This window comes from Brevibacterium sp. 239c (genome assembly GCF_900169365.1).
Taxonomy (GTDB): domain Bacteria; phylum Actinomycetota; class Actinomycetes; order Actinomycetales; family Brevibacteriaceae; genus Brevibacterium.
Genome location: NZ_FXZH01000004.1, coordinates 1 through 227,454, shown reverse-complemented (window position 1 = coordinate 227,454; position 227,454 = coordinate 1). Strand labels below are relative to the sequence as shown.

Annotated in this window: 217 protein-coding genes, 3 tRNA genes, 1 other RNA gene, 1 pseudogene and 1 riboswitch (1 of these 223 only partly in view); of the genes and pseudogenes, 149 read left to right on the top strand and 73 right to left on the bottom strand. The window is 62.6% G+C overall.

What is annotated here, in order from left to right; translation table 11 throughout:
* Together BSP239C_RS05850 and BSP239C_RS05845 are read left to right on the top strand one after the other, a co-directional pair.
* A protein-coding gene (locus tag BSP239C_RS05850) for an aldehyde dehydrogenase family protein (RefSeq protein WP_101570841.1) crosses the window boundary here: on the top strand, positions 1–793 show its 3' portion. It extends 731 nt beyond the left edge of the window; 793 of the gene's 1,524 nt are visible here — the last part of the coding sequence; its start codon lies beyond the left edge, outside the window; its stop codon occupies positions 791–793.
* Positions 793–1,212 carry a DUF779 domain-containing protein gene (locus BSP239C_RS05845; RefSeq protein ID WP_101570839.1) on the top strand — a complete coding sequence of 140 codons (420 nt, stop codon included), beginning with the start codon at positions 793–795 and terminating at the stop codon, positions 1,210–1,212. The genes BSP239C_RS05850 and BSP239C_RS05845 overlap by 1 nt, the downstream gene beginning before the upstream one ends.
* Before the next feature lie 108 nt (positions 1,213–1,320).
* On the opposite strand, the gene BSP239C_RS05840 is transcribed toward BSP239C_RS05845, so the two are convergent.
* On the bottom strand, positions 1,321–1,950 hold the full coding sequence (locus tag BSP239C_RS05840) for a helix-turn-helix domain-containing protein (RefSeq protein WP_374701019.1): 630 nt from the start codon (positions 1,948–1,950) through the stop codon (positions 1,321–1,323).
* 82 nt (positions 1,951–2,032) lie between these two features.
* On the opposite strand from BSP239C_RS05840, the gene BSP239C_RS05835 reads away from it, so the two are divergent.
* Both BSP239C_RS05835 and BSP239C_RS05830 read left to right on the top strand, forming a co-directional pair.
* Positions 2,033–2,998 (top strand): NAD(P)/FAD-dependent oxidoreductase, encoded by a 966-nt coding sequence (locus tag BSP239C_RS05835; protein ID WP_101570833.1) that lies wholly within the window; start codon positions 2,033–2,035, stop codon positions 2,996–2,998.
* Positions 2,998–3,666 (top strand): cyclopropane-fatty-acyl-phospholipid synthase family protein, encoded by a 669-nt coding sequence (locus BSP239C_RS05830; protein ID WP_101570831.1) that lies wholly within the window; start codon positions 2,998–3,000, stop codon positions 3,664–3,666. Before BSP239C_RS05835 ends, BSP239C_RS05830 begins: the two co-directional genes overlap by 1 nt.
* A gap of 6 nt (positions 3,667–3,672) precedes the next feature.
* Here the strand turns inward: BSP239C_RS05830 and BSP239C_RS05825 are convergent, their stop codons facing one another.
* From BSP239C_RS05825 to BSP239C_RS05800, 6 genes are read right to left on the bottom strand one after another with little or no spacing between them, the layout of a single operon-like run.
* Positions 3,673–5,016, bottom strand: a complete 1,344-nt coding sequence (locus BSP239C_RS05825) for an alkylhydroperoxidase domain protein (RefSeq protein WP_101570829.1) — start codon at positions 5,014–5,016, stop codon at positions 3,673–3,675.
* A gap of 1 nt (position 5,017) precedes the next feature.
* Entirely contained in the window at positions 5,018–6,061 is a 1,044-nt protein-coding gene (locus BSP239C_RS05820) for a putative FMN-dependent luciferase-like monooxygenase (protein WP_101570827.1), read from the bottom strand.
* A gap of 10 nt (positions 6,062–6,071) precedes the next feature.
* A complete protein-coding gene (locus tag BSP239C_RS05815) occupies positions 6,072–7,763 on the bottom strand; it encodes an ABC transporter ATP-binding protein (protein WP_101570825.1) in 1,692 nt (563 codons plus the stop codon).
* On the bottom strand, positions 7,760–8,635 hold the full coding sequence (locus BSP239C_RS05810) for an ABC transporter permease (protein ID WP_101570823.1): 876 nt from the start codon (positions 8,633–8,635) through the stop codon (positions 7,760–7,762). Before BSP239C_RS05810 ends, BSP239C_RS05815 begins: the two co-directional genes overlap by 4 nt.
* The gene (locus tag BSP239C_RS05805; protein ID WP_101570821.1) at positions 8,632–9,708 is read right to left on the bottom strand and encodes an ABC transporter permease; all 1,077 of its coding nucleotides are present in this window, start codon (positions 9,706–9,708) and stop codon (positions 8,632–8,634) included. The genes BSP239C_RS05810 and BSP239C_RS05805 overlap by 4 nt, the downstream gene beginning before the upstream one ends.
* A complete protein-coding gene (locus BSP239C_RS05800; protein WP_101570819.1) occupies positions 9,705–11,414 on the bottom strand; it encodes a TIGR04028 family ABC transporter substrate-binding protein in 1,710 nt (569 codons plus the stop codon). Before BSP239C_RS05800 ends, BSP239C_RS05805 begins: the two co-directional genes overlap by 4 nt.
* 220 nt (positions 11,415–11,634) lie before the next feature.
* Here BSP239C_RS05800 and BSP239C_RS05795 point away from each other — a divergent pair, with 220 nt between their 5' ends.
* The 4 genes from BSP239C_RS05795 (at position 11,635) to BSP239C_RS05780 (ending at position 16,480) form a co-directional block, all read left to right on the top strand.
* A complete protein-coding gene (locus tag BSP239C_RS05795) occupies positions 11,635–12,300 on the top strand; it encodes a VOC family protein (protein WP_101570817.1) in 666 nt (221 codons plus the stop codon).
* Entirely contained in the window at positions 12,288–12,956 is a 669-nt protein-coding gene (locus tag BSP239C_RS05790) for a VOC family protein (protein ID WP_101570815.1), read from the top strand. The genes BSP239C_RS05795 and BSP239C_RS05790 overlap by 13 nt, the downstream gene beginning before the upstream one ends.
* 59 nt (positions 12,957–13,015) lie before the next feature.
* Entirely contained in the window at positions 13,016–13,837 is an 822-nt protein-coding gene (locus BSP239C_RS05785; RefSeq protein WP_257930097.1) for a DUF3152 domain-containing protein, read from the top strand.
* A gap of 90 nt (positions 13,838–13,927) precedes the next feature.
* Positions 13,928–16,480: an ATP-dependent Clp protease ATP-binding subunit gene (locus tag BSP239C_RS05780; RefSeq protein WP_101570811.1), complete on the top strand. Its 2,553-nt coding sequence runs from the start codon at positions 13,928–13,930 to the stop codon at positions 16,478–16,480.
* Between the two features lie 118 nt (positions 16,481–16,598).
* Here BSP239C_RS05780 and BSP239C_RS05775 read toward each other — a convergent pair whose 3' ends face one another.
* The 3 genes from BSP239C_RS05775 to BSP239C_RS05765 form a co-directional block, all read right to left on the bottom strand.
* Positions 16,599–17,246, bottom strand: coding sequence for an endonuclease (locus BSP239C_RS05775; RefSeq protein WP_101570809.1), 648 nt, complete (start codon positions 17,244–17,246; stop codon positions 16,599–16,601).
* Between the two features lie 52 nt (positions 17,247–17,298).
* On the bottom strand, positions 17,299–18,111 hold the full coding sequence (locus BSP239C_RS05770; RefSeq protein ID WP_101570807.1) for a YidC/Oxa1 family membrane protein insertase: 813 nt from the start codon (positions 18,109–18,111) through the stop codon (positions 17,299–17,301).
* Between the two features lie 188 nt (positions 18,112–18,299).
* Positions 18,300–18,605, bottom strand: coding sequence for a hypothetical protein (locus BSP239C_RS05765; RefSeq protein ID WP_101570805.1), 306 nt, complete (start codon positions 18,603–18,605; stop codon positions 18,300–18,302).
* Between the two features lie 163 nt (positions 18,606–18,768).
* Here BSP239C_RS05765 and BSP239C_RS05760 point away from each other — a divergent pair, with 163 nt between their 5' ends.
* The 5 genes from BSP239C_RS05760 (at position 18,769) to BSP239C_RS05740 (ending at position 22,639) form a co-directional block, all read left to right on the top strand.
* Entirely contained in the window at positions 18,769–19,428 is a 660-nt protein-coding gene (locus tag BSP239C_RS05760; RefSeq protein WP_101570803.1) for a ClpP family protease, read from the top strand.
* Positions 19,425–20,006 (top strand): ClpP family protease, encoded by a 582-nt coding sequence (locus tag BSP239C_RS05755; protein ID WP_101570801.1) that lies wholly within the window; start codon positions 19,425–19,427, stop codon positions 20,004–20,006. The genes BSP239C_RS05760 and BSP239C_RS05755 overlap by 4 nt, the downstream gene beginning before the upstream one ends.
* 108 nt (positions 20,007–20,114) lie before the next feature.
* Positions 20,115–21,518, top strand: coding sequence for a sensor histidine kinase (locus tag BSP239C_RS05750; RefSeq protein ID WP_101570800.1), 1,404 nt, complete (start codon positions 20,115–20,117; stop codon positions 21,516–21,518).
* A complete protein-coding gene (locus tag BSP239C_RS05745; RefSeq protein WP_101570798.1) occupies positions 21,515–22,189 on the top strand; it encodes a response regulator transcription factor in 675 nt (224 codons plus the stop codon). The genes BSP239C_RS05750 and BSP239C_RS05745 overlap by 4 nt, the downstream gene beginning before the upstream one ends.
* Positions 22,190–22,351: 162 nt before the next feature.
* On the top strand, positions 22,352–22,639 hold the full coding sequence (locus tag BSP239C_RS05740; RefSeq protein ID WP_101570795.1) for an SHOCT domain-containing protein: 288 nt from the start codon (positions 22,352–22,354) through the stop codon (positions 22,637–22,639).
* Between the two features lie 18 nt (positions 22,640–22,657).
* Here BSP239C_RS05740 and BSP239C_RS05735 read toward each other — a convergent pair whose 3' ends face one another.
* Complete coding sequence (locus BSP239C_RS05735) at positions 22,658–23,005, bottom strand: helix-turn-helix domain-containing protein (protein ID WP_101570793.1); 348 nt, start codon at positions 23,003–23,005, stop codon at positions 22,658–22,660.
* 186 nt (positions 23,006–23,191) lie between these two features.
* On the opposite strand from BSP239C_RS05735, the gene BSP239C_RS05730 reads away from it, so the two are divergent.
* Positions 23,192–24,220 (top strand): iron-siderophore ABC transporter substrate-binding protein, encoded by a 1,029-nt coding sequence (locus BSP239C_RS05730; protein ID WP_101570791.1) that lies wholly within the window; start codon positions 23,192–23,194, stop codon positions 24,218–24,220.
* 39 nt (positions 24,221–24,259) lie between these two features.
* On the opposite strand, the gene BSP239C_RS05725 is transcribed toward BSP239C_RS05730, so the two are convergent.
* Together BSP239C_RS05725 and ffs are read right to left on the bottom strand one after the other, a co-directional pair.
* Positions 24,260–25,729: an Ig-like domain-containing protein gene (locus tag BSP239C_RS05725; protein ID WP_101570789.1), complete on the bottom strand. Its 1,470-nt coding sequence runs from the start codon at positions 25,727–25,729 to the stop codon at positions 24,260–24,262.
* Positions 25,730–25,910: 181 nt separating this feature from the next.
* Positions 25,911–26,006: signal recognition particle sRNA small type (ffs, locus tag BSP239C_RS05720), an RNA gene on the bottom strand.
* 183 nt (positions 26,007–26,189) lie between these two features.
* On the opposite strand from ffs, the gene BSP239C_RS05715 reads away from it, so the two are divergent.
* The 4 genes from BSP239C_RS05715 to BSP239C_RS05700 all read left to right on the top strand — a co-directional run bounded on the left by BSP239C_RS05715 (position 26,190) and on the right by BSP239C_RS05700 (position 29,490).
* Positions 26,190–27,341: a hypothetical protein gene (locus BSP239C_RS05715; RefSeq protein WP_101570787.1), complete on the top strand. Its 1,152-nt coding sequence runs from the start codon at positions 26,190–26,192 to the stop codon at positions 27,339–27,341.
* A complete protein-coding gene (locus BSP239C_RS05710; protein ID WP_257930096.1) occupies positions 27,338–28,084 on the top strand; it encodes an ABC transporter ATP-binding protein in 747 nt (248 codons plus the stop codon). The genes BSP239C_RS05715 and BSP239C_RS05710 overlap by 4 nt, the downstream gene beginning before the upstream one ends.
* Positions 28,081–29,289, top strand: a complete 1,209-nt coding sequence (locus BSP239C_RS05705; RefSeq protein ID WP_101570785.1) for an ABC transporter permease — start codon at positions 28,081–28,083, stop codon at positions 29,287–29,289. Before BSP239C_RS05710 ends, BSP239C_RS05705 begins: the two co-directional genes overlap by 4 nt.
* 116 nt (positions 29,290–29,405) lie before the next feature.
* Positions 29,406–29,490 (top strand) — tRNA-Ser (locus BSP239C_RS05700).
* 139 nt (positions 29,491–29,629) lie between these two features.
* Here BSP239C_RS05700 and BSP239C_RS05695 read toward each other — a convergent pair.
* From BSP239C_RS05695 to BSP239C_RS05685, 3 genes are all read right to left on the bottom strand, one after another.
* Complete coding sequence (locus tag BSP239C_RS05695; protein ID WP_257930095.1) at positions 29,630–30,796, bottom strand: IS1249 family transposase; 1,167 nt, start codon at positions 30,794–30,796, stop codon at positions 29,630–29,632.
* 97 nt (positions 30,797–30,893) lie between these two features.
* Positions 30,894–31,427 (bottom strand): type 1 glutamine amidotransferase domain-containing protein, encoded by a 534-nt coding sequence (locus BSP239C_RS05690; protein WP_101570781.1) that lies wholly within the window; start codon positions 31,425–31,427, stop codon positions 30,894–30,896.
* A 200-nt stretch (positions 31,428–31,627) separates the two neighbouring features.
* Positions 31,628–32,260, bottom strand: a complete 633-nt coding sequence (locus BSP239C_RS05685) for a hypothetical protein (protein ID WP_101570779.1) — start codon at positions 32,258–32,260, stop codon at positions 31,628–31,630.
* A gap of 244 nt (positions 32,261–32,504) precedes the next feature.
* On the opposite strand from BSP239C_RS05685, the gene BSP239C_RS05680 reads away from it, so the two are divergent.
* From BSP239C_RS05680 to BSP239C_RS05670, 3 genes are read left to right on the top strand one after another with little or no spacing between them, the layout of a single operon-like run.
* Entirely contained in the window at positions 32,505–32,912 is a 408-nt protein-coding gene (locus BSP239C_RS05680) for a YciI family protein (RefSeq protein WP_101570777.1), read from the top strand.
* Positions 32,909–34,039 (top strand): RNA polymerase sigma factor, encoded by a 1,131-nt coding sequence (locus tag BSP239C_RS05675; RefSeq protein WP_101570775.1) that lies wholly within the window; start codon positions 32,909–32,911, stop codon positions 34,037–34,039. Before BSP239C_RS05680 ends, BSP239C_RS05675 begins: the two co-directional genes overlap by 4 nt.
* A gap of 9 nt (positions 34,040–34,048) precedes the next feature.
* Positions 34,049–34,720: a DNA alkylation repair protein gene (locus BSP239C_RS05670; protein ID WP_101570774.1), complete on the top strand. Its 672-nt coding sequence runs from the start codon at positions 34,049–34,051 to the stop codon at positions 34,718–34,720.
* 6 nt (positions 34,721–34,726) lie between these two features.
* On the opposite strand, the gene BSP239C_RS05665 is transcribed toward BSP239C_RS05670, so the two are convergent.
* The 4 genes from BSP239C_RS05665 to BSP239C_RS05650 form a co-directional block, all read right to left on the bottom strand.
* The gene (locus BSP239C_RS05665) at positions 34,727–36,154 is read right to left on the bottom strand and encodes an amidase (RefSeq protein WP_101570772.1); all 1,428 of its coding nucleotides are present in this window, start codon (positions 36,152–36,154) and stop codon (positions 34,727–34,729) included.
* Positions 36,155–36,206: 52 nt separating this feature from the next.
* The gene (locus tag BSP239C_RS05660; RefSeq protein WP_101570770.1) at positions 36,207–36,599 is read right to left on the bottom strand and encodes a transcriptional regulator; all 393 of its coding nucleotides are present in this window, start codon (positions 36,597–36,599) and stop codon (positions 36,207–36,209) included.
* 47 nt (positions 36,600–36,646) lie between these two features.
* The gene (locus BSP239C_RS05655; protein ID WP_101570766.1) at positions 36,647–37,066 is read right to left on the bottom strand and encodes a hypothetical protein; all 420 of its coding nucleotides are present in this window, start codon (positions 37,064–37,066) and stop codon (positions 36,647–36,649) included.
* Between the two features lie 109 nt (positions 37,067–37,175).
* Entirely contained in the window at positions 37,176–37,628 is a 453-nt protein-coding gene (locus BSP239C_RS05650) for a flavodoxin family protein (protein WP_101570764.1), read from the bottom strand.
* A gap of 42 nt (positions 37,629–37,670) precedes the next feature.
* On the opposite strand from BSP239C_RS05650, the gene BSP239C_RS05645 reads away from it, so the two are divergent.
* The 3 genes from BSP239C_RS05645 to BSP239C_RS05635 all read left to right on the top strand — a co-directional run bounded on the left by BSP239C_RS05645 (position 37,671) and on the right by BSP239C_RS05635 (position 39,831).
* Positions 37,671–38,618: a Sir2 family NAD-dependent protein deacetylase gene (locus BSP239C_RS05645; RefSeq protein ID WP_101570937.1), complete on the top strand. Its 948-nt coding sequence runs from the start codon at positions 37,671–37,673 to the stop codon at positions 38,616–38,618.
* On the top strand, positions 38,615–39,217 hold the full coding sequence (locus BSP239C_RS05640) for a TIGR03085 family metal-binding protein (protein WP_101570763.1): 603 nt from the start codon (positions 38,615–38,617) through the stop codon (positions 39,215–39,217). Before BSP239C_RS05645 ends, BSP239C_RS05640 begins: the two co-directional genes overlap by 4 nt.
* Before the next feature lie 149 nt (positions 39,218–39,366).
* Entirely contained in the window at positions 39,367–39,831 is a 465-nt protein-coding gene (locus tag BSP239C_RS05635; protein WP_101570762.1) for a DUF4190 domain-containing protein, read from the top strand.
* A 59-nt stretch (positions 39,832–39,890) separates the two neighbouring features.
* On the opposite strand, the gene BSP239C_RS05630 is transcribed toward BSP239C_RS05635, so the two are convergent.
* Genes BSP239C_RS05630 through BSP239C_RS05615 form a run of 4 tightly spaced genes read right to left on the bottom strand, consistent with a single transcriptional unit; the run spans position 39,891 to position 42,028 of the window.
* Positions 39,891–40,076, bottom strand: a complete 186-nt coding sequence (locus tag BSP239C_RS05630) for a hypothetical protein (protein WP_219618846.1) — start codon at positions 40,074–40,076, stop codon at positions 39,891–39,893.
* A 44-nt stretch (positions 40,077–40,120) separates the two neighbouring features.
* Positions 40,121–41,140 (bottom strand): GNAT family N-acetyltransferase, encoded by a 1,020-nt coding sequence (locus BSP239C_RS05625; RefSeq protein WP_101570759.1) that lies wholly within the window; start codon positions 41,138–41,140, stop codon positions 40,121–40,123.
* A 31-nt stretch (positions 41,141–41,171) separates the two neighbouring features.
* Positions 41,172–41,360 carry a hypothetical protein gene (locus BSP239C_RS05620; RefSeq protein ID WP_101570757.1) on the bottom strand — a complete coding sequence of 63 codons (189 nt, stop codon included), beginning with the start codon at positions 41,358–41,360 and terminating at the stop codon, positions 41,172–41,174.
* Complete coding sequence (locus tag BSP239C_RS05615; RefSeq protein WP_101570755.1) at positions 41,360–42,028, bottom strand: DUF1707 domain-containing protein; 669 nt, start codon at positions 42,026–42,028, stop codon at positions 41,360–41,362. Before BSP239C_RS05615 ends, BSP239C_RS05620 begins: the two co-directional genes overlap by 1 nt.
* Positions 42,029–42,186: 158 nt before the next feature.
* On the opposite strand from BSP239C_RS05615, the gene BSP239C_RS05610 reads away from it, so the two are divergent.
* From BSP239C_RS05610 to BSP239C_RS05545, 15 genes are all read left to right on the top strand, one after another.
* A complete protein-coding gene (locus BSP239C_RS05610) occupies positions 42,187–45,558 on the top strand; it encodes a DNA polymerase III subunit gamma and tau (RefSeq protein ID WP_101570753.1) in 3,372 nt (1,123 codons plus the stop codon).
* Positions 45,555–46,160 (top strand): recombination mediator RecR, encoded by a 606-nt coding sequence (gene recR / locus BSP239C_RS05605; protein ID WP_101570751.1) that lies wholly within the window; start codon positions 45,555–45,557, stop codon positions 46,158–46,160. Before BSP239C_RS05610 ends, recR begins: the two co-directional genes overlap by 4 nt.
* 223 nt (positions 46,161–46,383) lie before the next feature.
* Positions 46,384–47,070, top strand: coding sequence for a DUF2975 domain-containing protein (locus BSP239C_RS05600; RefSeq protein WP_180958933.1), 687 nt, complete (start codon positions 46,384–46,386; stop codon positions 47,068–47,070).
* The gene (locus BSP239C_RS05595; protein WP_101570748.1) at positions 47,070–47,303 is read left to right on the top strand and encodes a helix-turn-helix transcriptional regulator; all 234 of its coding nucleotides are present in this window, start codon (positions 47,070–47,072) and stop codon (positions 47,301–47,303) included. The genes BSP239C_RS05600 and BSP239C_RS05595 overlap by 1 nt, the downstream gene beginning before the upstream one ends.
* 269 nt (positions 47,304–47,572) lie before the next feature.
* Entirely contained in the window at positions 47,573–48,901 is a 1,329-nt protein-coding gene (locus tag BSP239C_RS05590) for an aspartate kinase (RefSeq protein WP_101570747.1), read from the top strand.
* On the top strand, positions 48,898–49,950 hold the full coding sequence (locus BSP239C_RS05585; RefSeq protein ID WP_101570745.1) for an aspartate-semialdehyde dehydrogenase: 1,053 nt from the start codon (positions 48,898–48,900) through the stop codon (positions 49,948–49,950). The genes BSP239C_RS05590 and BSP239C_RS05585 overlap by 4 nt, the downstream gene beginning before the upstream one ends.
* Before the next feature lie 269 nt (positions 49,951–50,219).
* Positions 50,220–51,248 carry a metal ABC transporter solute-binding protein, Zn/Mn family gene (locus BSP239C_RS05580; RefSeq protein WP_101570743.1) on the top strand — a complete coding sequence of 343 codons (1,029 nt, stop codon included), beginning with the start codon at positions 50,220–50,222 and terminating at the stop codon, positions 51,246–51,248.
* 2 nt (positions 51,249–51,250) lie between these two features.
* Positions 51,251–52,120, top strand: a complete 870-nt coding sequence (locus BSP239C_RS05575; protein ID WP_101570741.1) for a metal ABC transporter ATP-binding protein — start codon at positions 51,251–51,253, stop codon at positions 52,118–52,120.
* Positions 52,120–53,031, top strand: coding sequence for a metal ABC transporter permease (locus BSP239C_RS05570; protein ID WP_101570739.1), 912 nt, complete (start codon positions 52,120–52,122; stop codon positions 53,029–53,031). Before BSP239C_RS05575 ends, BSP239C_RS05570 begins: the two co-directional genes overlap by 1 nt.
* A gap of 53 nt (positions 53,032–53,084) precedes the next feature.
* Entirely contained in the window at positions 53,085–54,041 is a 957-nt protein-coding gene (locus tag BSP239C_RS05565; protein ID WP_101570737.1) for a metallophosphoesterase, read from the top strand.
* A 55-nt stretch (positions 54,042–54,096) separates the two neighbouring features.
* Positions 54,097–56,436, top strand: coding sequence for a transglycosylase domain-containing protein (locus BSP239C_RS05560; RefSeq protein WP_101570736.1), 2,340 nt, complete (start codon positions 54,097–54,099; stop codon positions 56,434–56,436).
* A 243-nt stretch (positions 56,437–56,679) separates the two neighbouring features.
* Positions 56,680–56,835 carry a hypothetical protein gene (locus BSP239C_RS20690; protein WP_180958932.1) on the top strand — a complete coding sequence of 52 codons (156 nt, stop codon included), beginning with the start codon at positions 56,680–56,682 and terminating at the stop codon, positions 56,833–56,835.
* A 41-nt stretch (positions 56,836–56,876) separates the two neighbouring features.
* Positions 56,877–57,350: a RidA family protein gene (locus BSP239C_RS05555; protein ID WP_101570734.1), complete on the top strand. Its 474-nt coding sequence runs from the start codon at positions 56,877–56,879 to the stop codon at positions 57,348–57,350.
* Positions 57,340–58,317: a hypothetical protein gene (locus BSP239C_RS05550; protein WP_101570732.1), complete on the top strand. Its 978-nt coding sequence runs from the start codon at positions 57,340–57,342 to the stop codon at positions 58,315–58,317. Before BSP239C_RS05555 ends, BSP239C_RS05550 begins: the two co-directional genes overlap by 11 nt.
* Entirely contained in the window at positions 58,314–59,078 is a 765-nt protein-coding gene (locus tag BSP239C_RS05545) for an MBL fold metallo-hydrolase (RefSeq protein WP_101570730.1), read from the top strand. The genes BSP239C_RS05550 and BSP239C_RS05545 overlap by 4 nt, the downstream gene beginning before the upstream one ends.
* A gap of 199 nt (positions 59,079–59,277) precedes the next feature.
* Here the strand turns inward: BSP239C_RS05545 and BSP239C_RS21055 are convergent, their stop codons facing one another.
* Both BSP239C_RS21055 and BSP239C_RS05535 read right to left on the bottom strand, forming a co-directional pair.
* Positions 59,278–59,412, bottom strand: a complete 135-nt coding sequence (locus BSP239C_RS21055; protein ID WP_257930094.1) for a hypothetical protein — start codon at positions 59,410–59,412, stop codon at positions 59,278–59,280.
* Positions 59,413–59,576: 164 nt separating this feature from the next.
* Entirely contained in the window at positions 59,577–60,254 is a 678-nt protein-coding gene (locus BSP239C_RS05535; protein WP_101570727.1) for a Crp/Fnr family transcriptional regulator, read from the bottom strand.
* 246 nt (positions 60,255–60,500) lie between these two features.
* Here BSP239C_RS05535 and nth point away from each other — a divergent pair, with 246 nt between their 5' ends.
* The 3 genes from nth (at position 60,501) to BSP239C_RS05520 (ending at position 63,588) form a co-directional block, all read left to right on the top strand.
* Positions 60,501–61,241: an endonuclease III gene (gene nth / locus BSP239C_RS05530; RefSeq protein ID WP_101570725.1), complete on the top strand. Its 741-nt coding sequence runs from the start codon at positions 60,501–60,503 to the stop codon at positions 61,239–61,241.
* Positions 61,238–62,020: a CoA pyrophosphatase gene (locus BSP239C_RS05525; protein ID WP_101570723.1), complete on the top strand. Its 783-nt coding sequence runs from the start codon at positions 61,238–61,240 to the stop codon at positions 62,018–62,020. The genes nth and BSP239C_RS05525 overlap by 4 nt, the downstream gene beginning before the upstream one ends.
* Positions 62,021–62,097: 77 nt before the next feature.
* Complete coding sequence (locus tag BSP239C_RS05520) at positions 62,098–63,588, top strand: DUF222 domain-containing protein (protein WP_101570720.1); 1,491 nt, start codon at positions 62,098–62,100, stop codon at positions 63,586–63,588.
* Positions 63,589–63,665: 77 nt separating this feature from the next.
* On the opposite strand, the gene BSP239C_RS05515 is transcribed toward BSP239C_RS05520, so the two are convergent.
* Complete coding sequence (locus BSP239C_RS05515; RefSeq protein WP_101570719.1) at positions 63,666–64,073, bottom strand: phage holin family protein; 408 nt, start codon at positions 64,071–64,073, stop codon at positions 63,666–63,668.
* Between the two features lie 181 nt (positions 64,074–64,254).
* Complete coding sequence (acs, locus tag BSP239C_RS05510; protein WP_101570717.1) at positions 64,255–66,189, bottom strand: acetate--CoA ligase; 1,935 nt, start codon at positions 66,187–66,189, stop codon at positions 64,255–64,257.
* A 326-nt stretch (positions 66,190–66,515) separates the two neighbouring features.
* On the opposite strand from acs, the gene BSP239C_RS20685 reads away from it, so the two are divergent.
* The 9 genes from BSP239C_RS20685 (at position 66,516) to BSP239C_RS05460 (ending at position 74,960) form a co-directional block, all read left to right on the top strand.
* A complete protein-coding gene (locus BSP239C_RS20685) occupies positions 66,516–69,224 on the top strand; it encodes a hypothetical protein (RefSeq protein ID WP_180958931.1) in 2,709 nt (902 codons plus the stop codon).
* Positions 69,225–69,469: 245 nt separating this feature from the next.
* Positions 69,470–70,477 carry a septum site-determining protein Ssd gene (gene ssd, locus BSP239C_RS05495; RefSeq protein ID WP_101570715.1) on the top strand — a complete coding sequence of 336 codons (1,008 nt, stop codon included), beginning with the start codon at positions 69,470–69,472 and terminating at the stop codon, positions 70,475–70,477.
* Entirely contained in the window at positions 70,474–71,643 is a 1,170-nt protein-coding gene (locus tag BSP239C_RS05490) for a TadA family conjugal transfer-associated ATPase (protein WP_101570713.1), read from the top strand. Before ssd ends, BSP239C_RS05490 begins: the two co-directional genes overlap by 4 nt.
* On the top strand, positions 71,643–72,320 hold the full coding sequence (locus BSP239C_RS05485) for a type II secretion system F family protein (protein WP_101570710.1): 678 nt from the start codon (positions 71,643–71,645) through the stop codon (positions 72,318–72,320). Before BSP239C_RS05490 ends, BSP239C_RS05485 begins: the two co-directional genes overlap by 1 nt.
* Positions 72,284–72,946, top strand: coding sequence for a type II secretion system F family protein (locus BSP239C_RS05480; protein WP_257930093.1), 663 nt, complete (start codon positions 72,284–72,286; stop codon positions 72,944–72,946). The genes BSP239C_RS05485 and BSP239C_RS05480 overlap by 37 nt, the downstream gene beginning before the upstream one ends.
* Positions 72,947–73,065: 119 nt before the next feature.
* Positions 73,066–73,668 (top strand): GNAT family N-acetyltransferase, encoded by a 603-nt coding sequence (locus BSP239C_RS05475; protein ID WP_101570704.1) that lies wholly within the window; start codon positions 73,066–73,068, stop codon positions 73,666–73,668.
* 233 nt (positions 73,669–73,901) lie between these two features.
* Positions 73,902–74,222: a DUF4244 domain-containing protein gene (locus BSP239C_RS05470; protein ID WP_101570702.1), complete on the top strand. Its 321-nt coding sequence runs from the start codon at positions 73,902–73,904 to the stop codon at positions 74,220–74,222.
* 1 nt (position 74,223) lies between these two features.
* Entirely contained in the window at positions 74,224–74,646 is a 423-nt protein-coding gene (locus BSP239C_RS05465; RefSeq protein WP_101570700.1) for a TadE family protein, read from the top strand.
* On the top strand, positions 74,643–74,960 hold the full coding sequence (locus BSP239C_RS05460; RefSeq protein WP_101570698.1) for an Rv3654c family TadE-like protein: 318 nt from the start codon (positions 74,643–74,645) through the stop codon (positions 74,958–74,960). Before BSP239C_RS05465 ends, BSP239C_RS05460 begins: the two co-directional genes overlap by 4 nt.
* 28 nt (positions 74,961–74,988) lie before the next feature.
* On the opposite strand, the gene BSP239C_RS05455 is transcribed toward BSP239C_RS05460, so the two are convergent.
* A complete protein-coding gene (locus BSP239C_RS05455; protein ID WP_101570695.1) occupies positions 74,989–77,265 on the bottom strand; it encodes a DEAD/DEAH box helicase in 2,277 nt (758 codons plus the stop codon).
* A 55-nt stretch (positions 77,266–77,320) separates the two neighbouring features.
* On the opposite strand from BSP239C_RS05455, the gene BSP239C_RS05450 reads away from it, so the two are divergent.
* The 3 genes from BSP239C_RS05450 to BSP239C_RS05440 all read left to right on the top strand — a co-directional run bounded on the left by BSP239C_RS05450 (position 77,321) and on the right by BSP239C_RS05440 (position 83,161).
* The gene (locus BSP239C_RS05450) at positions 77,321–78,922 is read left to right on the top strand and encodes a class I SAM-dependent methyltransferase (RefSeq protein WP_257930091.1); all 1,602 of its coding nucleotides are present in this window, start codon (positions 77,321–77,323) and stop codon (positions 78,920–78,922) included.
* Between the two features lie 135 nt (positions 78,923–79,057).
* On the top strand, positions 79,058–81,904 hold the full coding sequence (gene topA / locus BSP239C_RS05445) for a type I DNA topoisomerase (protein ID WP_101570691.1): 2,847 nt from the start codon (positions 79,058–79,060) through the stop codon (positions 81,902–81,904).
* Between the two features lie 186 nt (positions 81,905–82,090).
* The gene (locus BSP239C_RS05440) at positions 82,091–83,161 is read left to right on the top strand and encodes a GNAT family N-acetyltransferase (protein WP_101570689.1); all 1,071 of its coding nucleotides are present in this window, start codon (positions 82,091–82,093) and stop codon (positions 83,159–83,161) included.
* 24 nt (positions 83,162–83,185) lie between these two features.
* Here the strand turns inward: BSP239C_RS05440 and BSP239C_RS05435 are convergent, their stop codons facing one another.
* Positions 83,186–83,677, bottom strand: coding sequence for a GNAT family N-acetyltransferase (locus BSP239C_RS05435; protein WP_101570687.1), 492 nt, complete (start codon positions 83,675–83,677; stop codon positions 83,186–83,188).
* Positions 83,678–83,747: 70 nt separating this feature from the next.
* Positions 83,748–84,482, bottom strand: a complete 735-nt coding sequence (locus BSP239C_RS05430; RefSeq protein WP_226831496.1) for a lipoyl protein ligase domain-containing protein — start codon at positions 84,480–84,482, stop codon at positions 83,748–83,750.
* A 115-nt stretch (positions 84,483–84,597) separates the two neighbouring features.
* On the opposite strand from BSP239C_RS05430, the gene tmk reads away from it, so the two are divergent.
* Together tmk and BSP239C_RS05420 are read left to right on the top strand one after the other, a co-directional pair.
* Positions 84,598–87,372 carry a dTMP kinase gene (tmk, locus tag BSP239C_RS05425; protein WP_257930101.1) on the top strand — a complete coding sequence of 925 codons (2,775 nt, stop codon included), beginning with the start codon at positions 84,598–84,600 and terminating at the stop codon, positions 87,370–87,372.
* Complete coding sequence (locus BSP239C_RS05420) at positions 87,373–88,530, top strand: DNA polymerase III subunit delta' (protein ID WP_101570685.1); 1,158 nt, start codon at positions 87,373–87,375, stop codon at positions 88,528–88,530. It abuts the gene before it with no gap.
* Positions 88,531–88,533: 3 nt separating this feature from the next.
* On the opposite strand, the gene BSP239C_RS05415 is transcribed toward BSP239C_RS05420, so the two are convergent.
* A complete protein-coding gene (locus tag BSP239C_RS05415; RefSeq protein WP_257930090.1) occupies positions 88,534–89,625 on the bottom strand; it encodes a M20/M25/M40 family metallo-hydrolase in 1,092 nt (363 codons plus the stop codon).
* Positions 89,626–89,736: 111 nt separating this feature from the next.
* Complete coding sequence (locus tag BSP239C_RS05410; protein ID WP_101570683.1) at positions 89,737–90,648, bottom strand: GNAT family N-acetyltransferase; 912 nt, start codon at positions 90,646–90,648, stop codon at positions 89,737–89,739.
* A gap of 126 nt (positions 90,649–90,774) precedes the next feature.
* Here BSP239C_RS05410 and BSP239C_RS05405 point away from each other — a divergent pair.
* Positions 90,775–90,847, top strand: a tRNA-Thr gene (locus BSP239C_RS05405).
* 739 nt (positions 90,848–91,586) lie between these two features.
* Positions 91,587–91,865: a hypothetical protein gene (locus BSP239C_RS05400; protein ID WP_101570681.1), complete on the top strand. Its 279-nt coding sequence runs from the start codon at positions 91,587–91,589 to the stop codon at positions 91,863–91,865.
* 194 nt (positions 91,866–92,059) lie between these two features.
* Here the strand turns inward: BSP239C_RS05400 and BSP239C_RS05395 are convergent, their stop codons facing one another.
* From BSP239C_RS05395 to BSP239C_RS05385, 3 genes are all read right to left on the bottom strand, one after another.
* Positions 92,060–92,809 (bottom strand): ATP-binding protein, encoded by a 750-nt coding sequence (locus tag BSP239C_RS05395; protein ID WP_101570679.1) that lies wholly within the window; start codon positions 92,807–92,809, stop codon positions 92,060–92,062.
* Positions 92,806–94,389 carry an IS21 family transposase gene (istA, locus tag BSP239C_RS05390; RefSeq protein WP_101570677.1) on the bottom strand — a complete coding sequence of 528 codons (1,584 nt, stop codon included), beginning with the start codon at positions 94,387–94,389 and terminating at the stop codon, positions 92,806–92,808. The genes BSP239C_RS05395 and istA overlap by 4 nt, the downstream gene beginning before the upstream one ends.
* A gap of 384 nt (positions 94,390–94,773) precedes the next feature.
* On the bottom strand, positions 94,774–95,373 hold the full coding sequence (locus tag BSP239C_RS05385) for an HIRAN domain-containing protein (protein WP_101570675.1): 600 nt from the start codon (positions 95,371–95,373) through the stop codon (positions 94,774–94,776).
* Positions 95,374–95,435: 62 nt separating this feature from the next.
* On the opposite strand from BSP239C_RS05385, the gene BSP239C_RS05380 reads away from it, so the two are divergent.
* The gene (locus tag BSP239C_RS05380; protein WP_101570673.1) at positions 95,436–95,738 is read left to right on the top strand and encodes a hypothetical protein; all 303 of its coding nucleotides are present in this window, start codon (positions 95,436–95,438) and stop codon (positions 95,736–95,738) included.
* A 330-nt stretch (positions 95,739–96,068) separates the two neighbouring features.
* Here BSP239C_RS05380 and BSP239C_RS21050 read toward each other — a convergent pair.
* Positions 96,069–96,296 (bottom strand): annotated as a pseudogene (locus tag BSP239C_RS21050) (IS1380 family transposase); the annotation flags it as partial.
* 735 nt (positions 96,297–97,031) lie between these two features.
* Between BSP239C_RS21050 and BSP239C_RS20430 the strand changes: the two are divergent.
* Complete coding sequence (locus tag BSP239C_RS20430) at positions 97,032–97,553, top strand: phospholipase A2 (protein WP_145998245.1); 522 nt, start codon at positions 97,032–97,034, stop codon at positions 97,551–97,553.
* Between the two features lie 421 nt (positions 97,554–97,974).
* Here the strand turns inward: BSP239C_RS20430 and BSP239C_RS05370 are convergent.
* The 4 genes from BSP239C_RS05370 to BSP239C_RS05355 all read right to left on the bottom strand — a co-directional run bounded on the left by BSP239C_RS05370 (position 97,975) and on the right by BSP239C_RS05355 (position 101,935).
* A protein-coding gene (locus BSP239C_RS05370) for an IS3 family transposase (RefSeq protein WP_101570668.1) occupies positions 97,975–99,167 on the bottom strand; the annotation gives its coding sequence in 2 pieces (ribosomal slippage) (positions 97,975–98,876 and positions 98,876–99,167; 1,194 coding nt in all).
* 353 nt (positions 99,168–99,520) lie between these two features.
* A complete protein-coding gene (locus tag BSP239C_RS05365) occupies positions 99,521–99,814 on the bottom strand; it encodes a hypothetical protein (protein ID WP_101570666.1) in 294 nt (97 codons plus the stop codon).
* A 94-nt stretch (positions 99,815–99,908) separates the two neighbouring features.
* Positions 99,909–101,441: a hypothetical protein gene (locus BSP239C_RS05360; protein WP_101570664.1), complete on the bottom strand. Its 1,533-nt coding sequence runs from the start codon at positions 101,439–101,441 to the stop codon at positions 99,909–99,911.
* 47 nt (positions 101,442–101,488) lie between these two features.
* Positions 101,489–101,935, bottom strand: coding sequence for a hypothetical protein (locus tag BSP239C_RS05355; RefSeq protein ID WP_226842275.1), 447 nt, complete (start codon positions 101,933–101,935; stop codon positions 101,489–101,491).
* 274 nt (positions 101,936–102,209) lie between these two features.
* On the opposite strand from BSP239C_RS05355, the gene BSP239C_RS05350 reads away from it, so the two are divergent.
* From BSP239C_RS05350 to BSP239C_RS05340, 3 genes are all read left to right on the top strand, one after another.
* Complete coding sequence (locus BSP239C_RS05350) at positions 102,210–103,418, top strand: acetyl-CoA C-acetyltransferase (protein WP_101570662.1); 1,209 nt, start codon at positions 102,210–102,212, stop codon at positions 103,416–103,418.
* A 1-nt stretch (position 103,419) separates the two neighbouring features.
* Complete coding sequence (locus tag BSP239C_RS05345) at positions 103,420–105,597, top strand: 3-hydroxyacyl-CoA dehydrogenase NAD-binding domain-containing protein (protein WP_101570659.1); 2,178 nt, start codon at positions 103,420–103,422, stop codon at positions 105,595–105,597.
* A 180-nt stretch (positions 105,598–105,777) separates the two neighbouring features.
* Positions 105,778–106,698 (top strand): NADP-dependent oxidoreductase, encoded by a 921-nt coding sequence (locus BSP239C_RS05340; RefSeq protein ID WP_096167110.1) that lies wholly within the window; start codon positions 105,778–105,780, stop codon positions 106,696–106,698.
* A gap of 19 nt (positions 106,699–106,717) precedes the next feature.
* Here the strand turns inward: BSP239C_RS05340 and BSP239C_RS05335 are convergent, their stop codons facing one another.
* The gene (locus BSP239C_RS05335; RefSeq protein ID WP_069601284.1) at positions 106,718–107,332 is read right to left on the bottom strand and encodes a TetR/AcrR family transcriptional regulator; all 615 of its coding nucleotides are present in this window, start codon (positions 107,330–107,332) and stop codon (positions 106,718–106,720) included.
* Positions 107,333–107,488: 156 nt separating this feature from the next.
* On the opposite strand from BSP239C_RS05335, the gene BSP239C_RS05330 reads away from it, so the two are divergent.
* The 4 genes from BSP239C_RS05330 to cls all read left to right on the top strand — a co-directional run bounded on the left by BSP239C_RS05330 (position 107,489) and on the right by cls (position 114,031).
* Entirely contained in the window at positions 107,489–109,102 is a 1,614-nt protein-coding gene (locus BSP239C_RS05330; protein ID WP_101570657.1) for a carboxyl transferase domain-containing protein, read from the top strand.
* Positions 109,103–109,110: 8 nt separating this feature from the next.
* Positions 109,111–111,171: an acetyl-CoA carboxylase biotin carboxylase subunit gene (locus BSP239C_RS05325; RefSeq protein WP_101570655.1), complete on the top strand. Its 2,061-nt coding sequence runs from the start codon at positions 109,111–109,113 to the stop codon at positions 111,169–111,171.
* Between the two features lie 61 nt (positions 111,172–111,232).
* Entirely contained in the window at positions 111,233–112,405 is a 1,173-nt protein-coding gene (locus BSP239C_RS05320; protein WP_101570653.1) for an acyl-CoA dehydrogenase family protein, read from the top strand.
* A 153-nt stretch (positions 112,406–112,558) separates the two neighbouring features.
* A complete protein-coding gene (cls, locus tag BSP239C_RS05315; protein ID WP_101570651.1) occupies positions 112,559–114,031 on the top strand; it encodes a cardiolipin synthase in 1,473 nt (490 codons plus the stop codon).
* Positions 114,032–114,288: 257 nt separating this feature from the next.
* Here cls and BSP239C_RS05310 read toward each other — a convergent pair whose 3' ends face one another.
* Genes BSP239C_RS05310 through BSP239C_RS20680 form a run of 3 tightly spaced genes read right to left on the bottom strand, consistent with a single transcriptional unit; the run spans position 114,289 to position 116,781 of the window.
* Positions 114,289–115,110 carry an HAD-IIA family hydrolase gene (locus BSP239C_RS05310; protein WP_101570649.1) on the bottom strand — a complete coding sequence of 274 codons (822 nt, stop codon included), beginning with the start codon at positions 115,108–115,110 and terminating at the stop codon, positions 114,289–114,291.
* Between the two features lie 46 nt (positions 115,111–115,156).
* Positions 115,157–116,617: a cytosine permease gene (locus BSP239C_RS05305; protein WP_101570647.1), complete on the bottom strand. Its 1,461-nt coding sequence runs from the start codon at positions 116,615–116,617 to the stop codon at positions 115,157–115,159.
* Positions 116,614–116,781 carry a hypothetical protein gene (locus tag BSP239C_RS20680; RefSeq protein WP_180958930.1) on the bottom strand — a complete coding sequence of 56 codons (168 nt, stop codon included), beginning with the start codon at positions 116,779–116,781 and terminating at the stop codon, positions 116,614–116,616. The genes BSP239C_RS05305 and BSP239C_RS20680 overlap by 4 nt, the downstream gene beginning before the upstream one ends.
* 182 nt (positions 116,782–116,963) lie before the next feature.
* Here BSP239C_RS20680 and BSP239C_RS05300 point away from each other — a divergent pair, with 182 nt between their 5' ends.
* The 13 genes from BSP239C_RS05300 to BSP239C_RS05240 all read left to right on the top strand — a co-directional run bounded on the left by BSP239C_RS05300 (position 116,964) and on the right by BSP239C_RS05240 (position 131,881).
* Entirely contained in the window at positions 116,964–117,293 is a 330-nt protein-coding gene (locus tag BSP239C_RS05300) for a helix-turn-helix transcriptional regulator (protein WP_257930089.1), read from the top strand.
* A 23-nt stretch (positions 117,294–117,316) separates the two neighbouring features.
* The gene (locus BSP239C_RS05295) at positions 117,317–117,781 is read left to right on the top strand and encodes an SRPBCC domain-containing protein (protein ID WP_101570643.1); all 465 of its coding nucleotides are present in this window, start codon (positions 117,317–117,319) and stop codon (positions 117,779–117,781) included.
* Between the two features lie 136 nt (positions 117,782–117,917).
* Positions 117,918–118,457: a MaoC family dehydratase gene (locus tag BSP239C_RS05290; RefSeq protein ID WP_219618845.1), complete on the top strand. Its 540-nt coding sequence runs from the start codon at positions 117,918–117,920 to the stop codon at positions 118,455–118,457.
* Positions 118,458–118,465: 8 nt separating this feature from the next.
* Entirely contained in the window at positions 118,466–119,269 is an 804-nt protein-coding gene (locus BSP239C_RS05285; RefSeq protein WP_101570927.1) for a CoA ester lyase, read from the top strand.
* A 46-nt stretch (positions 119,270–119,315) separates the two neighbouring features.
* Positions 119,316–119,981, top strand: a complete 666-nt coding sequence (locus tag BSP239C_RS05280; RefSeq protein ID WP_101570642.1) for a peptide deformylase — start codon at positions 119,316–119,318, stop codon at positions 119,979–119,981.
* Positions 119,982–120,087: 106 nt separating this feature from the next.
* Positions 120,088–121,173 carry a hypothetical protein gene (locus BSP239C_RS05275; RefSeq protein WP_145997410.1) on the top strand — a complete coding sequence of 362 codons (1,086 nt, stop codon included), beginning with the start codon at positions 120,088–120,090 and terminating at the stop codon, positions 121,171–121,173.
* A 56-nt stretch (positions 121,174–121,229) separates the two neighbouring features.
* Positions 121,230–121,760, top strand: coding sequence for a peptide-methionine (S)-S-oxide reductase MsrA (gene msrA / locus BSP239C_RS05270; protein WP_101570638.1), 531 nt, complete (start codon positions 121,230–121,232; stop codon positions 121,758–121,760).
* On the top strand, positions 121,761–122,636 hold the full coding sequence (locus BSP239C_RS21045; RefSeq protein WP_257930088.1) for a nitroreductase: 876 nt from the start codon (positions 121,761–121,763) through the stop codon (positions 122,634–122,636).
* Between the two features lie 137 nt (positions 122,637–122,773).
* A complete protein-coding gene (locus BSP239C_RS05260) occupies positions 122,774–123,994 on the top strand; it encodes an MFS transporter (RefSeq protein ID WP_101570923.1) in 1,221 nt (406 codons plus the stop codon).
* Between the two features lie 138 nt (positions 123,995–124,132).
* Entirely contained in the window at positions 124,133–127,840 is a 3,708-nt protein-coding gene (locus tag BSP239C_RS05255; RefSeq protein WP_257930086.1) for an efflux RND transporter permease subunit, read from the top strand.
* A gap of 24 nt (positions 127,841–127,864) precedes the next feature.
* Entirely contained in the window at positions 127,865–128,626 is a 762-nt protein-coding gene (locus BSP239C_RS05250) for a CPBP family intramembrane glutamic endopeptidase (protein ID WP_101570635.1), read from the top strand.
* 130 nt (positions 128,627–128,756) lie between these two features.
* Positions 128,757–131,231: a PhoX family phosphatase gene (locus BSP239C_RS05245; protein ID WP_101570633.1), complete on the top strand. Its 2,475-nt coding sequence runs from the start codon at positions 128,757–128,759 to the stop codon at positions 131,229–131,231.
* Positions 131,232–131,395: 164 nt separating this feature from the next.
* Entirely contained in the window at positions 131,396–131,881 is a 486-nt protein-coding gene (locus BSP239C_RS05240) for a GNAT family N-acetyltransferase (protein WP_101570631.1), read from the top strand.
* A 74-nt stretch (positions 131,882–131,955) separates the two neighbouring features.
* Here the strand turns inward: BSP239C_RS05240 and BSP239C_RS05235 are convergent, their stop codons facing one another.
* The gene (locus BSP239C_RS05235) at positions 131,956–132,600 is read right to left on the bottom strand and encodes a VOC family protein (RefSeq protein ID WP_101570629.1); all 645 of its coding nucleotides are present in this window, start codon (positions 132,598–132,600) and stop codon (positions 131,956–131,958) included.
* A 101-nt stretch (positions 132,601–132,701) separates the two neighbouring features.
* Here BSP239C_RS05235 and BSP239C_RS05230 point away from each other — a divergent pair, with 101 nt between their 5' ends.
* From BSP239C_RS05230 to BSP239C_RS05220, 3 genes are read left to right on the top strand one after another with little or no spacing between them, the layout of a single operon-like run.
* Positions 132,702–133,817 (top strand): phosphatidylglycerol lysyltransferase domain-containing protein, encoded by a 1,116-nt coding sequence (locus BSP239C_RS05230; RefSeq protein WP_101570627.1) that lies wholly within the window; start codon positions 132,702–132,704, stop codon positions 133,815–133,817.
* Positions 133,814–134,194: a hypothetical protein gene (locus tag BSP239C_RS21040; RefSeq protein WP_101570625.1), complete on the top strand. Its 381-nt coding sequence runs from the start codon at positions 133,814–133,816 to the stop codon at positions 134,192–134,194. The genes BSP239C_RS05230 and BSP239C_RS21040 overlap by 4 nt, the downstream gene beginning before the upstream one ends.
* Positions 134,195–134,226: 32 nt before the next feature.
* Positions 134,227–134,610, top strand: a complete 384-nt coding sequence (locus tag BSP239C_RS05220) for a hypothetical protein (RefSeq protein WP_145997408.1) — start codon at positions 134,227–134,229, stop codon at positions 134,608–134,610.
* A 6-nt stretch (positions 134,611–134,616) separates the two neighbouring features.
* Here BSP239C_RS05220 and BSP239C_RS05215 read toward each other — a convergent pair whose 3' ends face one another.
* The gene (locus tag BSP239C_RS05215; protein WP_101570621.1) at positions 134,617–135,102 is read right to left on the bottom strand and encodes an inorganic diphosphatase; all 486 of its coding nucleotides are present in this window, start codon (positions 135,100–135,102) and stop codon (positions 134,617–134,619) included.
* Positions 135,103–135,215: 113 nt separating this feature from the next.
* Here BSP239C_RS05215 and dacB point away from each other — a divergent pair, with 113 nt between their 5' ends.
* From dacB to tilS, 3 genes are read left to right on the top strand one after another with little or no spacing between them, the layout of a single operon-like run.
* Positions 135,216–136,682, top strand: coding sequence for a D-alanyl-D-alanine carboxypeptidase/D-alanyl-D-alanine-endopeptidase (gene dacB, locus BSP239C_RS05210; RefSeq protein WP_101570619.1), 1,467 nt, complete (start codon positions 135,216–135,218; stop codon positions 136,680–136,682).
* Positions 136,679–137,695 (top strand): zinc-dependent metalloprotease, encoded by a 1,017-nt coding sequence (locus BSP239C_RS05205; protein WP_101570617.1) that lies wholly within the window; start codon positions 136,679–136,681, stop codon positions 137,693–137,695. Before dacB ends, BSP239C_RS05205 begins: the two co-directional genes overlap by 4 nt.
* A complete protein-coding gene (tilS, locus tag BSP239C_RS05200; protein WP_257930084.1) occupies positions 137,682–138,710 on the top strand; it encodes a tRNA lysidine(34) synthetase TilS in 1,029 nt (342 codons plus the stop codon). Before BSP239C_RS05205 ends, tilS begins: the two co-directional genes overlap by 14 nt.
* Before the next feature lie 41 nt (positions 138,711–138,751).
* On the opposite strand, the gene BSP239C_RS05195 is transcribed toward tilS, so the two are convergent.
* Entirely contained in the window at positions 138,752–140,002 is a 1,251-nt protein-coding gene (locus BSP239C_RS05195) for an amidohydrolase family protein (protein ID WP_101570919.1), read from the bottom strand.
* Positions 140,003–140,113: 111 nt separating this feature from the next.
* Here BSP239C_RS05195 and BSP239C_RS05190 point away from each other — a divergent pair, with 111 nt between their 5' ends.
* From BSP239C_RS05190 to BSP239C_RS05120, 15 genes are all read left to right on the top strand, one after another.
* Positions 140,114–141,418 carry a CynX/NimT family MFS transporter gene (locus tag BSP239C_RS05190; RefSeq protein ID WP_101570613.1) on the top strand — a complete coding sequence of 435 codons (1,305 nt, stop codon included), beginning with the start codon at positions 140,114–140,116 and terminating at the stop codon, positions 141,416–141,418.
* 47 nt (positions 141,419–141,465) lie between these two features.
* Complete coding sequence (gene hpt / locus BSP239C_RS05185) at positions 141,466–142,017, top strand: hypoxanthine phosphoribosyltransferase (RefSeq protein ID WP_101570611.1); 552 nt, start codon at positions 141,466–141,468, stop codon at positions 142,015–142,017.
* A gap of 167 nt (positions 142,018–142,184) precedes the next feature.
* Complete coding sequence (ftsH, locus tag BSP239C_RS05180) at positions 142,185–144,323, top strand: ATP-dependent zinc metalloprotease FtsH (protein WP_101570609.1); 2,139 nt, start codon at positions 142,185–142,187, stop codon at positions 144,321–144,323.
* Between the two features lie 2 nt (positions 144,324–144,325).
* Positions 144,326–144,949: a GTP cyclohydrolase I FolE gene (gene folE / locus BSP239C_RS05175; protein WP_101570607.1), complete on the top strand. Its 624-nt coding sequence runs from the start codon at positions 144,326–144,328 to the stop codon at positions 144,947–144,949.
* Positions 144,950–144,958: 9 nt separating this feature from the next.
* The gene (folP, locus tag BSP239C_RS05170) at positions 144,959–145,840 is read left to right on the top strand and encodes a dihydropteroate synthase (protein WP_101570605.1); all 882 of its coding nucleotides are present in this window, start codon (positions 144,959–144,961) and stop codon (positions 145,838–145,840) included.
* Positions 145,837–146,730: a 2-amino-4-hydroxy-6-hydroxymethyldihydropteridine diphosphokinase gene (gene folK / locus BSP239C_RS05165; RefSeq protein ID WP_101570603.1), complete on the top strand. Its 894-nt coding sequence runs from the start codon at positions 145,837–145,839 to the stop codon at positions 146,728–146,730. Before folP ends, folK begins: the two co-directional genes overlap by 4 nt.
* A gap of 28 nt (positions 146,731–146,758) precedes the next feature.
* Positions 146,759–147,220: a DUF3180 domain-containing protein gene (locus BSP239C_RS05160; protein WP_101570601.1), complete on the top strand. Its 462-nt coding sequence runs from the start codon at positions 146,759–146,761 to the stop codon at positions 147,218–147,220.
* The gene (locus tag BSP239C_RS05155) at positions 147,217–147,717 is read left to right on the top strand and encodes a PH domain-containing protein (RefSeq protein WP_101570599.1); all 501 of its coding nucleotides are present in this window, start codon (positions 147,217–147,219) and stop codon (positions 147,715–147,717) included. Before BSP239C_RS05160 ends, BSP239C_RS05155 begins: the two co-directional genes overlap by 4 nt.
* A 2-nt stretch (positions 147,718–147,719) precedes the next feature.
* Positions 147,720–149,528, top strand: a complete 1,809-nt coding sequence (locus BSP239C_RS05150; protein WP_101570597.1) for a PH domain-containing protein — start codon at positions 147,720–147,722, stop codon at positions 149,526–149,528.
* Positions 149,525–150,430 (top strand): Rossmann-like and DUF2520 domain-containing protein, encoded by a 906-nt coding sequence (locus BSP239C_RS05145; RefSeq protein WP_101570595.1) that lies wholly within the window; start codon positions 149,525–149,527, stop codon positions 150,428–150,430. The genes BSP239C_RS05150 and BSP239C_RS05145 overlap by 4 nt, the downstream gene beginning before the upstream one ends.
* Before the next feature lie 66 nt (positions 150,431–150,496).
* Positions 150,497–152,056 carry a lysine--tRNA ligase gene (gene lysS / locus BSP239C_RS05140; protein WP_101570593.1) on the top strand — a complete coding sequence of 520 codons (1,560 nt, stop codon included), beginning with the start codon at positions 150,497–150,499 and terminating at the stop codon, positions 152,054–152,056.
* 4 nt (positions 152,057–152,060) lie between these two features.
* Positions 152,061–152,306, top strand: coding sequence for a hypothetical protein (locus tag BSP239C_RS05135; RefSeq protein ID WP_101570591.1), 246 nt, complete (start codon positions 152,061–152,063; stop codon positions 152,304–152,306).
* The gene (locus BSP239C_RS05130; RefSeq protein ID WP_101570589.1) at positions 152,272–152,610 is read left to right on the top strand and encodes an Lsr2 family protein; all 339 of its coding nucleotides are present in this window, start codon (positions 152,272–152,274) and stop codon (positions 152,608–152,610) included. Before BSP239C_RS05135 ends, BSP239C_RS05130 begins: the two co-directional genes overlap by 35 nt.
* Before the next feature lie 627 nt (positions 152,611–153,237).
* Complete coding sequence (locus BSP239C_RS05125) at positions 153,238–155,790, top strand: ATP-dependent Clp protease ATP-binding subunit (protein ID WP_101570587.1); 2,553 nt, start codon at positions 153,238–153,240, stop codon at positions 155,788–155,790.
* A 94-nt stretch (positions 155,791–155,884) separates the two neighbouring features.
* A complete protein-coding gene (locus BSP239C_RS05120; protein WP_101570585.1) occupies positions 155,885–156,469 on the top strand; it encodes an amino-acid N-acetyltransferase in 585 nt (194 codons plus the stop codon).
* Positions 156,470–156,490: 21 nt separating this feature from the next.
* Here the strand turns inward: BSP239C_RS05120 and BSP239C_RS05115 are convergent, their stop codons facing one another.
* Positions 156,491–157,537: an A/G-specific adenine glycosylase gene (locus tag BSP239C_RS05115; RefSeq protein WP_257930083.1), complete on the bottom strand. Its 1,047-nt coding sequence runs from the start codon at positions 157,535–157,537 to the stop codon at positions 156,491–156,493.
* A gap of 24 nt (positions 157,538–157,561) precedes the next feature.
* On the opposite strand from BSP239C_RS05115, the gene BSP239C_RS05110 reads away from it, so the two are divergent.
* On the top strand, positions 157,562–158,344 hold the full coding sequence (locus BSP239C_RS05110; RefSeq protein WP_257930082.1) for a hypothetical protein: 783 nt from the start codon (positions 157,562–157,564) through the stop codon (positions 158,342–158,344).
* A gap of 21 nt (positions 158,345–158,365) precedes the next feature.
* Here BSP239C_RS05110 and BSP239C_RS05105 read toward each other — a convergent pair whose 3' ends face one another.
* Both BSP239C_RS05105 and radA read right to left on the bottom strand, forming a co-directional pair.
* Complete coding sequence (locus BSP239C_RS05105; RefSeq protein WP_226830867.1) at positions 158,366–158,758, bottom strand: glyoxalase/bleomycin resistance/extradiol dioxygenase family protein; 393 nt, start codon at positions 158,756–158,758, stop codon at positions 158,366–158,368.
* A gap of 42 nt (positions 158,759–158,800) precedes the next feature.
* Positions 158,801–160,153 carry a DNA repair protein RadA gene (gene radA, locus BSP239C_RS05100; protein ID WP_101570581.1) on the bottom strand — a complete coding sequence of 451 codons (1,353 nt, stop codon included), beginning with the start codon at positions 160,151–160,153 and terminating at the stop codon, positions 158,801–158,803.
* Between the two features lie 185 nt (positions 160,154–160,338).
* On the opposite strand from radA, the gene BSP239C_RS05095 reads away from it, so the two are divergent.
* Complete coding sequence (locus BSP239C_RS05095) at positions 160,339–161,112, top strand: DUF981 family protein (RefSeq protein ID WP_101570579.1); 774 nt, start codon at positions 160,339–160,341, stop codon at positions 161,110–161,112.
* 92 nt (positions 161,113–161,204) lie between these two features.
* On the opposite strand, the gene map is transcribed toward BSP239C_RS05095, so the two are convergent.
* Positions 161,205–161,972 carry a type I methionyl aminopeptidase gene (gene map / locus BSP239C_RS05090; protein ID WP_101570577.1) on the bottom strand — a complete coding sequence of 256 codons (768 nt, stop codon included), beginning with the start codon at positions 161,970–161,972 and terminating at the stop codon, positions 161,205–161,207.
* 150 nt (positions 161,973–162,122) lie between these two features.
* Between map and BSP239C_RS05085 the strand changes: the two genes are divergently transcribed.
* Positions 162,123–162,362, top strand: a complete 240-nt coding sequence (locus BSP239C_RS05085; RefSeq protein WP_101570575.1) for a hypothetical protein — start codon at positions 162,123–162,125, stop codon at positions 162,360–162,362.
* Here BSP239C_RS05085 and BSP239C_RS05080 read toward each other — a convergent pair whose 3' ends face one another.
* The 3 genes from BSP239C_RS05080 to BSP239C_RS05070 form a co-directional block, all read right to left on the bottom strand.
* Entirely contained in the window at positions 162,363–162,605 is a 243-nt protein-coding gene (locus tag BSP239C_RS05080) for a PLD nuclease N-terminal domain-containing protein (RefSeq protein ID WP_101570573.1), read from the bottom strand.
* 32 nt (positions 162,606–162,637) lie between these two features.
* Entirely contained in the window at positions 162,638–164,176 is a 1,539-nt protein-coding gene (locus tag BSP239C_RS05075; protein WP_101570571.1) for an aldehyde dehydrogenase family protein, read from the bottom strand.
* 84 nt (positions 164,177–164,260) lie between these two features.
* Positions 164,261–165,457, bottom strand: coding sequence for an FAD-binding oxidoreductase (locus tag BSP239C_RS05070; protein ID WP_101570569.1), 1,197 nt, complete (start codon positions 165,455–165,457; stop codon positions 164,261–164,263).
* A 182-nt stretch (positions 165,458–165,639) separates the two neighbouring features.
* Between BSP239C_RS05070 and BSP239C_RS05065 the strand changes: the two genes are divergently transcribed.
* The 5 genes from BSP239C_RS05065 (at position 165,640) to BSP239C_RS05045 (ending at position 168,967) form a co-directional block, all read left to right on the top strand.
* Positions 165,640–166,530, top strand: coding sequence for a LysR family transcriptional regulator (locus BSP239C_RS05065; RefSeq protein ID WP_101570567.1), 891 nt, complete (start codon positions 165,640–165,642; stop codon positions 166,528–166,530).
* Entirely contained in the window at positions 166,527–167,129 is a 603-nt protein-coding gene (locus tag BSP239C_RS05060) for a bifunctional 2-polyprenyl-6-hydroxyphenol methylase/3-demethylubiquinol 3-O-methyltransferase UbiG (protein WP_101570565.1), read from the top strand. Before BSP239C_RS05065 ends, BSP239C_RS05060 begins: the two co-directional genes overlap by 4 nt.
* Positions 167,130–167,143: 14 nt before the next feature.
* Positions 167,144–167,896, top strand: a complete 753-nt coding sequence (locus BSP239C_RS05055; protein WP_101570564.1) for a trans-aconitate 2-methyltransferase — start codon at positions 167,144–167,146, stop codon at positions 167,894–167,896.
* 126 nt (positions 167,897–168,022) lie between these two features.
* Complete coding sequence (locus BSP239C_RS05050; RefSeq protein WP_101570562.1) at positions 168,023–168,343, top strand: putative quinol monooxygenase; 321 nt, start codon at positions 168,023–168,025, stop codon at positions 168,341–168,343.
* A 78-nt stretch (positions 168,344–168,421) separates the two neighbouring features.
* Positions 168,422–168,967 carry a hypothetical protein gene (locus tag BSP239C_RS05045; protein ID WP_101570559.1) on the top strand — a complete coding sequence of 182 codons (546 nt, stop codon included), beginning with the start codon at positions 168,422–168,424 and terminating at the stop codon, positions 168,965–168,967.
* Here the strand turns inward: BSP239C_RS05045 and BSP239C_RS05040 are convergent.
* From BSP239C_RS05040 to BSP239C_RS05020, 5 genes are all read right to left on the bottom strand, one after another.
* A complete protein-coding gene (locus BSP239C_RS05040) occupies positions 168,964–169,797 on the bottom strand; it encodes an energy-coupling factor transporter transmembrane protein EcfT (protein WP_096162142.1) in 834 nt (277 codons plus the stop codon). The genes BSP239C_RS05045 and BSP239C_RS05040 overlap by 4 nt on opposite strands.
* A complete protein-coding gene (locus BSP239C_RS05035; RefSeq protein WP_101570557.1) occupies positions 169,794–171,290 on the bottom strand; it encodes an ABC transporter ATP-binding protein in 1,497 nt (498 codons plus the stop codon). The genes BSP239C_RS05040 and BSP239C_RS05035 overlap by 4 nt, the downstream gene beginning before the upstream one ends.
* Positions 171,290–171,919 (bottom strand): ECF transporter S component, encoded by a 630-nt coding sequence (locus tag BSP239C_RS05030; RefSeq protein WP_101570555.1) that lies wholly within the window; start codon positions 171,917–171,919, stop codon positions 171,290–171,292. The genes BSP239C_RS05035 and BSP239C_RS05030 overlap by 1 nt, the downstream gene beginning before the upstream one ends.
* Positions 171,920–171,942: 23 nt before the next feature.
* Positions 171,943–172,051: riboswitch (TPP riboswitch) on the bottom strand.
* 26 nt (positions 172,052–172,077) lie between these two features.
* The gene (locus BSP239C_RS05025; protein ID WP_101570553.1) at positions 172,078–172,986 is read right to left on the bottom strand and encodes a universal stress protein; all 909 of its coding nucleotides are present in this window, start codon (positions 172,984–172,986) and stop codon (positions 172,078–172,080) included.
* A gap of 118 nt (positions 172,987–173,104) precedes the next feature.
* The gene (locus BSP239C_RS05020; RefSeq protein ID WP_096162138.1) at positions 173,105–173,644 is read right to left on the bottom strand and encodes a DUF4916 domain-containing protein; all 540 of its coding nucleotides are present in this window, start codon (positions 173,642–173,644) and stop codon (positions 173,105–173,107) included.
* 202 nt (positions 173,645–173,846) lie between these two features.
* Between BSP239C_RS05020 and BSP239C_RS05015 the strand changes: the two genes are divergently transcribed.
* From BSP239C_RS05015 to glpK, 8 genes are all read left to right on the top strand, one after another.
* The gene (locus tag BSP239C_RS05015; protein ID WP_101570550.1) at positions 173,847–175,343 is read left to right on the top strand and encodes an MmgE/PrpD family protein; all 1,497 of its coding nucleotides are present in this window, start codon (positions 173,847–173,849) and stop codon (positions 175,341–175,343) included.
* A complete protein-coding gene (gene prpB / locus BSP239C_RS05010) occupies positions 175,343–176,248 on the top strand; it encodes a methylisocitrate lyase (RefSeq protein ID WP_101570549.1) in 906 nt (301 codons plus the stop codon). The genes BSP239C_RS05015 and prpB overlap by 1 nt, the downstream gene beginning before the upstream one ends.
* Positions 176,245–177,366: a bifunctional 2-methylcitrate synthase/citrate synthase gene (locus BSP239C_RS05005; protein WP_101570547.1), complete on the top strand. Its 1,122-nt coding sequence runs from the start codon at positions 176,245–176,247 to the stop codon at positions 177,364–177,366. The genes prpB and BSP239C_RS05005 overlap by 4 nt, the downstream gene beginning before the upstream one ends.
* A gap of 26 nt (positions 177,367–177,392) precedes the next feature.
* Complete coding sequence (locus tag BSP239C_RS05000; protein ID WP_101570545.1) at positions 177,393–178,184, top strand: enoyl-CoA hydratase/isomerase family protein; 792 nt, start codon at positions 177,393–177,395, stop codon at positions 178,182–178,184.
* Between the two features lie 22 nt (positions 178,185–178,206).
* On the top strand, positions 178,207–179,172 hold the full coding sequence (locus tag BSP239C_RS04995; RefSeq protein WP_101570543.1) for a Ppx/GppA phosphatase family protein: 966 nt from the start codon (positions 178,207–178,209) through the stop codon (positions 179,170–179,172).
* Between the two features lie 143 nt (positions 179,173–179,315).
* Positions 179,316–181,037 carry a glycerol-3-phosphate dehydrogenase/oxidase gene (locus tag BSP239C_RS04990; protein ID WP_101570541.1) on the top strand — a complete coding sequence of 574 codons (1,722 nt, stop codon included), beginning with the start codon at positions 179,316–179,318 and terminating at the stop codon, positions 181,035–181,037.
* Between the two features lie 38 nt (positions 181,038–181,075).
* The gene (locus BSP239C_RS04985) at positions 181,076–181,798 is read left to right on the top strand and encodes an MIP/aquaporin family protein (protein ID WP_101570539.1); all 723 of its coding nucleotides are present in this window, start codon (positions 181,076–181,078) and stop codon (positions 181,796–181,798) included.
* A gap of 83 nt (positions 181,799–181,881) precedes the next feature.
* A complete protein-coding gene (gene glpK / locus BSP239C_RS04980) occupies positions 181,882–183,414 on the top strand; it encodes a glycerol kinase GlpK (RefSeq protein ID WP_101570537.1) in 1,533 nt (510 codons plus the stop codon).
* Between the two features lie 35 nt (positions 183,415–183,449).
* Here glpK and BSP239C_RS04975 read toward each other — a convergent pair whose 3' ends face one another.
* On the bottom strand, positions 183,450–184,013 hold the full coding sequence (locus BSP239C_RS04975; RefSeq protein WP_101570535.1) for a GNAT family N-acetyltransferase: 564 nt from the start codon (positions 184,011–184,013) through the stop codon (positions 183,450–183,452).
* 74 nt (positions 184,014–184,087) lie between these two features.
* On the opposite strand from BSP239C_RS04975, the gene BSP239C_RS04970 reads away from it, so the two are divergent.
* Both BSP239C_RS04970 and proC read left to right on the top strand, forming a co-directional pair.
* Positions 184,088–185,101 (top strand): sugar phosphate isomerase/epimerase, encoded by a 1,014-nt coding sequence (locus BSP239C_RS04970; protein WP_101570533.1) that lies wholly within the window; start codon positions 184,088–184,090, stop codon positions 185,099–185,101.
* A 55-nt stretch (positions 185,102–185,156) separates the two neighbouring features.
* Positions 185,157–185,993 carry a pyrroline-5-carboxylate reductase gene (gene proC / locus BSP239C_RS04965; RefSeq protein ID WP_101570531.1) on the top strand — a complete coding sequence of 279 codons (837 nt, stop codon included), beginning with the start codon at positions 185,157–185,159 and terminating at the stop codon, positions 185,991–185,993.
* Between the two features lie 6 nt (positions 185,994–185,999).
* On the opposite strand, the gene BSP239C_RS04960 is transcribed toward proC, so the two are convergent.
* Positions 186,000–186,881, bottom strand: a complete 882-nt coding sequence (locus BSP239C_RS04960; protein ID WP_101570529.1) for a LuxR C-terminal-related transcriptional regulator — start codon at positions 186,879–186,881, stop codon at positions 186,000–186,002.
* A gap of 111 nt (positions 186,882–186,992) precedes the next feature.
* On the opposite strand from BSP239C_RS04960, the gene BSP239C_RS04955 reads away from it, so the two are divergent.
* The 5 genes from BSP239C_RS04955 (at position 186,993) to BSP239C_RS04935 (ending at position 190,116) form a co-directional block, all read left to right on the top strand.
* Entirely contained in the window at positions 186,993–187,334 is a 342-nt protein-coding gene (locus tag BSP239C_RS04955; protein WP_101570527.1) for a DUF485 domain-containing protein, read from the top strand.
* Complete coding sequence (locus tag BSP239C_RS04950) at positions 187,331–188,977, top strand: cation acetate symporter (RefSeq protein WP_180958929.1); 1,647 nt, start codon at positions 187,331–187,333, stop codon at positions 188,975–188,977. The genes BSP239C_RS04955 and BSP239C_RS04950 overlap by 4 nt, the downstream gene beginning before the upstream one ends.
* Before the next feature lie 215 nt (positions 188,978–189,192).
* Positions 189,193–189,263, top strand: a tRNA-Gly gene (locus tag BSP239C_RS04945).
* Between the two features lie 127 nt (positions 189,264–189,390).
* On the top strand, positions 189,391–189,660 hold the full coding sequence (locus tag BSP239C_RS04940) for a hypothetical protein (protein WP_101570525.1): 270 nt from the start codon (positions 189,391–189,393) through the stop codon (positions 189,658–189,660).
* Between the two features lie 84 nt (positions 189,661–189,744).
* Positions 189,745–190,116 (top strand): hypothetical protein, encoded by a 372-nt coding sequence (locus tag BSP239C_RS04935; RefSeq protein ID WP_101570523.1) that lies wholly within the window; start codon positions 189,745–189,747, stop codon positions 190,114–190,116.
* A 50-nt stretch (positions 190,117–190,166) separates the two neighbouring features.
* Here the strand turns inward: BSP239C_RS04935 and BSP239C_RS04930 are convergent, their stop codons facing one another.
* Both BSP239C_RS04930 and BSP239C_RS04925 read right to left on the bottom strand, forming a co-directional pair.
* The gene (locus BSP239C_RS04930) at positions 190,167–190,829 is read right to left on the bottom strand and encodes a TrkA family potassium uptake protein (RefSeq protein ID WP_101570521.1); all 663 of its coding nucleotides are present in this window, start codon (positions 190,827–190,829) and stop codon (positions 190,167–190,169) included.
* Positions 190,822–192,240 carry a TrkH family potassium uptake protein gene (locus BSP239C_RS04925; RefSeq protein ID WP_226830866.1) on the bottom strand — a complete coding sequence of 473 codons (1,419 nt, stop codon included), beginning with the start codon at positions 192,238–192,240 and terminating at the stop codon, positions 190,822–190,824. Before BSP239C_RS04925 ends, BSP239C_RS04930 begins: the two co-directional genes overlap by 8 nt.
* A 50-nt stretch (positions 192,241–192,290) precedes the next feature.
* On the opposite strand from BSP239C_RS04925, the gene BSP239C_RS04920 reads away from it, so the two are divergent.
* The 14 genes from BSP239C_RS04920 to ccsB all read left to right on the top strand — a co-directional run bounded on the left by BSP239C_RS04920 (position 192,291) and on the right by ccsB (position 206,548).
* The gene (locus BSP239C_RS04920; RefSeq protein ID WP_101570517.1) at positions 192,291–193,496 is read left to right on the top strand and encodes an acetoin utilization protein AcuC; all 1,206 of its coding nucleotides are present in this window, start codon (positions 192,291–192,293) and stop codon (positions 193,494–193,496) included.
* Positions 193,497–193,645: 149 nt separating this feature from the next.
* The gene (locus BSP239C_RS04915) at positions 193,646–193,744 is read left to right on the top strand and encodes a 30S ribosomal protein bS22 (protein ID WP_009882927.1); all 99 of its coding nucleotides are present in this window, start codon (positions 193,646–193,648) and stop codon (positions 193,742–193,744) included.
* Between the two features lie 75 nt (positions 193,745–193,819).
* Positions 193,820–194,065 carry a glutaredoxin family protein gene (locus BSP239C_RS04910; RefSeq protein ID WP_101570515.1) on the top strand — a complete coding sequence of 82 codons (246 nt, stop codon included), beginning with the start codon at positions 193,820–193,822 and terminating at the stop codon, positions 194,063–194,065.
* Between the two features lie 27 nt (positions 194,066–194,092).
* Positions 194,093–194,788 (top strand): redox-sensing transcriptional repressor Rex, encoded by a 696-nt coding sequence (locus tag BSP239C_RS04905; protein WP_101570513.1) that lies wholly within the window; start codon positions 194,093–194,095, stop codon positions 194,786–194,788.
* Complete coding sequence (hemA, locus tag BSP239C_RS04900; protein ID WP_101570511.1) at positions 194,785–197,262, top strand: glutamyl-tRNA reductase; 2,478 nt, start codon at positions 194,785–194,787, stop codon at positions 197,260–197,262. The genes BSP239C_RS04905 and hemA overlap by 4 nt, the downstream gene beginning before the upstream one ends.
* Positions 197,259–198,851 (top strand): uroporphyrinogen-III synthase, encoded by a 1,593-nt coding sequence (locus BSP239C_RS04895; RefSeq protein ID WP_101570509.1) that lies wholly within the window; start codon positions 197,259–197,261, stop codon positions 198,849–198,851. Before hemA ends, BSP239C_RS04895 begins: the two co-directional genes overlap by 4 nt.
* 1 nt (position 198,852) lies before the next feature.
* Positions 198,853–199,857, top strand: coding sequence for a porphobilinogen synthase (hemB, locus tag BSP239C_RS04890; protein ID WP_101570507.1), 1,005 nt, complete (start codon positions 198,853–198,855; stop codon positions 199,855–199,857).
* Positions 199,857–200,372 (top strand): MarR family winged helix-turn-helix transcriptional regulator, encoded by a 516-nt coding sequence (locus BSP239C_RS04885; protein ID WP_101570505.1) that lies wholly within the window; start codon positions 199,857–199,859, stop codon positions 200,370–200,372. The genes hemB and BSP239C_RS04885 overlap by 1 nt, the downstream gene beginning before the upstream one ends.
* 100 nt (positions 200,373–200,472) lie before the next feature.
* Positions 200,473–201,810 (top strand): glutamate-1-semialdehyde 2,1-aminomutase, encoded by a 1,338-nt coding sequence (hemL, locus tag BSP239C_RS04880; RefSeq protein WP_101570504.1) that lies wholly within the window; start codon positions 200,473–200,475, stop codon positions 201,808–201,810.
* The gene (locus BSP239C_RS04875) at positions 201,810–202,451 is read left to right on the top strand and encodes a histidine phosphatase family protein (RefSeq protein ID WP_101570503.1); all 642 of its coding nucleotides are present in this window, start codon (positions 201,810–201,812) and stop codon (positions 202,449–202,451) included. The genes hemL and BSP239C_RS04875 overlap by 1 nt, the downstream gene beginning before the upstream one ends.
* Complete coding sequence (locus tag BSP239C_RS04870) at positions 202,448–203,041, top strand: TlpA disulfide reductase family protein (RefSeq protein WP_101570502.1); 594 nt, start codon at positions 202,448–202,450, stop codon at positions 203,039–203,041. Before BSP239C_RS04875 ends, BSP239C_RS04870 begins: the two co-directional genes overlap by 4 nt.
* A gap of 5 nt (positions 203,042–203,046) precedes the next feature.
* Positions 203,047–203,802, top strand: a complete 756-nt coding sequence (locus BSP239C_RS04865; RefSeq protein ID WP_101570911.1) for a cytochrome c biogenesis CcdA family protein — start codon at positions 203,047–203,049, stop codon at positions 203,800–203,802.
* Positions 203,802–205,418, top strand: coding sequence for a cytochrome c biogenesis protein ResB (locus BSP239C_RS04860; RefSeq protein ID WP_101570501.1), 1,617 nt, complete (start codon positions 203,802–203,804; stop codon positions 205,416–205,418). The genes BSP239C_RS04865 and BSP239C_RS04860 overlap by 1 nt, the downstream gene beginning before the upstream one ends.
* Positions 205,419–205,540: 122 nt before the next feature.
* Complete coding sequence (gene ccsB, locus BSP239C_RS04855) at positions 205,541–206,548, top strand: c-type cytochrome biogenesis protein CcsB (protein ID WP_101570500.1); 1,008 nt, start codon at positions 205,541–205,543, stop codon at positions 206,546–206,548.
* Between the two features lie 525 nt (positions 206,549–207,073).
* Here ccsB and BSP239C_RS04850 read toward each other — a convergent pair.
* Positions 207,074–207,505: a PLD nuclease N-terminal domain-containing protein gene (locus tag BSP239C_RS04850; protein ID WP_101570499.1), complete on the bottom strand. Its 432-nt coding sequence runs from the start codon at positions 207,503–207,505 to the stop codon at positions 207,074–207,076.
* Between the two features lie 84 nt (positions 207,506–207,589).
* Here BSP239C_RS04850 and BSP239C_RS04845 point away from each other — a divergent pair, with 84 nt between their 5' ends.
* Positions 207,590–207,871 carry a DUF4229 domain-containing protein gene (locus BSP239C_RS04845; protein WP_101570498.1) on the top strand — a complete coding sequence of 94 codons (282 nt, stop codon included), beginning with the start codon at positions 207,590–207,592 and terminating at the stop codon, positions 207,869–207,871.
* A gap of 6 nt (positions 207,872–207,877) precedes the next feature.
* Here BSP239C_RS04845 and BSP239C_RS04840 read toward each other — a convergent pair whose 3' ends face one another.
* The 3 genes from BSP239C_RS04840 to BSP239C_RS04830 form a co-directional block, all read right to left on the bottom strand.
* On the bottom strand, positions 207,878–208,810 hold the full coding sequence (locus BSP239C_RS04840) for a 1,4-dihydroxy-2-naphthoate polyprenyltransferase (protein ID WP_101570497.1): 933 nt from the start codon (positions 208,808–208,810) through the stop codon (positions 207,878–207,880).
* Positions 208,811–208,893: 83 nt separating this feature from the next.
* A complete protein-coding gene (locus tag BSP239C_RS04835; RefSeq protein WP_101570496.1) occupies positions 208,894–210,135 on the bottom strand; it encodes an AMP-binding protein in 1,242 nt (413 codons plus the stop codon).
* A 12-nt stretch (positions 210,136–210,147) separates the two neighbouring features.
* Entirely contained in the window at positions 210,148–211,065 is a 918-nt protein-coding gene (locus tag BSP239C_RS04830; RefSeq protein WP_101570495.1) for a 1,4-dihydroxy-2-naphthoyl-CoA synthase, read from the bottom strand.
* A 44-nt stretch (positions 211,066–211,109) separates the two neighbouring features.
* Here BSP239C_RS04830 and BSP239C_RS04825 point away from each other — a divergent pair, with 44 nt between their 5' ends.
* Entirely contained in the window at positions 211,110–212,219 is a 1,110-nt protein-coding gene (locus BSP239C_RS04825; RefSeq protein WP_101570494.1) for an o-succinylbenzoate synthase, read from the top strand.
* A gap of 52 nt (positions 212,220–212,271) precedes the next feature.
* Here the strand turns inward: BSP239C_RS04825 and BSP239C_RS04820 are convergent, their stop codons facing one another.
* Positions 212,272–212,994 carry a hypothetical protein gene (locus tag BSP239C_RS04820; RefSeq protein WP_101570493.1) on the bottom strand — a complete coding sequence of 241 codons (723 nt, stop codon included), beginning with the start codon at positions 212,992–212,994 and terminating at the stop codon, positions 212,272–212,274.
* A gap of 23 nt (positions 212,995–213,017) precedes the next feature.
* Positions 213,018–214,628, bottom strand: coding sequence for an alpha/beta hydrolase family protein (locus BSP239C_RS04815; RefSeq protein WP_101570492.1), 1,611 nt, complete (start codon positions 214,626–214,628; stop codon positions 213,018–213,020).
* A gap of 59 nt (positions 214,629–214,687) precedes the next feature.
* On the opposite strand from BSP239C_RS04815, the gene menD reads away from it, so the two are divergent.
* Positions 214,688–216,478, top strand: a complete 1,791-nt coding sequence (menD, locus tag BSP239C_RS04810) for a 2-succinyl-5-enolpyruvyl-6-hydroxy-3-cyclohexene-1-carboxylic-acid synthase (protein ID WP_257930081.1) — start codon at positions 214,688–214,690, stop codon at positions 216,476–216,478.
* Between the two features lie 113 nt (positions 216,479–216,591).
* Here menD and BSP239C_RS04805 read toward each other — a convergent pair whose 3' ends face one another.
* Together BSP239C_RS04805 and BSP239C_RS04800 are read right to left on the bottom strand one after the other, a co-directional pair.
* Positions 216,592–218,040, bottom strand: coding sequence for a DUF222 domain-containing protein (locus BSP239C_RS04805; RefSeq protein WP_101570490.1), 1,449 nt, complete (start codon positions 218,038–218,040; stop codon positions 216,592–216,594).
* Positions 218,041–218,131: 91 nt separating this feature from the next.
* A complete protein-coding gene (locus BSP239C_RS04800; protein WP_101570489.1) occupies positions 218,132–219,502 on the bottom strand; it encodes an isochorismate synthase MenF in 1,371 nt (456 codons plus the stop codon).
* A gap of 171 nt (positions 219,503–219,673) precedes the next feature.
* Here BSP239C_RS04800 and BSP239C_RS04795 point away from each other — a divergent pair, with 171 nt between their 5' ends.
* The 7 genes from BSP239C_RS04795 (at position 219,674) to BSP239C_RS04765 (ending at position 226,232) form a co-directional block, all read left to right on the top strand.
* Entirely contained in the window at positions 219,674–220,366 is a 693-nt protein-coding gene (locus BSP239C_RS04795) for a demethylmenaquinone methyltransferase (RefSeq protein WP_101570488.1), read from the top strand.
* Entirely contained in the window at positions 220,363–221,664 is a 1,302-nt protein-coding gene (locus BSP239C_RS04790) for a geranylgeranyl reductase family protein (protein ID WP_101570487.1), read from the top strand. Before BSP239C_RS04795 ends, BSP239C_RS04790 begins: the two co-directional genes overlap by 4 nt.
* 29 nt (positions 221,665–221,693) lie before the next feature.
* Positions 221,694–222,719 carry a polyprenyl synthetase family protein gene (locus tag BSP239C_RS04785; protein WP_257930080.1) on the top strand — a complete coding sequence of 342 codons (1,026 nt, stop codon included), beginning with the start codon at positions 221,694–221,696 and terminating at the stop codon, positions 222,717–222,719.
* Between the two features lie 33 nt (positions 222,720–222,752).
* Positions 222,753–223,859, top strand: coding sequence for a permease (locus BSP239C_RS04780; protein WP_101570486.1), 1,107 nt, complete (start codon positions 222,753–222,755; stop codon positions 223,857–223,859).
* Positions 223,860–223,974: 115 nt separating this feature from the next.
* Positions 223,975–224,772 (top strand): transporter substrate-binding domain-containing protein, encoded by a 798-nt coding sequence (locus BSP239C_RS04775; RefSeq protein WP_219618844.1) that lies wholly within the window; start codon positions 223,975–223,977, stop codon positions 224,770–224,772.
* Between the two features lie 69 nt (positions 224,773–224,841).
* Positions 224,842–225,507, top strand: coding sequence for an amino acid ABC transporter permease (locus BSP239C_RS04770; RefSeq protein ID WP_101570484.1), 666 nt, complete (start codon positions 224,842–224,844; stop codon positions 225,505–225,507).
* Entirely contained in the window at positions 225,507–226,232 is a 726-nt protein-coding gene (locus BSP239C_RS04765) for an amino acid ABC transporter ATP-binding protein (protein ID WP_308298057.1), read from the top strand. The genes BSP239C_RS04770 and BSP239C_RS04765 overlap by 1 nt, the downstream gene beginning before the upstream one ends.
* Before the next feature lie 32 nt (positions 226,233–226,264).
* Here the strand turns inward: BSP239C_RS04765 and rarD are convergent, their stop codons facing one another.
* Positions 226,265–227,179 carry an EamA family transporter RarD gene (gene rarD / locus BSP239C_RS04760; RefSeq protein WP_257930079.1) on the bottom strand — a complete coding sequence of 305 codons (915 nt, stop codon included), beginning with the start codon at positions 227,177–227,179 and terminating at the stop codon, positions 226,265–226,267.
* Between the two features lie 140 nt (positions 227,180–227,319).
* Between rarD and BSP239C_RS04755 the strand changes: the two genes are divergently transcribed.
* The coding region (locus BSP239C_RS04755; protein WP_145997407.1) for an NAD(P)-binding protein at positions 227,320–227,454 on the top strand (135 nt) is incomplete at its 3' end.

Here is a 227,454-nt window from a genome sequence, read left to right as displayed (position 1 = left end):
GACCGGTCGTCTCATCATGCAGTATGCCTCGCAGAACATCATTCCGGTGACCCTGGAGCTCGGCGGAAAGTCCCCGAACATCTTCTTCGAAGACGTCCTCGCCGCTGACGACAGCTATCGCGACAAGGCGCTCGAAGGCTTCGCGATGTTCGCGCTCAACCAGGGCGAAGTCTGCACCTGCCCATCACGAGCTCTCGTCCAGGAGTCGATCTTCGACGACTTCGTGGCCGCAGGCGTCGAACGGGTCCGAGCCGTCAAACAGGGCAACCCCCTCGACACAGACACCCAGGTCGGTGCACAGGCCTCGAACGATCAGTACGAGAAGATCATGTCCTACCTGCAGATCGGTAAGGATGAAGGCGCCGAGGTGCTCATCGGCGGTGACAAGGCCGAACTCGAAGGCGACCTCGCCGGAGGGTTCTACGTCCAGCCGACGATCTTCAAGGGCACGAACAATATGCGAATCTTCCAGGAGGAGATCTTCGGTCCCGTTGTCGCCCTGACCTCGTTCAAGGACTATGACGACGCCATCACCACGGCAAACGACACGCTCTACGGACTGGGTGCCGGCGTCTGGGCTCGGACCGGAAACATCGCCTACCGCGCCGGCCGAGACATCCAAGCCGGTCGTGTATGGGTGAACAACTATCACGCTTACCCGGCCCATGCCGCGTTCGGCGGATACAAGTCATCGGGAATCGGCCGAGAGAACCACCTGATGATGCTCGACCACTACCAGCAGACGAAGAACCTGCTGGTCAGCTACTCGGAGAACGCGCAAGGATTTTTCTGATGAGTGAATCAACCGAAACAGCAGTCCTCGAATCCACACCGACCATCGATGGTGAGGAGAAGTCGCGAGTGGCCATGACACAGGCCACCGTCGACCTCCTTAGCGAACTGGTCGCCAAACATGGCCAACTGATGTTCCACCAATCGGGTGGCTGCTGCGACGGATCCTCGCCGATGTGCTTCCCCGAAGGCGATTTCCTGACCTCAGACGCCGACGTTCTGCTCGGCCACTTCGAACTGCCCATCGATGACAGTGAGAAGGCGGGCCTCGACTTCTGGATGTCGGTCGAGCAGTTCGAGTATTGGAAGCACACCCACCTCACCGTCGATGTGGTTCCTGGACGGGGAGGCGGCTTCAGCGTCGAATCACCGACGGGCAACCGCTTCATCATCCGGTCCACGCTCATGGACATCGGCTGACACTATACGTTCAGATTCGCCGACATACGGGCGTCGCGCCGAGTTGCGGGTTTTCACACCTGGTGCTCTGTGCGACGCCCGTATTTCGGTGTGGGCTTGGCGGCTATTCTACTCGGCGCCGAGGTGGCGTTTCGGTGCCGCACGGATGTGGGCTCGTTCGCCCTGCTTGCCGACGAGGCTGAGAAACTCGACCGGCCCTGCGCTGGTGGCGCCGAACCAGTGCGGGGTGCGAGTGTCGAACTCGGCGGCTTCGCCGGGCTCGAGGATGAGGTCGTGTTCGCCGATGACAAGGCGGAGGTTGCCGTTGAGAACGAAGACCCAATCGTAGCCCTCATGGCTGCGCAGCTCGGGTTTCGCTTCATCCAGTCCCGTCGGCAGCACGAATTTGTAGGCCTGGATTCCTCCGGCGCGACGTGTCAGCGGCAGGATCGTTCGGCCGTCGCGAGTGGGCAGGGGGCGCAGATTGATGCGCGGATCCCCTGTCGGCGGCGCGTCGACGAGCTCGTCGAGAGTGGTTCCGAATGCTCGCGCCAGCGGCAGCAGCTGTTCGAGGTTGGGGCGGCGGTGCCCGGCCTCAAGCCGGGACAGCGTGCTGATCGAAATTCCTGTCTCCCCGGAGAGGTCGGTGAGGGTGATGTCGCGGCGTTGCCGCAGCTGCTTCAGCCGCGGCCCGACAGCGTCAAGGGTGCGGTCCATGTGTTCATCCATACCCATGAGTTTGCCATTCGGCAAACTCATTTGCAATTGTCTCCTGGTGTCGTCACCATCGAAGTATCGGAGCGCCGTTGCGGTGGCTCCACAATCGTGGGAGGACGAAGACATGACAGAGAAGAAGAGTGCGATCAGAGACATCGTGATCGTCGGAGCTGGCGCAGCAGGACTGAGCGCGGCGCTGACGCTGGCACGTGCCCGCCGGACAGTGACAGTCATCGATGCCGGCCAACCTCGCAATGCCCCGGCTGACGGCGTACACGGGCTGCTCGCACATGAAGGCATCAGTCCCACGGAGCTGCTGGCCCGAGGTCGAGACGAAGTTCTGAGCTACGGCGGCGAGATCGTCGACGACCAGGTCACGAAGGTCAGCGGCGAAGTCGACAGGTTCACGCTCACCGTGGGCAGCGGAGACGAGATCGTCGGCAGACGCTTGCTCATGGCGACTGGCCTCGTCGACGAGCTGCCTGAGATTCCCGGCGTCCGCGAACAGTGGGGGCACGGAGTCATCCACTGCCCCTACTGCCACGGTTGGGAGGTACGGGACAGTCGCATCGGCATCCTTGCCACCAGTCCGATGGCTGTCCACAAAGCGTTTCTGTTCAAGCAGTGGAGCCCTCACGTGATGCTCTTCTCCGGAGACCAGCAGCTCACCGAGGAAGATCAGATCAGACTTCAAGCTCTCGACGTCCCCGTGATCGACGGCGGCATCGACAGCCTGGAGATCACCGATGACAAGCTCACGGGTGTGCGACTGGACGACGGGCAGGTCGTTGCCGTCGACGCTGCAGTTGTGGCCACGCCGATGGTTGCCCGCACCGAACTGTTCGCAGGCATCGGTCTCGAGCCCACGGCCCATCCTGCCGGTGCGTTCATCGAGACAGAGGCCTTCGGGCAGACCGCGGTCGACGGCGTCTGGGTGGCTGGCAACGCTACCGATATCGGAGCCCAGGTCAGCGGTGCGGCAGCGGCGGGTGCGCTCGCCGCTCAGCACATCAACACCAACCTCACCTTCACAGACCTGGACCACGCAGTGGCAGAGCTGGAGACCAAACAAGCAGAGAAGGCGAACTGATGACACACTCTTTCGACAAGAACTACTGGGACAAGACCTGGAGCGGTGAACGAGCACCCGCGATGAGCGCAGGCGATCCGAACCCCCACCTGATCAACGAGGTCGGCGGACTCGAACCAGGTACCGCGTTCGACGCCGGCTGCGGTGCCGGAGCAGAAGCGATCTGGTTGGCGAAACAGGGCTGGGCCGTCACCGGGGCCGATGTCGCGGACGCGGCGCTTGGGTACGCGAAGGACCGCGCGGCGGCCGCTGGAGTGAACGACCAGTTGCGCTGGGTTCAGGCTGATCTCTCAACATGGGAGCCAGACATGCAATATGACCTGGTTACCACCCACTATGCACACCCGGCAATGCCTCAGCTGGACTTCTATGACCGCATCGCAGACTGGGTGGCGCCGGGGGGAACGCTGCTCATCGTCGGCCACCTCCATCACGAGCACAGCACCCCAGCACACAGCACCATCAGCGAGGGCGCTCACCGCCGCGAACACGGCCATACTCACCCGCCAGTCGAGGCCTCAGCCACGGCAGCCGCTATGACAAAGCGTCTGGATCCAACGGTTTGGACCGTGATCACAGCCGAGGAATCGCATCGGTCCGTCATCGGTCCAGGAGGTCGACCCGACATCATCGACGACGTCGTCCTTCGGGCGGCCCGCCGCAGCTGAGTCACGTCACTTCCCGGGTGCCAGCACCTCTGGTTCGCCGAGGGAGAGCATGAGGCGATTGGCCCAGTTGAAGAACGCCGCACAGCCTAGGACATCGATGATGTCCCCATCCTCGAGGCTGGCTTCGCGTAGTGCGTTCACATGCGACGGGCCAAATGTCTGAGGTGTGAGCGTGAGCGCCACAGAAGCGTCGACGACTGCATCCCAGACAGGATCGCCGAGGTTGGACGGCGTTTCGATGCCCATGTCGAGCAGAGTCTGCATGAGGTCCCGGCGCCCGGATTCCTCGGTGGCCCGGTCCGAGTGGATCGAGGCGCAGAACAGGCAGCCGTTGAGTCGTGAGGCCACGGTCGCCGCGAGTTCGCGTTCGGCCCGACCGAGCCCGTCGGTGGTGTTGAAGAAGATGTCGAGGTCGGTCAGCGTCCGTGCCCGCAGAGCCGCCGGGTCCCTGGCCAGGAGGCGGAAGTAGGGGTTCTTCGCCCGCCCCGCCTCGATGAGGGCCTCGCGCTGGGCATCGGAGAGGTCCGCCTCGGCGACGGGGGCGATCCAGGGCACCCATCCCAACCCGGACTGCTGGAAGAGTTTCGGGCGACTGAGTTCAGGGTGGGCGCTGACACGTTCGCCCACCCGAGCCAGGGCCTCACTTCCTTTGGAAGAAGCGGCCGGTTCCCTCGCCGAGGTGGTCTCGCCGACATCGTTGACCGCTTCTGGCGGCTCGTCGGCGACTGGGGCCTGTGCTGCGGCCGGGGCGTGGGCGAGTGCAGTCAGGCCTGTGCTGATGCGGATCTGGAAGTTGAGGAAGGATACGAGCTGTGCGAGCGTGACGATCGAGTCCTCGTCCCAGCCGGCGTCGAGCAGCAGTGCCATGTGTTCGGGCCGAGCGTCGCGCGGATGGAGGGCCAGAAGGTGCGCGAATTCTAGTCCGGCGGCCAACAGCGGACCGAGGACTTCGATGGAATTCTTCTCCACTGTAAACCACGGTCCGACAACGTTCTCTGCCGCCAGGTCAGCGGATTCGAAGGCCCCATAGGGACCGCGCACCGATGACCGGGAGTCGAGTTCGGCCAGAGCCTCGTCGAGGAGTTCGGCGATCGCCCAGGAAGCGACTTCGTCCTCGTCACGGAGGAGGTCGCGGTAGAACTCCTCGGCGGCGGGTGCGCCCAGCAGGCCAGCGGTGAAGGCGGCGACGGCGTAGCGATCACGGTAGGAGATTCCGCCGGTTTCGGCGGGTTCCAAGAGAGCCTCGAAGCTGCGCTGCGCATTCTCCTTGGCCTGTGCACGATGATCGCGAAGGAGATCGAGTGGGTCATGCGCGGCGATTCCCGCGAGGGTGTTGATGATGTCGGTCATGTCAGGCCGCCTGTTCTGTCGTCAGTATCAGTCCCAGGGCCGGCGCCACCTTAGTGGCGAGAAGTTCGATGGACCGCAGCGTCGTTTCGTTCGTTGCCGGCACCGAGTGTACCTGGAAGCTGACGTCGGTGGCCCGTGAGAGCACACGTTCCGTGGACAGGCGTTCGATGACCTGTTCGGGTGTGCCGAGGTAAGTGTCGGTGGCGATGAGCAGTTCGTCGAGGCTCAGCCCCGAGGTGTCGTAGCCGACGAGGCGGTCGGCCTCGGCCCGCAGCGCCGGCTCGGTCAGGGCACGCAGCTCAGGCAGGTCCTCGGAGTCGGCAACGACGGCGGTGCGGGAGGCGAGGATGCGGGGTTCGACTCCGGCTGGCAGTTTCGAGAGGTAGGTGTCGATGACCGGCAGCTGCACCTCGTCGAGGCTCGCCTCAGGCTTGTCCTGGGGGCGGGGCTGGGTGCGCGAGAGCATGAGGCCATCCCCGGCGGCACCGGCCGCTCCGGACCCGCCAGCGGAGAACGTGGCCTGCCAGAGGCGTTCGGAGAGTCCGTGACCCTCAGACAAACCAGCCTCCTGTGGGTAGAGGGTGTGCCCGGTGTCCAAGGATTGACCGGCGAGGAGGGTCTTCAATGCGGAAAGGTTGTCGGCGAAGACTTCGCGGCGTTCGTCGAAGCTGGTGCCGAAGGCCGGGAAGGACTTCGGGTTTCCACCGGACCCGAGTCCGATCTCCAGGCGTCCCCCGGAGAGCACATCTGTGACTGCGGCGTCTTCGGCCACGCGCACACCGTTCTCCATGGGCAGGGTGATGATCGCCGTGCCGAGCCTGATCCGAGAGGTCTGGGCCGCGGCATGGGCGAGGAACACGAGTGGGGAAGGCAGTCCGCCTTCGGCCGCAGAGAAGTGGTGCTGGGCGACCCAGGCGGAGTCGAAGCCGTGGGTTTCGGCCGCCTGGATCTGTTCGAGCGCGAACCGATAGCGCTGGTCAGCCGGTGCATCTTCGAGCAGGCGTGTGAAGAATCCGAGCCGGGGTGCTGTGGAGTTGTTCGTCATCGTCTGGGTCTCATCTTTCTGCTGCTGCGAGCACTGTCGGATTCTTCGCGATGTTCTCCCCGTCGCCGTGGAACATCACGGGGCGGGGGATCGCAGCGAGGAGGGAGCGTGTGTAGTGGGTCTGCGGGCGCGCGAAGAGGTCCTCCGTCGGTCCGTTCTCCATCAGGCGCCCCCGCGACATCACCGACACCGTATCAGCGATCTGGCGCACGACCGCGAGATCATGGGAGATGAAGACATAAGTCAGACCCAGCTCCGCTTGAAGGTCGTCGAGGAGGGTCAGGATCTGGGCCTGCACGGTGACGTCGAGGGCCGAAACCGCTTCATCGAAGACGACGAGCTTCGGCCCCGCGATGAGGGCACGGGCGATCGCCACACGCTGCAGCTGACCGCCGGAGAGTTCCTGGGGCCGCCGGTCAAGGAAGTCGATCGGCAATGCCACCCTGTCCAGAGCCTCGGCGACAAGAGAAGGGAGTGAACTGCGGGTCCCGATGCGGAAGTTACGCAGTGGCTCGGTGAGGATCTGCCTGATCGAATGCTTGGGGTCCAGCGCCGAATACGGGTTCTGGTGCACCAGCTGGACCGTGCGTCGGAAGTCCCGGAGGCGAGCCCGGGCACCGTGGCCCCGTGACGTGTCGGTGGTGTCGAATTCGCCGATGCGTATCCGTCCGGCCTGAGGGGTGAGGAAGCCGGCCAGTGCCTTGCCGGTCGTCGTCTTCCCTGACCCGGATTCGCCCACGATCCCGTGGGTGGTTCCGCGTTCGACGCTCAGCGACACATCGTCGACGCCGATGACCTGGTCATCGTTTCGGGCATAGACCTGGGTCAGGCCCTCGACAGAGACGAAGGAGCCCTCCCATTCGGCGCATGCATCGGGGGCTGCAGACCGGTGGCGTGACTTCGTCTTCAATGCCGGAGCGTCGGCGAGGAGTCGTGAGGTGTAGTCGGTGGCGGGCCGTGAGAAGATTCGAGCCGCCGGGCCGGTCTCGACCACGCGTCCGGACTGCATGACGACGACCTCATCGGCACGTTCACCGGCGACAGCCAGGTCGTGGGTGATGAAGAGGACACCCATCCCGGTCTCTTCCCGCAGCTCATCGAGAAGGTCGAGGACCTGCTTCTGCACGGTCACGTCGAGCGCCGAGGTCGGCTCGTCGGCGATGAGCAGACGCGGGCGCAGAGCGATGGCGGAGGCGATGAGCACCCGTTGACGCATGCCGCCGGAGAGTTCGTGTGGGAACTGGTCGGCGCGCATCTCGGGCCGATCGATGCCGACCTTGGCCAGCAGGTCGATGACCTGGGCACGGGCGGACTTCCGGTCGGCGCGCTTGTGGATCCGCAGCGCCTCGGCGACGGATTTCCCGATGGTCTGCAGAGGATTGAGCGAGCTGCCGGGGTCCTGGGGCACATAGCCGATCTGGCTGCCGCGGATCCCACGCCAGGCGCTGGCCCCCAGCGAACCCAGATGGACTTCGCCGAGGCGGATGTGCCCACCCGTGATCAGCGCGGATTCCGGGAGCAGGCCGATGGCCGCATTCGCGGTCGTGGACTTGCCAGACCCGGATTCGCCGACGACCGCGGTCATCGACCCGGGCCGCACGGCGAAGGAGACGCCATCGACGGCTGGTGCTGCAGGTTCATCTCGGAGTGAGTAGGCGACACGCAGATTCTCGACGGACAGCAGGGGGACGGACTCGGTCATGATGTCGCCTTTCGCAGGGTGTTGCCGATCTGGTGGGTGGCCAGGACGATGGCCATGACGACGAAGCCGGGCAGCACCGTCAGCCACCAGGCGGTGGCCACGAAGTTGCGGCCCTCAGCGATGATGAGGCCCCATTCCGGTGTAGGCGGGGGAGTGCCGTAGCCCAGGAAGCCCAACGTCGAGATCTGGAGGATCGCGGACCCGATCTGCAGCACAGCCAGGGACAGCACGGGCGAAATCGAGTTGGGCAGGATGTGTCGGAACAGGACGGATAAGAAGGTGCCGCCCGAACCGTAAGCCGCAGCCACGAAGTCGCTGGTGTTGATCCGCACCGCCTCTGACCTTGAGAGACGTGCGAACTGGGCGATGGCGGTGACGCCGACGGCGATGGCCGCGTTGATGGTGCCGAAGCCCAAGACGATGACGATCGAGAGGCTGAGCAGGATCGCGGGGATCGAGAGCAGCACGTCAATGAAGCGCATGAGCACATCGTCGAGCCAGCCGCGGCGAGTGCCGGCGATGAGTCCGATCGCCGTTCCCACCACGAGACCCACACCCACGGCCACCAGGGCGGCCAGCAGCGACTGGGACGCGCCGTAGACAACGCGGGTGAACGCATCACGCCCGGTCTGGTCGGTGCCGAACCAATGGTCGAGGCTCGGGGCCAACAGTGCAGGAGTGGTTCCTCCGTCATTGGGATCATGGTGGGTGAACAGTCCCGGGAAGAGTGCCCACAGGACGGCGATGAGCAGCACCAGAGCGGAGACGATGGTGGCCGGCGTGATGCTCGCGCGAAGGCGTCCGCGTCGCTTCGAGGTCCCAGCTGAGGGGCCTGCAGCCGAGGTGCCTGTGAAGGTATCGATGAGGCTCATGAGTCCCCGCCTTTCGTCGTGGACGTCCCGGGTGTCTCATCCCAGATCAGGTTGACTCCGACGCTGGCGGCGGTCGTTGTCAGCGCCCGGCGGGTGGGCTCGTCGGAAGGCTTCTTCCCCGCCGAGGTGGGCCCGGGCTGAGTGCGCAGGCGCACGTCGATGACGGGGTAGAGGAGATCGACGATGAGGTTGATGATCACGTAGGCCAAGGTTGCGATGGCGACGACGGCCAGGAGGATCGGATTGTCGCGGTGGGTCACTGCCTGCGCGGTGATCTGCCCGATGCCGTTGCGGCCGAACACTGTCTCGGTGACCACGGCACCGGCGACGAGTTCACCGAAGACCAGACCGATGATCGTGAGCCCAGGCAGGACCGCATTGCGAGCCACAGCGTGAACGAGGATCCACAGTTCGCTGGCACCCTTCGCCGCGGTGACCTTGACGAACCCGGAGGCCTTGACGTCGGTGATGGAGCGGATGAGCACCTGCGCGATCGGGGCCGAGAGCGGAACCGCCACGGTCAGTGTCGGGAGGACGAGCGCCTCGGCGGGGCCGGGGGAGACGACGGAGACCAGGCCGAACTGGAAGGAGAAGATCTGGATGAGCAGGATCCCCAACCAGAAAACGGGAATCGAGATGAACAGGCTGGGCACCGAGTCGAGGAACCTCCGCAGCCAGCGATAAGGCCCGTAGGTGGCCAGCACCGCGATGAGGACGGCCAGGACCAGGGCGGAGACGAACCCGGACAGGGCGAGCACCGCGGTCGAGGGCAGGGCCGCGGCGATGATCGTCGACACGGCAGCACCTGTCTGGACGGAGAAGCCGAAGTTGCCGGTGAGGAACCCGCCGAGGCTGAGGAAGTAGCGGCTGATCCACGATTCATCGGCCCCGGTCTCGGTCCGGATCGTTGCGATCTGATCGGGCGAGAGACCCAGCGCTGGATCCGCGAATCGGGCGGTGACGCCGTCGCCGGGGATGAGGCTGAGCAGGATGAAGGCGGCCGTGAACGCCAGCAACAGGACCAGCAGAGCCTGGCCCAGGCGCAGGAAGAAGTAACGGATATCGAGGATCATTTCTGACCTGCCAACCATGTGCTGTAGAAGTCGGGGCGGCCCACCGGTTCGGTCGCGAATCCGTTGACCCGGCGACGGAAGGAGAAGACCTGGGGCTCTTCGAAGAACGGCAGCACATAGGCGTTCTCGACGAGGTAGTCCTGGACCTTCTCTGCGGCTTTCTGCCGCTTCTTCGTCACGGGTTCCGAGGCGAGTTCGTCCAACAACCGGTCGATCTCGGGGTCGATGCTCTCATCGGCGGCGTCATCGCGGTCCTTGCCGTTGAGGAAGACGTCACGGTTGACTGAGGAGTAGTTCGAGCGCAGATTGTCGAAGTCCGCGCGGGCGACCATCGAATGGTAGATCTGGATCGTATCGAGGTCGAGAGCATCCAGGGTCTGTTTGGACTGGTCGCCGGGGTTGATGGACAGACGTACGCCGACGTGGCGCAACTGCTGCTGGATGAGCGTCTGCACCTCATTCGAGCGTGGCTGCGGCAGGGCGATGTTGACGGACAGCTGAAGGATCTGGCCGTCCTTGATGCGGAAACCGGCGGCATTGCGCTCGGCCCAGCCGGCCTCGTCGAGGAGTCGGTTCGCCGCCTTCGGATCGTGGACCCACGATCCCGACTGATCCTTGTAGCCCATGGCGCCCTTGGCCAGGAGCCCGGTCGCCAAGGGGTAGTTGGGGGTGAAGAGCTTGTCGACGATCTCCTGCCGGTCAACGGCGGAGATGATCGCCTGCCTGACTTTGAGGTCGGAGAGCAGTTCGTGCCGGAACCGGAAGTTGATGCTGTTGTTGATGCCGTTCGTGGCCTTGGCGTAGAGGCGCAGACCCTGCTCGGTCACCCGCGATTCGTCGGGGGCCTGGACGTCGCGGACACCGTCGGCCTGTCCGGAGAGCACGGCGCCGATGCGTACCGAGTACTCGTTGTTGGTCAGGTAGTCGATGCCGTCTAGGTGGGCTCGTCCCTGATGTTTCAGGTGTGGTGGCGCCCAGTCGTAGTCCTCGCGGACCCGCACGGACAGCTTCGTGCCGATCGTCTCCTCGGTGATGTGGAAGGGCCCGCAGGTGTGGATTCCGGTGGCGCCTCCGGGCCCGAAGCCCTCGGCGTCGAGTCCCAGCGTCGAATCTGCGAGCAGGCCGGCGTTCATCGTCGATGTCGCCTGCGCGAAGCCGGGGGAAGGGGCGCTGAAGTGGAAGCGGACCGTGTTCTCACCGAGGACCTCGCTGCGCTCGTAGTTCGAGATCTGCTCGGAGACCGGAAGAGTGCGTGCCTCGTCGCCTCGTCCGAAGAGGTCGAAGTTCTTCGCCACGTTCTTCGCCGTCAGCGCCGAACCGTCGGAGTAGGTCACTCCCCGACGGATGGTGAAGGTGAACTCGGTGGCGTTCTCGTTGATCTCCGGCAGCTCCGTGGCCAGCCAGGGGTGGAGTTCGAGGGTTTCCGGGTCCTGCCACAGCAATCGTGCGGAGATGTTGTTCATGATGCCGCCGTTGGGATAGAACCCGACCGAGGGCGGGTAGAGCAGTGTCCACGTCTGGGGCTCGAAGTACGTGAGGACCCCGCCCTGCACCGGGTGGCCATCCTGGGCCGATGGGGCATTGTCGGTGGGGATGCACGCGCTGAGCGTGATGATGGTGCCCAAACCCAGTCCGAGGCTGAGGAAATTGCGGCGGCCGTAGGTGCGCCCGGGGCTCGCCGAGGTGGAGGGACGGAGGTCCGTCATGGAATGTGGTCCTTTGTGCAGATGAAACCGAGATTGGGGTGGGCCTGTTTTTCAGATCGCTCAACTAATCGTCGATATAGCTCAACAATTGGAGCTGGTGACCTTTTTGAGGTCGATGTGAAGCCGGCGCCACAGCATTCGGGCCTCTGGGGGTGTCTGCATGCTTTGAGTTAAGCGCATCGGCATGCTGGCAGTCAATCCGATCGCTTAACATTGAGTCATGTTGTTGCCTCCCGATTTTGATCATCTCGTCATTGCCGTGCCGAATCTCGCCGAAAGTGTTGAGCAATATAGCAACTCCCTCGGGGTGAAGGCTATTCCCGGCGGGGCCCATCCGGGTCTGGGTACGGCGAATGCTCTGCTCGGCCTCGAGGTTGAGGTTCGCCGCGACAACTACCTCGAGATCCTCGGGCCCGACCCCGAGCAGGACCCAGCCCTTGCCGCCTCGCGCTTGGCGGGGATCACCGAGCCCACGGTGCAGCGGTGGGCGATCCACCCGCCCGATTTCGACGCAGTCGTGACTTCGTGCGCACGTTCCCCGCGGTCAGCCGAGCGTTCGAGCGAACCGAGGGTCGACCTCGGCGAGGTGCATGACATGACCCGCCGCACCCCTGAAGGCGCGCTTCTCGACTGGAGGCTGACGAGGCGCAATCCACTGGCGCTGGGAGGAATCCAGCCGTTCCTCATCGACTGGAAGAGTTCTCCGCATCCCGCGCGGCAGCCGATGCCTGTGGTCAGCCTCGAGCGGTTCTGGGCGACGAGTACGGATGTAGACACAACATCCAGAGTTCTGCGATCCTTGGGGGCTACCATCGAGGTTGAAGCAGGCGTCACAGAAGCCCTGCACGCCACACTGAAAGGTCCTGGTGGATCATGGACGATCTGAGTACGATTCCCGCCAATCTTGACCACCTCATCATCACGGTGCCCGAGCTCGAAGCCGGGGTCGCTGAATTCGAGCGCCTCACCGGAGTCCGCGCCGTCGCCGGTGGGTGTCATCCCGGCCGAGGAACCGCGAACTATCTTGTCGGTCTCACCACTGCAGGCGGGCCCGCCGACGCCCACACCTACCTCGAGATCCTGGGCCCGGACCCGCAGCAGACGCCACCGGCAGACGGCACGCTGCCACTCGACGCGCACCTTGCAGAGGGCCTGACCCTGCAGACCTGGGCGATCCATCCGCACGCATTCCTCGCGAAGGTCGCCGGTGCCAATACCGAGGGAATCGACTTCGGCGAGGTCCGCGATATGTCCCGGGAGACCGCCGAGGGAGAGCTGCTGGAATGGCGGCTGACCTCCAGGACTCCGCTGCCGGCCAAGGGCACTCAGCCCTTCCTCATCGACTGGGGCGAATCGGCCCACCCCGCCGAGGCGGCCTTGCCGACGGTGGAGCTCGAAGAGTTCTCCATCGAATCCCCGGACGCCGAGGCGACCCGCCGTGCCCTCGAGGTGCTCGGTGCCGACGATACCCAGATTGTCGAAGGCAGCGAACACCGACTGCATGCACGCCTGCGCGGTCCCAGCGGTGTCCTCGAGTTCTGAGGATCGACTGAACGACGAATCTGGTCGATGGGCGGAGAGGGAGCGCTAGACTCGTGAGAGTGTCGAGACCTCCCCGCCTTTCACTGCGCCCCCAGCCCGCATCACGCCGACTGATCGCATCCGGTCAGCGGCGAGCCGCCTCGGCGGTGGTTGCGGTGTCTCTGCTCATCGGGCTCAGCGCCTGCGCACCCGACTCGGGGCAGGAGACACGCCCCGGCCCTTCCGAGAGTAAAACCGTCGCGGCAGGCGAAACCTCGACGCCGAGTGCATCGAGTCAGCCGAGCACACCCAGCGCAGCAGAGTCTGCCGCTGCGGCCGCGAAATCGGCTGGGTCCGCCGGTGTCAGCGAAGGTGACATCGATATGAAGGGCAGCGGCGAGTGGGACCGCCCGAAGAAGGAGACAGGGCCCAACCGTGACGAGGGCAAAACTTTCAAGGTCGCGCTGCGGGTTGAAGACAATCTTCCGATCGATGTCGACGGGGCCGCGGCATTCATCATCAAGACGTTGCAGGACGAACGCGGCTGGCAGGACCTTGATGATGTGTCCATCGAAATGGTCGATGAGGGCCAGGACGCGATGATCTCCATTGCCAGCCCCGACACCGTGGATTCGATGTGCCTGCCATTGCGCACCTTGGGCAAACTCTCCTGCCGCAACGGCAACAGTGTCATCCTCAACGCCAAGCGCTGGGTCTCGGCGACCGATGAGTTCGATGACATCACCCAATACCGTCAGTACCTCATCAACCATGAGGTGGGCCACGCCCTGGGACACAGCCACGAATCCTGCCCAGGTTCAGGCAAGACCGCCCCGCTCATGCAGCAGCAGACCAAGGGCCTGCAGGGCTGTGAACCCAACGGGTGGCCCTCGAAGGGCTGAGACACAGATCGCAGAGTCGCTGCGGGAATAAGACCGCCCCCTTCGTCGTTGATTGAGTCGTATAGGCTCAACTTTCGACAGGAGGTCAGATTGGCTACGTTCTTCGGATCCGCCGGTTCTGGCGGAGATTCATTCGACGAGTTCCTTGCCCGTTTTCTGCAGGGACAGCAGGGCGCGCGCAAGGGGCGCAGCGTCGACATCAACAAGCTGCTGAGCAAACGCAGCCACGAGGTCATCGACAACGCCGCTGACTATGCCAGAGAGCACGGTCAGGCAGAGGTCGACGCCCTGCACATTCTGCGCACCATGGCAGAGACCGAACCCGGTGTCTCAGCGATCCGTCAAGCGGGCGCTGACCCCGAGCAGGTCGCCCATGCCGTGGAAGAGCGTCTGCCAGCATCCTCGAGCACAAAGCCCGAGGGCCCACTGACTCTGACCGGTTCCGGTCAGCGTGCGCTCCTCGACGCCTACCAAGTGGCGCGGGCGTTCGGCTCGACCTACGTCGACCCGGAGCACCTGTTCTTCGCCTTCGTGCTCAACCACGAGATGCCTGCCGGTCGCATCCTCGCCCAGGCGGGCGTGACACAGGAACGACTGCAGGCCGGAGCAGAAGCCGCCGAAGCCGGTGACCCACAAGGCGGGCCCGGCGCAGGCCAGCCGGACGAGACCATGCTCGAGCGATTCGGCACGGACCTCACGGCGCTGGCAGCAGACGGTGAACTCGACCCGGTGATCGGACGTGCCGAGGAGATCCAGGAGACGATCGAGATCTTGGCCCGCCGCACCAAGAACAACCCGGTACTCCTCGGTGAGGCCGGTGTCGGCAAGACCGCGATCGCAGAAGGACTGGCGCAGGCCATCCACGCCGGTGAGATCCCGGCGCAGCTCTCCGGCAAACGCGTCATCGCACTCGATCTGCCGGGAATGCTCGCGGGAACCCGTTACCGCGGTGACTTCGAGGAGCGCCTGACCGGTGCGCTCGACGAAATCGCCGAGGACGGCGAGATGATCGTCTTCGTAGATGAGCTTCACACCCTCGTCGGAGCCGGCGGCAATGGCGAATCCAACTCGATGGACGCCGGCAACATCCTCAAACCCCGACTGGCCCGCGGAGATCTGCACCTGCTGGGTGCGACCACGCTCAAGGAATACCGGACGATTGAGAAGGACTCAGCTCTCGAACGTCGGTTCCAGCCGGTGCGCATCGGAGAGCCCAACATCGAGGATGCAGTGACCATCCTCGACGGGCTCAAGGACCGCTACGCCGAGCACCACAACGTGACCTACACACCCGAGGCGATCCGCGCCTCGGTGGAACTTTCCGATCGTTACATCAACGACAGGTTCCTGCCGGACAAGGCAATCGACCTCATCGATCAGGCGGGTGCCCGACTGTCGCTGAAGCGCGGACCCAAGGTCGATGCCAAGGCTCTGCGTGCAGAGATCGAACGCCTCGAGACCGAGAAGAACACCGCGATCGGCGAAGAGAACTATGAGCGTGCTGGGGAACTGCGCGACGAGATCATGAGCCTGGGGGAGAAGCTGCATGCGGCAGAGAACCCGGACGAAAGTGCGGTGCAGGCTAGGGCCGACGCCAAGCCCAGCGTCGTCGACGCCGACCAGATCGCACAGGTCGTGTCCCGAGCCACCGGAATTCCGGCGGCGAGCATGACTCAGGGGCAGAAAGCCAAGTTGTCTAGACTCGAAGAGATCCTCCACGGTCGCGTCATCGGCCAGAACGATGCCGTGACTGCGGTGTCGAAGGCCGTGCGTCGGTCGCAGGTGGGTATGGGGGACCCGAACCGTCCCATAGGCAGCTTCCTCTTCTTGGGCCCCACCGGTGTAGGTAAGACGGAGCTGGCGAAGTCTCTGGCTGCGACCCTGTTCGACGACGAGTCGGCGCTGATCCGGTTCGACATGAGCGAATTCGGCGAGCGTCACACCGTCTCACGTCTGGTGGGTTCTCCTCCCGGCTACGTCGGTTACGACGAGGCCGGCCAGCTCACCGAACAGGTCCGGCGCAAGCCGTACTCGGTGATCTTGCTCGACGAGGTCGAGAAGGCGCACCCGGACGCATTCAACCTGCTGCTCCAGGTCCTCGACGACGGTCGTCTGACCGATGGTCAGGGCCGAACCGTGGACTTCAGGAACACCGTCATCATCATGACGAGCAACCTGGGCTCCGAGTTCATGGCCGGCAGTACCCCGCTGGGCTTCAGCTCCACCGACGCGAAGGTCACCGAGAAGGACCTGAGTGCGAAGGTGATGGGCAAGCTCAAGGAGTTCATGCGTCCCGAGTTCCTCAACCGGATCGATGAAACGGTGATGTTCTCGCGCCTCGACCGTGAGCAGCTGGCCGTCATCGTCCGTCTCCAGCTGGAGCAGTCGGTGCAGCGTCTGGCCAAACAGGGCATCAGCCTGAAGGTGTCCGAGGCTGCTGTGGAGTGGCTCTCCGACACCGGGTACGAACCCGAGTTCGGTGCCCGTCCGCTGCGCCGTGTGATCCAGCGTGAGCTCGACGACCGCATCGCAGACCTCCTCGTCAATGAGGCAGTGTCCGAGGGTGGAACCGTCAGCGCCACGGTAGAAGACGGGCAGCTGCGCGTGATCGCGGGAATCCCCGAGGTTCCCGTGGCAGCATAAGGCGACCACCTGCACGAAAGAAGGCCCGGGCCAGAGGAGACAATCTCTGGCCCGGGCTTTCTACTGTCTTGTGAGCGTCTGCCAGGTGGGCGTGCGACAGTGAGCCGGTCGCCCCGAGTCAGTCGCTGAGGATGCCTGGCTCCCTAGCCACTCTCACGAGTGCCGCTGCCAGGTTCACGAATTCGTCGCCCGCGACCAACTCACCCAGTCCCTTCGCATCGTCTGGCAGGCCCGCTGCTGCGGCGCCCTTGAGGACGAGTTTGTCGGTGTAGGGTCGCAGCTCGGTCCACACCTGCTGTGCTTCGCGGAGGAAGATGCTGGCTCCGGTGGGACCGATCCCGGTGAATTCCTGCAGGAGTTTCGAGATCCGAGCCGGGTCACCACCGGCTTCCTCGCGCAGTCTCCGCAGGTCGCCATCCCACCGAGTCAGCAGCAGTGCGGCAGCCTCGTCCAGGCGGGTGGCTGTGCTTTCGTCATAGCGTCGGTAACCTCCTCGTCCCAGAGCATCAACGCGCTGCTGCCATGTGCTCTGGCGCAGACGCTGCGGCGTCCTCCATCCCATGGAAAGGAGCTCCCGGGAGGTGGTGAGTGCGATATCGGAGCTGATGCGAGTCGACAGCAGCAGGCTGAGGACGAGGAGCTGCCACAGGGGAGCGGGTTTGTCGCGCAACGTGATCCCCGCCTCGGCCGCGAACGTATGACCATGTTCGTCCACCAGGCGGCGTGCGAGTTCCTCGTGCCTGCCGCTGAAGTTTCGTACGTTCATGCCGGCGATGCTATGTCATGAGGCTGAACGCACACACTCCCAGACTCCACATTCAGCCGGCGGAATTCTGCAGTTCCCGCTCATCGTCGCCCTTCACATTGACCTTGAGGGCACGGTTGAGCACGAGGCGTTCTGCCAAGGTCCATGTTGTCGTGGTCATCAGATAGAGCGTGGCCGCCAGGGGGACGAAGAGCGCGATGACAGCGGTCATGAACGGCATGAAGCTTAAGACCTTGGTCATTCCGGACAGGTCCGGCATAGCAGGCTTGTCCGTACCGGAAGTCGGGGCAGGCGGTGTCTGCGGCATATCGGGGGTGAGCAGATGCCGCGACAAGGCGGCAACGACGGTGATGACGACGACGATGACCGCGAAGACCGCGACCGAGACCGCTGTCAGATCCCCGGACCGCAGGAGACTGACGAAGCCGGCGTTGAGGGGGATGTCAAGCAGGGAGTGATTGAGGAGTTCATTCGCGTGCCCGCCGATCGTGGATTGGATGAAGATCCCGTAGACGGCCATGAGTACAGGCATCTGTGCGAGCACGGGCAGGCAGCCAGCCATCGGGGAGGCTTTCTCCTCCTTGTAGAGTTCCATGATCTTCTGCTGCATGAGCTCGGGATTCTTCTTGTGGCGGGTCTGCAGTTCGGAGATCTTCGGGGCCAGTCGACGCCGGGTGATTCCGGCTTTGACCTGGGACAGCCCGACCGGGATGAGGACGGCGCGGACTACGAGCGTGAGCACCACGATGGCCAGTGCCGCGCTCGCGGTGCCGGCCAGGGGATCAAGCAGGGCGGTCAGCCAGGTGACGACCCAATAGGCGGCGTTGACGAGCAGTTCGATGGGTGGAAATGCGTAGATGTTCATGGTGAGGGCCCTCCTGGGCGCTGCCGGTGCAGGCAACTCGGCCGTGCAGCGAAGTGCAGCAATCGTGATGTCGTCATGGGGGTTCAGTGACAGAACGACGCATGGCGACACCACGGGCGGGCTCTCTTATAGAGGCAGCAGGAGTGACGTCGGGTCCGTGCTTCAGGGCACGGTGATCACATCGTCGTTCAGGCGAAGGAGCGAACGACGAAAGAGGGGGCTCTGGCTTGAGCGGTGCCCGGAGTTCCAGGTTCCTCGGGCATGCGGAATTGGCGAACATCGGTCCGCTCATGCCGCATCCAGGGACCGTGGGGAGCCAGGGACAGAACCCTGACGAGAGCCTTTGCCGCCCAGGGTGCCACCGGCGACAGCAGTGCGGCACCCAGCAGGACGAGGACGATCAGATGCATGGACGACTGGGGAATGACCGTATCGGCATCGGTGCTCAGGAGCACCACGATGAACTGAACTGTCATCCACAGGTTCAGCAGCATTCCGGTCGGCCTTCCATTCAAATAGTCTGAAGTCGTCAATCGATTTTATCACGGCAGCACACCGCCGCCGGGGTCATAAGCTCCTCGTCCGCTCACAGCGGCGCATTCCCGCTCGGAGCAGAAACATCTTCCGGTCAGGCACAACGAGCGCCACAGTGGTGCCATGAACACACGAATCGCGACCAGCCATGTCCATAGCCGACCCGCCCAGCCATCGCCGAGGTGGAGCGACGATGAGGACGCCCCGACGACCACGTCCATCCCCGAATCCCAGAGAATGCTCTACGCCTACCGTTCGGTGGTCTTCAACGGGGAGCTGCGCGATGAGAACGGGATGGAGATCATCTCCCGCCTCATCCTCCTCTCCGCCGAGGACCCGCACAGTGACATCCACCTGTGGATCAACTCGCCCGGCGGGTCGGTGCCGATGATGCACGCGATCGCCGATGTGATCGAGACTGTGCCCAACGACGTGATCACGGTGGCGTTCGGGTGGGCCGCCTCGGCGGGGCAGTTCGTGCTCATGATGGGCACGCCCGGCAAACGGCTCGCCCTGCCTCACGCGAGGATCCTCCTGCACCAGGGATCGTCGGGGATCGGGGGAGCCGCGGCCGATATCGAACTGCAGTCCGGGGACCTGCGCAACGTTCGTGATTCTGTCCTTAATCGCATCGCCGAGGCGACGGGAAAGTCCTATGACCGCATCTTCGAAGACTCCCTGCGCGACCGGTGGTTCACCGTCGAACAGGCGTTGGACTACGGTCTCATCGATCGCATCGTCGACTTACCGGACGATCTGCGCGGCGGAATCGGGGCGCCATGAGCCAGTACACGATCCCGAACGTCGTTGACCGCTCAGACGGCAACGAGAAGATCGTCGACGTCTATTCACACCTCTTGGGCAACCGCATCATCTACCTCGGTGTGCCGATCGATGACGGTGTGGCCAACACGGTCATCGCCCAGCTGCTCCATTTAGAGGCCAGCAGCCGGGAACTGCCGATTCAGCTGTATATCAATTCTCCCGGCGGATCCCTGACGGCCATGACCGCCATCTATGACGCGATGCGCCACATCGGTGCGCCCGTGGCGACCATCTGCGTGGGGCAGGCAGTGGCCGATGCCGCGGTGCTCCTGGCGGCAGGAGAGCCTGGACAGCGCTCGATCCTCGAACATGCTCGGGCGGTGCTGCGCCAGCCCCACACCGAAGGTGCCCGCGGGGCCATCCCGGATCTCATCGTCGCTGCTGATGAGATCGCCCGGCAGCGCCGTGAGGTCGAGGCTATGTTGGCGCAGGGGACCGGGCGTAGCGTGGAGCAGATCCATACGGACCTCGACCGAGACCTTGTTCTGAACGCGAAGGCGGCTCGAGAATTCGGCCTCGTCGATCAGATTCTCTGAGCTGATCCGGGGCCGGTTTGCGCCGGTGCGGGTGTACTCCGGGAGAAGACCGCTCGGATACTCCCGTGGGACGACGCCGAATCCCTCTCCAGTGACTACGATCAGAGGATGAGCCGATCCAGGCATGTACCCGCCGAGGCGAACGGTCCCAGTCGACGTGTCCTGCGCCGAACTCGTCTGCGCCTGGCAGCCCTGAGTGCCCTGGCCCTGCTGCTCCAACTGCCCTTCGCTGTGTTCATGGCCGCCCACGATGGTGCTGATGCGACTGCCGGAAGTGTCCGGGTCGCGGTGGCTCTGCTCTCCCCAGCGATCTTCCTGCTCTGCGTTCGCTGGCCCGGGCCGAGAGCGGCGATCATCGCCGGACTGACTCTCCTCGACATCGTCAGCTGGGCCGCACTGGCCAGCTCCAACATTCCCGGCGCATGGACCCATGATCCCAGCAATCGTCCCTGGCCAGAGCCCGGACCGGGCGGCATGTGGGCGCAGGGACTCACCGGCCCCGAGATGACCCCGTTCTACGCGGCATTCCTTTTCGCTCTCGTGGCGGCCATGGTTCGTGGTCGCCAGATCTGGGCCATCGCCGCCGCAGCTGGCGTGTGGGTGGGCGCACTCCTTCTGGCGCCCTTCTTCGGAATCGACTGGTCGGTGGGACGCGTCGCCTCAGCGACCATGGGCCTGCTCATCACCCTGGGTCTCGGTGCTTTCGTCCGGCGCAGACGCGAAAGCAGGAGGATCGAGGCAGAGGAAGCGCAAGCCCGGCATCTCGAAGTGATCACCGCCGAGAGGCTGCGCATCGCCCGTGATCTCCACGATGTGCTCGGACATTCCCTGTCCCAGATCAATGTGCAGGCAGGTGTGGGCGAGTACCTCATCGACCGTGACCCCGACCAGGCCAGACGCGCGCTCGCCGCCATCAAGGAACTCAGCCGAACCGGGCTCAACGAGGTCCGCTCCGTGCTCCACACGATGCGCTCCGACGCTGCCGATGCCACCGGCGGCGATGCCACCGAAGCCGCCGGCACTGGCACCGACACCGCGAGTGCCGACGCAGGCGAGCCGCTGGCCCCCGTGCCGGGGCTTGACGACCTGCCGGCACTCGTCACGGCAATGGGCGATCATCCCGCCATCCACCTCGATGACCAGCGCGAACGCCAGGCCGACGGAACCCGTGAGCACCCGGGCAATGCCGCCGATGCGGCCGCATACCGGATCGTGCAGGAAGCGCTGACGAATGTGGTCTGCCACGCTCACGCCACCCACGCGAGTGTCAGAATCTCGCGCGAGAACTCATCTCTGTGCATCGAGATCGGCGATGACGGCAACGGAACCGACACTGCGACCTTCGAAGAAGGCGATGGCACGGGGACCGGCCTCATCGGGATGCAGGAGCGGACGAAACTTCTGCACGGAACCTTCACGATCACCTCGGCACGCGGGGAAGGCACGCACATCAGCGTTCGCCTGCCCTGGATGGACGGACACGGAAGACTAAATTCGGAGGCTCAGGCATGACCGATATTTCAGTGGCGATCGCCGATGATCACCAGCTGGTCCGCGCCGGCTTCGCCTCGCTGCTGGATGCGGAACCGGACATCAACGTGCTCGTGCAGGCCTCCGGCGGGGAAGAGCTGCTGGAGAAGCTGACAACGACGCCGGTCGACGTCGTCCTCATGGACATTCGGATGCCTGACGGTGACGGGCTGTGGGCCACCGAACAGATTGCCGCCGATCCCGGTCTCGACCAAGCACGTGTCGTGCTCGTGACGACCTTCGGCCTCGACGAATACATCGTGCGCGCGGTCAGGGCGGGTGCCAGCGGATTCCTGCTCAAGGACACCGAGCCGGTCGACCTGATCCGGGCGGTGCGCGTTGTTGCCGAGGGTGAGGCGCTGCTCTCGCCCGAGGTGACGAAGTATCTGCTGTCCAGGATGTCCCTGGGCCTGCGGTCCGGTCCCACGAAGAACCTCGACGTTCTCACCGAACGAGAGCGCGAGGTGCTCGCCCTCGTCGGCCAAGGGCTGTCGAACGACGAGATCGCAGCCAGACTGGTGCTGTCCCCGCTGACGGCGAAGACCCATGTCTCGCGCATCATGAGCAAAGTCGCCGCACGCGATCGGGTCCACCTCGTCGTCCTCGCCTACGAGTGCGGGCTAGTCTCACCCGGATGGCTGCACGGGGGATAGGCGCTGGGCGCGCGAGCAGTAGTCGCCGGCTGCGTGGGCAGTCGGCGCTCATCCGCAGCGAGTACGTGAAGTGACTCCCGATGGGGGATTCGCCGAGGCGGCCGAGCGCGAAAGATGGATGTCATGTCCACGATCGCCGTGGATTCCTGACAAGGAGGCATCATGCACATGGAACACGGACCCGCGGCTTGGCCGCTCTTCTTCCTCATCCCCATCTTCTGGGTGCTCATCATCGGATTGGTCGTCACCCTCATCATCACGCTCAACCGACGTCGCTGGCGCCGAGTCGGGGGACCACCCTGGGCAGACGGATACGGTCGTTTCGGGTCGACGAAGAGCGCGGAGGCAACCCTGTCCGAGCGCTTCGCCCAAGGTGACATCGACGAGGCCGAGTACAGGGGCCGACTCGAAGTGCTGCGAGCCAACCGGCTCGATTCCCCAGCGAACTGAATCGACAGTCCGAGGCGATTAGGCCGCGAGCGAGAGCTGCGCCCTACCGGTGAGCGGACTCGGAAGCCCGCTCACCGGGAACGCGGGCGCAGCTGTCGTCAGCGACGTCGCAGCGAGGACGAGAACCTGGGGGAGTGCGAGGCCGAGGACCACTGCGATCGCCTCGATGACCTCGGACGACGGATCTTTGAGACCACGTTCAACCTCGGACAGGTACTGGGTCGAGACTCCGGAACGCCGTGACACCTGCGCCAGAGTCAAGGCCAGGTCGGTTCGGCGCAGCCGCAGCACCCGCCCGAGGGTCTCCCGCCACAGCAGTGCCGGGGCCCGATCGCCGTTTCTGTCCGTGACTCGAAGAGGTTCCATGCTGCGATCCTAGGAGCGATCGGCCACTGTGGCACGAGTTTCTGCTCTGAGCAGACGAGTCACCGCAGACCCGACCGACTTGCTTCGGCACGTGGTCGAGTTGCACCATCACTATAGGGTTAAGTTAGGCTGTCCTATGTTCATGTTGAGGGGTCGACCACGATCCCCACAGTCGAAAGGGCAGGAATGTCAGCTCATCTCTCTCGCCGAGCCATAACCATTGGCGCCATCGTTACGCTCGCCTTCAGCGCGAGCGCGTGCAGCCAAGACTCGGGAGACTCTGCGAAGTCCGGCTCAAGTGATTTCCAGACCGTCACGATCGACCATGCACTGGGCAAGGCCGTCATCGAGGACGAGCCTGAACGCGTCGTCACCCTCGGTCAGGGGTCGACTGAAACCGCCATTGCCTTGGGCAAGACACCCGTGGGTATGGAGGAATACGCCTGGGGCAGTGACGACACCGGCTACATGCCGTGGATCCATGAGGCTGTGAAGGAGAAGGGCGACGACCTGCCCAAGCAGTTCCAGGGAGATACCGAGCTCGATGTCGAAGCCATCGCCGAGCTCGAACCCGATGTCATCCTCGCTCCGTGGTCTGGCATCACCGCCGATCAGTACAAGCAGCTCGATGCCATCGCCCCCACCGTCGCCTACCCTGAGCAGCCGTGGACCATCAAATGGGATGAGCAGATCACGACCGTGGGCAAGGCGCTGGGGCAGGAGAAGGAGTCCGAGGGGCTCGTCGACGACATCAAGAAGCAGCTCTCCGAGGCGAAGCGGTCCGAATACAAGGGGCTCACGTTCTCCTATATCTACAATGACGGACCCGGCACACTCGGCGTCTTCTACCCCAACGAGCAGCGGGTGGCGATGGTCTCGGCGCTGGGACTGACTCCCGATCCTGTCGTTGAGGAACTCAAGAAAGACTACGACGCGCCGGGCACGGACTCCGCTGTCATCGGTCTCGAGAACGCCGACAAGCTCAACGACTCCGATCTCATCTTCACGTTCTACTCCGATGAGAAGAGCAGGAAGGAGATCGAATCACAGAGCGTGTACTCCAACATTCCGGCAATCAAGTCCGGCGCAGTCGTCACTCCCGAAGACCAAGCCTTCGTCACCGCCTCATCGATCATCAATCCGCTCACCGTCCCCTGGACGCTGAAGCGCTATGTGCCGATTATCGACAAGGCCGCCAAGAACGTCAAGAAATAGAACGTTACGAGACGGCAGTCGGTGGGCGCACCGGACGAATCAGTCCAGTGCGCTCAGCTTCTTCCAGTCATCCCAGTCATAGACCCAGTCGGAGATGTCGCTGGCCGAGGTGGACAGGTTGACGTCCGAGCCGGTGATCTCGACGGGGTCGCCGAAGATCGCTGAGTCGTAATACTGCTTGGCCCGTTCGGTCGACAGGTTGACGCAGCCGTGGGAGACATTCGCCGATCCTTGGACCCCTGTCGACCAGGGCGCTGCGTGGATGAATTCGCCGTTGTTGTGGATGCGCACGGCCCAGCGCACATCGGTTTCGTAGTCCCACTGTTCGGAGGTCATCGTGTAGTCCGCGGCCTTCGACATGACCACATGGGTTCCGTTGTAGGACGGAGACTTCGCAGCGCCGAGCGAGGCGGGGAAGTTCATCACTTCTCTGCCATCGCGGGTCACGACCATGCGGTGCGACTTGGCATCGGCCTTGACGACCTGTTTGCGGCCGATGTCGAAATCGAGGGTGAGGTCATTCTGGCCGACCGTGTCGGCGGTGGTGGGGACGTTCTTCAGCGGGACGTCGACGGAGACCTTCGAGTGCGCGGGCCAGAATTCCTTCGGGCGGAAGTGCAGCCGTGACTGCGGATCGTCGGGCAGCCACGCCCAGGAGCCCTCGACCTTACGCTTCTTGCCGTCCTTGTCAGTGACCTTGACCGACAGGCGGTGTTCGACGTCGTCACGGTACTTCTTGGCCACGGTGGAGCCGAAGCTGAGGATGATCGGGGCGCCGACGCCCACGGTCTGATCGTCGGAGAGGGTCGTGCGCACGGACATCGGCGAGGCATCGCCGGCCGAGACGTTGACCGTAGAAGTGAACTCGTGTTCCTCTCCTTCCGCCGAGGTGGCTGTGGCCGAGAGCTCGTATGTGCTGTCAGCGACGAGATCGTAGGCCGAAAGCCAGGCCGCTGCGTCGTCTGGAGCCGTCACCGAGTGCTTGTCCTCGGCCGAGTCCTTCTTCGCGTCTTCGGTGCTGGTGGCTGTGCTGGACTCTGCCGTGTCCGATGACTTCTTGCTCTGGTCTGCTGCTTTGAGTGCGGTCCCGGCGGTGTCGAAGAAGACACCTGGGTCTGATTTGATGCGGGGATGGTCGGACTCGGTGATCGAGATGTCGCTCAGCGAAGCGTTTTCGACGCTGAGGCTGATGCGCTCACCGGGTGACGCGTCTGTCTCAGCACCGGATTCGACTACTTCGCCAATCTGTTCCGAAGTCGGCGCCGAAGTGCTGGTGGGTGCGGACGACGAGGTGGGGTCCGAAGTCTCAGAGGACGCACCCTCAGCAGATGACTGTGCAGCGTCGTCTTCAGAGACGCTGGCGACCCGGAACACCGGCTCGGCGGGGGCCTCGGCCGATTTCGCATCGTTGCGAGTGGCGTCGGGGTCGGAGCCTGAGGGGGTGCAGGCCGTGAGCAGAGCGAGTGCCGAAAGGGCAGCAACCGCCCCGTGAATCTTCTTGGGTGACAAAACAGGGATCCTCGTTCGAGCAAAGGGATGAGAGCTGCAGACCATGTTAGTGATGCCAAATCACGAAAGTATTAAAGGATTGGGCGAAATCCTCGCGAAAGGCTCATTTCTCACCGCTGAGTTAGGCCCTGACCTGGGCTGACATGGGGGAGGGGGAGTTGTGGAATTGTGACCTTGAGAAACTAAGGACTCCCCGTGCACCCGCCAGAGCTCGCTTACCCTTGCTGCCTTCCGGCCCTGGGGGAGTTCACAAGATGACGCCGCACGGGGAGCCATCGATCAGTGTAGTCGAGAGCATCCTCGAGGTACAAAACGAGTCCCCGGCAGCAGAGGGCCACGGTTCCTCAGTGCGAAAGCTATGACAAGGCAGCTGTTATGTTTCTGTGACTCCATCGACGCTTGAACTGCGGGTTCGCTCGATATAGTTGTCGAATCTCGTCACCTATCCTCCGAAGGAAACATGCACATCTTCCGTCGCGTCATTCTGCCCCTCGCCTTCCTCCTCGTCTTCGTGGTCATCGCCGCACTGCTGGGATGGATCGCCTTCAAACCGGACGCTGACGACGGGTTCGACGGTGTCGAAGCAACAGGTGAATCCGCTGGTTCGATCATCACCGCAGAACGCGGGGACATCTCCAACAGCATTGAAGCCAAGGGCGCGATCAACGTCGACGAGCCGACCGCGGTCAAGGCCGCTCATGAGGGCAAAGTCAATCACTTCTTCGCGCAACCCGGAGATGAAGTGTTCGAAGGCGCCGAGCTTTTCCAGGTCAGGAGCGAAGAGGCAGACGAGGAGCAGCCTCCGGCGTCTTCGGACAGCGATTCCGATACCGATGCCCCGGAGGATTCTCAGTATGATGAAGGGCAGGAGCCCGCGAAGCCGAAATATCACACGGTCACGGCAGAAGCCGATGGGACCGTGGGCGACTTCGCAGTCGAGAAGAACGACCAGGTCTCGTCGGACACCCAGGTGACCGAGCTGCTGAAGAATACCTTCACCGCCAGGGCACCGATCGAAGCGGTTGATCTCTATCGCATCCCGAAGCTCCCGAGGACCGCGAACATCACCATCGCCGATGGTCCCGAGCCTTTCGACTGCGAGAATCTGCGCCTTGATCAGGGCGCGGGCACAGGTGCGGCATCGAAAGCTGGCGGTGAAGACGCTGCCGATGATGGCGAATCCGGTGAACCCCCTGCCGAGGAGCCTGCCGCGGACGAAGATCCGGAAGCGGGATCGGGGACTGGCCCTCAGCTGATCTGCAAAGTCCCCAAGGATGTCACGGTGTACAACAGCCTGGATCTGACCATGACGGTAGAGGCGGGAGCCGTCAGCGACGTCATCATCGCGCCGGTCACTGCCGTGCGCGGCCTCACTGGCACGGGAACGGTGTGGGTCACAGGAGACGATGGTGAACCGGAGGAACGCAGTGTACGTCTCGGGCTCAACGACGGTTCCATGGTTGAGGTGAAGTCGGGTCTCAAAGAAGGTGAGGAGATCGAGGAGTTCGTACCGGGAACCGAACCCGAGGACGACGAGATGGACGAAGACATGTATGGCGAGATGGACGGCGAGTTCGAAGATACTTCGGACATCGAAGGTGGCGAGCAGTGAGTCCCACGGAGACGACGGCCTCGACCTTGCTGTCTCTGCGACATGTGTCCCGGTCGGTACCCATTGCCGCAGGCCAGGTTCTCACGATTCTCACCGACATCAATCTTGAAGTGGACAGTGGGGAGCACATCGGCATCGTCGGTCGCTCGGGAACCGGAAAATCGACACTGTTGAATATCCTCGGTCTCCTCGATGCACCGACGACCGGCGACATGGAATTCGCCGGGACCCCAGTACAGAATATTTCCCGAAATCGCGCGGCCGCTTTCAGAGGACGAGATATCGGGTTCGTCTTCCAGCAATTCAATCTTCTGCCCGGGCGCACCGCAGTCGAAAACGTTGAAGCTCCGCTCATGTACGGCACCTGCCGGGAGTTCAGATATCGGAGAAAGATCGCAGAGGAGATGTTGGGCAGGCTCGGCCTAGGAGACCGCATGAATATGAAACCGAACCGACTCTCCGGTGGTGAACAGCAGCGGGTCGCGATCGCCCGATCACTCGTGCGCGAACCCAGACTCGTACTTGCAGACGAACCGACAGGCGCCCTCGACGTCGATACGGGAGTGCATGTCATGGAGATCCTCGACGGCATCACCAAGGATTCCGGGGCTGCGCTCATCACCATCACCCACGATCTGGCAATCGCAAACATGGCATCTCGGCAGTTCTCACTCAGTCAGGGTGAGCTGAATCCGATCGTCGACGGAGTGACCGCCGAGGCTTTGGCAGGTGGACGGTCATGATGACTGGTCTTGCGGCATCAATCGTCGAAGCGTGGCAAGAGCTGCGCGTCCACAAAGTGCGTGTCCTCATGTCCCTGATCGGAGTCGGGGTTGCGGTCTGTGCCCTGACGTTGGTGGTTGGGTTCGGTGACATGATGGAGAAGGGGCTGGCTGACGAATTCGAGCAGCAGGCAGGCCGTGACTCGACCTACACCTTCAGTTTCCAGCCCATTGAATCGGAAATGGGCGAGTCCGAGGTCGAAAGGGTCGATGCTGCACTCAAAAGCACCACCGAACGATTCGGCATCAGTCATGTGTCAGCCTTCGGGCAGATCGACACATCGATATCGGGCCCGGCGGGCAAGGTCAACGCAACGATGTACGTTGTTGATCCGGCCTTTGATGACATGCGCAGACTCAAGGTCGAACATGGGCGGTGGTTCACTGAGGCAGACAAGAACAACTTGTCGCCGGCCATCGTGGCAGACGAGAATTTTCTTTACGAGTATGGACTCGATCCAGCCAGTCTTCCGGCCACGATCACGCTGCCCGGTGAGACTGAGTCAACTGGCACGGTCATAGGCTCGGTCGGCGCGGCTGGATCTGCGGGGTATGACGAATACGGAAGTCTCTACGTGCTCAACGGGCAGGAAGGCAACGTCAGCACTGACGTAGAGGCTGCAACAGAGTTCGAGATGTGGCTTCCACCGGACGAGGGCAAAGAGCTGAGCAAACAGGCGAAGGCCGATCTCAAACGGCAGCTGCCCGATTTTGACGTCTCCGCAGACAGAACCGACTTCGCATCGGGCATGGATGAGACTTTGGGACCGGTGCAGAACGTCCTGCTGGTGATCAGTGTTCTCATCCTCTTCATGGGCATGCTCGGACTTCTCAACATCTCCTTGGTCACGATCCAGCAGAGAATCAGAGAGATCGGCATCCGCAGATCATTCGGTGCGACCAGCCGGCGGATCTTCTTCTCCGTCATGATGGAAAGTGTTGTGGCCACGACCATCGCCGGAGCCGTGGGTGTTCTCATCGCAGTTCTCGTGCTCAAAGCACCGTTCGTATCTGAGCTCATGTTCGATGCCGTGAGCTCACCTCAAGTGCCGTTCACGGCGGTCATAGCAGGCATGCTGGTCTCGATCGGCGTAGGCGCTCTTGCCGGGTTGATCCCCGCTATCGTCGCCACGAAGGTGCGCATCATCGACGCGATCCGTGCCTGAGCCGAGGTGGCTGAGCGTGCCGAGGTCGTCGAGGTTTCACCGACGCTTTGTGCGATGGTTCACACTCGATGGTCAGGATTTCGCATTGTCGACATGACTCGGATAGGCTGGCTCGCGGAGGATTCGCCTAGTGGCCTATGGCGCTCGCCTGGAACGCGGGTTGGGTTAACGCCCTCAGGGGTTCGAATCCCCTATCCTCCGCAGTGAGAAGAAGGCTCCCACCCGAGAAATCGGATGGGAGCCTTCTTCGTCTCTGTTCACAGGCACATGGACCTGACCCCGCTCATCAGGGGTTAGCGGCAAGAATGTGTGTATGGGGCCAGCGTGTTGGATCTGGATTTCACCCTGATCGTCCGCCCCACCCTTTCCGGATTCCAGTCCCGTCCTCGACGCTGAATGACGTCCCGTAAAGCGCATTCGTCTCCGACCTTCCAGTGTCTGTCCTCGGCGGGATTCGACGTTTATTCGGTTCAGCCCAATCAGCTGGCTTCACGAACTGCCAGGCGTCTTTGGGATGTTCGGTGCGGTGATAGAGCAACCACGTGATCGCCGTGACGGCGTGGGGCGCGCTCAGGCCTCTGTGAGCCCGAAGCAAATCCTTGATCGCCTTGTTCGGACCACCTTCCAGCGGGTTCGTCGTGCGGGAGATGATCACACCGTCTTCGGCGAGTTTCAGCCAGGTGAAGAGTTCGTCATCGCGGATGAGATTGGCGAGGAGTTTCCATGCTCTGCGGGTTCGGATGTGTGTGTACCACCACTGCTGATTCGGACTCACATGAGCGGGCCTGATCGTTGACTTTTCAGCGTAGGTACGGTGCTTGAGAAACGACTGCCATTTCGCTTCCCAGGAGGCAAACGCTGCGGTCCAGGCCGCGGCCTTGTCGAGGGCGCGAACGTCCATGAGGGCCTTGTAGAGGGCGAGGAGTTCCTTATTCGCCGGCAGGGTCGGGTTCCGGGTCAAATGGGTGTTGCCGCGCTGGCGGATATGGAAGAAGCAACGTTGAATGCGGGTCGTGGGCCAGAGCTTCTTCACGATCGTCTGTAGTGGTCCGTTGCCATCGACGATCGCGGCTTTCGGTGCCGGGATGTGCTCGAGGAGAGCAGTCCAGGACGCGCGTTTCTCTGCGTCGGTGTATTGCCAGTTGATGACATGCCTGCCGGTAAAGGCGATGAGGACGCACCAGCCGTTGAAATAGGTGCCGTCGAGCATGATCTGGTCGTGGACTTCCCCCGTGGGCGTCAGGGCGGGCGCGACGTTCCAACACCAGCGGATTCGGTGGCGGAACGTGCGCCTGGGGATGGTGTATCCACCCTGTGCTTGGGTGCCAGCCAGCCAGTGCTGGAAGGCATCAAATTCGGCTTTGCGGGTGATGTCGGTGCGCGACTTCGTAGTGGAGGCCCCGCAGTGTTTGCATCGCCATCGGGTACGTCCGGCGCTCGTCTTTCCGTTCTTCACGAGCTTGCTGGTGCATACACCACACCTGGGTTGATTCCTAGGAAGAGACACTGAACATGCTTCCAGAGCATGTTTAACCCTGTCTTGCCTTACTGTTTACTGGGGAAGGGGCCTATCCTGTACACACATTTATGCCGCTAACCCCTCATCAGCTCAGCGCGTTTGCGATGGCCGAGTTGAAGGCGTCGAGGTCTCCGGGGTTGCGCGAGGTGATGAGGTTGCCGTCGATGACAACCTCGGAGTCTTCCCACTTTGCCCCAGCATTGATCAAGTCGGTCTTCGTCGCGACGAATGAGGTCAGCTTCCGCCCCTTGGCCACATCCGCCTCGGCGAGGATCCACGGTGCGTGGCAGATCGCGGCCACCGGCTTATCGGCTGCGAAGAACGCCTTCACAAGTGCCACCGCGTCCTCATCGAGGCGCAGAGCATCCGCGTTGAGAGTGCCGCCCGGGAGGACGAGTGCATCGAAGTCCTCAACCTTGGCCTGCGAGACGGGGACGTCGACGGTGAACTCGTCGGCATGGTCCCAGTCGCCGTTCATCGCCTGGAGTGTGCCCTCCGAGGGCGAGACGATGACCGTTGTGGCCCCTGCTTCGTCGAGTGCTCCGCGGGGGCTGGTGAGCTCGACCTGCTCGACTCCGCGGGTGAGGAGGAATGCGACCTTCTTGTCTGAGATTGCCATGATGCTTGCTCCTAATCGGTTGCCGGATCCGACTCGTCATCGTCGGACTGACGTGGTCATATACGCCCAGTCAGCCTGAGGTGCCGTTCGTCGGTGTCATAGGGGGGAACACAGCGACCCGGTGGCAGTATTCCTGAGTTCAGCCACGCGAGCTGTTCCACGGGGCCGGCCGACGCCAGAAGTGCCGATCACGGCCATGCTCAGTCGAAGCTGGGGAAGTCGAGTGAGTATCCGACGTAGTTGCCCGAGACCGAGGTGACCTTGACCGTGCCGTAGCGCTTCTCACCGTAGGCGGTGACGTTGCAGGAGACCGAACCCTTCTGGGAGATGATCATCAGGTCATTGAGGCATTCGACCTCGTCGACGGTCGTACCCTGCTTCGCGTACGCCTTCTTGATGTCCTTCTCCAGCAGAGATGCGGGGATGGTGCCGTTGCCGTTCTCATCGATTTCGAACCCGGGGTCATTGGCGCCCGCATGTTCTCCGCCTGATCTCGATGAGCCCTCACCCGCCGAGGTGGAGGTCCCTGACGATGATGACGATGAGTCCGAACCTGTAGTCGAGTCCGAATCGGAGGACGAGGTGGCGTTGTCGTCACTCGAAGATGAGCTCTGACTTGACGAAGAATCGGGGGAGTCCTCGGTCGCAGCATCATCCGACTCAGGCTGGTCCGTCTCGGACTCCTCGGGATTCGCTGCAACCCCTTCGCTCTCCTGCGTCTGCTCCTGATCCGGTGGTCCGAATGAGATGCTCATATCACAGGCTGACAATGACAGTGCAGCTGCGAAGGCGCCGGCGATGGTGATGGACCGAATGATCTTTGTGGTCTTCATGGTGATCTCCTGATGAAGTGAGGCGGTGTGTATGAGTCCACTCTGTCAACGGAATCCGCCGCGGTGGGCGTGCTTGTGTTCGCATTCGGAGACTCATGTTGCAGGTCGGCTACAACGGTCGATTTGCACCCATACGTGGAAGAATCGAAAGATATCTCGCCGAGGATGTCGAGAATGCGCATGCGGCTCCGTCCCAGGGATGTCAGCGAAGTTCGCGACGAGCAATTGATAAGAGGAGAAGATCATGGCCAAGTACCTGATGCTCAAGCATTACAAGATGGCGCCCGAGTACATGCAGTACACCCCGATGGATCAGTGGTCGCCGGACGAAGTCGATGCGCACATCCAGTACATGAATGACTTCGCGGACAGGCTGAAGGAGACCGGTGAATTCGTCGACTCCCAGGCCCTGTCACCCGAAGGCACCTTCGTCCGATTCGACGTAGACGGTAAGCCACCGGTCACCGACGGTCCTTTCCCGGAGACCAAGGACCTGATCGCCGGATGGATGGTCATCGACGTCGACTCCTACGACCGGGCGCTCGCACTGGCCGGTGAACTCTCGGCCGCACCGGGTGCCGGTGGTGAACCGATCCGGGAGTGGCTCGAGCTCCGTCCGTTCATGGGCGTGACGCCGTCCACCACCGCATGAATGGGGTGAGGGACCTCGTTCCCATCGTGATCGGCACCCTCGAGCGGAGGGGAGCAGACTTCGCCACCGCCGAGGATGCCGTTCAGGATGCCCTGATCGAAGCGTTTCGCACCTGGCCGGAGAACGAACCCAGGGATATGAAGGGGTGGCTGATCACGGTCGCTTGGCGAAAGTTTCTTGACCGGGTCCGTGCGGAGTCTTCCCGGGCCACGCGGGAGGAACAAGCCTTCGCCTTGTCCACAGAACCGAGGACCACCTCGGCCGATGACACCGTGGACCTCTATTTCCTATGTGCACATCCGGACCTCAGCCCAGCCTCGGCGGTGGCACTGACCCTGCGGGCCGTCGGTGGGCTGACGACCCGGCAGATCGCAGAGGCCTATCTGGTGCCCGAAGCCACGATGGCTCAGCGCATCTCCCGGGCCAAACGCACACTGTCCGGGCGCAGACTCAACCGCCCCGGCACCGTCTCTGACGTCCTCAGAGTCCTCTACCTGGTGTTCAACGAGGGCTACTCCGGCGATGTCGACCTCGCGGCGGAGGCCATCCGTCTCACCCGGGTGCTCGCCGCCTCGATCGACCATCCCGAGGTGTCCGGGCTGCTGGCGCTCATGCTCATCCACCATGCCCGCCGGGAAGCCCGGTTCACCGCCGATGGTGGGCTGATCACCCTGGTCGAGCAGGACCGATCCCTGTGGGACACCGACCTGATCGCCGAGGGCATCGTCATGCTGCAGGCCGCGCTCGCCCGCGAAGACCTCGGCGAATTCCAGGTCCAGGCGGCCATTGCCGCACTCCACGCCGATGCGCAGCGCGTCGAGGACACCGATTGGCCGCAGATCGTCGAATGGTATGACGAGCTCCTGAAGCTTTGCGACAGTCCAATCGCAGCACTCAACCGTGCCGTCGCGATCGGCGAGGCGGACGGCCCGGTGGCCGGCCTGGCAGAACTGCGCAGACTCGATGATGGCCTGCCTCGGTACTTCGCGGTCGAAGCACATCTGCGAGAGCGGTCAGGAGAGTTCGAGGCGGCGGCGAAGCTTTACGCCAAGGCCGCCGGCAAGGCGAACAATCTCGCTGAACGCGAGCATCTCATTCGTCAGGCTGCCCGCATGAATGCACGGTAATCTGAGCCCATGGTTGAAGCAGACGTACACAGCGTCATGGAGACACTGGCAGCGATGGAGGATCCCAAGGCGCGTGCCATCAACGAGAAGCACGGTGACGACCACGGGGTGAATCTCAGCAAGCTGCGGGCCGTGGCGAAGGATCTGAAGAAGAACGATGACCTCGCCGTTGAGCTGTGGGCCACCGGCGACACTGCCGCCCGTCTCGTCGCGATTCTCATCATGCGCCCGCGCAGCTATGAAGCGTCCCAGCTCGATTCCATGCTGCGCGAGGCCCGAAGACCGAAGGTGCACGGCTGGCTGGTCAACTACATCGTCAGGAAGTCGAAGCACGCCGAGGAGCTGCGTCTGGCCTGGATGGACGACCCCGACCCGGTTGTGGCCTCAGCCGGATGGGCACTGACGAGCGAACGCGTGAACAGATCACCCGAGGGCCTCGACCTGGTAGGACTTCTTGACATCATTGAGGCGCAGATGCTCGGTGCTGCGGAGCGCCTGCAATGGGCGATGAACGAGACCCTGTCCTATATCGGCATCGAGAACCAGGAGCTGCGGCCCCGCGCCACCGCCATCGGCAATCGCCTCGGCGTCCTCAAGGACTATCCGACGCCGCCGAACTGCACCTCTCCTTTTGCGCCGACCTGGATCACCGAGATCGTGGCTCGCAGGCAGGCGACCTGAGCTCGATCAGACAGCCACGATGTGAGGGTGCCGGCGGTGGAAATCGGTGGCCTGCTGGAACGTGTGTCCCGCGGCCAGCAGCAGGCCCTCCCTGAAGTCTCCGGCGACGAACTGAGCGGCCAGCGGGGTGCCCCGCTCGGAGAATCCTGCGGGCAGAGTGATTGAGGGCATCCCACAGTTGTCGATCGGTGCCGTGGGGATCGTCACCGCGGAAAACAGCTCCGCGTCCGAGCCGAGGTTCTCCATCTGTGTGATCGTCGGTGAGGCGGCCCCGATGCCCGGGAGCAGCAGCAGATCGATGTCGGCCATGAGTGCGCGCATGCGACCGGTGAATGCTTGCCGAGATTCGAGCAGCTCGTGATAGTCGACGGCACTGAGTCCGCGCCCGATTTCGATGAGTCCAGCCAGATCGGGCCCATATTCCGCTGACCTCGAAGGGTAGTTCTCCGCGTGAACACCGGCGGTCTCGACTCCGCACAGGGCAGACCATTCCTGTGCTGCCGCGGGCAGGTCGGGGGTGCGCACGTCGAGGACGCGCCAACCGAGGTCGATGAGCACCTCAATGGTGGATTCGAGCATCTCATTGGTTACGGCATCGAAATGTTCGGCGGCCAGCTCACGGTCGAAGCCGACGACCGGGGTGCGCTCGAGCGTGAGCTGATGGCTGTAGCGGGGGACCGGCTCGAGGGCAGAGGTCGGGTCGTTCGGGTCGTGTCCGGCGATGGCTTCCAAGATGATGGCGGCATCGCGTGCGCTGCGGGTCATCGGGCCGATGTGGTCGAGGCTCGGCGCCAATCCGAAGATGCCATTGCGCGAGACCCTGCCCCAGGTGGGTTTGAGTCCGGTGACTCCATTCGCCGAGGAGGGCAGCCGGATCGATCCGCCCGTGTCCGAACCCAGCGAGCCGAAGCAGAGGCCGGCGGCGGTGGCGACGCCCGAACCGCTCGACGAGACACCTGACCAGGTGTTCGGCTCCCACGGGTTGACCGGGGTCGGCAGATCGGGATGGTGTCCGGTGAAGGCACCCTCGGTGAGTCGCAGCTTCCCGAGGATCACTGCCCCGGCAGCTCGCAGTCTGGCCACGACGGTGGCATCGTAGTCAGGCTGGAAGTCGGCGTGGATCGTGGTGCCGGCACCGGTGGGTGCGTCGTGGGTGTAGGCGAGGTCTTTGATCGCCAGAGGCACGCCGTGCAGCGGTCCCAGCCAGTCTCCGCGAGCCAGGCGCGCATCGAGGTCGTCGGCGGCGGCCAGTGCTGATTCCCGCATCAGGGTGACGTAAGAGAGGAGATGGGGGTCGAGTTCAGCGATCCGGTCGAACATGGCCTCGGTGGCATCTCTGGAGCTCAGACGCCCGGTCCTGATGAGTTCGGATACTTCGTGCAGTTCGCGGAACTCGAGTCCGCTGTTCGACGAGGTGGTGCTGCTGCTGGCCATGGACGCCTCCTTGCATCGGTTTTCTCCATGCTATCGGGGAAAGTCTGCACGGTCACTGCAGGTCAGCCCCGGCCCCAGCGATTTCACGCAGAGCCTGGAGGTGGGCGTCAAGGCGTTTGGAGCCTTCGCTCGTGATCGACACCCAGGTGCGTGGTCGTTTTCCGACGTAGCCTTTGCTGACGTTGATCAGGCCGGCCTTCTCAAGGGCAGAGATGTGTCGCGAGAGCACTGAGTCAGAAACACCGAGGGACTCGCGGAGGAGCTTGAATTCCGCTTTGTCTCGATTCTTCAGGCTCGCGACGATTCCGAGTCGCGTCGGATTTCCCAGATCGGATTCTATCCGTGCCAGTGATTCGCCGAGGTGGGGGATCGGTTCGTGTGATTCATCGGGCCACGGATCCGCGGCGGAGTAGGGGGCATCGGGAGAGTTCTGTTTCGGGTTCATTCTGATACCTCGTCTTGTCTGGTAGTTGCTGCCCGTATCGTCGGCGGTCAGCGGCGCAGGCCGACGAGCGCCATGATGGGCGAGATGACCCAGATGAAGCTGGCGGCGGCGAAGGGGACCCACGAGCCGGGATCGAACGAGTCGGCCATGAGCGCGACCAGATACGCAGCGAAGGTCAGCGGCAGCCAGGTGAAGAGCAAGAAGGTCGAGCGGCGGCTCCAGCTCAGAGCCTTAGTGAGATAGACGATCATGGCCGGTATCAGCCACGCACCGCCTGCTCCGAGGATGATCAGCTGAGTTGTGTTGTCCTCGATGAGTCCGACGGCGACTAGCCCGACGGAGATGGCGGCACTGAAGACGAAGAGCATTGTGACCAGCGGCCAGGCGTCCTTGGACCGTGCCTGTCTCTGATTCGATTCGACCTGTGAGAGAAGTTCCTCGGCTTGCTGCGGGGTGGGCGTGCTCATGACAACTCCTTTGTTGAAATCCTCACCGCTGTGCGGGCGACCTCCATGTGGAAGTAGTTACAGGATAGCAAGTACTTTCTAGATTGGAAAGTAAGTTCGCGAAAGAGTTTCAGGAGGCGGCGGTGGCAGCGACGGTGGCTGCGAGCTCCGTGGCGCTGGACAGGTGTTCGTCGGCGACCGTTCCGGTGACGATGAGAGGGTCGAAGGCCAGCTTCCAGCCCAGCCCCGTGGTGATCTGCTTCATCGCGGTCTCTGCCCCGGTGGTGTCAAAGCCGCCGTGGATCCAGTAGGAGAAGGGGCGACCCGCGGTCGGTTCCCTGACCGCGTCATAGGTTGTGTCGAAGAAGTGTTTGAGTGCGCCGGAGATGTAGCCGAAGTTCGCGGTCGTACCCAGGACGATCCCATCGGCGGCGAGCACATCGTCGACCGTCGCCTCCAGGGCGGGACGGATTGTGACGTCGACGGGACCCAACTCCTGCATGCGCAGTCCGGACAGAGCCGCCTCGGCGATTTCAGATGTTGCCTGTGACGGAGAATGATGAACGAGCAATATGCTGACCATGGGACCAGACTAACCCTGCAGCGCTTCGACGAGGGAGGATTCGTGGCAGTCATCTTTGATCCACTCCGAGGGCGGACGCGGCCCGCGGCCAGCCACCGTGATGAGGAGATCATCGACGTTCTCACCGGAGGACGCACGGGTGCCGCCGCAGGCGTCGGCGAGGGAATCGATACCACCGAGTGGGCGGTTCTGACGGGAGCCGGGATGAGCACCGACTCGGGAGTGCCCGACTACCGGGGCCCCGATGCCGTGCCCCGGCAGCCGATGACGATTCAGACCTTCATGTCTCATCCGGATCAGCGGGCCCGCTACTGGGCGCGCTCCTGGGTGGGATGGCCGCGCATGCGCTCTGCCCAGCCGAATGCGGCGCACCTGGGGCTCGCGTCGCTGCCCGTCGCCGGAATCGTCACGCAGAACGTCGACGGACTCCACCAGGCCGCAGCTTCCGAAAAGGGCAGCAAGAGCCGGGTCATCGACCTGCACGGAAGCCTCAATCGCGTCATCTGCCTCAAGGAAGGACACATGTTCGACCGAGACTGGCTGCAGTCGAAGCTCAGCGAACTCAATCCCGACTTCGCTAAACTCGTGGGCATCGATCCGATCGATGTCGAGACTGCCCCCGATGGCGACGTGGAACTGGAGGAGACCCAGGACTTCGTTGTGGCTGACTGTCCCCAATGCGGCGGAGTCCTCAAACCCGATGTCGTGTACTTCGGCGACTCTGTGCCACCGGCAAGGTTGCAGGAAGCGAACAGGATCTGCGAAGGGGCGCGTGGAATCGTAGTGCTCGGATCCTCACTCGCGGTGCTCTCCGGACTGCGTTTCGTTCGGGCGGCGGCGAAGGAGGCGAAGCCGGTCGTCATCGTCACCGACGGCCCCACCAGGGGCGATGAGCTCGCCGACTACCGCTCCACCTCCCGCGTCGCCGACTTCGTGCAGGACTGGGCACTCAGAGGAATCCAAGGCGGAGGTGACAAGCTCACCCTATGAGCAACCTTGCGCGAACCGAACGCCTCCGCCTCGTCGATACAGCCAACAGGGCCGGTGAAGATGCCCCGACCCTGTGTGAGGGCTGGACGACACGTGACCTGGCCACACACCTCGTGATCCGCGAACGCCATCCCGCTGCCGCTCTCGGCATCTTCATGTCGAAGTTCGAGGGCAAGTTAAAAGAACAGGAACAGGCCTACGCCGCGATGCCGTATTCGCGTCTGCTGGGTCTGGTTGCATCCCCGCCGCGGTGGACCCCGGGGAGGTGGCCCGGCGTCGAATCCGTGATGAACACCGCCGAATATGTGGTCCACCATGAAGACATCCGCCGCGCGGAGATCGAGTGGATCCCACGTCGGCTGTCCCTGCCGGAGAACCGTGCGGTGTGGACCGCGTGTCGAACCGCGCTCCTGCCATTCGCGGCGAAAGCGAAGGGACGCGTCACGATAGTCGGCCCCGGCTTCGGCCGGCACAGCGCAGGAAAACCGGCCAGAGGAACCGAGGGCAATGCCAGTGGAATCACCATCACCGGTGAACCCGTGGAGATTCTGCTCTACCTCATGGGGCGTGAGAAGCATGCCCTCGTCGACGTGAAATGAGCGGTTGCTGGGTCGGCTGCGGTTGCTGGTGCGGCACCAAGCGAAGCGGGGGAAAACCCCCGAACAGCTGGACGGTTTTTATCATTCACTCTGCTGCCGAGGGTTCCTAGGCTGGTACCAACAGCACAGGCTCAAGCAGAGGCAGAGAAATGAACCCCACCCCGAACTCCGGCTACACTCCGAACCCTGAATACACGTCGAACCCCGACTACATGTCGAACCCCGACTACATGTCGAACCCCGACTACACCTCGAACATCGGAAGTCAGGGCTACTACGATCCGAATCAGAACTACGGCACAGGAGCTCAGCCGCAAGCGCCGCAGTCCTACCGTTCCCGGGCCGAGGAAGACCCGGGCAAGGTCCTGGGCATCATCTCTCTGGTCGCCACCCTTTCGACGTTCCTCGGCTTCAACTTCCTCGGGCCCATCATCGGCATCATCACCGGCCACATGGCACGCAAGAACTCACGTGACGCAGGCTTCGCCGACAACGAGATGGGCAAATGGGGATTCATCCTCGGCATCGTCTTCATCTCGTTGGCAGCCCTCGGCGGACTGCTCGGTCTGTCCATTGCAGGCTTCGCCGGACTCGCAGGTCTGCTGGGAGCCTGAGACAGCGAGCACCTCAGACTTCGCGAATTTCAATCCCTCGGGAGCATCCCGAGGGATTGTCATGTCCGGCCGTGATCGTCTCCGGAGCTCCGCCGGTGTTCTTCCGAGGCGAACGGGTCGCGAGGGCGTGAGCGTGCTGCGTCCTCTTCGAATCTGCGGCGACTTGCCGCGCGTCGGCGAACGACGATCACCGTGATGAGGATGACGATGATGAACACCAGGGCGGTGATGAGGATGTCTGACACAGGTGCCTGCTTCGCTTCGATAGCCGGGGCTTTCACTGCACAGTTTAGTCGACTCGCCCTTCGAGCGCGGTCATGGAGTCTGCGGTGTAGAAGCCGAGATCTCGGTTGAGTGAGTGCATCGGCGAATTGCTTGTGGCCGTGTAGGTCTGGACCCATGAGGCTTCGGCAACTTCCGGTATTTCGTGGAGTTGGCGCATGTTCGCGACCTTGAGCCCGCGTCCGATGCCGCGACCACGGTATTCGCGGTCGACCAGGGTGTCCTCCTGGATGACGATGTCGGTGTCGTGGCGGGAGACCATGATCTCTGTGTAGCCGACAGGGACTGGAGCGTCGGAGTCATCGTCGACGTGTGCAATCGAGCTGACCAAGATCCAGCCCTGGTCCGCCATCCGCTCCTCATGCGTGCGGATGGCGCTCGCCCCGGCATGTTTGAGCGTGCGGGTAAGGTCACCGACGGGCACGTCCTCGTCCATCTGCTGACGCAGCCGCGCCCAATCCTCGACCACCTCCTCCGGGCAGCCGCCGATCCACGAAGTGATCGACAAGTTTGGATCAGGGGCCCTCACCAGTCCCGGCGTCTCATCCGGGTTCTTGTAGCGGTTAGCATCGTCACGCAGGTAGTCCGGCAGATCAAGCAGGAGTCGATTTTCCTGGATACCGATGCTCAGGCCCAAAGTTTGGGCGAAGGCGACGCCTTCCGGGCAGTAGGTTTCGGTTTGGACGAGTTTCGTGCGTCCTCGCAGCAGGTCCTTGACGACTCGGGCAATCGAGGTTCCATGACCTTGGCGCCGGTGGGCAGGCAGAACCCCGATCTCGACATCGGCGGGAGCATCGGTGACGATGTTGATCTCGGCACCGCCGATGGCCTCCTCGCCGAGGTGGGCCAGGAATGCGATGTCGGACTTGTCCGAGCGTGGGTGGGCGAACTGGGTGAGGGTCGACTCGAGGCTCTGCCACCAGGCGGCGGTGCGGTCCCCGTTATAGGCCTCGCGCATGAGCGCATGCCAACGCGTGAGCCCGTCGACATCGTCGGGCTGGATGCGGGTGATCTGGACATCGACCATGATATGAGTCGAACACGGGTCGATCCGGATTTCAAGGGCTCTGGTGCGGGTCTGAGTCGTCCTCAGGTCTCGCCTCGGCGGTGGGGTCCTCTTTGGGCAGGCGAGAGCCGATGTGTGTGCCGGGGCGATTCATCACCCGGTAGACGAGGAATGCACCCGCGCTGAAGACCACGATTATGGTCAGGGTCAGGAAGATGACTGCTGCGAGGCCGGGTTCCATTACTTGGCCATCCGACGGCGGTCGAGGAAGTTCGCGAAGCGGGCACGGAAGGACCCCATGCCGATCGAACCGCTGACTTCGACGGTGGGTTTGCGGCCCTCTGGAATCGCGTTGACCACGGATTTCACCGAGCCCCAGGATTTGGACAGATTGTCGACGTTGACGGCCCAGTCATTGGGAATGACAACGATCACGGATCCCATGCCTGCAACGATTTCGACATCGATGACCTCGAGGTCGGTCTCAACTTCGAGGAAGTTCAGCTCGATGTTCGATCCTGTCGGGTGGCAGCGAATGGAGGGTGGGACCTGCCATTTGGCGCGGCGCAGCTCTGGTTCCCAGCCGGCCTTGATGACCAGGGGCTCTCCTGCCGCCATGGCCCGGTCCGCTGGAGTCGATCTGGTCAGGGAGGAGCCGGGGCGGAAGCGATCGGAGGGCAGGTTGGTGGTGAGGTCGGAGAGGACCTCGTCGAGGTCGATCGGAAAGCGTGCGGCCTGAACCTTCTCCATGCGCTCGTCCAGCTCTTCAACCGTGATCCGGCCGTCCCCGGCGGCTTCGCGTAGGACTTCGATCGCATCGTCGCGCTCTTTGTGTCCGATGCGGTAGGTCTTCGCAGGATCGGTTTCGGCAGGGTCATTGTCAGGGGAATCGGGGGCGGAGTGGCTCATAGCCTCTATCGTGCCCGATTCACACTGCCGCTCACAACGAAGAATTCCTCTTGATCACGGACTGGAGGGCGCAATGCCCCGGCATCGGGCTGAAGGTCACCATGGCTCTGAGGAGCGGGCGCGTGTGTCGTGTCAGCCGTTGGCATTAGGCTGTGCATGTGTCCACCGCACTGTACAGAAGATACCGCCCAGAGACCTTCGATGAGGTCATCGGTCAAGAGCATGTGACCGATCCGCTGAAGGCCGCGATCGAACGTGGCCGCATCAACCATGCCTACTTGTTCTCCGGCCCCCGTGGCTGTGGCAAGACCACCTCGGCACGGATCCTGGCGAGGTGCCTCAACTGTGCCAAGGGGCCGACTCCCGTGCCCTGCGGTGAGTGCCCGAGCTGTGAAGATCTGGCCAACGGCGGCCCCGGATCCCTCGACGTCGTAGAGATCGACGCGGCCAGCCACAACGGTGTCGACGATGCTCGTGACCTGCGTGAGCGTGCAATCTATGCCCCGGCGCGTGATCGGTACAAGGTCTTTATCCTCGATGAGGCCCATATGGTGACCTCGCAGGGCTTCAACGCTCTGCTCAAGATCGTTGAGGAACCGCCGCCTCACATCAAGTTCATCTTCGCGACGACCGAGCCTGAGAAGGTCATCGGCACGATTCGCTCACGGACTCATCACTACCCGTTCCGGTTGGTCCCGCCCGAGGCTCTGGGCAACTACATGGAAGATCTGTGCAGCCGTGAAGGCGTGCAGGTCGCTAAGGGTGTGCTGCCGCTCGTCGTCCGAGCCGGTGGCGGATCCGTGCGTGACACGTTGTCCGTGCTCGACCAGCTCATAGCAGGTTCGGGCCCCGACGGGGTCGACTACGCCGGAGCCATCGCACTGTTGGGCTACACCCCTGACTCTCTGCTCAGCGACATCGTCGACGCCTTCTCCGCCGGCGACGGCGGCGGTGTGTACCGTGCTGTCGAGCGAGTCATCGAATCGGGACAGGATCCGCGTCGCTTCGTCGAGGATCTCCTCGAGCGCGTGCGTGACCTCATCGTCATCAACGCTGCCCCCGAGGCGGCTCATGCCTTCCTGCCGGAGGTCCCTCCCGACCGTCTCGAACGACTGACTCTGCAGGCCAGAGGCTTCGGTCAGGGCGAGCTCTCTCGTGCGGCGGACCTGCTCAACCAGGGCCTGACCGAAATGTCTGGTGCAACCTCGCCGAGGCTGCAGCTCGAGCTCATCTGTGCACGTATTCTTCTGCCCGGGTCAGGTCGCAGCCGTGACGCCGTGCTCAGTCGTGTCGAGCGGATGGAGCGCCGGATCGGCATGTCCGCATCGGGAACGGCAGCGAATATTCCTCCTGCCCCGCAGGCGGACGCTGCCCAGACGGATGCCGGTGTCCAGCAGCGAGAAGCCGCACCACAGACAGCTGGCGTCTCACAAGCCGGAGCTGCCCCACACGGTGCAGGGCAGAACGCTGCAGCACAGCCGGGTTCGGCGGGGCCAGCGCAGAGTCAGGGGCGGCCAGCGCCGGGTCAGACTCCTGCGCAGCAGTCCTCTAGTCCGGCACCGCGCGATGATTTCGATGATCTTGCCGAGATGGCTGTCGCTGCGGAATCCATGCTCAACGAGACACCGACCTCGAGTCTTGCCGACAGTCCTCAGGAGACCCAGTCGTCGCTGCCCGAGGAAGAACCTCGGGAGCAGCCCGTGGAACAGCCTCGTGAACAGCCCGCGGCCGAGACTGCTCCCCAGGAGCAGACTTCTCGGCCCCGGGCACAGACGAATCAGGCTCCGGAGCCGGAGAGTCAGACACCGGAACCGGAGAGTCAGGTTTCTCAGCCTCCGATTGCACAGGCACGAACGCCTCAGCCCCAGCGTGAGCAGGAGACGAGTGCGCCGTCTTCAGAAACAACTCCGGAAGCAGATTCTGTCCCGGAGAATGTCGCTGTGGCCGGTGCGGGCAACATCGGTGGCGAAATCGAAGCGATTCGACGGGCCTGGCCGAGTATCCTTGCCGCGGTCGAGAAACGCAGCCGCCTGACCAGAGCGATCATTGCTGCGAATGCGATTCCTCAGTCGTACTCCGATGGTGTTGTCTACCTCGGGTTCAACAACGCTGGTTCGGTTCAGGGCTTCCAGCAGAGAGATCACGCGGCGAAGCTCGCGATGGCGATCAACGATGTTCTCGGCATTCAGGCACGCATCGACATCGGCGATGTCGGCCGTATCGGCGGGAACTCGAATCAGTCGGACGCCGGTGGCGGGACTAGCGGCAAGGGTGCCTCGGCACCGCCGATGAACGAGACCAACAATCGGGGGCCAGCACCTTCGCAGAGACGACCCAGCCCACAGGAAGTGGCCGCGGTCGTCGGTACTCGCGAGGTCGACAAGCCACAGGTGGATCATGAGAAGTTCTGGGAGACCAGTGGCTCTCCTCAGGGCCCCTGGTCCGATGACGACGAGGAGGGAGAACAGCCGGCGACACACGAAGCACCACAGTCACCGACTGACTCCGCACCGGCAAGCGGGCCCACTTCGGCCCAAGAGTTCACGGCGGCCGACCCTTCGGCCTCGGACAGTGATGCCCTTACGGCCGACCAGCCGTCCATGCCCGAGGAGCCAGCGGCGTCCGCTGATCCAGTGCCAGAGGCGTCGGCTCCACTGGCACCAGGGGCTGACGAATCAGGCGCTGAAACTACAGCGGCAGGCAAGTCCACATCGGACGAATCAGGCTCGGATGAGTCAGCCCCGGACTCGGATATCGTCGTGCCCGATCTCTCTGACGATGACTTCTTCAGTAGTCCCTCCGGCTACGTGTCCGATGAACACTCGGCACCGGAGGGCCCAGGGGCTGCCGCGCCCCAAACGCACACCGCGTCGCAAACGCCCGCTGTCTCGCATTCGGACCAGGATGCGCCGATGGAGTATGTGCAGCCGCGGTGGGAGGAGCCGACCTGGCACGATGGGTTAAACGACGACCCGAGCGATGGGGCACCGAACCTTGGTGATTCCCCAGACCGCGCAGCTCAGCCGACCGATCCAAGCGACGGGGCCACGAGTGCGGGTTCGGGTGCAGTGGAGGTCGGGGCACCGGTTGTGCCTCCACCGGAGGACGATGATCTCGACTTCCTCGGTGACTACGCGGATGCAGATATGGGACTGTCGGATTCTGCGGCACAGCCATCCGCGCAGTCACAGCCTCATGCACCACCGTCGCAGGCTGCACGGCCGCAGGGACACGGGGGTTCGAAGCCTTTCAAGTCCCGTTTCGCTGCTCTTGCCGAGAAACACGGCGGCAGTACTCCACAGCCTCCGGTTGCGTCGGGGGAGAGCGGGTACCCGCAGAATGCGAACGGTTCGTTTAACGGACACTCCGGGACTGACGCCAACGCGGATGCTCAACCCCAGAGTTCCGGTGCCGCCGAAGACGAATATGATCCGGAGGCGGACCTCGACGTCTCGGAGGCTCCACAGATCGGCGTGGCCGTGATCGCACGAGTCCTCGGCGGCGAAATCATTGATGAAAGAGAAGTATGAGCGCGGTTTACGAAGGTGCCCTGCAGGACCTGGTCGAGGAGTTCGGCAAGCTTCCGGGCATCGGCCCGAAGTCTGCGCAACGGCTGGCGTTCCACATACTCCAGTCCGAATCGGCCGATGTCAGCGCCCTGGCTCAGGCTCTGACCGATGTGAAGAAGCGCGTGCGCTTCTGCGACATCTGCGGCAACGTCTCTGAGGAGACAGAGTGCACCGTCTGCCAGGACCCGCGTCGTGATCGTTCGATGATCTGCGTCGTCGAGGAACCGAAGGACGTTGTCGCCATCGAACGCACCCGCGAGTACAGGGGCCTCTATCACGTCCTCGGCGGCGCGATCGACCCCATGGCGGGAGTCGGCCCCGACAACCTGCGCATCAAGGAACTGATGCCGCGTCTGCAGAACGGCGAAGTCAAGGAATGCGTCATCGCCACCGACCCCAACCTCGAGGGCGAAGCCACAGCCACCTACCTCGTGCGGCTGCTCAACTCACTGGGTGTGACCGTGACGCGGCTGGCCTCGGGACTACCCGTCGGCGGTGACCTCGAATACGCGGATGAAGTCACACTCGGCCGTGCCTTCTCCGGTCGCCGCGAAATGGACTGATCCGGCTCCACAGCACCATCCCTGCCGTACGTCTTCTGTTGCCAGAGATCGTCTCCTTCCATTAGCGGTCTTCCTGTCTGCACCCTTGACGCCATATCGATTATCGTGAAATATGTTGTTTATCGATATATCGAGTAACGATAAGCAATCGTGAGTCGAGATGGTGGATCAGGGTCACATTCTGAGGGCCCGCAGGGATTCGCCGAAGAGGATAGGCGGAACCATGACGCAGGACAAAGGACAGGGCGAACTGCCTGAGGAGCCCGACGGTACGGTCACTGACAATCTCAAGGGCGGCGCGAAGTCCAGGGGCAGAGAGGCTAAGCGCAAGGCATTCGGCACAGGCTACGAACTCTGGGTCGGGCTGGCGATCGGATTCTATGTCGTCTACGCCGTCACCGAACTGATCGGGGATTTTGTCCACTCAGAAATTAAAGTGCCACTGCGCTTCGAATCCAATGGGGTGGCAGCGCTTGACTTCCCGTCGGCTGCCGCGACACTGAGCGGATTGACCCAGATTACGGTCTCAACGTCCGAATTGGCAGTCGCGACACTGGTGCTTCTGCTCATAGCCAAGATTGCGTTCATCCTCACGTTCTTTGCGGGCGCAGTTGCTATTGTGCCCGTCATCAGGGACATCGCGGCCGGAACTCCCTTCACAGCGCGGTCGATCAAAGCGCTGTATGCACTCGAATGGGTCGTCGCAATGGGGTGGCTTCTCTACTTCATCACCATGCTGCTGGGCAGCAACATGGTAGCCCGCGACCTCGACATCACTAAGGAGGTCAACGCTGGCATCACCACCATGCAGGCATTCCTGGTCCTGGGGGTCCTCGGTGGCGTTGAACTCCTTCGTCGGTGCTTTATGTCCGGCCGAGCAGCCCAGGAAGAACTTGAGGGGTTGGTCTGATGGTCGAGGAATTCGAATCACTGCACGTCGTCTGTCATCTTGACTCACTGCTGACGCAGAGGGGGCTGACACTTACCGAGTTGTCGAAACTCGTCGACGTGTCTTTGGCCAACTTGTCGGTGCTCAAGAACAACCGCGCCAAAGCCATCAGATACTCCACGCTCATCGCACTGTGCCAGGTGCTGGATTGTCAGCCTGGCGACCTGTTCACCGTCAACGTTCGACCCGACTGAGACGAGCCGAGAGCAGCACCGGCCGAACGCCCGAGAACGCCAGCAGCACAGGGATCCAAGCGGATCTGCAACGCGAACTCCGAGGACCCGAGCAGTGTCTGAATGGCGGGCGAAGGTGAAGTGAAGTGGCTGACCTCATACAATGGTCGAGGTGCCGGAGAGCCGACACGGCTGAAATCCTGATCGATGCAAGCACGAGATAACCATGTTTGGAAGCATGGAATCGATCGCCCGGCACGGAACTTATCAGCGATAAGGAAGAGACTGCAGTGAGCATAGTCGTCCAGAAGTTTGGCGGGTCCTCGGTAGCCGATGCGGAATCGGTGAAGCGGGTGGCCAAGCGAATTGTCGAGAACCGTCAGGCCGGTCACGAGGTTGTTGTCGTGGTGTCGGCCATGGGAGACAGCACCGACGATCTCATCGACTTGGCCCAACAGGTCTCTCCGATGCCCCCAGCCCGTGAACTCGACATGCTGCTCACTGCAGGTGAGCGCATTTCCATGGCAGTACTGGCCATGGCGATTGCCAACCTCGGCGAGGAAGCACAATCATTCACCGGTTCGCAGGCCGGTGTGATCACCGATGAGCAGTTCGGCAAGGCGCGCATCATCGACGTCACGCCAGGTCGCATCCGCTCGGCACTCGACCAGGGATATGTCGCCATCGTGGCCGGATTCCAGGGGGTCAGTCAGACAGCGAAGAACATCACCACACTGGGACGCGGCGGATCGGATACAACTGCGGTTGCCCTTGCTGCGGCATTGGGTGCCGACGTGTGTGAGATCTACACCGACGTCGATGGTGTCTTCACCGCCGACCCCCGCATCGTGCCGAGCGCACACAAGATCGATGAGATCGGTTACGAGGAGATGATGGAGATGGCGGCCTCGGGCGCCAAGGTCCTCATGCTACGGTGCGTCGAATACGCCCGCCGCTACAACGTGCCGGTGCACGTGCGGTCCTCATTCTCACGAAATCAAGGCACCTGGGTGACCGACTCACCCATTCCTGAAGCCTTCCGGCCGGCAAAGGGATCGAAGGCCCCGGCACCAGCGGTATCAGAAACGGAGTCCAACATGGAACAGGCAATCATTTCCGGAGTCGCCCATGATCGCTCGGAAGCCAAGGTCACGATCGTCGGCGTTCCCGACGTTCCCGGCAAGGCCGCCGAGATCTTCACCACCATGGCCACCACGGAGATCAACATCGACATGATCGTCCAGAACATCTCCACGCGCGAGCCCGGCAAGACGGACATCTCCTTCACCCTGCCGATGGATGACGGCGCCAAGGCGCTCGAAGCCCTGGACGCGGTGAAGGCCTCGATCGGCTTCGACCAGGTGCGCTACGACGACCAGATCGGCAAGCTCTCCGTCGTCGGTGCGGGCATGCGCTCTCACCCCGGCGTGACCGCCATCCTGTTCGAGGCCTTGAGTAATGCCCAGGTCAACATCGACATGATCTCCACTTCGGAGATCCGCATCAGCGTCGTCACACGAGCAGACATCCTCGACGACGCCGTCCGTGCCGCGCATGCCGCGTACGGACTCGACAGTGAAGACGACGAAGCAGTGGTTTACGGAGGTACCGGACGATGAGCGTTAATATCGGAGTTATCGGAGCAACAGGCCAGGTAGGCGGCGTCATGCTTGACCTGCTGGCAGACAATCCTGGATTCGAGATCAACAGCCTGAGGCTCTTCGCCTCGGCGAGGTCAGCGGGCAAGGTCATCGAGTTCAACGGTGAGAAGATCACCGTCGAAGATGCCGCCGAGGCGGACCCCAGCGGGCTCGACATCGCATTGTTCTCCGCCGGTGGAGCCACATCCCGTGCCCAGGCGGAGCGATTCGCCGCAGTGGGCGCCATCGTCGTCGATAACTCTTCGGCCTGGCGCTCGGACCCTGATGTTCCCCTGGTCGTCAGCGAGGTCAACCCGGAGGCTCTCGACACACTGCCCAAGGGCATCATCGCCAACCCGAACTGCACCACGATGGCTGCAATGCCGGTCCTCAAGGCGCTCGATTCCGTCGCTGGCCTCCAGCGACTCATCGTCAGCACCTACCAGGCAGTGTCCGGTTCAGGCGTGAGCGGAGTCGAGGAACTCGCCGGTCAGCTCGAGGCCGGCGTCGCCGACTCCCGCAAGCTAGCTCGCGACGGCAGTGCCGTGAACCTGCCTGCCCCGGACAACTACGTCGAACCAATCGCGTTCAACGTTCTGCCCATGGCCGGGTCCATCGTTGATGACGGTGAACTTGAGACTGACGAAGAGAAGAAGCTGCGCAACGAGAGCCGCAAGATCCTGGGCAAGCCCGATCTCCTCGTGGCAGGAACCTGCGTGCGCGTTCCTGTGTTCACAGGACACAGCCTGAGCATCCACGCGGAGTTCGACTCCGAGATCACCCCTGCCAAGGCCACGGAAGTGCTCTCCGAGGCGCCCGGGGTCGAGCTTGATGATGTGCCCACACCGCTGAAGGCGGCAGGCAAGGATTCAAGCTTCGTGGGCCGTATCCGCGCCGACCAGTCTGCCCCGGCAGGCAAGGGTCTCGTCCTGTTCGTTGCCAACGACAACCTGCGCAAGGGTGCTGCTCTGAACACGGTTCAGATCGCGGCGCTGCTGGCGAAGAAGGTCGAGTCACAGGCGGCCTGAGCTCTGAGCTGAAACGAACCGCCCGGGAGCCGATGCTCCCGGGCGGTTCGACGTTGCGCGGCCCGGTGCGCAGCTGGCGATTAACGCGGAGTCGGAATTCATCGTCGCCGGCGACGATCTTTTCGAGATCGGCGTTGATCGACCCCCGACAGCGGTACACATAAACAAGTTGCTATATATAAATATTTATATTAGTGGTGAGCCTTCGGCCTGAGTAATGTGAACGTCGTTGACATACCGATCTTCGCTCACTCTCTGAAAGGCACTTCATGCGCTCTTCCCTACTCGGCATCATGTCCGGGGCTATCGCTCTGAGCACTGTTGCCGCACTGAGCGGGTGCGGAGGGCAGGCCTCTGGGTCCACAGAGCTCTCGGTCGTCGCCTCAACCAACGTCTACGCCGACATCGTGTCCCAGGTGGCGGGCGACTTCGCGAAGGTGAGTGCGGTCATCGACGATCCTAATCAGGATCCGCACTCCTATGAGGCGACGACACATGACCGGCTGATGTTGTCGAAGTCCGATCTGGTCGTCCAGAACGGCGGCGGCTATGACTCGTTCATGACCACGATGCTTGAAGCATCCGACGTCGAGGTCGACACCATCGACACAGTCTCGATCTCCGGACTGCCCGGTTCTGAAGGTGTCGGCAACGAATCGCATGAGCACGGTGATGAGGAAGCCAGCGGTGGCGGCCACGTCCATGATCATGGCGAAGAAGAAGGCCACGATCATGGCGACGAAGGCCACGATCACGCACACGGGGAGTTCAACGAACATCTCTGGTATTCGGTCCCCACGATGACGAAACTCGTCAACGAGGTCGCGACCCACCTCGGCGAGGCGGATCCCGAACACAAGGATGACTTCGCAGCCAACGCAGACGACTACACGAAGACGCTGGAGAAACTGCAGTCACAGATCGATGACGCTCGGGACCAGCATGAGGGTGATGAGGTTGCGACCACTGAGCCCGTGCCGCTGTGGCTGTTTGCGGACATGGGACTGAAGAACATCACCTCCGATGAGTTCCTCGAAGCCGTGGAGGAGGGCAATGATGTGCCGCCGCTGGTTCTGAAGAAGGCCGAGGAACAGATCTCATCTGGTGACGCGTTGCTGCTTGGGTACAATACTCAGGCGGCAGGTCCACAGGCAGAGCAGCTGAAATCCACGGCTGAGGAATCCGATGTTCCGGTCGTCGACCTCGGTGAGACGATGCCGGCCGGTGCGCATTATGCGACTTGGATGGGCGACTACATCACCGAAATCTCCACTGCGCTCGAAGGACATGAACACTGAGAATGGCCCCTGATCCCGACGTTTCTCCCCAGCAGACCGCAGGTGCCGAGCACCCACCGGTGATCCGTCTGCGCGATGCCGAGCTGCGGTTCGGAGAGCGTGTGCTCTGGCACGACCTCGACCTCGATGTCTCACCGGGGGAGTTCGTGGCGGTGCTGGGCCCGAACGGGACAGGAAAGACCTCGCTTCTCAAGGTGCTGCTGGGCCAGCATGCGCTGTCCACCGGCTCGGCCGAGGTCAACGGCAGGCACGTCCACGCGGGAAACTCGGCCATCGGCTACATTCCCCAGCAGCGCGGAATCGATCCGCACACCCCGATGCGCGGTCGCGATCTGGTCCGGATGGGCATCGACGGCCACCGCTGGGGGCCAGGTCGGTTCTTGAAGCGACGTCGCCAACAGGTCGATGAACTTCTTGAGTCAGTCGGTGCCTGCGATTATGCAGACGCTCCGGCCGGGACGCTTTCCGGCGGTGAGCTGCAGCGCCTGCGCGTGGCTCAAGCCCTGGCCAACGATCCTTCAGTGTTGCTGTGCGACGAGCCCTTGCTGTCCTTAGATATCCATCATCAGAAGGTTGTGGCCAGCCTGCTCCATGAGCAGCGACTCAAACGCAACACTGCCGTCGTCTTCGTCACCCACGAGATCAATCCGATACTGCCCTACGTCGACCGGGTGCTCTACATCGTCGGCGGCCACTTCCTCGTCGGCACTCCCGCCGAGGTGATGACCACCAAATCGCTGACCCGGCTCTATGGTTCCCCGGTCGAGGTGGTCCGCGTGGGCGGGCGACTCATCGTCGTCGGCGGCGAAGCCGAATGCGTTGACCACCACATCCACGAGGATGAGATGAGCACGGAACGAGGTGCGATCTGATGACGGCTCAGGAGATCTTCGGCAGTCTGTTCACCTTCGAGGACTACAGCGAATTGGTGGCGCTGCTGTCCAACTCGCTCATCGCAGCCGGACTGCTCGGCGTCGTTGGGGGTCTCATCAGCGTCTTCGTGATGGCCCGCGACATTCCCTTCGCCGTCCACGGAGTCTCCGAACTCTCATTCGCCGGTGCCGCGTTCGCTCTTCTTATCGGTTTCGACGTGGTGGGCGGATCCATCTTCGGCTCGATCATCGCCGCGCTCATCATCGGCGTGGGAGGGGCCAAAGCATCAGAGAAGAACGCCATCATCGGTGTGCTCATGCCCTTCGGCTTGGGCCTCGCGATCTTGTTCCTCGCTCTCTACGATGGCCGTGCCGCCAGCAAATTCGGGCTGCTGACCGGCCAGATCGTGGCAATCACGCCGGGCCAGATCATGACTCTCGTCGTGTGTTCGCTGATCGTGCTCCTCGTCCTCGTTGTGATCTGGCGGCCCCTCATGTTCGCCAGCCTCGACCCCGAGGTGGCACGTGCCAAAGGTGTGCCGGTGTCCGGGCTGACGATCGTGTTCATGCTTGTCCTCGGCCTGGCCGTGGCGTTGAGCGTGCAGGTCGTGGGCGTCCTTCTGGTGCTGGCTCTGCTCATCACTCCGGCCGCGGCGGCCACCCAGCTCTCGGCATCCCCGGTGTGGGTTCCGGTGCTCAGCGTCATCTTCGCCGTCTCGTCCTCCGTCGGTGGAATCCTCATCGCACTCGGCTCTCCGGTCGTGCCGATCAGCCCGTTCGTCACCACGATCTCCTTCCTCATCTACGTCGTCTGCCGTCTCGTTGGGCAGCGCCGGATGAAGCATCTGCATCGTCGCCGCACGGCGCGTGCCGCCGATGAGCATGAGAAGCCGGTGGCGTTCCCCAGTTGAGCCCGGTCCCAACTGGGCGAGTGCAGACCCTGAGTCCGACTAGAGTTGGACGAATGAAGAAGCGTGCACTATTCGCCGGAGCCCTCGCGATCCCCGCGGCGGCCGGCATCTGGGGTGCGGTCATCGAACCGCACCTCTTCGCCATCCGACGCCACACCCTGCCGATCCTGCCTGCCGGGGCAGAGCGCATCAAGATGCTGCACGTCTCTGATCTGCATCTGGCCCCCTGGCAGAAACACCGGGCCGCCTGGGTCAAGGCGCTGACACGCCTGGAGCCAGATATCGTCGTCAACACCGGGGACAACCTCTCTGCCGATATCGTGCCGGACGTCCTCGACGTCTTCGACGGACTCCTCGATGTTCCCGGCGTCTTCGTCCTCGGGTCCAACGACTTCTTCTCACCCACGGCCAAGAATCCAGCCAAGTACCTGCGCTCACCCTCTGAGGTGAAACACCGCGTCGAGCCCGATCTTGATGTCAAAGCGCTTATCCGCGGGTTCGAAGGCAGTGACACGCCCGCTGCGTCCCGGGGATGGCACTTCCTCGACAACGCCGAGGCGACCATGAATATCCGTGGGACCCGAATAGATTTCTGCGGGTTGGGTGACGCCCACATCGACCGCGACAGGATCCGGGTCAGCCCCGAGGAGGGGTTCAGCGACGACGTCGCCGCAAATGGCGAGAGTCTTGCGTCTCCGCGGTTTGCCGCCGAGGCGGGCGTGAAGGTGGGCGTGACCCATGCGCCGTATTCGCGCACATTGGAGGCGTTCGCCTCGGCGGGGGCCGACCTCATCATGACCGGGCACACTCACGGGGGACAGATCCGAGTGCCGTTCTGGGGTGCACCGGTAACGAACTGCGACCTCGATCGGACACGCGCGAGAGGTCTGTTTCCCTACCGGAAATCTCTCGTCGAAATATCCGCAGGATTGGGATTCTCGCCCTTCTCACCGGTGCGTTTCGCCTGCCGTCCCGAGGTCAGCCTCCTGACCTTGGTTCCCAGAGCCTGACGTTCTCAACGATTTTTGAGAATTTGCACAACTCATATTAGTTAAACTGGTTGGCATGGTGTCTCCTGAGTCAAATCCGAATCCGACCAAGGCCGGTGCGTTCCTCCAGTTCGTCGCAGTGAGTGCGGTGGCAGGAATCGTCGCAGCTGGTCTTGCCATCCCCGGAGTCGGTGTAGCTACTGCCAGCGCAAACAGTGCCGTCGAGATCTTCAACTCTCTTCCCGCGACCCTGGAGGTAGAGGATCTGGGGGAGAAATCGACGATGCTTGCCTCCGACGGGTCGGAGATTGCGGAGTTCTACTGGCAGAACCGCGTCGAGGTGCCCCTCGACAAGATCTCGAAGAACATGCAGAACGCCACGATCGCGGTCGAAGACTATCGGTACTTCGAACACGGCGGTGTCGATATCGAGGGCATCGCCCGTGCAGCGGTGCACAATATGGTGTCCTCGACGACGCAGGGCGGTTCAACGCTGACTCAGCAGTATGTGAAGAACGTGCTGGCAGAGAACGCCCATGCCAAAGAGAACAAAGAGGGCGTGTCTGCGGCCAAGGAGTCAGAGGGCACGGCCGGCTACGCACGTAAGCTGCGTGAGGCCAAGCTCGCTGTTGCAGTTGAGAAGAAGTATGAGAAGAAGGACATTCTCAATCGCTACATGAACATTAACAACTACTCCGGTTCACCTAACGCGTATGGAGTCCAGGCGGCGGCCCACAAATACTGGGGCATCGACGCGAAGGACCTGAATATTCAGCAGTCTGCGATGCTCGCCGGCATTGTGCAGAACCCTTCGGCCTTCAACCCGCAGCGGTTCCCTGACCAGGTGCTCAAACGCCGCAATACGGTGCTGGGACAGATGCTCAAATACAAGCACATCACTCAGAAGGAATACGACAAGGCGGTCAAGACCGACCTCGACCTCGACATCCACAAGACTCCCAACGGCTGTTCGGCGGCGAAGAACAACGCGGCATTCTTCTGCGACTACGTTGAAAACGTCATCAAGAACGACGACACCTTCGGCAAGACCGTTGAAGAACGCCTCGCCTTCCTGCAGCGCGGCGGACTGACGATCAAGACCAGCCTCAATCCTGACATTCAGAAGATCGCGGACAAGCAGATCAAGAGCCGTGTCCCCGTGGGCGATCCGTCCGGTGCCGGACATGCTCTGGTGACGATTGAACCGGGCACGGGCGAAGTCATCGCCATGGCCGAGAACCGCGAATACACGGTCGGTGATGTCAAAAAGAAGGATAAGAACAAGAAGACGTCCATCAACTACACCGTCGACCGGAAGCACAACGGCGGGGGCGGTTTCCAGGTCGGTTCGACGTGGAAGCCCTTCGTGCTGGCCACGTGGCTGAAATCCGGCAAGGGCCTCAACACCACAGTCAACGCCACGAAGCGTAACTTCCCAGCGAGTTCATGGAAGTACGATGGCTGCCCGAACATGGGCGGTGACTGGGACCCGAATAACGCTGGGGACGGTGAGGGCAAGGGCTCGATGACCGCGCTGGAAGCCACGAAGCACTCCGTGAATACCGGCTACGCAGCAATGGGCAACCAGCTCAACATGTGCAAGATCATGGACACAGCCATGGACCTGGGCATTCGCTACGGCAGCGGCGAGAAACTCGATTTCAAGAACAAGCAGGGATTTATTCAGGCGCTGTCACCGTCGTCGATCCTGGGTACAACAGAGACCACCCCGATCGCCATGGCAGCGGCATTCGCCGCTTTCGCCAACGAGGGTGAGTTCTGCGGTCCGAAGCCGATCACTTCGATCAAGGACCGTAACGGCAAGAGCATCGATGTGCCCGGTGAAGGCTGCAAGCGAGTCCTCGATAAGGAGGTCGCCAAGGGCGTTGCCTACGCTCTGACGCAGACGTTCAACGGAGGCACCACAAGTCAGCTGAAGATCGGCGTTCCGGCGGGAGCCAAGACTGGTACTACGAACTTCGATGTCGGACACACCTGGCTGCTTGGCTTCACCAAGACACTGTCGACCGCCGTGTGGACCGGTGACCCCGTGGGCACTCGCGACTGGCGGACTAACGGTCAGGGTGCGGTCCGCGGCTTCGTCTACGGTGCCACGATCTCCGGTAAGACCTGGCAGGCATATATGAGCCAGGCTGTGAAGGAGACCAAGGGCAACACCGGTTTCCCCAAGCCGAGCGGTAAGTACATGGGCGGTGGAGGCTCCGGCGGCGGAGGTGGCACCGGCGGCGGTGGCACCGGCAGCCAGAACGGTGGCGGCGGCAACGGCGGCGGTGGAACCGGCGGCGGTGGCGGCGGCAGCAACAACGGCGGAGGCGGCACCGGTGGCGGAGGAGACGGCGGTAACGGCGGCGGTGGCGGCGACGAGGACGAAGCACCGGGCCTCGGCGGCAACTGAGTGCCGGGCATCCTGAGAGACAACGGGGTGGGACGATCTTTACGATCGTTCCACCCCGTTCTCGTCACTGTGGGCTTTCACACTGTGGCACGGCTGGCTGTGGGGCTGCGGGTTCTCGGCTAGTGTTGGAAACGACGAAGATCGCCGGTCGCGCTCGTGCAGAACGATCGGCGTTTCGTCCATGCAGACGCTCGCTCCGGTGACGCATCGGGGACGCGGGCACACAGATACTCAAGGAGAATCATGACCAAGTGGGAATACGTCACAGTGCCGCTCATCGTCCATGCGACGAAGCAGATCCTCGACCAGTGGGGCGAAGACGGCTACGAGCTCGTTCAGGTTATTCCGGGTCCCGACAACAACGGGCTCGTGGCCTACCTCAAGCGCCCCAAAGCCTGAGCACCCAACTGACTTGAAACACCCTCATCGAAGGACCTACCATGTCGAAGACCCTAGACCGCATTGCTGAACTCGGTCTCACCCTGCCCGATGTCGCCGCACCCGCCGGCGTCTACGTACCGGCGCTGCGCACCGGCAACTACGTCTACACCTCGGGCCAGCTGCCCGTCGTCGATGGGAAACTTCCCGCGATAGGCCACATCGGCTCGGATGTCGATCTAGAGACCGGGTACGACCTGGCACGGACCGCAGGACTCAACGCTCTCGCAGCGGTTGCCGGCGTCATCGGCGACCTCGACAAGATCGTCCGCATCGTCAAGGTCACCGGGTTCGTGAACTCGGCCGATGACTTCACACAGCAGCCAGCCGTCATCAACGGAGTCTCCGAACTCTACGGTGAGATCTTCGGCGACCGCGGCCAGCACACGCGCAGCGCCGTTGGTGTGAACACTCTTCCTCTCGGCACCCCCGTCGAGGTCGAGGTCGTCGTCGAGGTCGAGGACGATGCCGTTTAACGGACGTACCCTGGCCGTCTCGTCGGAGCTGCGTTGGCTCTTGGACCAATGGCAGTCCGACGGGCGGTTCCCGGTCCCCGAAGCACCACGCCCCGCCTCGGCGATCGTGCTGATCAGGGACTCCCTCGAAGGCTTGGAAACCTTCATCACCCGACAACTTGATGCCAGAGGAGTCGAAGACCGTAACCGCTGGGCCTACCCGGTCAGCAATCTGCGTCTCGGCGACCTGCGCAACCTGCCGCTGGCCGGATGGAACTCGGCTCGCTGCGCACGGACTCTGAGCATCGAGAACAAGTCACGGGCACTGCACCACTTCTCAGCAGCGGCCCGCATCTCGTTCGCCGCAACGGGGGTCCTGCTGGCCGAAGACGTCGACCGTGACATTGTCGCCGCACCCCAGACCGATTGGCGCGGAACACGCTCACGGCTGTTCTCCAGCGAAATCTCCTGGTCTCAGATCCTGCGCGAACGTGATCTCAAGCTGCGTCCGGATCTCTGCAAACCCTGGCTGCGGTGGATCAACACGCCAACTCAGCTGCATCGCTTCGATACCACCTATTTTGTGGCCACAGTGCCCTTCGGCCAGGACATCGACTTCCTCTCTCCGAATGAGACCTCGGGCGGGTGGAAACGGCCAGCAGACATCCTCGCCGAGGCCGGTGGGGACCCCGATAAGATCAGCGCGAGCACACGCATCATCGCCGAAAGCCTGGTCGATGTGCCCAGCGTGGGAGCCGCCATGGCCCAGGTCCGTGACCTGCATCCGCTGCGGCCCGAGGTCACCGATGACGACGGCGAATGGCGAGTCGTCATCCACCCGGGACGCGACCTCTACCGAAAAGGCACTCTGCGTGACTATGCGGTCGCCGTCGGCGATGACGAGAACGACCAGAGTCCAGGGTTCCTATCCCAGAGCGACGATGATAACAATGCCGAAACCGGCGAGGAAGAGACCGAGCAATCATGAGGATCCGCGCGAACAACCCATCCCCGATGACGCTGACGGGCACCAACACCTACGTCATCACCTCAGCCGACGACACTTCGGCAGTACTCATCGATCCGGGCCCCGAACTGGCTGAGCACCGGGAAAACTTTCTGGCTCAGATCGGTGAGCGGAAGCTCTCAGCCATCATCCTCACCCATCAGCATGCCGACCACTCGGAGATGCTGGGCAGCGTGGAGGCGTGGGCACCGGACGTGCCCGTGTACGCAGTTCTTGAGAAGTTCTCCCGCCTGAGCTCTCCTGTAGCCGATGGTGACATGATCGTATTCGGCACTGACACGGCCGATATGATGGAGGTCGTGTCGACGCCGGGGCACACGATGGACAGCATCAGCCTCATCCACGATCACGTGCTCTACAGCGGCGACACAGTGCTGGGGGAGGGGACGACGATCGTCACCCACCCGGAAGGGTCTCTGAGCGACTACCTTGAGTCACTCGACCGGCTGATCCGATTCCACGGTGACGGTGTGTTCGTGAGCATCGAGCCGGCTCATGGCCCCACGATCGAGTCTCCCGCCGAGGTTCTCGCCTACTACCGAAGCCACCGGCTTGAGCGGATCGACCAGGTCAAGGCAGCCCTGGCGCAAGGAGCGAGGACCGCATCTGCGGTCTGCGACATCGTCTACCACGACGTTGATCCCAGCGTCCGTGGGGCAGCCGAGCAGATCGTGCGGGCGCAGCTGAACTACCTCGGCGCGCTCATGCCCGAGGACGGATGAGCGGCGGTCGGACGAAGCGACGGTCAAGACGGCGAATCTGGGCCAGTCCGTGGCTGTATCTCGGGCTCAGCGTGCCTGCCATCGTGCTCACGCTCTTCCACACGTGGGGCCTCGGATACTCGCTGAGCAACCGCGGCAGCCCTGATCAGCCATGGTGTCCCGCCACGCCAGAGGGCATACCTCTCGAGCATGGACTCGGTTATGACACGAGCTTCTTCCCGCCGGGGATCAGGTGCAGCGTCGGTGCCACTGGAACCGAATGGTCGGACGAACGCTTCACTGTGCTGCCCCTCGACTTCACGATCATGTCCGTCGCCGGGATAATCGCAGTCATCAGTGTGATCGTCCTTTTCCGGAGGGCAACAACCTCCCGGCTTCTGACCGACTCATAAAAACCTTCTCGCCGACTCTTAAAACAAGGAACTCCCCAGCCATAAAGCTGGGGAGTTCCTTGTCGTGCGACCGCGGCTTGAGATCTTAGCCGCATTCGCGCAGTGATCAGCGGGCGCGGTTGCGCATGCGCTCCATGTCGAGGATGACGACGGAACGAGCCTCGAGGCGAATGAAGCCGCGAGCTGCGAAGTCGGCGAGGGCCTTGTTCACGGTCTCACGTGAGGCGCCGACGAGCTGTGCGAGCTCTTCCTGCGTCAGATCGTGTGCGACGAGGACACCGTCCGGTGCCGGCTTCGAGAAGCGAGACGCGAGGTCCAGCAGAGCCTTGGCAACACGACCGGGGACATCGGAGAACACGAGGTCGCCCACGGTCTCGTTCGTACGGCGCAGACGCTGTGCGAGAGCCTTGAGCAGGTTCATTGCGGCCCGGGGACGCTCATCGAGCCAGGTCGTGAGGTCCTCGTGCTTGAGGCTGAGCAGCTCGGACTGAGAGACAGCGGTGACGGAGGTCGAGCGTGGACCCGGATCGAAGAGGCTGAGCTCACCGATGATCTCGCCCGGCCCGATGACCGAGAGCAGATTTTCGCGGCCGTCGGAGGACTCGCGGCCGATCTTGAGCTTGCCACTGGAGACGATATAAAGTTCGTCACCGGCATCGCCCTCGTGAAAGAGCACGGTTCCCCGACGGAGACTCCGCGGGTTCATGAACTTCATCAAAGCGCTCGTCGATTCATCGTCCAAACCTGCGAAGAGCGTTGCGCCCCGCACAACTTCAATATCCACTGTGTCCTCCTTGTCGTGGTAATCACAGATAAATCTACCTGGTCAACGGTGCTGATACCAGCAAAGGCGCGGGAGTTTGCGGCATTAGTGCAAAACAAGGGGTTTTGCTTGCGTTTCTTCCGCCCTCGCCGAGGTGGGCCACGGTTGCGTGCGAACGTTCCCGTTCGCCGGGTCAGTGTAGGGCCACCTCGGCGATGTGAGGCACGCAACTGCGGAAATCCGGGGCACGGATTAGGATGGTGAGTCGTGTTGACGGTGGCAGAGAAGAGCGCGCGGAAGTTCGCCAAGGAAACCCCATTGGGCAAGACCCGACGGGCCAGGAAGATTCATCGCATCCTCGCGGAGGTGTACCCGAATGCGAAATGCGAGCTCGACTTCGAGACCCCGTTCCAACTCCTCATCGCCACGGTCCTTTCCGCGCAGACCACAGACATCAGGGTCAATGCGGTGACACCGGGACTGTTCTCTGTCTTCCCTGATGCGCACAGCCTCGCGGTGGCCAACCTCATCGAGGTCGAGGAGCTCATCCACTCGACCGGCTTCTACCGGGCGAAGTCCCGCAACATCGTCAAACTCGCCAACGAACTCGTCGACACCTACGACGGCGAGGTTCCGAACTCCTTGGACAAGCTGGTCAAGCTTGCCGGTGTCGGACGAAAGACCGCGAATGTGGTGCTCGGCAACGCGTTCGACACCCCCGGCCTGACCGTGGACACGCACATGGGGCGATTGGCACGCAGGCTCGGCTGGACCGACGAAAGTGATGCGGTCAAGGCCGAACACGACATCGCGGCACTGTTCCCGAAAAAAGAACTGACCCTGCTCTCCCACCGCGTCATCTTCCACGGACGGCGCATCTGCCACTCGCGCAGACCCGCCTGCGGAGTCTGCCCACTGATGGCTTTGTGTCCCTCGTTCGGGACCGGGGAACTGGATCCGAAGAAGGCGCGCGCGATGCTCCGATTCGAAATGGCGCCTGAAGCATGAGCGCCGAAGCGTATGAGCATTCGCAGGTGGGACAGAGTTTGACCGGGCAGGGAACCTCTGGGCAAGGGATGAGCGGGCATGACTCCGTCGCACACGATCAGACGCTGCGAACCCAACTGGAACACCTGGCTGCCTCGAATGGTTCACCCGAATGGCTGCGACTCGCTCAGGCTCCCGACGACGGTTCGGTGCATGATGCCGCCGTCCTCATGCTCTTCGGCAGGGGAGGGCAACCGCGCACAGACGCCGGCCGAGCCGAGTCATCACGCTTGGCTGACTTCGGCGTCGACGATGTCGATATCGTCTTGCTCCAGCGGGCCAGCACGCTTCGCAACCATCCCGGGCAGGTGGCTTTTCCCGGTGGCGGGCGGGACCCGGAAGACGACTCCTTGGCCGCTGCGGCACTGCGTGAGGCGCAGGAGGAAGCTGGGATTGTGCCCTCGACGGTCGAGGTGCTCGGGCAGATGGACTCGCTCTACATTCCCGTCAGCAAGTTCCAGGTCACCCCTGTCATCGGGTACTGGGCGCAGCCGGGGGCGGTGCGAGTGATGGACAAGTCAGAGTCGTATTCCGTCTACCGAATCTCTGCCGCTGACCTGGTGGCACCGGCCAATCGGGGCACGTTCTCCCGGCCGGATCTGAAGCTCACCACTCCGGCCTTCGACGTCGGAGTGCTCAAGGTGTGGGGCTTCACAGCGGGCATCCTCGACTTCGCTCTCGATCACCTCGGCTGGGCGACGGACTGGGACCGCGACGTCCATATCGATATCGACTTCTGAGGCCGGTGCTTCCTTCGTTTCGGCGGTGAGGGCTCGCGGCAAATGTCGTGTCATCGGCGAGTACTAGCCTGTTTGGTATGGAAGCAGAGACGGTTCCCGACGTCACCACCGAGATCCACCGGTGGCATGAGGTGCTGTCGAATCTGCCTCCGGCCCTCAGCGAGGTTGAGGCGATCGCTCGGATCACTGCACTCGAGGAACTGACGTCTGCCGCGACCGCTGCCCAAGCCAGGGAAACCCTGACCTTCGACATGCACCGACGCAACAGCGAAGCCGAAGACGGAGTGCCAAGCAGAATGCAGGGCAAGGGTGTCGGCGCAGAGATCGCACTCGCCCGCAAAGTCTCTCGAGCCCGAGGCAGCACGCTGCTGAAATTCTCGCGCTCCCTGCTCATCGATCTGCCCCAGACTTATTCGGCGCTGAAATCCGGCCGCATATCCGAAGAGAAGGCTCGTGCCGTTGCGAAGGAAACCGATTGGCTTCCCCGGGACAAACGTCGACAGATCGACGAGCGGATGGCCGATCGCCTCGCTGAGGTGGGAGTCGGGCGGTTGGGCAACGAAGTCCGGGCTCTGGCACAGCAGGTCGACCAGAAGGCCGCCGTTGAGCACCTTGAGAAATGCACTGAGGAACGGGCAGTCTCGGTTCGTCCGGCCCCAGGCAACATGGCCTATCTCAGTGCACTGCTGCCCATGCCCCAGGCCGTGGCCGTCTACACAAACCTGAAGAAGTCGGCGGCCTCCCTGATTGGGACGGGAGATGCAGGCCAACGCTCACAGTCCCAGGTGATAGCGGACCTGCTCGTCGAGCGGACAACTGGCCAGGAGTGTGCCGCCGCGGTTCCGACCGAGATCCATCTTGTCATGAATGATGACAGCTTGGTGTGCGCCGGCGAGGAGCCGGCCTGGCTTCCGGGTTTCGGCCCCGTACCCGCTGGAGCCGCCCGGAAGTTCGTGGCAGGGGACGAAGCGGCCGTCTTCCTGCGCAGGCTCTATGCACGCCCCGACGACGGCCAACTGGTGCGCATGGATTCCCGGCGTAGGGAGTTCCCCGGGCTGCTGCGACGCATGATCGTCATTCGTGACGACGTCTGCCGCTCACCGTGGTGCGATGCACAGATCAAGCACGCCGACCATGCCAGAGCCTTCGCCGCCGGCGGCGATACGGATTGGGACAACGCCTCGGGCCTGTGCGCCGCCTGTAACTTCGTCAAGGAACTCAACGGTCGGAAGCACTTAGCGACTCCCGAGAAGCTGATTGTGAAGACCCCGACGGGCAACCGCTACGAGACCCGGACCAAACCCATCGACTCCCGCGCCGGCAAGTCCTCTGCAGTCGACAGTGAGGTTGAGGCAGCCGAGAGCAAACCTGGTGAGGTTGAGGCAGCCGAGGGTGAGTTCGACGTGACTAAGCGACGACGTCGCCCGGAAACCAGCCGGGCCCACGGCCCGCCGAAAAAACGAAGACAGCCACATGACAAGCCACGATCACGTCGCGAGAGCAGCCCGGTCGAATTCCTGTTCGGCGAAAAGATCTGCGCGTACATCATCACAATGCCTGCCGAGTGAATGCACTCGGCGGCGCCGGGCCGAGCCCGACGCCACCGAGTGTGGAGCTGTTCTGCTGTGCTTTGTTGCGAGATCTGTCAGTAACGCGGACCTGAAGGGTTCTTCAGTGCGCGCTTGACCGAGGCGAACAACGACTTGGCCGAATCGATCGCTGTGCCCGGAACCGGGTTGCCCTTCTTGAACAGCGGCAGGGCAATCAGAACGAGGATGATGGCGAGCACCGCGAGGATGCCGAAGACAATGAGGAAGCTTCCCCACCACGGCCAACCCAGGCCCTCGTGGAATGCGGCGGCCCCGGCGAAAATCACCATGAACGATGACAAGAACAAGAAAAACAGGGCCACGACAGCAAGTGCCGATCCAATGCCCAAGTTCTTCGCCCCGGCTGTGGCTTCAGCCTTGGCCAGCGCAATTTCTTCCTCGGCGATCGCTTTGGAATCGTCGCCGATGCCTTTGATCAGTTCGCTGATCGACCTCTCAGCCATGAGTGCTCCTATCGACAAAAACTTGGACAATCTTTCTTAAGAGTAGTCTGAACGCGCCCGGTGACCAAAGAAATACGGGCAGTAAAACGAGAAAAACCCGCCAGATGAATCCGGAACGGCTCTTTGCGAGCATCCGTTCTCACCGGCGGGTTTGCCTCAGTGTCGCCTTAATGCAGCAGGATCAGTCCTTCGACACAGATTCTTCGATTAGATCCATGACCGAGGAGTCGGCCAGGGTCGAGGAGTCTCCCACCTTGCGGTGTTCGGCGACGTCTTTGAGCAGACGGCGCATGATCTTGCCGGAGCGTGTCTTCGGCAGTTCGGACACTATATGAACCTTTTTCGGCTTCGCAATCGGCCCGATGTCCTTGCCGACATGCTTCCGCAGCGTCTCGGACGTTTCCGGAGAGTCCTCGACATCGTTGCCCACGATGACGAACGCAACGACGGCCTGACCGGACGTATCGTCGGCAGCTCCGACCACAGCTGCCTCGGCGACATAGGGGTGAGCAACCAAGGAGGACTCGATCTCAGTAGTCGACAGACGGTGCCCCGACACGTTCATCACGTCATCGACACGCCCGAGGAACCAGATGTCACCATCTTCATCGCGCCTGGCACCATCCCCTGCGAAATAGGTGTCCTCGAAGCGTGACCAATAGGTCTCTTTGAAGCGCTCGGGATCTTTCCAGATACCGCGCAGCATGGACGGCCACGGCTGACGAATGACGAGCAGCCCGCCCTCTGGGCCGGCGGGGCTGTTGCCCTCATCGTCGACGACATCGACGGAGACGCCGGGAATGGGACGCTGCGAGGATCCTGGCTTCGTCGACATCACACCGGGAAGCGGAGCGATCATATGCGCGCCGGTCTCCGTCTGCCACCAGGTGTCGACGATGGGGCAATTCTCACCGCCGACGACGCGGTGGTACCAGCGCCAGGCTTCCGGGTTGATCGGTTCGCCGACGCTGCCGAGCAGGCGAAGGCTGGAGAGATCGTACTTGGCTGGGATCTCCTCGCCCCATTTCATGAACGTGCGGATCGCCGTCGGTGCGGCATAGAGGATCGTTGCCTTGTACTTCTCGATGATCTCCCACCAGCGGCCCTGGTGAGGAGTGTCGGGTGTGCCTTCGTAGACAATCTGCGTGACGCCAGCGGCCAACGGACCGTAGGTGACGTAGGAATGTCCGGTGACCCAGCCGACGTCGGCCGTGCACCAGAAGACATCGGATTCGGGCTTGATGTCGAAGACGGCCTTCATGGAGTAGAGCACCTGAGTGAGGTATCCGCCTGAAGTGTGCAGAATGCCTTTCGGCTTACCTGTCGTTCCCGAGGTGTAGAGAATGAACAGCGGGTTCTCGGAATCGAAGAACTCGCATTCGTGTTCAGGGCTCATGGTTTCCATGGTCTCGTCCCACCACTGATCCCGGCCGTCGACCATTTCGACGTCCTGACCGGTGCGGCGGACCACGAGAACGGTTTCGACGGGAGTGTCTCCGTGCGACATAGCCTCGTCGACGGCGGGTTTGAGGCTGGTGGCCTTGGTGCGGCGGTAGCTGCCGTCCGCGGTGATGACCACACGTGCCTCGGCATCGATGATGCGTGAGCGCAGCGCGTCGGCAGAGAAGCCGCCGAAGACAACAGAATGGGCAGCGCCGAGGCGGGCGCAGGCGAGCATTGAGATCATCGCTTCAGGGATCATGGGCAGGTAGATTGCCACGCGATCTCCGGCTTTGACTCCGAGGTCGGTGAGGGCGTTGGCTGCTTTGGACACTTCGGCGAGCAGTTCTGCGTAGGTGAAGGAACGGGAGTCGCCGGGTTCCCCCTCGAAGTTGATGGCAACGCGATCGCCGTTGCCCGCGATGACGTGGCGGTCGAGGCAGTTGTAGGCCACGTTGAGTTTGCCGCCGATGAACCACTTGGCGAATGGAGGGTCAGTCCAGTCGAGCACTTCGCCGAAGTCTTCGTTCCAGTCAACGAGGTCACGAGACTGCTCGGCCCAGAAGCTCAGGTAATCGGCATCGGCACGTTCGTATTCGTCGGCCTTGACATTGGCGGCAGCAACGAACTCTTCAGATGGGGCAAAGGTTTCGGATTCTGCTGTGCTGTCGGTCATTTTTCCCTCCGGCTTCATTGATGGATCGAAAATTCTAGTTGCACTGTATACCCGAGAAGGGCCCCGGGGGCACCGTCGTCCGTTCGATGAACGGTGGTTTGCGGGGGTAGCAATCGCACAGAGCCTGTGCTATACGGCACACTCTATGAGCCGAGTGAAACGGGAGCGAGGCCCATCCTGATATTCAACGACAGCTGACAGGCGGCACAGAAGGAGTGCGCAGGGGGTCCTGTTCTGCAAGGATGGGGTCGGAGTCTGTCAGGATGGAAACTAGACAGACACATGAAGTTTGACGACCCTGTCCCCACGAGCGACTGGAGCAATCGATGAGTTCGCCGCAGCACCCCACCGGATCGGGACCACAGCAGTGGCACGATCCGCACGTGCAGAACCCCGGGCCGAGTAACCAACCACCGTTCGGCCAGGGGCCGGCGTACGGATCAGGACCTGCTTTCGGTGCCGGCCATGAATCTCAGTCGTCCGGGCCCGGAGGGTACGGCGGTGGTCCTGTGGGTTCGGCTGGCCCAGGTCCCTATGGTTCAGGTGGACCGGGACCCTATGGTTCAGGAGGCCCAGGGCCTTACGGTTCAGCCGGACCAGGACCCTACGGTTCGGGTCCAGTCCCGCAGAACACCGGCCCGAGCCCTTACGGTTCAGCTCCAGGACCCGGTCCCTACGGCTCAGCGCCGGGGCCATATGGTTCGGGAGGACCGGGACCCTATGGTTCTGCGCCTGGTCAGTTCGGCTCTGCGGGGCCTGGCGTTCAGAAGAGTCCTCGCACCGGACCGGGTCTTCTCGGTCCGCTGACCCTGCGCGATCTGTTCCTGCTCTTCGCGGGACTTCTTTCGCTGGTTGTTCTCTTCGTGCCGTTCAAGACCGCTGGATTCGTCTCGTGGTCGATGTGGCAGTGGTCCATCGACGCTATGGGCACCCTGACTTTCGATGTGTTCGGAATCTGGTTGATCGTGGCTGCTGTCCTTGTCGGCAAATTCGGCAACGGCAGTCTCAAGGTCGGTTCCCTCAGTCTTGATCAGGCGATCTCGGTTCTCTCCGGTGCTGCGTTCACCTTCGCATTCGTTCACCTGCTGACCTCGGTTCAGTTCTGGCACGTCGGAGCGTACCTCGCGTTCTTCGCAGCTTTGATTGCCTTCTTTGCGGGCGTATTCACAATGCTCCCCTTCTTCAACAAGGAGTTCGTGATTCGCGAGGACGTTGCCGCGCATCCGAAGGCACGCCCGGTGACCAAAGGCGTGCCGCACCCAGCCCCAGTAGCGAATATGCCAGGTGCCCACAACGGCCCGGGTGGGTTCGGTGCGCCCTACGGTAGCCAGCCCAATGGCGGCCAGCCCAACGGTCCGATCGGTTCGCAGGGTCAGCCAGGTGCCCCTATGCATCCGGGACAGCCAGGCGGCCCCGGACAGTACGATGGACAGAACCAGTTCGGCGCAGGGGGACAGCCAGGACAGCCCGGTCAGCCAGGTGGCGCCGATCAGTTCGGACAGCCCGGTCAGCAGGGTGGAGCGAATCAGGTCAGCCAGCACGATCAGCAAGGGCAGTTCGGCCAGCCAGGCCAGTCGGGGCAGTTCGCTGCGCCGGAGCAGAACGGCCAGCCCGGTGGACAAGACCAGTTCGGTCAGCCGATCGGAACCGGTGGCAACAGTCCATATGCTCCACCCGAGCAGCAGGCGCAGGAGTCGTCTTTTGACTCTGCAGCGGCTGCCGATGACTCGGCGGACCAGGCAGTGCAGAGCACCGGGTCAGGTCAGACCTACCTGGGCGACCAGCACCCACAAGACCCACAGCACACTCAGAGTGAACCGACGCAGACTTTTGGCTTCGGTGCTCATCGTGAAGAGTCGCCGTGGAGCAATGACGGTGAAACAGCAGTTCAGGCTCCGGTGCCTGCTGACAGTTCAAACGTCAGCGCCCCACAGTCTGACAGTGGTGACAACGATTCGTCGGGAGCGGGCACGACTGCTGCTGTCGCAGGTGCAGGCGTCTTGGGCGCCGGTGCAGCTGTTGCTGGAGCCGCATCCGCGAGCTCGGATTCGGACCGGAACTCGGATTCGGATCGGAGCTCGGATTCCGAAAACGGTTCTGAATCGGAACGTCGGCGCGGACGGCATGCCGCCCCGAGCACGGACACCGATTCCGAGGCAACTGGCGCACAGCCCGACAGCGAAACCGATCATGTTGCAGGTGAGACCGCGACATCGTCTCCGGAAGAGTCCTCAGCACTGATCGGCGACGATTCTGCTTCTCCTGCGGAGGGCAGTTCGTTCGCCACGAAGGTCAACGCTCACGACTCGGACACCAACGTTCGTGCCTCCGAGGGAGTAGCGCTGAAGCCGGAGAACGATTCGAACGGCTCGACTGACTCAGCCGATTCAGCCGACTCTGCGAATGCCGACCGCAGCGAGGGCAGCACAACAGGAGGCGACGCCACTGTCGTCAACGGATCCGCCGCAACCAGCGTTGCAGAGTCCGATTCGGAACGTCAGACTCATCCGGAAGCTGACGAACCGACGCAGTATGTGCCCGTCGGCGGTCACAGCATTGACGACCGCAGCAGTAACGGTCACAGCGGCAGCGGCTCGGACACCGGAGAAGCAAGGGGACGTGCCGGAGACAACGCCGAGAATGCGCCCTCAGCTCCACAGTTCGGAGCTGCGAACGTTTCATCGAATTCGTCGTCGAACACCTCCACGATCGACGAGGACGAGACTGTCGTCCAGAGTGCAGTTCAGCCCGGCAATAATCCTGACGACCGCGAGGACGGGTCGGGTGAGAACCGGAATGACGCTGATCAGGGCGGGGCCAACCACGGAAATGGCCAGACCGTCATCCAAGCGTTCTGGTTCGCCGTTCCCGAACCGCGCGAAGCCGTGGATGCGACCACCGGTATGCCGGTGTTCACGATCTACCCGGGAGACTGGTTCCTCGGGCTCGAGGACAACGGTTCGTGGTTCAAGGTCCGTGATTCCGACGGTCGTGAAGGACTCCTGCGCAACACCGAAGGTGTCCAGCGGGGCTGATTCCATATCGGTCGACTCGTGTGCTCGGGCTTGTGGACAATGATCCGAGCACACGACGTCTGACCAACTGAGCTGAAAGCGCCAAACCGCGCCCGTGGGGCACATGGCCAGGCCAGATGCTCAAGCCGACCAGACAGGGGCGGCTCCTGTGACTTAAGCGCACAGGAGCCGCCCCTTCTGTGTTCTGTCCACAGGCTGTCTATCCGTGCTGTCCTCAACGAGGAGGGCAGGACCACGCTGTCAACATGCAGGTAGCACTCATCACCGACCTCGGCGCCATCACCGACGAATGCGCACGAGTGGCCGAAAGCATCGGCATCTCACTCAAGGTTCTGCCTCCGGATTCGGGCGGTTGGCAGAACGCTTCGCTCATTCTCCTCGGCGAGGACGTTCGCGAAGCCCCGCGCACCGACCATGCGGACCGCATCCTCGTCGTCCTTGACGGGGATGAACCCAGATCGGCATGGAAACGTGCGGCCCACCTCGGCGTCGAACAATTGGCGGTTCTGCCCTCTGCCGCCGAATGGCTGAGCGGACGCATGATCGCAGCCGTCGAACCACCTGTGACACCTGGTGTGACTGTCGGAGTTGTCGCCGGGTGCGGAGGAGCGGGCGCCTCGGTGCTCTCGTGTGCTCTCGCCCGCCGCGCCGGACCGGATGTGAGCACCGTCCTCGTCGACGCCGATCCCCTGGGCGGTGGACTCGATCTGGTGCTCGGAGCAGAGCAGGTCCCCGGACCCCGTTGGGCCGATCTCAGCGCTTCACGCGGACAGCTTCGCCCCTCGACTCTGAGTCAGGCATTGCCACGCCACGAGGGCCTGGCGATCCTGTCCTGGGGTCGGGACGACATCCTCGATCTCGACCCGGATGTCTTCGATGACTTCCTGGCCGCTGCCGGGCAGGCGTTCGAACTCGTCATCGTGGATCTGCCACGCCACGCCCCACCACAGTGGACTCGCCGCTGCCATCATGTTCTCCTTGTCTCCCCGGCACGGGTCAGGTCGGCAGTGGCGGCATCTCAAGTCGCCAAACGACTGTCCCAATCCCATCCTGACGTTCGTCTCGTCGTTCGTGACACCGGCGCCGGAGGGCTCGATGCCGAGCTCCTCGCGGAATCCATCGGCCTCGACCTCGCCGGCAGCATCCGCGACGACCGTGGTCTGTCCGCGGCCGTCGACCGCGGCGAGGGCATACCGGGCGGGGCACGGCTGGGAAAGCTCGTCGACCGACTCCTGGGGGAGTGGGTGGAATGAGCGAATGGCTCGACGCCACGCTCGTGGCGGAGGTGCGCAAGACTCTGCTCGACAATCCGGGACCAGTGACCACAGCAGCCGTCGCCGAGGCGGTTCAACGGACCGGTCGGGTGCTCGGTTCCAGCGCCCTCCTCGAACTTGTGAACCGACTGTCCGCGCAACTCTCAGGTGCCGGCCCCCTCCAATCGGTGCTCGAAGTTGCCGACACCACCGATGTCTTCGTCAACGGACCACGTGAGATCTTCGCCGACACCGGAACGGGCCCCCAGCTACTCGACCTGTCTTTGGGCTCCGAGGACGAAGTACGGTCCTTGGCCGTGCGCTTGGCGGCTCTGGGCGGCCGGCGTCTCGATGATTCCTCGCCGTTCGTCGATGTCAGACTGCCCGACGGGGTGCGCATGAACGCGATCGTGCCACCGATCTCCGGTGAGCACACCACGATCTCCTTCCGCGTTCCCCGGCACGCTGGTTTCACCTTTGACCAACTGTGCGCGGGCGGATTCATTCCCGACGAGGTGCACGAACTCCTCATCGATGCGGTCCGATCTCGCGCCAACATCCTCATCTCCGGTGGCACAGGAACCGGAAAGACGGTCCTCCTCGGCGCTCTTCTGGGGCTTGTCGACTCGGATCACCGCATCGTCATCGTCGAGGACTCTCGGGAGCTCATCGTAGGACACTCCCACGTGGTCCAGCTCGCCGCGCGCCAAGCCAATGTCGAAGGCGGTGGTGAGGTGACGTTGACGGACCTCGTCCGCAACGCCCTGCGGATGCGCCCCGACCGCCTCGTCGTCGGAGAGTGTCGCGGAGCCGAGGTTCGGGACATGCTCACGGCGCTGAACACCGGCCACGAGGGCGGCAGCGCCACAATCCATGCGAACACGGCCGAAGCCGTACCCAGCCGCGTGGCAGCACTGGGAGCCTTGGCGAACATGAGTCCACAAGCCGTGTTCTCACAATTTTCCACCGCCATCGACCTCGTCATCCACCTGCGACGAATCGGAGCGGATCGAGGAATCACGGAACTGGCAATCCCGATCCGGGAGAACAGCAGCGGGGTCACGATGGAACCCGTCTGGGGTCGTCCCTCTCCGCTGTCCGAGGGAACGTTCAATCGTCGTGCGCTGAGCCGATTCGAAGCAGTGCTCGAGCAGAAGGCAGCCTGATGATCGCCGCTCTCGCAGTGCTGATGGCACTGAGCATCATCCTCAGCGCACCGCTGGATCCGGCAGCGCGGCTGCAGGATCTGCTCCGCCCACGTCAGGACCGAGACGACTCCCGCCGGGGTCGACGACAAACCAAAGAGGACCCAGAACAGGAGAAACTGTGGGCGATTTCAGCGGTGGAGAACTGTGCGCATCTGCTCAAGGTGGGCATGACTCCGCAGGCAGTGATGGCGACTCTGAGCAGGCAGAATGCACAACTGGCACCGATCTCACGTGCGATCTCTCTGGGTGAAGAGCCCGGACGAGCCATTGCCACCAGGGGAGCGGCACTGCCAGCGGCAGCGGCCGCAATATTTGCCGGCATGTCGTCCGTGTGGACCGTGTCGGAACGGTCCGGTGCACCCGCAGCCGACATGATTCTCCGGTATGCGAAGGCACAGCGCAGTGCCCTCGACGCCGATCGGGAAAGACGTATCGCCATGGCCGGACCTCGCGCGACAGTCCGCGTGCTCAGCTGGCTGCCACTGATCGGTATCGGTCTCGGCCTGCTGATCGGCGTCCAACCAGGTGAACTCTTCTCGGGCCTGCCGGGGCGGTTGAGCATCGGGGGTGGATTCGCCCTCTACTTTCTTGGTCGCTGGTGGATGAGGCGAATGATGATTCGGGCGGAGCGCTGAGCGATATGACCGCAGTCCTGGTGGGCGCACTCATCGCGATCGGAGCCCTGCTGTGGTCGGGCAGGTCCGACGGGCGGCTGAGACGTCTGCTCGATGGGCAGGGTGTACGAGTTGGCGGTTCCTCTGGTCGAGATGGCGTCGACCACACTGCTGCAGATGAACCGCGCAGGAATTCGCAGCTTGATACCCGGCCGGTTTCTCGGGTAGACGATGACCTGCTCGCCTTCGACCTTGACCTCGTGGCCATCTGCCTCACCTCCGGGCTGCCGATCCCGGTTGCACTGGCATTGACCGCCGAGGCGACAGACGACCGATCACGCCTGGGGCGAATCTCGCGATCCATGACGATCGGAGGCCAAGACCTGTCCGATGATGACCGACTTGTTCCCGTTCTCGAGGTCTTCGAATTCTCTGAACACACGGGCGTCGGTCCGGCCCCACTCATCGAGTCTGTCGCGAAGGAACTGCGGGACTCCTCCCGCCGGCGACGACAGGAGGCAGCTGCGGCCTTGGGCGTCAAACTTGTCGTGCCGCTCGGAGTCTGCATCCTGCCGTCATTCCTGCTGCTATCGGTCGTTCCCGTTGTCATTTCGCTGCTATCGGATCTGACGACCGTCTTCTTCTGACACAACCTGCCGACTTCACGCTTCGACTGCGCTCGCTGACCCCACCCGTCGTGTGCCCATTTCGGCTGTTTCAAGCGACCGTCGACCGGCCGTTCAGCTGACCTTGCTAAGGTCGGGGGATGGCACCGGTAACGCCCTTCGATCAACTGTCCAACGTCGAACAAGCTGAAGCATACGCTGACAACCTCTTCACAGGTCGGCACGTACGGCTTCGTCCGCTCCAGCAAGAGGATCTTCCCTACCTCGAACAGTGGTGGTTCGACCCCTCGATCGTGGTCCTTCAGAACCACACAGTCCTCCCGCGTCCCGAAGGCGGAGTGTCCGAAGAGTTCTCGCTGTGGAGCGCGAACAAGGACACGAACGCAGTCGGCTTCAGCATCGAACTGCTCGAGACCGAAGAATTCGTCGGCCACGTGACACTCTTCGGCCGGAATTCGGTCAACCAGTCCGCCACCCTGGCCATCATCCTCGGACCCGAGTTCCACGGCCGCGGCTATGGCTCCGATGCTGTGCGTTTGGGCATCAAATACGGCTTCCTGCAGTTGGGACTCAATCGTATCGAGCTGCAGACATGGGCGTTCAACACTCGCGGTATCGCCTCATACACGAAGGCCGGATTCGTCGAAGAAGGGCGCCGTCGTGAGGCTGTCTTCTTCAACGGTCGCCGTCACGATGAAGTCCTGATGGCGATCCTCAAGGAGGAGTGGGCAGGCAGAGGCTGACCCTTGGCCGTCTGATCCACACACTCCGTGCTTCGCAGGTTGAGGCTCAGTCGATCGAACCGACTCGAGTGCGCCAGCCTGTGGAGTCTGGCTCGACTCGAGCGTGTATCGGCTGTGGACGCTGAACCTGTTTCCACAGCCTGATTGTCGGCTCTGGACGTGAGCCCGCGTCCCCTCCAACACTGAAATTCCCTTCGCAGACCGCGAACGGGGGCTTCAACGAGGAGGAGACTATGAGCACAGGAACTAAGGCGAAGGACTGTGACGGGCCGTTGTACCCGCAATGGGGCGATGCGCGCGGCGTCGGTACCGACACCAGCACCGACACCGACCCAGATACGTCTGCAGGCGCCATCGACAGCGCAGAACCGTGGCGAGAGGACGACTCCCCAGAACCATGGGGCCCCGACGCAGGAGCGACGACCGCAGAATATGCGATCACCACCCTCGCAGCCTGCGGATTCGCAGCGCTGTTGGTCGTCATTCTGAAATCGGAACCGATCAAAGAACTCGTCACCGGCGTGATCCAGACAGCGCTCGGACTCGGAGCCTGACGTGGCGACCGGATGTTCCTGTGACCGACGAGGAAAGCAGCACCGGGATGCGGGTACGGCCACGGCCGAATTCGCTGTTGTCATGCCCGCCATCGTGCTTCTCATCATCGTGCTCACAGGAGCAGCCGCCGTCGGCTTCTCCCAGCTGAGAGCCTTCGACGCAGCCAGATCTGCGGCCCGGGAAATCGCCCGCGGCGAGCCTCAGACAGCGGTCGTGACCGAAGCGAAGAAGCACGCCGGACAGGCCTCCGAGGTGCTGGTCCGTTCCGAAGGCGGATATTCGACGGTGACCGTCACCATCGAACTTCCCGCGGCAATCATCTTCATCAACGAGGTCGAGGCCGAGGCAACGGCGCGAACTGAGGGCGACCGCTCCACTACCAGTGAGGCGCTGGGTCCGCACACGTCAGGCGGACTGCCGTGACGAATATCGTTGCCGGACTGTGTTCGATGATCCTGGTCCTCGTCACCGCCATCGGTGGACTCAGCCAAGCCTTCGCGGCCCACAGCACGGCGCAGAGTGCCGCCGATCTGGCCGTGCTCGCAGCAGCAGACGCAGTTCGCGGACTCGCTGCCGGTGAACCCTGCGACATCGCGAAGGAGGTCGCGAAGCGCAACGGGGCAGCCGTCACCGACTGTCGAGCCTCAACGTCTGAGCAGAGCGCCTATATTCAGGTTGAAGTCGACATCCCTGGTCCCCTCCCCAAAGTGAAGGAGAAGGCCGTGGCCGGGAAGTAGAACAGATGGTCAGAGATGAAGGAGCTGGTCAGTCCAAGATGGTGCGCAACAGCCGCAAAGCTGCATCCTTCTCCAAGGGTTCATTGCCGTTTCCACACTTCGGTGACTGTACGCACGACGGGCAGCCATCGGCGCAATCGCACGCCGAGATTGCATCGCGTGTCGCTCCGAGCCATCCTTCGATGACCTCATAGCCGCGTTCGGCGAATCCGGCACCACCGGCAAGACCGTCGTAGACGAAGACCGTGGCCATTCCGGTGTCAGCGTGCCGGGCGGTGGAGACACCGCCGATGTCCCAGCGGTCGCAGCCGGCAAACAGCGGCAGCAGGCCGATGGAGGCATGCTCGGCCGCATGAACGGCGCCGGGCAGGTCAGCGGCGACGATCTCAGCTTCATCCAACAGGGTCTGTGGAATCGTCCACCACACTGCCTTGGTCTCCAAAGAACGTTCGGGCAGATCGAGCTCGTGTTCGGCGATGATCGACCCGCCACGCTTGGCCCGCATCCGGTACGCGACGACATGATCTTTCACGTCGACAGTCCCGCTGCACACCGTGACTCCAGACGGCAGAGCCCGCTGCTGATCGGTGCCGACGATGTCGATCTCGGTCTGCGACCGGGCCTGCGTCGTGTAATCGACCTCGGCGCGCTCCACGAATGCAACATGATCCTCGAGATCAAGATCGAGGACAGTGAAATCGGCGCCCTGATGCGTGTAGACCGCGCCGGGATGGGCGCCGGTGAAGGCCCCGGACTCATCGACAGTGCCCAAGAGTGCACCGGTGCTGGCCTCGACCAGACGGAACTGGCCGCCACCGCTGCCACGAATATCAGACATGTTCGCTGCCGGTTCATCCTTGGCCCAGAACCATCCGGTAGGGCGTGCGCGCAGGAGCTTTCGCTCGACCAGATCAGCGAGCACCTCGGCGGAGTTGGACGGAAAATGGACAAGATCGGCTTCCCGCAACGGCACCTCTGCAGCCGCAGCACACAGGTGCCCTCCCAGAACATGCGGATTCCCGGGATGGATGACTCCCGCATCGACGGGAGCATCGAAGATGACCTCAGGATGGTTCACAACATAAGTGTCCAGCGGGTCGTCACGGGCGATGAACACGGCCATCCACCGCTGTCCCGCACGACCGGCGCGTCCCGCCTGCTGCCACAGTGACGCCAAGGTACCGGGCCAGCCGGAGATGATGACGAGGTCAAGGCCGGAGATGTCGATTCCGAGCTCAAGGGCATTCGTCGACGCAACCGCCAGCAGACGACCCGACCGCAGTGCGGATTCGAGAAGTCTGCGCTCCTCGGCTAGATAGCCGCCGCGATAGGCCGCGACCTTGTCCTTCAATGAGCCATCGACCTGACTGACCTGGTCACGGACGGTCGAGGCCAGGGCCTCCGTGCCGCGACGGGAGGCGATGAACGCAATCGAGCGATACCCTGCACACATTGCATCGGTGAGGATATCGGCGGCTTCGACCAGACCGCTGCGGCGCTCGCCTCCCGGGGAGACCGGTGGTTCCCAGAGAGCGAAGCTGCCCTGGGCTCGAGGAGACGAATCCTGACTGACTGCGTGCACTTCGCGTCCGGTGAGCTTGGAGAACGCCTCATCTGGGTTCGCCATCGTCGCCGAAGCTCCAATGACCACTGGGTGTGCCCCATAATGGGCGGCGATGCGCAGCAGACGCCGCAGGATCAGTGCGACATGAGAGCCGAAGACTCCCCGGTAGCGGTGGGCCTCGTCGATGACGATGAAGCGCAGTGATTTGAACAGCCGCGAGAACCGTTCATGCTGCGGCAGTATCCCACGATGAAGCATGTCCGGGTTGGTGAAAATGATGTTCGCATGCCGCCGGGCCCAGTCCTTGGACTCCTGAGGCGTGTCACCGTCGTAGGTCGCCGGCCGCATTCCCTGGACGATGAGCTTCTCCAAGTTCGCCATCTGATCGGCGGCCAACGCCTTCGTCGGTGCGATGTAGATCGCCGAGGAGGTGCGCAGCTTCGTGCGGGTGCTCTGAATGGCTTCGAGGACCGGAAGCCAGAATCCCAAGGATTTCCCCGAGGCGGTGGGGGTGGCTATGACGACATCGGATCCGTCTCGCGCGGCCTGTGCTGCCTCGCACTGGTGGTCCCACAGCTGATCGACGCCGATGGCATGACAGGCGTGTTTGAGTTCCTCATCGATCCACTCCGGCCAGTCCGACTCATGTTCGAACCGCTGTGGAATATCGCGCACGTGGACGATCCGGTCATCCCGGGCACCGTAACCGGTGACGATGTCGAGAAGAGCAGAAGAGGCCATGGCCCCAATTATGGCTCAGTCGGACTCATCGGGGCACAGTCGTTAGGATCTGTGTGTGAGTGAACAAGACATGACCCTCGTGGCAGACCGACTCTACAAGGCTGGATACACAGAGCCGCGACTCCGACAGTTCTGGGGTGGACCCATCGCCTCCGCGCTGGTGCGCAACAACGCCGCGCCCGCGATCCACCACTGCCAGAAGGTGTTCGAAGCAGCCGAGACACAGACGACTTTTGACCAGCACCTGGCGGCGCTTGCCATGCTCTTTCACTTCCATCGTTCGGTCAGCACCGAAGCGGCGCGTGCCGCACTCGGTGAGGACGCGTTCGGAGTCGCCATCGACAGTGGACTGCTCGAGACGAGCAACCACGCCGAAACCAGCGCCCGCGCCGAGGTGGGGGATAGTGGACACGTGTCCGCTCCGTTCGCGGTCACCCCTTATGCCTTGCCGGTCGGCGTCCCTCGGGGGTTGCGTCACGGTGACGAAAATCTCTACCTCGTCAGTGACCATGGGACTCTCATCATTCCCGAAGTCCTCGACGGCGACTTCGTGCTCGGCCTCGGAGGGGCAGGACGCACACTCGTGTCACTGACACCCCGCGAGCACGTCAGACTCTCCGCCGACATCGGCACCGGATGCGGAATCCAAGCTCTGCTTCTGGCCCGCCACAGCGACCGCGTCATCGCCACCGACATCTCACAGCGAGCCCTGCACCTGACCGGACTCAGCGCGAGACTCAACGGCGTGGACAACATCGAATTCCGGGCAGGGTCCATGCTCGAACCACTCACCGAGCCAGTCGACCTGCTCGTGTCCAATCCTCCCTACGTCATCACCCCGCGCACCACCGTGACCAACTTCGAGTACCGGGACGGTGGAATGACCGGCGACCGGTTGGTGCGGTCCCTGTTCACCGCGATTCCCGACCATCTCCAACCGAAAGGACGGTCCGTGTGCCTCGGGAACTGGGAGACCACCTCGGCGGTGGATGCAGGGCCGGAAGCCTGGGTCACCGACCCGGACACCTCAGTGCTCGTCATCGAACGTGAAGCCCTCGACCCCGTCGCCTATGCGGAGACGTGGATTCGAGACGGCGGAATTCCTCGTGCCGGCCAGGATTGGAACGAGGCAACCGCAGCCTGGATGGACGACTTCGATACACGCGAGGTGAGCGAAGTCGTCTTCGGCTACGTCATCATGCACAAGTCAGAACAAGCATCCTCCACGTTCAAGACCAAGGTCAGGACCACCTCGGCGATTGCGAACAATCCGCATGGACTCGGACAGTTCGTCGCGACCACATTTGAGCTGAAGTCGTGGCTGGCCACGGCTGGGGCCGAGGAGATCGCGGAGACGGTCTTCACCCGATCCCCGGACCTCGTCGAACACCGCCACCATGTGCCCGGGGAATCGGATCCGAGCTCGATCACGTTGGAGCAGGGGATCGGATTCGGGCAGGTCTTCGACCTCGATACGGCCTTAGCCGGTTTCGTCTCGGTTGCTGACGGCAGCCTGTCTCTGCGGCAGACCGCGGTGGCTCTGGCACAGCTGCTCGACGTCAACCCGACCGCGCTCGAAGACCAGCTCATTGCTCAGGTGAGACAGCTCGTCGCCGCTGGCGCAGTGCTGCCTGTGAACGGTGGGAAGACGGAATAACGGTAGGATCGAATACCGTTGCCGTAGAGATTCACTGCATCAACCCGATGCAGGTCGTGCACGATCATCAGTGTTACATTGGGCCGGATCGTCCGTTTATTCGATCATCCGGCGCCGTGAGAGGAATGTGAAAGCGTGACCACAACCGAGAAGCAGCCCCGCCGTCTCGTCATCGTCGAGTCCCCGACGAAGGCGCGAACGATCGTTGGGTACCTCGGAGAGGGTTACGACGTTGAGGCGTCGGTCGGCCACATCCGCGACCTTCCCACCCCGTCCGAACTCCCGGCAGACATGAAGAAGGGTCCGTACGGCAAGTTTGCTGTCGACGTCGACAACAACTTCGACCCTTACTACCGTGTCGACCCGGGCAAGAAGAAGAAGGTCACCGAACTCAAGCGCCTCCTCAAAGACGCCGACGAACTCTATCTCGCAACAGATGAGGACCGCGAAGGTGAGGCCATTGCCTGGCACCTTCTCGAAGTCCTCAAGCCGAAGATCCCGGTCAAGCGCATGGTCTTCCACGAGATCACCCCCGAGGCTATCGAACGGGCTTTGGAGAACACCCGTGAGATCGACACCGCACTCGTCGACGCGCAGGAGACTCGCCGTATCCTCGACCGGCTCTACGGCTACGAGATCTCACCGGTCCTGTGGCGCAAGATCCGTGCTGGCCTCTCTGCTGGCCGTGTCCAGTCCGTGGCGACGCGCCTCGTCGTCGAACGCGAACGCGAACGCATGGCCTTCGTCTCCGCCGACTACTGGGACCTCGACGTCGACCTGGGACTGCCCGACGGCACCAGCCCATTTGCAGCGAATCTTTCGACCCTCGACGGCTCACGTGTGGCCTCGGGCCGCGACTTCAACGACAAGGGCGAACTGAAGAACTCTTCGGCCATTGTCGTCGACCAGGCCAGGGCCGAGTCCTTGGCCACAGAACTCAACGGCACCGCGAAGGACGCGCTGACGGTCACGGCCGTCGAATCGAAGCCGTACTCACGCAAACCGGCCGCTCCGTTCACGACCTCGACCCTGCAGCAGGAAGCCGGCCGCAAGCTGCGCATGAGCGCCCGTCAGGCCATGCGCACCGCCCAGTCGCTGTACGAACACGGCTACATCACTTATATGCGTACCGACTCCTCATCGCTGTCGGGCCAGGCGATCTCCGCTGCACGCAAGCAGGTGACCGAACTCTACGGTCCCGAATTCGTCCCGCAGTCGCCTCGCACCTACTCGGGCAAGCAGAAATCGGCGCAGGAGGCTCACGAGGCGATCCGTCCCTCCGGTGACTCCTTCCGCACACCAGCTCAGGTCTCGAAATCACTCAGCGGTGATGAATTCCGCCTCTACGACCTGATCTGGAAGCGCACGGTCGCCAGCCAGATGGCCGACGCCAAGGGCAAGACCGCAACGATCAAGGTCCGCGCCGACCTCGCCGACGGCCACGACGCCGGCTTCAGTGCCAGCGGCACCGTCATCACCTTCCGAGGGTTCCTCGCAGCCTACGAAGAGGGCACCGACGCCGGACGCTATGACAAGAAATCGGACGAGTCACGACTGCCCCAGGTCGAAGAGGGTCAGTCGCTGTCCGTGGTCAAGGCCGAAGCCGACGGGCACACAACGGCTCCACCACCACGCTTCACAGAAGCCAGCCTGGTCAAACAGCTCGAAGAACTCGGCATCGGCCGTCCTTCGACCTACGCAGCCACGATCTCCGTGATCCAGGACCGCGGCTATGTCACGACCCGCGGCAACGCATTGGTGCCCAGCTGGTTGGCATTCTCGGTCGTCCGTCTCCTCGAAGAGCACTTCACCAGGCTCGTCGACTACGCGTTCACCGCCGATTTGGAGTCCGAGCTCGACCGCATCGCCATGGGCGAGGAAGACCGCAATGCGTGGTTGGCCAGCTTCTACTTCGGTGACAAGTCCCAGGACCGTGAAGGCTTGAGAGAAGTCGTCGATGACCTCGGCGACATCGATGCCCGTGAGGTCAACACCGTCGTCATCAGCGAGGGTGTGAACCTGCGTGTGGGTCGTTACGGCCCGTACCTCGAAGTTCCGGCCACGGAAGAGGGTGCCGACCCGAAGCGTGTGTCGGTCCCCGAAGACCTGGCACCGGATGAGCTGACAGCAGCCAAGGCCGCTGAACTCATCGAATCGCAGGGCGACGGTGACCGTGAACTCGGTGTCGACCCCGAGACCGGACACACGATCGTGGCGAAGAACGGGCGTTTCGGCCCGTACGTCTCCGAAGTCCTGCCCGAACCTGAAGAGAAGCCCAAGCGCGGTGCGAAGAAGCCTAAGCCTCGCACCGGCTCCCTGTTCAAGTCCATGGACCTGAATTCGATCGACCTTGAGACGGCACTGACTCTGCTCAGCCTTCCCCGCGTCGTCGGCCAGGACGAAGAAGGCACCGACATCACCGCCCAGAACGGCCGCTACGGACCGTACCTGAAAAAGGGCACCGACTCACGGTCGCTGACCGAGGAAGATCAGATCTTCAACATCACCTTGGAAGAGGCGCTGAAGATCTACGCTCAGCCGAAGCAGCGCGGGGGTCGCCAAGCGGCAGCACCGTTGAAGGAACTCGGCGAGGACCCGGTGTCGAAGAAGCCTGTCGTCGTCAAGGACGGTCGTTTCGGCCCCTACGTCACCGACAGCGAGTTCAACGCCACTCTGCGCAAGGACGATTCAGTCGAGTCGATGACCCTCTCTCGCGCCGCCGAGCTCCTGGCTGAGAAGCGTGCGAAGGGGCCAGCCAAGAAGAAGACGCCCGCCAAAAAGGCTCCGGCCAAGAAGGCTCCGGCGAAGAAGTCGACGGCTGCGAAGACCACTGCTGCCAAGAAGGCTCCAGCGAAGACCGCAGCTAAGTCGACGACTGCCAAGTCAACGACCGCAGCGAAGAAGACGACCGCTAAATCAACGGCTGCCAAGTCAACGACCGCGGCGAAGAAGTCCACGACGGCTAGGCCGAAGACTCCCTGAGGGAGCGATTGAGGTGCTCACGCTCCGGCGTTGCGTGCCTCGAGCTTCGACCAGCTTCTTCAGCACGACGAGTTGAGGACGATCTGTGTCGGTTTCTCCGCGGAGGATCGGCACAGATCGTCCTCAACTCGCACCTGATCGCACAGGGCAGAGCGAACACAGGCCTCAGACAATGGAGTCCGAACCATGGCAGATGCACCATCGCTTTCGATCCACCTCAATGACCCAGCCGATGACGACGCTTTCCACGCGTGGCACGGGGTGTTCGCTGCGGCGAGCTCCCACGATCGAGGTCCGGATGCTCCGGTGTGGCCCGAACCCGAACTGAGCGCCGAACTGCGCACGCAGCGAAGCTCGTCAACGACCGAGATCTACCTCGTACACGGAGCAGCGGAAGCCGATTCGGCGATCGGCGCAATCACGCTGACGATGCCGCTCAGCGATAACCTGCACAGAGTCGACCTGGGACTCTACGTCGAACCCGGATCCCGGCGCCGAGGTGTCGGCTCCGCGATGCTCGAATTCGTTCGCTCACGCACCCGGGAGCTGGACCGACGAGTGATCGCCTCGGAGGTCTTCCGTCCCTACCGCGACGAGAAGGCAGGCGAAGGATCTGCCGATGCCGAGATAACGGTGCCCGGGATCGCCTTCGCCGAACACCACGGTTTCACCTCTGCCATCGGAGACCTCCGCAGTGAATGCCAGCTGCCGCTGGACCCCGCGCTCGTTCGGACGATCGCCGATGAAGCGCGACCGTTCCACGAAGGGTACGTTTTCCACTCCTGGTCCGGAGACGTGCCGGAGGCGTTCGTCGAGCAATGGGCTCTCATGGAGGGCCTCATCGAAACCGATGCGCCCACGGGGGATCGAGATGTCGAACCCGAGGTCACCTCGGCGGAAGACATCCGCGAACAAGAGGCCATCTTCGTCAGGCAGGGGCGAACAAGCTTCGCAGCGATCGCTGTCGACTCAACCGGTGAAATCGCTGCATACACTCAGTTGGTCCACTCGTCGGTCGAGGCCATGGTCTATCAGTGGGGAACCCTTGTCCGTGACCAGCATCGGGGTCATCGTCTCGGGGCAGCGGTGAAAGCCGCAGCTGCGCATCAGTTCTTACAGGCGGGCTTGGACGCCCGAGCGATCATCACCTACAACGCCGAAGAGAACGAGCACATGCTCGCGATCAACCAGAGATTCGGGTTCCGTCCAGTCGAGCGGATCGAAGAGGTCGAACTCAACCTCGACGCGTCAGGCTGAGATACAGCCGGGACTGCCTAGCGGCTACTGTCCAGCCGACTCGGAGGCGAAGGAGCGCAATGCTGCACCGTCGAGGCGGAAGGTCTCCCACTCGTCCTGTGCCTGCGAGCCCAGTGAGCGGTAGAACCCGATTGAGGGCTCGTTCCACTTGAGGACGCACCATTCGAGTCGAGTCAGTCCCCGCTCCTGGCAGATCTGGGCCAAGCGTCCCAGCAGGGCTTTTCCTGCCCCGTTGCCGCGATGATCGGGGTCGACGAACAGATCTTCTAACCAGATCCCGTTCCTTCCCGTCCAGGTGGAGAAGGAGTGGAACCAGATCGCGATGCCGATGATCTGTCCCTCCACCTCGGCGACGAGCCCGTATGTGTTCGCACGCCCATCGTCTGGAAACATCACAGCGGCGAAATCGTCTTCCGTGGCTTGGACCGCCTCGGGTTCGCGCTCGTAGACTGCCAGAGCATGAACCAGTCTGAGAATGTCAGGCAGGTCGTTCTTCGTCGCTTCGCGCACATTCATGAGGTCATGGTCTCCAATCGCTTGAGTTTCGTGAGCCAGGGGTCCTGGTTGTGTCGTGGTGCAGTGCTTGTCACAGCAGGTGGGTGCCGATTTTGTCCGGCAATGCCGCCAGCTCCTCGGCGGTGGGTTCACCGGGCGTGTGCGGGTCGGCGTAGGCATAGTAGGCGGCGAACGCCTCGGCGACGGTCTCCGTGGTTACCTCCGGGTGAGCCTCACTGATCGACCCGCCCGTTGCCGGGTCCCATTCGATGCCCAGAGCCGCTTCGACGTCGGTGAGGACGGCACGGATGGGGTCGGGATCCTCCACGATCACGGATGACGAGAACAGCCATGCGCCCGAGACCACGCGCTGTGCTGTTCCGATCGCCTTGATCCGGCCGGCCACATTCACGCTGTGCTCACCGGGGCAGTATTCGCCGGGAATCTCGCCGAGGCGGGCGTCGACTCCGATGCCCCGCAGCACCTCGACGTAGTCGCGTCCGAATCCGGTGAACCTGGCGGTCGTGTCCTTGATGAACGCGTCACTGGGTTCGATGTGGTCGATGACCAGAGATCCGCGATGATAGGCGGCGGCTCGACCGCCGAGGCTGCGCAGGGCTGGAGTGAAACCATGGTCTCGGGCCGCTTCGATGGCTGTGGGGAACCCGGGGAGGAAACGGTCCCTGGCCCCGAACGCCACTGTCGGTGCTGGTCGGTACATCCGCAGCGTCGCGCCGCGGCTGCCATGTTTGACCGAGTCGAGGAGGACTCGCGCGAAGGCGAGTTCCTCGATCGGACCCAGCCCGGTAGTCGCTACTGCTGACATGGCGGTATTCGTTGTATGCACGCAATCAAGAGTAGAGGATCAGACATCGGTGAGAAGAGATCCGGGCTGTTCCAAGAGATATGTCAGTCGCGGCAGATATTGTAGGTCTGTGAGTATGTTGACGACTACAGGACATCGACTTCCCGGAGCCCCTGGCCGGTTGGTTGCCGAAACCGCTGCCTGGGGCGCGCTGATCGTACTCGTGGCGATCAGCTATGTCGTGGCTGGCACCAGCGGATTCTTCGCCACGATCGGCGGTCGAGCCTTCACCACGACGGCGGACAGCCTCGGCGCGGGAGGCTTCGATAATCAGCTGGGAAGCGTGTCGCTTCTCATCGTCTTCGTCCTCGCTGGCGCCGGACTGTTCATCCCGCAGAAGATTCTGGCGAGCAGGGGACCCGCTGTCCGCAAACTCGCGCTGAGCATTGCCGCGCTCGTCGAGGCGGGCCTGCTCATCGTCCTCAGCCTCGCGCCGAGCGCCTGGCTGACCTGGGTAGCCGCGTTGTTCCTCGGAGCCGTCGTCGGCCTCCTGATGAGCATCAACCCCTTCACCAACGAGAAGCCGTGGCGTCGGGTCGGCATTCCCGCTGCACTCCTCGTCTTCGTGTCCTTCGCCTTCCAGATCATCGGCGGTTCTGCCGCAGGCACACGGGCTCTGGGCTGGATGAGCCTCCTGGTGGGCATCGCCATGGCCGTCGGCGCCGTGATCATCTTCCTTACTCCCGAGCGGGCCCTCCACGCGGAATCTGCGACGACAGGCGCGTTCCCCTCGAACAAGGCCCGCGTGGCCAGACCTGCCGCAACCATCAAGATGCCGTGGGTGTGCATCGCATTGTTCGCGGTATTGGGAACCACAGTCATTCTGGCGCAGCCGACCGCCGTCCAACACAGCTTCGGCCAAGCCGGCTTCGCCCTCATGATTGCGTCCTGCCTCGTGGGTTGGGCCATCGGCTTCGAAATGGGTCCCACCTTCGCGCCCGGAATGTCGAGGCCGCGCGTCTCCGCGTTCGCCCTGACAGTATCGGGGATCCTCTTGATCGCCACGGGCGCCATCAACGAGCTTTCCGGCAAGTTCGTCCTCACCGCCGTCATCGCCTTCCTCGTCGGCATCGGCGTGCGCTCACAGCCCTATGACTTCTCTCGCCGGATCGGAGCCGTCGGTGGTGCTGTCGTCGCGCTCATTCTCAATGCTGTTGACTTCGGCGTCACCATCCCGGTCGGCTCGGCCATGGAATGGATGCTGGCACCCAGCGACGTGGCGTTCGGAATCATGGGACTGGCAACTCTGGTCGCCGGAGTCATCGGTCTCTTCATCTTCGACCCCCATGGTCTCCAAGGACTGTCCGTCGATATCGTTCACGGATTCCGTCCGCCCAGCGCCGCTGAGAACGGTGCCAACGACGGCATCGGAAACTCCGCGGAACGTCTGGGAGCCGGATTCTTCATCGCCATTGAGGGCGGGGACGGTTCGGGCAAGAGCACACAGATCAAACGGATTTCACAGACGCTGGCCGATGAGGGCCACAATGTCGAAGCGACCCGCGAACCAGGTGGGACAGAACTGGGACGACGGATCCGTTCGGTGCTCTTCGACTCCGAACCTCCGAGCCCCCGCACCGAGGCTCTGCTCTTCGCCGCCGACCGTGCCCACCATGTGGCCTCATTGGTGGATCCGAGCCTCGACGCCGGCAGCATCGTCATCACCGACAGGTACATCGATTCGACGATCGCCTACCAGGCCGCTGGTCGCAACTTCGATCCGAAGACAATCCTGGCGCTGAGCAAGTGGGCGACTCAGGGACTCGTCCCGCACCTGACGATCGTCCTCGACATCGACCCCGAGACTGCCGCGGCCCGGATGGGCAAACGCGGTGAGAGCAATTACCTCGACGAGGAAGACCAGCAGTTCCACCAGCGAGTGCGTCAGACCTACCTGGCCCGTGCACACAAGGAACCCGCTCGCTACGTCGTCCTCGACGCCTCGGTGTCCGAAGACGAACTGACTGCCGAAATCCTCACCGCCATCCGGACCCGCCTGCCGCGCAAGGTAAGCAGTGTGTCCGAATCCGAGGCAGGCGCTGCCACCGGTAAGTCCACCGGCGCCGAGGTGGCCGGAAACCATCCGTCCCAGGCAGCCGTCGGCGGCCCCGTCGAGGAATCGGAAGACGGAGCATCGACTACCGCCGACGAGGCGGTCGCGCCCGAGCCCGGAGCCCGATTCGTTCCGGCCTCGAACGAACGGTTCTTCCCGCAGGCCGCTGACCGTCGCGAATCCGAAGAACGCAATGACGGGGTCGAAACGGAAAGAGTCGACCTCGGCGCTGACCTGCGAGCCCCAGATGTGCAGGGTGATGACGAAGCAGCCACGACGGTGCTTCCGGCTCACGCAAGCGAACCCGAGTTCGAATCAGAGACTGAGTCCGAGGTCGCACCTCGGTTCGAGTCCGAGGTTGCAGCCGAAGCCGAACCCGAGTCCGAAACCGAATCCGACGAGGATGCGGCCACTACTGTGCTGCCAGCCCGCGGAATCACACCGAGTGCACCCTTGGCCGATGACGATGACGATGACGATGACGATGGTGATGAGGACGCTGTGCCGACGAATGAGATCGCACGGCCCGATTCCGAGGAAGCAGAAACCCGGGTGGTCAGTCAGGTCGACCGTGGTAACGAGAACGGGACACCGCCGAGGACCGATTCTCAGCCAGCAGGCGGGACCGATGCGGGGGATGAAGACGCCGCGACAACAGTTCTGCCCGTGCGCACCGCCCGACAGATGAGTCGAGAGCGACTGCAGGCCCAGGCGGAGATCGAACGTCAGGCACGTGAGCGCCTGCGTAAGCAGCGCGAACGCAACCACCAGCGCTTCAACAACCCGGAAGGTCACTGAGTGAGCGTCTTCAATGAGCTCGTCGGCCAGGACGACGTTATCACCCAGCTCGAGTATGCACTGCACTCGCCGGGCGCGATGACCCACGCCTGGCTGTTCACCGGCCCTCCGGGGTCGGGTCGTTCCAATGCGGCTCGAGCCTTCGCCGCGGCACTGATCTCAGGCGGTGAAGAACCCAATGACGTCACCGCACGCGTACTCAAAGGCCATCACGAATCGCTGACGATCATGTCGACTCAGAAATCGGTGATCACCATTGACGAAGTGCGAGAACTGGTGACGAAAGCACAGTCTGCTCCGGTCAATTCCCCGTGGCGAGTCGTCATCATCGAAGACGCAGATCGGATGAGCGAACGTACGGCCAACGTCTTACTCAAGGCCATCGAGGAACCGCCTCCAGCCACAGTGTGGCTGCTGTGCGCGCCCAGCCCCATCGATGTTCTCACCACGATCCGTTCTCGGTGCCGGCCCGTCCGCCTACGCATTCCCTCTCGGGATGCCGTGGCCAAGCTCCTCATCGAACGTGATCACATCGATGAGGAGAGGGCTAAGTGGGCAGCCGCAGTCGCGCAGAACCACATCGGTCGGGCCAAGTACATGGCGCTCAATGAATCCGCCGGTGAGGAGCGCAAACAGATCCTCGCGATCCCAGGGAAGCTGACCTCTGTCGGGGCGACTATCCGCTTGGCGGGACGTATCGTCGATGAAGCCGCGGAGACCGCGAAGTCTCGGGTCGAGGAACGCAATGCCACGGAACGAACCGATCTGATGGCGACTCTGGGCATCGAATCGGAGAAGTCCATCCCACCCTCGGCAAGATCCCAGATCAGGAAGCTTGAGGAAGAGCAGAAACGCCGATCAGTCCGCGCCCGCAACGACGAACTCGACCGGATCTTCCTCGAACTCATGAGCCTCTACCGGGACATCCTCATGCACCAGTTGGGGATCCGCGACGGGTGGATCAACGCTGGCGAAGGCGACCTCATCTCCGAACAGGCGAATAGGGACGGACCTGACACGACTCTGCTGCGCATCGACGCTATCACCGAGGCGAGACGACGGTTGCAGACGAACATGTCGCCTGTGCTCATCGTCGAATCAGCGTTCGTGCTGCTGTCGAACCCCTGGCTGCTCGAGGACCGCACAGGGGCACTCTGAGGTTCAGTCCTCGTCGAGGAGCTCGCCGACCAATGCGGTGGTGAGCTCGACTCGGCGAGGGATCCACACCTGCAGGGCGTGCTCTGTCCTTGCGTGCGACCCGCCGCCCACTGTGCCGAGTCCGTCAATGGTCGGAGTTCCGACACCGGCTGTGAAATTACCGTCCGACCCACCGCCGACGGCAACGGACCGCAATGGCGGGTGCCCCAAGTGGGCGCTCAGCCGTTGGGCTCGGGCGTAGAGGCCCAGTGCCATCTTCTCTTCCAGTGGGGCCCGGTTGATTCCGCCTCTGACATCGACCTTGGCTCCGGCCACAGTAGGGGAGAGGGAGCTGAGTATGCCGTCGATACGCTCCTGTTCCGCCACCGAGGCAGCGCGGGAGTCGACGCCGACAACAGCCTTGGCCGGAACAGTGTTCGTCGTCGAACCGCTGTGCATGACGGTCGGTACAACCGATGTGCCCACGGACGGATCATGCAGCTCAGCGATCTTGACGACCTGATTGGCCACTTCGATTGTGGCGTTGATGCCCTTCTCCGGTTCGACCCCGGCATGGGCGGCGAGACCGGTGACTTCGAGGGAATAGATGGCAACGCCCTTGCGAGCGATCTTCACTGCCCCGTCGGGTGCGCCGCTTTCGAAGACCAGTGCCGCCTTGGCTCCATGGGCTTCGTCCTCAATGATCTGACGTGAACCGGGGGAGCCGAGCTCTTCGTCGCCGGTCATGAGGATGCTGACGCCATCGAGACTCCCGCGCTGTTGGCGTAGTCGCGCCATGGCATAGAGAGCGATGAGCAGGCCGCCCTTCATGTCGTCAGCGCCTGGTCCACGTACGACACCGTCCGCAACCGAATAGGGAAAATCGGCGAGAGTGCCTGTCGGCCATACGGTGTCATGGTGACCGATGAGCACAACCTTGCGAGGTCCGGTGCCGAAGCGCCACAGCACGTGCGGGTGAGAATCGGTTTCGATGAGGTGAGGAGCTGCCCCGAGAAGACCAGTGCCGATCCGCGAAACCAGTTGAGCACTGCGGGCCAGTGATTCGGGGTCCTGGGAGAACGACTCACATTCGATGAGCGTCTGGAAATCACTCATGAAGTCCTTCGAGTCGAACTCGACCACGTGCGTCACCCTTTTCTCTCTTCGAATGTCTGTCTTCACCAGGTTAACGGGTGCGGTGTCCCTGAAACGTCAGCGCACGGTGCTTCACCTGTTTCGTCGAAGATCCCTCACCTCGGTGCGGGGAGCGAAGCCAGCGGATGAGTAGGCGGCGACAGCGGCCACATTGGAACTCTCCGTGCCCACCGCTGCTGACGAAGATCCCAACTGTTGCAGGGCTCTTGCCGCAGCGATCGCCATGGCCTTCCCGTAGCCGTGACCCTGGTGGTCACGGTGCACAGCCAACGGCTCGAGCAGCCCTGGCCGGTTCGGACCTGCGGACCACACCGTCGTCACTGCGACCGGCTGGTCTGAGTGGTCATACCCCAGCAGACTCTGTGCACACGAGGAGAAAGGGCCAGACATCATCGTGTGCCACCGTTGGACGAATCGCTGTTTGTCGTCCACGGTGTAGGGCATACCGCGGAATGCTGACCAATGAACGGCAGTCCATGCCTCAGCGTTATCCGGCCCGGCAACCTCCACCCGGAGGTCGGGTGCCTCAACTGGCAGATTCAGGTCACGATTCAGAGGCGTCCACGGCTCGTCTGCCTCCCATCCGCGTTCTGCCAACCGAGCAACGAGGCAGGTTGCTCCTCGAGCCTCGACGATTGCCGATCCTTTCCCGAAGACGGCGTTGTCTAGGGGAGGGGCAGCGCTGTCTGACGGGTCGATGTCGGATTCGATCTGTTGTGCCAAAGAGTCGTCATGGCTGAAGTCCGGGTCCACGGCCAGGCGCAGAAGGTCTTCCCCGTCCAGCAGTCCAATTGCCAGGACCTTGTCGTCGCACCGCCAGATCCGCATTGCTTGAGCTGTAGCTTCGGAGTCTCTCAGCGAATACCAGCCGAGGTCGCCTGTGTGAAGATGGAGCGGTCCGTCGTCGGTCTGCCAGCTGTCGAGCACGGCGCCGATGCTGGGAAGTTCTGCGGCCGTTGGAACGGCCATCTGTGCGGTGCTCATGTGACTCCTGAAGTGCGAAATGAATGCGCGGAGAAGCCCAGCATATGTGAGTTGCGTTACGTACTAAGGTCTCAGTCATTCTCCTTTTGACCAGGAGTCCTGGTTTTGGCTAAAGTTAGGTCGGTTGCCGCCTTAGCTCAGTCGGTAGAGCGATTCACTCGTAATGAATAGGTCGGGAGTTCGATTCTCCCAGGCGGCTCAGCACATCCCCTCCCACCAGGCTTGACGGTCTGGGGGAGGGGATTTTACTTGCCTGAAGCCGGTCAGGAATGCGGTTACGAGGCGCTTTGAGACCATTCGTCGAGCATGCCACGACGGACTCAGTGCCGAAATTGTGGTGCAGCGCGTATAGTTTCGTGGTCGTGCCGACCTCCGAATGTCCCAGTTGGGCCGACGCCAGCGCTAGTCCGGCTGGCGTGAAAAAGGTCGTACCGATGGTGTTTCTGATCGTCCTCGGCGTCATCCAGCCGAACTTTGCACGCCGAACTCAAACTGGGCCCAAATCAAACTTCGCCTACTCCAGCTACTAACTCCGGCTCCCATCTCCATGCTCTGCGCAAAAATGCGCACACTGCCTACCCCGAAGACTTCGAGACCTTCTGGACCATCTACCCCAAGAACATCGACAAACGCCGAGAACATGAAACATGGGAGACCGCGAGCAAGCGAGCAGACCCAGAGCCCATCGGCTCTTGAGCCGAGGACTACCGCGACGAGCCCAACCGGGAAGACACGTACACAAAGAACACGGCAATATGGGTCAACGCCGACGTGTGGATCAACGACTCACCATCAGATCGGGCACGACCAACGGGGCGGGTAGAGCCCCGCACATTCGACCAATTGCGGCACGAGACCAGAACCTCGCACTCCTGTCACGAATCAAAGCTGAAGAAAAGGGGAGACGACCCAGGGCAAAGACAGCTCGGAGCTTAACCATGGACCTACTGCGATTCATTGCCGACCACGACGGCCGCACACTCAACGAAGACGACCTCGACGCATGGGTGTACCCAGTCGACGAGATCCCCATAATCCTCGCCGACGACTGGAGAGTAGCGATCTCCAAGCACTATGCCGGCGAAGGTGCCGCCCATGCCCGGCCCGGCGACATCCTCGCCGAAACAAAAAGGATCCGCGACCGACGCACAGGTACACGCCGACCCCAGCTTGAGTCGAATCCGCAGCGCGTGCCCTGCCCGCCGGAACTCCGTTAGGAGAACAGGAAAGCATCATGATTGCGCTCATCATCACCGTAGCCGTCGTGCCTGCCGCTGTCCGGGCCGCAATTGAGTATTCGATGGTGTGAGCGCCACTGACTATTGCGGTTGAGCGCCACCCGATATTGCCTTTCAGCGCCACCGGGTCGTGGCGGTGAGCGCCAGCCGGACACCGACACTCACCGACAGGGTCAGCCCGTGATCGAACCGACGTGCTCGCGCATGTTCATCTCCCCAGTCGTGATCCAGATCGTGTTGTGAACGATACGATCCATGATCGCATCCGCGTGGACACCGGACCCGAGCAGTTGATGCCAGTCCTTCTTCGCATACTGGGTGCAGAACACCGTCGATGTCGTATCGTAACGACGTTCAAGGAGCTCGAGCAGCATCGAACGGACATCGTCATCGGGTTCGTCGAGCAACCATTCATCGATGACTAATAGCGTGAACGCCGAGTATTTGCGCAACCATTTTTCCCGACCGCCCGGCTTATCCTGCGCAGTGGCCCACGATTCTTCAAGATCGGGCATGCGAATGTAGTAGGCACGGTAGCGATGCTGACAGGCCTGCTTCGCCAGCGCCGACCCCAGATACGACTTGCCAGACCCGGTGAACCCCTGGAACACGACATTTTGCTGCCGGGTGATGAACGAGGCGGTTCCGAGTTGGGCGATGACGTCACGGTCGAGGCCGCGCTGGTCGATCAACGCGATCCGACGCAGATCCGCATCGGGATATCGCAGTCCAGCCCGGCGGATGAGCCCCTCGACTTTCGCATGGGTGAAGGTGGCATGAGCGTCATCGACAGCGAGCTGGATGCGCTCTTCGAATGGCATCCCCAGGGTGAGAGCGTCGTCTTGGGCATCGAATGCGCTCAGCAGGCTTGCTGACCCCATTTCACGCAGTTTCCGTTTCGTTTCGTCATCGAGACGAGTCATCGTTGTCCTCCTGCGTAGTAGTCTGCTCCACGAACGAAACCGACCGTGGGCGTTGGTCCAGCAGCGGGCAGCCCGGACGGTTCAGGACTTCGTCTGCGCTTGCTGGCCGGCATGTCTTGCCCACTGTCGAGAATCGGCCGCAAATGCGCATACCGTGGTGATCGAATCCGACCCGATAACGCGATGCCAGCGGCTGCTTCGACTCGCTTAGGAGAGAATCGGCGAGACAGGCGCAGCACTGCCAGTGCCGCGTTCAGTCCCTGTTCCTCAACGGGCACGGACTCGAAGATCCGGTTGATCACCGTCGTCGTGTCTTGTCCGATACGAGCTGCCCATTCCCGCACGCGAGGCCCGTCCCATTGTTGATACCTCTCACCATGGGGCAGGTCGCCATCGTGGGTGTGATGGGTGTTGATGACTCCTGCCGGCGGAAGCAGGTGACTCGAAAGCCGCGTGTGCCCGTCGAAGATCTCGACTGTCGTTTCCGTGATCCGTAAGTCGACGCTGGAGCCGACATGCGCATAGGGCGCGGAGTAGAAGTTCTTCTCGAACACCACGTGTCCGTCTTTGCGGACTTTCCTCCCATAGATCCAGCGGCTGATCTCATAAGCAACCGCCGGCAGCGGTCGCAGCAGTGGCCGTTCCTCGGCGTCGAAGATCGATGCTCGTGATCCGGGGCGTTTCTGAAACGGTTGGGCGTTATAGGCCCGCATTCGTTCATAGATCGCCTCACGTAGCTGAGGCAGTGTTCGAAAGGTCTGTCCGCGCAGTGCCGCGATGACCTGGGTGGCGATATTGCCGACCGTGTTTTCAACACTGGCCTTGTCCTTGGGTTTCCTGACTCGGCCCGGCAGGACGGCTGCCGAATAGTGTGCAGCCAGCTCACGATAGGCATCATTGAGGATGATCTCTCCTTCCCGAGGATGGGAGATCACGCCGGTCTTGAGATTGTCGGGCACGATTCGGGGCACGCTGCCGCCGAACCAGTCGAACATCGCTATATGCGCCCGCAGCCAGGTGGCCTGTTTCATATCCAGGGCCGGTTCAACAAACGCGTAGCGCGAGAACGGCAGGCAACCGACGAAGAGAAAGACTTTCGTCTGTGTGCCCGCGAGCGGGTCGGCAAGCGTCATCGTTTTGCCCGACCAGTCGACTTCGACGCTTTGGCCGGCCTTGTGTCCGACTCGAGAGGCCAGGCCGGAAACGAGGACATGGCGTTGGTAGTTTTTGCAGTACCGGTCATAGCCCATCGCCGGCGAGTCTGTGGTGGCGCAGGCGTCACGGTACTCGCTATGCAATAGTTTCAAGGTCACCCCGACGCGAGCGAGTTCGCGGTGGACTTTACTCCAATCAGGTTGGGCGTAGACACTCTCATGCTGGCCACGGCCAGGAAACAGTCGAGCGTAGACATCGGCATCCGGCATCCCGGCTACCTCGTCGTAGGACAGCCCCACGGCGTCAGCGGCGGCGATGACGGCGTCGACGGAATGTCTCGACATGCCCTGAGCGGCGATCTGGCGGCGAGAGAGTCCTTCAGATCGGAGGCGAAGCACCAACTTCGCTTTGATTTTGCGTACCATTCGTTTTGCTCCTTCTACCGCGTGAGTGGCCACGCGGTAGAAGGAGCCTAGAAACAGGTGGCGCTGAAGTCGAATATTCGGGGGCGCTCACGACGCCGGTCGACACCCAAGACAGGTGGCGCTCAAAGACGAGCGCAGTGGCGCCCAAGAAGCCGAATATTCACGCAATCCTCCTTGAATAACATTATGGGTGTCATGGGCGACCCGAAAGCGCCTAGAACGGGCGCACAGCGCTTCAACCTCACCAAACGCTTGGGCTGAAACGGAACCTCACCAACCACGTGTCAGGACTGAGAAAAGTCCCGTAGGTGAGGACAAGCTACAACCATGAAAGAGATATATAGTCGAGGGCGAAACGCGATCGCAGCGGAGCATCGACGGTTGCTACAGATCCAGCTCCTCAGCGACGTCGACCGGCAGGATCGCGATTGTAATTCCTTCTCTGCCCATGACCACCCCGACGAACTCTTCGCCGGCATCGAGGGGCTTCGCGAGACGCCGGGCGAATCCTTTGTTGACGTAGCCGTAGATGTGTTTCGAGCCGGGATGAGCAACAGCTATTGCGTTGGGATCGGACTTGTTCCCGGGCTCCCTGCGAAGGTGAATGCGATCGCCAACCTTCAATCGTGCGGCTGGATAGTTCTTCCACCCTCGAACGTTCAGGTACAAGATGCCCAATCTTGCCAGCGCCAGGTTGCCGGGGGAGGGCTGCTTACCGGACTCTTCACTCACGAATCGGAACTCACCGTCGCGGCGCTCAACTCGGAAGGCGAGCGTTTTAGCGGAGTCACGAACCAGTTCGGAATCAGCTTCTTCTTTCGAAAGCCACGTGTCGCTGGTAGCCGAAGCGCTGCTTTTGGTCAGATCGGAGGTATCCAGTGCAGCGGCGTCGACAGGCTGTTGAAGACTCGATGTCTTGAGGAATTTCGCCACCAACCAGCATATGAGGGCAATGCCGAAAAGGATGCCGACTATTTCCCACATGAGGTGACCTCCGTGTCTACCGTTTTCCGAACTATAGCCGAAGTCGTCGTAGAGGAGAAGCTATGAGCTGGGTCGGGAAGGCCGAAGATCACGCCAGCGCTCACCACACCTATGAGCACCTTGGGTACGGCGAGAACATGCGGATCCACAAGGTGTTCGTCGAGGGTGCGAAGTGGCAGCGCGATCAACTCCGGACCGACGAGGCAGTCGAGCGGATGGCGCAGGGGATACTCGCCACCTTCGCGGAAGTCATAGAAGCACAGGACAGGCGACTCCCGCCCACTACGGACGTGCAGCGCCGCCATGCCGAGAAGTACGCCCGTGCCGCAATCAAAGCACTTGTCGGAGAGGAGTCACGACCATGAATGAATACTTGAACGTCCTCGACTACATCACTCGCCGCTACGGGCCCGGCCCGAACCGCCACTGGTGGGGCATCGCACACCGACGTTGGCTACTCGACAGCGGACGATACGTGCGATCAGGGGAGCAACGCAGCGCACGCGCAGGGACGCCGGCAGGACTGCGTGTCGTCGGGGAGGCAGGTGCGGAACTGGTGAGACTTCGCCGCTTCGATCAATGAAGCGTGTGACGACATGGGAACCCGTTGTCGAGTTGTTATTCATCTGGTCGCTCCACCCCTGCGGCATGGTGGAAGACTCAGACTCAACGTCGAGACCAACGGAGATGAACAGCTTCATACCGCCGGTGCGGTTGCGGTTCATATCATCGATGCTGTCGGCCCCGGCGAGCATCCCGGCTACCAGGGACATGACTTTCCCACCCGGATTGGCTCCCTTGTCAGTGGGGATATGCACGCGGTCGGCCACAGCCCTTGGCAGGCCTGTGTCTTGGGCGAGTTTCACCAACGGGATCAGCCCAGTGTCGGCGATGAGGCGTTCATCGTCGAAGGTGTGGGACAGGCCGGTGGGAGTGTGATTGAATAGCACCAGCGAGGTGCTCCTTCCTCGTGGGTATTTAGGACTTAAGACATCACTATTTTCCCACGTCAGAAGGGGCATTTCCATTTTATCTGGTTGCCAATACCGCCCCAATTATCGGCGGATCAGGGCTAAAGGGTCGAAATGTTCTTTCCACCGCTCCTCATAGGTGAAAAGACGTTCAGCTAGCCTCGAGGACATCAGGCGCCTGGTCGCCCTTACACCGCAATCTCATGCATTCGCGTCCCACAAGCGTCCTTTGCGTCACCAGTGCGGATGGAACTGATTCCGCCTCGATTCGCTCACTGAACAGTCGTACCTTCTGCGGTCTGGGGTGAAGTCTGAGTCTCGACCGTTGTGTTGTGGCTTTCCGGTCTAGCGTTCCCCACAGATAGCAGAGTTCGTCGCCCTCCGCCATATGTCGATAGTGCAACAGATTCGGGTCAGTCTCCTGAACAAGTGGCTAGTGTCGGGCATTGCTTCAAGCGCAGGGTGAGAAGGTTGCTGATCGTGGGCATATTGCTGAAGTCTTGATTGAGAAGTGGGACAAGGCGGGAAGGCTATGTTCTTGAAATACGATCTAATTCATGACCACTGTCTCCTTGTGAAGCGGGTGAGTTTTATTGAAATCTACCTCATAAGTATGAAGACAGCTTGTCAAGAGTATGTAAGACTGGAGCTGAAGCACACCCTATGACCTGGAAGGACGTATCCCGCATGAGAACAGCAATGAGAGCATCAACCTTCGTGGTCTCAGGACTGTGCGCGTTGTCGATGATGGTCGGTATGGGCGCTATACCGTCATCAGCGGCTGAAGCTCGCGGTCCAAATCAAGCGTCAATTGAGGATCTGCATTTGGCACTGGAGGATCTCAAAAAGGTAGATCCTGATTCAGTCGAAGGTGACATTTCCGAGGAGGCCCTCACGGACGAGTACAGCAGAGGTGGCCTGGTCGCATATGGCAAGCCGAACGGATGCTCAACTCCTAAATCACTTGATAAGGCTGCCAAGAAGTGGAACAAAGTTTTCAAGAGCGTCTGTAATAGCCACGATAAATGCTATTCAAAAAATTCGAGTAAAGATCGTAAAACATGCGACAAGGACTTCAGGTCCTCGATGTACAATGTGTGCGGTTTTCGGAAAGACATGAAGACCTGCAAGAAGGTTGCGAATGTATATTACGCAGGAGTTCGCGCGGGTGGCTGGAGAACCTATGAAGGAAAGGGTAAAAACAATTGATTCCCTACACTAAGTCTGCGAAAGTCATTTTTGTAACACTGCTCTGTGTTACGGGAGCACTCGTCCTCTATAGTCTGGGAGTGTCAATCTGGTCACTTGTCGGAGAAGAGGGATGGGTAGCTAAGTCAGCGTGGGCCGTATTCAGCTGGATTGTCACATTCCCATTCCTGTTGGCACTGGCGATTTGTTCCATCGCTCTTTCGGCTACCAAGAGATCTAGAAAAGCAAAATATCTTGCGCGAAGGTCACCTGGAAATGTCTAAGTGATCAATTGCGCAGGAGTCCCCGCCAAGTATCAGCGTTGGCGGGGACTTTTTGTGTTCAGAATGATGATTTTGTCGAAGAGATTGTTTGCATGTAGAAACGCTGGAAACGGTGCGCTCAGGGGGGACTGATGCAAGGAGAGGTGTCAGTGTGAGTGTCATGCTGCCAAGGCAGCTCGCTCTATGATTGCTTCGTACTCAATCGGTGTCAAACGACCCAACCGGGCTTGTCGTCGGCGGCGGTGATACGTCCGCTCGATCCACGTCACGATCGCGATCCTCAACTGGTCTCTGGTCGCCCATCGGCGGCGGTCGAGCACGTTCTTCTGCAACAGCGCGAAGAAGCTCTCCATCGCTGCGTTATCGCCCGCCGCGCCGACTCGTCCCATCGACCCGATGATGCCGTGACGGGCCAGAGCCCGAGTGAATTTCTTCGATCTGAATTGGCTGCCGCGGTCGCTGTGCGTCACGCATCCGCCCACGTCACCACGCCTGGTCACAGCCATCTCGAGGGCATCAACAGCCAACCGGGCCTTCATCCTCGAACTGATCGAATATCCGACGACGCGCGAGGAGTAGGCGTCCTTGACCGCGCAGAGGTACAGCTTGCCCTCATTCGTATGGTGCTCCGAAACGTCGGTCAACCACAGCTGGTTCGGGCCATCAGCTCGAAACTCGTGCCGGGTCTTCCCGTCGGCGTCGACAACCGCGCATAGATCGTCGTGGACCGGTGGTCCCGGCTTCTTCCCGTTCTTGGCCCGGCCCTTGCCGAAGGCCGAGAACCAGGCATTGGACGAACACAACCGCCACGCAGTGCGTGCCGCCATGGGCTGGCCGGACGCTTCGGCTTCGTCGGCGAGGTATCGGTACCCGAACTCGGGATCATCGCGGTGGGCATCGAAGAGCGCATTGGCCCGGTATGCCTCAACGAGATCGGTATCAGGGACAGGTGCGGCCAGCCACCGGTAGTAGGGCTGGCGGGAAAGCTTCAAGACCCGGCACGACACCGCCACGGGGATCCCGTCGACGGCGAGCTCTCTCACGAGCGGGTAGAGCACAATTGATCAGCAGGATTCGCCTGCGACAAATACGCGGCAGCACGGCGCAGGACCTCGTTCTCCTGCTCAAGCAGACGATTGCGCCGACGCATCTCTCGTAGTTCGGCGGACTCGTCGCTGGTGTTGCCGGGTTTGTTGCCGGCATCGATTTCTGCTTGGCGGAGCCATTTGTTGATGGTGCCTTCGTGGACTCCGAAGTCCTTGGCGATCTGTCCGATCGTCGTCTTGGAATCCCTGGTCTGGACGACGCGGATGACGTCGTCGCGGAATTCTTTCGGGGAGGGCTGTGGCATGATGTCTATCCTTCCAGGCTTGCCTATGAACAAGCCAGATCAGATGTCACCTAACCCTGCATCAGTCCCTTGTCCCCAATGGTGCGACCGTGTACGTCGAACAGACTGTCGCGGTGAACGGGCTATGAGCACCGTCGACAAAACCGGGTGGGATCCCGACAAATGCCAAGCCACGTCAAAGAAGCGCGGCGACCAGTGCAAGAACTACCCTGTCCGCGGCCTACGAGTGTGTCTGCGCCACAGCGGAGGCTCCAAGGATGCCCGCGCAGCAACGACCATCTATCGAAAGCTCCAGGGGGCATCAAATCAACCACAGCACCGGGATCGCTACTTTGTAGTGGCGCGAGTTCCTGTCACTCGCCTCGCAGCTCACCCCACGCGAAGTAGGACTCAGCAACATCGTCCTGGACATCATCGAAGAACTGTTGACCGACGCTCTCGACACTGAATCCATTCCCATGCGGCCGAACGATGGGGTAGAACACGTCGCCACCTACGGTGATCCGGTAGATCAAGTCTCGGTCAGAGCGGACCAGCCGTGCGTCGTCGATTTCTCCGGGCTTGAAGATTCGTTCGATCGTCGGCTTCACGAAAGTTTCCAAAAGCTCTTTATCAGTGCAGTTCTCGACATAGCGCTCGTCACCCATTCCGTCAGTCTATTGCGTGAGTTTGCCTCGCGGAACGGTTCCGGCGTAGGGGCGAGATTGCCATGAGTATCGACTGGATTCGGCCACGGGGTATCTATGACCGCTTGATCTGAGTGCTGAATCTCCGGTCGAAGGCACTGGTCACGGCGAAGCTTCCAATCAATGCCGCGACAAGGATGACCAGCAGAACCAGCAGCGTCGGCACCAGTTCGCCCACCAAGTGTCTGTTCCCACTGATGAATATCGTGACACTGGACGACGGGCCCGGGTGGCTCGGGTCGAGCAGATTCGCCGCTGTGTTCCAGACAGTTCCCCAGACAACAGCGCCGACAGCGATTACGACTCCGGCCAGCACCCCCAAAGTGTCAGTCACGGCGAGAATGACAATAGCCATGGTCAGACAGACAAGACAGAGTAGCCCGATGATCGCGATCAGCCGCAGACTCGGGTAGGCGCCGAGGCTGTCGACGATGCTTCTCCCCGGCAATACAGCACTCACGGTGGCAGCCGTTGTCAGCGCGAGTGTCCCGGCGGCGGCCAGCCCGAATTTCTGGCTCAGCAGCGTTCTTCTGGGGAATGGTCTCTGAGGTGACAGTGATCGCCATGGCCCGATGATCGCGACCTGCAGTCCCGCCGCCCGATTGACGGTCGCCGATGACAGCATGGCCAAAGTGACCGCGGCGAGAATGAGTGCACCGAAGATCGCGGAGACTCCGGCGCTGATCGACGACTGTGGAGCGTGCGATTGGGATGATGTGGCATCTGTGTCGGAGGACGTGTCGGCGGGACCAGAAGGCGAGGAAGCTGCCGCGACTGGCGCCGAGGACTGCGAACCTGGCTGAGGGCTCTCCCCATCAGATCCTTCGCTGAAGTAGTCGACGGCCGGTGGTCCGCTGACTTTCTCAATCTTGATGTCGAAGGGGCGCTCGAAGGCGCGTTGGGCCTGTTTCGAAGTACGTGGGCAGGCCTGCTCCCCGGTCTCGCATCCGAACTTCTGGGCGACGATGCGAATCTGCTCGGAGACATGCTCCTCCGCTTGGCGGATGACCTGGTCCCGGTACTGGTCGAGGATGAACTTGTCTTCGTTCAGTGCCTGCGGACTTGCCAGGATGGTGATCGTATAGCGCGGGGCCTCGATGTCACCGCGGTAATACGCTCTGATGCCATCGATGACCTGCGGGGTGAGGTCCTTCGGCAGCACAACTGCGAGCACCGAAGCCCCATCCTCCACCTGAGCCCGGGCGGCCTTAGGCGAAAGCTCGCGTTCAGCCGTAGAGAAATCGGGAGCGACCGCGCCCTGCTCGAGCCTGGTGAAGAACTCATCGGAGAACGAGAGGTAGTCCGTCATTGCGCTCTGGATCGCCGGCATCTCCCGCGGTTCGTCGTCTGTGCCGACTGCGATCGAGAAATTCGGAGGCGAGCTTGGTTGCTGTTCCGCTGTGGTCGGAGCAGGGGCCGGCGTCTGGCCCTTCTCTTCGGCCCCCGCCCGTTCGATGGCGCCGAAGAGAGGAATGAGGGCGGACAGCGCTATGACATACACGCAAAGCGAGGCCATGATCGGCCAGAAATACATCCAGCCTGTCTGTCCCCGGGACAGAATCGAGGTCACTGCGAAGAATCGGCGCATGCTTCATCTTCCCACCGACCGGCGATTGTTCTACGCCCGCAGGCGGCCTACTTCTTCTTGGGCTTGAACGAGGTGGAGCATTTCCAAGTCGTCTTGCCCTTCTTCGCCACTACAGTCACCGACACCTTTTTGCCTGGAGTCGCTCCCGAAATGTAGTACTTGAGGTTCGCGGCACCCTTCTTCGAAGCAGTCGCCTTCTTCTTGGTCTTCGTCGTCTTGTAGTGCGCGGTCGTGGTGACCTTGGCCTTCGCGCCAACCTTGGAAACCTTGATCACGGTATTTGAGTACTGCCGCGGTTTCGCGATCGACATCTTCGCCGCACACTTCTTCGTGGCAGCCTCGGCGGGAGGGGCATCGAGCACAATTGGGCCCGCGAGCAGTCCGACAGCCAATGTCAGCGCGAGGAATTTAGATCCCATCCGCGAGCGCGCAGGACGGGCAGAAGTAGGCGCAGTTGAAGCCGATGTGAATCGGGCAGGAATGATCTCGGTCATGGTTCTCCAGGAAACTAAGAGTGTTAGGTTTCATTAGTATAAGCACTTCGCCCGTGGTTTAAAGGTCACAGAATAGTCACGCCCCGTGAGTGCTCCGTCACAGTCACTGCAGCGTGTTTCCGTGTTGACCATCACACGCAACTGGTATTGAATGGGAGTGCGAATGTTACTGAACGATCGATTAGCCAGTGAGGCTGAGCGAGCGTCATTGACGTATCCACGGCCGAGATCACGAAACCGATCATCGGCCGTTCTCTAGGACTGTGAGGAACAGATGAGCGAAGCGTACATCTACGACGCAGTGCGCACACCGCGCGGAAAGAACCGCGGTGGAGCCCTACACAGCGTCAAACCAATCGATCTCGTGACAGGGCTCATCGATGCCCTGCGCGAGCGTAACCCCGATCTCGACGACAAGGCGATCGACGACATGGTCTTGGGCGTCGTCTCGCCCGTCGGCGAACAGGGCGGAGACATCGCTCGCACCGCGGCTCTCGTCGCGGGTCTCGATGAATCCGTCGCCGGCGTTCAGATCAACCGATTCTGCGCATCCGGGCTCGAAGCGGTCAACATCGCTGCACAGAAGGTCGGCAGCGGTTTTGAGAACCTCGTCCTAGCAGGCGGCGTCGAATCGATGTCGCGTGTTCCCCTCGGCTCCGACGGAGGCGCATGGGCACAGGATCCGACGACGAACTTCGACACCTACTTCGTGCCCCAGGGCATCAGCGCCGACCTCATCGCGACCACTGAAGGATTCAGCCGCACCGACATCGACGAATTCGCTGAGGAGTCACAGAAGCGCGCCGCCAACGCCTGGGAAAACGGCTACTTCGAGAAGTCGATCGTCCCCGTCAAAGACCTCAACGGTGTGACCCTGCTCGACACCGATGAGCACATGCGCCCCGGTTCGACGGTGGAGTCGCTGGCGAAGCTGTCCCCAGCCTTCACCAAGGTCGCCGCGCAAGCAGGCTTCGACGAGGTTGCTCTTCAGAAATACCACTGGGTCGAAGAGATCGACCACGTCCACACCGCCGCGAACTCCTCGGGAATCGTCGACGGGGCCAGCCTCGTCATCATCGGCGACGCCGAGGTGGGACAGACGATGAACATGAAGCCGCGGGCTCGCATCGTCTCCACTGCCGTCACCGGATCCGAGCCGACCATCATGCTCACCGGTCCCACTCCCGCGACGCAGAAGGCGCTCGACAAGGCGGGCCTGACCGTCGATGACATCGACCTGTTCGAGCTCAACGAAGCCTTCGGCGCAGTGGTCCTGAAATGGATGAAGGACCTCAACATCCCGCATGACAAGGTCAACGTCAACGGCGGAGCAATTGCCATGGGACACCCGCTGGGTGCTACCGGTGCCATGATCCTCGGGACCGTCCTCGACGAGCTCGAACGTCGCGATCTCAAGCGTGGTCTCGTCACGCTGTGCATCGGCGGCGGAATGGGCATTGCGACGATCATCGAAAGGGTCTGACATGACGAACACTGAAACGACTTCAACTGCATACTCGCATTCCACCGACTCCGACGGAATCGTCACAGTCGTCATCGACGACCCGAATTCCAAGGTCAACACGATGAACGACCATTTCAAGGCTGCCTTCGAAGGCACCGTGGAATGGCTCGAAGCGAACGTCGATGACATCTCCGGCGTCGTCCTCACCTCGGCGAAGAAGACCTTCTTTGCGGGCGGTGACCTCAACAAGCTGCGTGCGGCCGACCCTGAGAACTCGGAAGCCGAAGCCGCACTGACCAACCACATGAAGACGGTCATGCGTCGCCTCGAAACGCTGGGCAAGCCCGTCGTCGCAGCCATCAACGGTGCCGCACTCGGAGGTGGCCTCGAGGTCGCCCTCGTCGCGCATCACCGCATTGCAGCGGAGGACGTCTCCAGCCTGCGCGTCGGATTCCCCGAAGTCTCCTTGGGTCTCCTGCCCGGTGGTGGTGGTGTAGCCAGGGCCGTGCGCCTGATGGGCCTCCAGAACGCACTGCAGAAGGCCATCCTGCCCTCGACGAAGTTCAAGGCAGCCGACGCTCTCAAGCTCGGCCTCATCGACGAACTCGCTCCGGTGGCCGAACTCGAAGCACGCGCCAAGGACTGGGTCAAGGCCAACCCCGAGGCGACTCAGCCCTGGGACGTCAAGGGCTTCAAGATCCCCGGCGGAGCACCCACCTCACCATCGCTGGGTGCGATGCTGCCCGCGCTGCCGGCGCTCCTGCGCCGTCAGACCAAGGGTGCGCCGATGCCCGCTCCTCGCGCGGCCATTGCCGCCGCCGTCGAAGGTGCCTACGTCGACATCGACACGGCACTGGCAGTCGAAACCCGCTACTTCGTCCACCTCACTCACACGCCGGTGGCGAAGAACATGATCAAGGCGTTCTTCTTCGATCTCGGACACATCAACTCCGGCGGCTCGCGTCCCGATGGCTTCGAACCTCGCCAGGTGAAGAAGCTCGGCGTCCTCGGCGCCGGAATGATGGGTGCCGGCATCGCCTACACCGCAGCGAAGGCCGGCATCGACGTCGTCCTCAAGGACGTCGAGATCGAAGCCGCCGAACGTGGCAAGGCCTATGCGGCCAAGCGTGAGGAATCGGCACTGGCCAAGGGCAAGACGAGCGAAGAGAAGAGCAAGGCTGTTCTAGACCGGATCACCCCGAGCGCCTCGGTTGAGGACTTCGCCGGAGTCGACTTCGTCATCGAGGCGGTCTTCGAGTCCGTGCCCGTCAAGCAGCAGGTCTTCAGTGAGATCCAGGACATCGTCGAGTCCGACGCAGTCCTTGGTTCCAACACCTCGACCCTGCCGATCACGGAACTGGCCACCGGTGTGAAGCGCGATTCCGACTTCATCGGCGTCCACTTCTTCTCACCCGCTGACAAGATGCCCCTGGTCGAAATCATCCGTGGTGAGAACACTTCAGATGAGACCCTGGCGCGCACCTTCGACCTCGTGCAGCAGATCAAGAAGACCCCGATCGTCGTCACCGACTCCCGCGGATTCTTCACCTCCCGTGTGATCGGAACCTTCATCGCCGAGGCTGTCGCCGCCGTCGGTGAAGGAGTGGAGCCGGCAACGGTGGAGCAGGCAGCACTGCAGGCCGGTTACCCGACCGGCGCTCTGCAGCTGCTCGATGAACTGACGCTGACGCTGTCGCAGAACATCCGAAAGGAAACCGAGGATGCAATCACAGCCGCAGGCGGAACGCCAGAAGGCCACCCCTCAGACGGCGTCTTCGACTGGATGATCGAGCAGGGGCGCACCGGACGCAAGGACGGACGCGGCTTCTACGACTACGACGAGAACGGCAAGCGCGCCAAGCTGTGGCCCGGTGTGCGTGAACACTTCAACTCCGGTTCGGCGACGCAGCCTTTCGAGGACCTGCAGGAGCGGATGCTCTTCGCCGAGGCGATCGAGACGATCAAATGCCTCGACGAGGGTGTGCTCACCTCGGTTCCGGATGCGAACATCGGTTCGATCTTCGGAATCGGCTTCCCGGCCTGGTCCGGTGGCGTGCTCCAGTACGTCAACCAGTACGAGGGCGGTCTGAACGGATTCGTCGAACGTGCCAAGGAACTCGCCGCGACCTACGGCGATCGCTTCGCGCCACCTGCCTCACTCGTTGAGCGTGCTGCAGCGAACAACACGTACGAATAGGACTGTCACCGGGTCACTCCGCTGACACAGTCACGGCACTGGGCCGGGTCGGAATCAACCGGCCCGGCCCAGTGCCGTTGAACCTTATAGGAATAGCAGTCGCTGTCATCGTGTTCTGTTTGTGGCAGGCCGGTGACGGCCACGCCTAAGACATGTCGTCCCTTCGAAAGGTCCTCACACATGCGTGCAGCAGTCTATGACCAGTACACCGATGACTTCAGCGACATCACGGTTCGCGACGTTGAAGACCCGAAGGTTCCGCCGGCATCCGTGCTCATCGAGGTCCGCGCCGCGGGAGTCAATCCGGTCGACTGGAAGCTCGTCGGCGGTCACCTCGATCCGGTCATGCCGACCCAGTTCCCAGTCACCCCCGGCTGGGATGTTGCCGGAGTCGTCATCGGACTCGGTTTCGACACCCCGGAATTCTCCATCGGCGATGAGGTCATCGCCTACGCCCGCAAGGACGTACTCGGAGGCGGCACATTCGCTGAGAAGGTCGCGGTCCCCGTCCACGCGGTCACCGCCAAGCCGAAGAGCCTCAGCTGGGAACAGGCGGGTGGACTGCCCTTGGCCGGCGGCACCGCCCTGCGCACCCTCGAAGCTCTGGGTGACATCAACGGCAAAACCGTTCTCGTCCACGGAGCCTCCGGAGGAGTGGGTAGCTTCGCCGTGCAGATCGCGAAATCCTTCGGCGCCCGAGTCATCGGCACCGCCTCGGAGGCCAACCACGACTACCTGCGCACCCTCGGCGCCGAACCGGTCACCTATGGAGACGGGTTGAGCGATCGCGTCCTCGAGATCGCAGGCGGAGAAATCGATGGGGTCGTCGACTTCGTCGGAGAAGTCCTCGAGACCACCCTCGCGGTGCTGAAGGACGGTGGGACACATGCCTCCGTCGCAGATCCCTCGGTGGCCGAGCACGGCGGACGCTACATCTGGGTCCGCCCCTACGGTTCACAGACCGCGCGCGTGGCCGAGCTCGCGGACTCCGGTGAGCTGACAGTGGAGGTGGCCCAGACCTTCAGCCTCGATCAGGTGCCCGAAGCATTCCGCAGCAGCGCGGAAGGACACACACGAGGCAAGCTCGTCATCCTCCCCTGATGTCGGATGGCCTGAAGGCTCAGCCGATCCCCAGTGCAGCCTGAGCGGCGGCACGCAATTCGACCCCGACCACCTCGGCGCTTGAGCGCCTAGCTTGGTACGGGGTCGAATTGATCATGCCGAAGACCGCATGCACGCGCACGGTCGCCGCATCGAGTGACCATCCCGGATTGGCCCGCGCCACGACCTCGGCCCAGCGGCTGACATAGCTTCTCTGCAGGCGACGAACGGTGCGCCGAGAAGCCTCGGGCAAGGCCGCCAGGTCACGGTCCTGAATGCGAATCAGCTCGGGCTCGCTCATCGCGAAGGCGACATGGAAGTCGATGAGCTCGATGAGCGCCGAGGCGGCCGCGTCGTTGTCGTGGCGCGTGATGATCGCGTCCCCGCCTGAGTTCAGATAGTCAGAGATACCGACGAGGAGTTCCTCGAGGACAGCTTCTTTCGACTCGAAATGACGATAGACCGCCGGTGCGGAGATCCCTGCACCCTTGCCCAGGTCATCGAGACGGACTCCGTGGAAGCCATGTTGGGCATAGAGGTTCTTCGCCACCGACAGCAGCTGTTCACGCCGCGCCGCCTTCGCAGCGGCCCGTGACGTGCCGGTTGCCCGGGGTGTCGCCGACTTCGGTGCCATGTCCGTCACCCCAATTCCTTTCTTCGAATTCCGCTCGAGATCTTCGTATTCCGCTCTAGACCATGGACTCGGTATTCCACCGTGCCCGTTGTCACAAAAGCCGTTGAGCAGTATCATAGCAGTCAGTTAACAGTTATTAACTGAAATGAGGATGGAATGAGAGCAGTGGGAACTGCGGTCAGTCCGGCAACGGGGCAGGTCAACGCCGACGCCCATGCCGAACTCATCGCTGAACTCCGGGAACGCATCGCGGCCACCGCGCAGGGCGGTTCCGAGAAGTCCAGGCAACGACACATCGACCGCGGGAAACTGCTGCCTCGGGACCGTGTGGAACATCTGCTCGACCCCGGAACCCCGTTCCTCGAAATGTCCCCACTGGCGGCCAACGGCATGTACGACGATGCCAGCCCCGGTGCCGGAATCATCACCGGAATCGGACGAGTCAACGGACGCGAATGCGTGATCGTGGCCAACGACGCCACCGTCAAGGGCGGCACCTACTACCCCGTCACGGTGAAGAAGCATCTGCGCGCCCAGGAGGTCGCGAAGGAGAACAGTCTTCCCTGCATCTACCTCGTCGACTCGGGAGGCGCCAACCTGCCCAACCAGGACGATGTCTTCCCCGACCGTGAGCACTTCGGCCGCATCTTCTTCAACCAGGCCACACTCTCAGCCGCTGGCATCCCGCAGCTGGCAGCGGTGCTGGGCTCCTGCACCGCCGGAGGCGCCTACGTTCCCGCCATGGCCGATGAGTCGATCATAGTGAGTGAACAGGGCACAATCTTCCTCGGCGGCCCACCCCTGGTCAAGGCCGCAACAGGCGAGGAAGTCAGCGCAGAGGACCTCGGCGGCGGAGCCCTGCACTCCCGTGTCTCCGGAGTCACCGACTACCTCGCGGCCAATGACTCCCACGCCCTGGAGATCATGCGCGACGTCGTCTCCACACTGGGGCCGAAGGCCCAGGCCAACTGGGACGTCGTCGCAGCTCGGGAACCGCTGCACTCACCCGAGGAACTCACCTCGGTGGTGCCCGTCGACTCGAGGACTCCCTACGATGTCCACGAGGTCATCGCCCGCCTCGTCGATGGTTCCGAATTCCACGAGTTCAAGGCCGAATACGGCACCAGCCTCATCACCGGCTTTGCTCACCTCGACGGCCACCCCGTGGGAATCGTGGCGAACAACGGCATCCTCTTCGGCGAATCCGCGCAGAAGGGCGCCCACTTCATCGAACTCTGCGACCAGCGCAGCGTGCCCCTGATCTTCCTGCAGAACATCTCCGGCTTCATGGTCGGACGAGACTACGAAGCGGGAGGCATCGCCAAGCACGGAGCGAAGATGGTCAACGCCGTCGCCACCGCCCGCGTACCCAAGTTCACCGTGGTAATCGGCGGCTCCTTCGGCGCCGGCAACTACTCGATGTGCGGCCGCGCCTACTCACCCCGCTTCCTGTGGATGTGGCCCAACGCCCGCATCTCCGTGATGGGCGGAGAGCAGGCCGCCAGCGTGCTCTCGACGGTCAAACGCGATCAGATCGAAGCCCGCGGCGAAACCTGGAGTGCCGAGGACGAGGACACGTTCAAGCAGCCCGTGCGTGACCAGTACGAAGCCCAGGGCAACCCGTACTACTCCACGGCCAGGCTCTGGGACGACGGAATCATCGAACCCACCGACACTCGCCAGGTTCTGTCCCTGGCCCTCGAACTCGCCCGCTTCGGACCTATGGAACGCCCGCTGAACGCCAGCGGCTACGGCGTTTTCAGAATGTGAGCTCATCCATGTTCAATACCGTACTCATCGCCAACCGCGGCGAAATCGCCCTGCGCGTCATCCGCACCTGTCGCCGACTGGGCATCAGGACAGTCGCCGTCTACTCCGACGCCGACGCCCACGCCGCTCACGTCAAGGCCGCCGACACCGCAGTGCACCTTGGCCCCGCCCAAGCCTCCGAGTCCTATCTGCGCATCGATAAGGTCATCGCCGCGGCCAACGCCACCGGCGCTGAGGCGATCCACCCCGGCTACGGATTCCTGTCCGAGAACGCGGACTTCTCCGCTGCCTGCGAGACGGAAGGAATCGTGTTCCTCGGTCCCGGCGCCGAGGCGATCCGCACTATGGGCGACAAGATCACCGCCAAGAACGCGGTCTCCCAGCGCGGTGTGCCGTTGGTGCCCGGCACCAAAGACGCAGCCATGTCCAAGGAGTCGCTGATCACCGCTGCCGAAGACATCGGCTTCCCGGTGCTCATCAAACCCTCCGCCGGTGGTGGTGGTAAGGGCATGCACGCGGTCTTCGAGCCCTCCGAGTTGCCCGCAGCATTGGATACCGCCCGCCGTGAGGCCGCGAGCTCCTTCGGCGACGACACGCTGTTCCTCGAACGCCTCGTCGCCACTCCGCGACACATCGAAGTCCAGATCATGGCCGACGCCCACGGCAACGTCATCCACCTCGGCGAACGTGAGTGCTCACTGCAGCGCCGCCACCAGAAGGTCATCGAGGAGGCTCCTTCGGCACTGCTCGACGAGGCGACCCGGGACCGGATCGGGCAGGCAGCCTGTGAGACTGCGAAGTCCGTGGGCTACTGCGGGGCAGGCACTGTCGAATTCATCGTCGGCGCCGACCGCCCCGACGAGTTCTTCTTCATGGAGATGAATACCCGCCTGCAGGTCGAGCACCCGGTCACCGAGGAAGTCACCGGAGTCGATCTCGTCGAACTCCAGCTGCGCGTGGGTGCCGGTGAGGAACTGCCGCTGGTCCAGGACGACATCACGATGACCGGCCACTCGATCGAGGCCCGCATCTACGCCGAAGACCCCTCGCGCGGATTCCTGCCCACGGGCGGACGGGCGCTCGACGTCGTCTTCCCCGAAGGAGAGGGCATTCGCGTCGACTCCGGCCTCGACGCCGGGCAGACCATCGCCTCGGACTACGACCCGATGATCGCCAAACTCATCGTCCACGCTCCGGACCGGACTGCCGCGATCGCTCGTCTCGATTCGGCACTCGCCGCCTCAGCAGTACCGGGAATCGTGACGAACATCGACTTTCTGCGCACACTGCTGGGCCTCGACGCGGTGGTCTCCGGTGACCTCGACACCTCACTCATCGACAACCTCGACGAGGATCAGCTGGCCCACACAGCGACCGTGATCGACCGGGAGATTGCTGCCGCCGCGGTGCTCGTCACGGCGGGCCGTGCAGGTACCGACCTCACCGGAGCGATCACGAAGCCTGACCTGTCGGGCACTGCCGGAAACCCAGCGACAGCAGGAAACCCGGCACCAGCCTCGGCGTGGGGGAGACCTACTGCCTGGCGAACCTCACGTCCGGACTTCCGTCCTGTCGTGGAGCTGAACTTCGGGGGCGATGTCTTCAAGGTCGAAGCAGTCGCCGATGATGTCACTGTCGATGACAGCGGCCTGTGGCATGTTCGCGTCGCCGATACCCAGTACACGGCCCGCGTGTTCTCCGATGCTCGGGACCGCAGCATCTGGGTCAGCAGCGACCGCGGCGTCTACGCGTTCACCCGCACCCAGTCCGACACGTCCCTGACCCCGGGTCTCGACGGCGCCGAGGTGCTTGCCCCGATGCCCGGATCTGTCGTCGAAGTCAAGGTCGAGTCCGGAGACCACGTCGAACAGGGCGATCCGATCGTCGTCGTCGAGGCGATGAAGATGGAGCACGTGCTCACCGCACCGGCGACCGGAAGCGTCACCGTCACCGCGGTCCAAGGCGCCCAGGTCGGACTCGACGAGGTGCTCGCCACCGTCGTCGACGAAGCCGCAGCGGAGGCCGCCGACGCAAGCGACGACGTAGCCGCCGCACCAGCAGCCAACTGATCACAACAAACTCATTGACCACAAGAAATCCACTGACCACGCATTGAGCGGGGAGGAAATCATGACAGCTTTCGTTCCGGGCATGCTGCCCGAAGAATACGAGGACCTGCGCCAGGGCGTCGCGAAGTTCGCCGACGAAGAGGTCGCACCGGTCTCCGCCGAACTCGACGCCAAGCACGAGTTCCCCTACGACCTGGTAGCGAAGATGGGCGAGATGGGCCTCTTCGGCCTGCCCTTCGACGAAGAGTACGGCGGCATGGGCGGGGACTATTTCGCCCTGTGCCTGGCCATCGAGGAGATCGGCCGCGTCAACCAGTCGCTGGCCATCACTTTGGAGGCCGGCGTCTCTTTGGGTGCCATGCCGATCTACCGCTTCGGCACCGAAGAGCAGAAGCGCGAATGGCTGCCCAAACTCACCGACGCCTCCGGGCTGGGTGCCTTCGGCCTGACCGAACCCGAAGCTGGCTCGGACGCCGGCGGCACGCGGACCAGGGCCACACTCGAGAACGGCACCTGGACCGTCAACGGCGGCAAGTGCTTCATCACGAACTCTGGCACCGACATCACCCGCCTGGTCACGGCCACCGCGGTGACAGGAACCCGGACCTCGAAGTCCGGCCGTGAGGTCCCCGAGATCTCGACCATCATGATTCCCACAGGAACACCTGGCTTCACCGCCGAACCGGCCTATGACAAGGTCGGCTGGAACTCCTCGGACACACACCCGCTGACCTTCGACAATGTGCAGGTTCCAGAAGAGAACCTGCTGGGTGAGCGCGGCCGCGGCTACGCGAACTTCCTGCGCATCCTCGATGAGGGACGCATCGCCGTGGGCGCCCTCTCGGTCGGTGCCGCGCAGGGCTGCGTGGACGAATCCGTGAAGTACGCCAAGGAACGTCAGGCCTTCGGTCAGCCGATCTCTGACTTCCAGGGCATCTCCTTCAAGATCGCCCGCATGGAGGCCCGCGTGGTCGCCGCCCGTGCCGCCTACTACCTGGCCGCCTCGCGCATGCTCGCCGGGATGCCGTTCAAAAAGGAAGCCGCGATTGCGAAGATGGTCGCCGGTGAGGCAGCGATGGACAACGCCCGCGACGCCACCCAGATCCACGGCGGCTACGGCTTCATGAACGAATACCTTGTCGCTCGCCACTACCGCGACTCGAAGATCCTCGAAGTCGGGGAGGGCACCACCGAGGTTCAGCTCATGCTCATCGCCCGCGAACTCGGTATCTGAGCAGCAGAGACAACACTTCACACCGCCCGCCGAGGTGGTCCCGCGCTTCCGTACGGACGTGCCGGGCCACCTCGGCGGGCGGTGCTGTCATCTGTTGGTTCGCGGCTCCGTTAGTGTGGGGCAGAGGAAAATCCGAGGAGAAGGAGGGGATTTGTGGATCTCAGCGTCGTGACGTCGGTCCTGGGCGTGAGCCTGATCGTCATCGAATATGCGGTGAAGATCATCGCCGTCGGCGTCGTCCCCGAGGACCGCAGGCCGTCCTCGTCCTCGGCCTGGCTGCTGCTGATCCTGTTCGTCCCCCTCGTCGGGATCCCGCTGTTCCTCATGCTCGGCAGCCCCTATATCAACCGGCGCCGGGCACGTATCCAGGCACAAGCCGATGAGCTCATGCACGAAGGCGCCGACGATCTGCCCGACGTGCCGCCATCTCTTGAGGCCCCGTCTGGCTTCGTCTCGATTGCTCAACTGGGTCGCCGGCTCACCGCCCTGCCGATGGTCACCGGCAACAACCACGGCGTCACCAGCGATTACAGGGCCAGCATCGAACGAATGTCAGCTCTCGTCGATGAAGCCCACGAATACGTGCATGTCGAGATCTACATCATGGCCTGGGACTGGACGACCGACATCTTCTTCCATGCTCTCGAACGCGCAGCGGACCGAGGTGTGAAGGTCAAGGTCCTCTTCGACCACATCGGTTCTCGCAAGTATCCGGGATTCCACCGCCTCGGCAAGCGACTGACCAAGGCCGGCATCGACTGGCACCTCATGCTTCCGTTCATTCCCTGGCGCGGGAAGCTGCGCCGCATCGACCTGCGCAATCACCGCAAACTCCTCGTCGTCGACGGGAAGAAGGCGATGATGGGTTCGCAGAACATGATCGACTCCTCGTACCTGAAGAAGGCGAACGTGAGGATCGGTCGAGCCTGGCACGACATCATGGTCGAACTCTCCGGCCCCATCGTCGCCGCGGTCGAGGCTGTATTCTCCACCGACTGGTACACAGAATGCGGAGAGTCTCTGGGGATCAGAGCCTATGATCGCGACGCCTACGAGCCCGGTGTGGGCGGTCAGACGAGTGCCATGCAGCTCGTGCCCTCTGGTCCCGGGTTCACCACCGAACCCAACCTCAAGGTCTTCACCTCGCTGATGTACCTGGCGCAGAAGCGACTGGTGATCGTCAGCCCGTACTTCGTTCCCGACGAGTCCCTTCTGGCCGCCGTTGTCACCGCCGCCGAGCGCGGAGTCAACGTCGAACTCTATGTCAGCGAACAGGCCGACCAATTCATGGTCGACCTCGCCCAGTCCTCCTACTACCGCTCGCTGCTCGAGGTCGGCGTGCGGATCTTCCGCTACCCGAAGCCCCAGGTCCTGCACACGAAGTGCCTCATCGTCGATGACGAGTACGCGGTCATGGGGTCCTCGAACCTGGACATGCGCTCCTTCGGCCTCAACTACGAGATCAGCCTGCTGGCGACCGGTGGAGACCTGGTCGATGACATCGCCGAGGTGGTCGTAGATTACCAGCGCGAAAGCAGCGAGCTCTCCCTCGGAGAATGGGAGCAGCGGCCGCTGATCCGCCGCTACCTGGAGTCCGTGATGCGTCTGACGTCCTCGCTGCAGTGAGGACGTGACTGAGGACGTGACTGAGGGCGGCGGCTGCGGCGGACTGCTGCGGCGCATTGAGCCGAGGCACATTGAGCCGAGGCACACGGCACCGAAAGTCGCTTTCGACGAAACTCGGGTTGAGCGTCGACAATCATATGCGCACATATGTTTCTCGACGCTCAACCCGATCCGTGCCGGAAGTGGCTTGCTCGCGGCCCATGTTTCGACGCTGAGACCGTTATTCGTCCGGTGTTTGGCTAGGCAGGTAGGTTGCTTCAGGCGGACCCGGTGACGTCGGGGCCCATCTCCTCGAGCTGGTCGAGAGGGACGTCGAGGAGGTCATGAACTCCGTTGACGATCTCATTGGGGCGGAAGGGGAAACGGTGTACATCCTCGGCGGTGGAGATTCCCGAGAGGACGAGCACGGTGTGCATGCCTGCCTCCATCCCGGCAATGATGTCGGTATCCATCCGATCGCCGATCATCGCGGTGCTCATCGAGTGGGCGCCGATCTGGTTGAGCGCTGAACGGAACATCATCGGATTCGGCTTGCCCACGACATAGGGGTCACGGTTAGTGGCCTTCGTGATCAGCGCGGCGATGGCGCCGGTTGCTGGGAGGACACCCTCGGGGCTGGGACCGGTGGCATCGGGGTTGGTCACGATGAAGCGTGAACCACCGTCGATGAGGCGGATCGCCTTGGTGATCGCCTCGAATGAATAGGAGTGAGTCTCGCCGACAACGACGAAGTCCGGATCGTTCTCCGTCATGATGAAACCGGCCTCATGGATTGCGGTGGTCAGTCCCGCCTCACCGACGACGTAGGCGGTACCGTGCTCGACTTGGTTGGACAGGAAGTCTGCGGTGGCCATGGCGGAGGTCCAGATCTTCGATTCGGGAACATCGAGGCCGTTCGACCTGAGTCGGGCTGAAAGGTCCCTGGCGGTGTAGATCGAGTTGTTCGTCAGGACCAGGTACGGAATGTCGGCCTGACGCCACTGTGCGAGGAGCTCGGCCGCGCCGGGCAGGGGATTGTTCTCCCTGACCAGAACACCGTCCATGTCGGTCAACCAGCATTCGATCGAGTCGCGATCCATGTCTCTCCTGAAGATAGTCGTTGAGCCGATGCGGCTGCCTCCTAGCCTAGTCGGGTTTGGCAGCCTGAGTCTTGACCCTAAGGAATCCGCCCTTGCCGCGGGGAATGGTCACGGTCTTCGTCAGCACGTAGTAAAGGGTTCCGGAGACGAGCATCGAGGGGATCGAAGCCGTGAGCCACCGGAACGCCTCGGTCGGAATGTAGTCGATCGGGTCGAGCAGCAAGGTATAGACGAGGGCACCAGCGGCCATGGTGGTGAACGCGACGAGATTGAAACCGCCGGTGAAGTGATACGGCGATCCAGGTCGGTTGTCATACATCGCACGGATGTCGAGATGCTGCCTGCGCAGTATGAAGAAGTCGACGAACTGGATCGCGCACAGAGGACCAAGCACAATCGCACCCCAAGAGACGAAGCGACCGTAGTTGTTGTACGTGATGTCGGGGAAGAATACGAGTACCACTGCCGGGACGAGAATGAGTCCGCCGAGGACAGGCCAAGGGAGCCTGCGTCCCACGTTGCCGGTGCCACCGCGAACAGCGACGAGCGCCGCGTAGCCTTGGGCGACGATGGAGGTGATGTTGGCGAAACCGACGAAGATGAGGGCGAGGCCGCCAAGGACGAACCCACCGAGTGGAATCATCCACTGTGTGGGATCGTCGGAGCCCAGTGCAAGGGCCGAGAACGCACCCACGATCGCAGCGATCACCGAGGCGAGGAAGAGCCCGATCATGTTCGGCCAGTAGGCCGCGCGCGAGCTTCTGGTCAGGCGGGCCAAGTTGCCGACGTTGGGCCACCACGCGAGGCCCCCGGCGACGTTGAGCTCGATGGCGAGCATAAACGCCATGTGCTTGTCGAAATCGGCGGCGAGTGGTTCCAAAGAGACGAGTTCTGACCAGCCGATCTGCGTGAAGATCAGGACGAGCATGAGAAGGGTGACCACGACGAGGCCGGGGGAGACGACCTTGTTGACGGTCTCGATCGACTTCGGGCCGCGCATCAGGATAAGCCACGAGATGATCACGGCGAGGAGTCCAAGCAGCTTGACGATCAGGCTGTCGGGGGCGAGATCGGTGCCGAAGAGCTCGTTGCTGACGTTGGCGAACGCATGCCCGCACATGATCGCCAGAACTGCAGCCCAAGCGGCTGCGAGCAGTGCGGAGAGGGCGAGCATGATGGCTCGACCACCTGCGGTGCCGAACGATGATCTGAGCGAGACGAACTGTTCGATGCCATATCGGACTGCAGGGATGCAGGGGGCCAGGGCGACGAAGATGATGCTGATTCCATAGCCGATCACTATGCTGGCAACCGCCTCTTTGGCGCCGACATAGTAGGCAACTGCGCCGCCTTGGAGGAACGCCCAGGTTGCGATGGCAAGTCCGATGTTCGCCGCAGAGAAGTCCCAGAAGCTCCAGATCCGGTCCTTCTTCAGGAGCGGCAGGTCGCTGGTCGAGCCGGCGTCATGCAGTGCTGTGCGCTGGAATCGTTGACGGTCGCTGCTCACAGAAAGCACCAGCCCACCACGACGAGAGATGTGACAGCGAGGACGACGATCGAGATGACGATGTCTCCGGTCGGCAATGGCGCAAGGACACCCTCCTCGCTTCCTGGGTCCTCGTAGAGGTCGAGGCGGCGGTCGAGTTCGGTGCGGAAATCCTCGTCCATCATGAGCTGTGGTCTCCTTTGACCAAGTGAGAAAGAAAGTCGTAGATAGGTGCGGTTGTCAGTGTGCCGCATGACACTATACCGTCCGGACGGTTCTGTTTGGCAGAAAACCCTTGACAGCCGATCACACCGGAGTATTGTAGTATTTACTTAATTAAGGAAGTGCTGAAATTAATCTCAACTCTGTGTTCGGTGCTCTGGCCGACCCGACCAGGCGGGCGATGATCGATCGTCTGCGGGAAAGCGACCTCAGTGCCGGTGAATTGGCCGAACCGTTTCCCATCAGCAGATCGGCAGTGTCGCAGCATCTCAAAGTACTTGAAGACGCTGGACTGATCACTCGGTCCAAAAATGCACAGAGACGGATCGTGCATCTCAACGTCGAGGGTCTGAGTGCGGGTACAGACTGGCTGCTGGCAGCACACATGGATTGGGAGCAGCGCTTCGACACACTCGACCAGGTGCTGGCCGAGACTTCGCCCCCAGGCGAACAGGCTGAGGGCAGACAGCAATGATCGACTCACAGAGGAGAACCATCATGAATGAGAACGAAAATGAGAATGAGGAGCCCGGTTTCACAATAGTCCGCGACTTCGCAGCACCTCGAGACCGTGTCTGGGAGGCCTGGACCAACACCGATGTCATGGCCCGCTGGCTCCATCCGGAAACGCTGGTCACACCGCGCGAATCCGTCAGCGTGGACCTGCGCGTCGGCGGTCTCTACACCTACTCCATGCGCATCGAGGAGACAGGACAGGAGTTCCCGACGGCGGGCAAGTACCTCGTGATTGAGAGACCGCACCGGCTCGACTTCACCTGGGGGAGCCCCGGCGACGTCGACGAGGCACCTCAGATCAGAATCGAGTTTGAGGAAGTCGATGCAGGCACCACCCGGATGACGTTTGCGCTGACCGGCATTCCCAATGACTCGGGTTCCGATGCCAGCGCCTACGACGGCTGGAATTCCGCCTTCAACGTCTTCGAGTCTGAGATCGCAGGCTGAGGTCGCAGGCGGACCCAGGATCCAGTGCGGACCCGGGCCCCACAGCAGGGACCCGGGTTGCCTGCTGTCCGACGCCAGGCGTTAAGCTCAAATCACGACAATCGGGCAGAGACGCAGTGACACAGAGGAGTGACGCATGAGTGAGCAGAAGGTCATCGAACAAAGAGGTCTGTGGCTGGATGAGATGGAAGTCGGTGCGATCTACAAGCACGCTCCCGGCCGCACCATCACCGAGGCGGACAACACCTGGTTCACGGCCGTGACGATGAATACTCAGGCCCTTCACCTCGATGCAGCCTTCGCTGCGACCGAGCCCTTTGGTCAGCGCCTGGTCAACTCTATGTTCACCCTCTCCACCCTTATCGGGCTTTCGGTCACGCAGCTGACGCAGGGCACGATCGTCGGCAACCTCGGCTTCTCCGAAGTCGCCTTCCCCGCCCCGCTCTTCCACGGCGACACCCTCTACGCCGAGACGACGATCCTTGACAAACGCGCCTCGAAGTCTCGTCCCGGGCAGGGCATCGTGACCCTCGAGCACCGCGGCTACAACCAGGACGGAACCCTCGTGGCCAAGGCCGTGCGTCAGACCATGATGTTCGACTCCAGCCACGCCGGTGAAGCAAAGAAGGTCCCCGCGCAGCAGGAGGACACCATCCAGAACGAAACCGGAAAGTGAGCACCACGATGGCATTGGATTTCAAACCCGCCTGGCTCTTCGTCCCCGGTGACCGCCCGGACCGCTACACGAAGGCCGCCGAACGCTCCGACATCGTCATCCTCGACATCGAGGACGCGGTCAACGACGGCGACAAAGCCACTGCCCGCGAAGCGATCATCGACTACCCGCTCGATCCCACCCGCACGGTGGTCCGCATCAATGCGCGAGATTCGGAGCACCTCGGCGAGGACATGGCAATGCTGGCCAAGACCGAGTACACGGCCGTCATGCTGCCGAAGTCCGAGCACGCCTCCGACCTCACAATCCTTAGCGACTACCAGGTCATCGCACTGATCGAGACGGCGCTCGGGGCCGTCAACGTCGCCGAGATCGCCGCCGCACCCAATACCTACGCACTCATGTGGGGATCCGAGGACCTCATCGCCGACCTCGGCGGAGGATCCTCGCGCAATGCCGACGGAGGCTACCGTGACGTGGCCAAACACGTACGCAACTCGACCCTGCTGGCCGCTCGCGCGCACGGAAAGTTCGCCCTCGACTCGATCTGGGCGAATATCCCCGACCTCGACGGTCTGGGGGAGGAAGCCGAGGACGCCGTCCAATCCGGGTTCAGCGGAAAGGTCTCCATCCACCCCAACCATGTTCCCGTCGTCCGCGATGCGTTCCGCCCCAGCGAAGAGCAGTTGACCTGGGCGAAGGCCGTGCTTGGTCTCGCGAAGACCGAGAAGGGTGCCTTTGCCTACGAGGGCAAGATGATCGACGCCCCACTGCTCAAGCACGCCGAACTCATCGTCGCCCGAGACGTCTGAGCCCGGTGATGACCGGGACGATGCCCCGTCCGCGAGGAGTTGGTCAGTGAATGATGCCGATGCGCTCATCGCCACCCAGATCCGAGCCGTCCTCGTAGCGGCCGCGGACAATGGCGGCGTGGCTCCGATCGTCGAGGCCGGCGACCCGATCCTGCGCCAGGTGACCCGTCCCTTCGACGGACAGGTCGACGACGCCGAGCTGGACCAACTCGCCGAGGTGATGCGAGCGACCATGCTCGGCGCGCCCGGCGTAGGACTGGCCGGACCACAGGTGGGCATCGGCCTGTCCATGTTCGTCGCCGAAGACCCCGGCAGTCTCAATCCGGAGGTTGCCGCGGTGCGGCAACGGACCCCGATGCCCCTACGCGTGGTCCTCAACGCCGACTACAACCCGGCCACCTCGGAAAACGTCGCCTTCTATGAGGGCTGCCTGTCGATCCCCGGCTACCAGGCCGTCGTCGCTCGTCCTCGCGAGATCGAACTGCGAGGTCAGAACCTCGACGGCACTGCCATCGCCGAGGTCGCCTCCGGTTGGTCGGCGCGCATCGTCGCGCACGAGACCGATCACCTCGAAGGAGTCATGTTCCTTGACAAAGCTGAGATGCGTTCCCTTTCGACCAACACCTCGGTGGCGAAATTCTGGAACCAGCCATCGACTCAGAAGGCAGCCAGCGAGCTCGGGTTCGCCCTGCCGAGTTCAATGCTGCTCTGAGGCCGGAGGACTCGCCCTCTGGGACGATTTCCATAATTGCCACAGGAGACCATGTTTCGATTGAGGCATGCGTTTTCCCGATATCCCTCTACGTCATCGTCGTCTCGTGCGTGCTATCGCCGTTGCCGGAACCAGCGGCCTCGCACTGGTGCGCAGGCGCGACTTCGCGCCCGAACACGACCGTGCGGCCCGCTTGGGCAATGCGATCGCCAATGCAGGACTGACCTGGATCGCCGGAACGCGGGCCTTCGCGGGGCCGGACGAGAGTGAGCTCGACCTCGGCGCAGCGTTCGGAGCCGTCGGCTCGGAAGCGGGACAGCCCGCCCGGTACTCGACAGTGGACCCGATGGAGCAGGAGGAGAGGACCCGGACCTTTCGCAACCTCACCACCGCTTTCGCCTCCGGTGCCCTCAGCTGGGCCCTGTGGCACCCGACGCAGGACTTCGTCGATAGGATCGACGCCAAATTTCCTGCCGGTTTCGGGCGCGGACTGGGCGCAGGCGCCAGCGGAGCGTTCGTCGCAGGCGGTGCAGCCCTGCTCGACAAATTCGCCGAGCTCGACCAGGCCGAATACTGGGAGAACGCTCCGGTCGAGATCGAACTGCCGGAGCATATCCGCGGAGCCGTCGATCAGCTGCTCGCACAGCCGCATCCGGTCTCTGCCGAGTCCGCTGAGGCGGTGCGAGCACAGTTCGACTCGGCACGATTTTTCGTGTGGGTGACCTATTCGCGCACACAGCATCCGGGTGATGATCCCATCACCTTGGACCCGCAGCAGCTCTCCGCGCTGCTGGACGTTGAAGACATCACCACGATCGATGTCTACCCCGAGGCATCGGCTCGACTCGTTGTGCCGAAGAATCAGACCTATCCCGTGACCGGCGTCCAGGACGTTGCGGGCATCCACGACGCTGAGGGGGCGGCCCCGCAGGAACTTCGCCTCGAGATAGCCGATGGCCTCCTCAGCCGGATCGATCTCAACGCCGTCGACGAAGACTCACCCGCACGCAGCTCAGACGACCTTCCAGGTTCAGAGAGGCCGGGGATGCTCTATCCTTTGGGACTCGACGGTGACGTGGACGGCTACTTGAGCCGCTATGAGATGGAGGATGAGGAATTCGACGCAATGCCCCTCACTCTTGACCGGTGGCCCGGTCCGAAGCAGCTGCGGTTCATCTCTGAATGCGGTTAGGCTCACTACACGTGCCCGCTCGGGAATAAGCACACGCTGACATCGTTGTACGAGATATGAGTGAACTTCGTACTTTGACCCTGGGCGCCGGCTGCTTCTGGTGCCTCGATGCCGTCTACCAGCGGACGAAGGGCGTGACCTCGGTGATCTCCGGATACACCGGCGGTCACACTCCGAACCCGCACTACCGCGAAGTCTGCTCTGGGGCTTCCGGTCACGCCGAGGCCCTGCAGGTCACCTTCGATGCCGAGATCGTGCCCGAAAGCGTCATCCTGGGGCTCTTCTTCACCGGTCACGACCCGACGAGCCTCAACGCTCAGGGCTATGACGTGGGAACTCAGTACCGTTCAGCCATGTTCTACTCCGATGAGGAGGAGAAGGCGCGCTTCGCCGCCGCCATTGCTGAAGCGCAGGAGATCTTCGACCGCCCGATCGTCACGACGCTCGAACCGCTGGGGATCTTCCACACCGCCGAGGCTGTTCACCAGGACTTCTACACCGAGAACAGCAACAACGGGTACTGCCGTGTCATCATTGATCCGAAGCTGTCCCACGCGCGGGAGGCATTTGCGGAATGGGTGAGCTGAGTGTCGAAACACAAGGATTCGTCTGATCATCGCAGCTCGAAGAAGCACAGCGGCTCGAAGAAGTCAGACAAGAAGCGTCCGAAGGACGGTAGTGCCTGCGAGGTGACGAAGGGTCGCGTACGCGCGCACTTCCTCGACGGCGAGACCGGACCATGGGCGAAGAGGCTCGCTGATCAGGCCTCGGCGGCAGACGACGTAGTTGCAACCTCAGCCTCAGCGCCAAAGGCTGACAGCGCGAATGCGGCAGCCGAGGTTGCAGCAGCATCGCCTCGGCACCAGGGCCCTGACTACACGGTGCCGTCCTCGATCGACATCGTTGCCGACCCGGTCCTGCATGCCATGTCCACGAGGCGGTCGATCTCGAAGGTCGATGGCGAGACACCGAACGACTCCGATCTGCGCGAGATCATCCGCTCGCTCTCTTCTGTCGCCGACCACAAGGGCCTGCGACCCTGGAGATTCATCATCCTCCGCGGCGAAGACAGGCACCGCCTCGGCGCTGCCCTCGACGAAGCTGCCGCTGTGACACGAAAGCCGGGGGAGAGGAACGAGAAGCCGTTGCGGGCCGAACTGCTTCTCGCTCTCGTCTCCTCCCCGAGCGAGAACCCGAAGGTTCCCGAATGGGAGCAGCACGCCACTGCAGCTGGCGCCGGACACTTACTCGAACTCGCACTCTGGCAGGCAGGGTGGGGCGTAATGTGGCGCAGCGGAACCATGACCAACGAACCAGCCGTCCGCAGACTCCACCGGCTGAGTCCCGGTGAATTGCTCATGGGCTGGTTCTACATCGGGGCAGTACCCGAACGCTACCGAGAGCGCATGGCGCACAGCACCAGGCCATTGCCCGACCCCGACCAATTCCTTGAAACCCTGTGACCGACTGAGACGACGTGACTGACAAAGACGATGTGCCCGAACACTCTGACGCTCCAAGCACCGAGGCGCTGAACGGCGAAGCGGCGAACCCCGACGCGCTCGCGGCCGCGAAGGCCGCCACCGCCGAATCGCGGCGACTGCCGAAGGAGATCTACGTACTCGTCGCCGCGGCCTTCATCGTGGCGTTGGGCTACGGCATCATCGCCCCGGTTCTGCCGCAGTTCGCCGCGAGCTTCAACTTCGGCGTCACCGCGGCCACGATCGTCGTCTCCTCCTTCGCCTTCTTCCGGTTCGTGTTCTCACCGACGTCGGGCCGCCTCGTCGACTCCTTCGGGGAACGCCGGATCTACATCTCCGGCCTCCTCATCGTCGCCGCCTCCACAGCGGCCGTGGCGTTCGCTCAGAACTACTGGCAGCTGCTGGTCTTCCGCGGCCTCGGCGGTATCGGTTCGACGATGTTCAGTGTCTCCGCGATGGCGCTGATCATTCGACTCGCACCCATCGACGCGCGGGCGAAGGCCTCGAGTACCTATGCCACCGCCTTCCTCGTCGGTAACATCGCCGGACCCGTCCTGGGTGGGGCGATGGCAGGCTGGGGCATGCGCATACCCTTCATCATCTACGCCGTCGGTCTGCTCATCGCGGCCATCGTCGTGCGCATCTTCCTCGCCTCCACCGCAGAAGCGGGATCTTCGACGAAGCTCGGGCGCGCTCGCCTCGAAGCGGCCAAAGGTGACCCACAGCAGGAGGTCATGACTTTCCGGCAGGCCTGGAGCGACTCCGCCTACCGCAGTGCGCTGCTGTCCGCGTTCGTCCAGGGCTGGTCGGCGATGGGCATCCGTGTGGCCATCTACCCGCTCTTCGCCATCCAGGCGCTCAAAGCCGACACCGCAGTGGCTGGGCTGGCGCTGACGATGTTCGCAATCGGCAACGCCTCGGCCGTGACAGTCGTCGGCAGGTTCGCCGACACCTACGGACGCAAACCCTTCATCCAATGGGGTCTGCTTGTCCTCGGACTGACCACCGCAGCCCTGGCCTTCACTGATGCGATCTGGCTGTTCTTCGTCTTCTCCATCGTCGCCGGCGTCGGATCAGGACTGGCGAACCCTGCCCAGCAGGCAACCGTGGCTGATGTCATCGGACGCGACCGCAAGGGCGGGCGAGTTCTGTCCCGCTACCAGATGGCTCTCGACGGCGGTGCCATCGTCGGTCCGATCATCGCCGGAGCCATCGTCGATCGCTTCGACTACTCGTGGGCGTTCCTGCTCACCGGACTCCTCGGCGTTCTGGCCGCTGCCTTCTGGTTCACCGGTCGTGAAACCAAGCCGCGCACGGGTCGGGAATCTCGCGAAGTGTAGGCCGCGAAGAACACCGTGGAGCGCCTGCTCAGGGTCCACTCATGTGTTGCTGACAACTTAACTCACTAGTATGGGGCACCGAAGCATTTTTTCTGCAGGCGATCCCTGCGTTTGCACCGCCGAAAAGAAAGTCCCCACGTGAGTTTTCTGACCCGCCTGAGCCTGCGAAACCGCGCACTCATCGCGCTCATCTCCGTCGTCGCCATCATCTTCGGAGTCATCGGAGCCGGTTCCCTCAAACAAGAGCTGTTCCCCTCTCTTGAGAACCCTCAGGCGACGGTCACCGCCTCCTATGAAGGTGCGACGCCTGAAGCCGTCGAGCAGGAGGTCACCGATCCGCTCGAAGGTGCGCTGACAGCGTTGCCGGAAGTCGAGGACATGACGTCGACGTCCTCGGCCGGCAGTTCGTCGATCACCGTGAGCACGAAGTATGGAGAGGACTCCGATGATGTCGTGAAGTCCCTCCAGCGTGCGGTCTCCCAGGTTGAGTCCACTCTGCCCGATGGGGTCGAGCCCACGGTCAACACCATGGGCACCGACGACATCCCGGTGCTGGCACTGTCTGTGACCTCGGACGCCGACGAGGACAAACTCGCGGCCAACCTCGATGACATCGCCGAACCCGAACTGAAGAAGATCGATGGCGTCTCACAGGTCATGATCTCCGGTGCGAAGACAAAACAGGTCGAGATCAGCATCCGCCAGGACGACCTCGAGGACGAGGGCGCGAGCCTCGACGAGATCGCCGGCATCCTCCAGTCCAACGGCGTTCCCACCTCGGCCGGCGAGCTCAAGGGCGACAGCGGAACTGCCCCGGTCGAGGTCGGCACCCGGATCCGCTCGGTCGACGCGATCAAGGACCTTGTCGTCACCGGCAAGGACGGCCCGATCAAGGTCTCCGACGTCGCCGACGTGAAGATCAAGAACGCTCCCGTCGATTCGATCTCCCGCACGAACGGCAAGCCTTCGCTGTCGGTGTCGATCATGAAGGAATCCGACGCGAACACCGTCGACGTCTCGCAGGAGGTTGCCGACAAACTGCCCGGGCTCGAGAAGTCCATGGGCGATGACACGAAGTTCGTCTCGGCCTTCGACCAGGCTCCATTCATCGAGCAGTCCATCCACGACCTGCTCAACGAAGGCGGACTCGGACTGATCTTCGCCGTCCTCGTCATCCTCGTCTTCCTGTTGTCAGTGCGAGCCACGATCATCACTGCGATCTCGATTCCGCTCTCCCTCCTCATCGCTATGGTCGGGCTGTGGATGGGCGGCGAGACCCTGAACATGCTGACTCTGGGTGCGCTGACGATCTCCATCGGCCGCGTCGTCGATGACTCGATCGTCGTGATCGAAGCGATCCGACGACGGCATTCCTCAGGTGGTGAGAAGTTCTCCAACATTCTGGCAGCGGTATCCGAGGTCTCTGGTGCTGTCACGGCCTCGACCCTGACCACTGTCGCGGTCTTCCTGCCCTTGGCATTCGTCAGCGGCCAGACGGGGGAGATGTTCCGTCCCTTCGCACTGACGGCCACCATCGCTCTGCTCTCGAGCCTGTTCGTGGCACTGACCATCGTGCCCGTGCTCGCCTACTGGTTCCTGCGTCAGCGGGAGGCGAAGGTCAAGCTCACGAAGGCGGAGAAGAAGGAGATCCGTCGCAACCGCAAGGGCATGCTCTCGGACTGGCGCAAAGAGACCAAGACCGCCAAGAAGGAGTCGAAGAAGCACAACATCCTCTCCACCGGCCGTCACGACGAGTCCGGCGCCGCGATGGCGGGAGCAGGGACTGCCGACTCACACGAGGGCACTCGCACCGCAACCGCAGGTGCCGCCTCGGCGGGCGCTGCCTCCACCGGCCCACGCTACGGCGAGGTCGAGGAGGAAGCCGGAGAGGTCGACGAGCTGGCGGGCATGCACTCGCCGGTCACGCGACTGCAGAAGACCTACATGCCGGTCATCGGATTCTCGACCAAGCACCCTGTCATCATGATCCTCGCCGCGGTCCTCATCCTCGTGGGCACCGGAGCAATGGTCCCGCAGCTGAAGACTGAGCTCTTCGGAGACACCGGCCAGGACAGTCTGCAGGTCGCCCAGACCTTCGACCCGGGCACCGATCTCGACGAGGCGTCGAAGCAGGCCGAACCGGTCGAGAAGATCCTCGAAGACAACAAGGACGTCGAGTCCTACCAGCTCTCCGTCGGTGGAACGACCTTCGGCTTCACCGATGACTCGTCCATCACCGGCACCTACATCGTCAACTCGAAGTCCGGAGTTTCGGCGCAGTCGATCTCTGACAAGCTGCAGAAGGACTTCGACGATCTCAAGGACGTCGGCCAGGTCGAAGTGCAGAGCCAGAGCTCAATGCCCGGCGCCCAGACCATCGACGTCACACTGTCGGGATCCGATGCCAAAGAACTCGACGACGCCACAAAAGCCGTCACGGACAAACTCGAAGGAGTCTCCGGTGCCCAGTCGGTGACCAGCGACCTAGAAGCGGTTCAGCCGGTCATCGAAGTCAAGGTCGATCACAAGAAGGCCGCGAAGGAGAACCTCACCGAGGCCACGATCGGGCAGTACGTCCAACGGGCGATGCACGGACAGAACATCGGCGAAGTCGTCATCGACAACGTTTCGCACTCGGTTTTGCTCTTCGACCGCAACGCGGACACCGTGGACAAGCTCAAGGATCTCAAGATTCCCGGAAAGCCCAAGGAGACGGCTCCACCCGCAGGCGACGCCGGTGCTGCAGGAGCCGCTGATGCAGGCGACGCGGCTGGCGGCGACGCTGGTGGTGCAGCCGGTGGCGCAGGCGGCGATGCTGGTGGCGCAGGCGGCAATGCTGGTGCAGCCGGTGACCCGGGTGCGCAGGCCGGTGCTCCGGCACCGACGTCGAAGCCGCGCTTCATCAAGCTCGAAGATGTCGCCGAGGTCAAGGAAGTCAAGACCGCTCCGACGATCCGACACACGGATTCGCAGCGTTCGACCACTGTCTCGGTCACGCCCGAGGGCGATGACCTGGGAACTGTTTCAACTGATGTGCAGAGCGCACTCAAGAATGTCGACCTGCCCGACTCCGTATCCGTTGACACCGGCGGTGCCACACAGGAGCAGAACGAAGCGTTCTCCCAGCTGGGCTTGGCCATGCTCGCTGCGATCCTCATCGTGTTCATCATCATGGTCGCCACGTTCAAGTCGCTGCTGCAGCCGTTGATCCTGCTGGTCTCGATCCCGTTCGCGGCCACCGGTTCCATCGCGCTGTCGCTTCTGACCGATACTCCGCTGGGCCTGACGTCGATGATCGGTCTGCTGATGCTCATCGGCATCGTGGTCACAAACGCGATCGTGCTCATCGACCTGATCAACCACTTCAGAGCTCGAGGGGTCGAACTGCGAGCGGCCATCGTCCACGGTGCCCGGTTGCGCTATCGACCGATCCTCATGACCGCCTCGGCGACGATCTTCGCGCTCGTGCCGATGGCCCTGGGGCTGACCGGCGGGGGAGTGTTCATCTCGAAGCCGCTGGCGATCGTGGTCATCGGCGGTTTGGTCAGCTCGACCTTGTTGACGCTGATCCTCGTGCCCGTCCTCTACCTCCTGCTCGAAGGGGCGAAGGAACGCCGGGCCGAGAAGAAGTACGTGAAGAACATGGCCCGTGGCCAGGTCCTCGATGTCGCCGAGGCGAGAGCCACACAAGGTCCGGATGCGACGGACCGTGCCGCCTCAGCAACATCCACCGCCGAGGCGGGTTCGGTGGCCACAGCCGAACGAACCGAGCGCGACGAGTCGACGCAGACGGTTGGTGACTCCGCGGTGGAGGACCCGGACGGGGACGACGCACCGAAGCACTGACCTGCTCCGGTTACAGTAGGATCCATGAGAAACGAGCTCGAACCGCAGGAGAAGAAGCGCCTGTGGTTCGAGCTCGGCCTCGTTGCAGCACTCTCGTTGGGACAGTCAGCTGTCTATGCGATCGTGCGTCTGTCCGACATCGCCACCCGCGGTCCGATCAGTGAAGCCCAGGCGAAGCTCAACACTTCGATGTCGCCGCGGCCCGGATTCGATCTCATCTACCAGATCCTCGGCATCGGGTTCACTCTTGTGCCCGTGCTCCTGGCCCTGTATCTACTCACTCGCGACACCGATGCCCCGCCCCTGAGTACACGCCTGGGCGTGAGAGGCCAGAGCGGGAAGGACCTCGGTCGCGGAACTCTCATCTTCCTCATCATCGGCATCGGCACCCTGGGTGTCTACGCGGGCGGCAGGGCACTGGGGATCACGGCCGAGATCCAGCCGGCCAACCTCGGCGATCATTGGTGGACCATTCCCGTGCTCATCCTGGCCGCGGCGAAGAACGGCATCCTCGAGGAGGTCATCATCTTCGGCTTCGGTGCAGAACGCCTCCAGCGTTTGGGTTACGGCATGTGGCCGATCATCATCAGCCTGGCCATCTTCCGTGCCAGCTATCACCTGTACCAGGGCATCGGGCCGTTCATCGGCAACGTCGCCATGGGCATCATCTTCGGGTGGTACTTCATGCGTCGGGGCAGGCTGGTGCCCCTGGTGTGGGCACACTTCATCATCGATGCCGTGGGCTTCCTGGCCCCGGGAATCCTCACCCTCATCGACATCGGCTGAACTGGTTCATGCGCAGTTCACCGAACGGTAGTTCTGGGTCCAACTGACCCTGAAAGTCTCGACTTGGTGAGCCCGACTCCGTTTTGTGAGGCGGGGCCGAGAGACTCGATCCGAGGAGACAAGCGAACCGATGGCACCCCTACGTGAACTTCTGCCCATGGCCGGACACGTCCGTGGCAAGCGCAGCCCCGTCACATGTGCACTCAAATGTGACAACGCGTGCACGAAGGCGATCTGCAACACCTCGTCCAACAGCTACTTCCGCGACATCGTCGGGGCACAGCTGTCTCGCCGGGCAGTGCTGGGGGCGTCGGCGGCAGGAGCATTGGCCATCGCAGTCACGACCGCACCGAGCTCGGCCACGCGTGCGGCAGCGGCCGCCGCAGGCACGGGAGGCAGCCTCGACTTCACTGCGATCGACCCGGTCCAGCACGAGGTCGATAAGTTCATCGTCCCCGAGGGGTACTCCTGGCATCCCGTCGTGCGCTGGGGTGACCCTCTGTTCCCGGACGCCCCGCAGTTCGATCCCGAGAACCAGAGCGTCGAGTCACAGCGCCGTCAGTTCGGCTATAACAACGATTTCCTCCAGATCCAGGTCGACGAGGGCGGAGACGGCAACCGGGCTCTCCTGTTCTCGAACCAGGAGTACACGAATGACGCGATTATGTACCCGGACAGCATGGACAAGGCCACCCAGCGTGCCATCAGCCGCGACGCACACGGGCTGACGGTTGCCGAACTGGTCAGGACCAACGAGAAGACACCGTGGAGGGTCGACGTCAACGGTGCAAACAACCGTCGCTTCCTCATCAACACCGAATACGAGTTCACCGGTCCGGCAGTCGGGTCCGATCTGCTCCGGACCAGGGATTATCCCAAGGGCGACAAGGCTCAGGGAACCCTGGGCAACTGCTCTGGCGGACTGACGCCGTGGGGCACATTGGTCTCCGGCGAGGAGAACTTCAATTCCTACTTCAAGGCACAGGGCACCTCGGCGGCGGACAAACGCTACGGCCTGAGCAACGAAGCCTCCGCGAACGGCTGGGAGGAAGACCTGCAGCGCTTCGACACGAACAACTCCGGCTACGCCAATGAAGCGAACCGATTCGGCTGGATCGTCGAGGTTGACCCACGTGATCCGGACTCGACCCCGCGCAAGCACACCAACCTGGGGCGTCTCAAGCATGAGGGCGCCAACATCACGATCGCGGACTCGGGCCAGGCCGTCGCCTACATGGGCGATGACGAGAAGTTCGACTACCTCTACAAGTTCGTGTCCAAGGGCAAGTACGTCGAGGGCGACCTGTCCCACAACATGACCCTACTGACCGAGGGCGACCTGTTCGTCGCGAAGTTCACGGGCAACTCCCCGAAGAACGAGATCGACGGCAGCGGCGATGTGCCGGCCGACGGTGAGTTCGACGGCAGCGGGCAGTGGCTGCCGCTGATCAAGAACGGCATATCACAGGTCTCGGGCATGGCCATCGACGAGGTGCTGGTCAACACCCGGCTGGCGGCCGACAAGGTCGGTCCGACGAAGATGGACCGCTGCGAAGACGTCGAGCCCAACCCGGTCAATGGGAAGATCTATGTCGCGTGTACGAACAACTCCGACCGTGGTGTGGACGGCAAGGCCGCAGCCGACGAGGCGAACCCGCGCACCGAGAACCGAGACGGACACATCGTCGAACTGACCGAACGCGGCGGCGACCACACCGGCACCGAGTTCGACTGGACCCTGCTGCTGGTCTGCGGTGACCCGAAACAGGGTGACACGACCTACTTCTCAGGCTTCCCCGAAGACCAGGTCTCGCCGATCTCCTGCCCCGACAACGTCACCTTCGACTCCGCCGGGAACCTGTGGATCTCCACAGATGGTGCACCAGACGGCATCGGCTACTGCGATGGTCTGTTCAAGGTCACCATCGACGGTGAGCAGCGGGGCCGCGTCGAGCAGTTCCTCTCCGTCCCACGCGAAGCCGAGGTCTGCGGGCCACTCGTCCACGACTCATACAACTCGGCGTTCGTGGCCGTCCAGCACCCCGGTGAGGACGGCGAATGGTCAGATCAGCACTCACGGTTCCCCGACTACGTTGATGAGTCAGATGTCGAGAAAGGTGTTGCGGCAGTTCCGCGCCCGACAGTAGTGCAGGTGATCAAGGGCAGCGGCGAAGAGCCCACTGAGGCTCCGACAGAGGAGCCGAAGGACACCGACGCCGAAGGCAACGAGGACGGTTCGGCCGACAGCGGCGACGGAAGCTCCTCATCCGAAAGTTCGAAGTCCGGCTCGCACGATGGCGCACAGGACGCTGCCGCGGCGGCCGGAGCGGCGGGTGCAAGTGACGCCGGTTCAAACGGCGGCTCAGGATCAGGAGGTTCGGGAACTGGCGGTTCAGGCGCGAACGGCGGATCCGGCTCCGGAGGCTCGGGTTCCGCTGGTGGCGGTGACCTGCCGCGCACAGGCAACGACAGTACCCTGCCATTACTCGGCGGAGGTGCGGGCCTGCTCGCCGCAGGCAGCGCGATGGCCGCTGCCGCGCACATGCGCAAGAAGAAGGCTGGCGAGAGCGTTGAAGACCTTCCCGAGGAGTCGGCGGTGGTCTGATCCGACGGGGCCCACCTGAAAAGTAGTCTCCACGACAAGCTCGGGGCGGTCGAAATGCTTCTCGACAAAGTGTCTGTGCGGCGTGCTCAGCACTCCGTCGTCCCACGTAGTCACGGCACAAGTCTATTCTTGCCCGCGCCGAACGGGCATGTTTAGCTGACAGGATGACTGAGACCCTCGCACTCCGTCCATTGCGTGTCGGCGACGCCGCCGAAATGGCGGTCGTTCTCTCTCATCCTGACCTCTACCGGTACACGGGAGGCGAGCCGCCCAGCGAAGCTGACCTCAATCGGCTCTATGGCATCCAGACGCGCGGTGGGCCTGCCGACCAGTCCGAGGTGTGGCTCAACGACATCGTCATCGTGGGGGACGCGCAGCGAGCTGTCGGATTCGTCCAGGCGACGCTTCCGGCCGATCAGCGATCGGCGGAGATCTCCTGGGTGATCGGGCGCCCGTGGCAGCGGCTCGGGTACGCAAGTCGAGCCGCGCGGCTCCTCATCGACGGCCTGCGTACGCGCGGAGTTGAGCAGGTCATCGCTCATATCCATCCAGATCACGAGGCATCTCAGCGCATCGCCCAAGGCATAGGAATGAAAGCATCCGACGTCGTCGTCGACGGAGAGGCCCGATGGGTCGGGTTCTTCGGATGATTTGAGGGCAGCACACCGAATCGGTGTGCTGCCCTCAATGCTCGCGGCTGTCAACCAGTATGGTCTGCAGCCACTCAGATGGTGACGAGGCCGTTCTTAGCGGTTTCGAAGCTGATCGACATGATGCCGGGGGTGCCGTGTGGTGACGACCAGTCGATGTGGATCTCCGGGATCGGCTTGGGATCCTGGGTTCCCAACCAGTCGCGGAGTCGGTCACGATCCCCGGCAATCTGAAGGGTGTCGATGGCGACGTCGCCATTGGTCTTGTAGGACGAAGGATGCTGAGACGAGTCGGCAGACCACTTGATGAAGAACGGAAGCTGAGGATCGGCGATGAGCCCCTTGATTCCGATCTGCAGCCACTTGAGTTCCAGACCTGATTCCGGGGTGCGGTTTCCGTCGACGGCCTTGCGTTCGAGACGGGTCTCCACTCCGGCGAGGTCATCGACCGAGACGCACCAGCCCATCCAGCCGCCTCCGAGCTCGGAGCGAGCTCGGACTGCTTGGCCGAAGGGTGTTGACAGCGCGGCCGGGTGCTCCAAGGCTTCGACGACTTCGAGATAATGACCATTCGCGAGAGGGAAGATCAGGTTTCTGGTACCGAATCGAGGATGCACACCACCGTCGTAGGGAACCACACCGAGCTTCTCCGAGATTCTCTCGGCAGTCGCTTTGTACCCGTCTGGTTCGCTGGCGAAGGACACATGATCGAGTTTCATACCTCGACAATCGCATAACCTGGCTCACACTTCTTATTAGGCTCACCTAAACTTTCGGTTCTGCTCGCGGGCGATTTAGGACTGGGGGTTCATCCAGGCGAGTGTGCAAACATCTCTTTCATGCGCACCGCAGCAGTGTCAGCACCCGGCACCCCGGCGTGTTCGTCCGGTGGCTGCCGCGCCTGCTAGTCCTGATCGCGGTGCTCATGCCCCTCCAGATCCTCATTCCCTCCGACAGGTGGGTCGGCACGGGACTGTCCTTCCTGTGGGCCTGGGTGGTCCCGGCGAACCCCGTGGACTTCGTGTCCTCGGTCGTTCTCGTCATCCTCGCCGGTGCCCTGAGCATTCGAAAAAGAGCCGCTTGGTGGGTTCTCCTCCTGCTGCTGGTGTTCACTCTCGTAGCCACTGGAGCGGTGGCTGTGGTGCTGGCGCTCGTCAAATCCTCGTTGCTGACGTGGGATCTGGACCAGCATGACCGTTCCGGCCCTTGTCCTCATCTGTCTGCTCGTCCATCGCGGTCGCTACACTGCCAAGACCCAGCCGTGGGGCTTCTTCAAAGCGCTCGCAGTTGTGGTCAGCGGAGTGCTTCTCACAGTCCTTGTAGTCTTGGCGGTCCAATTCCTCGCCGGGGGCTCTCCCTGTCCCAAGCGCGGCAGATCATCGCCGAACTCTTCGGATTCCGGGACTGCACGGACTCGAGTTGGATGCTCTCGTTGTTCGGCTTCGGGTCGGTTACCAGCATCATCCTCGCCTTCTGGACGATGCTGCGCTCCCAACGCTTCGCCGAGCACATCGACCTCGATGAGGAGCGTGCGATCCGCCAGTCTCTGGCAGATCATTCCAATGACTCTCTCGGCTACTTCAGCACCCGCCGTGACCGTTCGGCCCTATTCGCCGGCGACTTCAGCCTCGCTGACCTACCCGAAGTCCAGCGCGCCGTCGCCAACCTCACGAGGCTCGGCTACACCCTGCGAATCCGTCAGCAGTCTGAGACTCCTGCCGATGAGTTGGCCAGTCTGGCTGCGTTTGCCGATGAGTGGCGCGATGGGGAGACCGAACGAGGTTTCTCCATGGCGCTCGGTCGCATGGGCGATTCTGCCGATGCCCGCACTCTGCATGTTGAGGCGCTGTTCCCGGCCCACGACGCGAAGCATCCGCCGCCATCCCGGCGCCGAGAACGGGGTCACCGAATTCATGATCGCCGGGCTCATGCGTGAAGCTGGTGGCCTCGGAATCGCTGAACTTCGCCGTCTTCCGCACCGCCTTCGAACAGGGCAAGGAACTCGGCGAAGAGGAAGAGATCACGACGCAGACACTGATCGAGTCCATGCAAAACTTCGGCAGGCGCACTGGCGTCGACGTTCGTCCCAGCATGGGTTGGGGCACGCTGCTGCAGGCGATCTACGAGGAGGTCGCGGAATCGTCCACGGTCGCCCCCACCTTCTACACGGACTTCCCCGAGACCTCACCCCTGACCCGACAGCCGACAGCAGAGGAACGATCCGCTTCTGACAGAGAAGTGGGACCTCATCGTCTTCGGATCAGAACTGGCCACGGCCTGCTCCGAGCTCGTCGATCCCGTCTTCCAACGTGAAAGGCTCCTGGCTGCACTCTCTGGATACGTTCTTGTCTGCAGATGAGATCCGCGAATTCATGGCACATGTGTCCCGCCGGGGCATGCTGCGCCAAGTCAGCTCCGCCGATGGGCTCGCTCTCGGAGTCTTCGAAGACCAGTACGCGAACATCGAAACCTTGAAGGCAGCCTGCGCGGAATGGCTGAGCTACCGCAGCCAGGCGGCGGAACTGACGGCGCTGAGAGCCCGCACGGTTCCGGTTCAGACTCCCACCTCGGCGCTCTTCGCCTCCGCTCTTCCGAACCGGAGACGACTGTCGATCCTGGACCGCGGATTCTCATCCTTGGGCGTCACTCAGATCGAAGACACACGGCATCTGATGATGATCGACCGCCCGGAGGCGATCATCCGGGCGGTCGAGAAATGCAGTGTGTGACGTTACTCAGTGGGAGTCTTTGAAGCGCTTTATCGAAGCCTCGACTTCGGCTTCGGCCTCGGCGCGGCCGACCCAGCTGGAGCCCTTGACGTACTTGCCCGGCTCAAGGTCCTTGTAACGGGTGAAGAAGTGCTCGATCGAGTCCAGGGTGAACTGGTCGACGTCGCCGATGTCCTGGTAGCTCTCCCAGCGAGGATCGCCGGCCGTGACGCCGAGGACCTTGTCGTCGCCGCCGGCCTCGTCTTCCATCTTGAACATGCCGATGGGGCGCACATCGATGAGGACGCCGGGGAAGAGCGGTTCGGGCAGCAGCACGAGAACGTCGAGCGGGTCCCCGTCGTTGCCCAGGGTGTCTTCGAAGAAGCCGTAGTCTGCGGGGTACTGCATCGAGGTGTAGAGGTAGCGGTCGAGCTTGACTCGGCCGGTCTCATGGTCGACCTCGTATTTATTGCGTGATCCGCGCGGGATCTCGATTGTGGCCAAGAGTTCCATAGTGCTCCTTCAAGCTAGGGTTGCATCACTAGAATAGAGCTTACAAGTCCTCACGAACGAACAACCACAACGGTTACGGTGAGGACGACTGCGATGAGGATGAGAGCCAGCGTTTGAACCAGAGTCCTGAGGCGAAGAGGCGCAAGCCCTCGAAGAAGGCTGTCGCGGGCATCACCGCAGGCAGCCTCGCACTGGTGCTGGCCGGAGTCGCGGCCGTCGACGCCTACGATGTCTTTCCCGAACTCCCGGGGATCCTGACCACGGAGCCCGCCATCGAGGTCCAATCCGTCCCCGCACCGAAGGCTCAGGGGCAGGAAGTGCCCGCCCCCGCCTCGGCGCTGGAAGACTCTGCACCCGTGCCGACCAAGGTCGCCGACAAGGTGGACAAGGTTCTCTCCGACGCCAAGGTCAAGGGGTTCGGGATCGAAGTCCGTGACGGGCTCAGCGATGACATCCTCTACGCGAAGAACGAGAACAAACCTCGCACACCGGCCTCGGTGACGAAGGTGCTCACCGCCTCGGCGGCGCTGCTGACGATCGGCGGCGAGAAGCGTCTGAGTACGACTACGAACTTCGACCCATCCACGTCGACGGTGACCCTGGTCGGTGGCGGCGACGCCCTGCTGGGCGCGGGGGAGTCCCAGCCAGGTGCCGTGAACGGCCACGCCGGCCTGACGACGCTGGCGCAGCAGACAGCGGAATCACTGAAGAACGAGAACGTCGCCGAGGTGGCCCTGGACTTGGACACGTCCCGGTACTCGGGCGAGGACTTCAGCCCCGGATGGGAACGTGCCGATATCGCCAAGGGCGTCATCACCCCGGTCCAGCCGCTGATGATCGACACCGGTTACGTCGGCAGCACTGACAAGGAATGGCGCGGTCGCAGCGAACACCCGGCCAAGGACGCCTTCGCCGTCTTCTCCAAGGAGCTCAAGGCGGCCGGCATCACGGTCACCGACACCCCGAAGCCCGCCGCGAAGTCAGACGAGGACGCCAAATCTGACGAGGACGCGAAGTCCAGCGAGTTGGCGAGCGTGGAGTCGGCCACGATCTCCGAGATCGTGGAATACGCCCTCGTGCACAGTGACAACGTCGTCGCCGAGGTCCTCGGCAATGAGGTCGCCATCGCCTCGGATCAGCCGGGCAGTCTGGAAGCCGGGCCGAAGGCCGTCTTGGAGGTGCTCTCCGACTCCGTGGACCTGGGCAAGACTCACCTCGAAGACACCTCGGGCCTGTCCTATGACAACCAGATCAGCCCGCACGACCTGACGACCATTCTGCAGGCATCGGTCGTCGCTGACGACTCGCTCTCCAGCCTCATCAGCTACATGCCCGTGGGCGGACTCACCGGTACGCTCACGGACAGATTCACCAAAGATAAGAACGCAGCCGGCACGGTGCACGCGAAGACGGGGACCCTGTCGACTGTGACCTCACTGGCCGGCGGGGTGCTCGACGCCGATGGACGCTATCTCGTCTTCACCCTGCAGATCGACGACGTGGACAAGGACAAGATATTGGAAGCCAGGAAGACCGTGGACGACATCGTGGGAGCACTGGCGAATTGCGGCTGCCTATGATCATCGATGAGAAATTCGCCGCCCGCACAGCCAGGGAACTCGTTCCCGCAGCGCGAGTACCCGACACCGATGAACTCGACGCCCTGGTCGCCGGGCTCAAGGACAATGCTCTGACAGCGCAGGAATTGGTCGTCGACTCGTTCCTCCTCGATCCGACCCACGCCGACGATGTGCGCACCCGCCTGGGCGCCGGCTCCGTACTCGTGCTCGATCAGATCGGCTGGATCAAAGCCAACGCCCAATCACTCAACGGCATGGTCGACGTGGACTCCCTGCCCGCACCTGTCGGGCCGGGTGCGGCGAAGGCGGCCGCCGTGGAACTGGCAGGCGTGCTCTCGCTGCTGTCCACACGAGTCCTGGGCCAATTCGATCCCTTCGCCGTGGCCTCGGGGCGCCTGATGTTCGTCGCACCCGCCGTCCTGCTGGCCGAAGAAGCCATGAACGTGTCCCCGCGCGACTTCCGCATGTGGGTGGCCCTGCATGAGGCGACGCACCAGGTCCAGTTCGCCACCGCCCCCTGGCTGCGCGAGCACATGCGCTCTCTCCTGTCCCAGGTCGTCGCGACCCCGCTCAAGGCGCCTGGCATCAGAGGCCTCGCCGACGCCTTCTCCACGGTGGGCCAGATTGTCAAGGGCGATGCGAGCATGGTCGACCTGATCAAAGACGAAGGTATGCGCAGCGCACTCGACGAGGCCACGGCCATCCTCAGCCTGCTCGAGGGCCACGCGGACGTGGTCATGGATGAAGTCGGCATCGAAGTCATCCCGAGCGTAAGGAAGCTGCGCCGCAAGTTCGAAGCCCGCCGGGACGCTGGCCAGGGCGGGTTCCTGTCGAACCTGCTGGGTATGAATCTCAAACTCGCCCAATACCGCGACGGCGCCGCATTCGTCCGCGCCATCCGCAAGGAAGTCGGCCAGACCGGTTTCTCCGCCATCTATGCCAGCTCGGAGAACCTGCCGAGGAGCCAGGAGATCCACACCCCGAGCCTGTGGCTGGACCGTGTCCACGGCTGAGGCGACCCCACCTCGGCGACCGAGCCTTGACCCGGCCAGCGGGACGATCCGCAACTGTGTTCGTGCGGCGTTGGCCCAGGTGGGGGAGCAGCAGCAGCCGGACGTCATCGTCGCGGTCTCCGGGGGAGCGGACTCAATGGCGCTGCTGCACGCCTGCGCCTTCCTGCACCGACGAGGGGAGCTGCAAGCACGTGCCGTGACCGTTGATCACAGCTTGCAGTCCACTTCTGCCGAGGTGGCCCGCCGGGTCGTCTCCATCGCGGAATCCTGGGGTGTGCCCGCCGAAATCTCCACTGTCACCGTCGATGCTGGTGAGGAGGGACTTGAAGCCGCCGCCCGCGATGCCCGCTACGGCGCACTCGAGACCGCGAGAGTGGCTCACGGCGCAGATTGGGTGCTGACCGCCCACACCCGAAGCGACCAGGCGGAGACGGTGCTGCTGGGTCTGATGCGTGGTTCGGGCACGAGATCCCTGGCCGGAATGGCTCTGCAGACAGGGCAGGTGATCCGCCCCCTCCTCGACGTTGACCGGACCACGACCGTCGCCTCCTGTCGGGCTCAGGGCATCGAGGTCTGGAACGACCCGATGAACACCGACGACTCCTTCGCCAGGGTGCGAGCCCGCACCCTGCTGGCGACCCTGGAGACCGAACTGGGCCAACCCCTCACTGCGAACCTCTCACGCACCGCCGAATTGTGCCGTGCCGATGCCGACTGCCTCGATGATTGGGCTGAGACTCCCGCCGCCACTGTGCGTGGACGCGCCGAGGTGCCATTGACGGAACTGGCGGGAATGGAAGATGCGATCCTCTCCCGAGTCGTGCGCGAATGGCTGATCTCCCTAGATGTGCCGGCACAGAGTTTCGGGGCCGCCCGCGTCAGCGAACTGTGCGCCCTGATCCGCGAACCGGGGACTACGGGTCGCGCACACGCTCGTCTGTCACTGCCCGGCGACACCGAAGTCATCATCACCGCGCAGTCGCTGCGCTTCCGACGCGACGCAAAGACCAGCTGACTTCGGCACCCGGTCGGCCGGTTCAGCGCCGGTCAGTGGGCTCAGCGTCCGCTGTCGACCAGGTGACCGGCGGAGGCCACGAGCTCTCCGTTCTTGAAGACATCACGATCGGCAGGGCAATCCATGATCGCCGAGGTGACCGTATCGGCGGCGAGCAACATGAAATCCGCCGGTGCACCGATGCCCAGACCGAAACGAGCATCATCGACCAGAGCGGTTGCGTCCGGTCGCGCGCCGGCCATCACCTGCGCCCCACCGCGGGAGGCGATGTCCAGGCAGGTCTCGATGTCCTCATCGCGGCGAAGCCCGTTCGTGAACGCCAGCTGCCAGGTCCGGCGCAGCAGGTCACCGTCGCCGTAGGGACTCCAATAGTCGCGCTGACCGTCTTCGCCGAGGCCCAGCGCCACCCGATTCTCACGCAGGCCCCGCTGCGGCAGGACACCGTTCTGCGGTGCCACGGTCGTCAGTGAGATGCCCGCCTCGGCGAGGAGCTCGACGATCCGTTCGACCTCCGGCGTAGGATTCGAGCTCAGGGCGAAGGCATGGGAGATCGTCACCTGCCACTGCAGGCCGAGAGCCTTCGTGCGGTGAGCGATCTCTTCGACCGTGAACACACCTGCACTTCCGCGCTCATGGAGATGGATGTCGATGCCCTTCCCGTGCTTCTCTGCAAGACCGAAGACGACATTGAGATGCGCGACCGGATCACGGTCGTATTGGAGCGGATCGAGTCCGCCGACCAAGTCAGCACCCTCGTTCAACGCCGCATCGAGCAGGTCTCGCACACCCTTTTCGTGCACGATGCCAGCTTGCGGGAAGGCCACGATCTGAGAGTCGAGGACCGTGGAATGATCGGCCAGAGCATCCCGGACGCCGAGGAAGCGCTCCAGGCCGCAGTCGGCGTCGATCTGGGTGTGCGAGCGGATGCGGGTGCCTCCCGAGGAGACGATCTTTGCGATCACGTAGTCCGCCTGGTCACGGACGCTGCGCTCGCCTGACCGCCAGTTCGCCCGATCGTTCATGATGAAGCCGTGCAGTGTTCCGTCTGCCGTGTGGGGACGGAATGTCTGGCCCATGCGATTCGAATCGAGGTGGGCATGAACGTCGCCGAGGCTGGGCAGCAGTGCTCGTCCTGCCCCCTCGATGACGTCGCCGTCAGCGTCGGTGCGGTTAATCGCCTCCGCCGATCCACTCGGCGTGAAGGAGACGAAGCGACCGTTCTCGATCTCGACATCAACCGCCCGCGCATCGGCGGTACGGGGAAAGAGGCGAACATTTCTCAGAGTGGTCATCATCATCCTTCATCGTCGACAGGGCGCCTGGACCTCAAATGGTATACCGTGATGCGGCTCGGAAAAGGGGGCCATGGTCCGAGCCTGTACATCGTCTGAAAGGATGACCCAATGACCCCTCAGCCTGAACACGGCCATCGTACTGGTCGAGGACTCGATGTGCTGGCGCTTGCGTGCCTCATCCTCATCGCCTGCTCGCTGCGACCGGCCGCATCGTCGCTGGGCCCCGTCCTCTCCGAAGTCCAGGGCGCATTCACCTTGGTCGAATGGCAGACGGGCCTGCTCACAGCACTTCCCGGACTGATCTTCGCGATCTGCGGGTTCATCGCCGTCCCCGTGCTCAAGAAGATCGGGCTCTTCAACTCACTGCTGATGACCTGCGTGCTGATCACCGCGGGTGTCGGCGCCCGGGTGCTCGTCGACGGCTGGGTCGCCTTCGCCGGACTGACCGTCGTGGCCCTGGCCGGAATGTCGATCGGAAACGTCATTCTGCCGGTCTACGTCAAGGCACGCTTCCCACATCGAGCCAACCTCGGCGCTACGGCCTTCACCGTGTCCCTGGGGATGGGCTCGATGTTCCCCGCGTTCCTCACCGCACCCGTCGCCAGTCACTTCGACAACTGGCGCGTGGGACTGGGCATGTGGGCGCTCGTGCCGGCATGTGCACTGGTCACCTGGATCATCCTCAAGCTCGCCCGATCCGTACCCAACTTGGATCAGTCCGAGCAGGACACGCACGAGGTGGCCCCACCTCGGCGACACATCTTCACCTCGGCCAAAGCCAGGTACATGGCGATGTTCTTCGGTCTGCAGTCGGTCAACGCCTACGTCCAGTTCGGGTGGCTGCCGCAGATCTACCGTGATGCGGGACTCGACCCGGTTCTCGCCGGAATCATGCTCACGGTCGTCACCTTCGGCGGAATCCCCGGCGGCTTCCTCGCCCCGCAGATCATCATGCGCAACATTTTGCCGCGCTTCTTCCTCGTCAGCTTCTCCGTCAGTGCCGTGGGCGGCTACCTCGGGCTGCTCCTTATGCCCACCACTGTGCCGGTGCTGTGGGCCATCCTCCTGGGCTACGGCGGTTTCGCCTTCCCGGCTGCGCTCGCCCTCATCACGGGCCGCACGCACGCCGTGTCGATCACCGCCCGAACCTCCGCATTCGTGCAGTCCAGCGGCTATGTGCTGGCTGCGATCGGGCCCTTGGCAGTCGGGGGACTCCTCGGACTCAGCGGCGGCTGGTCGGTTCCGTTGTGGTTCATGATCGGTGTGGCAGTGCTCATGGGCGTGACCGGATACCTGGCCGCAGCCCCGGGCACGGTCGACGATGATCTGGCCACATCGGACCGCCATGGTGGTAAGACAGTCCTCCACAGCGGCACGACAGACCTCCGTGGTGGCACGCCAGGGCAGAAGTGAATCATAATGGAGACACACCCCACCCCAAGCGAGGAGAAACGACTTCAGTGGACATCAACGATCTCGGCAATGACATCGAAAAAGTACTCGTCTCGGAAGAACAGATAGCCGCACGACTCGTTGAACTGGCGACCGCCATCGATGAAGACTACAAGGGCAAGGATATTCTGCTCGTCGGTGTCCTCAAGGGCGCTGTCATGGTCATGGCAGATCTGGCTCGCGCGCTCCATTCGCCGGTCACCATGGACTGGATGGCCGTCTCCTCCTACGGTTCGGGCACCAAATCCTCCGGTGTCGTGCGCATCCTCAAAGACCTCGACACGGACCTCTCTGATCGTCACGTGCTCATCGTCGAGGACATCATCGACTCCGGTCTGACCCTGTCCTGGCTGGTCCAGAACCTGCGTTCGCGTGGAGCGGCGACCGTTGAGATCTGCACGATGCTGCGCAAGCCCGAGGCGGTCAAGGTCGACATCGACGTCAAGTACATCGGCTTCGACGTTCCCAACGAATTCGTCATCGGCTACGGACTCGACTACGCGGAGAAATACCGCAACGTTCCGTTCGTCGCCACCCTGGCTCAGCACGTCTACAGCTGAGCATTGCGCATGAGCGTTCCGCGCATTGACTGAGTGCTTGTGGCACCGGGGAACAAAACCGGGTGCATTCGAGCTATGTCACTGCGAGGTATTAGGCTGTGGGGGATGTTCCCAGGCAGCCTCGGTAGCCTGAACAGGTTGCCCACATCTTTTTCCTGAGAGGACTTATGGCCGAGTCGAATAAGCGTCGCCCACTGCTCAATAAGGCGACGAAAGGCCCTTTGGTCTGGATCGTGTTGGCACTCCTCGTAGTGTCCATCGGAGCTCTGCTCTTCAGTCGAGTCGGATTCAGCCAGATTGACACCGAGCAAGGTCTCAAACTGCTCCAAGACGACAAGGTCGAACAGGCTAAGATCGTCGACAAGGACCAGCGCGTCGATCTGACCTTGAAAGACGACCTCAAGATCGAGGACAAGGACTTCGGCAAGAAGGTTCAGTTCTTCTACGTGGAGCAGCGTGGAGAACAGATCGTCAAGGCCGTGGATTCGGCCGAGCCCAGCAAGGGATACACCGACGAGGTGCCCAAGCAGAGCTGGCTGATGTCCCTGCTGGGGACCCTCATCCCATTCGTGATCATCTTCGTCGTCTTCTGGTTCCTCATCTCGCAGATGTCGGGCGGGAAGATGATGAACTTCGGCAAATCGAAGGCGAAGCTGGTCAACAAGGAAAATCCTGACATCACGTTCAAGGACGTCGCCGGAGTCGATGAGGCTCTCGAGGAACTCGAAGAGATCAAGGAGTTCCTGGCCGAACCCGAGAAGTTCAAGGCCGTGGGAGCCAAGATCCCCAAGGGCGTCCTCCTCTACGGTCAGCCCGGTACCGGCAAGACCCTGCTGGCGAAGGCCGTAGCCGGTGAGGCTGGCGTTCCCTTCTACTCGATCTCCGGCTCGGACTTCGTTGAGATGTACGTCGGTGTCGGCGCTTCCCGTGTGCGTGACCTGTTCGAACAGGCCAAAACGAACGCACCCTGCATCATCTTCATCGATGAGATCGACGCCGTCGGACGCCAGCGCGGAGCAGGCATGGGCGGTGGCCATGATGAGCGCGAACAGACGCTCAACCAGCTGCTCGTCGAAATGGATGGGTTCGATGTGAAGACCAACGTCATCCTGATCGCCGCTACGAACCGTCCCGACGTGCTCGACCCGGCACTGCTGCGCCCCGGTCGCTTCGACCGTCAGATCCCCGTCGAGGCCCCAGACATGAAGGGCCGTCAGCACATCCTCGAAGTCCACTCCGAGGGCAAGCCCCTGGCCGAGGACGTCGATCTGGCGCAGATCGCCAAACGCACCCCGGGATTCTCGGGTGCCGACCTGGCCAACGTCCTCAACGAGGCAGCACTGCTGACCGCGCGTGAGAACTCGAAGGTCATCGACAACCACATCCTCGACGAGGCGATCGACCGAGTCATCGCCGGACCGCAGAAGCGGACCCGCCTGATGAACGACAAGGAACGCCTCATCACCGCCTACCACGAGGGCGGACACGCCCTTGTTGCCGCAGCGATGAACCAGACCGACCCGGTCACCAAGGTCACCATCCTGCCCCGCGGCCGAGCCCTGGGCTACACCATGGTCCTGCCGAGTGAGGACAAATACTCCACCACCCGCAACGAACTGCTCGACCAGCTCGCCTACGCCATGGGCGGTCGTGTGGCCGAGGAAGTCGTCTTCCACGACCCCACGACGGGTGCCAGCAACGACATCGAAAAGGCGACGAACATCGCCCGGAAGATGGTCACCCAGTACGGCATGAGCGACAAACTGGGCATGGTCAAGATCGGCGATGATCAGGGCGAGCCATTCGCCGGGCGCGGCTACGGCGGCGGAGATGAGTACGGCGATGCGACGCTGTCCTCGATCGACCGTGAGGTCCGAGAGATCATCGACGCCGCCCATGCAGACGCCTACTGGGCGCTCACGCACAACCGCGACGTCCTCGACGACCTCGCCTACCAGCTGCTTGAGCGGGAGACTCTCGATCAGGCGGCACTGGCGGAGATCTTCATTCCCATCGTCAAGCGCCCCACCCGCGATGTGTGGCTGGCCAACGATGAACGTCCGGTTTCCGAACGTGGCCCGATCGTCCCGCCTGCTCCCTTGAGCGGGGATCGCAACGGTCAGGGCAACGGCAACTCTGAGGCCGACACCACGGACGCCCCGGGCGCCGGACCCACGGGGGTGAACGGACCTCATGTTCCCCATAACCCAACGGGACCGATCAATCCCAATGATCCGACCGGCTCAACAGGACCAACCGGCCCGACCGGACCACACAATTCCGAAGGCAGCGGAGAGAACGGCTAGTGATGTCAGAGCTCGAAGAGGTGACGGAGGTCCTCGGTGAGGCACCTGCCGGCACCGGCAACAAGGTCGATCAGCCTCGGATCGCCGCAGCTGTGCGTGAGATCCTCATCGCCGTCGGCGAGGACCCTGATCGCGAAGGGCTGCTGGAGACCCCGGCCAGGGTCGCCCGCGCCTATGAAGAGATCTTCGCCGGACTCCACCGCGATCCGGCTGACGTCCTCGGCGTGACCTTCGACATCAGCCACGAGGAAATGGTCCTCGTTCGCGACATCGACCTGTATTCGACGTGCGAACACCACCTGGTGCCGTTCCACGGAGTAGCACACATCGGCTACATCCCCAGCAAGAACGGCAAGGTCACAGGGCTGTCCAAACTGGCACGGCTCGTCGAGATATATGCTCGCCGCCCTCAGGTCCAGGAACGACTGACGACTCAGATTGCCGATGCCATCGTCGAGCATCTCGAACCTCAGGGCGCGATCGTCGTCGTTGAGGCCGAACATCTGTGCATGACCATGCGGGGAGTCCGGAAACCCGGTGCCTCCACCGTCACCTCGGCGGTGCGCGGGCAGCTGCGCGAAACAGCATCCCGGGCAGAAGCCATGAGTCTGATCCTCCGGAGATAGAGGTCTCACATGCCCACACCGGAACGCACGAAGATCATGGGCGTACTCAACGTCACGCCCGACTCCTTCTCCGACGGCGGTCGCTACTTCGACCACGACGCCGCCATCGCCCACGGTTTCGAACTGCTGGACTCCGGCACCGACATCATCGATATCGGTGGGGAGTCCACACGGCCCGGATCGGTCCGCGTCGATGAGGCAGAGGAACTGCGCCGCGTCGTCCCGGTGATCCGTGAACTGGCCGCTGCGGGAGCTGTGATCAGCGTCGACACCATGCGAGCCAAGGTCGCCGAGGCGTCACTGAACGTCGGTGCCCACATCATCAACGACGTCTCTGCCGGACTCTCGGACCCCACGATGCTGGCCGTCGCCGCCGAGACCGGAGCCCCGGTCGTGCTCATGCACTGGCGAGGTTACCTCGACCGTGCTTCGGCATCCTTCCACTACGACGATGTCGTGACCGAGGTGATCACCGAGCTGAAGACGAGAATCGACGAGGCGATCACCGTCGGTGTGAAGACCGACAACATCATCCTCGACCCGGGCCTGGGTTTCTCGAAGAACGCCGAACACAACTGGCAGATCCTCGGCGCCCTCGACGAATTCGCGAATCTGAATCACCGGCTCCTGGTCGCTGCCAGCCGCAAGCGCTTCATCTCCACACTGCTCTCACCTGAAGACTCGAAGCTCGCCGAGGAGTCGGCGAAGGACCAGGCCACAGCCGCGATCTCTGCACTGTCGGCCAGAGCAGGAGCGTGGGCGGTGCGCGTCCACGAACCCACCACCTCGGCGATCGCGGTCAAGGTCATCGACGCCGTGAACTCACATGCCACGGCACCCGCACCGACTGCCTCCGTACCGAATTCCGCCGCCGGCGAGGACAAACTATGAGCGCCCACCCGGATCTGATCGAACTGCGCGGGTTGACCGTGCGCGGCAACCACGGGGTTTTTGACTTCGAGAAACGTGAGGGTCAAGACTTCGTCATCGACGTCATCCTGCGCACCTCCGTGTCTCGGGCCGCGGTCACGGACGATATCGCCGACACCGTCCACTACGGCGAACTCGCCGAGGACGTGGCACATATCGTCGAAGACAACACCTTCGACCTGATCGAGACCTTGGCCGCCCGGATCGCCGAGCACTGCCTGGATCTGGCTGAACACGTCGAGGTCGTCGTCCACAAACCCGGTGCCCCCATCGAACGGTCCTTCAATGACGTCAGCGTCACCGTCGTCCGCTCCCGCGAGGCTGCCGTCGATACCCAGCCGGCCGAGACCGAGGCGTACCTCAACCTCGGGGCCAACCTCGGTGAGGCGGCGGACACACTCGACCAGGCCGTTGACGCCCTCGACAGGCACCCCAGAATCACTGTGCGCAGACGATCATCGCTGTACCGCACCGCGCCCTGGGGCGGAGTCGAACAGAACGACTTCCTCAATCTGGGCCTCATCGTGACCACCAGCCTGCGCGCCCGCGAACTGCTGGCTGTGGCGCAGGGAATCGAAGTCGCCTGCGGACGGACCCGGGAACTGCGCTGGGGGCCACGCACCCTCGACATCGACCTGATCAGCTTCGGGACCAACGGTGAGGAACTCGTCCTCGACACGGAGACGCTGACCCTGCCCCATCCGCGTGCGCACGAACGCGCATTCGTCCTCGCACCCTGGGCCGAGCTTGCTGAAGATGCAACAATACTCACGCCCACCGGTCCACGGTCTATCACTACGGTCCTCAGCGAGCTGGACGACCAGGAAATCACGCGAGTCCCGGCCCCATAGGTGCCTGAGGTTTGAGAGACTTGGAGCTATGCAGCGAACATCATCGGGGACTCTCGTCATCTGGGCCGTCATCGGCGCCGTGCTGGCGCCCTTAGTCGATGTGCTGCTTGAAAGCCAGGGCTTCTCACTGCCGGGGCTGCCCTGGTTCGCGATCATCGGGATGCTCGTGCTCGCTGCGGTGCTGCTGGTCCTCGGTTGGCCCATCAAGAAGTGGAATGATGGCGACCGGACCAAGGAGATCGACCCTCTCCAAGCGGCACGTGTGGCCGTGATGGCCAAGGCCAGCGCTCTGACCGGAGCCGGGCTGGCCGGCTGGTATATGGGAAACGCGGCCTACTATTTCCTGTCCGCACCAGGCATCCGCAATGACTTGGCGGCAGGTATGCTTTTCGCTATGATCGCAGCCGCAGCGTTGATGATCGTCGGCCTGATCGTCGAAGGCTTCTGCACGCTGCCCCCTCAGGACCCACCAGGAGCCGAAGCAGCATGAGCCGAAACTTCAACTACCTGTCCGGAACCGACGCCGACTTCAACAGAGTCAGCCCCAAATACGGCCTCAAAGAGACAATCGCGACCCTGACGATCTTCGTCCCGATGATCATCGTGGCACTCGTCTTCGCCATCATCTTCACCTCCGAGGTCCCGTGGCTGCACGCGATCTGGGTCGGCCTGGTGGCGCTCACGATCTTCCTCGTCGTCATCATCATCCGTCAGGCCAAAGCCATCGGGTATGCCGAGAGGGCCGATGACCTGCTTATCCGGCGCGGAATCATGTTCCAGAAGGCCACGGTCGTCCCGTACGGACGTCTGCAGTTCGTCGACGTCGACGCGGGTCCCATCGATCGCATCTTCGGTCTTGCCACCGTGAAACTGCACACCGCCTCGGCAGCCACAGACGCCACCATCCCTGGCCTGCCCCGCGCCGAAGCTGACCGCCTGCGCGATAGCCTCGCAGGCCTGGGCCAGGCCAATTTGGCAGGACTGTGAGCATGGGGGAGGACGAAGCGAACGACCAACCTCGAATGCCCACCAGCGACCCAGCAGCCGACCACACAAACGATGATCTCGGGGCTCCCGAAGTGTGGCACCGCGTACACCCGCTGACGCCGATCCTCGAGAGCCTCGGCGTGCTCGTGGGTATCTTCATCGCCGCTGCCTACGGGCTGCAGAACTTCGCGCAGACCGCTATCGAAGACCTGGCCAGGGGCGATGGCGTCGACCTGGGATTCGCCGGATGGCTGCGCACCCACCCCCTCATCATCTTCGGCGTCGTGGGAGGAATAGTCTTCATACTCCTCATCACCGCTCTCTTCAGCTGGTTGGCGTGGAGAGTCATGGGGTATCGGATCGATTCCGAAGCCATCTACTATCGGCGTGGTCTGCTGTCGAAGAAGCTGCGCAAAGCCCGGCTGGACCGCGTGCAGTCCATCGACTTGCAGCAGAAGCTGTTGCCCCGCGTCCTGGGAATGGCAGAACTCGTCTTCGACGTCGCCGGCGGCACCGATTCCAACATCTCTTTGAAGTACCTGTCGAAGAAGCGTGCCGAGGGACTGCGCGACGAACTTCTCGCCGATGTCCGCGCGAAGAAGCAGGGTGGCCAGCAGGGTGAGCAGACCCCGACCGGGGCAGTCCCCGCCGAGACGGTCGCCGGTTCACCCGCCGACACCATCACCGACCCCGCCGAGGCTGTGCCAGGAGCTCCCAGTGAGTCCGAGGCAGCCATCGATCGCTCCGTGCCCGAACGAAGCGATGACAGCATCGGTGTGCGCCTGAGCAAACGCCTCGGCGCCCTCGCCGACGACGCCTCACACGAGGCTGAGTCGAGCATCAACGAACTCTTGGCTCCATACAACGTCTCCGCCGATGTCAGTGATGAAGGCGAGATCATCCGTGTGCCCGTGCACCGTGTCGTCGTCTCTTCACTGTTGAAATCCGAGACGATCATCTCGGTCTTGGTCGTCTTCTTCGTCATCGTCACAGCCATCGTGCTCCTCGCAATGGGGCTGACCGAGGCCTTCATTCCGATGCTCGTCGCCACCATCCCCGGCCTGGTCGGGGCCTTCTCCGCCTTCCGGAAGAACCTCGACAACGCGAACTTCGTGGTCAAACTCGGGGAGAGCGGACTGGCCGTCAACCACGGACTCGTCTCCACCTCCCGCAAGGTGATCCCGCTCGACCGGCTGCAGGCCGTCTGCCTTCATCAGCCGCTGCTGTGGCGGTGGGCCGGCTGGTGGAAGGTCGAATACAACATCGCCAGCGCCGGAGGCTCGGGCGAATCGAACGTCCTCCTTCCCGTCGGCGACATCGACCAGGCTCTGCTCATGGTCGGCCTCGCACTCCCAGATCCGCAGATGCCAGAAGACCTCAGCGCAGCAACCCTGGTGCGCTCGGCAATGTACGACCGCAAGTCCGAAGACCCGCGGGCCGGTGAGGCAGAAGGCCTCTTCCACGGCCAGCCCCGGTCTTCAAAGCTCATCGACCCAATGGTGTGGAAGCGGCGAGCCTACGCCGTGACCGGATCTCTGCTCGTGCTTCGGATGGGTGTCCTGGACCGTCGTGTCGACTTCGTACCCCATGTGCGAGTGCAGTCGATGAGTTATCACCAAGGTCCACTCATGCGTTCCCTTGGTCTGGGCACGGTCGCCGTGCACTCCACGGCCGGGCCCATCAACCCCCGGGTCACCCATCAGAGTGTCGACGATGCGAAGCTGTTCTTCAGCGAGCACTCCGAACGCACGCGGCTCGCGCGGCAGCACTACGACGAGGAAGCTCGCAGAGCCAAGGAAGGCAGGCCATGAGCCACCCAGGATTGAGCCAGGACGAGGCACCTCGCCTGGGTATCGGAATCATCGGTTGTGGAAAGGTCGGCGCGACCATCGGCGCAGCTTGGCGCGAAGCCGGTCACGCCATCATCGGTGTCAGCGCCACCTCGGCGCAGAGCCTGCAGCGGGCCGAGGAGATGCTGCCAGGAGTACCGGTGCTGGCCCCGGACGATGTCGCAGACCGTGCGGAGCTTCTGCTTCTGGCCGTCCCCGACGATGAGATCGAATCCTTCGTCAAAGGCTTGGCGAAGGTGTCACGAATCCATTCGGGCCAGATCCTCGTCCACTGCTCGGGCCGGTATGGAACAGATGTCCTCGAGGCCGGGATCAGCCTCGGCGCGCTGCCGATCGCCCTGCATCCATCACTGTCCTTCACCGGAACCTCAGTCGATCTGCCACGGCTGCGGCAGTCGACGGTCGCCGTCACCGCGCCGGCACCGATACGTCCGGTGGGCCAGGCACTCGTCGTCGAGCTGGGTGCCGAACCGATCGACGTGGCCGAAGCGGACCGTCCCCTCTACCACGCGGCCATCACCCACGCCTCGAATCACTCGATCACGATCCTCAGCGAAGCCATGGAGATGCTCGCCGAGGCGGGTGTGAGTGAGCCTTCACGTGTACTCAGCGCCCTCGTCGACGCGAGCGTGACGAACACACTGCAGAACGGACCGAAGGCGCTGACCGGACCCATCAGCCGCGGAGATGTGGGCACGGTCTCCGCACATCTGGCTGCACTCAGTGAGTTCAGTCTCAACGTCTCCAGCCCCGCAGCACGCAACAGCTACATTGCCCTGGCCAGATCCACCACAGCTAAGGCTCTGAGCCTGGGACGGATCACGCAGTCGCAGGCACAGGAGATCTTGTCCCGCCTTGATTGACTACGGGTGTCATTGATCGCCGGTCCGAATTCCCCCTGGGGCCGCGCTCACGGTAGCCTGGAGAGTATGGCAGATACCGAGTCGAACACGCCCGAAAACGCAGACCTTTCACCCGAGCATCTTGATCCCGAACAGATCAGGATTCGAAAGGAAAAGCGCCAGCGGCTCTTGGACTCCGATACCGATGCCTATCCGGTCGGAGTCCCGCGCACGCACACCCTCGCAGAAGTTCATGCCGCGCATGACGGATTGGAGGCCGGTGACGAGACCGAGGACATCGTCGGCGTCGTCGGTCGTGTCGTTTTCGTGCGCACCACCGGCAAGCTCTGCTTCGTGACCCTGCAGTCGGGAGACGGAACACGACTCCAAGGCATGCTGTCCCTGCGTGAAGTGGGGGAGGAGCGACTCGGTGAGTTCAAGACCGATGTCGATCTGGGAGACTTCCTGTTCGTCCACGGCAAGGTCATCAAATCCAAACGCGGAGAGCTCTCCGTGCTCGCCGATTCCTGGTCGATGGCCAGCAAGGCACTGCGCCCGCTGCCAGGCCTGCATACCGAGCTGGCCGAGGATACTCGGGTGCGCCAGCGCTATCTCGACCTGATCACCCGCGAAGAAGCGCGGAAGACCATGCTGACTCGAGCAGAGGTCATGTCGTCCCTGCGACGCACGTTCGCAGGGCAGGAGTTCGTCGAGATCGAGACTCCGATGCTCCAGTTCATGCACGGTGGTGCCTCGGCCCGTCCGTTCAAAACACATATGAACGCCTACGACATCGACATGTTCCTGCGCATCGCGCCAGAGCTCTTCCTCAAGCGGGCGATCGTCGGCGGTATCGAGAATGTCTTCGAGATCAACCGCAACTTCCGCAATGAGGGTGCCGACTCCACCCACTCGCCGGAGTTCGCGATGCTCGAGGCCTACCAGTCCTACGGCGACTATCACTCAATTGCTGACCTGACGAAGACGCTGGTCCAGAATGCGGCCCAGGAGGCCACCGGATCTCTCGTTGTCACACTCGAAGACGGCGAGGACTACGACTTCGGCGGCGACTGGCCCGTCGTCAGCATGTATGAGACCTTGACCGAGGAATCCGGAGTCGAAGTAACCCCGGAGACCGGGCTCGATGTTCTCGACAAGATCGCTGCAGACAACGACGTCGACCTGGGTGGAGTATTCCGCTCGCACGGCAAATACGTCGAGGAGCTGTGGGAGCACTTCTACCAAGACAAGCTGTGGGTTCCGACCTTCGTCACCGATTTCCCCGTCGACACTTCACCCTTGGTCCGTGAACACCGCACCAAGAAGGGTGTTGTAGAGAAGTGGGACCTCTATGTTCGCGGTTTCGAATTGGCCACTGGCTATTCCGAGCTCGTCGATCCAGTTGTCCAGCGTGAACGCTTCGAGTCGCAGGCAGCTGACGCGGCCAAGGGCGATGATGAAGCGATGGGGCTTGACGAAGAATTCCTCACCGCGATGGAACACGGAATGCCGCCGACGGGCGGCATGGGAATGGGGCTTGATCGCCTGCTCATGGCTTTGACCGGCCTAGGAATTCGAGAAACGATTCTCTTCCCATTCACGAAGCCAATTGCCACTGGCAATTCGGAAATGCCTGAGGAAGGTTGAGCACATGATGGATCTGATGAAGGCTCTATTGCCGTCGATCTGCGTCGCTTTGCTGTTCTGGTACGTGATGAGGAATATCTTGCGAGCAGATCGGACTGAACGTGAACAGATCGATAAATTCTATGCAGAGCAAGAGATTAGCGAATTAGGCGATAATCATGAATCAGATGTTAAGATGACTGCGGCAAATACTTCTGATTATGAAAAGAGTGAACATGGCAAGGGAGATGCGACTCGTTCTCACGGATGATTTCGATGGCTCGGAGGCGTCAGAGACTGTTCGCTTCAGCCTCGACCAAGGTACCTACGAACTTGAACTGTCGACAGAGAATGCCGAAAAGCTCCGTGAAACATTCGCCCCGTTCATCGCCAAGGCTCGTCGGGTAGCCAATCCGGGTGGTCGTGGACGTCGTGCAGGATCAGGTTCGACTGCCGGTCCGAAGCGCGACACAGCCAAGATCCGCGAATGGGCACAGGCAAACGGCTACCAGCTGGGCGATCGCGGGCGGATCCCGCTTGAGATCGTTCAGGCATACGAAGCCGCAGACAGCTGATTTCACTGGAATCAACCACAGTCGATAACTGAGCGGTATAGGGAATCGGTTGATTGCAGTCGATTCCATAATTGTTTCCTGAAGGGCCAACGGTTCAACCGTTGGCCCTTCAGTGTTCCCGGTAAAGAGTTTCGCCAGGAAGAGATCCGGAACCTGTGCTGGAATAGGCTCCCTGCGAAAGACGTTCTACTCACCGAATTCCGAGCGGCGATGTCGAATACGAAGTGTGACATCAGCTCAATTCTCACCTGATCGCAGACAGCGAGATATGACCGTTTACTCAATTCCAGTTGACGGTGATCCATGGGATATCTCGACATCCCGTTGAACGCCCAGCCGAGCAGTGTCGAACCGATTCATCTCAGCGACGCGGCATTACCAGATCGACGTGGCATTAGCGCAATGAGCGCGGAGACCATGATGGTGTCTTTCGTAAGGGAACTGACGCTCGTCTGAGGGTGGGCGGCGCAGGTAACGGACTGCGGTGTTCGCTGCGGGAGGATGCAGAAGGGGCGAACACCGAATTTCGCCCACAGCCAAACGGGTTCGGCTGATGGCGAAACGTGCAATAGATCGTGGCCAATGGTCGTTAGGCTCTAAAGAATAACAAGACCGAGGAGGGTGAATATGTTCGAGCGGTTCACTGACCGAGCACGCCGAGTGGTAGTGCTTGCCCAGGAAGAAGCAAAACTACTCAAACATAACTACATCGGAACCGAGCACATCCTGCTTGGCCTGATCCACGAGGGTGAAGGCCTGGCAGCCAAGGCACTCGAGGGAATGGATATCTCCCTCGAGCAGGTGCGCGACCAAGTCCAAGAGATCATCGGACAGGGACAGCAGGCACCGAGCGGGCACATCCCGTTCACTCCGCGGGCGAAGAAGGTCCTTGAGCTCAGCCTCCGTGAGGCTCTGCAGCTGGGACACAGCTACATCGGAACCGAGCACATCCTGCTCGGTCTGATCCGTGAGGGTGAGGGCGTCGCCGCACAGGTGCTCGTCAAACTGGGCGCCGACCTGGGACGCGTCCGTCAGGAAGTCATCAAGCTTCTGTCGGGCTACCAGGGCAAGGATCCAGTCTCCGCAGGCGGACGCGAAGAGGGCACCCCCTCCGGTTCGCTGGTCCTCGACCAGTTCGGAACGAACCTGACGGCAGCTGCACGCGAAGGCAATCTCGATCCGGTCATCGGCCGGCACGAGCAGATGCAGCGCGTGATGCAGATCCTGTCTCGCCGAACCAAGAACAACCCTGTCCTCATCGGTGAACCCGGTGTCGGCAAGACCGCAGTGGTCGAAGGACTTGCGTTGGCCATCGTCAACGGAGAGGTCCCGGAGATCCTCGAAGGCAAGCAGCTCTACACCTTGGACCTCGGTTCACTGGTGGCCGGCTCTCGCTACCGCGGTGACTTTGAGGAACGCCTGAAGAAGGTCCTCAAGGAGATCCGCACACGCGGGGACATCATCCTCTTCATCGATGAGATCCACACCCTGGTGGGTGCGGGTGCCGCCGAAGGCGCCATCGATGCGGCTTCGATCCTCAAGCCCATGCTGGCCCGAGGCGAACTGCAGACGATCGGTGCGACGACTCTTGATGAGTACCGCAAGCACATCGAGAAGGATGCTGCCCTCGAACGTCGGTTCCAGCCGATTCAGGTTCCCGAACCGTCGCTGGCCCATTCGATCGAGATCCTCAAGGGACTGCGCGATAAGTACGAAGCGCACCACAAGGTCACGATCACGGAAGGCGCACTCTCTGCCGCCGTGAACATGTCCGACCGCTATGTCAACGACAGGTACCTGCCGGACAAGGCGATCGACCTCATCGACGAAGCAGGTGCCAAGCTGCGCATCTCGCGTCTGTCGGTGCCGCAGGAGATCCGCGACCTGGAGGAGAAGATCCTCGAGGCTCGTCATCGCAAGGAAGCCGCCATCGACGCTCAGGACTTTGAGCTGGCAGCATCTGAGCGTGACTCCGAGATGAAGCTGCAACAGGACAAGGACGAGCAGACCGAAGCCTGGCGCAAGAGCGGCAAGGACACGTCTGCCGTCGTAGACGCTGATCTGATTGCCGAGGTTCTGGCAGCAGCGACCGGTATTCCTATCTTCAAGCTCACCGAGGAAGAATCCTCGCGTCTGCTGCGGATGGAAGACGAACTGCACAAGCGGATCATCGGGCAGGACGACGCAGTCAAGTCGATCTCCCGTGCCATCCGCCGCACACGTGCAGGTCTGAAGGACCCGAAGCGTCCGTCCGGTTCGTTCATCTTCGCTGGCCCCACGGGCGTCGGCAAGACCGAGTTGGCGAAGGCTCTCTCGGAGTTCCTGTTCGGTGATGAGGATTCCCTCATCAGCCTGGACATGTCGGAGTACTCGGAGAAGCACACTGTGTCCCGACTCTTCGGTTCGCCTCCAGGCTATGTGGGCTACGAAGAGGGCGGTCAGCTGACGGAGAAGGTCCGTCGCAAACCGTTCTCGGTGGTCCTCTTCGACGAGGTCGAGAAGGCTCACTCGGATATCTTCAACTCGCTGTTGCAGATCCTCGAGGACGGCCGTCTGACCGATTCGCAGGGTCGTGAGGTGGACTTCAAGAACACCATCATCATCATGACCACCAACCTGGGTACGCGAGACATCTCGAGTGGTCTGCAGCTGGGCTTCCAGGTTGAGGGCAGTACGAACAACAACTACGAGCGCATGAAGCAGAAGGTCAACGAAGAGCTCAAGCAGCACTTCCGGCCTGAGTTCCTCAACCGCGTCGATGACACGATTGTCTTCCCGCAGCTGAACAAGGAAGAGATTCTGCAGATCGTCGATCAGTTCCTGGCTCGTCTGGACGCCCGTCTGGCCGATCAGGGAATGAAGGTCGAGGTCAGCGAAGCGGCCAAGAGCCTGCTGGCCGACCGTGGCTACGATCCGGTCTTGGGTGCTCGTCCGCTGCGTCGGACGATCCAGCTCGAGATCGAAGACCACCTGTCCGAGAAGATCCTGTTCAAGGAGATCGGCAGCGGTCAGACCATCAAGGTCGACGTCAAGGGAGAAGGCAAGGAAGCGGAATTCACGTTTGAAGGCGTGGAGACTGAGAGCATTGCTGTCAGCGGTCCGGATGATTCCGGTTCCGGTGGAGAGCTCGCCGGCGCCGGTTCGTCCGGTGGCAGCGGATCGGGAAGTTCCACTTCCTGATCTCCTCCTAGTGCGCTGAAATGGCCCGGGGACACAGCACAGGCTGCGTCCCCGGGCTTTTTCATGCCCGGCGCCGATGGTGTTGAATGAAGGTATGAGCTCAGCGCCAGTCGACTTCGACCATCAGCAGGTCTCCTCAGACCACCATTTCAACCATTCCCTGCCCGGCGGTCTCTATCTGCGCCGGGCGCGGACGAGCGACGTCAAGGGGATTGAGGCGCTGGTCGCGCCGCTGGCAGAACAGCGCATTCTGCTGGCCAAGGACACCGTCACCTATTTCGAGACCCTGCAGGAATTCTGGCTGGTGGTGGACCCTCAGCCAGACGGGACTGAAATTCTGGCTGGTTGCGCGGCATTGCACATCATCTGGACTGACCTGGCCGAGGCACGCACGGTGGCCACCTCACCAGACTATCGGGGGCGTAGGGTGGGCAAGGCCCTCATCCGACAGCTCCTGGCAGATGCAGTGGCAATCGGCGTCGACCGCGTCTTCTGCCTGACCTTCGAAACCGGATTCTTCGGTTCGCTCGGATTCGAACCGATCAAGGGCATTCCCGTCTCGCCAGAGGTCTACATCGAGCTTCTGCACTCCGCCGACGAAGGCGTTGCCGAGTTTCTGGACCTGGCCCGCGTCAAACCCAATACGCTGGGCAACGCCCGCCTGATCAAATTCCTCTGAGGTCCCCTATGGGCAGCGACATCACTGGGGGAGGCTGAGGCGCTCCTGGTGCTGGGCAGCGAGTCCATCGACGACGAGCGCGTTGATGATGCGTTTGATCCGCTCTGAATCAGCAGTGAGGTCGCGCATTGTCTGCAGAGATGCTGATGTCTTGAGCCCGATCGTGTCGAACAGATCCGGATCGATGGTCGTCGTTGGCGCCGTGAAAAGGTCGATGGCCACAGAATCGTTGAAGTCGGCGCCGGCCTCGGTGTGCGCGGACTTGAGGACGTCCATGACGGCGCCGCGCAACTGACGGTCCGTACCCGCCCACTTCTGCGTCTTCGGTTTATTCGCCGAGGCGGGTCTACCCGCCTTCAGCCAGGCACAGATGTCATTGAGCGGGCAGGCCTGGCATTGGGGATTTTTGGCAGTGCACACCAGCGCCCCGAATTCCATGACCCCCGCGTTCCACTTCACGTGGACCGTTTCGGGCACGAATCGGCTGGCCCACTGCGTCTCTGCACGGCCCGGTGAAGCTGAGGGCCGATCTCGGCCTGCGAAGAGGCGAATGAGAACACGACGCACATTGGTGTCGAGCACGGTGGTGCGCTCACCGTGGGCGAAGGAGGCCACCGCTGCTGCAGTATACGAACCGATGCCAGGGAGTCGTTCGAGCTCCTCGGCGGTCTGTGGCACCTGCCCATCGAGCTCCTCGGCGATCACCCGCGCGGCCTCCTGCAGACGCAGGGCTCTGCGCGGGTAGCCGAGTCGGTCCCAACGCTGAAGCACCTCCGCGGTGGGGGCCTGCGCCAGGTCGGTGGGGGTGGGCCACTTCTGCATCCATTCTCGCCAGCGGGGCTCAACTCGGGCGACGGGAGTCTGCTGGGACATGATCTCGCTGACGAGGATGGCCCACGCACTGGTGTCTGCGTCTCGCCAAGGAAGGGGCCGAGCGGCAGACTCGAACCACGTGATAATCGTCTCGCGAACACGGGCGATGTCCGTGTCTGCAACCGTGGGGAATGGAGAATCAGGAGGCGAAGATCTCGATTCGGCAGAGGCTCGGTGTGTCATTTGGATGCTCATACGCTTCGGCCTAGGCTCAAAGCGATGACTCCTTCCAATCGTGGTTCGCAGCCGAAGAACGGTGCCAGGCAGCCCCGCCAGTCTAACGGGAAGCTGCCAGCACACGTGTACCGTCGGCGACGCTACATGCTGTTGTTGGCCAGTCTCGTGGTGATCGCTCTGCTGGTGCTCGGAGTCGTCGGAATCGTCAAAGGACTGGGCGGAGGCGGCAACGAGAAGCCTGCAGTCGAGGACACTCCGTCGGCAAGCCCGACCTCGGCAGCTCCGGTCCCGGATAAGAAGGCCGCGAGCGGGAAATGTCCAGTGGACAAGGTCGGGCTCAAAGCCAAGGTCGACAAGAAGAGCTTCAAAGAAGAGGCCAAGCCGAAATTCAAGATGGTGATCGAGAACAAACACACCGCTACCTGCCTCATCGATGTCGGCACGAAGGAACAGGAGTTCCTGGTCAAGAAGAGCGGCGATGTGGTGTGGTCCTCGAAGTTCTGTGCTGCCGATAAGGACGAGAACGCTGAGGTTTCGACCGAGTTCGCGCCCGAGTCGGAGAAGTCTGCCCAGTTCGAATGGAACCGCGTCCAGGTCGACAAGAACTGCAACCGGACGAACAAAGAATTCGGTGCGGGAGACTACGAGCTCGTGGTCAAACTCGGCGATGAGAAGAGCAAACCGGCGAAGTTCGAACTGGAGAAGGACGCGGCCACCAAGGCCAAAGAGAAGAAAGAAGCCGAGGACAAGAAGGCAAAGGATGAGAAGTCCGATGCGCCTACCGAGAAGTCCGAGGCCCCTGCCGAGGAGGCAGCTGACGGCTGAAGGCCAGCGGACGGCTGAGGATCAGGCTCCGCGGTAGGACCCCACGCCCCAGGAGTTGCCGTCATGGTCGCGGAAGTCGAATTCCCGACCGCCATGAGGCTGCGTGGCCACCGGGCGGACAATCGCGTGTCCCAAGTCGATGATCTCCTCGTAGAGGCGGTCGACTTCTCGTTCGGTGTCGACGACGACGTAGATGGAACTGCCTCCGACGCTGTCCAGGGCCGATCCGTCATTGCGGACTGAGCCGAACATGATTCCGCCCGTCTCACCCAACGCGTACTCGGCATGGACGATGATCTCGGGATCAGCCTCGTCCCTGACGGTGAGCCGCTCCGTGAACCCGAGCGCGACCAGCAGAGCGGTCGTGGCGGCCGCATCTGTGGTCCTCATTGCGGGAAAAACTGTCGTGGTCATGCTTCCAGGATGCGCCATTTTCGTGCAGAAGTCCCGAAAATGTCACCGATTGCTTCCCAGAAGGATTTCGACAGCCTCCGAAACGTGCTCACATTCTTTGACTCGCATCCCCTGCGGAGTGGCGACGTTGCGCAATGCGCCGTGAGCAACGATCGCATGGGTGATGCCCAGACGCGAGGCCTCGTTGAGCCTCTGGCCGAGATTGGGGACATTGCGTATCTCTCCCGAGAGGCTGATCTCACCGATCGCAACGAATTTTGCGGCCAGCGGCTTACCGATCGCGGCCGAAGCCAGTGACAGGCAGATCGCCAGGTCGCTGGCAGGTTCTGCCAACTTCGCACCACCGACAGTGGCGGTGAAGACATCAGACTTGGCCAGACTGATGGGCCCGATCTTCTGACTGAGCACGGCAAGCATCATGGCCACCCGGGAGGAGTCAACCCCGGAGACGGACCTGCGGGACTGCCCGCCGGCGGATTCGGTGATAAGGGACTGAACTTCGACGAGGAGAGGACGTTTGCCCTCCTGCGTCACCGTCAGACAGGTCCCTGGAGGATTGCTGCCGCTGCGGGAGAGGAAGAGACCAGAAGGATCTTCGAGGCTCTTGATGCCGTTCTCCTCCATGTCGAAACAGCCGACATCGTCGGTGGGGCCGAAACGGTTCTTCACAGCTCGCAGCAAGCGCAGGCGGGAATGCCGTTCTCCTTCGAAGTTGCACACTACGTCGACGAGGTGTTCGAGGAGCCGGGGGCCGGCGATTGTGCCGTCCTTCGTGATGTGGCCGACGAGCACGGTCGGCAGCGACCGGGCCTTCGCTTCGCGAATGAGAGCTGCCGCGACTTCTCTGACCTGAGTGACGCCACCGGGCACACCGTCGATCTCGGAGGATGCAAGAGTCTGGATGGAGTCGACGACGAGCATGTCGGGCGACTCTGCCTCGATCATTCCCAGGACCGCGCCCAAGTCTGTCTCCGCGGCCAGCAGCAGGGTGTCTTCGAGTGCGTTGATGCGTTCGGCACGCAGACGCACCTGACCAGCTGATTCTTCGCCCGTGACATAGAGGACCTTGGACCCGAATTTGGCGACGCGTGCCGCCACATCAAGCAGAAGCGTCGATTTGCCGACGCCTGGCTCCCCGGAGAGGAGGACGACGGCGCCGGGGACGATGCCACCGCCGAGGACGCGGTCGAATTCGCTGACGTAGGTGGTTTTGGCCTGAGCCAGAGTGGAGTCGATCTGGTTGATCGACTTTGCCCCACTGGACTTCTTGACCTTCGTCTTAACCGAGGTCTTCCCAGCACCCTTCTCCTCGAGCGTTCCCCAGGCTTGGCATTCCGGGCAGCGCCCCAGCCATTTGACGGTCGAATAGCCGCATTCCGTGCAGGTGAAAGACATAGGACAATTCTGACACGGTGCACTGACACGGCCGATGCACAGGCACCGAGGTGATCCCACCACACGTGAGGACGAGCCAGCTGTTCAGCGTGCTCACTAGGAATTCTCGGCAGATTCGCATGGTTATGCCTGGTGACAAACGAATAGTGACGAGCGAGGCCAGAGTGCCTCAAGAAGGAGGCCCCATGGGTTCGGCTTTGACCGGCGAACAGTCGCCGGGAATGATCGACTGGGCAGCGATGCCCACCTACAACACCATCATGTCCGTAGCGGTCGGCGCAGGGTTGCTGGCAGTCGTGCTGCTTTTCGTGGACCTGCGGAAGGCAAGCGGAGGCGACGAGACATCCGAACGACGGAGGTTGCTGAGCACCGACGGCTGGGCCATCATATTCGGTGTCCTAGGAGTGTTGCTGACTGCGACCGGACTGCACATGACATTGTCCTGGCCTCTGGCAGCGGGCGGTTTCGCCTTCGACAACATCATCTTCGGCGAGACGAGCCTGGCCTTCGGCGTCATAATGCTCGGTGCCGCCATCTACCTTTGGAAGCGCGGGGCAGAACTCAAAGCAGATCCCGCCCCACTGAGGCTGGCAGCGCGCACGGCCCGTCCGCTGTCCATCTTCATTGCTGCATTGGGACTGGCATTGTTTGCCATCGCGATCGCCGGAGTCACCTACCAGTTGTTCGCCGCCCCACCACAGGAGCCGATTTCGGGTGCCTTCGCTGACTACCCGATGATCGAGGCGAGCTTCATGTCGCTGCTCTTCGCACTTGTCGGTGTCGGAGCAGTCGTGTTCCCGTTCGCCGTGAACTCTGTTCTGCGGGCTCCCGCTGGCGCCAAATCCGGGTGCGCAGTCAAGACCGTCGGAATCATGTTCACGATCACCGGCGTCTTCTTCGTGCTCTTCGGTGCCATGAACTACTTCACCCACATCGGACTCGTCGTCAACACGATGTGACCGAGGCGAAGACCGTAGAACCGGTCATGCAATAGAAATCGGGCTCCCAACGAACGCTGTCGTGGGGAGCCCGACTTGTGCCCAGGTCGATATCAGTCGAGGGTGGTGAGGATCCTGGGTCCGTCCTCGGTGATGGCGATCGTGTTCTCTGAATGCGCGCCGTTCGAGCCGTCGGCCAAACGCAGCGTCCAACCGTCCTTGTCGACGGAGAGCTGCTTCGAGGTGAATGACCACCAGGGTTCGATCGCGAGTGTCAGACCCGGCTTGAGTACCAGCCCGCGACCGCCCTTGCCTCGGTTGGCCACGTGCGGATCTTCGTGCATCGTGTGTCCCAGGCCGTGTCCGCCGAAGTCGAGGTTGACGGGAATGCGCTGTTCATCGGCGATATCGCCGATGGCCTTCGAAATGTCGCCGAGGCGGTTGCCCGGCTGCGCGGCCGAAATGCCGGCTTCCAGCCCGGCCCAGGTGGAGTCGATGAGGCGCTGATCCTCGTCGCTGCCGTTGCCGACGACGACGGAGCGCGCTGCATCGGCGACCCAGCCGTCGATGGATACGGCGAAGTCCAGAGTGAGCAGGTCGCCTTCCTTCATCACGTAGTCGTGGGGTTTGCCGTGGAGGACACCATCGTTGACGGAGAGGCAGATGACGTTCCGGAAGGGGCCTTCGCCGAAGGAAGGGGCATAGTCCCAATAGCAGGACTTGGCACCGGCCTCTTCGATGAGCTTTCGTGCGCGCTTCTCCAGATGCATGATGTTCATGCCCGGTTCCGCGAGCTCAGACAATTCGGCCAGTGTCTTCGCGACGAATCGGCCGGTGACCGCCATCTTGTCGATCTCGGCGGGTGTCTTCAGCTCAATCACAGGTGTTCTCCTTCAGTATTCACGGGCTCAATCGCAACTTTAGTCGGTCTGGCCCCTTCCGTCTCGGTCACCCTGGGCTTCCGTGAGCAAGCAGACAGTCGCGAGCGAATTCCATTGCAAGGAATCTTGCTGGCAGGTAGGTTCGTCGCCATGAGAGATATCGTCTTCGCTGTCATCCTCGGCAATGCCTTCGGGATGTCCTTGATGTCCGGAGCGCAGGCCTTCGATGAGGGCTCTGACTCGTGGATACTTCAGCTGATCGTCTTCCCGCTCGTCGCTGCAATTGGAATCATGTTGCTGCTCCTCGAGCACAGAAAGAAGCGGGTGTCGGCCGAAAGCCGACACCCGAATTCTCATGACACTGGTCAAGAGCCAGAACAGCCTCGCTGACTACTGCGCCAGCTCCTCGGACCGCTCGCGCTGCGCCACATATCTGCGGCGATAGTCGAGCCAGACCAGCGACCCGAGGATCGGTATGGCGATGATGAACACCGCCCACGCCAACTTGGTGGGACCATCGACCGTCGACCGAGCCAGCGACACCAATGACCAGACAGTCAAACAGACTATGGCGAGGAAGAGCGCGGTCCAGGCAACATCGTACCAAGCGGGCAGCAGAGGGTTCTCAGACATGTCAGCAGACTATCGCATCTGACAAGTGACCTTCACAGGAACTCCACTCCCTGGGCCAGCGGCAGCTCACCGGAGTAGTTGACCGTGTTCGTGGCCTGCCGCATATAGGCCTTCCACGAATCGGTGCCGGACTCGCGGCCGCCACCGGTCTCCTTCTCACCGCCGAAGGCCCCGCCGATCTCCGCACCGGAGGTGCCGATGTTGACGTTGGCGATCCCGCAGTCGGAGCGGGTCAGGAACTTCTCCGACTCGGTCAGCTCGGAGGTGAAGATCGCCGAGGACAGTCCCTGCGGCACCCCGTTGTGGATCTCGAGTGCCTGGTCGAGGTCGGAATAGGTGACGACGTAGAGGATGGGCGCGAAGGTCTCCGACTCCATCACCGAGGTCTGAGCGGGCATCCGCACGACAGCCGGCTCCACGTAGTGAGCGTCCGGCCGGTCATCATCGAGGACGCGTCCACCGCCGCAGAGCACGGTGCCGCCTTCCGACTCGGCCTGCGTCAGGGCCGCCTGCATCGCGTCGTAGGACCCCTCGTTGATGAGTGGTCCCACCAGCACACCGTCATCGGTGGGGGATCCGATGCTCAAGGTCTTGTAGGCGGCGACGATCTTGTCCACGAAGTCATCGGCAATCGACTCGTGGACGATGAGGCGGCGCAGGGTAGTGCACCGCTGACCGGCCGTGCCGGCGGCCGCGAACACGACACCGCGCAGGGCCAGATCGATGTCCGCGCTCGGAGCCACGATCGCACCATTGTTGCCGCCGAGTTCCAACAGCACTCGACCGAAGCGCTCGGCCACGACCGGACCGACCTCACGCCCCATGCGCACCGAGCCGGTGGCCGAGACCAGGGCCACACGCTCGTCGCGGACCATGGCATCACCGATGTCCCTACCACCGACCAGGACAGGGACAAGTCCCTCCGGAGCCCCCACCTCGGCGGCGGCACGGGCCAGCAGGGATTGGGCGCCGAGGGCGGCGAGCACAGCATTCTCCGAAGGCTTCCACACCACTGCGTCACCGGCGACCAGAGCCAGTGCAGTGTTCCAGGAATACACGGCGACGGGGAAGTTGAAGGCGGAGATGACTCCGACGACACCGAGCGGATGCCAGGTCTCCATAAGCCTGTGACCGGGACGTTCGCTGGGCATCGTCTTGCCCCACAGCTGCCGGGACTGGCCCAGGGCGAACTCGCAGATGTCGATCATCTCCTGCACCTCACCGGCGGCCTCGGACGGGGTCTTGCCCGCCTCGACGGTGATGATCTTCGCAAGATCCTCCTTATGCTCGCCCAGCAGCTGTCCCCAGCGCTGCACCAGCTGACCGCGCACGGGCGCGGGAACGTCACGCCAGGTGGAGAATGCCTCGGCGGCCGCGGCGATCTTCTCCGACGCGGACTCCTTGGTGTCCGCTGCCAGGGTGCCCAGGCTCTGTCCGGTGATGGGGGAGCGGGCAGGCAGGCTCGCCGCGGCATTGGTGCCGCCGCTGAGCGTGGAGGCGTCGACCCCGCAGGCCTTGAGGCCGGATGTGAGCAGGTCGGTGATGGTTTGGTCGGTGGGCAATGCGGTCATTGCTGTCCTTTCGCTGGTGCTCGTGATGAGCGGGAATCTGATGTTGGGAATGAGTCAGGGGCGATGGGAGTGGGGGAAGGGGCGTCAGACGATATTGAGCTCCTTGCGCAGACCCGAGGTGGCAAAGCGCCGTTTGTCCAGCCCGGAGACGTCGACGAAGGGCTGGTGCCCCGTCATGAGATCGGCGACGACGTCTCCGACCGCCGGGCCCATGAGGAACCCGTGTCCGGAGAACCCGCAGGCGTAGAAGAAGCCGGAGAGCTCCTCGGCCTCCCCGATGAGGGCATTGTGATCGGGGGTCATCTCATAGAGTCCAGCCCAGCCGCGTTTGGCCTCGACATCGCCGAGGCCCGGTGCCCGAGTCTCGATGAGCTCGGCCAGCGTGGGCAGCCAGTCCGGGCTGCGCTTGTCGTCGAACTCCCACACATCCGCCTCGTCCGGGCATCCGAAGAGCAGGCCAGGGCCTTCCGGATGGACGTAGAAGCTTGTGGAGAAGTCGATTGTGAAGGGCATCCGCGCCAGGTCGATGCCCAGGGCAGCCTCATCCACGGGTTCGCTGACCATGATCTCCCGGCGCAGGGGCCGCACCGGCAGATCCACACCAGCGGCCTCACCGATGAGCCCGGACCAGGCGCCGGCGGCACAGACTGCCTGTGCGCATTCGATTCTGCCCTTGCTCGTGATCACCGCGGTGACCCTGCGCTCGCCACTCGTAGCACCACCGGTGGACTCAAACCCGGTCACCTCGCAGTTCTTCAGCACCTGCACGCCCAGATCCCGTGCGGCGTTGATGTACCCGGACACCACGGCCTCCGGCGTGCAGTGACCATCATCGGGATTGAAGGCACCGGCGACCAGCCCGTCGGTATCGATGTACGGGGCCAGCTCGGTCACCTCGGCGACACTGAGCATCTGGGAATCCAATCCCATGCGCTGCTGCAGGCCGACGTTGGCAGCGAAGGTCTCGGCGTCCGCGGCTGAATCGAGGAGGAACAGGTACCCGTTGCTGACCAGGTCGATGTCGATGCCGAACTCGGCTTCGAAGTTGCGCAGCACTTCGAGGCTGCGCGTGGCCAAAGCGATGTTGACCTCATCGGAGAACTGGCAGCGGACCCCGCCGGCGGCCTTCGATGTCGAACCCGAACCGGGAGTGTCCCGCTCGACGAGAACGATGTCGTCGACGCCATTCTTGGCTAGGTGATAGGCGATGGATGCTCCCATGACTCCGGCGCCGATGATGACCACCTCGGCGCTGCCCGGGGCTGCTGATGTGCTCTCCAACTTCCACCTCTTTCTTCTCCTGCCGCGATGACCGTCCTTGGCCCTCGCAGTAGTGGGGAATGCCGACATCGATGTCGGCAGATTGCGGCTCACTGCCCATTGTGGTTCCCGCCACGTTTAAGGACAAGAGCGAGTTCATGAAAACTATTTTTAGATAATCTTAAAAGAGCTAGGATGTGGCCATGGCATGGACTTTGGGACAGCTGCGCACCTTCGTCACCGTGGTCGAACTCGGGTCGATGACCAGGGCAGCAGAGCAGTTGGGCTACAGCATCGGTGCGGTCTCCCAGCACATGAGTGCTCTGCGCCGAGCCGTCGGTTCCGAACTCTTCCTCCGCCGAGGCAGGGGAATGGTTCTGGCCGAGGCCGGTCGAACGCTGCTCCCGCGCGCCCGAAGCATCCTCGCTGCCCAGAAGCAGGCCGAGATGGCGATGCTGGGCAGGGACTTCCGCAGCGAAGCCATCGTGACTCTCGGAGTCTTCGGATCGGCATCGACGAGAGCACTGCCGTCGATCGTCAGAGCACTCGGCGAGCTCCACCCGCACATCGAAGTCCGAGCCCGCGAGATCAACGTCGAGACCATGTCCTCAGCGGTCATCGACGGGGCCATCGACCTAGGGATCGGCATCAACTATCCGGCCGTGCCCCTGCCGCCCATGCGCGGCCTGAGCTGGACGACCGTGGCCAGTGAGGACTTCGGCATCGTCGTACCAGCCGGCTCAACTCCACCCGCCGGCGAAGAGTTGGCCGAGGCCGATTGGATCCTGCCCCCGGCCGAAGCGCTCTTCGGCCGAGCGATGCGACTGGCCACCGCGGCGATGGGCATTGCCGCGAAGGAGACCCACATCGTCACCGACACCGCGGTCGCGCTCGCGCTGGCCGGCACGGGTCTCGGGCTGACGCTGGCCACACCGATCATGATGTCCTTGGGCGGGTCCGATGTGGATCTTCATCCCATCGCCGAGGCGGGCGGCAGGGAGATCATCGTCCTGACCTCCCCGGCCCCGGCAGACCCGGTTGCCGCAGTCGCCGAGGTGGTGGCCGAGGTCTTTCGTCCTAGGATGGGGCCATGAGCTTCGATCATCAGTGGAACCGTATCCGTGAGACCAATCCCGATCACTCCGCGAACTATGCGCAGCGGTGGCGCACTCTCGCCGCTGCCGGTCACGACATCGGGGGAGAGTCGAGGTTCGTCAATGCGATGGCACCGCGTGGTGCGCGCATCCTCGACGCCGGCTGCGGAACCGGTCGTGCAGGGGGCCTGCTCTTAGGCGAAGGGCACAGCGTCTACGGAGTCGACCTCGACGAGTTCCTCATCGCAGTCGCCGAAGAGGACTTCCCGAGCGGTGAATGGCACACCGGCGACTTAGCCGAATTCGACTTCGCAGATGCGGGCATCAACGATATCGACGTGGCGTTCTGCGCCGGCAACGTCCTGTCCTTCCTCGATCCCGCCTCACGTCGCCAGACCCTGTCGAACATCAGATCGACGCTGAAGCCCGGTGGACGCTTCGTCGCAGGATTCGGGGCCGGCCGCGGCTACGACTTCGCAGACTTCATCGACGATGTGAAGTCGACCGGGATGCTCGTCAACCTCAAGCTGTCCACCTGGGAACTCCACCCCTATGAACCCGACAGCGATTTCCTCGTCCTCATCGCCGAACGCGTGTGAACTCGGGCTCTCAAATGAGCAATCGCGCCTATGAAGAAGAGCTGCTCGCCGCCATCTACGACGACGACAATCCGGATGGACCCGACCACGACTACTTCCGCGAACTCGCACTGGAGCTGTCGGCGACTCGCATCACAGATCTGGGGTGCGGCACAGGAATCCTGACCGCGACAGTGACCGAGCCGGGGCGCACCGTCGTCGGAATTGACCCTGCCGCGGCAATGCTTGAACGTGCCGCGGCGCGCCCCGGAGGCGACGCGGTGGAATGGCGTCTTGGAACGTCTGCACTGATTGAGCCCGATTCCAGCGACCTCATCGTGATGAGCGGAAATGTCGCGATGCACATCCTCGGCGATGCCTGGACTGCCACCCTGCGCGATATCAGTCGAGGACTGCGCAGAGGTGGTGTCCTGGCCTTCGAAGCTCGCAACCCGCTGGCTCAGGCGTGGAGAAATTGGAACAGGCCAGCCCAGATTCGGGAGACCGCAGCCGGGTCGCTGCGAGAGAAAACGACCACCTCGGAGCCGGACGACGAGGGCATCATCACCATGGACAGTGTCAACGAATTCCGCGATGCCGACCAGGTGATCAGCGTCAGCCAGCGACTGCAGTTTCGAACCTTCGAGACTCTTCGTGACGACCTGAGCGCGGCTGGTATGAGAGTGCGCGACAGCTGGCAGAACTGGGATCGCACACCGTTCACCGGGTCCGCCGATGAGCCGCTGATGATCATTGAAGCTGTGAACGCCGACGATCTGCACACCTGAGAACTTCCCGTGCGGCTCTGGGGGTGCTCCACGGTGACTCTTGGAGCGTGGGCCGAAACATGATTGGCTGGTGGCGTCGGTTCGACACGGTCCGACGGAGTTCGCACAAATACAGGAGCGGTCAGCATGATTTTCATCGTTGTGAAGTACGACGTGAAGCCCGAAAGCGTCGAGAAGTTCCCCGAGGCCGTGCGTGCCTTCACCGAGGCAGTGCGACAGGAGCCCGGCAACCTGTGGTTCGAATGGTCGAAGAGCCTGGAGAAGGACAACGAGTTCGTGCTCATCGAAGCATTCACCGACGAAGGGGCAGAGCCTCACGTCAAGAGCGATCATTTCGCCGCCGGCCTCGAGGCCATGCGCCCGCATCTGGCGTCGACGCCGAAGATCATCTCCCGCAAGATCGACGGCGAAGGCTGGGATGAGATGGGTGAACTGCAGATCGACTGACCTGGCCCACCCGCAGCCAGCCAGCCTGCAAACGCGTCGACCCTGTTGCTTCATGGCGCGGTTGCTTAGACTTCACTCATGGCGACCAAAGCGATGAATGTGGCGGCAATCGAGCAGGCCCTCGGTGAGCCCTGGGCGGAGACCAGAGCCCGGCTCGAAGCGGCCGGAGGGGCGTCGGCGAGTCACAAGGAACTCGCCGACGCCCTCTACCCGCAGTTCGATGGAGTCGTAGAGAAACACGGCTGGTGGGTTCAGGGCGCGGTCGTCGCCTTTGAACAGGAGATCGGCAGGCGAGTGCCCGGCCAGCGGGCCGACGGCACCTTCGACGTCGCGGTCTCTCGCACCGTGACCGGTCAGCGTGATGACGTCATCACCCGATTCGCCTTCCTCATCGATGAGGGAACATTGGCAGGCCTGGCCCTCGACGGTGAGGCCCGGACTTCGAAGACGCCGAAGCGCTCCTTCTGGCGGGCGGGCCTCGAGGACGGGACCAAGTTCGAGGCAGCGGCCGAACGGAAAGACGAGAACAGAACACTCCTCGTCCTCACCGTCTCCAAACTCCCCAGCGCCGAGAGGCTCAAGGAATGGCGGTCAGACCTGAAGGGTCTTCTCTCCCAGATCTAGTTCCCGCCGACGATCGGGTTCCAGGTTCCGAGCATGTGGGCAGCCACGATGGCAAGAGCACAGACTGCCAGAGACACCACCACCGCCAGACGGTCATCGGAGCCGAAGGTCGACGCTCGACGCCAGGTCCGCCCAGGACGGCCGAACGCACGGCCCTCCATCGCCATCGCCAAGGTGGTGCCGCGACGAATCGACTGCACCAGCAGCACGAAGATGCCGGCGAACAGACTGCGCGTGCGCCGGACGATCGAACCGCCGGCAATGCCCCTGGCCCGTCTGGCCATCGCCAGGGTCTGCCATTCGCTGACGAGCAGACCGAGCAGTCTGCTGGCTGCCAGCACCGAGACGACAACCACCTCGGGCAGACGCAGCCGCTGGACTAGCGCATCCGCTAAGTCACGGGGATCGATGGTCGAGGCGAGCACGATCAGTGGAATCGCCAGAGCCAGGGCGCGCAGGAAGATCGCTGTGGCAGCCTCCAACGAGCCAGTTGTCATCAGGATCGGACCGACGTCGATGACCACCTCACCAGTCTTCTCCGCCAAGATCGCCGTACCCCACGCGGCCAACAGCGCACCGAGAGGCAGGAACCACAGTCGTTTGAGAGCAGCCCGCAGATCGAGCCCCGTCGCCGGCAGCGCAAACAGGCAGAATCCGAGGACGACTCCCGCCGAGACCACATCGATGCTCAGCAGAGTCCCGACCATGAGGATGAGCGCCACAGCGATCTTCGTCAGCGGATTGCACCTGACCAGCGCCGTCCTGCGCACAAGCGGAATGAGCTGACCCGGATCATGAACTGCGACTGGTGACGGTGTTGGTGCACTCAATTCTCTCGCCCCTCCTGGGTGTCTCCAGCTCCGGATGTCTGCTTCTTGCGCTGAGCACCGCCGAGGACGACGCGTCTGGCCCCGATCGCTTCGAGGAAGGCATGATCGTGACTGATGGCGACCACCGTTGATCCGCGTGCGAGGACATCGAGGAACTGCCCGACCAGCCCTGCCCAGGTCAGGGCGTCCTGACCGAAGGTCGGCTCGTCGACGATGAGCAGCTGCGGGCGGGGAGCCATCATCGCCGCCACCGACAGTCGCCGCTTCTCACCACCGGAGAGCCCCTGCGGATGTGCATCAGCGAGACTTTCAAGGCCCAGCGCCTGCAGCAGTTCGGCGACACGCTCCTCAACCTGGACCGCTGACCATCCGGCCAGACGCGGACCCAGCGCCAGCTCCTCGGCGACGCTGGAGCGCAGGAACTGATGCTCAGGCTCCTGGAACACCATCCCAATGCGAGGAGCCAGGAGTGCTGAGGGCCAGCGGAAGGGCCTGGCATGCTTGGCCCCGGAGCGTAGGGAACCCAACGCATTGACCTCGCCACCGAACTCGGGAATGAGGCCGGCCAGGGTCAGTGCCAGCGTTGATTTTCCGGCACCATTGGCGCCGATGATGCCCACTGCTTCACCTGTACGGATGGACAGATCGAGGCCAGCCGCGGCCGCAGCCTTCGCCCGCGGACGAGCAACGTCGAGTCGTTCGGTCCTGAGGACGAGGTCGCCGTCCGGCCTGGATTCGGTGCGCAACGGTCCCGCACGCCCAGGCACCCAGATTCCACACTCAATCAGCGCCTCTGCGAGTTCCGGATCACCGAAGACCAGCCTCGGCGGGCCTTGTGTGAGCAGACCATCTGGGCCCAGGACGATCACGGTGTCCACATGATCGAGCCACAGATCGACCCGGTGTTCGACGATGATCATCGTCGCCGAGGTGGCCGCCTGGGTGCCGAGGACAGCATCACGAACGGAGACGGCCGAGTCCGGATCGATGTTCGCAGTCGGCTCGTCGAGGATGATCACCTGCGGTGCCATGGCATGGATTCCGGCCAGCGCCAGCCGCTGCTTCTGACCTCCGGACAGGGCCGCGGTGGGATGGTCGTGGGGCAGATCGAGGCCCAAGGCCGCCAGCGAAGTGGAGATCCGTTCTTCGATGACATCAGCGGGCAGCCCCAGATTCTCCATGCCGAAGGCGACATCGTCACCGACGCGGGAGAAGATCACCTGCGAATCGGGATCCTGCAGAACCAGCCCGGCATCACCTCGGCGAGGGTCGGGTGGCCGGTCACCGATGCGCAGCTGGCCGGTGGCCTCACCGGACTCGGCAGGCAGAACCCCGGCGATCGCATGTAAGAGAGTGGTCTTGCCGGCCCCGGAGGGACCGAGCAGAAGCACCTTCTCACCCGCATCGATGCTCAGATCGAGCGGGCCCACTGCAGGTTCGTCACGATCTGCATGGCGCCACGAAAACCCCTGGGCGCGAATCGGCAGAGCCATCAACGCAGGCGGCCGGAGGCGAAGGAGGACAGTGCCCCGGTCTTCGCGATCGCACGGTAGGCGAACCACGCGCCGATGCCGGAGATGACGACGCCGGAGATGATTGCGCACACCGTGTAGGCCGCCTGGAAGCCGAACTGCCATTCGGCGTTGTACATGATGTTCTCGCTCACGGACATGAACGCGGCCGCCAGCAATCCGGCCAGGCTCGTGACCCACAGATTGAACTTCCGATAGCCGAAGGCGGCGAAGATGAGCTCGGCGCCGAGGCCCTGGACGAGCCCGGAGAGCAGGACGGTGGCTCCGAAGTGGGAACCGAGGACCGCTTCGACGATGGCGGCGATCAGCTCGCACAGAAGGGCGGCACCTGGTTTGCGGATGATGGCCCCGGCCAGCGGACCGGCGAGAACCCACAGGCCGGCGATGAGGCCGATCGAGGGTGGAAAGGCCTGGAACCCGAGTTCGAGGACCTTCCAACTCAGGGCCAAGACCCAGAAGATGAGTCCGACGCCGATTCCGAGCACAGCGGTGACGACGTAGTCGACGACCCTCCACTGCTTCGACGCCGGTGCTTGGGAATAGGCTCGTGCGGTCTTCGCAGTGGATTGCGGCGCGGTTGTTTCTGGCATTGTGCCTCCTCATATCAAGGAGGGGTAGAAGAGTCTCGACTTCCTTCGGCGGTGCTAGCCGCATCAGGTTCGAGGGTCTGCAGCTTCATCTGCACTCTCAGCACCCATTTCGGCGCTCCCCTGTCGTGGCAACCACTGTACAGCAGGTAGGACGGGACTCAGCCCGGGACGACCATGACCGGACCCTCGGCATGGTGGAGGACTCTGCGTGAGGTGGAACCCAGAATGGCGCTTCGGATTGCTCCGCGGCCGCGAGTGCCCAGGACGGTCAGCTGCGCGGTCCGCGAGGCTTCGCCGAGCACCTCTGCAGGATCTCCGGTCGGCACCGTTGCACTCACTCGCAGATCGGTGAACTGCTGTGTCACCGTCGCGACCTCGGTCTCAAGCGCGGTCTCGAGCTCCAATCTTCTTCGGCCGGTGACCTCGGAGCTCAGCTCGAGCTCGGGATACCAGTAGAGCCATTCATCTCCAGAGGGCAGGACGGAGACGATCTCGAGGGCTGCTCCTCGTGAAGCAGCCACCTCGGCTGCGCTGAACATGGCCATCCGGCCGAACTCGGAGCCATCGACGGCGACGACGACCGCACCTGAATTCGAATCTGAGTGGTGGCCGGGAATGACTATCGTCGGGCAGTGCGAGTGCGCGGGCAGAGCCGTGGACACCGAACCGAGGATCCGTCCCATGAACCCGCCGCGACCGCGTGACCCCACGACAACCGTCCGGGCGTGAGCGCTCAGGTCTCGCAGGACGCCGGCGGCATCGCCTTCTTGGGCGCGGTAGGAGACAGGGCCCGGGTGGGCGCTCAGCTGCTCGGCCGCCTCGGTGAGGGTCTTCTCGACTCCTCGGTGCGCAGCTTCGAGCTCATTGTGCTCTGGCATGGACGCAATGTTCGGATAGATCATCGTGGGCACGGTGTAGGCGGAGACCACGGTGAGCGCGATGCGGCGGCGGGCGGCTTCGGCTGCTCCGTATTCGAGTGCGCGTACGGCGAGTTCTGAGCCGTCGTATCCGACGAGGATTCCGAGTTTCGTCGATGTCTGTTCAGGTGAGAGCTTCTCGGCAGTCATAGCAGACCTCCCAAAGGGGGCCGACGCTACCCTGACGAGGACGATGGCCCCGATCATCAGAACCGTTCTGGTCAGGACTATTCTACCAAGATTCTTCTACGGAATGTAGAGGAAAGCCTCAGATCGCGAAGCCCATATGGGCAAGCGCGTAGCGGAGGATGTGCTCCTGTCCGTGGCACATCTCGCCGACGATATCGGAGCGCAGAGTCTCTTCCGGGGTCAGCCAGTCGAGGCTCAGTGCATCGGCGCGGGGAGTGCACTCACCGCGGACTTCGAGGATGAAGCACATCGAGATCGCATGTTGGCGAGGGTCGTGGAGGAGCGAGGATCCCTCGGTGGGGAAGTACTCGGCGATGTGGAAGGGTGCGATCGCGGGCGGAATCACCGGCAGCGCCATCGGGCCGAGGTCGTTCTCCGCGTGGCGCATCAGCGCCGCACGGATGCTCTCATGAAAGCGAATGCGTCCGCCGACGACCTCTCGGCCCAGGGTTCCGTCGTCCAGGCTGCGCAGCAGCAGCCCGATCCGTTCGACGTCTCCGGACTCGCCCACCCGGACAGGGATCGCGTTGACATAGGGGATGGGCAGTCGCCGTCGCAGCTGAGCGAACTCGGCATCATCGAACCAGTTCTCGTCGAAGTCCAGAGCAGTGCGCGTCATGGCTCAATTGTGTCACAGTTCACCGGCGCGCTCGAGAGTTCCGATGGGTGGGACCGGGTGGTGGTTCTTCGTTGGAGTCGGGTAAAGTATCTTGATGTCGAGATAAAATTCTGGCCAGACCGTGACAGTGAAGTGACGTAGCCTACAGTTGTGTCAGCCACTGACAGACCTGAACGGTCAAGGATGTTTGAAGGGGTTAACCATGATCAATCATGAAGTCCGTACGCACAAGAGCTCAGAGAACCTGGCTCGCGAAGACCAACTCGCCTGGAAGATCGCCGAGGTCGCATCAGACCCGACTCCAGTGGATTCAGAGGTCACCGAAATGGTGATCAACCGCGTCATCGACAACGCCTCGGTGGCCGCAGCCTCGGTGCGCCGCTCGGCTCCGCTGCACGCACGCGAACAGGCGCAGACCCACCCGTACTCACCTGGTGCCACCGTCTTCGGTCTGCCCCTGGGTGAGCACTTCTCCCCGGAATGGGCAGCCTGGGCCAATGGAGTCGCCGTTCGTGAACTCGACTTCCATGACACCTTCCTCGCCGCCGAGTACTCACACCCCGGCGACAACATTCCACCGGTTCTCGCAGTCGCCCAGCACAAGGGCATCAGCGGCAAGGACCTCATCAACGGCATCGCGACCGGATACGAGATCCAGGTCGACCTGGTCAAGGGAATGTGCCTGCACGAGCACAAGATCGACCACGTCGCCCACCTCGGCCCATCTGCGGCTGCCGGTATCGGCGCCATGCTCGGCCTCGACACCGAGGTCACCTTCCAGGCGATCCAGCAGGCGCTGCACGTGACCACCGCGACCCGTCAGTCCCGCAAGGGCGAGATCTCGTCGTGGAAGGCACACGCCCCCGCATTCGCCGGCAAGATGGCTGTCGAATCAGTCGACCGTGCCATGCGCGGTGAGGGCGCACCCAACCCGATCTACGAAGGTGAAGACGGCTTCATCGCCTGGATCCTCTCCGGACCCGAGGCTCGATACACCATCCCTCTGCCAGGTGCAGGCGAAGCCAAGCGCGCGATCCTCGACACCTACACCAAGGAGCACTCGGCCGAGTACCAGGCGCAGGCGCTCATCGACCTCGCCCGCAAGCTCGGTGGCGAGATCGAGGATCTGAGCAAGATCAAGCGCATCGTCATCCACACCTCGCACCACACGCACAACGTCATCGGCACCGGCGCGAACGATCCGCAGAAGATGGATCCCAAGGCCAGCCGCGAGACCCTTGACCACTCGATCATGTACATCTTCGCTGTGGCTATGGAAGACCAGGGCTGGCACCACGAGCACTCCTACGCTCCCGAGCGTGCCGGACGTCCCGAAACGGTCCAGCTGTGGCACAAGATCGAGACCACCGAAGACAAGGAATGGACTCGCCGCTACCACTCGATCGATCCCAATGAGAAGGCCTTCGGCGGCCGCGTGGAGATCGAATTCGAAGACGGTTCGACTCTCGTCGACGAGATCGCAGTGGCCGACGCGCACCCCTTCGGTGCTCGTCCCTTCGCCCGCGCGAACTACGTCGAGAAGTTCAAGACCCTGTCCGAAGGCGTCCTCACCGGTGCCGAACAGACTCGCTTCCTCGACCTGGCCGAGAACCTCGAGAACCTCGACGCCAAGGGCGTGGCTGAGCTCAGCTTCACCGTTGACGGACTCGAGCACACCGGTTCGAAGGGCATCTTCTGATGTTGGGGGCAACCGCAACCCCGGCCGAGCGTCGGAAGAAGTTCCGTGAGCTCCTCGCCGGTGACCAGATCGTCCAGTTCCCCGGAGCCATCAACCCGATCAACGCTCAGATCATCGAGCAGACCGGGTTCGAGGGTGTCTACATCTCCGGCGGTGCCTTCTCCGCAGCCATGGGCCTGCCCGATATCGGACTCACCACGCTCACCGAGGTGGCCGATCACGGACGCAACATCGCCCGGGTGACGAACCTGCCGACCTTCATCGACGCCGACACCGGCTGGGGCGAGGCCATGAACGTGGCGCGCACCATCCAGGAATTCGAAGACGCCGGAATCTCGGGGATGCACCTCGAGGATCAGGTGAACCCGAAGCGCTGCGGCCACCTCGACGGCAAAGAGGTTGTCACCGCTGCCGAGATGTCCAAACGCATCGCCGCTGCGGTCAAGGGGCGCCGGGACGAGAACTTCGTCATCAGCGCCCGCACCGACTCCCGCGCAGGCGAAGGTCTCGACGCGGCGATCGATCGCGCGAAGGCCTATGTCGACGCGGGTGCGGACCTGATCTTCCCCGAAGCCATGCGCGATCTCGGCGAATTCGAGAAATTCGCAAGCAGCGTGGATGTTCCGATTTTGGCGAACATGACAGAATTCGGAAAGAGCGAACTGTTCACGACCGAGCAGTTGGCGAACGTCGGAGTGAAAATCGTGATCTACCCGGTCACAACTCTGCGTCTCGCCATGGGTGCGATCAAATCGGGCCTGCAGACCATTCGCGACCAGGGCACCCAGGTGGACCTGCTCGAGGGAATGCAGACTCGTGCGGACCTGTACGACACGATCGACTACGCTGCGTACAACGATTTTGATGCAGCCGTATTCAACTTTTCACAGGAGGGTCACAAGTGACCGAAGAAATCAAGAAGGGCCTCGCCGGCGTCGTCGTCGACACCACGGCCGTTTCGAAGGTAGTCCAGGAAACGAACTCGCTCACCTACCGCGGGTACCCCGTGCAGGAACTCGCTGCACAGCGCAACTTCGAAGACGTCGCCTACCTGATCTGGAACGGTGAACTTCCGAACCAGGCTCAGCTCGACGAGTTCAAGGCCCGCGAGCGTTCACAGCGCAAGATCGACGACAAGCTGATCCAGCTCATCCTCGATCTGCCCAAGGACTGCCACCCGATGCACGTGGTGCAGACGGCAGTGTCCTACCTCGGTGCCGTCGACCCTGAAGCAGACGTCGAAGGTGAAGAGGCCAACTTGGCCAAGGCCGAGCGTCTCTACGCGCAGCTGCCCACGATTGTGGCCGTCGACCACCGTCGCCGTCACGGCCTGGACCCGGTCGCTCCGACCGAGGACCTCGACTACGCCGCGAACTTCTTCAAGATGGTCTTCGACGAGGTTCCCGACGAAGCGGTCTTGCGCTGCTTCGACATCTCGATGATCCTCTACGCAGAGCACTCGTTCAACGCCTCGACGTTCACCACCCGCGTCATCACCTCGACTACGGCCGACCTGTATTCGGCAGTCGCCGGTGGCGTCGGCGCCCTCAAGGGCCCCCTGCACGGTGGCGCCAATGAGGCAGTCATGGCGATGCTCGAAGAGGTCGGCACCGCCGATAAAGCTGCGGAATGGATCGACAATGCTCTGGCCAACAAGGCCAAGATCATGGGCTTCGGTCACCGTGTCTACAAGAACGGCGACTCGCGCGTGCCGACCATGCGCAAGGCCTTCGAGAACATGGTCGCGGCCAAGGGCGCAACCGATCTCCTCGACCTCTACAACGCATTCGAAGAGGACTTCGTCGGACGCAAGGGCATCTACCCGAACCTCGACTACCCCTCAGGTCCGGCGTACCACCTGATGGGCTTCGACACCGATCAGTTCACACCCATGTTCGTCATGGCCCGCATCACCGGCTGGACCGCTCACATCATGGAGCAGCAGGCCAACAACGCTCTGATCCGTCCGCTGAGCGCCTACGACGGTCACGATCAGCGCGAGGTTCCCGAAAACCGGGGCTGAATCGCTACAGCTGAAAGGCTACGCACATGACCGTTGACGGCACATACCGTCCGGTCGATCTCGAGGGTTTCGACTTCACCGTCGCAGGTGGAGTCGGAACCCTCGTCATTGATCGGCCCGAAAAACGCAACGCTATCTCCCGTCCGATGTGGCGGGCGCTGCCTGACATCATCGCCGGCATCGATGCCGACGACTCCATCGGGGCGCTGGTGATCACAGGTGCGGCCGGGCATTTCTCCGCCGGGTCCGACATCGCAGACCTGAACGTCGCCCTCGCCGACTTCTGGGAACTCAATTCGACCGCCGAGGCGGCCGTTGCCAATTCCCGGACGACGACGATCGCTGCCATCACCGGCAACTGCGTGGGAGGCGGCACCGAGATCGCGGCAGCCTGCGACATCCGCATCGCCGCCCCCGGTTCGATCTTCGGTGTCACAGCCGCGAAGCTCGGCCTCGTCTACCCACCGGGACCGACACGTCGCCTGGCCACCGTGCTCGGAGACTCCTGGGCCAGGTACCTGCTGGTCACCGCCTCGATCATCACGTTCGAGACGATGCGCGAGCTCGGATTCTTCCATGAGGTCACCGAGACTCCGCTGGCCGCAGCACAGACGATGGGCGAGAAGATCGTCGGACTCTCCCGACTGTCCCAGATCGGGTCGAAGGCGGTCCTGGCCGGCGAACTCGGAGAGACCGTCAACCCACCGCAGTGGCTCGACGAGGCGTACCGGGAGGAGATCGCCGCGGGACAGAAGGCGTTCTTCGCCAAACGCGCGCCCGAGTTCGGCTTCGCTGCAACGGATTGGTCAGCCGAGTGATATCTGGCGCTAAACTGAACGAATGCGCCTAGCAGTCCTCGATATCGGGTCCAACAGCGTCCACCTCCTCGTGGTCGACGCTCATGTCGGAGCCCCGCCCTTGCCGGCCACCTCCCATAAAGAGGTCCTGCGCCTCGCCGAGTACCTCGGCGACGACGGGATGATCGATGCCGCAGGTCAGGAACGACTGCACAACTTCATCGCCGAGGCGGTGGAGATCGCCGAAGACCAAGGATCGGAACAGATCCTGGCGTTCGCCACCTCGGCGGTCAGGGATGCCCCGAACGGTGCCGAGCTCATCGATGCCATCAATGCTCAACTCGGTGTGACGCTGAACGTGATGTCCGGCAAGGACGAAGCGCGGGTGACTTTTCTCGCAGTCAGGCGCTGGTTCGGCTGGTCGGCGGGGAAGATTCTGCTGCTCGACATCGGTGGCGGCTCCCTTGAGATCGCGGCCGGTCAGGACGAATACCCGGAAGCAGCCGTGTCCGTGCCCTTGGGCGCTGGTCGCACCTATTCCGATTTCCTCCCCGATCCTCTGCCCAGTGCCGATGACATCCACAGCCTGCAGAAGTATGCGCGCTCCCAGATCGGTCGCATCGCCGGCAAGATCAACAGAGTCGGCACCGCCGATCAGGTCGTGGGGTCATCGAAGACCTTCCGTTCGCTGGCTCGGATCGCCGGCGCGGCACCCAGCGGCGACGGCATCTACGCCCCACGCAAACTCTTCCGCCGTGACCTCGCCGGAATCATCGAGACCCTGTCCTCAAGGATCCCCGAAGAGCGCGCGACGCTGCCCGGAGTCTCCCAGGCTCGGGCCGGACAGATCCTCGCGGGCGCCATCGTCGCCGACGCGGCCTTCGCCATCTTCGACGTCAACGTCATGAGTATCTCCCCATGGGCACTGCGGGAAGGGATCATCATGCGCAAACTCGACCTGCTCGATTCCGCGGAGACCTCCTCGGCGATGCGAGTGGAACTGGTCTGAGCACTTTCGCTTCTGTCCGTTGTGTTTCCCTTCTGCGCATTGCCTGTTAGATTTTTCCTAACTGCCGTGCACAGGCCACATGCCGAATCCCGGGCATGATAATGGTGGGAACGCACACGCTCTGAGAAGGAAACGAACTGTCAATGCGAACTGGCGAGCTGTCCCCATCGTTCCGCGATGAAGCCCTGCACACACTTGAGAACACCACTGCCGACAATCCGCTCGACGTCTTCGTCGTGGGTGGAGGCGTCACCGGAGCGGGCTCCGCATTCGATGCGGCTACCCGCGGACTGAAGGTCGGCGTCGTCGATGCGAAGGACTGGGCCTCGGGCACATCCTCACGGTCCTCGAAACTTATGCACGGTGGTCTGCGCTACCTCGAGATGCTCGACTTCAAACTCGTGGCCGAAGCATTGAAGGAACGAGACCTCCTCCTCCAGCACACGGCCCCGCACCTGGTCGAACCCGTCGCTTTCGTCTTCCCCTTCGAACACCGTCTCATCGACCGGGCCTTCATCGGCTCCGGCGTCCTGCTCTACGACACGATGGCGACCAGGCCAGGCCGCAAACGCGCGCTGCCGATGCACCGACATCTGGGCAAGAAGGCCCTGAGCGCTCACTTCCCCGGCCTGGCCGATGAGGCTGCGGTCGGTGCCCTCGAATATTACGATGCGAAGGTCGATGACGCCCGATTCGTCATGACCCTCGTCCGCTCCGCTGTGGGCTACGGCGCTGCCGCAGCCAACCACGTGTCCGTCATCGGCTACCTTCACGACGGGGACCGAGTCTCCGGCGTCCGCGCACGCGATGAGATGACCGGTCGCGAGTTCGACATCCATTCCCGCCGCACGATCCTCGCCGGGGGTGTCTGGACCGAGGAGCAGCAGGACCTGGCCAAGGCCGATGCCGGCCTCAAAGTGCTGGCTTCCAAGGGCGTGCACATCACGGTCGATCAGGACAAGATCATGGCCGATCCCGGCACCGGCATCATCTCGAAGACGGAGAAGTCCGTGCTCTTCGTGATCCCATGGGAAGGATACTGGGTCATCGGCACCACCGACACCCCCTGGGACCAAGACGTCGACTCGCCGGTGGCCAACTCCGACGACATCGACTACTTGCTCAAGCACGCGAACGCGATCCTCACGGAGAAGCTGACTCGCAACGACGTCATCGGCGTCTACTCCGGACTCCGGCCGCTGCTCCAACCCGTGGTCAAGGAGGGCCAGGCCTCGACGAAGGTCTCCCGGGAGCACACGGTGATGGAGGTCGAGCCCGCGCTGGCCGCGATCGCCGGCGGCAAATTCACGACCTACCGTGTGATGGCCGAGGACGCCGTCGACTTCGTCCTCGGAGACGATGCGAAAGACCGGCGTTCACTGACCGAATCGGTTCCGCTGCTCGGCGCTCAGGGCGTCGGTGCTGTGCGACGCGGTCAGGCCGGCATCGCTGAGAAGTACGGCTGGGACGAGGAGCGGGTCAAGAGGCTCATCCGCCGCTACGGCACTCTGCTCGAGGCGATCCTCGACCTCGTCGACGAGGATCCCGACTTGGGTCGTCCGCTGCCTGGAGCCGACCGCTACCTGCGCGTCGAAGCACACTACGCGGCGTCCTCGGAAGGTGCCGTTCACCTCGGCGACATTCTCGAGCGCCGGATGCGGCTCAACTACGAGATCAAGGATCGGGGCAAGGCAGCCGCCGAGGCGGTCGCCGCTATCGTCGCCCCGATCCTCGGATGGGACGCGGAGCGAGAAGCGAACGAAATCGCGGACTTCAACAGACACGTCGAAGCACAGATCGCTGCGGAGTCCACCCACGACGATGCTGCGGCTGCGGCACTCGTCGAAGAATCCCTGAAACCTTAATACCCGCAAGCAAGACAAACAATAGGAGTTTGTGAGATATGGGTACTATTTTCCTCTATGAGATCGGCGGCACCGCCATGCTCATGCTGCTCGGCGTCGGAGTTGTCGCCAACGTGGTGTTGGGCAAGACGAAGGGCAACGGGGGAGGCTGGCTCCTCATCTCGTTCGGCTGGGGCCTCGCGGTCTTCGCCGGTGTCTTCGTCGCCTACAAGACCGGTGCGCATCTCAACCCGGCAGTGACCCTCGGCATCTGGTCCAGCGGAGCTGGAGAATACGCCGACGGCATCCCAGTGACCTTCGGAAACACCGTCGCCTACTTGGCCGCTGAGATGATCGGTGCCATGATCGGTGCCTTCCTCGCCTGGGCCGTGTACAAGAAGCACTACGACGAGGAGAAGGAAGCCGGCAACATCCTCGGCACCTTCTCCACCGGTCCGGAGATCCGCAGCTACGGCTGGAACTTCGTCACCGAGGTCATCGCCACCTTCGTCCTCGTCTTCGTGATCCTGCTCTTCGGCGGCACCCCGGACAAACTGGGACCATTGGCTGTTGCCCTCATCGTCGTCGCCATCGGCGCTTCACTGGGCGGACCCACCGGATATGCGATCAACCCGGCCCGTGACCTCGGACCTCGTATCGTCCACGCCCTGCTGCCGATCCCGAACAAGGGCGGTTCTGACTGGGCGTACTCGTGGGTGCCGATCGCCGGACCGCTGACGGGAGCGATCCTTGCCGGCCTGCTGTCCCGCGCCTTCACCTAAGGTCAGCGGCCGCATAAGGCCAGTAGAACTTCGCCAGAACAGAATCACCTGTCAACCAGCACAACCTCGACATAGGAGTCAGAATGAGTCAGGAAAAGTTCATCCTCGCCGTCGATCAGGGCACCACCTCCTCGCGGGCCATCATCTTCAACCATGATGGGCAGATCGTGTCCTCGGGCCAGCTCGAGCACGAACAGATCTTCCCCCGTGCCGGCTGGGTCGAACACGACCCGATGGAGATCATCCGCAACACGAACGAAGCCATCGGCCAGGCCCTGACCCGTGCCGACATCAACCGCCACCAGCTCGAAGGCGTCGGCATCACGAACCAGCGTGAGACCACGGTCATCTGGAACAAGAACACCGGTAAGCCCGTCTACAACGCGATCGTCTGGCAGGACACCAGAACTCAGAAGATCTGCGACGAACTCGCCGGCGACGAAGGCCCCGACAAGTACAAGGACCGCGTCGGCCTGCCCCTGGCCACCTACTTCGCTGGACCGAAGGCCAAATGGATCTTCGACAACGTCGACGGAGTCAAAGAATCCGCCGAAGCCGGTGAACTGCTCTTCGGCACCATGGACACCTGGGTTCTCTGGAACCTCACCGGCGGCGTCAACGGCGGAGTCCACGTCACCGACGTCACGAACGCCTCGCGCACGATGCTTATGAACGTCAAGAGCCTTGACTGGAACGAGGAGATCGCCGGCGAGATGGGTATTCCCGTCTCGATGCTGCCGGAGATCAAATCCTGCTCGGAGGTGTACGGCTACGGAGCCAAGAACGGCCTCATCATCGACACTCCGGTCTGCGGCATCCTCGGTGACCAGCAGGCGGCGACCTTCGGCCAGGCTTGCTTCGAGACGGGCCAGGCCAAGAACACCTACGGCACCGGCAACTTCATGCTGATCAACACGGGCACCGAGCCTGTGGCCAGCAAGAACGGTCTGCTGACGACGGTGGCCTACAAGATCGGCGACGACGATGCGGTCTACGCACTCGAAGGCTCCATCGCCGTTACAGGTTCCCTCGTGCAGTGGCTGCGCGACAACCTCGGAATCATCTCCGATGCCCCCGAAGTGGAAACTCTGGCGAAGCAGGTCGAAGACAACGGCGGCTGCTACATCGTGCCGGCCTTCTCCGGGCTCTTCGCCCCGCACTGGGAGTCCGACGCCCGTGGCGTGATGGTGGGTCTGACCCGCTACGTCAACAAGAACCACATAGCTCGCGCGGCTCTCGAATCGGTGGCGTTCCAGTCCCGCGAGGTCCTCGACGCGATGGACCTCGACTCGGGTGTCGCACTCACCGAGCTCAAGGTCGACGGCGGCATGGTCGCCAACGAAACGCTCATGCAGTTCCAGGCCGACATCCTCGGCGTGCCCGTCATCCGTCCCGAGGTCGTCGAGACCACGGCTCTCGGTGCGGCCTATGCAGCGGGCATCGCGGTGAAGTTCTGGAACGGCGAGGAAGATGTGAAGGCCAACTGGCGTGAGGGCAAACGCTGGCAGCCGTCGATGGACGGTGACAAAGTCGATCGCGTCTACCGGCTGTGGAACAAGGCCGTCGAGAAGTCGAAGACTTGGGTAGACGAGGACGTCGAAGAACTCTACGGCTGACCTTCAGTCGAGTTCGAACCTCGCCGAGGTCGGCCTCAGCCGAGGTCGATCGTGAACATGCGCTCTGGCACCGCCGGGGACACTCCGTCGAAGACGTGGGTGATCTCCGTGCGGTGCCAGCCGTGTTTGGCATAGAACCGCATCGCTCGGTCGTTGCCTTCGGCGACCATGAGATAGGCGCGGGTGAAGCCCAGATTCCGCAGCTCGTCCTCCAAGGCGTGGAGGAGAACGGCGCCGGCACCGGTGCCGAACGCGTCTGGATGGAGGTTGATCGCTGCCAGCTGCCCCAGCCCAGAACTGTCGGGGAGCCCGCCGAGCACCTCGGCGGTGTCCCGGGGCGGGCAGACCCCACCGAAACCTAGAACTCGTTCCTCGAGGGACGGATCGTGGGCCTCAGGTAACACGACCAATGACGACATCTGATTCGCTTCGGCGCTGAGGTTCTTCGACCATCTGTCGGTCTGTCGGTCAAGGTCGAGGGAGTCAAGAACCTCATCGGACATGATGCCGCGGTAGGTCGCCTGCCAGGCTGCGATGTGGACTGCGGCAATCTGGGCGGCATCATCGACGCGGGCCCGGCGAGCTTCGAAATCGGCCATTGATCCAGCTTAGCGCCCTCGGGGCTTATGCTTTCTGAGGGAATATGGAATCTTCGAGGACTAAACTGGGTGAGATGAGCAGGGCGAAACGGTCGAAGTCAGCACGCAAGGTGTACACCGCGAGGAATTCCGCGCGGTCCAATTCCCGACGCCACCGGGAGTACTTCGACAGCCACGAAGTCTATGATCACGAGACCCAGCACAGTTCGGAACACCGGATCCGGGTCGGACTCTCCAGCTCCTCGGTGTCGCCGATGACCGTGGCCGAGACTTTCGCTCAGGCAGCCAAGCACGGCTACGACGGTGTCGAGATCATGGTCACCCACAATGCCGAAACACGCGATGTCGACCTCATCAACGGCCTCGCCGCGGAGACGGGACTCGAGGTCATGTCGCTGCACGCACCGACCCTGCTGTTCCTGCCCCGTGTCCTGCACAAAGACCACTGGGAGAAGCTGCGCATCACCGCCAACCTCGCCAAGGCCGTCGGTGCGAAGACCGTGGTCCTGCACCCGCCGTTCAGGTGGCAGGGAGAGTACGCGCTGGGCTTCGTCGACGGGGTGCGGCAGGTATCGGAGGAGACTGGGGTCGTCCTCGCGGTGGAGAACATGTACCCCTGGCGGGCAGGCGTGCGCGAGATCCTCGTCTACTATCCCGACTGGAACCCCCTCGATGAGGACTACGACGCCCTCACCTTCGATTTCTCCCACGCCTCGACAGCGGGAATGAACGCCCTTGAGACCGTTTCGGAGATCTTCGACAGACTCCGCCACGTCCACCTCACCGACGGTTCCGGATCGCTCAAGGACGAACACCTCATCCCCGGTGCGGGCACCATGCCCGTGGCCGAGACCCTGCAACATCTGGCCAAGCATGATTGGGCCGGCGACGTCGTCGTCGAAGTCAACACACGCTTCGTGACGAAGAAATCCATCCGCGAGCAGATGCTCGCCGACTCCCTCGCCTTCGCCCGCACCCACCTGGGGCTGGAAGCCGAGGATGGCCGTCGCGACTCTTTGAGCCACGTGCACACGAGTGAGATACGCGTCAGCGATGCACCTACGAGCGATGACAACTCGAATTCCTGAACGCACAACGAACACCTGCACGAGCACCAACCGAACATAGAAAGGCAGGTCTGATTTGGCCTCCATCGCCTCCATCGGCACAGGAAACATGGGCACGGCACTGATCAAGGGGATCCTTAGCGCCGACGAGAAGCTCGAGGTTCGCGCGACGACCAATTCGGCCGCCTCGGCGAAGCGACTCGCTGAGGACCTCCCGAACGTCACCGTCACCTCGCTGGAAGACGATGCCGAGGCCAACAGCAAGGCCGCCGATGGTGCGGACTTCGTCTTCCTCGGCGTCAAACCGTGGATGATGGCCGAGACACTGCGGGACCTGGCCCCGAGCCTGAACTCGACCACTGTGATCGTCTCGATGGCGGCCGGCGTCGCGATGACCGACTTGGCCTCGCTGGCTCCGCAGAACCCGATCGTGCGGATCATGCCCAACACCCCCAGCTCCATCGGGCACGGCGTCATCGCACTGGCACCCTCTGCCGAGGTGGACGAGACCACAGTGGACACACTGCGGACCCTGCTCTCGGGTGCCGGTCTCGTCGTGGCCCTGGACGAATCCGAGATCCCCGCCATGACCGGAATCTCCGGCTCGGGAGTGGCCTACTTCTTCCTCCTCGCCGAGACGATGATCGCCGCCGGCGTGAAGATGGGGCTGAACGAGGAGACCGCTAAGCAGATGGTCGTTGCCACCGCGGACGGAGCCGGTCGGCTCCTGACTGATAACCCGGACCCGAGCGCACAGCGTCAGGCAGTGAGCAGCAAGGGCGGAACCACACTGGCCGGACTGCAGGCCTTCCTCGACGCAGGACTCTTCGACACCGCCGAGGCGGCTGTGCAGGCTGCAGGCAACCGCTCGCTTGAAATGGAGAAGGAGAACTCCGAAGTCATCAACGGCTGAGGAGCATCACGGCAGGGCCCCTGCCGACCTCGCGACGGACACCGCCTCGTGCCGGGTTCCGGCCGAGAGTTTGACCATGGCCGTGTTCAGGTAGGACTTTACGGTCGACTCCCGCAGACCCAGCGCTTCGGCGATCCGGGCATTCGACCATCCCAGCGCCACATGCGAAAGGATGTCGGTCTCCCTGGGGGAGAGGCTGACGGAGGGCGACGGGTTCGGGAACAGATCCGAATTGTGGCCGGAGAGGATATCGGCCAGGCGATTCTCCACAACGGTCAGTCGCTGCCGCATCTCATCCTCATCGACCCCTGAGCGGATCGAGCGCAGTTCCGCATAGGTGCGGCGCAGAGCCTCCCTGCTCGAGGACTCGAGGTCGGAATACAGACGTTCCGGCTCCACGGGTTCCTCGGGCGGACGGGGCTGACCGAGCCGACCCAGATCCACCGACAACTGCCTGACGCGTTTGACCAGGTCACTCGTCTGCGGGGCCGCCGCATCGTAGTTCTTGCGGTGACCGCAGTAGATCATCCCCGTGACGTCACCGCCGCGCAGGGTCGGCACAGCGATGAGTACCTGGATCCCCTCGCCGAGGACCTGTTCGTCATAGTGGTGGGTGATAAAGGGATCGAGTCCGTAGTCTTTGGTCAGCTGCGGGGTGCCTTCGGTCAGCGCCCGTCCACCGAGTCCACGTCCGGTGCTGACGATGAGCGAGGACAGACGATCTTTGGCGCCTCCGGCCACCGCTTGCACGCAGACCTCACCCTCTTCGACCATGCCGCCGAAGACGACGTCACCGGTCCCGCTCCGATGTAGGGAGTCGATGGCCTCGACATAGAGTCGACGAGATTCGGCCTTGAGAGCCCGAGATTCCTTGGCTTTGACATCCATGTGAACAAGCTACCAACTTTCGGTGGTATTCCCCAGCGCCAGCTGAGAGTTAGTTTGAGGGTGTGTGATTCAGACCACTGATGCTCGACGCACGTTTCGAATGGAGAAGCAATGACCGATCCCGTGAGTACTCGGGTCGATTTCCTCGCCGAAGAGGAGAATCCCGATTTCAAAGCACTTAAGCGTAAAAGGTTCTCAGTGGTGATACCGCTGTCGATCGGATTCATGGCGTGGTACTTCTTCTACGTCATCCTCAGCACCTACGCGCACGATTTCATGTCCACAAAGGTCATAGGTGAGATCAACCTCGGGCTGATCCTCGGACTCCTGCAGTTCGTGACGACCTTTGCGATCACGATGTTCTACGTCTCGTTCGCAAACAAGAAGCTCGATCCGCCAGCATCGGCGATCCGTGAACGACTCCAGCAGCAGTCGGAAGGAACCACCCCATGAGCGCCATCGCCATCGGAGACCTGTTCGCCTCCGGCCTCGATAAAGTGTCCCAAGGCGTAACCGAGGTCGAGAACAACCCGATCCTCAACATCACGATCTTCGCAGCCTTCGTCGCGGTGACGATGTTCATCGTTCTGCGGGCCAGCAAGAACAACAAATCCGCCTCCGACTACTATGCGGGCGGTCGATCCTTCACCGGGCCACAGAACGGATTCGCGATCTCGGGCGACTATCTGTCCGCTGCTTCGTTCCTCGGCATCTGCGGAGCCATCGCGGTCAACGGCTACGACGGCTTCCTGTACTCCATCGGCTTCCTCGTCGCCTGGCTCGTCGCCCTGCTCATCGTGGCAGAGCTGATGCGCAACACCGGTAAGTTCACGATGGCTGACGTCCTCTCGTTCCGCCTCAAACAGCGCCCCGTGCGCATGGCCGCTGCGCTCTCAACCCTGGCAGTGTGCTTCTTCTACCTCCTGGCACAGATGGCCGGAGCAGGTGGCCTCGTGTCGTTGCTGATGGGCATCGACGGCAAGGTCGGCCAATCTCTCGTCATCGCCGTCGTCGGTGCTCTCATGATCATCTACGTGCTGGTCGGAGGCATGAAGGGAACCACCTGGGTCCAGATCGTCAAGGCGATCCTGTTGATCCTCGGAGCCTTCGCCATGACCATCTGGGTGCTCGCGCTCAACGGGTTCAACCTCTCGACGCTGCTTGCTTCAGCTGTTGAGAGCTCAAGCGTGGGAGAGGAGATCCTCAGTCCCGGTCAGCAGTACGGTGAGAACCCGCTGGACTTCATTTCCCTGGCCCTGGCCCTGGTGCTCGGCACCGCTGGCCTGCCACACGTCCTGATGCGCTTCTACACGGTGCCCTCGGCGAAGGAAGCTCGTCGTTCGGTAGTCTGGGCGATCTGGCTCATCGGCGCCTTCTACCTGTTCACCCTCATCCTCGGATACGGTGCGGCAGCACTCGTCGGTTCCGACGCGATTGAGAATGCACCGGGCGGAGTGAATTCCGCGGCACCGCTGCTGGCGCTCCACCTCGGCGGGCCCATCCTCATGGGCTTCATCTCGGCAGTGGCCTTCGCCACGATCCTCGCGGTGGTCGCCGGTCTCGCAATCACTGCGGCCGCGTCCTTCGCTCACGACATCTATGCGAGCGTCATCAAGAAGGGCAAGGTCGAAGACACCGAAGCCGAGGTCAAAATCGCGCGTCGCACGGTCGTCGTCATCGGTGCCGTCGCCATCATCGGCGGCATCGGAGTGCAAGGGCAGAACATCGCATTCCTCGTGGCGCTCGCCTTCGCCGTCGCTGCCAGTGCGAACCTCCCGACGATCATCTACTCGCTGTTCTGGAAGCGCTTCACCACTCGCGGAGCGGTGTGGTCGATCTACGGCGGTCTGGGATCGGCGCTGGTGCTGATCGCGTTCTCGCCAGTCGTATCCGGTTCCGAGACCGCAATGATCCCGGGAGCCGACTTCGTGCTCTTTCCACTGTCCAACCCTGGAATCATCTCGATTCCACTCGGTTTCATCCTCGGCTGGATCGCGTCGATCACCGACAAGACCGTTGAGAACCCCGAGCTGGCAGCAGAGATGTCAGTCCGGGCCCACACCGGCTTCGGAGCAGAGGAGGCTGTCGAACACTGAGTATGGCGGCGTAAGCACGCCGTATGAGAGATATTCTTCTGAGGGGGTGGCTTCGGCCGCCCCCTCAGTCGTTGGTGCTGGCGCCCCTGCACATGCTGTGTGGCACCACCGTGTAAGAACCACATGCGAGACGATATACACTGGGGGAGTCGCCGGCAGAAACTGGCTTCCGGCGGATCATCTGCGCTGGTGAGAGCGAGTTTCGGTGACGATATGCGGGCGTAGCTTAATGGTAGAGCCTCGGCTTCCCAAGCCGATGACGCGGGTTCGATTCCCGTCGCCCGCTCTCTGTGATGTGTCGCGGCATCGGCCCGGCAATGCGTTGCCTGCTCTCTTATGGAAACTGCGCGGCCCGGCTGGTCCGTCCGCGACATCCGGCGCTCGTGTCAGTGCCCGAAAGTACGCTGTCTCCCATGATGGTCAATGACGATGAGCAGTTCTTTCGCGTTGCGCGAATGCATTCAGAACTTACCGGCCTCGACTCGCAGCTTGAATCGATCGAGCGCAGGCGTGCCGTCGGTGTGGCGGTGACTCGGCTGGAAATGAGCCTGCCGATAGAAGCCGAGGACCGCACCGCCCTTGAAGAAGAGGCGAGCGAGCTTCGAGCACGTGCCGCCGAACTCCAGCACGAACGAACCGCAGTGCAATGGCAGATGGTTCCTGAGTTTCTCACGCTGGCCTAGCTCGAGTTCTCACGGCTCGATTCGATCATCGGTCCCAGCGGCTGGGCCGACCTGCCCGAGCGGTGCTCTGACACTCTGGAGACTGTGACCCGGTCGTTCGTGGACCGACTGACCAATGCTGTCGACCAATGGAACCAGGTCGGTGAGACCCTCACACAGTTCTCGTCGGGATTGCCAGTGACTGACAGCCAGCGGTCGACTCACGACGCAGACGCGTCAGCCGATTCGATTGCCACACGTATCGGTCCCGATGAGCGCGGCAACTATCAAGGAATCGAAGTCGGCGGACGATCGGTGGAATTGGTCAGCAGACGTCGGGAGACCGAGGGGTTCCTGGCCGGACTTGAGACCAGATTCCACGCCTTGATGAGCGAGGTCCGCACCCAGCTGCAGAGACAGGACGACAGCTCAACAGAAGTCGAACTCGAGCTCTCCTCAACGCACGAGCGCCTTTGAAAGTCCGGCATAAGCCCGCGCTACGGCCGCCCGCCCTACGGCCGCCCGCCCTACGGCCGCCCGGCGAAGCGGCCCAGCAGCTCTACATGGCCGGCGACGATGAGGAGGTCCTGCTTCCCCACGCGCGTTGTAGGTTCGGCGTAGGTGAAGTCGCGGCCGGGGCTCTTGATGCCCACGATGGTGACCCCGTACTTGTCACGAACACCCGACTCGCTGAGGGTGAAGCCCTGAATCTCACGCGGTGGCCGCATCTTCACGACCGCAAAGTGGCCTTCGTCGAATTCGATGTACTCCATCATCCGCGAGCTCACCAGGTGCGCCACGCGTCGGCCGGCATCCGACTCGGGGTAGAGCACATGGTGGGCGCCGATGCGGTGGAGGATCTTGCCGTGCGAAGGGGAGATGGCCTTCGCCCACACCTGCCCCACGCCCAGATCGACGAGGTTGGCCGTCGTCAGCACGCTGTCTTCGATCGAGGTGCCGATGCCGACCACGGCCGTGGAGAAGTCACCTGCGCCCACCTGCCGCAGAGCATCGATGTTCGTAGCATCGGCCTCGACGACGTGGGTGAGCTTTCCGCTCCAGTCCTTGACCAGCTCGGCACTGTGCTCGATCGCCATGACCTCACGACCCAGCTTCGCCAGGGTGGCAGCGGTCGACGACCCGAAGCGTCCGAGTCCGATGACCAGGATTGAGGTGTGTTCGTTACCCAACGACGGGCCTTTCTTCGGGATAGCGGTACAGGCGCACCGAGTCCTGCATGGACAGGGCTGCCGCCAGTGTAATCGTACCGAGACGACCGATGAGCATGATCACGGACAGACAGTACAGACCCGCATCATTGACAGTCGCTGACACCCCGGAGCTCAATCCGACCGTGCCGAAGGCCGAGATCACCTCGAACAGCACCTTGTCCAAGGGCTGGGCGCTGATCTGGAGCATCGTCAGAGAACCGATGAAGACGATGATCGCGCCGGTGAGCAGAACCGAGATCGAAAGCTTGATCGTCGATGAGGTCAGCCGTCGTCCGAAGACGTGCACGTCCTGCAGGCCGCGGGCCTCGGCGAACGCGGCAAGCACCAGCACAGCCACGGTCGTGACCTTGATGCCGCCGGCCGTCGACGACGAGCCGCCTCCGATGAACATCATCAGGTCCATGAGCAGGTGCGAGGACTGATTCATGTCCGCGATGTCAATGGTCGAGAACCCGCCCGAACGCGGCATCACCGCCATGAACAGGATCTCGACGAACGTGTGGCCCGCGTTCTTGTCACCCAGAGTGTCCGGGTTGGCTGATTCGAAGATGAGGAGGAACAGGAGGCCGATAGCCAAGACCGCGGTTGTCGTAGTCAACGTCAGCTTCGTGTGCAGATCCCACTTCTTCGGGTGGTTCCACTGGATCGCGATCATGAGGACGACGGGGAAGCCCAGGGCGCCGACGAAGACTCCGAGCATGAGCAGCGAGAGGATCCACGGGTCGGACGCGAAATAGGCACCGCCGCCGGGGTGGATGGTGAAGCCCGCGTTGTTGAACGACGAGATCGAGTAGAACACCGAGTACCACGCCGCATCGCCGATGCTCTCCCCACGAATGAGGAACCGGGGGAACATCAGCACAGCAAGAATCGACTCGGCGGTGAAGATGGTGATGACGACGGTCTTCAGCAGTGTGCCGACCTGACCCAGATTGAGCGCCGAGGTGGCCTGCTGGGCGATGAGGCGCTGCCTGACTCCCAGCCTCCGCGAGACCGCCATGCCCAGCACCGAGGCGAGAGTGAGGATACCCAGGCCGCCGACCTGGATGCCGGCAGTGATGACCGAAATCCCGAAGTCAGACCAGTAGTTCTCCGTCACCACCGGAGTCAGTCCGGTCACGCAGACAGAGGAGACAGCTACGAACACGGCATTGGCAATGTGCTGGGCCTGCGACACCGAACCGGGGTCGCGCATGCTCGCCGGCAGCATCAGGATGATCGCGAAGAATGCCACCACAGCAATGAATGAGCCGATCGCCAGTCGTGCAGGCGAGGCGACGGCGAGGTCGTCGACGAAGTCGCGGACCCATCGACCCGGGCGCAGGAGCAGGTCGAGACGCTGCGTGGAGTTCTTGGACACAAGATCCATGGTAGATCCCGCAGCATGCGAATCTCCGTAGGTGAGCCGTGCCATATAGCATGGTCTTCATGGCCGATAGCGATGTGTATGTCGTCTGGGACGATGCGGTGACCGGATACAACTTCGGTCCCAGCCATCCCATGCACCCCCTCAGACTTGATCTGACTGCGAAACTGGCCATGGACTTCGGCCTCTTCGACGCCGAGAACGTCCACGTCCACGGCGTGGGCGAGGTCGAAGAGGACACGTTGGCGAACCTCCACGACGCGGACTTCATCGCGGCGGTGAAGAAGATCGGCGACGGAACCGGTCTGAGCGACGAGGAAGCCGAGAAGTTCGGCATCGGCACCGAAGACGTTCCCGGATTCGAAAACATGCATGCCGCCTCGGCGATGCTGTTCCAGGGTTCGGTCGACTCGGCGCGGGCGATCATCTCCGGCGATTACCGCCACGCCGTGAACTTCACCGGCGGGATGCACCATGCGATGCCCGATCACGCGAGCGGATTCTGCGTGTACAACGACATCGCCGGAGCCATCACAGAATTCCTCAATGCAGGATACGAACGCATCGCTTACATCGACCTCGACGCCCACCACGGCGACGGTGTGGAGAAATTCTTCTGGGACGATCCGCGCGTGCTCACGATCTCGATGCACGAATCGGGGAAGTTCCTGTTTCCCGGCTCCGGCTATCCCGCCGACATCGGCGGACTGCGCGCGGCCGCCTCGGCGGCGAACATCGCGCTGCCGCCGCGCACACTCGACGCGGACTGGCTGCGTGCCTTCGACGCCGTGATCCCCGCGATCATCGGCGGATTCGAACCGCAGATCATCGTCTCCCAGCACGGCTGCGACGGACACCGCAGCGACCCGCTGACGCACATGCGTCTGAGTGTCGACGCGATGAGGGTGGCCACCGAATGGGTGCGGGACCTCGCCGCCGAACACACGGACGGAAAATGGCTGGCGACCGGGGGAGGGGGCTACGCGATCATCGACGTGGTGCCTCGCGTCTGGACCAACGTGCTTGCGATCTCCGCAGGACTCGACATCGATCCCGGCGCCCGCAGTCCCGGCCGTTGGGCCCACTATGCGCAGACGAAGACCGGGCGGGAAGCGCCACTGTCGATGACCGATGGCTTCGACGGCTCATTCACCCGCTGGACGAACGGTTTCGACCCCGAATCCGAACTCGACCGTGCCGTGATGGGCACTCGAAAGAGCCTGTTCCCATTCTTCGGGCTCGACGCCTACTTCGACTGAAGCCCGCGTCCTCGGGGATCATGGAAGCGACGCTGTGGATCTGGACACAGTTTTGGGAAAGCAGAGGCCCAAGCGATAGAATTGCACGGTTAGTTCAAAGGGTGGGCACCAGATGTTCACCTCCACCGACGATTACAAGGGGTACCCGCGTGGGCTCAGTCATCAAGAAGCGCCGCAAGCGTATGTCAAAGAAGAAGCACCGTAAGCAGCTTCGTAAGACACGCCACCAGCGTCGCAACAAGAAGTAAGACCGGCAGCGGTCCTACGCCCCCGCTCGAATTCGAATTCGGCGGGGTTTGTTGTCGCCCGATGAGGAGTGTGCAGTGGTCACATTGACCTTCCTGACACGCGCCGACTGCCACCTGTGCGAAACCGCCAGGGATGCCATCGCCGAGGCTGTGGCCGGCAGGGACGTAAGCGTGAGTGAAATCGACATCGACACCGATGACGATCTTGCCGGACAGTACGGCTGGGATGTCCCGGTCGTGTTGCTCAACGGTCGGCAGCACAGTTTCCATCGGGTCGATTCGGACCGGCTGTCCAAGGCCCTTGAGGCTTTGGGCGCATGAGATCGATTGAAGGAGTGACGCGTTTTCGTGGGCGAGATTCTGTCCGCCAACAGCATTGAGGGTGTCGTCCGCAAGGACGTCCCCGAACGCGTCATCTCCCGACTCCCGATCTATCTGCAGACGGTTGAGACGATCGCCGCAACGGGCCAGTCAACGATCTCTTCGGAGGCGTTGGCGGCCCGCAGTGGTGTGTCGTCATCGATTCTGCGCAAGGACCTGTCGCAGCTGGGACGCTCTGGTCGGCGCGGAGTCGGATACTCCTGCGAGGACCTCGCCTCGACTCTGCGTACCTTCCTCGGTCTCGACCGGGCGCGCACCGTTGCCATCATCGGCGCCGGTCGGCTGGGCTCAGCTCTGGCCGATTACGCAGGATTCAAACGCCGCGGACTCTCACTCACCGCAATCTTCGACACCGATGAGGCCAAGATCGGAACCGTGATCGGCACTCTTCCGGTCTCCGACCTCACCGAACTTGCCACCTGGCCCGAGGGCATCGACCTCGTGGTCATGGCAGTACCAGCATCCGCGGCACCAGCTGCGGCACGCATCGCCGCTGAGGCAGGCGTGCGCGGCATCCTGAACTTCGCACCCACCGTGCTCGACGCCCCGGATTCTATTCGTGTGCATCAAGTCGATCTGGCCAGTGAGCTGCAAGTACTCGCATACTATTCGGCGCTTGATTCGGCACCGCTCAACCCAGGTTTTGAGGAGCATAGGAATTGACTCTCTTGGTTCTCGGCATTTCCCATCAGTCGGCACCTATCGACATGTTGGACGCTCTCGCATTCGGTGCCGGTGAGGTCGGAGCATTACGCACCGACGCATTGGCCGGAGACAATGTGGAGGGACTCGCGGTTCTCTCGACGTGCAACCGCCTTGAGCTCATCGCCGACGTCACCGCCTTCCACGGAGGCCTCGCCGACTTGGGCAATGCCCTCGTGTCCTCTATCGACAAGGAATGGCAGGATATCGCTGGGCACTTCTACGCCCACTACGACACCCAGGCCATGGAGCATCTGCTCAAGGTCTCCTGCGGTCTCGACTCAATGGCGATCGGCGAAGCCCAGATCCTGGGTCAGCTGCGCTCGACATTCACCGAGTCACTTTCGGCCGGGGCGCTGACCTCCGACCTCTCCCATGCCCTGCAACAGGCCCTGCGGGTGGGCAAACGGGCCCACTCCGAGACCGGCCTCGACGAAGTTGCACGCTCTCTCTTCAGCGCCGCACTCGAAGGCGCCCAGGCGCACATCGGATCCCTGCGCGCAGCGAACGCGTTGGTCATCGGTGCCGGTGCCATGTCCGGACTGGTCGTGTCGGGCCTGCACAAGGAGGGCGTAGCTCAGACCACGGTGCTCAACAGGACGGTGGACAAGGCAGAGCGCCTCGTCGCCGAGGTGGGCGGACGCGCCCGCGAACTGACCTCCCGGATCCTGGCCGAGGAGATCGCCGACGCCGATCTCATCGTCTCCTGCACCGGTGCCCGCGAAGTCGTCGTCACCCGCGAAGACATCCAGGCCGGTCTGTCGCAGAACCCCAAGGGTGCGGCGAACAAGGCATTCGTCGACCTCGCTCTGCCGCACGATATCGATCCGTCGGTGCGCGAGTTCGAGCACGTGGCACTGTTCGGTCTCGGCGAGATCCAGACCATGCTCACCAGTTCCGCGAACCAGCGGGACACCGCGGTCGTCGAAACTGTCGAAGCGGTGCGCGCGATCATCGCGGAGGAGCTGACCAAACTCGAGTCCGGTGCCAAGGAACGATCGGTCGCCCCCACCGTCACGGCACTGCGCACCCACGCCAAGGACGTGCTCGCCGCTGAGACGAAGCGTCTGGAGAAGAAGATCGGCGCCGAGGTTGACGACAAGGCCTTCGCCGAGATCCGCAAGTCCCTGCACCGAGTGGCAGAGAAGCTCATCCACACGCCGACGGTCAAGGTCAAGGAACTGGCCGTCACCAACTCGGACATCGACTACGCGCAGGCGCTCATGCAGCTCTTCGACTTGCCGACGAACAAGGTCGCCCACTCGATCACGAAGCCGGAGACCAAGGTGGCCACGGCCTCCAGCGCGAATCACGTCGAAGCCGACGGTGTGCGGCCGGTGGCCGACCATACCCTCGACATCGTCGAACCCGAGCACTACTCCGGTCGCACGATCCGCCTGGGCACGCGCCGCTCGAAGTTGGCACGTTCCCAGTCCACAGCGATCGCCCACCAGCTCGCGGCATTGACCGGCTGGCGCATTGAGATCGTCGAGGTCGTGACCGAAGGCGATGTCAACATGTCGCCGCTGACCGGCTTCGGCGGCACAGGCGTCTTCGTCTCCGCCGTCCGTCAGGCCCTGCACCAGGGCAAGATCGATATTGCCGTGCACTCGCTCAAGGACCTGCCCACCACTCCGGAGGCGGGCATCCAAATGGCCGCCATCCCACCGCGGGTCGATCCTGCCGATGTCCTCATCGGCCGTGACGGTCTGAGCTTCGCGCAGCTGCCGGCCGGCAGCGTCGTGGGCACCGGATCGCCACGTCGTGCCGTGCAGCTGCGTGCAGCAAGACCCGATATCGAGGTCCGCGGAGTGCGCGGAAACGTCGACACCCGCATCGCACATGTTCGCGACGGACGACTCGACGCCGTCGTTCTGGCCGCAGCCGGAGTCCGTCGCATCGGCCGCTTGGCCGAGGCCACCGATTCCCTCGACTTCACCACGATGCTCCCCGCCCCGGGGCAGGGAGCCTTGGCTATTGAGACAAGGGGTGCCGACAGCCCTTATGCCCTCGACAACGAGGTCATGGCTGCCGACGCCGAGGTCCGCGATCAGCTCAAGCAGCTCCACGATGAGACCACCGACCTGGCCGTGACCTGCGAGAGGGCGATCCTGTCCCGCGCAGAGGCAGGCTGTTCGGCCCCCATCGGTGCGCTGGCCACGATCGCGGGCTCGGAATTCGTCGTCGAAGCCGTCATGGCCGATGATGACGGGAACCTCGCCCGCACCAGGCAGAGCGCCCCACTGCCCGTGACTCCAGATGTGGATCTGGGCTCGAGCAGTGCCAACCAACTGTCGATCACCGGCAAGGAGCTGGCTCGGCTGGCCGACGAACTCGGCACCGCAGCGGCAGAGAACCTGCTGGGGCAGCTCGGCATCGATCCCGCGCAGTCCGCGGATCACCTCACCCCTGTCAAAGTCCAGGAGCAGGTATGACAACAGGCCAGGTCCAGCCCCGACGTCTTCTGCCCGCCTCACCTCGCGTCGTCTTCATCGGCAGCGGTCCCGGTGAGTCGGGTCTGATGACGATCCGCGGCGCCGACATCCTCGCGAACGCCGAGATCGTCGTCTACGACACCCACGTCCATTCGGAGATCGTCACCGCCTACGTGCCTCAGGCCACGGAGATCGTCGAAGCCGCTCAGCTCGGTGCGACCGCCTCCACACGGGGGCGCAAGCTCGCCGAACTGGCTCGCCCAGACAAGACCGTCGTGCGGTTGAGCTCCGATGACGGAATCATCTTCACCCCGACCACGGCCGAAGCCGCCGTGTGCCGCAAGGCCGACGTCGAGGTTGAGATCGTCCCCGGCGTCGGACTCTCTGCAGCCACCTCGGCGTTCACAGGCACCGCGCTGACGACGAACCGTGTGCGCTCTGTCCGGTTCATCGAGGCCGGCCCGCAGACACATGTCGACGTGTCCCGGCACCGCAACACCACCCATGTGCTCACAGGCACCACGTCCGACCACGAACAGGCGATCCGCTCCCTGCTCGACGACGGTTGGGACGAGGGCACGAAGGTGCTCCTGGGATGGGGCATCTCCACGACCGATCAGACGAGCGTGGAGACCACGTTGGGGCAGGCCCTGACAATGGCACAGACCGGCGGAGATCGTATGGTGGTCATCATGGGACAGGGTGTGGAATCACGAGGCGAACTCAGCTGGTTCGAGACCAAACCGCTCTTCGGCTGGCAGGTCCTCATCCCGCGGACGAAGGAACAGGGCACTTCCACCGCCGAGGCGCTGGGTGAGCTGGGTGCTGTGGGCACAGTTGTCCCCACCATCGCCGTCCAACCCCCGCGCACTCCGACTCAGATGGAGAAGGCGATCCGTGGCCTCGTCGACGGATCCTACGAATGGGTCGGCTTCACCTCCGTCAACGCTGTCCGCGCAGTGCGCATGTGGTTCGAGGACTTCGGCCTCGATTCCCGTTCGCTCTCCGGCGTCAAGGTTGCCGCCGTCGGCGGCCGCACCGCTGCCGCACTCATCGACTGGGGCATCACCCCCGACCTCGTTCCCGACGGCGAACACTCGGCACGCGGCCTGGCCGCAGCCTGGCCGGACTACGTCGACGACATCGACCCCATGAACACAGTCCTGCTGCCGCGCGCCGACATCGCCACCGAGGTGCTCGTCGCCGGACTGCTGGAGAAGGGCTGGGACCCGGACGACGTCACGGCCTACCGGACTGTGCGGGCTTCACCGCCTCCCGCTCCCATCAGGGAAGCCATCAAGGCTGGAGACTTCGACGCATTCCTCTTCACCTCTTCATCCACGGTGCGCAACCTCGTCGGGATCGCCGGAAAGCCTGCAGCCACCTCGGTGATCTGCTGCATCGGACCGGCCACGGCGAACACCGCGGCCGAGCACGGACTGCGTGTCGACGTCCTTGCTGAGGAAGCCAACCTCACCTCACTCATCGACGGATTGGTCGAATTCGCGATGTCCTCACGCGAGGACGACTTGGCGGCGGGAACCACCCCGACGCGCCCCAGCCAGAAGCGTCGCAGAAAGAAGGCCTGACATGACATTGGTCCCTGGAACTGTTCGGCCCCGTCGTCTGCGGACGACTCCGGCCCTGCGTCGGCTTGTCTCGGAGACGCGCCTGGACCCGGCCGATCTCATCCTGCCCATGTTCGTCAAGGAGACCCTGAGCGAACCGGCGCCCCTGAACTCCATGCCCGGAGTCGTCCAGCACACCCTGGACTCACTGCTCGAGGCGGCCAATGAGGCTGTGGACTCCGGAGTCGGCGGGCTGATGCTCTTCGGAATTCCGGAACACAAGGACAATGAGGGTTCTCAGGCCAATGATCCCGAGGGCATCCTCAACCGCGCATTGACGCTGCTGCGGGACAACCTCGGCGATACGACGGTCATCATGGCCGATCTGTGCCTCGACGAGTTCACCTCCCACGGACACTGCGGAGTCCTAGATTCCGAGGGCGGCGTCGATAACGACGCAACGTTGGAGCGCTACGCCGCTATGGCTGTGGCGCAGGCTAAGGCCGGAGCCCACGTGGTGGGACTTTCCGGAATGATGGACGGACAGGTTGGCGCCTGCCGGGAGGCTTTGGACCTCGAGGGCTTCACCGACGTCGTCGTGATGGCCTACTCCGCAAAATACGCCTCCGCGTTCTTCGGACCCTTCCGCGAAGCCGTGGATTCGGAGCTCCAGGGCGACCGGAAGACCTACCAGCAGGATCCCGCGAACGGTCGTGAGGCCATGCGTGAACTCGACCTCGACCTGGCCGAAGGTGCCGACATCGTCATGGTCAAGCCCGGGCTGCCCTATCTCGATGTCCTCGCCGAGGTAGCCTGTGAGTCACCGGTGCCCGTGTGGGCATACCAGGTGTCGGGGGAGTACGCGATGATCGAGTTCGCGGCCGCGGCCGGAGCCATCGAACGCGAACGCGCGATCGACGAATCTCTCATCGCCTTCAAGCGGGCCGGTGCCGACGCTATCCTCACCTACTGGGCCACAGAAGTTGCGCAGCGACTCAACTCAGACACACCAGGCGGGGCACACTGATGAGCGAGCCACGTTGGCTGAGCGAACCTGATCAGAAGGCCTGGAGAAGCTATCTCACCGGTTCACAGCTGCTGACGGTGCAGCTGGACAAGGAGCTGCGGGACAGTCACGGAATCGGCCTGCCCGAATACGAGATCATGGTCCGGCTGAGCGAACATGAAGACCGGACGATGCGGATGGCTCTGCTCGCGATGGACACGACCATGTCACGCTCCCGTCTGACCCACAGCGTGGCCCGGATGGAGAAGAAGGGGCTCCTCGAGCGCTTCTCGATCGCCGAAGACGGACGCGGAGTCAACTGCCAGATGACCGAGGCTGGCTGGAATCTCCTCGTCACCATGGCACCCACGCATGTGGAAAGCGTCCGCGATCACCTCGTCGATCTGCTCGACCCGGAGGAGATGGCGACGCTGGGACGTGTCTTCGGCAAGGTCACGGCTCATATGCGTGAGATCGGGAAGGGACCAGTGGATACACCACCGATCGATTCCGAACCCTCGACCCCTGGCAGCTGACCGGACCCCTTCCACCTGAGCACGACCTGCGCGGCCGAGCGAACCGACTCTACTAATATCTGAACCGACCATCGATCCGGCGACTTCTTCAGGAGAACCCATGAAACACGAGACTGCGAAGTCGGCCGCGCTGTTCGAGCGCGCCGAACATGTCATCCCCGGTGGAGTGAACTCCCCGGTGCGGGCCTTCAAAGCCGTCGGAGGCACCCCGCGCTTCATCACCTCGGCGACCGGAGCCTGGCTGCGCGATGCCGATGGCAACGACTATATCGACCTCATCGGTTCGTGGGGGCCCATGATCATGGGCCACTCCCGACCCGAGGTGGTTGCCGCTGTGCAGGAAGCCGCCGTCAAGGGCTTCTCATTCGGCACCCCGTCGACCGGTGAGGTCGAACTCGCCGAGGAGATCGTCGCCCGCGTCGAACCCGTCGAACAGGTGCGGCTCGTGTCTTCGGGCACCGAGGCGACCATGAGCGCCATCCGGCTGGCCCGTGGATACACAGGACGGGCGAAGATCGTGAAGTTCGCCGGCTGCTACCACGGGCACGTCGACGCGCTTCTGGCCCAAGCCGGATCCGGTCTGGCCACCTTCTCCCTTCCCGATACCCCGGGCGTGACCGGTGCCCAGGCTTCGGACACGATCGTCGTCGACTACAACGACGCGGCCGGCCTGGAGGCGGTCTTTAACGAACACGGTGATGAGATCGCCTGCGTCATCACAGAAGCCAGCCCCGGAAACATGGGCGTCGTGCCTCCCCGAGACGGCTTCACCAACACCATCCGCCGCCTGACCAAGGCCCACGAAGCACTGATGATCAGCGATGAGGTGATGACCGGCTTCCGCGTCTCGGTCGCGGGCTGGTACGGCCATGAAGCTGAAACACTCGGTTACCCGGATGGACCTGCCGACCTGTTCACATTCGGCAAGGTCATGGGCGGCGGCTTCCCGGCCGCGGCCTTCGGCGGACGAGCCGACGTGATGGAGCATCTGGCACCGACGGGCCCGGTGTACCAGGCGGGAACCCTGTCCGGAAACCCCGTGGCCACCGCCGCCGGACTGACTACACTCCAACTGACAACAGAACTCGATGTGTACTCACACATCTCACGCGCCGCGGACATTCTGCGGCCCGCAGTCGCTGCCAGCCTCGAGGCCGAAGGGGTCGAGCACACCATCCAGTCTGCGAACTCGATGTTCTCCGTCTTCTTCACCGACCGTGAGGTCACCAACTACGACGATGCCAGGACGCAGAACGTCGACCGTTACTCCGCGTTCTTCAATTCCATGCTCGAGTCGGGCATCCACATGCCGCCGAGCGCCTTCGAATCCTGGTTCCTGTCCTACGCACACACCGATGAGATCCTCGATCGGATCGTCTCGGCACTGCCCGCCGCAGCCAAGGCCGCAGCCGGTGTGCCCAACGCGCAGGGGAACTGATGACGAAGATCCACCTGGTCAGGCATGGGGAGGTCGACAACCCCGAGGGAATCCTCTATGGTCGGTTGCCGAACTTCGGTCTGACCGACCGTGGTCATGAGATGGCCCGTCGCGTCGGCGAGCACTTCGCCGCCGCCTCGGTGACCCCGGACGAACTCGTGTGCTCCCCGCTGCTGCGGGCACAGCAGACGATCACCCCGCTGCGTGAGCGACTGGACATGCCGGTCTTCACCGATGACCGTGTGATCGAGGCCGCGAACTCCTTCGAAGGGCAGAAGGTCAACGCCCGACGCATGGCCGAGCCGCGCAACCTGGTGCGTCTGTACAACCCGCTGACCCCGTCCTGGGGTGAGCCCTACAAACAGATCGTGCTGCGGATGCAGGCAGCCATGGCCAGCCTGCGTGCCAAGCTCGACAAGCACGGGCTCGAGGCCGAGGGAGTCATCGTCTCCCACCAGCTTCCGATCTGGATGACACGCCTGGCGGGGGAACACCGTTCGCTCGTCCATGACCCGCGGAGACGGGAATGTGACCTGGCTTCTATCACCAGTTTCACATTCGAATCGTCCACACTTGTATCCGTGAGTTACGAGAGCATCTGTGCAGATCTGCAGCCAAAGCAATCGGTGGCCGGAGCATGAATGCCCGCAATCCGCTGAACCGCCGCACCCTCCTGACCGGCCTGATCGCCGGCACCGCTGTGGTGCTCAGCGCCTGCAGCGAAAATGACGAACTGGCCGATCAGGCCGGGTCCGATCAAGGATATGTGTCCGGGTCCGGTGTCGTGTCACAGGTGGCCAAGGACAAGAGGGGCGACCCACTCGAGCTCAGCTTCGAGACACTTGACGGAAAGTCGATGTCGCTGGCCGACCTTCGACCCACGCCGGTCGTCATCAACCTCTGGTACGCGGCCTGCCCGCCGTGCCGGAAGGAAGCCCCGGCCCTGAAATCCCTGTCCGAGGAATTCGGCGACGAGGTTCAGTTCCTCGGCGTCAACGTCCGCGACCAGGAGGCCGCTGCCAACGCCTTCGTCTCGAACTACCAGGTGCCCTACGCCAACATGCTCGACACCAACGGAGACATGGTGGCTCTGCTCTCGGGTGTCCTCCCGCCGCAGGCCACACCTTCGACCGTCGTTCTCGATGCGAAGGGCCGTGCCGCGGCCCGAGTCGTCGGAGAGGTCGATGAGTCGACGCTCAAGGGCCTCATCGAGGACGTGCAGGCGGAGTGAGTGGAATCGGGGCGGACTTCGCCCAAACGGTTCTCGACGGGCCGCTGCTTCTGGCCGCCGGCGCGGCCGCACTGGCCGGGCTCGTCTCCTTCGTCTCACCCTGCGTACTCCCGTTGGTCCCCGGCTACGTCGGCTATGTCACGGGACTGAGCGGATCCTCGCTCAAGGACAAGGAATCTTGGCGGGTGGTCGTCGGGATCGCGTTGTTCGTCCTCGGATTCACCGTCGTCTTCGTTCTGCTGGGAACCGGGTTCTCGGCCCTCGGCGCACTGTTCTCACAGTGGCAGGGCGTGCTCATCAGGATCCTCGGCGTCATCGTCATCATCGCCGGTTTCGTCTTCATGGGCGGTTTCGGACTGCTCCAGAGGGAACACCGGATCCGGGCCCGGCCCAAGGCGGGACTGTGGGGTGCACCCGTGCTCGGCGCGACCTTCGCACTCGGCTGGGCACCATGTGTCGGACCGACCCTCTCAGCTGTTCTGTCGATGTCGGTGAGCTTCGGCGGCGACGGAACCATCTGGCGCGGCGCGATTCTGGCATTCGTGTACTGCCTGGGGCTGGGCATCCCGTTCATCCTCCTGGCAGTGGCGATCCACAAGGGCGCCGGACGGCTGACCTGGGTGCGCAGACACCAGGCGGCAATCGTCCGTGCCGGCGGCATCATGCTCATCGTGTTGGGCGTTCTCATGGCCTCCGGGCTGTGGAACGCGTGGATGACCTCTCTGCAGGGTCTGATCTATGATTTCGAAGTGGTGATCTAGTGGCGAAGAAGACCGCCGACAAACAGGCTGTGACGCAGCCGCAGCTGGGATTCATCGGCATGTGCCGGTGGGCTTGGCGTCAGCTGACGACGATGCGGGTGGCTCTGATCCTCCTCCTCGTTCTCGCCATGGCCGCAATCCCAGGTTCCCTGTTGCCTCAGCGCATCCAGGACCCGGGCCGGGTCACCACGTTCCTCGAATCCAATGGCGCCTGGGGTCAGTTCCTCGACACGATCCAGATGTTCGACGTGTACTCCTCGATCTGGTTCTCCGCGATCTACCTGCTGCTGATGATCTCGCTCATCGGCTGCGTGATTCCACGCTCGGCCCAGCATTGGAAGGCCATGCGTTCGGCCCCTCCAAAGGCGCCGAGGCGGTTGGGTCGGATGCCCGGATACGAAACCTTCACCTCGGCGACCGGATCTGCCGAATCCCGCGAAGCCGCGGATCAGGACTTCCTCACCACCGCTCAGGCTCGGCTCAAAAGGCTCGGCTACCGCACAGTGCGCCACGATGACCATGTGTCTGCCGAACGCGGCTACCTGCGCGAGACCGGCAACCTGGTCTTCCATATCGCACTCCTCGTTGCCACCCTGACGATGGCGATCGGATCCCTGTTCGGCTACCAGGGCCAGCGCATCCTCGTCGAGGGGGAGACTTTCACGAACTCACTGGTCGCCTACGACTCATTCGAGCCCGGCTCCTATTACAACGCGGACTACTTGCCGGACTTCCGGCTCAAACTCGACAGCTTCGAATCCACCTTCGACGATGAGGCCCCTGGCAGCCAATTCGGTCAGCCCCGCACCTTCGACGCAAAAGTGACGGCCACCGCGGGCGGGAAGAGCGAGAAGCACACGCTGCGCGTCAACGAGCCCGTGCGCGTAGGCGGCACGGGCGTCTACCTGACCGGAAACGGCTACGCGCCGGAGGTCACGGTCAAGGACGCGAAGGGAAAGGTCGTGCATTCGGGGCCGCAGGTATTCATCCCCGATGGCGGCGACCCGGGATATACCTCCGAAGGCGTCATCAAGGTCCCTGACTCCGCCGGAACCCAGATGGGCTTCGTCGGTGTCTTCCTGCCGACAGCGACTCAGGACGAGAACGGCGAACTGGTCTCCAGCTTCGCCGAACTGCGCAACCCCTACCTCGTGATGAGCGGATACACCGGTGACCTGGGCCTCGACAACGGAACCCCGCAGTCGGTGTACACGATCGATGCCGAGAACATGACGGAGATGACCGACTCCGCGGGCAACCCTCTGCTCATCCAACTCGCCGAGGGTGAGACCCAGAAACTGCCCGACGGCGGCTCGGTGACCTTCGACGGGGTCAAACGCTATATCGCCGTCGACATCTCCCAGGACCCGACGCAGGGTCTGATGCTGGCCAGCGCGATCGCAGTGCTGCTGGGACTCGGCCTGTCCCTGTTCATCCCACGCCGACGCATGTGGGTGCGCATCAAGGACGGTCAGGTCGAAATTGCGGCTCTTGCCCGCGGTGAAGACCAGATGGTCGAACGGGCGGCGCAGGATCTGGCGAAGGACCTTGCCGACAAACCAGATGCTGATCCCGAGTCCCATCCGGGGAGCCGGATTGCCAGTGACGACGAATGATTAGCTTTAGGTACTACGCGGAGTAGAATTGTCGCGGGTCGACCCCGATGCGGGCGGCTCGAACACAGCAACAGCACAGCAACCCAACACAAATGGAAGAGCACCGCTGGTGCGGAGGATGTATGGACGTCAACACTGACCTCGCAATGTGGTCGAACCAGCTCATCATCTCGGCGATGATCGTCTACGCCGTCGCCATGATCTTCTATGCCTTCGACCTGTTCGGCGGGCGCGAACTCAAACAGAGCGAAGTCAGCGCGAAGAGTGCAGCCAAACCTTCGAACGTGCGACGCACGAACAGGAAGACCACGACGGCCCTCCTCGATCCGCCGGAGACGGGCGTTTCGGCCGAGATCACGACCGGTTCGCGCAAACAGAGGCCTCGGCGCGGTGCCCGGATCGGCACATCGCTCCTCGTCCTTGCCGGGCTCCTACATGTGGCAGCTGTGCTCACCCGTGCGCTGTCCGTGATGCGTGTGCCGTGGGGCAACATGATGGAGTACGTCCTCACCGCCACCGCGATCACCGTCATCGTCTTCCTCATCGTCAACGTGAAGAAGGACATCCGCTACCTGGGAACCATCGTCGCAGGGGGAGTGCTCCTGTGCCTGGGGCTGGCCATCACTGTGTTCTACACGCCGGCCGCGAAGCTCATCCCAGCGCTCGACTCATACTGGATCGCCATCCATGTGCCTATTGCGATCCTGTCGACGTCGCTGCTCTACATCTCCGCGATCCTGGCCCTGTTCCAGATCCTCAAGGACAGGTACGAGACCAAGAACCCGAAGTGGCTGCAGTTCATGCGCCGCATGCCTGCGAGCATCGATCTGGAACGCTTCTCCTACACGATCGCAGCGGTCGGCTTCATCACCTGGACGTTCACCCTCATCGCCGGTGCCATCTGGGCCGAGGTAGCCTGGAGCCGCTACTGGGGCTGGGACTCGAAGGAGATCTGGACGTTCGTCGTCTGGGTCGTCTACGCTGCCTACCTGCATGCCCGCGCCACTCGCGGCTGGGGACCGACGAAGGTGGCCGTACTCAACCTCATCGGCATCGCCACCGTGATCTTCAACTTCACCGTCGTCAACATGTACTTCAACGGCCTGCACTCCTACTCAGGCCTCAGCTGATCAGCAGCCGCGGCCGAACAGTAGTCACGGCCGATCAGTAGTCAGCGGTGATCCGCTGCCAGCGCTGAGCGATTGACGCTCAGCGCTGAACTGTTTCCAATGTTGAGCGACGACGCTTGACTGTTGGGCCGGCGCCGGAGGAATATCTCAGCCGTAACGTGATGATGGGTCCTCGGCCACTGGATAGCCGCCTTCCGCCTTGCAGGGCTATCTATGAAGAGTCCAATCAGGCGGATGTCTGCGTCGCGTGGCGCCTCCAGCATCGGGTGACGAGCGCTGGATCGAGTCTGAACACGTTCGTGCGCCGTAGTTCTGTTCTCTGTGCTGACATCCTGTAGGGGGAGATATCTGGCTCCCGCGCAAGCCTCGTCTGCAGTCAACAAGCGTTCGTCTTAGACGGGCGATGGACAGCGGTGCTCAGTGGCAACCGGCTCAGTGGGCAACAAGAGCCTCAGACCAGCGGAGCTTAGGATGCAAAGGGATCAAGCCCGCCAAGCAGCATCAGCAGAGCTTCAGCCCGCGAACTCAGTTCGAGCGGCCGCGACCTTCGCCGGTGGAGCCGCCTGAACCATGATCGTCGGTGTCGGCAGAGTGAGTGTCGGAATCGGTGGAGGAAGGCTTGTCATCAGCGTCGGGAGTCTTGTCCGCGGGGTTCTGCGCCTCAGGAGCGTGCTTTCCGAGCTTGACGTCGCGATCGATCTTCCGCAGATAGTCCTCGTCATCGTCTGGGGCGCTGGGGCCGCGACGGCGAGGTGCAGCTGTGGGCTTGTCCTCGGATCCGCGTCCGAAGGCGTACCAGAGGATGAAGCCGATCACCGGGATGCACAGAATGATGATTGCCCAGACGGGTTTGGACAAGACTCGGATCAGACCACGATCGCGCAGAAGGCAATCGAAGAGTCCGTACAGTGTGACCGCCGCCGCAAGGACGATCGCGGCAATGAGTATTCGAGCCATGCACCCAGGATAGTCCACTAACCTGAACACCGGCCCACACCGGCGGTGATGAATCACTGATGTGGACGGACTAAAATAGGTGCAATGCGCAACTTCTGGATCTATACATTGGCCCGTCTGGGCATCATCGTCGCCGTAGGACTGATTCTGCAGCCATTCCTCGGGTTCAACCTCGTGATGGCGATGGCGGCAATCGTCATCGGAGCCATCCTCAGCTACCTCTTCCTGGGCAGCATGCGGGCCAAGGTGGCAGACGACATCGAGAAGCGTGTGGCGAAGCGAGCCACGAGCCCCAAGCGGAAGAGCGCTGACGAGGACACAGAAGACCGCATCGTCGACGCAGAGAACGTCGACGAAGAGAACTGAGCCGGGTTACAGAGCCAGTCCCAGTCCCATCAGAGCGGCGAAGGCCAGAGCCGTGAGGCCCGTAGATTTGATCGGCGGGATGAGACCGGGGCCTGTGGTCCCACGCAGCACCGTCTTCAGCGGGCTGAGCGCGAGCACCAGTGCGAGGATGGCCAGTGCGACGGCTGGATGCCCATCGAGGATGGCCAGGACCAGCAGCGCGAAGGGTACGAGTACGAGGCTGGCATATGTGATCCGAGCCCGGTTGTCGCCGAAGCGCACGGCCAGAGTGATCTTATCGGCCTCGATGTCGGTCGGGATGTCGCGCAGGTTGTTGACCATGAGCACCGCCGAGGCGAGTGAACCGATGGCAATCGCACCTGCCCAGCCGCTGAGGCTGAGTCCGCCGACCTGCATCCACATCGTGCCCAGCGTGGCCACAAGGCCGAAGAAGACGAAGACGAAGACTTCACCCAGCCCCATGTACCCGTAGGGCTTCTTGCCGCCCGTATAGAACCAGGCGGCGGCCACAGCGGCGGCGCCGACGATGAGGAACCACCATGCCTGTGCGATGAGCACGAGAGCGATTCCGGTGACCCCGGCGATGCCGAAGAATAAGAACGCCGCCCTTTTGACCGCGCTGGGTTCGGCGAGTCCGGTCGCTGTGAGGCGGACTGGGCCGACGCGGACATCATCTGTGCCGCGGACGCCGTCGGAGTAGTCGTTGGCGAAGTTCGACCCGATCTGCAGGCAGAGCGAGACGATGAGGGCCAGTACGGCACGGAGGAAGATCTGCGGCAGCGAATAGTCGTGGCCGTTGCGCGTGTAGTCACCGATGATGAATGAGGTGAAGCCGCCGACAGAGCCGATTGCGGCACCGGTGCCGATGAGAACAGGGGCCACAGCCAGCGGCAATGTTCGTAATCGGGCTCCGGAGATCCACTGCGCTGCAGTTGCCATTGGGCTGGATGCCTTCCTCATGAGAATTGGAACCGTCTCATATTACCGACAGTTCACTTAATAGGGTATTCGGGTGCTGGGCCTCAGCTGTTATCTGTCTCAGCCGACTCAGCCAGCTCAGCCGACTCAGCCAGCTCGGCCGCAAGCCGGGCGGCAGCCTGCCGGTCGGGCTTACCGATCGAGCGACTGGGGATCTCTGGGACGCAGAAGACCAGCCGCGGCAGAAGTTGGCCCTGCATTCCGTGGTCGAGTCTGGCCAGCCTTCGCGCGAACTCACGTGGTGAACCCATCGTCTCGGTCAGGTCAGCGGGCGTCTGACCATCGATGCGGACGAGGGCGACAAGCAGTTTCCCCCACTCCTCATCGGGCACCCAGGTCACGAGCACCTCGGCGATTCCATGGTGCTGCCAGGTGGGCAGGAGCCCGGTCTCGAGGGCATGTGGTGAGACGTTCGTGCCGCCGGAGACGATGATGTCATCGGCACGGCCGAGCACCGTGAGTACCCCACCGTCCAGTCGACCCAGATCGCTCGTGTGCATGGTCCGATCACCGTTGGCGCCGGTGGTCAGGCAGGGGCTGTCGACGGGGACGATGTTCCCCTCGGCTGTGATCTCGACGTAGGAATCGGCGACGACGCCTCCACTCAGGTTGATCGTCGAGGACTCGGTGATCGTGATTTCGACACCGTCGAAGGGAACCCCGTTGTACACGCACCCACCTGCGGTTTCGCTCATCCCGTAGGTGCGCATGATGTGCAGGCCTCGCGCATCGGCGCGCTCGAGCAGCGCCGGTGAGATTGCGGAACCGCCGAGGAGGATGGCGTCGAATTTCGCTGCCGCAAGTGTGGCTCGTTCGTCTGCAAGTATCCGGTGCAATTGGGTGGGCACCAGCGACGTGTAGGTCGGACGTTGGCCGGCACGGGCAAACAGACGCTGCGCCTCGTCGGCGAAGGAGCCGGCGGTGAAGGTCGCTGAAGTGGTCCTGATCGGTTCCCGTCCCGCGAGCCGGGCGCGCAGCTCCACTTGGAACCCCGCAATGTGGTTGATGGGCAGGCTCAGATGCCAATCGCCGGGCCCGGCAAGGGACCGTTCTGTGGCCCTCGCCGAGGTGGTCAGGGCCTCGGCGGACAGGGCGACGGCCTTGGCCGTGCCCGTCGAACCCGAGGTGAAGAGCACCAGCGCCGGCGCCCGGCCTGCACCTCTCCACTGACTGGGAGCCACCTCGGTGATGGCGGCATCACGGGTGCGGGGCAGGACGAGGATCGACCGGCCGTCCAAGGCACGATCGATTGCACTGGGCAGATCCTCAACGGACTGTGCGTTCATCAAGGGGAGTGCTCAGTAGTACCAGGGGTAGGGGGACCAGTCGGGATCGCGCTTCTCCAGGAAGGAGTCACGGCCTTCGACGGCTTCGTCGGTCATATACCCCAGACGGGTGGCCTCACCTGCGAAGACCTGCTGACCCATGAGGCCGTCATCGAGGAGGTTGAACGCGAACTTCAGCATCCTCTGGGCGTTGGGGGACTTGCCGAGGATCTCCTTGGCCATGGTCAGCGCCGCGGTCTCCAGGTCCTCGTGGTCTACGACCTCGTTGACGGCGCCCATGTCTGCCATGTCCTGGGCCGAGTAGGTGCGACCGAGGAAGAAGATCTCGCGGGCCTTCTTCTGTCCGACCATCTTCGCCAGGTAGGCAGACCCGTAGCCGGCATCATAGGAGCCGACATCGGCGTCGGTCTGTTTGAACTTCGCATGCTGGCGGGATGCGATGGTCATGTCGCAGACGACGTGGAGGCTGTGACCGCCGCCGGCAGCCCAGCCAGGGACGACGGCGATGACGATCTTGGGCATGGTGCGGATGAGCCGTTGGACCTCGAGGATGTGGAGGCGACCGGCGCGGGCTGGGTCCACGGACTCGCGGGTCTCCCCGGAGGCGTACTGGTAGCCCGAACGGCCGCGGATGCGCTGGTCGCCGCCGGAGCAGAATGCCCAACCGCCGTCGCGTGAGCTGGGGCCATTGCCCGTGAGCAGGACCGCGCCGACGTCCGAGGTCTGGCGGGCGTGGTCGAGGGCCCGGAAGAGCTCGTCGACGGTGTGGGGGCGGAAGGCGTTGCGGATATCGGGACGGTCGAAGGCAATGCGCACACAACCCAGGTCGGTGCCGTCGGGTTTGACCGCGCGGTGGTAGGTGATGTCGGTGAAGTCGAATCCGGAGACTTCACGCCACTGAGAGGGGTCAAAGATTTCAGAAACCGTCATGACCCTAACCCTATCGTCTGTCGCCTGACAGATAGGGTTGCTCCATGGCTGATATGCAGCAGGTTCCCGAGTCGATCACTGAGATCGTGCCGAATTTCCACGTTCTCTCCCTCCCCATGGTGACCCGATTTCGCGGTATCACCGAGCGCGAGGTCATGCTCTTCGAAGGACCTGATGGGTGGGCGGAGTTCTCCCCGTTCACCGAATACGAGGCAGTCGAATCCTCTCGTTGGCTGGGGGCCGCACTCGAGTTCGCGGGACTGCTGCCCGGAGTCGCACGGCCAGGAGCGACCAAGGCTGGGCCCTCGGGATCTGCTGCCCAGTCCGGAGCTGCCCAATCCGTTGCCGTCAATGCGACCCTGCCTGCGTGCGCGACCTCCGAGGTTGAGCCGATCATGGCGCACTACGGACCCGTCGGCACGGTCAAGGCGAAGGTGGCCGAATACGGAATCGACTCCCTGCCCGCTGACCTCGAGCGACTGCGCGAATTCCGGCGGCTGTTCCCCACGACGACTCTGCGCCTCGATGCCAATGCCGGCTATACGCTGACCGAGGCGCTCGTCGCCTGTGCCGAGTTCGCGGCCTTCGACCTGCAGTACTTCGAACAGCCCGTCACGGCTGTCGAGGAGATGGCGAAGTTGCGCGAACAACTCGCTGACCAGGGACTTCCCGTGGTCCTGGCCGCGGATGAGTCGATCCGCAAGGCCGATGATCCGTTGCGCGTGGCAGAGCTGGGAGCCGCCGAGGTTGTCATCGTCAAAGTCCAGCCCTTGGGTGGGATCGCTGCCGCGCGCGCCGTCCTCGAAGCCTGTGGCCTGCCCGCTGTGGTGTCATCGGCATTGGAATCATCCGTCGGGTTGGCTGCCGGTGCTCAGCTGGCGGCAACGTTGCCGCGCACACCCCGGAGCCGTGAGCTCCTGGGCGAACACCCTGCCTGCGGTCTGGGCACAGGGCGGCTGCTTGCTCAGGACGTTGTAGGCCCTGAGCTGAGCCTGAACCCGGTCGACGGTCAGATCCCAGTGACGCGAATCGTCCCGGACCCACAGCGTTTGGAGAGGCTGGCGGTGGATCCGGGACGATTCGACTGGTGGTCGACGCGACTGCAGGAGACCTGGAGCGCTCTGCGAGCGTCGCTGCTCAGTTCGGGGTCGTGAGGTTGGTCAGCTCATTGTCGTGAGGTTGGTCAGCTCATTGTCGTGAGGTTGGTCAGCCCGCGTTCTTGACGGCTTCGACGAATGTCTTTGCGGTCTTGGTGACCGAGTCTGCATCCCCTGCATCGGCGATATTGGCGGCGGTGACGAGGTTGTTGCCGACGCGGCTGGTGACGGTGTCGGTGTCGAGGACCGTCTGACCGCCGGAAGAGATCTTGGCACGGACTCCGACGGTCTCGTCGGCACCATCGACAACGGCATCGAAGGTCTCGTAGTTCATTTTCATATCGATGCCTTGGGTCTTGACAGTCACGTCGCTGCACTTCTCGGCGACCCTGGTCGAGTTCTGCAGTTGTGAGCCGGCAGCCTTCTCATCGGCCAGGCTCATCAGTGAGACGCTCATGGTGTTGTCCGCAGAGGTTCCCGCGAGCGTGGTGCCGTTGCCTGCCTCGCTGGCGTTGAGAGCCGACAGCGCGAGGTCCTTGCATTCAGCAGGTTCGTATTCCGCTTTTTCGAGGGCCTTGATTGCTTCGCTGCCGGAGGCTGCGCCGAGGTCGACGGGTTTGTATGACTGGCCATCGACATCTGTGGATTCGATGATCTGTTTGAGCTGATCCTCGTCAAGCTGCACTGCCTCTGGTGTCTCTTCTGTCGCGGGCTGGGCAGCACTGCCTGAGTCCTCTGCCTGATCGTTTTTGGAGTCTTTGGAGTCCGTTCCCGAACAGCCGGTCAGGGCCAATCCGGCGATGAGAGCGATGGCTGGGAGTACGCGTTTCATGGGTGACCTCTCGAAGTCAACGTTCAATCAGGTGGGCGAAAGCCGGTCGCATTGCTGCGACCGTTATAACCATAAACACTCGCCGTCTGAGATTCACCATCGACATGTGCCGAATCCGAAACATCTGTCGCTTCGCCAGGCGGGGAGTCTGTCGCTTCGCCAGGCGGGGCAACTGGATCTGCTGCACGCTCGGCCTGTAGGGGTGCGGAAGAGCCACCCGAGGCCGAGGCGATGTGCACGGTCGTGACCTCGGACTGTCCCACAGCAGTGAAGTGCTGGGTGCGCTTGCCCGGGATGATCGGATCGTGCATGGCCGCAGCCAGCCGTCCTGTGAACGTCAGACGCCCCTTGTTGTCGGCGCGCTGCGGATAGTCATTCGCTCCTGTTGGCCCGACGACGGAAATGTCGTATCGGCGACCGGGTTCATACAGGTCCGGTGTGCGCACTCGGAAGCTTCCGATTCCGGTAAGGGAGAAGCCGGTCGCACTGACGCAGCCGAAGCATACGATCTGAGGCCTTCGCCGTGAGATTTCGACCCTCCATCCGTAGATATCGAAAAGGGCGTGGCCTGTCAGATACGAGAACTCGCCACCGTCCGCAACACGGGAACCACCTCGATGCTCACCCCGGCGCTCGAGGCTGCAGTGATCGGAACTGGCGTAGTCGCGTTGACGGTGCAGAGTCTTCAGCCACGCGCCCAGCTCCCGTTCCCAGCTGGTCCAATTGTGCAGGCCGGTGGTGCGGGGAAACCAGGAGTGACGGATGCCCAGCACATTCAATCGTGCGGAGAAGCGCTCGCCCTGCTGGTTGACCATCGACTCGAGGAGGTCGCGGTCCTTTGACTCTTCGAGACTGCCGGAGCCGGCGCTGAGCCACACGTTCAGGCCGTGCAGGTTCTCCGCCAGCCCGTAGGGGGAGTTCGCGATCCATTCGCTGCGGTCGGTGACGGGATCGCCGAACAGCGTCATCGACTTTGCACCTTCTCGCATGGCGATGATGTCGAAGGCAGGGATCGCAGACAAAGGGTCGAGTGGGGACGAGAACGCGGCTGCCCAGCTGTAGCGGTCCGGGTGCCAGGCGGCGTACTTCATCGCCCCGTACCCACCCATAGACAGTCCGGCGAGGAGTTGGTTCTCCGGCGCGAAATCCACAGAGAAGTTCTTGCGCAGGAATTCCGGGATCTCCTTGGTGTGGAAGGTCGGCCAGTCGTGGACCTCGCTGCCGACTGCCACCCGCGAGTAGGTGCCGGCTCCGGCATCCGGCATGACGATCAGGTAGGGGGAGTCGAGTGTGAGTTCCTCGGCGGACCCGAAGTCTGTCCAAGATCGGAAGTCGTCACCGCCACCGTGATAGAGGTGGATGACCGGGCTGACCTCCTGCGGAATGCCCGGCAGCAGTACCCGTACACCGACGGTGCGGCCGAGCGCGGGGGAGTAGATGAAGAATTCGCGCAGTCGGTTCGAGAGTTTGCGTTTGTCTCGGATGTGCCACTTCTTGGCATCCTTGCCGCGTGGTTCGGGGCCGAGGAACGAGCTGTTCTGGTCGTGGGTTGGGAAGCGTCCTCTGTGGGAGCGGGCGGCGGTCAGCGAACGGATTGCGCGCGCCCCAACCGCGAAGAGAATCGATCGACGCATGGGTCAACCGTAGGGAGCCAATGTGAACCGCAGGTGGGTTAGTGGTTGAATATCAGGTGATGTTGAATTCGAGCGCAGTGGCGCAGCAGATTGCCCGTGAGTTGGCTTCGTCCGGAGTCACCGAGGTCGTCATCGCGCCCGGATCCCGATCCGCACCGTTGATCTATGCGCTCGCCCCCCTCGCCGAGGCGGGGGTGATCCGTACGCATGTACGCATCGATGAGCGTGATGCCGGATTCCTGGCCTTGGGTCTGGCACGGGGTCTGCGCAGTAGGCAGGATGATGCTGGATCTGGTGCCGTTGCCTTGGTGACGACCTCAGGTTCGGCTGTGGCCAACCTGCATCCCGCGGTGCTCGAAGCTTCCTATGGACATCTTCCGCTGGTTGCGATCACGGCAGATCGACCCGCTCGGCTGAGGGCAACCGGTGCAAATCAGACGATCGATGATCAGTCGCAGGTACTCAGCGATGTGCGTGCCCGGGTCGATGTGCCTGCTGGCAGCGCCGATGCTGGCCCTTTGCTCGCCGAGGCGGTCGCGCACTCGCTCGGCGAGACCAGTGGTGATTCCGGCCCCGTCCAGTTCAATGTGCAATTCGATGTGCCGCTGGTGCCGACGGTGACGGAACTCAGCGAGTGGAAGGCAGCAGCGCAGACACTCGGAACGAGTGGGTCCCGGGGGACGTCGAATCCTGCCCACTCGGATCCGTTATCGTCGAATGCACCAGAGTCGGCGCGAAGCGTCTCAGTCCGCATCCTTCCGGGCACGGTCGTCGTCGCCGGAGATGCAGGCGGTCACTCGGCTCGGGCGCTGGAGTCGCTGGTCGAGACCTATGCACTCCCAGTCCTGGCTGAGCCCTCAAGTCCCCTCACTTCCACGCTGCGAGACTCGCGCGCTGCCGTTCCAGCTCATGCGCGCGTACTCAGTGAACGTGAGGATCTGCGCACGGCGATCCGTACGGTGATCGTACATGGGAAGCCGACTCTGACTAGGCCTGTTGCCGCACTGCTTGCCAACCCAGATGTGCTGGTTCAGCGGTTGCCCGATGATGTCGATGCGGTGACGCTCTCGGTATCGTTCTTGCGGCTCGATTCGCTTTCGACCCCTGAGTCGTTGGCAGCGTCAAAGTCGCCTGAAACGCCAGAGGACGCAGGTGCAAGCATCGACACAGCTTGGCGCGACGAGTGGCGTAGTGCCGGCGAGACGATTGTCGCCGCATCTCGGCGGGAGCGTGAAGCCGAGTCGACGCCGTTAACCGCACGTGCGATCACGGAACATCTGGCTGGCCTCGCGATCAATCTCTTCGCAGCGAGCTCAAATACGATCCGCTATCTCAGTGAAACCACCGATGTTCGCGCACGAATCCACGCGTCACGCGGGCTGGCCGGCATCGACGGTCTGATCTCGACGGCCACGGGGCTCTCTCTCGCCCTCGACGAGCAGGTTGTGCTGGTCATCGGTGACGTTGCAATGCTGCATGATGTGGGCGGCCTGCTCGTGCCGAGCGCCGAAGAGGCCGGCAACGTGCTCATCGTCGTCTTCAACGATGATGGCGGTGCGATCTTCTCCGGACTCGAACACTCGCAGAACCATGTAGCGCCGTATCTCGAGAGATACTTCACCGTTCCACACGGCCGGGACTTCAGAGATCTCGCGACAGCCTATGGGTGGGAGTACTCGAGAGTGGGACCACACGACGAGTCCCAGCAAATAACCGCGGAGTCCAGCCAGCTCGACGACTTCATCGCAGAATTTGAGAAGTCTGTGGACATTGTCGACAGCGTCACAGAAGAACGAAACTCGGAACAGGCGACGCTCGGCCGTCGGATCATCGAAGTGAACCTCACCTGATCAGAAGGCTGTACAGCCTGTGCCGCAGAGGATCGAGAGACAGAGGGTAAAGACTAGGCGAGTCCGGGCAAAGCAACGGCGAGAGCTGGCGGCACTGTCGCCGCGACTGCGAATCAGCCGGTGTCCCTCAGGATCAGCTCCTCGAAGAGTTTCTCTGCTGAGCTCAGTGTGGAGAAGTCGACGATCTCGTCTTGCGTATCCGCCGTGGGCGAACTGCCGGAACCATTCGGCTGGCTAGGAGTCGGGTTCTTCTTCGGCGGTGGGTGACTGAACTTCGTGACGAATGGTGGAGTGGCGGTTTCGTATTCTTCCCCGGTGGGGGTGGAGACGGTGAGGTCGTCGGCAGTCGCTTCGTGTTTCCAACCGGGGTGCTCCTTGGCGTAGTTGCAGCCCGCGCACAGTCCGGAGGCGTTGGACCACTGAGTCTCGCCTCCCTCGGCAACAGGAGTCGCGTGATCGGCGTGCCTGATCGGAGCATCACACCACGGGGTCCGGCACACGTCATCGCGGAAGACCACCATGCGTCGCAGCAGACCGCCGAACGTTCGCCTGCGCGAGTCCATGCCGACCAGTTGTCCGGTATCCGGAGACGTGAACATGCGGCGGATGAATGAGCGGGCCTGATTCGCCGCCAGGAAGTTCCGTGCCGTCTTCGTGGGCAACGGACCATAGCTCGGAATCCATGCAGGAACCTGCCCGTCCGAGAACAGGCTCTCGGCCTCCATCACGATATGCACCTCGGTGGGCACATCGCTGGCAGCCTCTTGCCCCGTGAGCCGTTCGACGAATATGTCGGCCATCAATTGGTTGCGGGTGCGGTCGAAGTCCAGGCCGGCGACCTTGCAATCGGTAGCGGCGGCGTCCAGACTCTCATGCGCAGCGACGGCCTGCTGCAGGGGCAGAGTGGCACTGAGCTTCGCCATCCCATTGCCGAGTACGCTCAAGGACACATGTCGATCCGCGCTCGCTGCCTCGGTCCTCTCATGCGCATTGTCCGAGGACACATTGGCCGCCAGCGAACGAACCTCGGTGCGTAAGCGGCGGCTGCCGGCCTTCGCGGCCCGACCTTTGAGTTCTTCGTCGACGAAGAGCCGTTCGTCGGAAGTCAGCCATGCCGTCTCATCGGCGATGATGCGAGCCTTTGCCTCGGAGATGGAACCTTCGGCCAGAGCCGCGAAGGTGCGGGGCAGGTCGTTGACCACAGTCTTGGAGGTGGAGAGGAACTTGCGGCCGGCCGAGGGGGAGACCCGTTTGGCCAACGCAATCTCATTGCCGGCGTACTTGCCCTGTTCGCGAGTGGGCACGTCATTGGCGGCGTCTTCTCGCTGGCGGTGTGAGTGGAAGGCTACAGCCTCACGTGCTTGAGCAGCCGAGGCGGCGGAGATGAGCTCCTCGAGAGCCAGGATGCGTGTCTGGGCCTCCCAGGCATCAGGTGCTGGTTCGAGGTCACGCAGAGTCTGGCACCACCGATCGATGTCGGTGGTGATGCCCGGAAGTCGGGCCCACGAACCAGGTCCCCTATAAGCGGGATGGTCCGGGTCATCCGCAGGATGCGTGAACATGCCAACAGACTATGTGGAGGCACTGACACAGACCCTGACACGAGGCGCCAAAACCTTGTCACGGTGTCAAGGTTCTGACCCAGCAAACGCCCTATTCCAATTCCAAACCCAGCGCACGGCGCATCGGAGCGAATTTGGCTTCGGTCTCGGCCACCTCGGCGAGGGGATCCGAATCGGGCATGATGCCCGCCCCAGCGAACAGACGGATCCGATTGCGGTCCTCGAGCTGACCACAGCGCAGGGCGATGCCGAACTGACCGTTGCCGCGATCGTCCATCCAACCAACAGGGCCCGAATACCGGCCGCGATCCAGCGGCTCCAGCTCGTCCACGTGGGCGACAGCACTGGCCTGCGGATACCCGCCGACAGCCGCGGTGGGATGCACGGCGGCCGCGATGTCGAGGGCGTTGAGACCCGAGTCCATCGGCAGATGGGCCGAAGCATCCGAGGCAGAGTGGATGACATTGGCCAAAGGCAGCAGGTGCGGTCGCTCATCGACGCTCACATCATCAGCGACGGTTCCGAGACTGCGCTGCAGGGAAGCGATCGCGAAGGCATGTTCGGTGCTGTCCTTGTGCGCGCTCAGCAGTTTCCTGGCGGCGGGCATCTCGGCGGTCGGGTTGTCCTCCACCCGATAGGTGCCCGCGAGCACGCGCGAGGTCACGCGGTTGTTCTCGACACCGATGAGCAGCTCTGGGGTGGAACCGATCAGGCCGGCGACATCGAAGGTCCAGCAGCTGGGGTAGCTGCGGTTGAGCGCACCCAGCACGGACCGGACGTCGATGTCATCGTCGGTGGTGACCAGCTCATCACGGGCCAGCACGATCTTTCGCAGGGTGGCATCGTCGGCGAAGGCGTCCACCTCGGCGGAATCTCCGACGGGCGTGAGCATGTGCGAGACCTTCGCGACCAGATCTGCCCAGGACGTGCTGTCGAGGTCACCGGGCGAGGACTTCGCCGAGGTGACCTGGCGCAGCGGTTCGGACTTCAGCAGGGGTGGGGTGGGGGTGGCGCCTTCGGCGATGATCGATGTCATCCAGACGCGACCACCTCGGCGTCCGAGAACGAATTCGGGGACGTGGATGAGGGAGTCGACCTCGGATTCGCCCGAGTAGGCGACGGTGGCGAAGCACATGAGGCCCGAGCCGAGCAGGTCGACCTCGTCCTCGATGGTCGCAGCACACGTGATGGCCTTCCACGCGTCGGAGAGCTCGGTGAAGCGATTGGGGCCGCGGGCGCGGATGCGCAGAGTTCGGCCGAACCCGATGAGGCCAGAAGTGTCGCGGACCCAGCAGGAGAACGCCGAGGTGGGCAGCAGCTCCAGCGTCTCTTCGACGGTCGTGGGCAGTCCGGATTCGAAGGGGAAACCGGGCCCCGGTTCGACGTCGTCGACAAAACGTGAGCGCACGTGCAGGCGCGGGGGTGCCGTGCAGATGTCAGAGGTACTGAAGGTCGTAGTCATTTCAGGCCCACTCTAGTCGAGAAATTCGGCTTCCCAACGCGCGCGAATCCACTATCGAGCGCGAGCCAATACGGAAGCGAACAATGTCTGTGGCCAGTTCCACACTGCAAAGAGCGTGGAAACAGGTCCGCGAATTCGCCCCCTGGGTTCAGGTGTTGAGAGAATGGTGGCATGAACCGTGCTCAGCTGGACAAGCAGCCCGACGACGTCGCATCGATGTTCGATGACGTCGCGTCCCGTTACGACCTCACCAACGATGTGCTCACCTTCGGCCTGGCGCGCACCTGGCGTCGGACGGTGGCACACTCGGTGGCTGCCGGACCTGGTGAGCGCGTCCTCGATCTCGCGGCCGGAACCGGAACGTCGTCGATGACGTTCACCCATCATGGCGCCGAGGTGGTCGCCGGCGACATCTCGCAGGGCATGCTCGCCGAGGGGCGTCGCAGGCACCCGAAGATCGACTTCATCTACGCTGACGCGATGGATCTCCCGTTCTCCGATGCCAGCTTCGACGTCGTCACGATCTCCTTCGGCATCCGCAACGTCAACGATGTGGATGCTGCGCTGTCGGAGATGCTGCGCGTGCTACGGCCCGGCGGTCGTCTCATCATCTGCGAATTCTCGACCCCGACATTCGATCCGTTCAGCCTCGTCTACAAGGAATACCTGATGCGGGCACTGCCCGCCGTGGCGAAGGCTGTGTCCTCGAACCCCGAGGCCTACGTCTACCTTGCCGAATCGATCCGCGCCTGGCCTGACCAGGACGAATTCGCTCAGCAGATCCTCGACGCCGGCTTCGACCAGGTCAAGCACCGCAACCTCACCGGCGGGATCGTCGCCGTCCACCACGCACTCAAACCGTGAATAACTTCTCCGCCGAGGTCATCGTCGTCGGGGCAGGCCCTGCCGGTTCGGCCATCGGCACCTACCTCGCGCAGGCCGGCCATGAGGTCATCATCCTGGAGAAATCCGGGTTTCCACGTGACAAGATCTGCGGCGATGCCCTGACCCCACGCGCGGTCAAAGAGGTCGGCTTCTTGGGGATGGACACCCCCGAATCCGAGGGTTGGCACAAGAACAGGGGACTGCGTCTCATCGGCGGCGGTCACCGTCTGGAACTCGACTGGCCGGATATCGAGGGCACCCCGAACTATGGGCTGACGAAGCCTCGGATGGGCATGGACGAGGCCTTCGCCCGCCACGCCCAGCGCAGCGGTGCAAGAATGTTCGAGCAGGTCAAAGCCATGTCCCCGGACATCGGCGAGGACGGCTGGATCAAGGGCATCCACGCCTCCGGTACCGACCACCGTGGTCGTCGGGTCGGACCTGAAGCTCATTTCAGCGCCCCGATCGTCATCGCCGCAGACGGTGTGTCATCGCGCTTGGCCGTGTCCATGGGGTTGGAGAAGCGTGATGACCGCCCGATGGGTGTGGCCGTGCGGGCCTATCACACCTCGCCGAGGCATGCCGATGACTACATCGAGAGCTGGGTCGAGATGCGTTCGCGCAATTCGGCGGGCGAGTCCGAGGTTCTGCCCGGGTACGGCTGGCTCTTTCCGCTCGGCGACGGCACGATCAACATCGGGGCTGGTCTGCTGGACTCCTCACCCCAGTTCGGTTCCGTGGACTTCCGCACCATGATGGAACAGTGGATCGCGGACATGGGACTCGAATGGGGCATCGATGAGTCCACCTCGTTGGGCCCGATCAAGTCCGCGGCACTGCCGATGGCCTTCAACCGCACCCCGCATTTCCACAAGGGGCTCCTCCTCGTCGGCGATTCGGGCGGGATGGTCAACCCCTTCAATGGCGAGGGCATCGACTATGCCCTCGAATCCGCTCGATTGGCCGCCGAGGTGATCTCCACCTATTCCCGCTACCCGCAGCATGTGATGCGGGAGAAACTGCAGGAATACCCGGCGCTGGTGGGCGATTCCTTGGGCGGCTATTTCACCCTGGGGCGCGTTTTTTCCGCCATTATCGGCCACCCTGCACTCATGCAGTTCGGAATCAAGTACGGTATGGGTGTTGACGTTGTGATGGAGTTCGTCGTGAAATTGTTGGCGAACCTCTACCGCGACCCGAAGGTTTCTGAGGCCGATCTTATCGACCGGGTGATTTCAGCTCTCACCCGAATCGTGCCGGCTACCAGCAATGTCTGAGCTCACCAGCGACTACAACACTGACTACGATGAATGACGAGGACATGAGCCACCTAGCCTCTCCGGCGACTTTTATCGGTGCCGATGCCCAGCTTGCGGCGGATATCTCCACACAGTTGGAAGCCGTCGAGCGCAGGCTCTACGAAGTGACCGAGCAGACGCGTAAGCTGCCGGACACCACGTCCAAACATCTCCTCGCTGCCGGCGGAAAGCGGGCCCGTCCCAACCTTCTGCTGCTCACGGCCCGCCTCGGCGAGGCCGATTGTGAGGCGATCATCGACGCGGCCGTCGCAGTGGAGCTCATCCACCTGGCCTCCCTCTATCACGATGATGTGATGGACGATGCTCCCGTGCGCCGAGGTGCTCCGGCCGCACATGAGGTGTGGGGCAACTCCGTGGCCATCCTCACCGGCGACCTCCTGTTCTCGAAGGCCTCTGGTGTGACGGCGAAGCTCGGCCCCGAGGCCGTCGCCATCCAGGCTGAGACCTTCGAACGCCTCGTCCTGGGCCAGCTCAACGAATTCGCGGGCCCGCCGGAGGATGCGGATGCGATTGAGCACTACATTCAGGTGCTCGCGGACAAGACCGGATCCCTCATCGCCACCTCGGCGCAGTTCGGTGTCATGTTCTCGCAGGCGGACCAGGCACTTGCCGAGCCCGTGCGGGTGTTCGGTGAACGCGTCGGAATCGCCTTCCAGCTCGCCGATGACATCATCGACCTGACGACCACCTCATCGGTGTCGGGCAAGACCCCCGGTACCGACCTGCGTGAACGGGTTCCGACCCTTCCGGTGCTCTACGTTCGAGCTGCCGCAGCCGCCGGCGACGAAGCCGCCGCTGAAGTGGTCGAGCTGCTCGACGCGGACCTGAGTTCGGATGAAGCCCTGGAGTCGGCTCGGGTCGCACTCGCGGCTCATTCGGTGACCGAGAAGGCTCGCGCCGAGGCGGTTCGCTGGGCCGATGACGCGAAGTCGGCGCTTGCGCCCTTGCCCGACGGGCTCGTTAAGGAGTCGCTGTTCTCATTCGCTGATTCCGTGGTCTCGCGCAGCGCCTGACCACCCTGCAGGCACGATTGCGAGGTGGGAATCATGTCAGGTGCAGCACAGGCTCAGCCGGTTGAGGCTCAGCCGGTTGAGGCTCAGACCGAACATCGGTCGAGCGTTCGGCGACGGCTGACCCCGGTCGATCGGATCGGATTGGGCGTGCTCCTGCTGTTCCTCGTCGTGGGTCTGAGCTGGTCGAAGTGGCTGCCCTATTGGGGCAAAGCATGGACACTGAGCCAGACCTCCGTCTGGGACGGCAGTCCGCTCTTCGAGGCTGCGGGGGAGACGTTCTCTCTGGCTGGAGCCTGGGACTTCACCCTCGTGTACTTCACCGCTGTGTGGAAGGCTCTGCTCGTGGCGCTGGTGGTGGCTGCGGCCATCGATGCGCTGGTGCCCCGTGATTGGCTGCTGCGTGTGATGAATCGCCGGACCCACACGAGCCAGTCACTCGTCGGTGCGGCGTTGTCGCTGCCGTCGATGATGTGCACGTGCTGCGCGGCCCCGGTGACTGCGGGCCTGCGGAGTTCGGGCGTCATGCGTAGCGCTGCCTTGGCCTACTGGGTGGGCAATCCGCTGCTGAACCCCGCTGTGCTGATCTTTCTCGCCCTCGTCCTGCCCTGGCAGTACGTTGTCACCCGACTCGTGTTCGGAATCCTCATCGCAGTCGGCGCCAGCGCGTTCATCGGCCGGTGGGTCAAGGGGCGCGCCGAGGTGGTTCCCGAGCAGAGCCTCGAATCGCCGAGACTGTCGTCGCTTCCCGTACGCTACCTGCGGTCGCTGTCGAAATTCACGCTCATCCTCGTCCCCGAGCATCTTGCCCTGGTCTTCGTCATCGGACTGATCAGTCCCTGGCTGTCGGGAGTCTATGGGCTCGAAGCTCAGGTGGGTGCCATCGCGGTGCTCATCGCTGCTGTTGTCGGTACGCTCCTGGTGATTCCCACCGGGGGCGAGATTCCCATCATCATCGCGCTGCTCGCGGCCGGAGTGGGCGCGGGTGTCACCGGAGCACTGCTGATCGTCCTTCCTGCACTGAGTATCCCGTCGATGGTGATGGTCGGAAAGTCCCTTGGCTGGCGCACCACGACTGCGATGGGTGGCGCCGTCGCTCTCGGCGGGGTGCTCTCCGGTGTCGTTCTCATGCTCGTGAGCTGAGCCAGCTGTCCCTGCAGATTTTCAGCTCACTATCATACTTTTGACAATGTGTGAGGTGAACCATAGCCTGGAAGCTCTTAGATAACTACAGATGAGCTTTATTTGAGGGGTTCGCGTGAGCTACAGAAAACCATTGTTCGCTGGTCTGGCTATGATCGGGTCCTTGGCCATGGTGGCAGGACTTTCCGCGTGTTCCAGCGGTGAGGACGACGCCGACGCGCCTCTCGAGGACTCATATACCTACGCCACGGACACCTCCTTCGTCCCCTTCGAATTCAAGAAAGATGGAAAGTACGTCGGGTTCGACATCGATATCATCAACGCGGTCGCCGATGAGGCCGGATTCGAGTTGAAGCAGGAAGTCACCAATTTCGACGGCATCATTCCAGGTCTGCAGACCGGCTCCTTCGATCTCGCCGTTGCCGGTATCAGCATCACCGACGAGCGCAAGCAGACGATTGACTTCTCGGCTCCCTATTACAAATCGGGCCTGATCGTGGGCGTTCCAGAGGACAACGACGATATCAAGAGCGTGGACGACCTGGATGGCAAGAAGGTTGCCACTCGCCTGGGTTCGACCAGTGCGGCCTACATCGATGAGAACATCAAGGGTGCGAAAGCCAAGACCTACGAGCAGTTGGATCAGGCCTATCTCGCAGTCGAGTCCGGCAGCGCCGACGCGGTGCTCTACGACCAGCCGAACGTCGCCTACTACATCCGCACCGAGGGCGAGAGCAAACTGAAGACTGTCGGTGACCTCCTGGAAGCTCAGGACTACGGCATCGCGATCTCCAAAGACAACGAGAACCTCGTCACCGCGGTGGATGAGGGACTCGCGACGATCAAGGAGAACGGCACCTACGACAAGCTGTACAAGGAATGGTTCGGGGAAGAGCCTCCCAGCGAAGACTGACCGCAGCAACTCAGACTCTCATGCGGGCACGGGGCATCTCCCGTGCCCGCTGTTCTGTGGAAGGAACATATGTCCCGGTTAACCCAATTCAACTGGCTCGGCGTCGTCGACTACCTGCCTGCCCTTGCACTGGGCCTGTACTACACGCTGCTGGTGTCGGTGATAGGTCTGATCATCGGCTTCGTCCTCGGTGCCGTATTCGGCCTCGGTCGGCTCTCACATAAGAAGATCATCTATGGGCTCTCGACCGCCTATGTCGAGCTGCTGAGAGGAACCCCGGTCCTGGTCCAGGCCATCTGGGTGTACTTCGCGCTGCCGCTGATCGTCGGATTCAACATTCCGTCCCTGGTCGCAGGCATCCTGGTGATCGGGCTGAACTCCGGTGCCTACATTGCTGAGATCGTCCGCGGTGCCGTTCAATCAGTGGAGAAGGGACAGTCTGAGGCGGGGCGCTCCCTCGGCCTCTCACAGCATCTGACGATGCGCTATGTGATCTGGCCGCAGGCTTTCAAGAGGATGATCCCACCGCTGGGCAACCAGTTCATCATCAGCATCAAGGACACCTCTCTGCTGTCGGTGATCTTGGTCCCCGAGCTGATCTTCCAGGGCCGGCTGGTCGCATCGAATCATTTCAACGCGGTAGAGATCTACACAACCGTGGCGGTGTTCTATCTGGTAGTCACCCTCACTCTGTCCAAAGTCCTTAGCGTTGTGGAGAAGAGGTTGACTCACTGATGATCATCCACGTATCAGACCTGCATAAATCGTTCGGTGACAATGAAGTGCTCAAGGGCATCGACTGTGACGTAGAGGCCAAGGAAGTCGTGTGCGTGATCGGACCCAGCGGTTCGGGCAAAAGCACCTTTCTGCGTTGCCTGAATATGCTCGAGGACATCACCAGCGGAGACGTCGTCATTGACGGGCAGAGCCTGACGGCCCGCGAGACCGACATCAACGCTGTCCGCACAGAGATCGGCATGGTCTTCCAGCAGTTCAACCTCTTCCCTCATATGAGCGTCATCGATAACATCTCACTGGCTCCACGGAAGGTCCGCGGACTCAGCGACGCGGCTGTGCGCGATAGGGCCCTGAAACTCTTGGACAAAGTGGGACTGAGGGAGAAGGCTGATTCCTATCCGAATCAGCTCTCCGGTGGCCAGCAGCAGCGGGTGGCGATTGCCCGTGCCCTGGCCATGGAGCCGAAGATGCTGCTCTTCGACGAGCCCACAAGCGCCCTCGACCCAGAGCTGGTCGGAGAGGTCCTGGCTGTGATGAAGCAGCTGGCTCTTGAAGGAATGACGATGGTCGTCGTCACGCATGAGATGGGCTTCGCGAGCGAAGTCGGGGATCGTGTGCTGTTCATGGACGATGGCATCATCGTAGAGGAGGGCACTCCCGATCGCATCTTCAAAAATCCGCAGTCGGCGCGGACTGAGGAATTCCTCAACAAGGTGCTCTGAGTACGGCAGGCTCGTGCTCTGAGCACGGCAGGCTAGAGTTTGCGGCGGCTCTGGCGGATCAGGTCTGTGCAGAGCAAGAGCACGGCGATCCAGATGACGAAGAAGCCGACCCAGCGCGTCGTCGACATCACTTCTCCGAGGATGAAGACGCCGGTGATGAACTGCATCGTCGGCGTGATGTACTGCAGCATGCCCACCCAGGACAGGGGGATGCGCCTGGCTGCGGCGCTGAAGAGGATCAGCGGAATCGCGGTTGCCGGTCCGGTGACGAGGATGATGATGACATGGCTGGCACCGAAACCTGTGAACGTGGACAGGCCCTGGGCTCCGAGGATGAGGAGATAGAAGGCGCTGGGCACGGCCAGCACAGCGGACTCGATCGTCATCCCCTCGAGTGCACCGACTCGATTGCCCACCTTGTTCTTGACGAGTCCGTAGAGTCCGAACGACAGCGCCACAGTGAACGAGAGATACGGCATCCGACCGAGGCCGACACCGACGATGATGACGGCGATCAGGCCGAATCCTGCAGCGGTCCACTGCAGAGGCCGCAGCTTTTCGCCGAGGAAGATGACGCCGAGGCCGATGGAGATGAGCGGGTTGAGATAGTAGCCCAGAGACACCTCGACGAGGTGGCCGGTTTCGACTCCGTAGACGAACGCCGTCCAGTTTATGGCGATGAGGACAGCGGCCAAAGTCAGCAGCCAGAATGTGCGACCGGACTTGATGACCTGCCACGTGCGTGCGACTCCGCCGGTGAAGAGCAGGAGAATGGCGCAGAAGAGCAGTGACCAGATGACGCGATGTGAAACGAGTTCAAGGGCTCCGGTGGGTGCCGCGGCTGCGAAGAGCAGGGGGATGAGGCCCCACAGCAGGTAGGCGGAGAGTCCATTGGCCAATCCGGTTTTGCGAATGGCGTTCATGTCGGGGGTTGGATCTGGGTTCACATACAGAGTCTAATGATGTCGAGACACGGCGCGGCCGCCGGTCTGTCAGCTGGGATATGAGTGCGAGTTTCGTCACGTGTTTGTTAGGAGGACCTTCATTGCCGATACAATTGGTGATGACTTACTAGAGAGGTGTGAGAATGACGCGTCCCTTCCGTGTGGCTATTGTGGGTGCCGGTCCTGCCGGGATCTATGCGGCCGATCTGTTGACTAAGGCTGAGCGTGACTTCGAGGTCAGTATTGATCTCTTTGAGCGTTTGCCGACTCCGTTCGGT

Bases quoted from the DNA above. Each gene is read 5' to 3' on its own strand.
- BSP239C_RS05845 (WP_101570839.1), top strand. From the start codon at position 793: ATGAGTGAATCAACCGAAACAGCAGTCCTCGAATCCACACCGACCATC.
- BSP239C_RS05840 (WP_374701019.1), bottom strand. From the start codon at position 1,950: ATGAGTTTGCCGAATGGCAAACTCATGGGTATGGATGAACACATGGAC.
- BSP239C_RS05835 (WP_101570833.1), top strand. From the start codon at position 2,033: ATGACAGAGAAGAAGAGTGCGATCAGAGACATCGTGATCGTCGGAGCT.
- BSP239C_RS05830 (WP_101570831.1), top strand. From the start codon at position 2,998: ATGACACACTCTTTCGACAAGAACTACTGGGACAAGACCTGGAGCGGT.
- BSP239C_RS05825 (WP_101570829.1), bottom strand. From the start codon at position 5,016: ATGACCGACATCATCAACACCCTCGCGGGAATCGCCGCGCATGACCCA.
- BSP239C_RS05820 (WP_101570827.1), bottom strand. From the start codon at position 6,061: ATGACGAACAACTCCACAGCACCCCGGCTCGGATTCTTCACACGCCTG.
- BSP239C_RS05815 (WP_101570825.1), bottom strand. From the start codon at position 7,763: ATGACCGAGTCCGTCCCCCTGCTGTCCGTCGAGAATCTGCGTGTCGCC.
- BSP239C_RS05810 (WP_101570823.1), bottom strand. From the start codon at position 8,635: ATGAGCCTCATCGATACCTTCACAGGCACCTCGGCTGCAGGCCCCTCA.
- BSP239C_RS05805 (WP_101570821.1), bottom strand. From the start codon at position 9,708: ATGATCCTCGATATCCGTTACTTCTTCCTGCGCCTGGGCCAGGCTCTG.
- BSP239C_RS05800 (WP_101570819.1), bottom strand. From the start codon at position 11,414: ATGACGGACCTCCGTCCCTCCACCTCGGCGAGCCCCGGGCGCACCTAC.
- BSP239C_RS05795 (WP_101570817.1), top strand. From the start codon at position 11,635: ATGTTGTTGCCTCCCGATTTTGATCATCTCGTCATTGCCGTGCCGAAT.
- BSP239C_RS05790 (WP_101570815.1), top strand. From the start codon at position 12,288: ATGGACGATCTGAGTACGATTCCCGCCAATCTTGACCACCTCATCATC.
- BSP239C_RS05775 (WP_101570809.1), bottom strand. From the start codon at position 17,246: ATGAACGTACGAAACTTCAGCGGCAGGCACGAGGAACTCGCACGCCGC.
- BSP239C_RS05770 (WP_101570807.1), bottom strand. From the start codon at position 18,111: ATGAACATCTACGCATTTCCACCCATCGAACTGCTCGTCAACGCCGCC.
- BSP239C_RS05765 (WP_101570805.1), bottom strand. From the start codon at position 18,605: ATGCTGCTGAACCTGTGGATGACAGTTCAGTTCATCGTGGTGCTCCTG.
- BSP239C_RS05760 (WP_101570803.1), top strand. From the start codon at position 18,769: ATGAACACACGAATCGCGACCAGCCATGTCCATAGCCGACCCGCCCAG.
- BSP239C_RS05755 (WP_101570801.1), top strand. From the start codon at position 19,425: ATGAGCCAGTACACGATCCCGAACGTCGTTGACCGCTCAGACGGCAAC.
- BSP239C_RS05750 (WP_101570800.1), top strand. From the start codon at position 20,115: ATGAGCCGATCCAGGCATGTACCCGCCGAGGCGAACGGTCCCAGTCGA.
- BSP239C_RS05745 (WP_101570798.1), top strand. From the start codon at position 21,515: ATGACCGATATTTCAGTGGCGATCGCCGATGATCACCAGCTGGTCCGC.
- BSP239C_RS05740 (WP_101570795.1), top strand. From the start codon at position 22,352: ATGCACATGGAACACGGACCCGCGGCTTGGCCGCTCTTCTTCCTCATC.
- BSP239C_RS05735 (WP_101570793.1), bottom strand. From the start codon at position 23,005: ATGGAACCTCTTCGAGTCACGGACAGAAACGGCGATCGGGCCCCGGCA.
- BSP239C_RS05730 (WP_101570791.1), top strand. From the start codon at position 23,192: ATGTCAGCTCATCTCTCTCGCCGAGCCATAACCATTGGCGCCATCGTT.
- BSP239C_RS05715 (WP_101570787.1), top strand. From the start codon at position 26,190: ATGCACATCTTCCGTCGCGTCATTCTGCCCCTCGCCTTCCTCCTCGTC.
- BSP239C_RS05705 (WP_101570785.1), top strand. From the start codon at position 28,081: ATGATGACTGGTCTTGCGGCATCAATCGTCGAAGCGTGGCAAGAGCTG.
- BSP239C_RS05690 (WP_101570781.1), bottom strand. From the start codon at position 31,427: ATGGCAATCTCAGACAAGAAGGTCGCATTCCTCCTCACCCGCGGAGTC.
- BSP239C_RS05685 (WP_101570779.1), bottom strand. From the start codon at position 32,260: ATGAAGACCACAAAGATCATTCGGTCCATCACCATCGCCGGCGCCTTC.
- BSP239C_RS05680 (WP_101570777.1), top strand. From the start codon at position 32,505: ATGGCCAAGTACCTGATGCTCAAGCATTACAAGATGGCGCCCGAGTAC.
- BSP239C_RS05675 (WP_101570775.1), top strand. From the start codon at position 32,909: ATGAATGGGGTGAGGGACCTCGTTCCCATCGTGATCGGCACCCTCGAG.
- BSP239C_RS05670 (WP_101570774.1), top strand. From the start codon at position 34,049: ATGGTTGAAGCAGACGTACACAGCGTCATGGAGACACTGGCAGCGATG.
- BSP239C_RS05665 (WP_101570772.1), bottom strand. From the start codon at position 36,154: ATGGCCAGCAGCAGCACCACCTCGTCGAACAGCGGACTCGAGTTCCGC.
- BSP239C_RS05660 (WP_101570770.1), bottom strand. From the start codon at position 36,599: ATGAACCCGAAACAGAACTCTCCCGATGCCCCCTACTCCGCCGCGGAT.
- BSP239C_RS05655 (WP_101570766.1), bottom strand. From the start codon at position 37,066: ATGAGCACGCCCACCCCGCAGCAAGCCGAGGAACTTCTCTCACAGGTC.
- BSP239C_RS05650 (WP_101570764.1), bottom strand. From the start codon at position 37,628: ATGGTCAGCATATTGCTCGTTCATCATTCTCCGTCACAGGCAACATCT.
- BSP239C_RS05640 (WP_101570763.1), top strand. From the start codon at position 38,615: ATGAGCAACCTTGCGCGAACCGAACGCCTCCGCCTCGTCGATACAGCC.
- BSP239C_RS05635 (WP_101570762.1), top strand. From the start codon at position 39,367: ATGAACCCCACCCCGAACTCCGGCTACACTCCGAACCCTGAATACACG.
- BSP239C_RS05625 (WP_101570759.1), bottom strand. From the start codon at position 41,140: ATGGTCGATGTCCAGATCACCCGCATCCAGCCCGACGATGTCGACGGG.
- BSP239C_RS05620 (WP_101570757.1), bottom strand. From the start codon at position 41,360: ATGGAACCCGGCCTCGCAGCAGTCATCTTCCTGACCCTGACCATAATC.
- BSP239C_RS05615 (WP_101570755.1), bottom strand. From the start codon at position 42,028: ATGAGCCACTCCGCCCCCGATTCCCCTGACAATGACCCTGCCGAAACC.
- recR (WP_101570751.1), top strand. From the start codon at position 45,555: ATGAGCGCGGTTTACGAAGGTGCCCTGCAGGACCTGGTCGAGGAGTTC.
- BSP239C_RS05600 (WP_180958933.1), top strand. From the start codon at position 46,384: ATGACGCAGGACAAAGGACAGGGCGAACTGCCTGAGGAGCCCGACGGT.
- BSP239C_RS05595 (WP_101570748.1), top strand. From the start codon at position 47,070: ATGGTCGAGGAATTCGAATCACTGCACGTCGTCTGTCATCTTGACTCA.
- BSP239C_RS05585 (WP_101570745.1), top strand. From the start codon at position 48,898: ATGAGCGTTAATATCGGAGTTATCGGAGCAACAGGCCAGGTAGGCGGC.
- BSP239C_RS05580 (WP_101570743.1), top strand. From the start codon at position 50,220: ATGCGCTCTTCCCTACTCGGCATCATGTCCGGGGCTATCGCTCTGAGC.
- BSP239C_RS05575 (WP_101570741.1), top strand. From the start codon at position 51,251: ATGGCCCCTGATCCCGACGTTTCTCCCCAGCAGACCGCAGGTGCCGAG.
- BSP239C_RS05570 (WP_101570739.1), top strand. From the start codon at position 52,120: ATGACGGCTCAGGAGATCTTCGGCAGTCTGTTCACCTTCGAGGACTAC.
- BSP239C_RS05565 (WP_101570737.1), top strand. From the start codon at position 53,085: ATGAAGAAGCGTGCACTATTCGCCGGAGCCCTCGCGATCCCCGCGGCG.
- BSP239C_RS05560 (WP_101570736.1), top strand. From the start codon at position 54,097: ATGGTGTCTCCTGAGTCAAATCCGAATCCGACCAAGGCCGGTGCGTTC.
- BSP239C_RS20690 (WP_180958932.1), top strand. From the start codon at position 56,680: ATGACCAAGTGGGAATACGTCACAGTGCCGCTCATCGTCCATGCGACG.
- BSP239C_RS05555 (WP_101570734.1), top strand. From the start codon at position 56,877: ATGTCGAAGACCCTAGACCGCATTGCTGAACTCGGTCTCACCCTGCCC.
- BSP239C_RS05550 (WP_101570732.1), top strand. From the start codon at position 57,340: ATGCCGTTTAACGGACGTACCCTGGCCGTCTCGTCGGAGCTGCGTTGG.
- BSP239C_RS05545 (WP_101570730.1), top strand. From the start codon at position 58,314: ATGAGGATCCGCGCGAACAACCCATCCCCGATGACGCTGACGGGCACC.
- BSP239C_RS21055 (WP_257930094.1), bottom strand. From the start codon at position 59,412: ATGACTGCGATTATCCCGGCGACGGACATGATCGTGAAGTCGAGGGGC.
- BSP239C_RS05525 (WP_101570723.1), top strand. From the start codon at position 61,238: ATGAGCGCCGAAGCGTATGAGCATTCGCAGGTGGGACAGAGTTTGACC.
- BSP239C_RS05520 (WP_101570720.1), top strand. From the start codon at position 62,098: ATGGAAGCAGAGACGGTTCCCGACGTCACCACCGAGATCCACCGGTGG.
- BSP239C_RS05515 (WP_101570719.1), bottom strand. From the start codon at position 64,073: ATGGCTGAGAGGTCGATCAGCGAACTGATCAAAGGCATCGGCGACGAT.
- acs (WP_101570717.1), bottom strand. From the start codon at position 66,189: ATGACCGACAGCACAGCAGAATCCGAAACCTTTGCCCCATCTGAAGAG.
- BSP239C_RS20685 (WP_180958931.1), top strand. From the start codon at position 66,516: ATGAGTTCGCCGCAGCACCCCACCGGATCGGGACCACAGCAGTGGCAC.
- ssd (WP_101570715.1), top strand. From the start codon at position 69,470: ATGCAGGTAGCACTCATCACCGACCTCGGCGCCATCACCGACGAATGC.
- BSP239C_RS05490 (WP_101570713.1), top strand. From the start codon at position 70,474: ATGAGCGAATGGCTCGACGCCACGCTCGTGGCGGAGGTGCGCAAGACT.
- BSP239C_RS05485 (WP_101570710.1), top strand. From the start codon at position 71,643: ATGATCGCCGCTCTCGCAGTGCTGATGGCACTGAGCATCATCCTCAGC.
- BSP239C_RS05475 (WP_101570704.1), top strand. From the start codon at position 73,066: ATGGCACCGGTAACGCCCTTCGATCAACTGTCCAACGTCGAACAAGCT.
- BSP239C_RS05470 (WP_101570702.1), top strand. From the start codon at position 73,902: ATGAGCACAGGAACTAAGGCGAAGGACTGTGACGGGCCGTTGTACCCG.
- BSP239C_RS05455 (WP_101570695.1), bottom strand. From the start codon at position 77,265: ATGGCCTCTTCTGCTCTTCTCGACATCGTCACCGGTTACGGTGCCCGG.
- BSP239C_RS05440 (WP_101570689.1), top strand. From the start codon at position 82,091: ATGGCAGATGCACCATCGCTTTCGATCCACCTCAATGACCCAGCCGAT.
- BSP239C_RS05435 (WP_101570687.1), bottom strand. From the start codon at position 83,677: ATGAATGTGCGCGAAGCGACGAAGAACGACCTGCCTGACATTCTCAGA.
- BSP239C_RS05430 (WP_226831496.1), bottom strand. From the start codon at position 84,482: ATGTCAGCAGTAGCGACTACCGGGCTGGGTCCGATCGAGGAACTCGCC.
- tmk (WP_257930101.1), top strand. From the start codon at position 84,598: ATGTTGACGACTACAGGACATCGACTTCCCGGAGCCCCTGGCCGGTTG.
- BSP239C_RS05415 (WP_257930090.1), bottom strand. From the start codon at position 89,625: ATGAGTGATTTCCAGACGCTCATCGAATGTGAGTCGTTCTCCCAGGAC.
- BSP239C_RS05410 (WP_101570683.1), bottom strand. From the start codon at position 90,648: ATGAGCACCGCACAGATGGCCGTTCCAACGGCCGCAGAACTTCCCAGC.
- BSP239C_RS05400 (WP_101570681.1), top strand. From the start codon at position 91,587: ATGGACCTACTGCGATTCATTGCCGACCACGACGGCCGCACACTCAAC.
- BSP239C_RS05395 (WP_101570679.1), bottom strand. From the start codon at position 92,809: ATGACTCGTCTCGATGACGAAACGAAACGGAAACTGCGTGAAATGGGG.
- istA (WP_101570677.1), bottom strand. From the start codon at position 94,389: ATGGTACGCAAAATCAAAGCGAAGTTGGTGCTTCGCCTCCGATCTGAA.
- BSP239C_RS05385 (WP_101570675.1), bottom strand. From the start codon at position 95,373: ATGTGGGAAATAGTCGGCATCCTTTTCGGCATTGCCCTCATATGCTGG.
- BSP239C_RS05380 (WP_101570673.1), top strand. From the start codon at position 95,436: ATGAGCTGGGTCGGGAAGGCCGAAGATCACGCCAGCGCTCACCACACC.
- BSP239C_RS20430 (WP_145998245.1), top strand. From the start codon at position 97,032: ATGAGAACAGCAATGAGAGCATCAACCTTCGTGGTCTCAGGACTGTGC.
- BSP239C_RS05365 (WP_101570666.1), bottom strand. From the start codon at position 99,814: ATGGGTGACGAGCGCTATGTCGAGAACTGCACTGATAAAGAGCTTTTG.
- BSP239C_RS05360 (WP_101570664.1), bottom strand. From the start codon at position 101,441: ATGCGCCGATTCTTCGCAGTGACCTCGATTCTGTCCCGGGGACAGACA.
- BSP239C_RS05355 (WP_226842275.1), bottom strand. From the start codon at position 101,935: ATGACCGAGATCATTCCTGCCCGATTCACATCGGCTTCAACTGCGCCT.
- BSP239C_RS05350 (WP_101570662.1), top strand. From the start codon at position 102,210: ATGAGCGAAGCGTACATCTACGACGCAGTGCGCACACCGCGCGGAAAG.
- BSP239C_RS05345 (WP_101570659.1), top strand. From the start codon at position 103,420: ATGACGAACACTGAAACGACTTCAACTGCATACTCGCATTCCACCGAC.
- BSP239C_RS05340 (WP_096167110.1), top strand. From the start codon at position 105,778: ATGCGTGCAGCAGTCTATGACCAGTACACCGATGACTTCAGCGACATC.
- BSP239C_RS05335 (WP_069601284.1), bottom strand. From the start codon at position 107,332: ATGGCACCGAAGTCGGCGACACCCCGGGCAACCGGCACGTCACGGGCC.
- BSP239C_RS05330 (WP_101570657.1), top strand. From the start codon at position 107,489: ATGAGAGCAGTGGGAACTGCGGTCAGTCCGGCAACGGGGCAGGTCAAC.
- BSP239C_RS05325 (WP_101570655.1), top strand. From the start codon at position 109,111: ATGTTCAATACCGTACTCATCGCCAACCGCGGCGAAATCGCCCTGCGC.
- BSP239C_RS05320 (WP_101570653.1), top strand. From the start codon at position 111,233: ATGACAGCTTTCGTTCCGGGCATGCTGCCCGAAGAATACGAGGACCTG.
- BSP239C_RS05310 (WP_101570649.1), bottom strand. From the start codon at position 115,110: ATGGATCGCGACTCGATCGAATGCTGGTTGACCGACATGGACGGTGTT.
- BSP239C_RS20680 (WP_180958930.1), bottom strand. From the start codon at position 116,781: ATGATGGACGAGGATTTCCGCACCGAACTCGACCGCCGCCTCGACCTC.
- BSP239C_RS05295 (WP_101570643.1), top strand. From the start codon at position 117,317: ATGAATGAGAACGAAAATGAGAATGAGGAGCCCGGTTTCACAATAGTC.
- BSP239C_RS05290 (WP_219618845.1), top strand. From the start codon at position 117,918: ATGAGTGAGCAGAAGGTCATCGAACAAAGAGGTCTGTGGCTGGATGAG.
- BSP239C_RS05285 (WP_101570927.1), top strand. From the start codon at position 118,466: ATGGCATTGGATTTCAAACCCGCCTGGCTCTTCGTCCCCGGTGACCGC.
- msrA (WP_101570638.1), top strand. From the start codon at position 121,230: ATGAGTGAACTTCGTACTTTGACCCTGGGCGCCGGCTGCTTCTGGTGC.
- BSP239C_RS05250 (WP_101570635.1), top strand. From the start codon at position 127,865: ATGAGAAACGAGCTCGAACCGCAGGAGAAGAAGCGCCTGTGGTTCGAG.
- BSP239C_RS05245 (WP_101570633.1), top strand. From the start codon at position 128,757: ATGGCACCCCTACGTGAACTTCTGCCCATGGCCGGACACGTCCGTGGC.
- BSP239C_RS05240 (WP_101570631.1), top strand. From the start codon at position 131,396: ATGACTGAGACCCTCGCACTCCGTCCATTGCGTGTCGGCGACGCCGCC.
- BSP239C_RS05235 (WP_101570629.1), bottom strand. From the start codon at position 132,600: ATGAAACTCGATCATGTGTCCTTCGCCAGCGAACCAGACGGGTACAAA.
- BSP239C_RS05215 (WP_101570621.1), bottom strand. From the start codon at position 135,102: ATGGAACTCTTGGCCACAATCGAGATCCCGCGCGGATCACGCAATAAA.
- BSP239C_RS05205 (WP_101570617.1), top strand. From the start codon at position 136,679: ATGATCATCGATGAGAAATTCGCCGCCCGCACAGCCAGGGAACTCGTT.
- BSP239C_RS05195 (WP_101570919.1), bottom strand. From the start codon at position 140,002: ATGACCACTCTGAGAAATGTTCGCCTCTTTCCCCGTACCGCCGATGCG.
- BSP239C_RS05190 (WP_101570613.1), top strand. From the start codon at position 140,114: ATGACCCCTCAGCCTGAACACGGCCATCGTACTGGTCGAGGACTCGAT.
- ftsH (WP_101570609.1), top strand. From the start codon at position 142,185: ATGGCCGAGTCGAATAAGCGTCGCCCACTGCTCAATAAGGCGACGAAA.
- folE (WP_101570607.1), top strand. From the start codon at position 144,326: ATGTCAGAGCTCGAAGAGGTGACGGAGGTCCTCGGTGAGGCACCTGCC.
- folP (WP_101570605.1), top strand. From the start codon at position 144,959: ATGCCCACACCGGAACGCACGAAGATCATGGGCGTACTCAACGTCACG.
- folK (WP_101570603.1), top strand. From the start codon at position 145,837: ATGAGCGCCCACCCGGATCTGATCGAACTGCGCGGGTTGACCGTGCGC.
- BSP239C_RS05160 (WP_101570601.1), top strand. From the start codon at position 146,759: ATGCAGCGAACATCATCGGGGACTCTCGTCATCTGGGCCGTCATCGGC.
- BSP239C_RS05155 (WP_101570599.1), top strand. From the start codon at position 147,217: ATGAGCCGAAACTTCAACTACCTGTCCGGAACCGACGCCGACTTCAAC.
- BSP239C_RS05150 (WP_101570597.1), top strand. From the start codon at position 147,720: ATGGGGGAGGACGAAGCGAACGACCAACCTCGAATGCCCACCAGCGAC.
- BSP239C_RS05145 (WP_101570595.1), top strand. From the start codon at position 149,525: ATGAGCCACCCAGGATTGAGCCAGGACGAGGCACCTCGCCTGGGTATC.
- lysS (WP_101570593.1), top strand. From the start codon at position 150,497: ATGGCAGATACCGAGTCGAACACGCCCGAAAACGCAGACCTTTCACCC.
- BSP239C_RS05135 (WP_101570591.1), top strand. From the start codon at position 152,061: ATGATGGATCTGATGAAGGCTCTATTGCCGTCGATCTGCGTCGCTTTG.
- BSP239C_RS05130 (WP_101570589.1), top strand. From the start codon at position 152,272: ATGGCAAGGGAGATGCGACTCGTTCTCACGGATGATTTCGATGGCTCG.
- BSP239C_RS05125 (WP_101570587.1), top strand. From the start codon at position 153,238: ATGTTCGAGCGGTTCACTGACCGAGCACGCCGAGTGGTAGTGCTTGCC.
- BSP239C_RS05120 (WP_101570585.1), top strand. From the start codon at position 155,885: ATGAGCTCAGCGCCAGTCGACTTCGACCATCAGCAGGTCTCCTCAGAC.
- BSP239C_RS05115 (WP_257930083.1), bottom strand. From the start codon at position 157,537: ATGAGCATCCAAATGACACACCGAGCCTCTGCCGAATCGAGATCTTCG.
- BSP239C_RS05110 (WP_257930082.1), top strand. From the start codon at position 157,562: ATGACTCCTTCCAATCGTGGTTCGCAGCCGAAGAACGGTGCCAGGCAG.
- BSP239C_RS05105 (WP_226830867.1), bottom strand. From the start codon at position 158,758: ATGACCACGACAGTTTTTCCCGCAATGAGGACCACAGATGCGGCCGCC.
- radA (WP_101570581.1), bottom strand. From the start codon at position 160,153: ATGTCTTTCACCTGCACGGAATGCGGCTATTCGACCGTCAAATGGCTG.
- BSP239C_RS05095 (WP_101570579.1), top strand. From the start codon at position 160,339: ATGGGTTCGGCTTTGACCGGCGAACAGTCGCCGGGAATGATCGACTGG.
- BSP239C_RS05085 (WP_101570575.1), top strand. From the start codon at position 162,123: ATGAGAGATATCGTCTTCGCTGTCATCCTCGGCAATGCCTTCGGGATG.
- BSP239C_RS05080 (WP_101570573.1), bottom strand. From the start codon at position 162,605: ATGTCTGAGAACCCTCTGCTGCCCGCTTGGTACGATGTTGCCTGGACC.
- BSP239C_RS05075 (WP_101570571.1), bottom strand. From the start codon at position 164,176: ATGACCGCATTGCCCACCGACCAAACCATCACCGACCTGCTCACATCC.
- BSP239C_RS05065 (WP_101570567.1), top strand. From the start codon at position 165,640: ATGGCATGGACTTTGGGACAGCTGCGCACCTTCGTCACCGTGGTCGAA.
- BSP239C_RS05060 (WP_101570565.1), top strand. From the start codon at position 166,527: ATGAGCTTCGATCATCAGTGGAACCGTATCCGTGAGACCAATCCCGAT.
- BSP239C_RS05055 (WP_101570564.1), top strand. From the start codon at position 167,144: ATGAGCAATCGCGCCTATGAAGAAGAGCTGCTCGCCGCCATCTACGAC.
- BSP239C_RS05050 (WP_101570562.1), top strand. From the start codon at position 168,023: ATGATTTTCATCGTTGTGAAGTACGACGTGAAGCCCGAAAGCGTCGAG.
- BSP239C_RS05045 (WP_101570559.1), top strand. From the start codon at position 168,422: ATGGCGACCAAAGCGATGAATGTGGCGGCAATCGAGCAGGCCCTCGGT.
- BSP239C_RS05035 (WP_101570557.1), bottom strand. From the start codon at position 171,290: ATGGCTCTGCCGATTCGCGCCCAGGGGTTTTCGTGGCGCCATGCAGAT.
- BSP239C_RS05030 (WP_101570555.1), bottom strand. From the start codon at position 171,919: ATGCCAGAAACAACCGCGCCGCAATCCACTGCGAAGACCGCACGAGCC.
- BSP239C_RS05025 (WP_101570553.1), bottom strand. From the start codon at position 172,986: ATGACTGCCGAGAAGCTCTCACCTGAACAGACATCGACGAAACTCGGA.
- BSP239C_RS05020 (WP_096162138.1), bottom strand. From the start codon at position 173,644: ATGACGCGCACTGCTCTGGACTTCGACGAGAACTGGTTCGATGATGCC.
- BSP239C_RS05015 (WP_101570550.1), top strand. From the start codon at position 173,847: ATGATCAATCATGAAGTCCGTACGCACAAGAGCTCAGAGAACCTGGCT.
- prpB (WP_101570549.1), top strand. From the start codon at position 175,343: ATGTTGGGGGCAACCGCAACCCCGGCCGAGCGTCGGAAGAAGTTCCGT.
- BSP239C_RS05000 (WP_101570545.1), top strand. From the start codon at position 177,393: ATGACCGTTGACGGCACATACCGTCCGGTCGATCTCGAGGGTTTCGAC.
- BSP239C_RS04995 (WP_101570543.1), top strand. From the start codon at position 178,207: ATGCGCCTAGCAGTCCTCGATATCGGGTCCAACAGCGTCCACCTCCTC.
- BSP239C_RS04990 (WP_101570541.1), top strand. From the start codon at position 179,316: ATGCGAACTGGCGAGCTGTCCCCATCGTTCCGCGATGAAGCCCTGCAC.
- BSP239C_RS04985 (WP_101570539.1), top strand. From the start codon at position 181,076: ATGGGTACTATTTTCCTCTATGAGATCGGCGGCACCGCCATGCTCATG.
- glpK (WP_101570537.1), top strand. From the start codon at position 181,882: ATGAGTCAGGAAAAGTTCATCCTCGCCGTCGATCAGGGCACCACCTCC.
- BSP239C_RS04975 (WP_101570535.1), bottom strand. From the start codon at position 184,013: ATGGCCGATTTCGAAGCTCGCCGGGCCCGCGTCGATGATGCCGCCCAG.
- BSP239C_RS04970 (WP_101570533.1), top strand. From the start codon at position 184,088: ATGAGCAGGGCGAAACGGTCGAAGTCAGCACGCAAGGTGTACACCGCG.
- BSP239C_RS04960 (WP_101570529.1), bottom strand. From the start codon at position 186,881: ATGGATGTCAAAGCCAAGGAATCTCGGGCTCTCAAGGCCGAATCTCGT.
- BSP239C_RS04955 (WP_101570527.1), top strand. From the start codon at position 186,993: ATGACCGATCCCGTGAGTACTCGGGTCGATTTCCTCGCCGAAGAGGAG.
- BSP239C_RS04950 (WP_180958929.1), top strand. From the start codon at position 187,331: ATGAGCGCCATCGCCATCGGAGACCTGTTCGCCTCCGGCCTCGATAAA.
- BSP239C_RS04940 (WP_101570525.1), top strand. From the start codon at position 189,391: ATGATGGTCAATGACGATGAGCAGTTCTTTCGCGTTGCGCGAATGCAT.
- BSP239C_RS04925 (WP_226830866.1), bottom strand. From the start codon at position 192,240: ATGGATCTTGTGTCCAAGAACTCCACGCAGCGTCTCGACCTGCTCCTG.
- BSP239C_RS04920 (WP_101570517.1), top strand. From the start codon at position 192,291: ATGGTCTTCATGGCCGATAGCGATGTGTATGTCGTCTGGGACGATGCG.
- BSP239C_RS04895 (WP_101570509.1), top strand. From the start codon at position 197,259: ATGACAACAGGCCAGGTCCAGCCCCGACGTCTTCTGCCCGCCTCACCT.
- hemB (WP_101570507.1), top strand. From the start codon at position 198,853: ATGACATTGGTCCCTGGAACTGTTCGGCCCCGTCGTCTGCGGACGACT.
- BSP239C_RS04885 (WP_101570505.1), top strand. From the start codon at position 199,857: ATGAGCGAGCCACGTTGGCTGAGCGAACCTGATCAGAAGGCCTGGAGA.
- hemL (WP_101570504.1), top strand. From the start codon at position 200,473: ATGAAACACGAGACTGCGAAGTCGGCCGCGCTGTTCGAGCGCGCCGAA.
- BSP239C_RS04875 (WP_101570503.1), top strand. From the start codon at position 201,810: ATGACGAAGATCCACCTGGTCAGGCATGGGGAGGTCGACAACCCCGAG.
- BSP239C_RS04870 (WP_101570502.1), top strand. From the start codon at position 202,448: ATGAATGCCCGCAATCCGCTGAACCGCCGCACCCTCCTGACCGGCCTG.
- ccsB (WP_101570500.1), top strand. From the start codon at position 205,541: ATGGACGTCAACACTGACCTCGCAATGTGGTCGAACCAGCTCATCATC.
- BSP239C_RS04850 (WP_101570499.1), bottom strand. From the start codon at position 207,505: ATGGCTCGAATACTCATTGCCGCGATCGTCCTTGCGGCGGCGGTCACA.
- BSP239C_RS04845 (WP_101570498.1), top strand. From the start codon at position 207,590: ATGCGCAACTTCTGGATCTATACATTGGCCCGTCTGGGCATCATCGTC.
- BSP239C_RS04840 (WP_101570497.1), bottom strand. From the start codon at position 208,810: ATGGCAACTGCAGCGCAGTGGATCTCCGGAGCCCGATTACGAACATTG.
- BSP239C_RS04835 (WP_101570496.1), bottom strand. From the start codon at position 210,135: ATGAACGCACAGTCCGTTGAGGATCTGCCCAGTGCAATCGATCGTGCC.
- BSP239C_RS04830 (WP_101570495.1), bottom strand. From the start codon at position 211,065: ATGACGGTTTCTGAAATCTTTGACCCCTCTCAGTGGCGTGAAGTCTCC.
- BSP239C_RS04825 (WP_101570494.1), top strand. From the start codon at position 211,110: ATGGCTGATATGCAGCAGGTTCCCGAGTCGATCACTGAGATCGTGCCG.
- BSP239C_RS04820 (WP_101570493.1), bottom strand. From the start codon at position 212,994: ATGAAACGCGTACTCCCAGCCATCGCTCTCATCGCCGGATTGGCCCTG.
- BSP239C_RS04815 (WP_101570492.1), bottom strand. From the start codon at position 214,628: ATGCGTCGATCGATTCTCTTCGCGGTTGGGGCGCGCGCAATCCGTTCG.
- menD (WP_257930081.1), top strand. From the start codon at position 214,688: ATGTTGAATTCGAGCGCAGTGGCGCAGCAGATTGCCCGTGAGTTGGCT.
- BSP239C_RS04805 (WP_101570490.1), bottom strand. From the start codon at position 218,040: ATGTTCACGCATCCTGCGGATGACCCGGACCATCCCGCTTATAGGGGA.
- BSP239C_RS04800 (WP_101570489.1), bottom strand. From the start codon at position 219,502: ATGACTACGACCTTCAGTACCTCTGACATCTGCACGGCACCCCCGCGC.
- BSP239C_RS04795 (WP_101570488.1), top strand. From the start codon at position 219,674: ATGAACCGTGCTCAGCTGGACAAGCAGCCCGACGACGTCGCATCGATG.
- BSP239C_RS04785 (WP_257930080.1), top strand. From the start codon at position 221,694: ATGAATGACGAGGACATGAGCCACCTAGCCTCTCCGGCGACTTTTATC.
- BSP239C_RS04780 (WP_101570486.1), top strand. From the start codon at position 222,753: ATGTCAGGTGCAGCACAGGCTCAGCCGGTTGAGGCTCAGCCGGTTGAG.
- BSP239C_RS04770 (WP_101570484.1), top strand. From the start codon at position 224,842: ATGTCCCGGTTAACCCAATTCAACTGGCTCGGCGTCGTCGACTACCTG.
- BSP239C_RS04765 (WP_308298057.1), top strand. From the start codon at position 225,507: ATGATCATCCACGTATCAGACCTGCATAAATCGTTCGGTGACAATGAA.